Here is a 230,686-nt window from a genome sequence, read left to right on the forward strand (position 1 = left end):
TTGAGGGTTTTCTGTGAGGGCATCCCAGCTATTGCCTAGATATACCTCGGATTGATAGTCGAGAGTACGTTGAAAACGAAACTCAAAACCTGAATCGATAAAATGGGTAAGTTTAGTATTTTTGAAATCTGAGTCGAAATTGGTTCTGATTTCGGTTCGGTTGTCGATTTCGTAATCACCCTTAAAAACATTGGCTTCGTAAGTTTCAAAACGGATGGCGGTTTGGTCTTGGTACCAGAAGAAAGTGTTATTGACTATGTCCAAATTGTCGCTTACATGTATCCGTTGAATGACCTGACTCATTGCAAATGTAGCCTGCCCAATGTCAGCTGGATATTTTACGGTAGCTCTTCGACTTATAGGCAATTCTGATTTTAAATAGGTGTTAGCCGGGGGATTATTTTCGGTTCCAGCAGTAACCTCGGAAGGAGGAAGAAATCCAGTAAGATAAAGACCGTTATTGATTAGGGATTGCGTGGGCCTGTTAAGCAAAAGTTCTATGGGCGTGTAATCAGCGGTGCCAAAATCCGAATAAAAATCAATTTGATAGTTTTCTGTTGGCCTGTAACCAAGAGCGAAATAGAAGTTTTGCTGCTCGTTGCGGACATACTGATAATAGAGCCTATTATTGATGCCCATATAACTTGCCCTGTAAGCAAGTTTTCCTTTTTCGATTGGTCCGCCTATATCGGCTCCCCACATATAGTTTTCATACATGCCGGTCGTGTCCCAAACGTTTCCTCTGAATTTATCGAAATAGGTTTGTTTTGTGATGTAATTGACATAACCATTGGATGGCTGTGTGGCGCCGAAAATAGCTCCTGGAGGCCCTTCGACAAGATCAAAATTTTCTACCATGTTAAAATTCCAAGGTGGGTTGAAAAAACCATCGTTGTTGACGTTTTGTTCAATACCGTTGATGAAGGTCAAACCAGGTTTCCCCCGAATGATAGGAGAAGACATTTCGTAAAGTTCAGAAGCATCAAACTGGGCTGCGGGAGTTGCCATGGTGATACTCAAGGGATCAGGCCAACCTTGAGAACCAATTGCTGCTGATTTCATGAGCGTTTGATTTATTGGAGTCACTGTTCTTGGTGTGTCCATGATGTTGTAGTCTGTTCCATAAACAGAACTGATAGATTGCTCGGTTTGAAGGATGGATTCTACTCTGGATTCTTCAACTGTGACTTCTGGAAGGCTTGTAACAGGATAAGAATCTAGAGGCTCGGTCTTGCATTCAATGGGTGACAAAAAGAATCCCCAAATCAACAGAATAGCCTTAAAGCACAAGTAAAAGGGAGGGGAAAAAAAATTCTTTTTTAATGAAAAGAAGGATTTTACCATCGATCAACACAATAGAGTTAGTCGAGATTATTTTCTAATCCTCTATTGCTCAATTTTTTGTTCCTTTTTGCTCTTTTAGATCATGAACTGGCAAAGGAAAGTAGAAATACTAGAGTTCTAATCCTTAAAACAAAACCGGTTCAGATTTTGGATAAATGAACGGATGAAGGTGTTTGGGACTAATAAGCTTTCATGAAGCTCAATCGAACAAGAAGCAAAGACTTATGCTTTTAGTCGGTGTTGTGCATGAGCGTAAGATTTTTTAGCAAGAAAAAAGAATGGAGGATAGAAAAAGAAGATGAAAAAAATCTTTTGAAAGGCAATAACCAAGCTAATGAATGCCATTGTTTATTTAGGAATGGCTAATTTTTCCTGATTTTTTTGAGGGGTTGGTTCTCCTGGGTTTGCCATCTTATACCATTGGGCAAGAAGGGAAATTGGATGGACTGTCTGGATGTTTAACTGCTGTTTTTTTAAGCCTTTTTCTATGAAGAGAAGACAACCTGGGTTGGCTGTACAGAGTATGGAGGCAGCTGTTTGTTTAATTTTTGCTATTTTTTTATTGAGTAGTTTATGTGCCATCTCAGGTTGTAAAATGTTATATATGCCCGCACTACCGCAACAGTGATCGGACTCTTCCAGTTCCACAAAGCGGATAAATGGCAAGGAGTTAAGTATGATTCTAGGTTCATTCTTTATCTTTTGCCCATGACAAAGATGACAAGCATCATGATAGGTAACTACGGGTTGAGGTTGAGAAGTATCTGTTAATTTAGGCTTGGAAAAGCCTATCTTTACAAGCCATTCATGGATATCGAATACTTTTTTATCCCATTCTTCGGCTTTCTTTCTCCAAGGGGTTCCTGGAGGGAAGAGATTTGAGAAATGTTTTAGATGAGATCCACACCCAGCAGCATTTGTTATCAGAGCGTCCAGTTCATTTAAAGGGAAAGCATCCATTAATTTTTGAGCTAGCAGTTGGGCTGTTTTCAGCTCCCCGTTGTGGGCATGAAGTGAGCCACAACAACCCTGATGTGGCGGACAGATCACTTCGCAACCATTGTAAAGCAGGACATCTACGGTATCCCTGTTAATTTTCGAATAGACCAGGTCTTGGACACAACCTGTCAGAAGTCCGACTTTCCATCGAACCTTTGTATGGAAGGGAGTTTCTCGGGGCTGAATAAGTTCAGAAGAAAAGTGTGAGGCTATAGGGGGTAGTTGAGCCATCATATCTTTTAATTTGGCTGGAATAAAGGGTAAGTATGGGACCAACCGATCTAGCCCGATGCTTTGATAAACTCGAAGCATTTTGCCAAAGGTTCTCAATCTGAAGGATGAGCGGAAGAGAAATCGGATCAGTGCAGTTCTTGCTATTTGCCTTAAGGGATTGTTTAAAATTTGAGATTTTTCAATGTCTTGTCTTGAGGCTTCAAATAAGGTTTTGTAATCAACCCCTACGGGACAAGCTGTCTGGCAAGCAAGGCAGCCAAGGCAGAAATAAAGTTCATGAGCAAATAATTCAGTCAGATCCATTCTTTTTTCAGCGATGGCCCTCATGAGAGAAATCCTTCCCCTGGGGCTATTGCGTTCTATCTTTGTTTCTTGATATGTTGGACAGCTTGGAAGACACATTCCACAATGAATGCATTTTTGAATGATTGTTGGATCAAGAGACAGAAGTGAAAATCTGGAATTTAAGTTGTTCATTCAGATGATCAATCAAAAATTTTCCCCGGATTTAAAAGATTATCGGGGTCGAGGATTTTTTTTATGCTTTTAAGCAGTTGGAACTCTTCCTTGTTATATTGATAAGCTAGGAATTCTTTTTTAGCTAAACCCACACCATGTTCTCCAGTGATCGTTCCTCCCAGTTTTATGGCATAAAGAAAGATCTCTTTCATAGCCCTGTAGACTTTTTCCATTAAATCTTCGTTTTGCTCATCGGCTAAAAAAACAGGATGCAGATTGCCATCGCCCATGTGTGCATAAACGGCTATTTCGACTCCATATTGGCTTGAGATTTGTTGGATTTTACGGATCATTTCAGCAAGCGCACTTCTTGGAACCGTAATATCTTCTAAAAGAACGGTAGGAGCTTTTCTAGCGAGGGCTGAGAATGCAACTTTTCGTGCCTTCCACAGTTGCTCTTGATCTTTAGGTTCTTCAGCGATTTTGATGTCCAATGGATTATAAAGCTGGAGAACTTTAAGTATGCAAACGATTTCGTCACGGACAGCTTGAGGATGACCATCGGATTCAATGAGCAATACCGCTTCACTTTCTTTAGGAAAACCAGCGGGATTGTATTGTTCAATGCAATCGATGGTTTTGCGATCAAGAAACTCCAAGGCACTAGGGATTAATGCTGCATTGATGATTGCGGAGGTGGCTTCAGCCGCTGCTTCCAAGGTAGAGAAAGAAGCTAAAATAACCTGTCTTTCTTGTGGCTTTGGAATTAAACGGAGCAATACCTTGCTGACAATGCCAAGTGTCCCTTCAGAACCGATAAAAAGATCTTTCAAGGAGTAGCCTGCGGAGTCTTTCATGCATTTGTTGCCCAACCATAGGAGCTGCCCGGTTGGCAAAATGACTTCTAGACCAAGAACATAATTTCTTGTCACCCCATACTTTAGACCTCTGATTCCACCCGAATTATGGCCAACATTACCCCCGATGGTTGAAATTTTATAAGATCCTGGATCTGGAGGATAAAACAAAGAAAGTTTATCGGCTTCTTCCTGCACAGATTGAGTCGTGACACCGGGTTCAACCAAAATAGTTAAATTGTTGCGATCTATTTCCAAAATTTTATTCCACTTGGCCATAGAGAGAACAATGGAGTTTTTTTGAGGGACGACCGCTCCACTCAAGCTTGTTCCAGAACCCCTAGGAAGGATACAAGCATGATTGGCTTTGGCCCATTGCAAAATCCATTGGATATCTGCGATAGAAGAAGGGAATAATACAGCAAGGGGTGGCTGATAAAAGGTGGCCGTGGCATCAAAGCTATAGGGAATAAGATCTTCTTTAGAGATGAGTAGGGAGCTTTTAGGAAAATGATCGATCAAGCTCCTTAGAGCCTCATCTGTAGGTTCTTTGCTTACCATATTTATAACTTAGCCTTTAAAGGGCCATTATTCAAAGCCGTAAAGCTTTCATTTCCTTTATAATATATTCAGCTTGACGGATAGCCAGAGCGGATATGGTCAGTGTAGGATTTTCACAAGCCCCCGTAGGAAAGACACTCCCATCAGAAATGAAAAGGTTTTTTACTTCATGGCATTGGCCATAAGAATTGGTGACCGAAGTTTCCGGATCATTTCCCATGCGACATGTTCCTAGATTGTGAGTGGCAGGATAGGGTGGGGTATCGTAGACTTCTATGGCTCCTGCAGCTTCATAGATTTCCCTTGCTTTTTTCCAACCAAATTCGCGCATGCGCTTATCGTTAGGATGATCATTAAAGGTAATAACCGGGATGGGCATACCAAATCGATCTTTTTTTTCTTTGTGCAAAGTCACCCCGTTTGAGAGCTGAGGAAGATCCTCTCCAACTATCCACATGCCAGCGACATGGGTGTAGTTATCCATCAAGTTCTGGAGTGGTTTGCCCCATAAAGCTTTTGCCTGGGAAGTGGAGGTAGCGGGTCCTGGTCTAATAAAAACCGATAGAAATGCGGGTCCTAGCATTATGGTTTCGAGATGAAATCCACCCACAAATCCTCTTTTAGGTTCATTTTTTGCAAACTCATCGATAAGTCCCATCATGGTTATGCCTTTATAAGCATGGACAGGATTAGGAAATAGGGCATAAGAAGAAGCAGTTAAATGGCGCATGTAATTTTTACCCACCATGCCGCTACCATTGGCTAACCCATGAGGGAATTGTGAAGATTCAGAATTGAGCAAGAGTCTTGCCGTTTCAATGCTGTTGCAAGCTACACAGATAACTTTTGCCTTGATTTGATGAAGTTTTCCTTGAGCATCCGCATAAATGACTTTGTTTGCTCTTTTGCTGGAATCTGTTTCTATCCGAATGGCTTGACATTGCGGTCTTAAATCCAAGTTTCCCGTTTGCTCCGCTTTAGGAATGGCTTCGTAGAGAACATTCCATTTCGCTTTAATGGTACAGCCCTGGAAACAAAAACCACATTGGTCACAAGGAGGTCGCCCATCGTAAGGCAGGCTATTAATGGCCATAAAGCCAGCTGTCGCCTTAATTCCAAGTTTTTCAGCTCCTTTTTTCATAACCAGAAAATTGGTGTTTCCAGGTTGAAAAGGCATGATGCGACCAGAAACTCCAAGGACTTTTTCAGCCTTTTCGTAGTAAGGCAAGAGTTCTTCAAGGCGGATTGGCCAATCCACAAGGTTGGCTTGGGGAATATCACCATAGATCGATTTGACTTTAAACTCCCATGGTTGAATCCGTAATGATGCTCCTGCCCAATGGAGGGTTGTTCCTCCAACAGTTTTACATGTCCAGGTAGCAAGTCCTGTTATATCTTTTCCTTGAGTTTCTCGAGGATCTAACCATGCTGTTTTCAAAAACATGGCCCATTCATCATTTTCAAAATCTTTTTCAGGGACAAGCCGCGGGCCAGCCTCAAGAGCAGTGACTTTGACTCCTTGAAGGCAGAGCTCTCTGATCAGATTGCCGCCACCGGCTCCTGTTCCTATTACACACACATCAACTGTTTCATTTGAAGAGAGAACACCCATAACTCCAATCTCTTTGTAGAATGTTTTCGTTTGGTCTGTTTTACCAGCTCAGTTGGTCGAATCCTTTGTTAACATACCCTCCAAGATACTTCCCATTATCATTCATAGAGGGTCCAGGATATCCAATTGCAGCCCATACTCCATGATTATTGTAGAAAACAGAAAGAATCTGATTGAGAAGATCTTGGAAAATCTTTTGGGATTCAGTTTGTTGGATAATCTCCGTCCCTTCAGAAGAAGAAAGAGAATAGAAATCTTTTCTTGATGTTTTTTGAGCATACCGTTGAAGCAAATCGAGGTAAGCTTTTAGTTTCTCTTGTTTCTTCACATCTGCGTCTTTTGACCATGAATGAAGAAGGGAATCAAAGGTGTTGTTCCTAGCCTTTTCAAAGGCTTCTCCCTGATGAGGAACAACCAGTGCTATAAATTGTCTGAGGTTTTTTTGTTGAAGATCACTAAGAAATCCATTTTGAAAACCGTTTTCAACCAGTGGTGAAGTCGCCAAAAAAGAGTTCTTTGGGCTACAACAACTTGAGCTAAATAACTGTTCGCTTTTTCCTATAAAGAAGAAAGCCCCAAAAAAATAGAAAAAGAATTTTCTACGTGAAATGGTTTTCATATATAAAAGAATATTTCAAGGGATACTATTATTCCTTTTTATTATCTTTTTGATCTTCTTGAATAAGTTCGATTTCATAACCATCAGGGGCATCAATGAATGTAAATAAAAGGCCATTTTCTGCTCTTTGTACGCTATCTGTAAACGGCCATCCCATCTTGTTACATTTTATGCGTGCCTCTTCGAGATCTTTAACTGAGAAAGCAAGATGAGTTAAATCGGGTGGAACAATGACTTTTCCACTATCTGGAAATTCACAAAGTTCAAGGAGACATTCACTTTCAGGAGCTTTGAGAAAAACCAATTTAGAACCTCTTGGTGAAACTATCCTACCCACTTCTTGAAGGCCAAGAAAATTAACAAAATAATAAATAGCTTTTTCCAAATTTGAGACTCGATATCTTACATGTAGAAAACGTTCAATCATTGATCCTCCTTCTTTTGTCAGATATCGAGCAGGAAATGTGCCATTTATCATTATAGCTAGGAATGGAAAGAGCTACTTCCATGATAATGATGCAGATGATGCATTTGGCTATGTACTATGATGCATTATGCAACGGTACATGAAAATATTATAAGTTTTATTAGGCGGCTATCCAATAAGTGACTGATCTACAAAGAATAAAAAATCATTTATTTTTGGCACGCATTTTGCTCGAAGGAGTATGCATAAATTACATATGCAGTAAAAAACAAAATTAAAAAATTAAGGAGGTTTAGTATGGCTAATGAAAGAGCAGCAACTGTAGGAGCAATAGATCTATCAGCTATTGCTGAACAGATACCTAAAAAGGAATACTTCAATAATTGGAGATTCTATATTTATTGCATACTGATATCGCTCTTTTATGGAGCTTGTATGCTTTATCAAAGAGCCTTTGCAATCACCAAGGGCATAGATTATACCTCGCAGGACTTCCAGACTTATTGGATGAACCTATTCTGGGGTATAACCATAATGAATGTAATCATATGGACCCTGACATGGGGTTGGATCTGGTATGTATATAGGGATAGGCATTTGGAACAACTTAGCCCAGCTGAGGAGTTGAAGAGGTGGTATTCCAACTGGTTATTGACTCTGGGAGTCTATGCGTGGTGCTTGGTTTGGGCTGTATTTTTTGTTGAGCAGGATGGGGTATGGCATTCATCCATGATCAGAGACACGGAGTTTACTCCGAGTCACATTTTTAATTTTTATCTGAGTTGGCCCATTTTTATTAATTTTGGGGTTGCCGGCTTGATGCTTACAAGAACAAGGCTCCCTGTAATGGGTAAAAAATGGTTGCTTCCTTTGGTCATGGAAGTAGCTTGGCCAATCATGTTTATTCCTTTAATTGGGGAAAATGAATGGGGACACAGTGCTTGGATTTTAGAAGAATGGTTTGCGGCTCCTTTGCATTGGACCTTTGTGCCTTTTGCGTGGGCGGCCGTGTGGTTTTTAGGCAATGGATTTGACATGTTTCCAAGAATAGCGGCTGTCTTGAAGGCAACCTATTTTGGTGAAAATTGCATGTCGGCTGCTGAGGCGATGGAGAATCCAGAGGAAGCTACAAATCCCGTACATACCCTTCCTGGTATGTAATGATTAAGAGGAATATTATCCCGGTCACCATATAAACAATGGGAAGGGGGAGAATAAGGCTCTCCCTTCCCAGTTACGAAAAGGAGAAAAATGCAAACACAGACGATAAGAACTTCCCCTGAACTGCAAAAGGAAGGATTAGCGGTTGGGAAAAGGATTCAATTTGTAGCGTGGGTAATTATTGGAATGACTGTAACTGTAGGAACATTTGCTTCTCAGTCTCTTCTAGAGGGAGACTGGAGCTTCTGGATAGATTGGAAAGATCGTCGGTATTTTCCAATTCTAGGGGTGATTTCCTACATGTTAATGTTGGTCAGTGTTCAGGCAGCATGTTGGATTAAAGCTAGGCTTCCCGTAGGGATGACCTTGTGTGCTGTAGGAATCAATCTTTGGCAGTGGTTTGAAAGGTATGTCAATTGGTGGGGATGGTTCGGTTATCCAATGAATGAATTGTTCCCGGAGACGGTTATTCCTTGTGCGATTGCTGCCGATTGCGTCCTTCTTTTATCAAGGAAGCTTCTCTTGACTTATCTATTTGGTGCCTATGCTTTTGCCTTGACTTTTTATCCGGCTAACTGGGTCATGATTGCCCCCTTTCACCAACCTATAGAAGCTTTAGGCCAAACATTAAGTCTTGCAGATTATATCGGCTTTTCTTACGTGCGCTCCGCTATTCCTGAATATTTAAGAATGATCGAAAGCGGTACACTGCGTACTTTTGAAGGAGGAGCTTTAGGGCCAGCCATATTTTTCAGTGGGGTTGTCGGTATCTTCATTTATGCGATTTTCTGGTGGATTGGAGATCAGTGCACAAGAAATCGTTGGGTGAAGAAAATCTAACAGATTCATAAGAAAAAAATCAGGGAAGGTTATCATCATGAAAATAAAAAATTGGTTCATCATTCCAATTGTTTTGGCTTTTAGTCTAATGCTAGCAACAATTGCTTCTAACTCTCTTTTTGCTTCCGGAATAGGCGAAAGGGCACAGGAAGCAATTCTAAGAATGCGAACGGCTCAATTTTATGATGTTCGGTTTTCATCGAATCATCTGAAAGTGGGCGAAGATCTCGTGGTCACGGGAAAAGTCATGATATTGCCCATATGGCCACATGAACTTGGATTTTCGGGTATTGGTTATATCAATTTTTTTGAACCTGGGCCAAGGCTAGTTCGAAAAGAAACCGTGGTCAATGGCCAGCCGGTGTTTTCAAGCATGATTATAAAGCTTGGGGATACCTATGATTTCAAGGAAGTGTTAACTGCCCGACAGCCAGGAACCTGGCCCGTGGGGGTAACCATGAATATTAAAGATATCGGGCCAATTGTAGGTCCTTCCATCAAGGTTACCATCGATCCCTCTTCAACTCCATATACTAACACCGTACAAACGTTGACGGGTCAAAGCGTTAACTTAGAGAACTATGGATTGAGTAGGGCCATGGGTTGGTCTTTTCTGTGGGTTTTGTTAGGTATTGGGTGGCTTTATTATTGGCTTATTTTAAAACCCACAGCCCCAAGGCTTGGATTGGCTTACTTAGAAAAAGAAGATGAACTGGTTACTAAGCAAGATCAAAAGCTTGGGTTATTGTTTCTTGGTCTTGTTATCGTCCTTGTTTTTGGTGGTGCTTTTATTGCCTCCAAACAATTTCCTATAGTCGTTCCTTTACAAAAAACATTTGTAAGGATTGATCCCTTACCCCAGGAACCGACGTATGTGGAAGCTAAGGTCAATAAAGCAACCTATAATGTCCAGCAGAGAAGTCTAGATTTTGATTTAGTAGTCACCAATAAGGGAACAGATAAGGTATATTTAAGACGGTTTCAAACAGCAAATGTAGCCTTTTTGAATCCAGCAGCTCCCGACAATCAATGGCCTGCAGATTCACCGGAAGTCAATGGAGGAGATCTTCAAATAACCCCAAATGACCCCATTTTGCCGGGTGAAACCAAGCAATTGCACATTAAAGCTCAGGGAGCAGCTTGGGAAGTTGAAAGGCTGTCTACCATTTACAAGGAGTCGGCTTCTCGATTTGGTGGACTGCTCTTTTTTGGGGATACTCAAGGCCATAGAAATATTATTGCTATAGCTGATCAGTTTATTGTTCCAGTGTTTCAATAATACACCAATCCATGAAAAGACTATATAAATATGGATATATAACACTGTTGTCTATAGCTATATGTTGTTGCGATCTGTTAAGAGGTGAAAACATAGTAAAATGTGGTTTTGTGGAAAATAATTATTTTGCAGCTCATTTTACTATATATTCAGAATATAACATGTTAGATATAAAATCCTGCTTTATAAACGATTATTGCAATAAGAGCCCGCACAGCGGAATGGTGTCATTGGTGTATGACATCATTGGGATAGGAAACATACTTGAAAATCATAAAATAAACATAGGTATATCATACAAAAAAGAACCCGGGAGACAGATATACTCTTGGTGCGAAACCCCTGTAAATGGTGTCATATGGAAAAGGGTATATCTGAATCCTGGGTCTTATGTATCTACAATAAATATATTTTGTGATAACGATATAATAGAAAAATTAAATAAGTTAGGTATCTTTGTTAATGAAAGATATGTTAATTTTAGTTTTCCTTTCCAAATAGAAAATGATCATGTTTTATTGCAGATAAGCTATAAAGTAATATATGTATTATTTATAACTATAGCTATATGCATATTTATTGGTGCTTTATGGAGAATGGTTCAGAATAGTTATAAGTATAACGAATAAACAATGGAGTATAGTTATGAGTATAAAAGGTGAGGTGTGTAACAGTACGGATTATGTGTTATGGTTTAACCAGATTACTATAGAAGACATTGCTATAGTGGGCGGGAAAAATGCATCTCTGGGTGAGATGATGAAAGAGCTATCTCCATTCGGTATCAACATTCCTAATGGATTTGCCATTACTTCGTTAGCCTATGAACAATTTATAAATTTTAACAACATTCGTGATGAAATTAATAACAAAATAAGACAAATAAATTATTCAGATTTATCTAGCATAAAAGAAAATAGCCAATACATCAGGAACCTCATTATTAATTCTAAGATTCCATATAAATATAAAAAAGAAGTCATAACTGCCTATAAATATCTATCTAAGGATGCAGAAGTCGACGAGGTTGACGTAGCAGTTCGTTCCAGTGCTAATATTGAAGATCTTCCTTTAGCCAGTTTTGCCGGTCAGCTCGATACCTACTTGAATATAAAGGGAGTCGATCCTTTGTTTAATGCGATAAAGCATTGTTATGCATCCCTTTATACAGAAAGAGCAATATTGTACAGGAAGGAAATGGGATATGAAAATGATAACATATCCATGTCGGTGGGTATCCAGAGAATGGTAAGATCTGATCTAGCATGTTCGGGTGTAATGTTTACTATTGATCCTAAATCTGGGTTTAAAAAGATTGTATTGATTAGTGCTTCGTATGGGCTGGGAGAAAGCATTGTACAAGGTATTGTTAATCCTGATGAGTATTATGTATTCAAGCCCACGCTGATGAAGGGATATAAGCCCATTATACAAAAAAGAATAGGAAGTAAAGATATTAAGCTTATCTATGATGTACAGAGTGAAAATGTTTTAAACAATGTTTATGTAAAAAATGTTTCTGTTCCCGAAGATGATAGAAATAAATACGTATTATCAGACAATGAAATTCTTCTTCTTAGTCAATGGGCATGTCTCATAGAAGAACATTACACTCGTAGAAATGGCCGCTATACCCCCATGGATATAGAATGGGCAAAAGATGGGTTAAGTGACAAACTATTTATCCTTCAAGCTAGGCCGGAAACTGTTCATAGAGACAAATCCAAAAAAACAATCGAAATCTTTCAAATAAAAAGACAGGGGTCTCTCCTTGTTGAGGGTAAAGCGATAGGTGAAAAAATATCGCAGGGAAAAGTTAGAGTTATCAAAGATTTACAACAACTTGATCAGTTTCAGCCTGGAGAAGTTCTTGTTGTTGAAAAAACCGATCCAGACTGGGAACCAATCCTTAAGAAAGCGGCAGCGATTGTTACCGATAGGGGTGGAAGAACCTGCCATGCGGCTATTGTCAGTAGAGAACTGGGTGTTCCAGCGGTCGTTGGGACCGAAACTGCAACAAAAGTATTAAGAGATGGAATGGTTGTTACGGTTTGTTGTGCTGAAGGAGAAATCGGTAAGGTCTACGAGGGAGAAATCCCCTATACGATCGAAAAGATTAACCTCGTAGAAATCCCATCCACTAAGACAAAAATCTTAATTAATATTGGAAATCCTCAAGAAGCCTTTGATTTTTCTTTCCTTCCCAACGACGGGGTTGGTCTTGCTCGTGAGGAATTTCTCCTGACCAATTACGTCAAGGTCCATCCTATGGCTTTGGTTAATTTTGAAAAGCTAAGGGAAGGAACAGAAAAAACAAAAATACGTCAATTAACCCAGCATTATCCCCAAAAAACAGATTACTTCGTAGAAAAGCTTGCCGAAGGCATCGGGATGATCGCTGCAGCCTTTTACCCGAAGGATGTCATTGTCAGGCTTAGTGATTTTAAATCTAATGAGTATGCCAATTTGTTGGGAGGAGTGGACTTTGAGCCCGTTGAAAGAAATCCAATGATCGGGTTTCGAGGTGCTTCACGCTACTATCATCCTTATTATCGTCAAGGTTTTGCCCTGGAATGTATGGCCATTAAAAAGGCCAGGGAATCCTTTGGGCTCATCAATATTAAAGTGATGATCCCGTTTGTGAGGACCGTAGAAGAAGGGAAAAAAGTTATTGAAGAGTTGGCCAAAAATGGACTCAGAAAAGGAGAAAATGGCCTTGAAATATACATGATGTGCGAGGTGCCCAGTAATGTCATTTTAGCCGAGGCATTTTGTGAAATATTTGATGGCTTTTCTATAGGATCCAACGATTTGACTCAATTTGTTCTCGGTGTTGATAGGGATTCTGAAATTATTTCTTCCCTCTATGATGAGCGTAACGAGGCAGTTAGGAGAATGATCGCTTCTGTGATTCAGGTTGCGAAAGAGAAAAAAAAGAAAATTGGTATTTGTGGGGAAGCGCCTAGTAATTACCCGGATTTCCTAGAGTTTATTATCAAAGAAGGCATAAACAGCATATCTGTTAATCCTAATTCTGTATACACAACACTTTTAAAAGTTTCGGAAATAGAAAAAAATATAGAAAAAACATAGGAGGTATATAATGAAATCAAAAAAACGACATTTAAGTCTAAAACATAAAGTAAGTTATGTTTTGAGTATTATATCAGTTTTAATATTATACAAATCAGTACTTCACGCTGAATCAAATAGTAATATATCTGACATAAGAGAAGATGAAAACCAGCAAAAATCATATGTGGAACATAGGAAGCAACTTTTGGAAAATAATGAAATCAACAAGCCAAAGCCTTATCATCTTTTTGTTCTAGGTGGTTTTGGCCCTGCCTTTCCCTATTCTGGATCATCCACATTAAATGGAATGACGACAGATTTTGCAAAAAACTATTCCTATGTTCCCGCCGTCGAAGTAGGAGTTCTTTGGTATGATCCATCCCGATGGAAACATCTGACATTTGGTATCGCATTCGTGGGGGCGTTTTTAGGGAACCAAAGTTTGTCCTATGTTCAAGGATTACAAAAAATGGATAATAATTCTGCCATTGGGGGATTTTTAGGACTGTCCGCTATTGTTGGATATGTTACGGGAAAGTTTGTTCCCTACATAGGAGTGGCTGGTGGAGGAGTCGTGTTGAGTCTAGAAAGCAGTAATGCATATCTAGGTAGTGTTTGGGGCAGTTGGTATTCCCCGGTTCTTGGGTTTAATTATTTGATTGATAAACATTGGTTTACGGGAGCTACACTATTTTGGCTCTTTGATCAGAATCTCAATGGGTATCATAATAGCAAAGCAGGTATTAATGCTTTTAATCTTAATCAAGTATATGAGCCGCTACTTACAGCAAATATAGGATTTATGTTTTAAACTATTTTCTTATCTCCCATCCCCACCCCAGCGCTGGAAATCAAACCAGTGCTGGGGATTAAATATAGGGTTTATGTTTTCAATCATAAAAACTCGGGAAAGAACGCATCAACGATTAAAAAATCTATCACATCACTTAAACTCGAAAATGGCAAGTTCTAGCCGATCTTCCTTATAATTTTGAGCAAAATTTAGGCAGACAAAGCACTTAGGGCCAACAAAGTAGGACGTAATATGTGAATAAATGTGAATTATTTTTGTTGGTTATTTTCTCATATTTTGACATACTGTAGGCATGTATTTGCAGGAGGTGCGTACCTACCAGAAAGGCAAGATCTATCGGTCCTATCTCGTCCGGGAGTCCTACCGAGTGGGCAAACAGGTCAAGACAAGGATCCTGGCTAATCTGACTCGGATGCCTGAAGAAGTCAGGGATGCGGTCAGGGCAATCTTGCAGGGGAAGAAGCTTGTTCCCCTGGAGGAGTGGGAAGCCCCGGATGCTTTGGATTACGGGGGCCTGGCAGTCCTCGAGCAAGCTTGGCAACGATTCGGTTTGGATCAAGCTCTTGGCGGAGTCAAATCGGAACGGAAACGGAAGATTTTGAAGGCGATGATCTACGGGCGGATTCTTTTTCCCTCATCCAAGCTTGCCCTGCGGGAGGAAGCCCGGGGGACACTCCTGGCCAAGGCTTGTGGGTTGGAGGAGGATGACCTGGAGGAAGAAGATCTCTACCAAGCAATGGATGGACTCGGGTGGCTTTGGAGCAGAATCGAGAAGAAGCTCTACGAGGAATCTCAACCGACTGGAGCAAGCCTGGTGCTCTATGATCTATCCAGTGTATATTTTGAAGGGGATGGTCCAGCTGGCTTGGCCCAATATGGATACAGCAGGGATCATCGGCAGGATAGGCTGCAGGTTCTTCTTGCCGTCGCTACGGATAGTCGGGGCATTCCAATTCATGTGGAGGTGCTTCGAGGGAACCGGGCGGATAGTACGACCCTGACGGGGCTTTTGGTTACCCTGCGACGAAGGTTTGGGATCCAGGAAGCGACCTTTGTCTTCGACGGGGGGATGAAGAGCCGGTGGAACCTGGAGATATTGACAGGCCTAGAACTCAGGTACGTGACTCGGGCAACTCAGGCGAAGTTGCAGGAGATTGTCGGTAGCCTTCCTGAAGACCGCCAGCTTTGGTTTACAGATCGGACTCAGGTTCTGGAGATCGAACAGCAGGGAGTTCGTTATGTTATTGCCGGAGGGGAGTGGCGAGCGCAACGGGATAGGGAGCGACGGGAAAGACGGATCGAGCAAGGAGAAGAGCTGCTGCGCCAAATAGCACGATCGATGCGGAAGGGAGTGGATCCGGTCAATCTGGGCAGCCGGGTCGGCCGGGCGCTCCAGAAAATCCAGGCGCATAAATACTTTCGGTACGGGGTTGACGCCAAAGGCCGGTTCTGGTGGAAGCTCGATAGGGATCGGGTCAAGGAAGAAGAGGCAATCGATGGGTGGTATCTTTTGGAAACTAACCTTCCCTCGGCCAAAGCTTCGGATCAACAAGTCCTCACGCACTACAAGAGGCTTGCAGAAGTTGAGTCAGCCTTTTGCGAGCTCAAAAGTTACCTGGAAATCCGTCCGGTCTATCACTGGCGACCGGACCGGGTTCGTAACCACATAAGGCTCTGCTTCTTGGCCTTCTGGATTAGCGCCCGGCTCGGAACCGAATGGGTAGAGAAGGGTTTTACCGAAGAAGTTCCCAAAGTGCTCCGCCGCTTGCAATCAATCCGCTTGGTCCAACTCTCTAGCAAGGGAAAGCCTGTAACCTGGCTTTTATCCCGGATCCCTACAGAGCTCAACGCATTGCTTCAAAAACTCGACCTGCTACCGCTGTTTGCTCATCCGCCCAAGTGGGTTATGTAGGCAGAATAAAAATGTTATCTCGTTCTGCTGCAACAACTTATATTTTAGAGTTTCGGAAGTTCAGCTAGAGCTTGCTTCTTTTATCAAATTGCAGGCTTTCAATGACAAGCCGCTTCCCCAATGTGCGGATAGAGCTTGATATTTAATTATAGGAACAAAAATTGGAGTACCGACTGCAATTTGTGAATAAATAAAAAACTATATTGCCTTATTCCCATGTAATTTTTCCAATGAGTTTCAGTTGGTGCTGTAACAAAAAGAGAAAGCTGGAAAAAATTGGGTTTGGATAGTTTCGACATTGAGAAGAATAAGAAACCATTTCCAAGAGAGCTAGGTATTAGATAGAGATAGAAATTAAGAAAGTCTTTTTAGCAGAGAAATTTAATAATTGGGGAGGACCTCTGAGGGCATCCTAGCTGTTGTCCAGATATGCTTAGGATTGATCGTAAAAATTGCGTTAACAATTCGTTTTTGAAGTCTCTAAGGCCACATTGGCTCTTATTTAGGTTCGGTTGACGGTTTCGTAATCTCCCTTACAAAAACTAATTTCGTGAGTTACAAAACGGATTGTCCATTGGCTCTTGGAACCAGGAGAAGCTTTTAAAATTGTCAACGTCAAGTTTATCACCTATACACCTTATTGAATCAGTTGACTCATCGAAAAGGTTCCCTGCTGCATAACGTCGACTGGGTAATTTACCCTAGCTCTTCGACTGATAGGCAATTCTGAATTTTTAAATAGGTATAAGCCTAAGGATTATTATCAGTTCTTTCGGTAACCTCTAGCAGGGAGGAAATCCAGCAAGATAAAAACGGTTATTGATTAAGGGATGAATTGGCCTGATAGGCAAAAGTTCAATTGCCCAGATATAAAAAAAACAAATCAAAGAATGGCGAAGAAGATCGAAAAATTTATGAGGATAAAAAAAAGAGAATCCATTAAAGTCATTCAATTTTATATGGTTAGCTGGAAATTTTTGAATTGCGCTAGAAATAAAATTTGATTGATCATCATTAATGTTTTAATAGGTTCATAAAAGAAAATTATTGTATCTTTAATGTAAGATGAATGACATTATTCAAGAATGGGAGAATTTTACCTTGGGCAATGGGGTTCAACCAAGGGTTAGAAATGACATTTTGAAAAGCTGGGAAAGATGCAAAAAATACGGTGTTGATGTTGAAAAACACTCGCCCTTGCTTCTTCCTTCACAAGAAGAAAATCTTAACCTAGACATAGATTCATTTTCTTTTCTTCAACCTCTATTTCCCCTGCTTCGAATGCAGGCACTCGATTTTGATTGTCTGATAGCCATCACCAGTTCTGAAGGAGTGGTGAGTTTTGTCGATGGACCAGAAAGATTTTTAGAAAAGGCGAATTTTTATAAGTTGGTTATTGGAGCCAATTGGAGTGAAAAATATTGCGGTTGTACGGCTATTGGAGCGGCAATCGAAGAAAAAAAGCCTGTTACGGTTATTGGTCCAGAACATTATTGTGCTTCTCTTCACGATATATGGTGTACTTCTGCAATTATTCACAAACCTGAATCGAAAGAACTTTTTATGGCTTTAACGATGATTGGCGATCTTGCACACAAACCCATCCCGATCAGTGTGGCCATAACCAACAGTTCTCTTATTGAAAGCAAACTTGCAACAGTCCTTTATGCAGATAGGGCTTATCTTTACAGTTGGTTTATAGAAAAAAAGGGACTTTATAGGACTTCTCCCTTTTTGCTCATCGATTCATTAGGAACCATTTTACATTGTACAAAAGAAATTCTAGCTGAATTTCAGGCCACCCCGTTAGAACTCGTAGTTATTAGAAATAGACCAAGAAGTGTTTTTAATCAGCCTAAGGTATTTGAATCTGATATTGTTCTTGGAAAGACGGTCATTACCGCTCTGATTGAGCCTATTTTGAATCAAAACAGAATTATTGGATACCTCATCGAACTGCCTCATAGCTTTTCTGGGGCTTCTTCTGGGAGAAATGTCAAAACCTTGGATTTCTCCTACATTTCATCTAAATCTCAAAAACCGAGTACTGAAACACAGGTTACGGTTTCTGCTGATTCGATTATTGGTAAGTCTACCGCTTTTGTAGCTGCAATTGAGGAAGCCAAGGTTGCAGCTCAAAATGATTTGCCCGTTCTTCTCTTAGGTGAAACGGGTACCGGAAAAGAAGTTTTTGCCAAGTTTATTCATCAAAAAAGCCGAAGATCAAAAGAAACTTTTTTAGCAATTAATTGTGCTGCCATTCCAAAGGAATTGGTGGTGAGTGAGCTATTTGGATTTGAGGGGGGGACTTTTACTGGCTCTTCTAAAGAAGGAAGAAAGGGAAAATTTCTTCTAGCCAATTACGGAACAATTTTTCTCGATGAAATTGGAGAGCTTCCTTTAGAGATTCAGGGCACACTTCTTCGTGTCCTTGAAGAGTTTGAAATTTTTCCAATAGGAGCTAAAAATCCCATTCCAGTAGATGTTAGAGTTATTGCAGCGACTAACAAGGATCTTAATTTGTTAAGTCAGAAGGGATTATTTAGAAAAGATCTTTTTTACAGATTAAACATTTTCCCAATTTATCTTCCTCCATTAAGGGATCGAGGGAAAGATATTGAATTGCTCTTTATGTATTTTGTTGAACAGATCTCTAAAAAATTGCAATTTTCTCCACCTATCGATTGGGATGGAATTTTACCGGTCCTTTATTCCTATTCTTGGCCTGGTAATGTAAGAGAGCTAAAGAACGTTGCTTTTAGGCTTATTGCTAAAAATCTTCAAAACAAACTGATTAAATCAACTGATCTGCTTTCCATTTTAAATAGTGCTGCTAATGAAACTCAAGAGAGCCGATTGCCCCACGAACAGAATCAGAACGAAATGAAGCTATCTTTCGATACAAATCTTCTTCATTATAAGAAGCATAAAAAAGAGCTCATCGTTTCTGCATTGGAGAAATCAGGGGGGAACATGAGTGTAGCTGCAAAATTGCTAGGAGTACACCGCAGTACGCTTTATAGGAATCTAAAAAAATTCTCATCATAAGTAGTCAAACAAGGAAATAAAAGATAATCTTCCTTATTTTTTTAGCTGTCTCATCATGCTTAAGATTTTTCCTTTAATTAACCGTTCTTCCTTATAATTTTGAGCAAAATTTAGGCAGACAAAGCATTTATGGCCAACAATGTAGGACGTGTTAATATGTGAATAATATATGTTATTTATTCTCATCTTTTGACATACTGTAGGCATGTATTTGCAAGAAGTGCGTACCTACCAAAACGGCAAGGTTTATCGGTCCTATCTCGTCCGGGAGTCCTACCGAGTAGGCAAACAGGTCAAGACAAGGATCCTGGCTAATCTGACTCGGATGCCTGAAGAAGTCAGGGATGCGGTCAGGGCAATCTTACAGGGGAAGAAGCTCATTCCTCTGGAGGAGTGGGAAGCCCCGGATGCTTTAGATTACGGAGGTTTGGCAGTTCTCGAGCAAGCCTGGCAACGATTCGGTTTGGACCAAGCTCTTGCCGGAGTCAAATCGGAGCGAAAACGAAAACTTTTGAAGGCGATGATCTACGGGCGGATTCTTTTTCCCTCATCCAAGCTTGCCCTGCGGGAGGAAGCCCGGGGGACACTCCTGGCCAAGGCTTGTGGGTTGGAGGAGAATGAGCTGAAGGAGGAAGATCTCTACCAAGCGATGGATGGACTCGGGTGGCTTTGGAGCGGGATCGAGAAGAAGCTCTACGAGGAATCTCAACCGACTGGAGCAAGCCTGGTGCTCTATGATCTATCCAGTGTATATTTTGAAGGAGATGGACCAGCTGGCTTGGCCCAATATGGCTACAGCAGGGATCATCGGCAGGATAGGCTACAGGTTCTTCTTGCCGTCGCTACGGATAGTCGGGGCATTCCAATTCACGTGGAGGTGCTTCGAGGAAACCGGGCAGATAGCACGACCCTGACGGGGCTTTTGGTTACGCTGCGACGAAGGTTTGGGATCCAGGAAGCGACCTTTGTCTTCGACGGGGGAATGAAGAGCCGGTGGAACCTGGAGATACTGACAGGCCTGGAACTCAGGTACGTGACTCGGGCAACTCAGGCGAAGTTGCAGGAGATTGTCGGTAGCCTTCCTGAAGACCGCCAGCTTTGGCTTACGGATCGGACTCGGGTCCTGGAGATCGAACACCAGGGAGTTCGCTATGTTATTGCCGGAGGGGAGTTGCTAGCACAACGGGATAGGGAGCAACGAGAAAGACGGATCGAGCAAGGAGAAGAGCTGCTGCGCCAAATAGCACGGTCAATACGGAAGGGAGTGGATCCGGTCAATCTGGGCAGCCGGGTCGGCCGGGCGCTCCAGGAAATCCAGGCGCATAAATACTTTCGGTATGGAGTTGACGCCAAAGGCCGGTTCTGGTGGAAGCTCGATTTGGAGCGGGTTAAGGAAGAAGAGGCGATCGATGGTTGGCATCTTTTGGAGACTAACCTTCCCTCAGCCAAAGCTTTGGATCAGCAAGTCCTCACGCACTACAAGAGGATTGCAGAGGTTGAGGCCGCCATATCCCAAGCTCAAGAGCTACATGGAAATCCGTACGGTCTATCACTGGTGGCCGGACCGGGTCCGTAACCACATGAGGCTCTGCTTCTTGGCCTTCTGGATCAGTGCCTGGCTCGGAACTGCAGTGGGTAGCGAAGGGCTTCACCGAAAAAGTTCTCAAAGTACTTCGTCGCTTGCAATCAATCTGCTTGGCCCAACTTTCTACCAAGGGAAAGCATGTGATCGGGCTCTTATCCAGGATCCCTAATGAGCTCAACGTATTGCTTCATAAAATCGATCTGCTTCCGCTCTTCGCTTATCCGCCCAAGTGAGCCCTGTAGGCAGAATAAAAGTGTTATTATGTTCTGCTGCAATATGTTATATCTTAGAGTTTTGGATGTTTGGTTAGGAAAGCGGGATTCTTGCGCAAAATCGGTGGTGGAACATCAACAAATGGGCTAGGTCGTGATCCTCTTTTCTTGATTGCGTCAGTCAATGGAAATGGGATTACCTCGAGGGAAAAATAGCGAGCCGAGCTCGATGAAATGACGAGCCACCTACAAACTCATCGACTACGGCCTGTAGATTAGGGAGCTTGTCGATTAGCTGGGTTGCGAGGCGCTCTGTCCTTTACCAGCCGTGGTGAAAAGGCTCTGAAGGATCGCGGCGATTCGCTCAGACTGTTCGAAGAGGGCAAAGTGACCCGCATCAGGGAGTTCGGTATACTCGGCGTCACCTCCCACATTCCGAATTTCCCGGGTCAGGAGTTCCATGTCGGCTAGAGGGCTTGAAGGGTCTTCGCCGCCGGCGATCACGCAGCAAGGGACATGTATCGTGCGGGCTGTCACTAAGGAGGGGACTTGTCGCAAGGCCCTCCTGGACGGCAATCAGAGCTTCTGGCGAGATTATCCGCATCATCTCGGGCGCTTAGGCCACGATGTCCGGCTTTTGCCCACGGGGGGTGGCTCCGATCAGGGTGCCGAGCTGCTCCTCGATGAACTTTTTGATCTTCCCTGCGAGAATCTTCGCAATGTTCGCTTGGCGCCTGGCAAGGACGGCTTATATGTCGGCTTGCGGCCGGGAGTAGCAGAACGCTAAGCCTGAAACCTGTGCGGGAATCGCCCGCCAGATTGCAAAGAGGGTATCTCCTCCAATGGAATATCCGTTAGGAAGATCATTAAAGGTAATAATGAGGATGGACATACCAAATCGATCTTTTTTCCCTTTGTGGAAAGTCACCCTGTTTGTGAGCTGAAGAAAATCCTACCCAACTATCCACATGTCAACAACATTGAGATAGTTATCCATCAAGTTCTGGAGTGGTTTATCCCATAAAGCTTTTGCTTGGAAGTGGAGGTTGCGGGACCTAGTCTAATATAAAACCCGATAAAAATACGGGTCCTAGCATTATGGTTTCAAAATGGAATCCTCCAATAAATCCTCTTTGAGGAATCTGAAAAAACTGTCATCACAATGATTAAACAAAAAAGTAAAAGGGAGCTTTCCTTAATTTACAGCTGCTCCTTCCTAGGATATTGTAAATTGTATTCAGATAAACCTATCGCCTATCAAACTGTGATTACCTGTTTTCCCAATATTCGATAGGTTCTTCCCAGTAGAGATTTTTGTTTTTGGTTAAAATGACTACTTTAGAGTCTTTAGCCTTTCTTAGAACAACCTCTTCAGGTATTTGTTCACTGTAAACCATGGGGAGGGAAGGCTGAAAATATTTCAGCATGATTTCGGCACGTTTGAAAGCTTTTTCGATGTCATCTGCATGAGCTCTCCATGAAATTTCTACCACGACAACAATTTTCTTTCCACTATTATACTTGGATATGCCTTCGACGATAGCATCGGCTCGGCTCAGTTCATCGTGATCTTCATTGCGGATATTAGGGATATCGGAAGGATCAATAAGCTTTGCTTTTTTAAGAAATATGCCCAGATAAGATCCGGGGAACATCTTTAGCTGTGTTTCTAGACCATTTTTTTTCAGTTCAGCTAAATCATTTTCTATTCGGCTAAATCTTTGATCTGCAGCTACCATAAAATCATGCAAAGTTTTTTCAGTTTTCTTCTGGGCTTCGGCAAGAGAATCAACTCTTTGCGTTAGAGAATCTACTCTTTGTGTCAGAGAATCTAGTCTTTGGGCCAAAGTATCTACAATTTGCGTTAAAGAATCTACTCTTTGGGTCAGAGAATCCAATCTTTGAGTCAAAGTGTCTACTCTTTGCGCCAGAGAATCCAGTCTTTGGGTCAAAGTATCTACAATCTGTGTTAAGGCATTGAGTCTTAGAGATAAGATATTGAGGTTTGTTTCAGTTCTTTCCTGGGCTATAGCAAGATTTTTAAGTTCAGTTTCAATGGATTGGAACCTTTTATCTGTTGATTCCATGAAATTATGCAAAGCTTTTTCGGTTTTCTCCTGAACTTTAACAAGAGAATCTACTGTTGATGTGAGCTGTTGAAGAGCTTCTTTGGTTGCTTTATTTTCTTTTTCAAAAACTGCAGGCAGATGCAAAAATTCTTCAGTAAGAAGTTCTTTTCGGATCTCTTCTTTCCATTCGGGATGTTCCCTAAGAAGTTTTAAAATTTTAACTAATTCTTCGACTTCTACAGGCATAAAAATATTGTGGGGTGAAGAGGTTGAAAATCAAATAGTTTTCTTTCTTCTCGGATTAAAAAGAGAAGAAACCTACAGGATTTCTTACTCTGATTCTTCAGCTATCCCTTCGGTGTGAAGTAGCCAACTTGATCCATTGAATAGGCTAGAAAATCTGGCTACTGGTCTGGCCAAAGCTATGTCCAACCATGTGTTTTGGAGATCTTAAATTTCGACTAATTCCCCCTTTTTTATCCTCATTTGCCTGTTTTGTTTGGCAAGCCCGTTGCTTTGAATATTCAATGCATCTCTACGGTTATATCGCCTATAGTAGAGGTGTCTGGCAGGGTGGTCTTAGATTGCGCAAGTGCCTGGGGTCAATCGAATCAGACTTTGCAAAAACGACTCGATCAGCTTGTTTGCGTTCTTTAAAGCTATAATCTTATCGTTTTAACCTATTGCAGGTGACTTAAATAGCTTTTGTGTTATGTTAATGAAATTTTTCTTGAGCATCCACGTAAATCACTTGTTTGTTTTTTCTAGTATCTGTTTCAAAGCGAATGGGAATAGTTATTAAAAATTTATTCGAACCATTGCCTGAGCCCAAAAAGGCATCTGGAAAGCAGCATACTCGAGATTAGCTGAACGGGCAGGAGTAAAACCAGGAGCTCCAGCAATCCAGTAATGGTGATCAGTAAGGTTATAGAGCCAAATTCGTATCTCCCAATGCTTAGTAGCGTAAAAGAGGCTTGCATTAATGGTGTACCATGCTGGGGCTCTTACCGAGTAATCGTAGGAAAGAAATTGTCCTCCCTGTTCGATTGTCCACAGGGAGATGCCAAAACCTGAATTAAACTTGTAGCTAAGCATTAAGTTTCCGTACTCTTTTGGAAATCCAATGAAAGGATAAATGCCTGGAGCAAGTGAAATAATTTGGCTCACAGGTAGTCCATACTGAGCTGCTACGCTAGCTGTATAAGGAGTGAATGTGGTGGGGCCAACCCCATCGGTCTGCGTCCAGTTCTCATAGCCTTGCATGTAATTAAAGCCGAAATTGATCCAAAAATGGTTGTTTGGCTGGTAGCTTCCTTGAAGTTGTACCCCTTGAATATCGGCAGATACGGTTGGGGTGGTGCCTCCAGGAAGAACGAAGGCTGGAATAAAACCTGACTGAGCATAGGCCGAAAGCCCAAGAAATAAACTGTCATGGAGGAATGAACATTTCAGTCCTGTCTCGTAAAGTGACTGGGTTTGATGGTAATAAGTGCTTGTAAATTCCGGAGCAAAGGTTCCCAAAATGGATTGAGCGGTTGTCTGACCAAAATAATAGGTAGCATACCATGACATCCAAGGTAGTATCCGGTAGGTGGGACTTATAGTAATCTGGGGCAGAAGTGCGCTTGTAGATGTTGCTTCATAGTTCGTATAAGGAGCTAGGAGAACGGCAGGAGTTCCAGAAGGAGGTTGAGCATTGACAAAATAAGAGTCAACTCGAGCTCCTAGAAAGAGAGTTGTTTTTTCACCGAAATGAAGAATATCCAGTACAAATGGGGAAAATTCCAAGAAATTACACTGAGTAGAAGCGAAATTATCGACATTGAAATATTCCCCTGGATGGCTCGGAATAGGGATATCGGTAAGAAAGGGATTGTTATAAGCAGGACTGATTGCTACTGGATAGGGAACTGGAATCGAGGCATCGGCCAAAGTAATAGGTTTTGTCATATCAGCCTGATTGCTTGTGGGATGCCAGCTACCCGAGTATTCCTCGTCGCTTAAGAAGCGGAAGGCAAGGCCTGCATCGAAGAACTGTGAAAACCAGGAGTTTTCTTTTTCGGGTGTCCAAAGGATTTCTAGCCGGTCAGCAAGATTGAGCCCGTAGGGCATAACAACCCAGGTTGGATCTGGGACTGGTTGGGCGACATTGGTTTGATAATACTCAAAGAGGGTATTGTTAACAATCTTTAGCTCTTCGTTTAGCTGAATGGTAGTGATCGCTTGGCTAACCGCGTAGAGTTGACGAGAAGTGTCAAGTGGAGTATTAAAGAGATTAGCTCTAGTACTGATTGGAACGAGTGGTCCCCAGTTGATTGCGTAGCCAAATCCGGGCGGAGGTGTTCCTTGCCCTGGATGAAACTGTCCAAAAGGTTTGGAAGGTGATGTAGGGGGAGTGTAGTAACCGATCCAAGAGCCACTCTGATAGAGACCTGAGTTGATTAAATTTTGAGTTGGTCGGTTAATTCCCGCGTAGGGCAGAAAATCATTCTGATCGATTTCTCCGTTCCAATTGATCTGAATGTTATCCGTTGGGTTCCAAGTAATGGTGAGATACCCACATTCCCTATTTAGATAGGATCCATCATAATAGTTATAGGGTGCGTAACCCTCTTGACCAAAATAGTCAAACCGGTAGGCTAGTTTTTTTTCGGTTCCGATTGGCCCACCGATATCAATATTCCACATATTGGTGTCGTACATTCCTACAGTATAGAAAGCATCTCCATGAAACCGATCAAAGAACGGCTGCTTGGTGATCTCATTTACGTAGCCGCCAGCAAATTCTTGAGGACCATAGACAACGCTTACAGGACCCGTAACGGTATCTATTGAGTCGTCTGCATTAAAGTTTAGAATAGGCCCCCAGTTCCCTCCACTGGAAAAGCCTACAAGCATGCCATTACGGAACATGGTAGCAGGAAGTCCGCGGATGACCGGTTCACTGACAACGTTACCTGTTGCTTGAGTTGGATTAATTGAAGGATTAAAAGCGACTAGATCGTTGACCTGCTGCACCATAACCGTTTTGAGTTGTTCTTGGGAAACATGGAGCACATCCCGCGGAATTTCCATAATCGATAAATTTGGACCATAAACGGAGCTTTGTTCTTTAGGGGCAGCAGTGGTTGGTTTTTCTTCCTGTGCATAAACGGTGACTTCGGGAAGTTGAGAAATCCCCGGAGGAGTAGAAATAGGAGGACTGGTTTGTGTGGGATCGGGTATGGAAAGGGTGGATTGAGCGGTCAATTCAATGGGTTGAATACCAAATAAAAGTAAAATAATAAGGAGTTGAGATATTTTTTTTAAAGGCGCATCCATCTTGACCTGTATGAGTGGTCAAAATATATGTGGATGCGGATAATCGCTAACCGTATATTGCTCGATTTTTAACTCTCTTTTGTCTAAGAAGCTTTAGTATTCAATATCCTTTGGCTTTGGGATTGCCTTTATGATGCTAGATTGATGGTTTCAATTTTGGATAAAATAACCTCTCTGAAAACAGGATAGGGGATTATTCTTTTTTTACTTGTAAAACCCTCTTATATCTAAGCTGCGTCTTCGTTTCTGCTAGATATAGAAAATGAGTTAAGAATGCCAAAAGATTGAAGGATCTTTCTTGGACTCAGAAATATTCATTTAATTTACTTGTCAATCGAACTAATAGCAGTCGTTTTAGATAAAGAGCTTGAGTAGAGGTAGCTGACTGGTTTTACGTGTATCATATCAATATGGGTGGGATATAAGAGATTTCTTTAAGCTTTTAGTTTCTTTCTCTAAAAAAAATACAGATATTTGATTTCTCTTTCTATGTAAAAAAGAGGAAGCGGCTCTTTACGCAGATCAATCAACGCAGAAAAGAAACCGCTTCCACAAGAGCTTATGAACCAAATGATTTTTTTTTTAACTCTATTTCTGTAAATTGGCCATTATTTAGCTTTCCCAACCTTGCTCGCCTCTTCAACCTCAATGAGTTTTCCAGATTTCACATCGTATATAAACCCATAAATTGGAATCTCAGGAGGAACAAGAGGATGATTTCGAACCCGAAGTACATCTTCTATAACACTCAGTGGTTGGTTTTTGATCGTTAACCAACGGATATATTTTCCTTCAGAAGAGCCTTTCGTTTTGCCAACATCTTTCCATTGCCCCCCTTCAAGAACAGCTGTTTGTAGGCTTTTCTCCAAAAGCTCTTCCATGATACTATCCGAAAATGTTTCCATTCCACAGTCAGTATGATGGATAATGAACCATTCTCTTGTTCCTAGCAGCTTGTAGGAAATGACAAGAGATCGGATAGCATCATCACTAGCTCTGCCTCCTGCATTTCTAATCACATGCGCATCTCCTTCCTTTAAACCAGCAAACTTTGCGGGATCTAACCTTGCATCCATGCAGGTAAGGATCGCAAAATGCCGGGAAGGGGGTGTAGCCAATTGGGCTTTGTCTCCAAATGTTGATACATATAGTTCATTTGCCTTCAAAACTTCTTCATAAATTTGACTCATAATATTTTCCTCTCTAATTGGTTATGACTTCTTTTATCATGTAATGAAATGAAATCAATTACATTTTTTAAAAGGCAAATTAAAAAATTTTAAAAATACTTTTTGGGATTTGGGAAATAATGGATTTTACAGGAATCGTTCAGTTGCAAGAAAAAAAGTTGTTTTTGATAATATTTTTTTTTGTTTTGAGACTGTAAGAAAAAATTTTGAGTGAAAAAAGGGCTTTTCTTTGCAAAATAGGAATTCTTTGGATTATCACTGGTGGCCAGATCGGGTCCATAATCATATAAGGCTCTGCTTCTTGGGTTTCTGGATTAGCGCCCGGCTCGGAACCACAGTGGGTAGCGAAGGGTTTCACCGAAAAAGCTCCCAAAGTGCTTTGCCGCCTTCTGGTAATTCGCTTTGCCCAACTCTCTATCAAGGGAAAGCCTGTGATCGGGCTCTTACCCCAGATTCCTACAGAGCATTGCTTCAAAAACTCGACCTACTTCCGCTCTTTGCTCATCCGCCCAAGTGGGCCCTGTAGGCAGCATAAAATGTTATGTTGTTTTGCTACAATATCTTATACTTTAGAGTTTCAGAAGTTTAGCTATCTATTGAAAAATACTGATAATGTGGATCATTTGAAGTTTTCCAATGCACTCTTGCAGATAGAAATTTTGGGGAATATTTTTACTTTTTAATAAAAATGTTTTTTTGATTAACAATTGTTATTAAAAGAATAAGAAACATTAGGATGGAGAAATTTAATGTTTAATTTGGGAAAAATTTTTTTATGCATTTTGATTATAAATAAAACGAAAGAAAATTTTTAATAAATGCGATCAAATTTTAAAGCAAATCGACCTTTTTCTTTGCATGCCTTATAGATTTTTACATCCATCTGTTTAGCTTGTTGTATAATTTTTTTAGAAAATTCATCATCTATTAGTAAGCCTAAATAAATAGAGTTTATAGAAGAGTTATTTATTGAGCATGTTTTAATATCTTGGTTTGATTGTGCTTTTTTTGAATAATCTAAAGATAAATACAAATCAGATACTTGGATTCTCCATTCGTGCTCTCTTTCCCAAACTTTTGATTTTATTTTATCCATTTTTGTATAATACCTTTCTTCAAGTTTAGTTTCTTTTCTTTCTTTTATTTTTCCAATAGACAAATGATATTCTTGTTTATAAAATTCATAAAACATATCAGCAGGTATTAAATCTATATCATCAACGTATTCAATTTTAATCCAGATTGAATCATTTTTTGAATTGTCATAATTATAAAATTTTTTAATATTTTCTTCTAATTGATGAGCATTAAATTCAATTGCGACACCTCGATGCCCATTGGCATAATGACTCCACATATATAGATCATATTCAGGTTTAAACTCTTTATTTTTTTTACAAGTACAAAAATAATACAAGCTTTTTTTTATTGATTTGGGTATTTCATTAATTTCTTTAATAAGTCTATTCCAATTATCTTCTGTAACACATCTTTTATACCATAACTCATAATCGGAAGGATATTTTCTTTTGATATATTCAGACAGTTTTTGATAGCTTTCATCGAAATCTGTTTCAAAGAAAAAGTACGGGTCAAAAGGATCATTTATTAAATTGGAATGGATAAAAGCTATTTCTAGGTTTGAAATAACTTCAAGTGCATATTTAGGTTCACTATAGAATCTTATAACATTGGATGGAATATCCATAAAATAGTTCTTTTATTATTTTAGTAATATAGTTTTATGACATATTTTTAAAGAAAAAATCTCCTTGAATGCAATTCTCATATTTATCATAATATAAATTATATATTCCTTTCAATTTAAAACGATAAGAATTTAAAAATATTATAATATCATCAGCTAATGCCTGATTTAAATAGAGCTCACAAAAAGAGGATTCAACATATACATAAGAGAAAAATGGAAGCAAGTCTTCTGAACCATAAAGTACGTCTAGTTCATATCCTTGAACATCAATTTTCAATAGAGTAGGATTTACAATATCGTTTTTATTAATCCATTGAGTCAAAGGTGCTATTGGAACATTTATTGTTTCTTTATGCCCAGTTTTAGGAAATACCCTTAATTGATTTTCTCCAATAGGCAAAAAAGAAGAAGAATCATCTTGGTATGAAACATAAAAAGGACGTGTTTCTTTTTTTCTTCCTATTCCAGCTTCAATTAAATGTACAGTAGGATCATTTTTAAATATTTTTCTAAAAACTGACGCAGGGATAGGTAATGGTTCAAAGGCAAAAATTATTGCGTTAGGAAATAGATATTTCGCCATCAATGAAAATTGTCCTCTATTTGCTCCTATATCAATTATTGTTTTACAATGTAAATTTTTTAATAATGATTTATGTTCTGCACCTGCATAAACACCATATTGTAAGCCTTTCCAAAAAAATGGATTAGAAATATTAAATAAAAATTTTTTAGATTTTTTATATAAATTATTTATCATTTTTGTTTAATTAATTGTCGTCGTTCATAAATTTTTGAGTCAATCAAAAATCGAAACCAAAATGTTTGTAATGTAAAGAAAATTAACCCTTCGATACCGTCTAAAATACCTAATTTAATAATATATCTATAAAAAAACAATAAATATGGTCTTATAAAAAGAGGTAAACTATTGTATTTTTCCTTCCACCACCTTTTCCTTTCTATTTTATTTCCAAATAATTTTCCCTTGATAACATCTTTCTTGTTATTTTTATTTCTTGGTTCAGAAAGAATGTCATCTGCTTCCAAATCTGACCAACGATTGTGACGAATAATAAATTCACTTAAACTAGTACAAACATTGTCAATGATATATCCTTTTATTTTTATTGTTTTTCCTTCGACAATAAAATGTTGATCATATTTTTTTTCTTCGCATCTTCCGTATCCCGAACGAAAAAGACGCAAATGCCATATAGGAGTCATTCCTCCATGTATGATTTTTTTATTAAGGAATATAACTAAACGTTGAATCATTATTCCATGAATGCCTGATAAATTCTCTTCGGATAAGCTGCTAATGGATTCAATTAAGTCATCAGATAAAAATTCTCCTGAATCTATATGAAATTGCCAATTGTATTTTGTAGCAATATTCTTTATTGCCCAATTCCTTTGTTGACTATAAGTTACAAATTCGTGCTGAATAAAATGGATATTGTAAGATTTTAAAATTTTGATAGTATCATCGCTGCTAAATGAATCAACAGCGTTAATGTCGTCTGATATTTGATAAAGATTAGTAATTGCTTTTTCTAAGTATTGTTCAGAATTATATGTTAATAAAATTACAGATACTTTCATTAAAGAAATATATTTAGAAGAAGACTATTTGTTATCTCTCAATAGAGAAAAAGCCCCATGATGAGGGATTAATTGCCGCTTCAATAGAAAGATCGTTTACCATGCCTGTGGTTTTATTTGACCAAAACATCCGTAATACATCGTTTTGACCTGATTTATCTGAGTAAATCACTCCAAAATCTCCTCGATAAACTGTCCCTGTTTTTGGAGAAAAGTTTATGTCCTTTAGTGGGATTGATGCATAAAGGGAATAAGCTTTTTGATCTTTTTCCAATAAAATTTTTGCATCCTTTAACTGAACCACTTCATCCACTTTAGTAACCCCTATGGGTGAAGCAAAAGCAACCGGATTAGTTGCTCCTTCCTTTTTATATCGATAAAGAATTGCAATAGGCTTCTCTTGGAAAACTGAAAAAAGAAGTCTAATGTCTCCTTCCTCAACCTCATTGGTGTTTTTAGAATTTTCATTTTTGGTTCTTATGTCGAAGACAACAGCATCACCGGTTTTGAAAAGTTTTGTTGGATCAATGCCTCGATTAATCATCGGGCTGTCATCCAAAACATTTTTAAAACCAATGTAGATGTAATCTTTGTCAAATACCCATGTAGCCAAGGCAGAATGAGTTTTATCGAAGAAAATGGATGCAGCAGAGTGTGGACTATCCCATGGGAATATGTTTTTTGAAGGAATACCAAAAGCAGGTTCAGACAAAAATTTTATGCTTAAAGTAGGAAAATTGTTTTCTTTTTTATTTTTATCTTCTAGGGTTCCTTGAGATTCATAATCAACAACTATTGGAGATAAAACCATTTTTTTTATTGTCTCCATACCTTGGATTTTAGCCACAATTACGCATTCTCTACCATCGCTGACTGGTCCAATAAGATAGTATTGTCCATCTGCAGGATTTTTAAAAAATTGTCCTCCAAAACTTTCTCCTCCTGCAGATGTGCTATCTATAAGCATGTTCCTATAAGGAACTTGGGGAAGGACATCGGGAGCGCTTCGACAATCTTTAAATAAACTGCCAATAAAAAGACCATCGGTTGTAAACAAATACCGTTCTCCTAAATTACCAGCTAAACAAAATATTTCACCAATATCTTTTCCGCCATCAGCTGATCCAAGCACATAGAGCGGCCCAATCAGTCTTCCTGGATAAGATTGAGCTGAATAATGGCTGCCGTGGACTCCTGGCCAAGGATCTGGATATTGCCATAAAAGCTTTCCTTCCGGTGAGAACATCATCAAAGGATCAGTAATAACAAGAATGTTTCCTTTTGAGTCACACCATCCTTCTGGTGGGTCATAGCCCTTTTTAGAGTTTTGGTAGGTAAAAATTTTTTTTCTTTTGTTCAAGTAATACACAGGCGATCCAACATCATTAAGACCATAGCAGGGTAGTGACCAACCTGTGAGTTGATCATTTTTGTCGACGGAAAACCAATAAAGTGAGAGGTCTTGGCTAAAAATGGGCATCCACCATGCACCTTTAAAAAGAGGATCTTCTAAACTTTGATGAAGTAGAGCCAGTTCATTTTCTTCAACAAGACCGTCACCGTCTTGATCTATCCATAAAAAGGTGTTATTTAACCTGTAGCCCTTTTGGTTAGACTCAAATTGGAAAAGGCTCCAGATTTGGTCCCTGCCATAAAAGTTCCCTATCTGCGTTTTTCCCCATCCTTCCCCAAAGAACAAGCAGGGAAAAGTTTTTTTAGCCCAATTCAATGCACTACTCTCAAAAAAAAGATTTTTTTCAATTACTTCTGGCAATAAGCAATTATCAGATAAAAAATAACCAATAGTACCCAATGCGACTTTAGGCTTAGCGGTATAGTGATCAGTTAATTCAGAAATGCAAGCATAGTTTTGCATTCCGCTTATAAGCCATTTTTTAGAATTATATGTAACTATTCTTTGAATTATCCCTTCACCAGCAAGCCCCCCGGCTAAAGGACCAAAAAGAGCGTTAGATTTAAGTTCTCGCCATAAAACGCTTATTACTCTCCACAGTCCTTTGTTCCAATCAAGTTCAACACCATTCCCCATTACTATTCCAAAAGTTGGATTCTTGGGATCGATAATGCATCCTTCCCCAGCATAATAGGTAGAACCACAAAACTCGTTTATGATCTTTCCTTCTTTGCTCCATACACTTATTCTTCTTGGAGCATTATCCCATTCTGCCACCCAAAGGTTGCCCATGGGATCAATGCCCAAACACCATGGAAAAAACATAGTTTCAGGATTATAAATCCCCGATGCATTTCTCCCTCCTTTTTTTCCAATCGAACTTAATGGTTTGCCTTCCTTAGAAAAAACCTTTATATTCATTGCCTTGCCCCATTCGGAAACATAAATCCGTTCATCTTTGTCCAGGGCAATGCCAATAGGAGCTGAAAGTCCTGATTCAATAAGAGGAATAAATCCTTTATTTTCATTCCATCTATAAACTTTCTTATCACTAATGATGAAAAGTTCTCCTTTTTTATTAGAAGCAATACCTGCGGGTTTCTTTACGGGAATTTCTCGGATAAAATGGCCTTCTTCGTCTACAACAAGGATTTTGTCTTCAAAATAAAGAGAACAATAGAGATAGCTTTCATCAGAGGTAAATCCAATGGCTTGTTTTTGTGCCCAGTCAGCATCTAGTCTTCCTTCTTCGTAAGCTTTACCGAGCCTCTCTTTAAGTGGAGGAGGTTTTTGGGCATCGAAATGGCCAATAATTTGATAAGGACTATTGTTGGAAAAAGGAATGGGAGTCCCATCTTTGGCTTTATAGCGGTATAATCTTAACTCCCCTGGAGGAACCCCATAACTTGATAAACAACCTTCGACGACCATGTAAAGATAGGGTCCCATTCGGGTAATCATTCCACCATTAATCCCTCCTATTCCCCATTGCTTTTTACCTTCGAAATCCAAAGCCATAACAGTACATGCCCCTTCGGCCGTAGCAGCTGCAATATATACGTATTGATCATCAACTGCTAAAGCGAAGGGATTTTCATGATTGGAAAGCCAACCCCCTTTGCCATCAGGAATAAGCCATTGGGGATCTCCAGGGTTTCCAAATGCAAACTGATAAGCAAGATGAAATGGGCGATGACAAAGTCCACGCACCACATATTTGCCAGAAGGAACCTCATTACCAAGATCATCTTTACCATCCCAATAGTCTGTATTTTCCCCTTTTTTCCTAGGAACGTCCGCTATAAGGTTTCTGATTCTTCTGCCAGTGCTATCTTCTATTACAAGTGTAACATGCTGGTCTTGCTCTAACGTGTAATGGATAGGATATTTTCCAGTAGTGGGATAAGGATTGAATTCAACGGAGTCTATTTTAGATTCAAGAATAGAAGCTTTTGAGTATAGATGGGTTGAGTCTGAAAGTTCAAGAGAACCCCAAGAATCGGGATCTGTCCAGAAAAATTCTCTCTTAGGCTTTTCGGGGTTAATAAGATCAGCAAACCTGTGCTCAGGCCAATCTTTTCCATTTTCCCGTCCCCAAAAAAACTCCAAACCACACTTAAGTTTTTCATGGACCCAAGGTTTTATTTTTTGTAAAAGTTCCCATGGAATAGCTATTTCTTCATCGTATCCATCATTATGTTCAGATTTTTTAAAAGCGACCTTAATACCTAGCTTTTTCCCATCTTGGATATCTTCGTATGGACTTTCATTAGGATTCCATAGTCCAATATGGATACTTACCCAAGGGAGTTGCTTAGGTGTGTAATACCAAATGGTAAAGTGTATGATTTTATCAGGTGTTTTAAGCCGGATTTGAGTCGCATCCGATTTCCATCCGCCTTGAGGATCAAAAACAGGATCGATTGCATTTACTAAAGGTGTTTTGTCTTTATACCGAAAGGCAAAATAAAGATAATTTTCATCATACATGGCCATTGTTTGAACCGCATGGGTATTTTTCAAGGTAGATAAATCATAACAACTCGGGATAGACGTGGAAAAATCCCACTCTTTGAGATCCGCGTCAATAGTAATCGGTTTTGAACAACGTAAAGCATTAAGGGTGATATTTGATGTTTCTTGGGGAAAAAGGGAGAATTGAGCTAGAAATAAGAATAAAAGTAAAAAGAAATAGAGAGCTTTCACATCATTATCTGGAACCGATAGACTGTTGAAAAAAAAAAAATAATATTAACGATTACTTTTATGGGACTCGATGATTTTTTTAAATTCTTCTTCCAATGCCTGTGTTGTTGCTTCTAGAGAATATCGGTTTTCGACGAGTTTTCTTCCTCTTTTGCCCATCTCCTTAGCTAATTGTGGATTTTTTAGAAGTTTAATACAGGCCTTTGCAATCTCATCAACGTTGCATGAAACAACTAGTCCTGCACCAGCTTCCTCTACTTCTCTCCAAATATTCACTTTGTTAGAAATAACAACTGCAAGCTCCATAGCCATAGCCTCGATCACAGCTATACCAAAACTTTCTGTATAGGATGGAAGAACAAAAAGATTCGCTAGAGAAAGAATCGCTCTTTTTTTTTCCTCTAGGAGCATCCCTGTAAAAATTACCTGATCTTCAATTCTATATTCTTTAATCCATCCTCTGACTTTTTCTCCATAGCCCTCGTTGTCAGGACCAGCAAGAACTAGAAAAAGGTTAGAAATTTCTTTTCGAATTTTGGCAAAGGCGGGAATTAAAAGATCGAGACCCTTTTTAAAATTGATCCTACTAAAAAAAAGAAGGATTTTTTTGTTTTTTAATTCATGGAAGTATTTTTCTGCAAGATTTGGATTAGGAATGTAATAATTTAACTGAATTCCGTAAGGAATTACAAAAGACTTGGCTTTTAAATTTAAGGGAGAAACAAGATTTTTTTCTTCAATGGCCGTAAAATGAATAGCTGCAGCCTTGTTTAAATTTCGAAATTCGAAAAGTATTTCATAAATATTTTTAATATGTCTATTTTTTTTATACAAATAGGGATCAAGGGAACCATGAGGGTGAATAATATAAGGAATGTTTTTTCTTCTTGCATAATATGAGCTGATAGTAGGAGGAAAACGATAGAGAGAATAGATATAAACAATATCAAATCGCGATATATTTTTTGATAGAAATCGAACTAAATCAAAAGAAAAATAATAATAACGTGATAAGAAAAAATTACGAAGCGTAATTGGAAAAACGTGGATGCAGATTCCTTTATTTTGGAATATTGAAAGAAGAGAAGAGTCTATATCTTGTAAATCCTCTGTTGCACAAATTTCTACCCTGTAGCCTTTGTTATGTAAACATTCAGCAGTTTCAAGGCAGGCTTTTGTAGGTCCCCCATGACGGAATGATAGGCTACAGATAACAAAGAGAATATTCATTTTTTGTAATATGCTTGATATCTGGATTTAATAGTAATTTAATTGTTACAAGTAATGATATGCTAAAGCAACATTGAATATATAGGTGTTCATGAAGTAGAATTATAAATAACAAAAATAATAACATCGCTAATAAATATCCAGCGTTTATAAATAGGAGGCAAAAGTTTATCAATAATCTGCCATATAATTAAAGCCCTTGGAGAAATGTCTTCAATAACATACCATCATCCAGGAGTCAATTTTTTTAATGCATATAACAAAGTTGCTAAATTTGCATTTGGTGAATGTAAACCGTCATCTATAATTAAATGAAATTCATTTTTTATATTATTCTCAAGTTCTTGGAATGGTAACAAATTAGTTTGATCTACATGATAAGTTTTAATATTTTTATCTTCAAACATAATTTTTCTGTCAATATCCGCACCGTAGATATTAGCTTTTGGCCTATATTCGCTAAATGCACGAAGAGAAGCTCCTGGTTTTCCCTTTTTACCCATATTAGATGCGATATTTTTGTTTGTAGTACCAATTCCGAATTCCATAATTGTTAAATCATTGGGTAAAATATCAAATATTGGTCCATATATATAGTGATACTTATGAACATTTGCTTTGTCGCTTCCCCATTTATCTAATAATGATTTTAACTCGTCATAAGCAGAACTTTTGTTTAAAATCTCAGGAAAACATTCAATTGGTAATGGTTCTAACAAAGGACCTTTTATTGTTTGTAAAATATTTCCTAGAAGAGGAAATGTTTGATTTGCAGATTTTAAAGATAAATCAGCAGCATTCTGTATGATCCAGAAGAATTAGGAGTAAAAATAGATAATTCCTTGATAATTTTTATATTATTTTTGTTTATATAACGATAAATTGGTGTTATAAATATTTTTTTTAATCTTATAGAAATTTTCATGTTTATTATCTTTAATCATTATTATTCATATTATTAAAATATATATTGTATTCTAAATACATCCATTAGGCTTTGATAATAGGTCCTTCTGCTGTAATCCAACGGTTGTGTGGGGTGGGACGCATTTCGGGAAGAGCAAAACGCCACCATCCATTTTTTATTATAGAAAGTTTATATCCATAAGTAGACAAAAATTTTATGCATTCATTTTCAAGTTGTTTTGAATGGGTTTCGATCAATATATCCAGATTTCCAGATTTTATAATGTTTCGTCCACTATGTAGAACATTCAATTCGTATCCATCAACATCGATTTTTAAGAATACACGTTCATTGGCTTTATTTAATAGACTATCTAAAGCAATTTCATCATTACATCTATTATTACCTATAAACTTATTTATAATAATTATATTATTTATATTGTAATTTGAAGATATGTTTATTTTTATATTTTCATTTAATATATCTATTACAGACATATCAGGTTCAACAGCTATTATCTTATGTGCATGATCATGTTTTATAAAATATGCTAATAATTCACCAGTTCCTGCACCTATATCAACTAACCATTTACATCTTTGAATACATTTTTTAATGAAACTATGCGTTTCTCTTTCCCATAGACCGAAATAAACCTGAGATTGACATTCTAAATCCAATTTTAGCTCTAATCCCTTAAATAGACCAAATGGAACTCTATATTTTAATCTTCCTTTTGGAACTATTAAGTTTTTTATCCAGGATAACGGTCGAATAGAAGTCTGATTTATACTCATAATTATTGTAAAGAATATAATAAAAAGTATCAAGAAAGGCAATATTTAATAAATAACAAAAAAAATATATATTTATATATTAACATTACACCTTATGAAAAGAGAAAAATAAGATCTTATAAATATGGAGTTAAAAAGAAAACAAAGATAAAAGAAAATAAATTATTCTTACGGTAAATAGCAATCATAATTAGGGTAAATCTTTATTTTCTTTGGTATTTAAAATACCGATAAGATCATTTTGAGGAATACCCGGTGAAAACCCTGCAGCCCAACACTTTTTTAAGTCAAAACCAAAAAGTTTATTAAATTGTTTTGCCCCTGATAGAACAAGCTTCCAGCTTTTCCCGCCATCTTCTGTTCGATATAAAGCATCAGATAATTTTAAATAATTTCCATTTTCTACAGCAGCAAATCCTCTACCTTCCTGGTCAAACCAGAGGGCAGTTATGGGTTTATGTGTAGGAAGCTGACAGAGCTTCCAACTTTCAGCTCCATCATTTGTTACAAGAATTTTGCCTTTATCAAATCCGATCCAACCCATCCAACTTGTGGCAAAGAAAAGAGTTTTTGGACAAGGAAGGCCTTCTGGCAATTTTATTTCTTTCCAGCTTTGGCCACCATCCTTACTCTGAACAAGATAAGGTAATTCTTTCTTATGGCCTAAAACATAGATTATGAACCCATTTTCTAATTGTATATCTCCAGGAATAGATGCTTGTAGAGATCCAAAAATATTATTAATTTTTTGCCATGTTTTTCCATGATCAAGGCTTATATAAGAAGGATAATCATTACAAAGAACAAATATTACTGGTCCTTTGCAAATTAACTGGCCAAAACCTTTAATCTGTTGAGATAATACCTCTTCCCAACTATGACCATTGTCTATTGAATGCCAAAGTCTTCCTTTTGCTTCTCCATGAAAACCTTCTAAAAGCCATATCTCTTCTGGTCCTGTAAGCTGGACATGATACCATCCTCCAGGTTCCTTTATTGTTTCCCAATGATAGCCACCGTCAACAGATTTAAAAACTCCTCCAAAACCGCAACACCAACAGATCTTTTCATTCCAGCAGTCAATATCCCAAAGATGAAAATGAGGTTTACCTAAACCAAATCCTCCTCCTGATCCTTGTGTATTGATCAGATCAAAAAAAATTTCGTAAGCAGGATAAGAAAAAGATGATGGGGATTGGCCTGCAGGATGACCTTGCCAAAAACCTTGTGAGTAACTCCAAGTAATAAAAAAGGTTATAAAAAGAAGAAGATAAAATATTGATTTTTCAACCTTGATCATGGATGGGGTTTCGACCAAAGCTCAAAAATTTATAGAAAAAGAAACAATCGGTTAAAAATAAAAACAAGGCATCAATGCCAAAAAGAAAAATTACACTGGAGGGCTTGAGAAGAGAATAGAGTAATAACTTTCCGATTAACAGAAAAGAACTCATTAAACGGTGACCCGAATATTTCCATGACACTAAAATATTATCAAATATGAGATAAATGTTACCTAAAAAATTACATAAAAGAAACATTTCAAAAGCTGGAAGGGCATGAAAGGCATAATGAGAAAATAGTCTTTCTCCAACTAGATAACCACAAAAAAGAATAAAAACTAAAAGAATAGATAAAGGAAAAGCAAAAAAAATAAAAAGTTTACTTTTTTTATATCTTTGTTGATCATCTTCTAGGAGTTTAAGTTTCCTTGAAAAATAAACACTGAATGGACCTAAAATTAGGAACACAATCTGATTCATCTTTTGATAAATTGTATATAAAGCCACGGTTGAAGCTCCACCAAAGAAAGCTCCACCAAAAGTTCCTAAGGTATGAGATAAAGAAAGTAAAACATTAGCTTGGATTGAAGGTCGAATAAACCGGATAAGTTCTTCTTTTATTTTTATTTCTTCTTTATGAAATAAGGGAATGGGATGAAGCTTTTTCTTTTGGTAGTGAAGTAAAAAACTAGCCAAAATCCAATTGATAAAAAAAGAGAATAGATCAACAGAAAGGAGAGTAGCCACATTGATTTTGTTTCTTAGAAGAATAACCAAAGGAGTTAAAATAAAAAGCCTGGATAAAGGACCTAATGCCTGAATCCCACTGTAACTTTTGAAATTGCCTAGAGCGTAAAGAAAAGATGAGCAAAATCCGGTGCGATTTTGAAAGACTCCGCATATAAAAAAAAGAAACATTAATCCCAAAGAAAGCTCTTTTGCAAAAGATCCATATACATGAAAAATAAAAAGACAAATAGCAAGAACTAACCCCAGAGAAATACCTAGTTTAAGAGATAATTTTACGCCTTCCTTATAATAAAAATCGAAAAGACTTTTACTGTTTTTTTCTTGGCTAGATAGATTTTGTAATGCAAGAGAAATTCCTCCATCGGTCCATGCGTTAGCAAGAAAGGTAATAGCCTGTCCAATAGCATATAAAGCAAAAATTTTAGGAGAAACAGTTGCTGCGAGCATAAAGAGGACTATTCCATTGGAAAGTAAACCTATTGATGCAGAACTCCATAAAGCAAAGAGGTTTTTTAAATGTCTTTTAAAAGAAGAAAGAAAAAAGCAAAAAGAAAAACTATTTTTTTTTTCAAAAGTTATAAGGTTATGATGATCTTTTTCTTGGTAATATTCATTCATTTGAAACAATAAAGGCCAAAGGACTTATTCATAAAGAATTCATAAAGACAAAATTATGGCAACTTTTTTAGCTTAAAAGCATAGTGGAGATTAATACATGGGTTGATAGATGAATGGTAATTTATTAAATTTTTTGATCCATTTGGAATGGGGTTTTCTGTAGTAGGCTTATTTTATTGGAAGCTACAAGACAGAAACCTGCAAAAAGCCAGTTAAAACCATTTATTGTACCTTGTCCAGATATTTGACCATTGAACAACACTGGGGATAAAAATCCAAAAAGGGTGAGTGGAAGAGGATCTCGAAGTTTTCTTGTTGCTGACCAACATTTAAAGCCAATATAGAAAAGCAAAAACAAGCGATATAAAAGATAAAGAAGACCAATAAAAGGTCCAAAATCAACGATGTGTCGACTCCAATCATCTTCGGCATAAATCGGTAGCTCATTTCCTAGTACGCCAAAAGCATTGCTCCCACTGCCAATTCCTAATCCCCAAAATGGAATAAAGTCCATGTTTTCTATAAATCGTAGCAAATCATCACTTATTCTTTTAATCTCAAGAAAATCTCCTTCATAACCTGCAGCACCAGTCCATCTTGTAATCATTGCTTCAACTATAGGAGTAAAAATGGTCGTGGCAAAGAAAGCTGCAACAACGCTTACTAAAAAAAGATAGAAAATAAATATAATTGTATTTCTTACTTGTCCAGATTGGAACCCCGCCAGCAAACTGAAAATGATTACAATTCCACAAGAAAAAAAAGCCAACCTACTACCTGAAATTAAAAGAGTTAAAAAGATAGCAATGCCACTTAAAGGAATGAGTATTTTATCAATCGGTTTTTTATGGGGCATTTTTATCCAAAAAGCCATAAAAAATGCAAGGCCACAAGCAATAAATAATGCTATTCCAACAACAAAAGAGAACGTTCCACTTGCCCTTTGAATATCTCCATAAACACCCAAGTTTGCAAAAGTTGTTTCGGGATCATTACCAAAGCCCTGGTTGATAGGAGAGCTACGGGGAGAAATAACTTGGAAAAAACAGAGTGGAAGCATAGGGAAAAAAAGGTAAAGTGTCCATTTCCCTAATTTTGTTAACATTTCCTTTGTTATTACCCTTTCCATTAAGAAAGGAAGGGGAAGATAGAAAAAATAATTTCTTAATCCATAAAAAACGAATAGGGTGGATTGTTCTGAAAACAGGATTTGAAAAAGACCGAGTAGAATCCCCATTCCTCCAAGTATAATGCCCAAGAGAAAAACAAAATTTGGCCTTGGCCAAAGACTATATCGAAAAGCTAAAAAATAAGATAGAAGGACAAAAGGATCACGGATAAAATAAATAATTCTTCCTTGATTGGGTAAAACCCATTTGCGTATAGCCCCTTCAAAAATCAAAAGAAAATAGATAAAAATAATGAGATGGGCAATCAATCTTCTTTTTTTTTCAATATGGTCTAGAGTTTGAACACTTTTGGCTGCTGTTTTTTGAGGTTGTTGGAAAAATTGTATCAAGAAGCTCACAATATCACTGGGTTATGTTTTTTTTTACACTTTTCTAAAATGCATTTTGGTATTTATAAGGATGGCTAATCACTTCTTTGATTAATTTTGCAAGTTGCACAAAATCCCCATTTGGATATAAAAGTCCACAATTTCCTATGGCTTCCTTAAGCCCTCCTGCTTCGGTACCAATTATAAAACAGCCCGAAGCCATTCCTTCTAAAGCAACAATACCAAATGGTTCTTTCCAAATTGAAGGAACAACAAGAATTTTATGTTTTCTCATGATTTCAGCGACTTCGGCTTCTTCTTTTTTCCCAAGAACAGATACCTGATTTTCTAATCTTTGTTGATTGATAAAATTCCTAAGAAGATTTTCTGCGGGACCAGGTCCAACGAAACTAGCAGTAAGTATTAATCCTTCCTCCTGTAATAATTTTAGAGCTTTAGCAAGATCTAAAGGCCCTTTATCTACTTCCATTCGTCCTACGAACAAGATATCTTTTTTTTCTCGTTATTTTCTGAATGATTATGAAATAAATCATTGTTATATCCATTATATATTATACATGAAGGGATAAGTAAATGATCACCTATGCTATGGCTAACAGAAACACAAGTTATCGCTCCTTTGAGAAATTGCTTATATAAAAAACCTTTTATTCCATTAAAAGAAATCCAATTTTAAATAATAATAATATATTTTTTTTTTTTTAAAATAATAAAGGCCAACCCAGTCTTAGAGAAGGATGGTTAAAAATAATTGCATCTGCCCAATTATAAATTTTAAAAAGGCTAGCAATATCTGGTTTTCTATAAACCTTATAAGGAAAAGACTCATCTTTCTCACAAGGAGTTGTTGTTAGAATGGCTACTTCAAATCCCTGTTTTAAAAACAATCGGCTAAAATTCTGCTAAAAGTTTCAAGTCCACCTAAAGTCGGCCAAAAGGTATAACTAGATAACAAAATTGTTTTTTTAATTTTCATAAAAATAAAAAATGAAAATTATTCTTATTCTTACTAAAGATTAAGATTTTTGTAATACAAAAAGAACATTATTACTGAACAATTCTTCTTCTGGAATCATAGCTAATTCCTTTTTAATTTCTTCTGTCATCCATTCTTTCCCCAACAAAGGATATTTTACTTTTTCCTCTAAAATAGTAAAATATTTAGAAAATAAACCCCTGTAATCTTTTCTCCAAAGCTTATTTAAATAAGTATTTGGGTGGAATCGATTTTTTCTTAAATGTTCCCATGGCTGACTTTTTCTTTTGAAGTGAGCTAATACGTTTGTTGGAAACCATTCTGCAAGATGTCCTCCCGCAATGCCCGTATATACCATAGGTCGAATGAGCCCAATCCCTCTTGGTCTAAGCCAGAGTGTCATTTTTTTTAGCAATATTTCCATTGATTCCATAGGAATATGTTCAAACACATCTTCTGAAACAATAAGGTCTAAGGAAGATTCTGTAATATCTAACTTTGAGGCATCACCCACCCACAGTCTTTCTTTTTTAAGGCTGAATTTTCCATTTTTAGCTTTTAACCTCTTTTCTAACTCTTTTCTTTCTTTTAGATCAAATAGGTAATACCGTATTAGTGATTTTAATAATCTTTCAAATCCATTCTCTTTATATAATTTAATCCATTCCTGGATTGTGCCATTATATATTGGAATGTCTAAATCAATTCCATATGCATCTATTCCTAAACTGATCATTGCTAAAAGTCTATAGGGTCTGGGCCCATATCCAATTTCAAAAACTTTGGAATCATAAATATTCTTCTTGCAATATTTTAAAAGATATTGGTTATATTCGTTAATATCGTTGAAAATAGAATCTATATTTAAAATAAGTTTGTCTTTGTTATAGGTACTTTTAAATTTTATCTTACCTATTGAATAAAGTTCCCTAATTTTTTCAAAAAGAGGAATTTTTGCTTCGGATGTTCTCATCTATCCATTAATGAATTTGAACATATGCTCGTGAAGTTCTATATTTAGCTTCTATACAGGCTGAAACGATATGTTCTGCACATTTTTCAATATTATAGTCTTTGATAATTTCTTTGCTTTTTTCTCCAAAATTGATCCTTAATTTTTCATTTTGAATAAGTCGTAGAAGCAACAAATAAAGTTGATGAGTATCACCTGCTTGGAATATAAAACCATTCTCGTTCTCTCTTACAAGGTCATAAGCACATCCAACTAGATTTGAAACAATTATGGGAAGTCCAAAGTTCATCGCTTCATTGACTACAAGTCCCCAAGTATCGCACACCGAAGGTAAAACAAAAATATCGGAAGCGGCATAGGCTTTTGGCAATTCTTTTTGGTCAAGAAAGCCAGTCAGAATCACATTGGGAATGTGTTCTTTGGATACTCTTTGTTGAATAAGCTCTTTTAGAGGGCCTTCCCCTGCGAAGAGCAGCCAAGCTCTTTTTTCTTGGATAACTTTTTTGAAAGCATCCAATAGTACTAAGGGTTTTTTCTCTTCGACTAATCTTCCCACAAAAAGGATTACAGGAGACCCATCTGTAATGCCTAATTCTTTTCTTATGTTTTCTCTTTTATTTTTTAATTCTAGAGCTTTTGCCTGAAAGTATGCATTATCTACACAATATGGGGCGGCACGAAGTCGATCTGGGGCTAACCCATAATATTTGAGATATTGTTTATTGGCTTTTCCTATGTAAAGACCCCAAGAAAGGCTACAAAGAATTCTTAAAGGAATATATTTTAGGATTTTATTTAACTTTTTTCTTGGGTGGAAAAGCACGTCTTCAGTTCTAAGCATGACTACTTTGCCTTTAAGCTTTTGAACCAATGCACATACCCAATTCGTAATAAGATAATAACCATGGATCCACAGAATATCCCAATCCCCTTTGAGAACTTCCTGAACAATATCAAACCTTATCCCTTCACTAAAAAAAGGAGGAATTTCAGATTTTTCACTTAAAGGTAATTTTCCCCAATTATATCCTTCAAAGAAGGGAATATTCCAATTAACATCTACTAAATAATCTTTTTTATAAAGCCAGCCCGAAGATTGAAAGGATTGGTAAATAACCGTCAGTTCAATCTCTTTTTTTTTAGATAATTCCCTGTATAAAGGAATAAAATAGTGAATGGGATGGCTTACTAAGTGAAGCACTTTTATTGGTTTAAAGCTTGAGGAAGCAGTTGTTTTACCCATTATAATAAGAAAAGAGTCCTTCTTTATAGCCTTTTAAAAGCTTACTACATCCTTCCCAATTCTTTTGTTTGATTAACTTTGTTAACTCTTTGAGGAATATAGGTAACCGAAGCAGGCAAAATAGATTACCTTTAAAAAAACCGTAATTTTTTTTAGCAAAAAGAAACTGGTTTCTCCATTGATAAAAAAGAAAATTGTTTATTTGAATAGTTCTAATTTCTTTAGGATGATGATAGATAAATAAACTATTGACCACCACAATCTTATATCCCTTTTTCCTTGCCCGTGTGCAGTAATCTGTTTCCTCCCAGTACATAAAATAATCTTCATCAAAATAACCCACTTTTTCTATGACTTCTCGTTTGAGGAGGATGCAGGCACCGTGCGTCGAATGAACAGAATAAAGATAACCTTTATGCGGTTTGATTTGAGGGAGTCCCCATAAAGATCTTTTTCTTAAATTTTCTTCTGCCCAACCTTGGGCGGTTGGAGCTAAAACGCGTGGACCTATAATTCCAATAGGAAAGGATGGGCTATCATTTTTGATCAACTCTTCAAGGAGAAGGTTAAAACATTGAGAAGGAATTTCGATGTCTGGATTGAGAAAGAATAGGAATGAAGGTAAATGGTTTTTAAAATAGGTTATACCAGCGTTTAATCCCGCTGCATAACCCTTTTTCTGAGGTTTGATGATAACCGCATCAGGAAATAAGGAACGAATTAAAACAAGCGTTTGATCTTGTGAACCTGTATCGGAAAAGACTATTTTTTTTATATAATCTTTATCGATAGCTTGATGCAAAGAATCAGCCAAAGATTGAAGATGCTTTTCACTATTATAAGTAACAATGATAATGCCTACTTGGTTTTTAAAAAGCTCATTCATGCAAGGCTCAGGAGTCAAAGATATTTCAAAGCCGATCCTTGGTTTTTCCCTTCTTTTCTGAATATGGCTACAACCTCTTCTCCAGAATAAGGAGAAAAAAATAGTCTCCAAGGAGATAAGATGTATCCATGAAGTTTATCAAAGAGACTGACTTTAAAACTTTTGCAATGACCATGGATCCTAATCGCTTTGCTCTGGGCAATATCCAGATGTTCGTTTCTCCAGGTTGTTAATTCACAGTATCTTGTTTGGATACCTAGTTGTTCGCATATATAATGAAATCCTATAGGGCTAATCAAAATCAAGTGTCTTGGAGGCTCAAGCCCTCTCCAAGAAGGACCAAAGATTTTTGCCCATTTGCCAATGGGATTAGGTGAGATGCTGACAAGTGTTCCTTGGGGTTTTAAGGAAGAAAAAAGTTCCACAAGGACTTCTTTGGGATTAGGCAGATGCTCGATTACGTGAGATAAAGTAATAGCATCATAAAATTCTTGTTTTAGGCTACATTCTTCGATTGGAGATTCGATTACAGTGATACCTAGATCCTTGCAAATTTTAGCTGCGGTTGGATCCGGTTCTATCCCTTCAACTTCCCATCCTAACTGTTTCATAAAGTAAAGAAATGCTCCGTTTCCACAACCTACATCAAGTAGTTTGCCTTTAGAATGTCCAGCCAAATAGCGACATTCTCCTTGTGCTGCCATTTTTATTGGAGAAAAAAGAGTTAATAGCTGACCGATATATGAACTTTTTAGTCCCAGTGAAGACAATTCCTTGCGATAACCCATTGCACTAAGCTCACTGACCCATACTTTCTTCCAGAACTGAGAAATGAAATTCTCTTTTCTTTTTATCAAGAAGATTTTATCGGATTGCTCATGGGTATAATAGTCTTTAGGATAAAGCTTTGGGATATCTTCCCTAATAGGCATTGGATCCATCCAGAGTGAAAAGCAATTTTGACATCTCCTATAGGACCATTTTCCAGGGATATCACCATAGGGATCCGTCGCCTCTTTGATTTCAGTTTTGCCTGAGCCGCCACAAATAGGACAAAAAATTATAGGTTCTAATCTGATTTTCATTCACTTTGATCTTTTAGTTAGCAATCTTTATCGAAGCCATTTCTTCGTAAATTTCTATAAGCTTCTGGGCATAGCCCTTCCAGTTATGGCATTGAAAGACACTAGACGCGGCATTTTCTCCCATCTCTTTGCAGAGAAGAGGGTTGCGGTATAAATATTCAAGACAATAAGCAATTTGTTCTGAAGACCTGATTCCGACGACAAAACCATTTATCTCCTGTTTTATAACATCACAAGCTCCATTATGATCTGTTGTAATCACAGGCAAGCCGCTGGCCATCGCTTCTAGAGTACTTACGGCAAAACCATCCTCAAGGGAAGGAAGAACATATACTGAAGAATCTTGATAAAAGGCAGCTACTTTTTCGTAGCTACAATATCCTAGGTAACGAAATATATCTTTGTATCTCGATAAAATAGGTTTCATCGTTTCGTCAATTGCCCCAGCTAGACAAAGTTCAGCATGGGGAAGCTTAAGCTTTTTCCAGGCTTCCAATAAATAGACCTGCCCTTTTCTTGGGGTGATTTGTGCAACACAAATTACCCTAAATATGTTGTCTTTTCTTGGTGATGGTTTAAACCGCGAAACATCTACCCCATAGGGAAGAATCTTTATTCTATCTGCTGGATAACCCTCTTTGATAAAACTACATTTGACCCATTTTGAAGAAACGAGCAGAAAATCAGTTTCTTTAATTTCCTCAACTATTCTTTGAGCTCCTTTCCAAAGATGGTTACGCTTGGGCAAACCTAACCTTTCATCTTCTTCGGCTAAGATTTGAGAAAAGACATAAGGATGCGCATTAACTGGTTCTCCAAGAGTAAGACTTCCTTCTGAATGTGCTCTTTGAAGAATTTTTAGAGCAGTGCCATGAAGCATCACATGCCAAAGCTTTGCTTTTGTCCAATGTTTAAGGACTCCTTCTTCCCAAAGAGAAATATAATGAAATATAAGGCTATTTTGATATTTACCCTTAAGAATTTTTGCGTGTAAACGTAGAAGATATTCTTTGAGCCAAAGGTTTTTTTCTTTTTCAGGGTAATCCTTAAGAATTTTCCGATTAAAACGATGTGAATAATAAAACCTCTGTAAATAGCCTTCTTGGGCTAAAAAGGGGACATAATTGTGGTAATGAAACCGACCACAAACCGCAATGTTTACAGGTATACTCATTGAACAGACCCATGGAAATACCGAGAAAGGATTTTTTCTGCCATCGGTTTCTTTTGCAACGAATCCACAGCTTTTTGTTGTGCTAATTCCACTACCTTTGACAAAATAACAATTGTAGTTACCAGATAAAGCATATTAGCCATAAGACTCATATTAAAATTGGCTACTCCCTGAAAAAGGCCAGCAAAAAAAGAAGATAAAGCTCCAATCGCTAGTTTTTTGTTTTTTTCATCAATTGTTTTTAATTTAAAGCTATTAGCGATAATAACTGTGCTGATAAAAATCATGACGGGTATTACACCCACAATCCCTCCTTCGACAAGAAGTTCCATGTAATCACTTTCTGCATGAGCAACCCGGTGTGGACCAGGAAAAACAGTCCGTACCAACCCAAAAGCATCTTCGAAGCCCCCTAATCCAACACCTGTGAGTGGGAAAAGCTTCCAGAGCTTGAGTGATTCTTCCCAAATTTTTCCTCGTGCTTCTTCATTAACCGGAGTTTTGATTATTCTTTCGGTTGCTTCCAGGAATAGATCTGAGGGTAACCAAAGAGTAAAAAGAACGGCTGAAAAAATAAAAGCAAAAAGGAAAAAGCTTAACCTTTTACTCTTGGTTTCATTAAAAGTGATAATAATAGCCATGAGAAAAAGGGAAAAAAGAAAACTGCCGATCACTCCCCTGGACTTTGACATGAGCACACCGGTTGAAATAACCAGAAGGAAAAAAAGAAAAAGATATTTTTTAAAAAAATCTTTATCAGAGTTTGCTCTAAAAGAGAAAAACTCTTCCTTACTGAATGAAAAAGAATATTGCGAAAGAAGAAAACCTAACCCTATAGGAACAATCATAAGAAGAAGTCCGCCCATGTGCGTTCTTAAGACATAAGGCCCAAAAGGATCTCCCCCTTGTGTCAGTTCCCTTATCCAGTAAAGCTTTCCATTGAAAGTGGCTCTTTGAATCACTCCGAATAGAGTTAAGGCTAAGCCGTTTACAATCATGGTAAGAATGAGAGTAGAAATTTCTTTTTTAGAAGAAAGAAGTTGATAGAGCAAAAAAGCATAAAGGGCTAAAGCGCTAAATTCGAGTAAATAAAAGTAGGATTCTTTTGGATTTAGGGATAAACACAAAGGAGAAGAAAATTCTATTCCTTGAGGGAAGTTTGTTAAAGAAGAAATAGTTTTAGCTAATTCAAGACGTTTGGGAGAAAAAAAGGAGATAACTTGAGGGGGGAGGGGAATGATTTGAAAGAAGAGGTAAAAAAGAAACACTATCCCAGCTATAAACCCAGGGAAAAACCGTATGTTTTCTTCTTTTTTTTGGAAGGTCCACATCACAAAAGCCAGTAAAATACAAAAGAAAAGGAATTGCTTTGCCCAATGTTCTACGGCACCAAAAAGCCATGGAGAAACAATGAATACGAAGTAGAGAATAGGCTTAGGATGAAGAAGATCCTTCAGGATTTTCTTGAGAGTCATTTTCAAAAGGATCATCTCCTTCTTGTTGTTCATCTCCAGAATCTTCATCTTCGGGAGAGGATTCTTTATTTTCAGGAACTATTTCTTCAAGTTGAACCTTATCAATCCATGCTTTACCGTAGAGTGGAATTTCCCATTCTGGGCTTTCTTTCCATCTGATTCTAAGATAAGAAGTTCCCACGGTTTTGGGAGTCCGTAAGGTTGTTTCAACAACTCTCCACTTTTTACTATTACTTACAGGGACAGTGCTCCCAAGGATCTGATCGTTGTTTTGGTCATACACATCTAGAACTATTCCTGAACTACTTACTATATCTTCAAACCTGACTGCTCCAGAAAGGTGGTAATATTTTTTGGGTTCGAGCACAATGAGCTGTTCGACAAGCACATGATCATGGTTTGGGTCTATCCCGATAAATTCGATGGACAAAGAATTTTTTTTAGAAAAAGCCATTTGCTCATCTTGTTTTATTTTCATGAATGAACTGCGAGGATGAAATTTCCAACCAAACCCCCAGTTTTGAAAACTTTCTTCGAAATCCCCATTCCAGACCATGGCATCAGAATTCATAAGGGAGTTCCACACTCTTTTTGCTTCTTGAAGCTCATTAGCGCTGATTAAAAAGTTTACATATTTTTTAGAAATCTCTTGATCAAAAAAATTCTTACTTACTGTTGTCCCCATGTTCCATACTGTCTTAGCCTCTTCAATCCATTTTTGATCAATAGCCAATAGGAGATAAGCGGATAAGGAACTAGGTTTATTTTTATCTATAAGGGCAAGTCCTCCATTTACTCCGAGTATACTTTTAGCTAAGTAAACGGCTGTTTTCCTTAGCTCATCATCGGTTTCAAAGACAAATTTAAGTTCAACTAAAGCCTGTTCTGGTCTGTTCAGTTCGATTAATAGTTCAGCAATATTGAGCCTTGTGGGACTCACCGGTCCGCATCTTGCTGCTACATACTGGACAATTGACAAGGCCCGAGATTCATTCCCTTCAGAGAGCTGTTTTTCAGCTTCTTTTAACCAATAAGAAGAATTTAATGGCCTTAAGGAAGGATTATCAAAAATATGAAAAAAAGATAATCCTAAAAGGAAGACCAAATAAAGAACAATGAAAATCTGAAAAACAGGAAAAGATTCAACTGAGTTATTCAGTCTTAAAGTATTTTTAAACATTAACTCTTCCTATTGAATGAGGTCATGGGACTCAGGAGGAATTGGAGATTTATACTTGTAGGAATAATAGTAAGAGGAATGGCTCAGTGGATCAGCCCGGTTTAAAACAATTCCTAATACTCGAGAATTAATTCTAGAAAAAGCTTCTATATTATTTTGGACTTCTTTTCGATCATCTTTCCCATCTTCTATGACATAAAGAACTCCTTCCGATTGCATACTGACAATTGTGGCATCTGGCATTCCCCGCATTGGTGGAGTATCAATAAGGATATAAGCAAAATATTCTCTAAGATAACGGCATAACTGGGCAAAAGATTCAGCTCCCAGAAGGTCGGCCGGATGTATCGCAGCTCTTCCTCCTACTATTGCCCAGACATTGGGTAGGGAAGTGGACTGTACAGCTTCTTCTACCTGTGCTTGCCCTGTAAGGATTTCAGAAAGCCCTGGTCTAGGTCGTAATCCCAGCGTTTTATGCATTGCTGGCCTTCTTAAATCCGCATCAATGATTAATACCGTTCCCTGTTGGCCAAGAACGGTTGCCAAGTTAACCGTTGTGCCGCTTTTCCCTTCACTTTCAAGGGTACTGGTAATGGTAATAACCTGTGGACGTCGTCCTGGAATAGTGTAGTGAAGAAGAGTTCGTATGCTTCGAAAACCATTGCTGATTTCTGATTCGGGTAAGGTATAGCTCATGAGAGCATATGGAATGTCTCCCTCGTATACAAGGGGTTGCATTTTTTTTAGTTTTTCAATATCAGGAATGACGCCAAGGACAGGAATTTTTAGAACTTTTTCAATGTCTTCTTTGCCCCGAAACCGATTGTCTAACATGGCTAGGCCTAAAGCTAAACTAATTCCTCCAACAGAACCCCCAACTAGGCCTAATAAAAGATTCAGCGCCTTTTTGGGTTTTACTGGTTTTTGAGGAACACGGGAAGTTTCTACCACCTCTATGTTCCCTGAGTTTAAGGCTGAGGTGATATCCGTTTCTTTTAGTCTTTTTAAAAGACCCATATACATCTGTTGGTTTGCGTCCGCTTCACGTTTAAGCATGGCATACTTAGCAAGAAGAGTGTTTTCATCTCTAAGTTTAACAAGAGTTCTTTTCCATTCCTCTTCCAAGGATTCGAAATTTTTTTTAGCTGCTTCATATTCCGCTTCGAGTTTTTCTACGACTGCTTGCTTTTCATCCGTAAGCTGTTGGCTTAAACCTTCAATACCGGCTTTAAGTCTAACCATTTTGGGGTAATCATCTTTATATATCTCTTCTAGTTCACGGTATTTCGCTTGTTCTTTAAGAAGATTTTTTTTCAGATCCATGGTGTATTGGTTATCAGGAATAGTGACACTTTTCCCCGAATCAAGGCCGTTCTTTGCCCGTTCATAAAAAACTTGTTTTTTGATCATTTCAAATCTTGCCTTGGAAAGAGCCTCTCCCACCTGAGCCAACTCTTTTTCAGTAGGAGAACTGTTTATCCCAGGAAGCTTAACGATACCTGTTTTTTCCATGAAACGAGCAAGCTTGGATTCAGATTCAGTCACCTTTTTTTTGATTAGTTCGATCTGCTCTGCAAGAAATTGCCTTGCATGCCGATTGGCTTCGAGTTTTCTATCCAGTCCAAAAGTAATAAAAGATTCGGCATAAGCATTGGCAACCTGCATCGCTCCGAAACTGTTGGGACTGTCATAACAGATTCGGATAAGCCTTGTTCCACGTACAGGTAAAACATGAAGGTTATTTTGAACGACTTCAGAAAGATTTTCAGAAGATATAGAGATGGTTTTCTTTTGTTTTAAACCAATCCAGTCTAAATGTTCTTCAAGATCTAGTCTTTCAATGACCCGTTGAGCCAAGGACCGGCTTTTAATAATTTCGCACTGGGTTTTAAAAAAGGTTTCCCAATCAAAAAGGCCTGGTTCATCATTGCTCACTTGTTTATAAGGAACAACTTCAGACTTCGTAGAATTGATTTTAACGACTGATTCTCCCTGGTAGATAGGCCTTTGGGTAAAAGTAAAAAGAATAACAGCAAATAAGAAAACAAGAAAAAAAAGCAAAGCTTGTTTTCTAAATCTGTAAATATCCCAAAGTTTTTCTTTTATCCAATCCAGGTCTGAAGACTCATAGGGAGAAAGCAAAACTTCGGTGGGCTGAACATTTTTGCCATCGACCGCTAGATCGTCTTGCGGTCTTTTTTGTAATTCTTCAGACATAAATCCTCAGTAAGGAATGGGCAAAAAAAGCCTGGAAAATATCGTATCTCTAATCCCCACAAGGACCGCCATAGGACCATTCGTTCCTACAACTACAACATCCTCTTTTTGAAGGGGATAATCATTATAATCTCTTTTTTTACGGCTTAAATCAATCAAAATGACTTTTTTTTGTCCGTTAGGTAACTTTCTATAAATTTTAACCTTAGACATGTTCGCTTTATCGTTAGGCCCTCCCGCTTCAATAATCGCCTGGTAAGCGGTTAATGTTCCACCCTTAAGAGGAACTCCTTTGGGATTCTTTACTTCGCCTCCCACATAGACGGCACCAGCAGGAGGAACTTGGATGACATCTCCAGGGATAAGAAGAAAATTACTCCTTTCTGATTTTCCATCGATCATCTCTTTAAGATCGATTTCAACGATAAAAGGCCTGATTTGAGAAAGAATGCCTTCTTTTTGAGTCTTTTGTTTTATGTCTGGCTGAGTTTGGCTTTGGCTTACCGGATTGGAATTTTCTTCTTTAAGTTTCTTTTTATCTCCAGCTTGCGAAAGGATGGAATTGGCTTGTTTTTTCTTAGGTGAGCGGATAAGATAAATTGTTGTCGAAGCATCTTCTCTTAATCCTCCAGCCATTCCAAGGGCATCAACAACCCGAAGCTGATTGGTCATTTCATATACCCCAGGTTTATTTACCGCTCCCATCACTGAAACCCTATGGCTTTTCATTTCTACCACCGAAACGGATACCTGAGGATCTTTAAGGTACTTTTCGCCAAGTTTAGTTTTAAGTAGTTCATGCAACTCTTCAGCCGTAAGCCCTTCGACTTGAAGCTGACCCAGTAAAGGCAAGAGGATAGTGCCAGCAGGGGTTATTCGAGTTTTGATATTAGAGAGCTCAGGTAAATCAGCCACATGGATCTCGATCAGATCCCCATCACCTAAAGGCACTCCACTTTCTTCAGGTGTCTGACTTGCCTGCATAAGAATGATTTCGTTGATCTTGCTATTCGCATCTTCTGGGGTTACAGGCAAGGCTACGGGAATGTCTTTTTGGGAATTCCCCCAAGCGATTCCTCCCAAAAAAAGAAAAAAGGAACCCACTAGGAGAATTCCTTTTTTCCAAAATCCTCTTTCGAAGAGGCCAAGCATCTTTTTATTTTAACTTTGTATTAGGGATGGAACGGTGTTACAGGAGTAACAGGTGCTCCAGGATGCGATGTGAAAGCACCACTTATTCCCGCAGCAGTAAAACCCACCACACCGGCAGCAAGTGTTCCTAAAATGATCGCAGCCGCTCTTCTTCTTTTTCTTTTATCATTATTATCATCAGGAGGATCGTCGTAAACAAAAAGCCCTTTGTCCGCATACCCCATGTATTTGCCATGCTTGTCAAAAAGAGGCTTAGCTCCTTGGGGTAGCTTTGGTACCTTGCTCAGTGAAACCTGATTTATAGGATGCGAAAGAGGAGGAACAATTCCTGGAGCAGAAACAAAGCCTCCATTTTTAGTCATATAACCCACACAATGCCCATCAGCCCCATAAAGTGGAACCGCACCCGAAGGAAGTTCTGAACTTCCTTCGGCGACAATTTCATCTGAAGATGTTGGGATAATCTCCAATGAATTAGCTCCTAGAACAACAGGATTGCCAGAGTTGGCTAAAAATTCTTTTTTGTTTGCGAGGTCTTCAACCCTAACTTCTCCTTTTTTCATCGAGACGGAAATGATATCTGAAGAAGTCACTAAAATAGACCCATCATTAATTGCTTGATCTGTAGAAAGGAATCTTGAAGTAGGGGCTTCAAAACTAACATTACTGCCCTCGTTAAGATGAAACTTTACTTCCCCTCCTTCAATTTTCACGACATAACCCGTCTGGTTTTTTGTGATCATCATCGAACCATATGGACCAAGTTGAACCCAATTTCTTCCCGGAAAAAGAACTCGGATTACTCCCGCCTCAGTCGTAATTTTTGCTCCATTGGCTAAAGGAAACTTTCCCCCAGAAAGAGGAATATCCAGGTGGTTCTGAGTTATTGTTCCGGTTCCTTGAACCATCCCGATTGATTGAGTAGCAAGAGTTTCGGCCCAAACTCTTGTTATGGAGAAGGGAAAAATGGCTGGTCCCATTAAGGGCATCCCCACAATTATTCCTGAAACTATTAATCTATAAACAGGACTTCTTAAGATTTTATGGGTGTTTCTTTTCATGATTTCTTCGCTCTGATTGATTATTTTTTTTACAATGCATACTCCTACATTTCCCTTTTCTACCAATAAGTTAAAATTTAAACACCGTTGTTAATTTTTTAGTTGATTCCATGAAAATGACAAGAAAAAAAATATTATTTTTAAGAAAATCTTTAATACAAATGAATCTTTCTAAAGAAATTCATTTTCCTTCTCCCCGAAACACTACAGGAATCGTTTTGAAGATGATTTTTAAGTCAAGCCATGGAGTCCATTCTTCAATATATTTGCAATCAAGCTCAATGGCTTTTTCAAAATTCGGATCATTGCGTGCTTCTACAGCCCAAAGGCTGGTTAATCCTGGTTTAACATCCAACCTTTTATAGTAATTTAAAGAATATTTTTCATAATTTTCGACTTCATCGGGCGTTGGAGGCCTAGGCCCCACCAAGCTCATCTGACCAATTAATACATTGAAAAGCTGAGGAAGTTCATCGATACTATACTTTCTTAAAAACCTTCCTAAAGGAGTTATCCTTGGATCATTAGTGATCTTAAACATAGGACCAATCCTTTCATTGAGATGGCTCAGCGCTTCCTTTTTTTTATCTGCATCCACTGTCATGGTTCTGAATTTGATACAAGAAAATCTTCTTCCCTTTCTTCCCACCCTTGTTGAACAATAGAAGATAGGTCCCCCATCCTGTAATTTAATGATCGCTCCAATTAAGAGAAAAAAGGGGCTTAATAAAAGCAATCCAGTAGCAGAAACAAGGATATCTATAAGTCTTTTTTGGAAAAGATAAAATAAAGGAATCGATTGATCGCAAAGGGGAACTAAAGGCATTTCACCAAAAAATTCCATTTTTTCCCAATAGGGATTGAGCGTTTCAGAAAGAGAAGGTAAAAATAGCTTGACTCTTTTTTTTCTTTTGATCGCTTCTATAACGATTGATTCCATCTGTTTTAAGGAAAGTGGCTCAGTAATAATAATCTCATCAATCCAGTAGCGATCCAGAATTTCAGGTAGCTTTTCAATACTTTTCTCTTTATTTTCTTCACTACCTGGAGATATCTTCCCCCAGACAGCTATGCCTAAAAACGGGTTGGACTCAAAATAACTTTCGAGTTTATTAGCATATTTTCCCGTTCCAATGATTATGGCTCGAATCCAAGAATTGCCTGTTTTAAGATCTCCCGAGTAGATTGTTCTCAAAATAAAACGCCAACCAGGAAGAGAAATAATACTAAAGAGCCAAAGCCCTAATAAAAGTTTTCTAGAAATAAAAATCTGGCCCGCAAAGAGTACGACAACCAAGAACGCAACGGATTGAGTCAAAGCCCAAAAAATTTTTTTTGTTTCTTCAGCCGGGCTTAAAGTCTTCCGAAGATCATAGATGCCTTTTTGATGAAGCATCAGAAAGGAAGTAAAGATAAAAAGAAGAAAAATTGCTGTATGCCGGTGGCTGAGTAAGGGAAGGAGATTTTTAGGCCAATAAAGTGTACTGTATCTAGCCCAATACACGATAGCCGATCCAGAGAGAAGAAAAAGAAAATCAAAAAAAATGGCTACTTTTCCCTTCCAAGGCCACAGGGAATTGTCCTGTTTGATTTGAGAAAATTTAATATTGCTCACCATGACCATTTCTAACGAATCCCATATTCAGGACTGAAATCAGAAAAAACAAAGAGCGCCCTATTCCACCCACTTTTATCCCCAATATGGATGTTTGAAAAGGAAAGGGAAAATCAAGAACAGTATCTCTACTTTGAGAGGTATTCTAAAAAATGGTGTTAAAACGAATAAAAGCTACCGCCATTACCCTATATTCTTTTATGAAAAAAAATAGGGTAGATCCATTTTTTGATGAAATTGATTTTTAGCCTTTTTGTTTCTCTTTAGAGATGGAAAGGATTATTAATGGAATCTTCATAAAAAGTAAAGAAAAATTTCTTTATGAAATTTTTTTTAATTTAATGGCAAAATGTTTTAGAAACAAAAAGGCAAAAATAAAATTTTCGAGGTTGGTGATTAATGAAAAGCTAAATACACTAACCGAAAAAATCAAATGTTATGATCGAACAGTTATTGATCTCTTTATCAAAGATTTCACAAAAAAGTTTCTTAGGAAAGCTTATAAGATTTTTCTTGGGCTTCCTTCCAAAGCGTAGTGTTGTGCGTATCAGAGTTGGGATTAACAAAGGAATGCGATGGACTGTGGGTTCTGGTCTTGGAATTGTTGGTGCTTGTTTAGGAACAAGAGAAATAGAAGCGCAGTTAGCTTTGACTAGGCATATAAAAGAAGGAATGACCATTTTTGATATTGGAGCGCATCGTGGATTTTATACACTTGGCCTTGCTCGGCTTGTGGGTAAACTGGAAAAGTTTATGCCTTCGAGCCTTAACCCAATAATGTTCTATTTCTGCTTAAGCATCTAAAACTCAATAACATTACTAATACAACAGTTTTTGCAACGGCCGTCGCTAATCATGTAAGTTTTGATAATTTTGCCATAGACTTCAAGAGCGGGTACGTTGGGAAGCTATCACCAAATGAGTCTCTATTTAAGGCGACAGTGGTATCTCTTGACTGGATGGTTTTTGAGAATATTATCCCTATTCCAGATTTTATTAAAATCGATGTTGAAGGCTCTGAATCAAAAGTCCTTTTAGGTTCAAAGCATATATTAGAACAAAAAAGAACTCTTTTTCTCATTGAATTGCATAGTGTTGAACAAAAACAGCGGTGCAAAGACATTCTCAATACATTTGGCTATCGATATTTTTCTTTAGATGACAAAGAGAATCATCTCGTGGCTCATCCATAGAAAAATTGAAAGAAAGAAAATACGATAATTTTTATTTATTTAATGCATTTTTTGAATGATTTATTGAGAATACAATAATAAAATCCTATTTCCAACTTTCAACCACGATTTGCCTTGATTTTTGATAGGGATATTTCTGGATCAACTCTTTGATTGGGAGTTTTTCATCTCCTTCACGCATAAAATGCAAAAGAACAACTGAAGCCCAGTAATCATTTTCATACTCGGTTCCTGCAAGCTGAACGGGCACTCCTTTCCCATTAACCGTATGGCATGCGGCACAACTGACTGGCCCTGCATAGCGGCCATCGGGTGAATATTGGAGAGCTTGCTTATGCGATGTCAGATCTACTGTTTTTTCTTCTCCTTCAGCCCTGACTGGATAAAGTCCATGAATCGATTCATGGCAAGACTGGCAAGCGATTTTACCATGGGCTTTAGAAAACCGATAGAGCGAGTATTTCCGAGGCTGATCTATAGGAAAATATTTACCGCCTGTACTTTCTACAAATGGCGCGGCATGACAGCTAGCACATTTCGGTTCAGCTGGCGCTAGCCACCAATCGCTTCCACCCGAAGCTTTTTCATAGGGAACGGGATCGCCTTCTTTAGCGTTCCATCCAAGAAGTTTTAAGTTGCCTTTACTGTCCTTTGTAGCCTTCACAAGAACGGCTCCTTTATGGTTATTATAGAACTCATAAAGGGGATTATTCCCATCTTTGACTCTTGGATCAGCCATATCTAAAAACCGTTGTGGATCTCCGTCGGCTAGTGTCTTCATTATCTGTTCTACACTCTTATTCCGCAACGTTTTACCTTCCTGGCTAACTCCATTATCTAAATCATCATACTTATAGAGTTCATTCGACAATTGGTTATGACAGTCCGTACAGGTTAGTCCCCTGATTTCAGAAATCGGCTTATCGTTTTCATCCCGCATACTTACATTTTCTAAGTACCACCGGCCTAGAGGATTTAAAAAGAATGGAGGGTGAACAGCAGGATTGGTGTGCGCGTCCCTTCTTAGGTAACAACCGCCTCCGGCAATTCGTTGATCAGCCTGGGCATATTTATTATTGCCATTGGAATCGATGATTTGATAAGGGTTGGTGTCGAAATTATTCATGTTGGGATTAGTCCAATGGGTAGGGTGACAGGCCTGGCAACTCACCGTTCTTCCCGCTTTGTCGTTCATATCAGAAAGAAAATTTGCATGGACCGCATGAATGGCTTCGGTCAGGGGTCTTCCCTTAACAGCTTTATAGCCAGAAGTTCCAGGTCTAGGTTCTTGAAGGTTGCCCGAGACATTATCCCCGTGACAGTCGGCACAGTTAACAGAACCAATAGAGCCGAGCCGGTTTGAGGAAGCATTGGGGTTATAGTCTTTTAAGAAAGTGGTTTTAAACATTTTGTCATGCAGTTCGAGAAGATTGATGGAGGAAGCTGAAAGCCTTGCCATGTAGTCCGATTCATCAGGATAATTCTTTTTCCAGTACTCATACTCTTTTTCAAAAAGAGTAAAACCGGCTTGTTTAGAAAGCTTAGCCGCCTTTCCCTCTCCGGAGTGGCACATGACACAATTAGGAATGTCCACTGGATTCGTTCCAAAAAATTCTATCTTTTTCCCTTCAACTATTAACGGTTTGCCTGAGTCGTTATGAAGCTCTACAACGGCATATTGATAAGGCTGAAAATCTTTATCGGTGATCGTTCGGATGGTTCCCTTTCTTACCGAGTCATTAAAGGCGGTGAGAGGAAGACCAAGAGCATCCCAGATATTGGAAGCGGTCAGTTTAATGGCTATGTTTTTAACTTCAGGAATCATCGAATCTGTAAAAACAATATTTCCACCATTATCGGGTGCATAATCGAGATAACCTCCCGCAAGAGGTTTTCCTGAGGGTCCCGCATCAATGGGTACCATGATATCTTTTCCGATATGAATCCTCTTTTTGATCGACCAGTCTTTGGGTAATGTTCCTTCCAAGTCTTTATAAATAAAAAGATGTTCCCAAACGTAATTAGCCATATTATCCCCAGGATCAGCCAGACTACCGTTTCCATTAACATCTTTTAACACGGACCAGTACCTCATCTTGTTGCCTTCCGAATAGCTGTTATCTTTGAGGTAGTAGTAGAGCTTGACTTTATCTTCTGGGGTCAAAAGTTTGGGGTTTTCTCCATTTGAACCGGATTCTACGGCTTGAGCCTGGATCGAGTTGTATGGAGGAATCACACAGCAATAGGATATATCGAAACCCACACAATGCATCCCAAGCTCGTAGTTGATAAAAATATTATAGGGATTTTTGGGCTGGTAGGCTTTGATTGTTTTTTGGGTAAGTTCTATTTTAACTTCCACAGGTTTGAGCTGATCCAGTCCAAAAGGGGGATTCGGATCATAATCCGCTGCATGAAGCGTTGACCAAAGAAACGAAAAACAAATAGCCGCTAGGACCGCTATACTTTTTTCTATTGCTTTCTTTTGAATCATAAGTTTTCCTAGAGGTAGCTTTGATAATGCTTTAAATGATATCACATATTATTTCATCTATGTCATGATATGATGAATTCTCATCAATTTTAAAGGAAAAAAATGATAATAGAGGGAGAGAATTTAGGGAAAAAAGAATAGGAAATATTCTGAGTATCTCTCAGACAATATAGCAGACGATAATTTTTTTGTTTTAGTCTGCTGAGAGAAATTTGTTTTTTCTAAAGAGAATTCAGGATTTCCATTGAGAATTTGTGCACTGATGGTAAATTATAGCCAAATCCTTTCAATCAAATCCAAAGTTTTTCTAATTGAGAGTTATAAAAAGCTTCTTCTTTATTTGGATAAGATTAATAGAAATAAGATCCCGTGGTTTTTTTAAAATAAGTTATTGATTATGTTTAAATTTAGGACCTCCTTGCCATAAGATACTTATGCCTCGTTCTCTAACACTTTTTTGGATGCGTTTAATAGCTGTGTAAAACGATTGGTGTTTTAATAACTCATTTCTTCGCCACAGATCATGGATAAAATCATTATATGAATGAATATTCTGTAAATATAATTTTAGTTTTCCTTCAAATCCATCTGTAACAAAAGATGAAACTTTATTTTTTAATTTAATTTTAAATGAATCCCACCAATTTGATATGGTCAATTGTGTTGTAGTTAATAATTTTTCATCCTTAAACATTCCTCTAATTAAATCACATGCTTGTTTCCAAGTTTTTACTTGAGGAACAGTATTGTTAGGTAAAATCTTATTAAAATAATCAAAATTTCTTCGTTTAATGATAATAGGTATTCCTCCAAATTCTAGTGCTTCATAAATTCTAAATGTTTCCAATACAACATTACCCATTGGACAAGGATGAAAGATAGAGTCAGTCATAATATCAAAATATGCCTTATAATCTAGCCGATCGTTATTATTAAAAATGATCTTATAATAATTAGGTGTTATAGATTTTAATGTATTAATCATTAATTCACGTTCAGGATTATGCTGGCCAACAAAACACCAAATATGTTTTTTTTGATTTATTGGCTTAAATACCAAGATGTTATGTTTAACTGTCCATCCAAGAGGTAGAGTAAAAATACCCTTGTTTTCAAATACGGAAGCCCAATAATTTCTTAACACAAAAGAAAAATATTTATATGTATCATATCCACCACAAAACCATTCATCAGATAAATGAAAAAGACCAATATTGTACTTATTAACCGATCTTCCTTATGATTTTGATCGATATTTAGGCAGACAAAGGACTTCGGGCCAATAATGTAGGACGTAATATGTGAATAAATGTGAATTATTTTTTTTGATTATTTTCTCATATTTTGACATACTGTAGGCATGTATTTACAGGAGGTGCGTACCTACCAGAAAGGCAAGATCTATCGGTCTTATCTCGTCAGGGAGTCCTACCGAGTGGGCCAACAGGTCAAGACAAGGATCCTGGCCAATCTAACTCGGATGCCCGAAGAAGTCCGGGATGCGGTCAGGGCAATCTTGCAGGGGAAGAAGCTTGTTCCCCTGGAGGAGTGGGAAGCCCCGGATGCTTTGGATTACGGGGGCCTGGCAGTCCTCGAGCAAGCTTGGCAACGATTCGGTTTGGATCAAGCTCTTGGCGGAGTCAAATCGGAACGAAAACGGAAGCTTTTGAAGGCGATGATCTACGGGCGGATTCTCTTTCCCTCATCCAAGCTTGCCCTGCGGGAGGAAGCCCGGGGGACACTCCTGGCCAAGGCTTGTGGGTTAGAGGAGGATGACCTGGAGGAGGAAGATCTCTACCAAGCGATGGATGGACTCGGGTGGCTTTGGAGCGGGATCGAGAAGAAGCTCTACGAGGAATCTCAACCGACTGGAGCAAGCCTGGTGCTCTATGATCTATCCAGTGTATATTTTGAAGGAGATGGTCCAGCTGGCTTGGCCTAATATGGCTACAGCAGGGATCATCGGCAGGATAGGCTGCAGGTTCTTCTTGCCGTCGCTACGGATAGTCGGGGGATTCCGATTCACGTGGAGGTGCTTCGAGGAAACCGGGCAGATAGCACGACCCTGACGGGGCTTTTGGTTACGCTGCGACGAAGGTTTGGGATCCAGGAAGCGACCCTTGTCTTCGACGGGGGAATGAAGAGCCGGTGGAACCTGGAGATACTGACAGGCCTGGAACTCAGGTACGTGACTCGGGCAACTCAGGCGAAGTTGCAGGAGATTGTCGGTAGCCTTCCCGAAGACCGCTAGCTTTGGCTTACGGATCGGACTCGGGTTCTGGAGATCGAGCACCAGGGAGTTCGCTATGTTATCGCCGGAGGGGAGTGGCGAGCACAACGGGATAGGGAGCGACGGGAAAGACGGATCGAGCAAGGAGAAGAGCTGCTGCGCCAAATAGCACGGTCAATACGGAAGGGAGTGGATCCGGTCAATCTTGGCAGCCGGGTCGGCCGGGCGCTCCAGAGAATCCAAGCGCATAAATACTTTCGGTACGGGGTTGACGCCAAAGGCCGGTTCTGGTGGAAGCTCGATTTGGAGCGGGTTAAGGAAGAAGAGGCGATCGATGGTTGGTATCTTTTGGAGACTAACCTCCCCTCGACAAAAGCTTCGGATCAGCAAGTCCTCACGCACTACAAGAGGCTTGCAGAGGTTGAGTCAGCCTTTTGCGAGCTCAAAAGTTACCTGGAAATCCGTCCAGTCTATCACTGGCGACCGGACCGGGTTCGTAACCATATAAGGCTCTGCTTCTTGGCCTTCTGGATTAGCGCCCGGCTCGGAACCGAATGGGTAGCGAAGGGTTTTACCGAAGAAGTTCCCAAAGTGCTCCGCCGCTTGCAATCAATCCGCTTGGTCCAACTCTCTAGCAAGGGAAAGCCTGTGACCTGGCTTTTATCCAAGATTCCTTCAGAGCTCAACGCATTGCTTCAAAAACTCGACCTACTACCGCTTTTTGCTCATCCGCCCAAGTGGGTTATGTAGGCAGAATAAAAATGTTATCTCGTTCTGCTGCAACAACTTATATTTTAGAGTTTCGGAAGTTCAGTTAATTTCCAATAAAATGTTTTTATCAATGTTTTGTAATGGAATTGTATTTGAACTTAAAACAAGAATAGTGTTATCATTAAGCAGCGGTAAGGTGTCTTTGAAATCATTTAGATATATTTCATTGATATTGTGATCACTTAATAAAAATTTAATCCAATTAATTTCGGCAAGATCTTTTCTTGTAAATACAAGAGTAATTTCCATTTTAAAAGGATAAATAAATTCAAATACCGAAAGCTATCCAATTTATTATGAAAAGCATAATATTCGGATGATATCAATAAAAATTATTATCACATTGATAATTAAAATATTACAAACATATAAAAATATTTCTTTTAGATTAGATGAACATAAAATCGTGTAGCCAATTTTTTATATTTAAAAAAGTTGTTTTAATGATCGCAATAGAAATAGAAAAAAATCGATCTATTCAAAAAAATAATCTTTTATTGACACTGGCATCTTACAAAGTATGGGACTAAGTCCCAAACCAACCTTTGGTTTTTTTAACAATTTCTACAACCGAAAGCATGACAGGGACTTCAATGAGCACGCCGACGACGGTTGCAAGAGCCGCTCCGGAATCCAACCCATAAAGACTGATGGCTGTGGCTACAGCCAGCTCAAAGAAATTGCTAGCTCCAATGAGGGCCGAAGGACCGGCTGCGCAGTGAGCTACCTTAAACTTGAGACTTAGCGCATAAGCTATAGCTGAATTGAAATAGACTTGGATAACAATAGGAATAGCCAAAAGCAAAATGACCCAAGGATCCTGGAGAATAATTTTTCCCTGGAACCCAAAGAGTAGAACAAGGGTTGCAAGGAGGGCGATAAGAGTTGGAGTATGAAGAAAATGCAATACACTTTCAAGTTTTTCGTTGCCCCCTTCCTTCAGGATTTTTGTTCTTAGTCCTTGACCGATGAGAAGGGGAATGACGATATAAAAGAGAACGGAAAGAAGTAGAGTCCCCCAGGGAACATGAAGAGAGGACACCCCGAGAAGTATCCCCACAATCGGGGCAAAAGCAAAAACCATGATGGTGTCGTTAAGGGCTACTTGGCAAAGGGTAAAATAGGGGTCTCCCAGGCAAAGATGACTCCATACAAAGACCATCGCTGTGCAGGGGGCTGCTGCGAGCAAGATCAGTCCTGCCACATAAGAGTCGATCTGGTCGGCTGGAAGATAGTCTCGGAAAATATTTTTTATGAAAAGCCAGCCAAAGAAAGCCATTGAAAAAGGTTTAATGGCCCAGTTAACGATGAGGGTAATGAGCATTCCTTTTGTATGGGTTTTGACCTGGTGAAGTGCTCCAAAATCGATCTTCATGAGCATGGGAATAATCATGAGCCAAACAAAAAACCCTACCACCAGGTTTACCTTCATGAGCTCTAGGCTTCCCAGCAACCTGAAAACCGAAGGGTACATTTTCCCTAGGACAATTCCTGCCCCGATACACAATGCAACCCAAAGGGTAAGGTATTTTTCGAAAAACCCAATCGCATTTTTTTGCTCGGATCGCTCTTGAGATTGAACTTTCATGAAAACAATATTACCATATTACTAAAATAATAGAAATAAAAATTTAATTTTTTTTGAATCCTAGATTTTATTTTTATGAAAAGGATTGAATTGAATATTACAATAATTCTAATATAATAAAAATATTAAGATCATTTTTTCATGGACAACTCTACAGCTTTATCCATATTGAATGCGTTAGCTCACCAGACGCGTATCGAGATTTTCAAGTTGCTCATTAAAGCGGGTCCAAAGGGCTGTTGTCCAGGTGAACTTGCTGAAAAGCTTGGAGTTCCTTTGACAACCCTTTCTTTTCATCTTCACCATTTGAAAAATTCAACCCTTCTAAAAGCCACCCAAAAAGGAAGGCAAATTATCTATTGTGCCGATTTTGGCAAGATTGCTGAACTCATTGGCTTTTTACTTGAAGATTGCTGTGGGAAAGATTTGCAGTCATTGATCCCTTTTTTCTGCAAGGCGACCGAAGAAAAAGAAATTTCTAAGTTAAAGACACTGAACCCATGATTACACCTATAAAAGTCCTCTTTTTATGCACGGGCAACTCCGCTAGGTCGATTATGGCTGAAGCAATGCTGCGCCATTATGGTAAAGACCGTTACCTTGCTTTCAGTGCTGGCAGCAGTCCCAAGGGAGAAGTTCATCCCCTGGCCTTGGAAACGTTAAAAGAGCATGGAATTTCTTGCGATGCACTTCGGAGCAAATCCTTGCAGGAAATTTTGTCATCAAACTGCCCGACAATAGATTATGTCATAACGGTTTGTTCGAATGCTGCAAAAGAAGCCTGTCCTTTATTTCCCAAAAAAGCTTTAGTTGAACATTGGGATCTAGCTGATCCAGCAGCTGTTGAAGGGCCGTTAAGCTTAAGAAAAGAAGCTTTTGAGAATACATTTAAAGAATTACACCAAAAAATTCATTCTTTTTTATTAAACTCCTAATCACTTTTTTTTCTTTTTTTTCAAAAAAGCCTTTTTTTAGCAGATCTCTGCAAAAAAGAATGTTTTACAATAAAAAGAGCTTTATAAACTCATACTGTGTTGAAATCAAAAGAGATCGGTCGAGCTTTAGAAAAGTTATTTCTTTTTATCCCGGCTTTATCCCGTCAGTTCATTATAAGCTCTCTCTTTTTTTCCTTTAGTATTTATATTCTTTACAGCACAAGTATTGCACAGAATATAAAAAAGAACGACTTATCTCCATACTTAGTACCTTCTCCCTGTGAATATCCCACCTGTTCAGGACGATGGATTCATGGCCAAGTTTATCCAAGAGAAAAATTTAGTTTGGATTCACAAAAAAACGAGCTTCAACCACTCTCTGCCATGCCCATCGAATGTCCTGAATGGATCGGGTGGGTTGAGGGAAGGCATGCAGGGGTAGGGGCAGGCATCGATTATGTTCGAGACAAACTGGTAGTGGTGGAAAAGAAAAAGAACAATCCCAAAAGATGGGTGTTTAAAAGCTCTTATTCATTTATAGACGGCTGGCTTTTCTGCCAGGTTGAAGGCATACGAGCCAGGGCGGTTGCCCTTCGGTCAAGAAGTTTTAGTAGGCAATTCCTTATCGAAGTTTTCGACCTGGATAGCGGACAAAAAGTAAGAGTCGAAAACAAATTGCAAGCGAGTTTCGGACGAACCCCATGGGAACAGCTTTTGCGGGACGATGTGGATTTTCTGCCCTATTCCTTTTATCCGACTCAGTCTGACAAAGAAAAAGACAATCCTGTAATCGTATCCGCCCAGTACCATCCCGAAAAAAAAACAACTCATATTATGTTTGTTTTGAAAAGTGGTAAAAAGGTTGAAATGGAAAACCCTGGAATTTGCTGGGATTTCAAGGTTGCCCGGAATGGGACTGTAGGTTGGATCAAGGATTTGGAAGCAAAAAGGAAATGGTCATACCTTGAATTTTATAAAGAGGGAGAGATATTTTTACGAATCTTCGGGAAATATCCTCAAATTCAAAACTGGTATTTTGAAAGGGGAGGAGAAGGAGCTGTCTTTTCTTCGTTTGTAGAATCAAAACCAGTTGTTTACGAACGTTATGATTTAACGGTTGGTCAAAGGATCGATTACGACGAAACTTCAGAAGACAAGTGGCTTGAGCTTAAACCTTGGAGCAAACCCCTTGAATCGGAAGGAAAAACAACTTTTTGGACCACCCGGGTCGAATTCATTGCTGGGAAGGATAGTGATAAAGCAACTCAACAGGGATCTCCTTCGGCTCAACAACGATAATCCCTGCATCACTGGGAATAGACGACAAGTAATCGGAAAGCCGCTTATCGAGGTAAACCTCGTGATGGGTGGAAGAAGCATGTAAGAACCGAAGAATACCCTTTGGGTCTCTATAAGCGATACCGACATGAGAAGTATAGGAATGGGGGTCATGGGTAGTAATAGCGATGATATCTCCGTTTGAAATTTTGGGTTCAATAGCTCGGACGCGATTTTTTGGGATGTGATAGACATTAAGTTGAGATACCCTTTTTTCTATCCGAGCCATTGCCGGTAGCAAGGAAGGATTGTTGCGCAGGTAGCGGTATTGGTGCCAGCCGGCAGTCATTTCCTTGACCTCCCTATGGATGGGTACGCCGTGGAGACTTCTGGTTTTGTCGACGAGCAGGCCTCTTTTCTGGTTATCGACAAAAAGTTCTTCTAAGAAGTGTATACGGGAAAGGTAACTGCCCGTACACTCTCCGTTCCTGTATCGCTCGATTTCTATAAGCTTGAGCAAAGTTTGAGGAGTCCAGAGTTTTTCATCGTAATGAAGCATTCGGGCAAAAGCCAAGCTGATCTCATAGAAAGTCCAACAATCCATGGCATAGAAATTGACTGAAGGCGACTCTATCCGATCATCGATTTCAAGGGTATAATGACGGTAAGGAGTACCCACTAAAGAAAGTCCCACTTGCACGATCCTTTCACCTAAGGGAAGTGAAGCCCAATCTTTTTCTTTGGCAAGCTTGATTAACTGCTCGAATTTTTCTTTTCCGACGAATACTCTAGAAGGAGGAAGAAAAATATTTCCGTAGCTTTCTCTAAAGGCAAAAGTTAAAATCAAAAGAAGGAAAAAAACGGTTTTTTTCTGACTGACCCCCACAACTTACCCTAAAGTTTCTTTGCGATTTATCAACTGAAATGATTAAGATCCAGATTAGGAAATATATTGTCAGTGTATTCGCAATATTCGAGCAAGCTTTTGTTTATCTTTTTATGCATTATGCAAGAGCAAAGTTCGAAAAACCGATTGAGATGGCTGGTTATTCTTGATGTAGCATATTCCTTAGCCGTGGAGCGACTGATCAAAAAGGGCCAATCACTTGCCTGTGCCAACAGAAGTTCTCTTGCTGCTTGTTTAAGGCAACGAAGGACCGAGCCATCCGCTTTGCGATGTTTACGAATTAGACCTGTTAGAAGGTGTGCTGCCTCATGCAAGGGAGGATAGATAAAATCATTGGTTTCATTGAGCCACATTTTTGAATGCCCTCCCCATCCCCAGGAAGACGGAGAAGGCTGACATATCTGGTGTGTTGGGAAAAAAGAAAGGTATTCCGAGGGCGTTGTCAGGGCAAGGACTTCGCTTTGGCTGGCTTTCTTTAAAAGTTCTTTTAGAAAAAGGGGACCTTCGAACCACCAATGACCGAAAAGTTCACAGTCAAAGGGACAGAAGACGATGGGTTTAATGGATCGGGGTAAAAATTGAAGGGCCTTGATGATCTGTTTTTCTCTTTTATGAATAAAATCCTCGGCATGGATTTTAGCCTTTTCTTGGGCTTTTTTAGGTTCGTATAGTTCTTTGTGATCACTGTTGCCTGTTATCCGGTGGTATTTAATCGATGTAAATTTTCTTTGGCCGGAGGGAAGAATGTAAGGCTTGATATAGTTAAGCTCGGCATCGAATCCAAGATCACGGTAAAATTCGCGGTAATCGGGATCTCCGGGATACCCTTGCTCAGCACTCCATACTTCTTTACTCGAGAGGTTATCGCGACCGAATGCCGCAGGACCAGCTGGGGTATAAATGGGACAGAATAGTCCGAAACAGGGTCGAGGCCTGGACAAAAGAATACCGTTAGCTTCAAGGACGAACCATTTGATATCTGCTTCTTGCAGGATCATTTCAACTCCAGGATAGTAACCGCATTCAGGCAGCCACAAGCCTTTGGGGTAGGATTGGAAACAATCGATAAAACTCTCAAGGCCAACAAATATTTGGGCTTTAACAGCCTCCTTGGGATTTCTCAGAAGAGGTAAATAGCCATGAGTAGCGGTAGAGGTGATGAGTTCAAGAGTCTTTTGTTCTTGATGTTTTTTAAATTGCCCAAGAAGGTTTTTCTCATAACTTTGTGTGAAAGCCGTCCAGACCGCCTGAAATCTTTCCTTATAAAATTGAGCCAGTGAAAGTCGGATGGGATCAGCGCCATATCTGTCTATTTCTTTTGAACACAGCTCGAGCCGTTTCGATAAATAACGCTCGTAGCGCTGGAGCAGCAAGGGATCTTTCAACATGGTGCAGAGCGTTGGACTTAAAGAAAGGCTAAGTTTGAAAGCTACACCCGAAAGGAACAACTCATCAAAGACCCACAGCAAAGGGATATAGCTTTCTGTTAAAGCTTCAAAGAACCAATCTTCTTCCAAGCACTCCTCATGTTCGGGGTGACGGACAAAGGGAAGGTGAGCATGAAGAAGCAAAGCGAGGTATCCTAGAGGAGCTTTCATCCATGGGCTTTGTCTATCTGTATGAAAATGATTTCATGGAGTCAAGCTGAAGGATAGAATCAAGCTTCCGAATAAAAGCTAAAGAAATCTCTATTTAAAGGAGCCGAAAGTTAAAGAGAATGGCTAACAAGACTACAAAATAAAACAAGCTTTTTTGATTCCTTGGTTTCTAGACTTTTGGCTTCAATAGGAATTTCATGGTAACCTTCGGGAAAAGGCAGCTGCAGAACAAAGGACCCATCCTCATTCAGAGTGATTTCTTTGTCCTTCACATGCAATAGGGCCTTAGGCAAGGTTTTGCCTCGAAGGATCAGCTCAACTTCTATCTCAAGAGGAAAGTTTTTGTTGCAGGAGCTTTCTATCCCAGTTAACGGCAAGGGAGGAGATGAAAAAGCAAAAGAAGCTGGCCAGGATAGAGCAAAATCAAACAGTGCATTTTCTTCTTCGAAAAGAGATGCCCTTTCTAATTGAATGAAATCTTCCCGTTGAACAGGAAAAGAAAGTGAATGTGAACTGCCCCGACTTTGATCTTCAAAAGATAAGATATCTTCAACAACGGCTAAATAATCAATATAATCAAAAATATCCCCCTTTTCTTTACTGCTTTGTTCCCACTGGGGAAATTTTATCTCCGAGAGCAGATCTTGTGTTTGCTGTTCAGCAATGACAAAAGCTTCGGCAAGCATAGCTTTTTCTCTTTCTTTTTCTCCTGCAGAAGCAATGAGTTCTTGGAAAGGTTGACCAGGGGGTATAGTAGCAAATTTGATATCTTTTTTTTCAAAGAGGGAATCTGGAGGGGTAATGGCTTCAGAAGATCGAGCAACTAGATAAAACTTTTTATGCTGAAAGCTGTAAAATCCTATCTCGGCATGATAGGGAGTATTGGGTTTGGCTTCAGAATAATATTGTTTTTGGATTTTTGCTTCCAAAGGATATTCGGCTTCAACACTGGATCCATGTTTTACAAATCGCAGAACCCACTGTCTTTTATGAGCTTGGCTTTCTTCTTCTTGTTCAACAATCCAATAAGCATATAGAGAATAGGGATCGAGGGCAAAAAGATACACTAATGGCTTTTTTTTCCTTAGTGAGAGAAGGCTAGGAAACAATGAGGAGTCGGCTATCCAAGCTTTTGGGGAAGAGGTTTGAGCTGTTGGCTGCAAAGTTTTTGCTTGACCCTGATCAATGATTCTTCCTTCTTTAGCCTTTGAAACTTTGCTATGCTGGGAGTCGTGAGCCTTGGGTTTTTTATGAAAGATTTTGGATTTTTTTTCTGATTTTTTCGACATTTTGATGATTCCCGCTGTCTAATACTAACTAGAAAGACAAATTTAATTGCCCAACCAACACTTCATGGAAAACAAAATTACTGAAAGAAAAAATTTTTGGAACCTTTTTTTCATTAAAATAAAAAATTCTCAACTAAAACAGAACAATCTTTTAACGGGGAACAAATAGAGTTGCGGCAATGAATGCCTTGCGTAAATATAAAGGACTTTTTTTCTTTATCCTGTCCTTTTTGATGTTGAAAGCCGAACTGTTTGCTCCCTTGGTCTGGAGACCAGGGGAAGGTTGGGTTGACGAGAGTACAGGAACTGGGCTTTCGGCTTCCAGCTCCAGGGACCAACTGAATTTGGCAAAAAAATTTGAAGAAGACAAAGACTATGAAAATGCATTAAAAGCCTACCGTATCCTCATCAGGAAATGGCCTTATGCGGTTTTTGCTCCTGAAGCCCAATTCCGTATTGGCCAATGCCTGGAAAAGAAAGGAGATTTTCTTGGCGCTAACAAAGCTTACGACCGGATGATTCAAAAATATCCTTCATCAAGTTTTTTCGAACAAGCTTTGGAAAGGAAATTGGCCATTGGCAACCTGTACCTGGCGGGAGAACCCAAACGGCTGTTTAATATCCCCATGGGGTCTGGTCTTGATATTGCTGCCCAGATTTTTGAAAGTATAATTCGGGCTGCACCCTACGGTAAATTTGCTCCCCTTGCAGAGTTCCAGCTGGGTTTAACCCATATCAAAGAAAAAAAATATACTGATGCGATTTCTACCTTTAATCGGCTGCTTGATAAATATCCGAATCATTCACTGGCCGACGATGCTCAATATGAAATTGGTTATACATGGTATGTGGCTTCCCAGGCTTCGGAATATGATCAAAGTTCTACTGAAAAAGCCATTGAAGGCTTCGAGGATTATATAGTAAGATACCCCTCAGGAGATAAAGTGGAAGCGGCCAAAGCTCACATCGCTGAGCTTAAGGGAAAGACAACGTTAGGTAGTTTTCATATCGCCCAGTTCTATGAACGGGCTAAGAATTTTAAAGCGGCTTACATTTATTACAGTGACGTGATTAAACAAAACCCTACTTCAGAACAGGCTAAAATAGCCCAGCAAAAAATTGTTCAATTACATCCCCTGGTTGCCAAAGACTTAGGTTTGCCTTCGATCAGTTCCACTTCATCTCCTTCTGCAAATCCCTCTTCACCTACCAAAGAAAAAGGATCTCCCTGATGATTGATAAGAGATATAGAATCATCATTTTATTTGCTTTGCTTGCAGTCGGATCTTGGTTAGAAGGCTGTTCTGGAGGATACAGGCTTGGGAGTATTGGAGGTCCATCGATCCAGGGCATCAAGACAGTCTATGTGCCTACTGTAAGGAACAAAACGGTCATTCCTGGTCTTCAATCCATGGTCACCAATGAAATCATTCGAGCAATCGATAACGATGGCACTTTACAAAGTAGCCGCAACGTGGATGCAGATGCGGAGCTTGACGTGACCATTACGGATTTTAACCGAATCATTTTAAGGCCAGAAATCCTTGATCCTTTTAGCACAGCAGAATACAAACTGGTCATTACCGCATCGGTGACGTTGATTAATAGGAAACTGGGGAAAGCAACGATTAAAGGGGCCCAAGTCAGTGGCTCTTCCTATTATTTTACTCAGACGAATATGCCTGAAGCGCAAAGACAGGATCTACCCTTGGTAGCCGAGGATCTAGCGAACCGTATTGTTAACTTGTTGACCGAGGGTTGGTAGTTTTCAAAATGGTAAGCAATGAAAGCTGTTCGCATAGAAAAATTTGGTCTTGATGGATTATCACTTGTTGAAATGCCAGCTCCTTCTCAACCTAGGAAGGGAGAAATTATCGTAAAACTTAAAGCCATTTCTTTGAATTTTCGTGATCTCTTGATGATCAAAGGGCTTTATAATCCTGATCAACCTTTACCTCTCATTCCTTGTTCAGATGGTGCGGGGGAGGTGGTGGCTGTGGCAGAGGATGTGCAATCGGTCAAGGTCGGGGATAGGGTAGTTGGTACTTTTTTCCAAAACTGGAATGCTGGTCCTTATGAAAAAAGATATGGGAAAGCTGTGTTGGGAGGTCCCCTAGATGGCACGCTGGCTGAATATATCTGTTTAAAAGAAGAAGGAGTGGTTCCTATCCCCAGGCATTTAAGCTTTGAAGAAGCTTCAACACTACCTTGTGCAGCACTTACAGCGTGGAACGCAATCGTTGAGCAGGCTAAAGTAACCCCTGGACAAACGGTCGTTGTGCAAGGCAGTGGAGGGGTCAGTCTTTTTGCTTTACAGTTTGCTTTAGCTTGTGGGGCAGAGGTGATTTTTCTTTCAAGAAATGAAGAAAAAATAAAAAGAGCAAAGGAACTAGGGGCTAGGGAAGGTATAAATACATCGAGGTGCGAAAACTGGAGTCATGAACTAAAAGAACTTACCGAGGGCAGGGGAGCAGATGTTATTGTCAATGTGCTGGGAGCGGATTTGAATGAATGTGTCAAATCGGTAAGCTTTGGGGGATTGATCTGTGCAATAGGCATATTGAAGGGGGTTAGAACCGAAGTGGATGTTGTTTCAATCCTTATGAGACAAGTTAAAATCCAGGGGATTTATGTGGGTAACAGATTGATGTTTGAATCGATGAACAGGGCTATTGAAAAACTGAACATAAAACCGATCATTGGCCAGCACTTTTCTTTTGATCGTTACAGGGAAGCATTCTCGTTGTTGGAAAGTGGAAATCATTTTGGAAAGATTGTCATCAAAATGGCTGAATGACATCAGCTTTAGTTTCAAATTTGACGGTTGATTTTAACCGCAAAAAATCTCCCGTATTGAGTTGGCTTTAAGTTTAACCCAATAATTGCAGCCGCCCAATGATAAAGCGACTAGCCGATATTTGTACAAAGGGTTTATGGAAGCAGAAAAGAGAGCGGTGCATAGAGTCGAGTTGACCTTGGTTAATCTTGGACGGTCTATTGCTTAATCTTAAGCCGGGGGAAGGAAATAAAAAGGGCCGATTTGCAGTTGATTTTTTATTTTTTCGTAAAGTGTAGATTTAGCTTTTTCAACCGCCTGAGGAAGATCTAAACCTTGGGCTAGGAAAACGGCTGTTGCAGAAGCCAAGGAGCAACCTGTTCCATGGGGATTAGCATTAAGAATTCGGGGCAGTTCAAAATTGTAAGTTTTTCCCTTGTAATGAAGAACATCAATAGTGGTTTTACCCTGCAGATGTCCTCCTTTGATCAAGAATGAACTCTGATATTGCTCAGAAAGGTCTTGAGCAACGTGAAGGATATCATCTGGATTTTCGATCCTGAACCCGCTTAATATTTCAGCTTCTTCAAGGTTAGGAGTAACAACGGTCGCTAAAGGAAAAAGATTTTTAGCCAGTTCTTCTTCCATTCCAGGTTCAGCAAGGGAATCTCCATTACCTGCAGCTAAGACTGGGTCAACGACTATGGGAGCCTTAATTTTAAATTTCTGGATTAATTCGGCTATTTTTTGGGGAAGCTCTTTTTTGTAAAGCATACCGATTTTAATGGCGCTGATAGGAAAAAAATCGAGGATGGAATGGAATTGAGATTCGATAATGGATGAAGGAAGATGATAGAGGGCTTCGACTCGACCGGGATGTTCAGCAACAACGCAGGTGATTATAGTTGTCCCATAAGCTCCAAGACTTGTGACAGTCTTCAAGTCACCTTGGACCCCTGCTCCACAACTACAGTCAGAACCGCCTATAATAAGAATACCAATCATCTTGTGAATCTATGTAAAAAAGATAAAATGATCTAGAAGGAAAAACAAATAAACTTTCAGATGCCGCAGTTCCTAAAAAAAATTGATGATGTTAAAGTCATTATTGAACATTTAGAGTTCGAACGAACAAAAGATCCTTCTTCATATTACCTTTATGTGTGTTTTTATTATATTTCGATTGTTAATTTAAGTCCGCAGACCATTGTTCTTAAGGGTAGAAAATGGATTGTGACTAACGATTTGGGAGAAAAGATGGTGATTGAGGGGATGGGTATTGTAGGAGCTTACCCTAAATTACGATTAGGTGAGAAATTCCGCTACTCAAGCCACCACATTTTCTCCAGGCCGAGCGTGGCCGAAGGCGCTTATTTTGGAATAGATTCTGAAGGATTTCCCATCGTTGTGCCGATACCCAAGTTTTCACTTTTGATTCCTCAACAAATAGATTGAGAACCTCGTTTTCTGGTTTGAATTGTAAGGCACGACTTCGGCCTTCAATGCCCTCGCAGGGTAAAATGGGTAGAGGGATGAAAAAATTTTGAACAATTTCAATTTTAATTTATTTTAATAGTGAGTCATATTTAATCGGCCTACAGGGAATAGTTTATGACTAACAAACAATGGCAAAAGTGTAATATAGGGTTATTAAATAAAAGGCTATAAATTAAATCAATGAATTGTGAATCCAGAATGGATAAAGGGATAGTAAAGGGAAACCCTCAAAATTATCTTTTTTGTGAATACTTCTTTCCCCCGGTTCTAAACGCTGAACTTAGGGGAAACTTACTCGGATTAAATCAAATCGTTTATTGGGTAATATCCTTTTTCCTAGCCGTTGAGAATAAGTGTCTTATAAAACGGCTAATTTTATTTGCTTTCTGTATTATAAAAAAACGGGAACCCTCTGAGGCCGTAAGCAATAAACAATCCATACCTGGGTTCATCAAGAAAGGAAACTTCAATGAAAGAGCGTCAATTAAAAACTGGTCGCAGGAAAATTTCTCCTCGGAAATATACAAGGAAAAACCGTTATTTTCAGCGGACAGAAGAGATAAAAAAAGCCAAAGTTCCTTTTTGGCAGAACTTGAAAGAAAAACTCATCGCTTATTGGGAAAATCTTTTTGGCCATCGCACTGGAAAAGAGCTTTCTGTTTCAAGCAAAACAGATAGGAGACAAGAACCAAGAATAGAGGAAAAGAAAGGCTTGGATAAATCTCCTGAGAGGGTTTCACAGCAGAAACCTAAAGAACAGTCCAGTACCATTCAGGAGTGGTCACCCAAGGGAAATGGTACGCCTGCTCAATCCTACGAAACAAAAAGCCCTTCAGAAAATCAAGCTGAACAGCCTACAACTGTTGATCAAAAGGAAATTCCCTCTCAGCCAGAACCTCTGCCTGTTGAACAAACGGTTACGTCTAACAAACTCTATGTTGGTAATCTGCCTTACAATTTGACCGACAGCGATCTGTTTGAAATCTTTGCCAAGATTGGTCCAATAAAAAACGTTGAAATTGTCAGGGATAGGAAATCGAATCGGACCAAAGGATTTGGTTTTGTCGAGATGGCTGACCTGGAATCCGCTCGCAAAGCTGCTACTGTTCTAAACAGGATTGAAATTATGGGCAGACGCATTATCGTTACTGGTGCGAAATCCGAAAGAAAAGACACTACCCAAACTTAAAAACAAGTTGTCTTTGATAAAAAAGAAAAAAGATGAGTAACGATTATGCAATCTCAGTTGGCCTTGTTAACAAAGGGGACTGAACAGGTAGTTAGCGTAGAAGAATTAGAGAAACTGCTTTCCCTTGGTAAGAAGTTGCGGGTGAAATTCGGAGTTGATCCGACTTCTCCTCATCTTCATCTGGGTCATGCCCTATCTTTGCTTAAGCTCAGGCAATTCCAGGACCTAGGGCATCAGGTTCTTTTGGTCATTGGTGATTTTACCGCTTCCATTGGAGATCCAAGCGGAAGAAATACCACTCGGCCCGTGATCTCCAGGGAAGAGATTCTAACCAACGCCAAGACCTATACCGATCAAGCCTTTAAAATCCTTAACAAAGAGAGTACAGAGATCTTTTTTAATGGAAATTGGTTCAACGAAATGTCGGCTGAAAAGCTTCTTTCTCTTGGTCGCAGGGTAACCGTGAACCATCTGTTGCACAGGCAAGATTTTCATGACCGTATTTCAAAAGATCAATCCATTTTTCTCCATGAGTTTTTTTATCCCATCTTGCAGGCATGGGATTCTGTTAAGGTTTGTGCAGACATCGAGATTGGGGGAAGGGATCAACTCTTTAATATGCTTTTGGGCAGGGATTTCCAGAAAGATGAAGGGATGACTCCCCAGGTGGTTATCACTTTGCCTATTCTTGAAGGCTTGGATGGGGTTAAAAAAATGAGCAAATCGCTCGGCAATGATATCGGCATTACTGAATCTCCCAAGGAAATGTTTGGTAAGACCATGAGCATTTCCGATGAGCTGATGAAAAGGTGGTTTTTGGTGCTTTTTGGCGAAGAACTTGGTAATTGCTCTAATCCCATGGAAGAAAAAAAGAGGCTTGCTGAAAAAATCGTTACCCTTTTTCATGGCAGGGAAGAAGCCTTGAAGGCTAGGGAGGAATTTGAGCGGATCTTTTCAAGAAGAGAGATTCCCCAACAGATGCCTGTATTTAGTTTTCCTCAAAAATCGATGGCTATTGTGGATTTACTCCTTGCGGTGGGTGCAGTAAAAAGCAAATCCGAAGGCAGAAGGTTGATCAGTCAGGGTGGAGTCGATTTCCAGGGGAAAAAACTGACGGATATTCATAGCGTTGTTGAACTTAAGGATGGATCTATTTTAAGGTGTGGAAAGAGGTTTTTTGCCCAAATTAAATCCGATAATTCTTAAGTTTTCCTTTTTAACTTCCTGTAACTGGGAAAGACTTTCTTATTTCTTGGGAAGACTTTCGAAGAAGATCTTCACTTCACTTTCCTTTTTACCTAAAAGTTCTTGGGCTCTAATTAAAGCTTGACGCGTTGAAAGATTGGGATGAAGAGGAATGAGAGGAAACACATTTTTCCTTCCTATTCGATCCAATACGCCTGAGTTTCGTAAGACGCGAAAAACGGGTCGAATGACACCGCTGATAAGAAGGAATTTTCCCTGTTCTGTAAGCCAATGGTGTAACTCTTCGATCGCCATGGCATTGGTAGCATCCAAATGGTGAGCGTTACGCATTCTTAGAATAACCACTCGAATTTTTGGATTTAAAGAGAGAATTTTATTAATCTGGGTTCTAAACAGTTCAGAAACGCCAAAAAACAGTTCCCCTTCGATATGAATAATGGAAATATCAGGATGTATAGTTTTTTCTCCCTTGATTTTTTCTCTTAGATCCCCCTGTTCAGTATCAAAAGTATATTCAACGAAGAAAGGTTCTCCAGCTTGCTTAAGGAAAAAAAGAATGGAGGCTCCAATCCCAAGCCCTATGGCAAAATCAAGAGGGGTAAGCAGGGCACCGATAAAAGTAACGATAAAGACAGCAAAATCAAACCGGGTGGCAGTAAGAGCTATTTTTATTTCCTTTGGATTGATCAGGGACAGTCCCGCACTGATAACGAGGGCCGAAAGAGCGGGAATCGGGATAAATCCAAGCAGTGGACCACCGAAAAGCAGGGCAATAGACATAAGGATGCCACTCCAGAAATTGGCAAGTTGGGTGGCAGGTTTACTTGCCCAATTCAATGCTGACCTTGTTAAGGATCCCGATACAGGCATTCCACTAAAAAAACTACACCCGATGTTGGCTATACCTTGGGCAAAAAGGTCACGATTGAGTTCAAGAGGTTCACCCGTTCTATTGGAAAGAGATCTTGCAATACCTGTTCCTTCTACGGCTGCAAAAAAAGCCAAAGCAAAAGACATGCTGGCTAGAGTTGAAAACCAATGGAAATTCACCGTAGGCAAGGTAACGGGCCAGAATGCCATCGGAATGGGTTTAAGAAATTCGATTTTCAGATGAAAATACTGGAAGAAATAGCCAAGGACACTCATTAAGAAAAGGGAGATGGCAATTGCTGGAATTTTGGGAAAGCGTTTCTTGAGCCACCACCAACACCCCAAAGAACATATGCCCATGACTACCGATGGCCATTGCGTTAAATTAATCCGTTGTAAAGTTTGTACAACGATGTCAAAAAAAGTATAAGCTTCATGGAGATCAAAACCTAGCACCCGGTGAAGTTGACCTCCAATAATAAGCAGAGAAGCCCCTGTAATGTATCCTACGACGACTGTTCTTGAAACGTACTGAGTTAATCCCGCCATTCGGAAAAGGCTTACCAGGATCAGGATAATCCCTACAAAAAGGAGCACAAAGGGCAGGGTAGATAATTTATCTACCTGTTTCTCTATGTTTAAATAAGTACTAAAAAGAAGAACTGAAGTGGCATTGGTGGGACCAAGGACGACATAGCGCGAACTTTGGAAAAGAGGGCCTAATAGCGAGGAAATAGCACAGGCATAAAGGCCATATTGAACGGGCAGTCCAGCTATAAGAGCATAAGCCATTCCTTGGGGGATAGATAACAAAGCGACATTTATTCCCGCTTTGAAATCGGTTTGAAACTTTTCTTTCGAATAGTTTTTTAAAGTATTCCTGAAAGGACCAAGATCAAATTGCAATTCATGAAATTGGTCTTTGAGGAGATCTTTCCATCTATGTAAAGAGGGTTTGAACCTTCTTGTCAACAATTTAAGATTGTGTCTGAATCTAAACCCATCTTTTGGAGCCATTGTTTATAAGCCTCAGGGAAAATTTCAGAAGGTTTAATTTCACTTCTTCCTCCCCAAAATATATTGGTATAAGAGACAGGAATTCCCACCAATTCCAAGTGATCATCAATCGCCTTTTTATGCGATTCTAGCAGTTCCTTATCCTTTCCATGGGCAACAGCCATGATATTGACATTCCTAAATTCACTTCCCGCCTCTCTCCAGTAACAATGAGTAAGGATTTCAAACCTTCCTATTTGACTTCCAGCTTCTATCTCCCTTCCTGGAGGGACCGCCCAATGAAACAGGGCATTAAATCGAGTTACTCTTTTGCCGTCATAAAGAGGCTTGACATGTTCTAAAAACGTTGAAAACCGTCCAAGAATACCCATTTTTTCGAGTTCCTTGGCGATAGAAAAAAACTCGTTGTTCTCCATGCCAATGCTTCGAGCTCTTTTCTCCCATAGTCCTTCATCTATCTCTTCCAGGGTCAATTCCTTTTTAAGTACGCCAAGAACTTGCCACTGTTTATCGGTTAATTTTTTTAACGATACAGGGTGCATGGAAGCCAAGGTATCGGCTTTGGTTCCTGGAGGAGTTGTTTTTCTACGGATATGGCCTACTCCAAGAGTAAAGATCCCTTTTGCAGGCATGATCTTATAATGTTCAGCCTCAATAAAATTTTTTAAAATTTCACAATGCCTTTCCAAAGAAAATCCTTGAGGAACTTTGAGCGTACTCCAAAGTCGGTAAAGTGAGCCGGCGGCATCGGGAAGCGTAGAGCGAATGACCACATGCCCACTAAAAGGATCTTTTTGAAACAAGAAGTCAAATGCCCGCTGGAGGATGTTCTCAGGAACTTTCCAGGCAACTAGTGCACCCGGAGCCAAATCGTTGGCAAGAAGCGTAAGCCTGATCCGACGAATGGTCCCAGCGCAGAACATCGCTCGGATTCGTTCTAAAACGACAGATAAAGGAAGACCCGTAAGCCGGGCTATTTCTTTGAAGGGATCAGCAATAAATCCCTGTAGTCTATCTTCAGAGACTGAAAGAATTTTTTCGTTAATTTCGTCCTCGATACTCGCTGTGGAATCAAAAGTGGCGTTTGGCATAATGACTTCCATAATAAATGTAGAAACAATAAAATTTAGAAGGAAGAATTTTTAAGGTTTTTTTCTGAGAAAACCGGTTCTTTTTTGCTTTTAAAATTTTCTTCAAGCTTTTGGGCAACTTTATCAGCAAATTGTTCAGTTGTACAGATATAAGAAGGGTCTTGGGCGATATCCGCCGTCCGGTAACCCTCTTTTAAGACGTCACCTACGGCTGTTCTGATCGCTTGTGCAGCCTCTTCTTCTTGGAAACTGTATTCGAACATCAGTGCACCGGATAAGATTTGAGCAATGGGATTAGCTATGTTTTTCCCAGCTATATCGGGAGCTGATCCTCCAGCTGGCTCGTACAGTCCAAATTTTGTTGAGCCAATGGAAGCACTGGCCAAAAGCCCTAGGCTACCAGCAATGCCCGCAGCCTCATCGCTGAGGATATCGCCAAAAAGATTTTCACAGAGAATAACGTCGAACTGTGCAGGTTTTAACACCAGTTGCAAAGCGGCATTGTCAACATACATGAAATTAAGTTGGACATCAGGATAGTTTTTAGCAATTTCTTTGACGGTTTTCCTCCAAAGAACACTCGATTCCAAGACATTGGCTTTATCGACAAGGGTTAATTTTTTCCTGCGCCGTAAAGCGATCTCGAAAGCGACGGCGCTTACTCTTTCTATTTCGGAGGTTTCATAGACGAGGGTATCGATCGCTTTTTCTCCCTGCTCAGTATATATTTTACCTTTGGGTTGACCGAAATAGATTCCTCCAGTCAGTTCTCTAACGATGATCAGATCTACTCCAGAAGCGATTTGCGGTTTCAATGGAGAAGCATCGAGCAATTCGGGATAACAAGATACAGGTCTTAGGTTGGCAAAAAGCGAAAAAGTCTTTCTTAAAGGAAGAAGAGCTGCTCGTTCAGGTTGTTTTTCAGGAGGAAGACTGTCCCATTGTTTGCCTCCGACGGCTCCAAAAAAAATCGCTTGGGACCTTTTACAAATTTCTAGGGTTTCAAGAGGAAGGGCTTTGCCTGTCGCCTCAATGGCGGTTCCTCCCACTAAAGCTTCTTCGAAAATTAACTCAAAACCGTATAAGTGGGAAGCCAATCTAAGGATAGGAATAGTGGCACGAACAAGTTCCGGTCCTATACCATCTCCAGATAAAACAGCTACACGATAGGTTTTCATAAGGATAAAAAAAGAAACTCCATCAATTCAATGCGTTTTTGTCGGGATCATTCCTGACTTTTTTGCATAATTAAAAATTCCACCCGCTTCAATGACCGCTTTAGCATCACCAAGGGGTTTTAAAGCAAACACCTTATCGTCAATAATAAGCAATTCCTGTTCAAGATCTACAACGACTTCTTGAGCGGTATGAATTTCTTTTGGAATCTCTTCTTGGATTTCATAAGGGTAGAGTGCTCCAGTGGCGATGCAGTTGCGGAAAAAAATGCGTGCATAACTGCGAGCAATAATGACCTTGCAGCCCGCAGCAGCCAAAGCTATGGGAGCATGTTCCCTGGATGAACCGCAGCCAAAGTTTTTACCGGCAATGATAACAGGATATTCGGTTTTGGATCTTCCAGCTTCGACATAACGCTGCGGATAGCTCGATTCAGGTAATCCAGAGAGAGCAAAACTACCCAGCTTTTCGAGTTCCTCGGGCACGGTCGGCAGGTACATAAGATATTGTGCAGGAATGATTTGATCGGTATCAATATTATCTTTTAACACAAAAGCCTTACCAAAAATTCTTTTTGCCATTTTCTTGTTCAATTTCTTTTTATATTTTCACTGGTTAATGCAAAAGTTAAAACTTGATGAAATAAAAAGAAAGTGGAAAAGAAAAGATTTAATATCTTTGGAACAGCTGGATCGTTCGGAGATAGAAACTATCTTGCTCATTGCCAAGGACTTTAAGAAAAAACTCAAGCAAAATGAACCTATCCCTTCTTTGATGGGACATACTGCGGTGGCTTTGATGGTTGAACCCAGCACGCGCACTCGGGTCTCTTTCGAGATAGCCGCACAAAAACTGGAAATCTCATTTTTATCGATCGACTACAAATCAAGTTCAATACAGAAAGGAGAGTCTTTAAAAGATACAGTCAAAAATCTGGAAGCATTAGGGATCGATTATCTTATTATACGTCATCCTGCTGCGGGTTCACCTTATTTTCTTTCAAAACTGCTTCAGATTTCTGTCATTAATGGAGGTGATGGGGCTCACGAACACCCCACTCAAGGACTACTCGACTTGATGACCGTTGAGGAACATTTTGGAACGGTTAGTGGGCTTAATATTTTAATCGTGGGAGACATTCTCCATAGTCGGGTCGCTCGTTCAACCTTCTGGGCTCTTTCAAAATATGGAGCAAAAGTCAGGTTTGTGGGGCCCAAGACTATGCTCCCAGTCTATTTTAGGGATTTTGGCGCTGAAATCAGTTATGATCTGGACCAGTCTCTTCCCGATGCGGATTGTATAGTTTTGTTGCGCATCCAACATGAAAGGCAAAAGACAGAACTGTTCCCTTCCTTGAACGAATATATAGCTTCCTATGGACTCACCAAGCAAAGGTTGGCGAAGTGCAAAAAGGATGTTCTTATCATGCATCCAGGACCTGTAGAAAGGGGGGTAGAGATCGAAAGCGAGCTTGCTGATTCCGAAAAATCGGCTATTTTGAGGCAAGTTGAAAATGGGCTAGCTGTAAGAATGGCCGTTTATTACCTTCTGAGTAGAAATAAAGCAACTTAAACAACAATCAATTTCTTCATAAAATGGACAATAAAAAAACCGGTTTTCATATTTCTTCTGGCAGACTGATTGATCCTTTGTCTCGTAGAGATGAAATCGGGGATCTCTATGTTGCTGGAGGCAAAATTGTTGATCCCACTGACTTTCCAGCAGATTTCCAGTGGTTACGGATAGATGCCCAAGGATTGATTATTGCCCCAGGCTTAATTGATATGCACGTGCATTTACGAGAACCTGGAGAAACAAGAAAAGAAACGATTCGAACAGGCACCTTGGCTGCAGCAGCTGGAGGCATAACCACGGTAGTGGCTATGCCTAACACCATACCGCCGACTGATAATCCCGATACGATTACCTGGATCCGAAAGAAAGCTGAGAAAGAAGCCGTAGTGAAGGTATATCCTACCGGTTGTATCACCGAAGGACGCAGGGGAGAAAAACTCTCTCCTTTCCAATCGCTTGTTCAAGCAGGAGCAATAGCCTTATCGGATGATGGCAATTGCGTGCAAAATAGCCGCATGATGTATCTAGCAATGGAATTTGCTTCGATCCTCAATGTTCCTATTCTTGATCACTGTGAAGATACGGCTCTATCTAATGGTGGGGTAATGAACGAAGGGTATTGGAGTACTCTTTTGGGATTACCGGGTTGGCCAAGCGTAGCAGAGGAGATAATGGTTAGCCGCGATATCCTTCTTTGTGAAAAGACCCAAGCTCGTATCCATTTACAGCATCTGACCACCGAGGGTTCTGTAAGATTACTCCGGGAAGCAAAAAAAAGGGGGATACCGATTAGTGCTGAAGTTTGCCCTCATCACATAGCCTTGACTGAGTCGGCACTGAGAGATTATGACACCCGGTTCAAGATGAATCCGCCCTTGAGAGGACAAAAAGACAGGGAGGCTTTAATCGAGGCTATAGTAGATGGAACAATCGAGGTGATTGCTTCAGATCATGCTCCTCATACTGTCTTTGAAAAGGAGGTGGAGTTTGAAAAGGCTCCTTTCGGGGTGGTTGGACTTGAGACTCTCTTGGCTGTCTGTCTTAAGGAACTTTATTTCTCGAAGAAAATGAGCTTACTCGATCTGTTTAGCCGGTTGACCCTAGGTCCAAGCCGAGTTCTTGGCCTTCCACAGCCTTCTTTAGATTATGGATCTTCAGCTGATCTTATTCTACTGGATCTTGGAGCGGAATGGACAGTAGAAGCTAGCCAGTTTTTATCCAAGGGAAGAAATACACCTTTTGAGGGCTTGTCATTGAAAGGAAAAGTAGTCTTGACGATGGTGGAGGGGCAGATCGTTTGGAAAATGGAAGGAAAGGATCTGGTTGTGAAATAGGTTCTTGTGATCAATTTGTTCTATATTGTTTTTTGTAAGTCTGTTTATTTTTATAACCAATTATTTTTTAATCCCACTCATTTAAAAATTGCCTCTAAGTTAAAAATCTGCACTTTTTAAAAATAAAAAAAGGGGGGAAGGTCCTTACCCTGATCAAATGAAAAAATACCCTAGGAAAGCTTTCTTAATTCTTGAAGATGGCACCGTTTTTGAAGGTGAATCCTTTGGAGCGGAAGGCACAGTCGTTGGGGAAGTCTGCTTTAATACTTCAATGACTGGTTATCAAGAGATACTGACTGATCCCTCTTATAGAGGTCAAATTGTTTGCCTGACTTATCCTGAAATTGGTAATTATGGCATAAATCCTTTTGACCATCAATCCCGGGCTATTCAGGTTTCTGGCTTAGTCATTCGATCCCTCTCACCTGTAGCGAGTAACTGGAGAAGTTTTTGGAGTCTTCCCGATTTCTTAAAAAATGAAGGGGTGATGGGAATACAAAAAGTGGATACTCGCAGGCTGACCCTGCATCTAAGGGAAGCAGGGGTTCTTAGGGGGGTATTGACAACCGAAGACATGGAAAGAAAGGATGCCATGAAATTAGCCCATGGGTGGGATTATTCAAAGATAGATTTTATAGCTGAGCTGACTACTCCTCGGATGTATAGATGGAATGAAGAAGAGCTCTTTAATCCCATCATAGAACAAATGGCTAAAGCAAATCCATTAACCGAAGGAAAAAAAGAGTTGATTAGAAAGTGGAGAGAAAAGCTAAAGCAGCAAGCTCAACCTTCTTATCGACTCGCAGTTTTAGATTTTGGTGTTAAATTTTCTACCCTGCGTTTTTTGCGCCAGCAGGGATTTGATTTATACGTTTTCCCGGCCTATGCGTCTTCGCAAGCGGTTTTGGATATTGATCCCGATGGAATCTTTTTATCCAATGGCCCAGGTGATCCAGCCTTATTTAAAAAATTACATGCTCAAATAAAACCTCTCTTAGGTAAAAAACCTATTTTTGGAATATGCTTAGGTCATCAGCTCCTGGCTATTGCCCTTGGAGCACAAACTTTCAAATTGCGATTTGGGCATCGTGGAGCTAACCATCCTGTAAAAAATCTTTTTGATTCAACGATTAAAATTACTTCCCAGAATCATGGGTATGCAGTGAGTGCTGACACTCTGCCAGAAGGACTTAAAGTCAGTGAAATTAATCTTAGTGATGGGACTATAGAAGGTTTTGTTCATGAATCTTTCCCGCTTTTTTCTGTCCAGTACCATCCTGAAGCTTCTCCGGGACCTCACGATGCTTTAAGTTATTTTGAATTTTTTTTCAATAAAGTTAAGGGAAATAAAACCTGAAGATAACTTGTTAAGATGCCACTGAAATGCCATAACCTTGGTCAGCTTCTAAGCTCAGCTGTGGAGTTGGATGAAGAGCAAGCCCATGACACAGTAGAGTTTCTTTTGGATCCCTCTGTGAGTGATCTTGAAAAAGAGAATTTTTTGCTGTTTCTTTCCAAACGTGGTCTCACTGCAGATGAACTGGCTTTTTTTGCAAAAGGGTTTTTGCAAAAAAGTGTTAAACTTCCTTTTCAAGAAAGCTGGAAAGATCAACCTCTCTTTGATTGTTGTGGTTCGGGAGGGGGAGGACTGAGCCTTTTTAATGTTTCAACAGCGATTGCTTTTGTCCTTTCCACGCTGGGAGTTCCCGTTGTCAAACATGGGAATAGAGGCATAACCAAAGTTTCAGGAAGTGCAGATGTACTTGAAAAACTGGGTATAGCCTACAGGCTTCCCCCCGAAGGTCTTTATAGCTCTTTGATGGAACTGGGGTTTGCTTTTATTTTTGCCCCGGATTACCATCCCTGTTTTGCTCGACTTGCACCGGTAAGGAAAAAGCTAGCTGAAAAGAAAGTTCAAACTCTATTTCATTTCCTTGGACCGTTACTTAATCCAGCCAGGCCTAAAACCCAGCTTACGGGTGTTTTTAAAGAAGAACATATCGATCTTTTCGAGGGGGCTTTTCGCCGTTTAGGGGTTGAAAAACCGGTTGTTGTGTATGGTGTCGATGAACAATATAACCCAATAGGTGAGATCGGAGTTGAAGGACGGGGGAAAGCTAGGGGTCTTTCTCTAGAAACACTTAGGCCAATTTTAACTAAGAATGCTATCCAAAGGGGTTATTTCTCTGGATCTATTAATGATGTCATTGTAGATTGTGCCCTGGAGAGTGCCAGCTTAATCGAAGCTATTTTTAAAGGTGAAATCAAAGGGTATGCTCGGGGGCTTGTTGTAGCTAATTCTTTTTTGGGACTTTTAAGTTGGGGTTGGGATGGACGGCTTGAAGATGCCCTTGAGTCTATTGAACAGGCGATAGATTCGGGAATGGTTTATAAAAAATTGACTCAAGCAAGGCGGTTCGCATTGGGTTGGAGAAAAGAATGTCCTTGAAGGAGGAAAGACAAATTAAGTGGGTAGTCAAAGAAAGCTAACATAAATCTTTTTTTTATTTTTTCGAATAGAATCCCAAAATCGTAAAAAGATCGGATCTCAATGAGCTGTTTTTTCATTCCTAATAAAAATTCTCTCTTGAGCCTTTTTTCTTCCTTTTTTAGAAGACCCTCTTCTTTGTTTATTTTGAGAAAAGGGCTCTATTTTATTCTATTGTTTTCTTTTCCTGTTCTTTCTGTTCAATCTCAAAATAGCAAGCTTTACCAAGCCGAAGACGAACCGACTGTTTTAGTCGTTAAAAAGGTCATGCCTGCTGTCGTCAATATCAGTTCGGAAAGAATAGTGCAAAAGAGGGTGCAAGATCCCTTCGATCTTTTTTTTGGCCGCTATTACAGCTATAAGGAAAAGGTCAAAAGCCTAGGCTCAGGGGTTATTGTCAGTGCCGAAGGTTACATTATTACCTGTGCACATGTCGTTGAACGGTCGATCGATCGCAAGGTTCAAGTTACATTAAATGAAAGGAAAACCGCTATTGAAGCTAAAATTTTAGCGGTAGATCCCTCTGCCGATCTGGCTCTTTTAAAAATGGACTCGAAGACGGCTTTCCCTTTCTTAGACATTCAAAATGTTTCTCCCACCTTGCTTGGGCAAACCGTTATTGTTCTGGGAAACCCAGTGGGCTATCAAAATAGTGTCTCCAAGGGAATATTAAGCGCTATGAATAGAACGATCGAAACAGAGAACGGTAAAATAGAAGGGTTACTCCAAACAGATGCAGCGATTAATCCAGGGAATAGCGGAGGACCAATAGTGGATATTTCTGGAAAATTTGTAGGTATTAGTTCAGCAAAATTTGCAGGAGAAGCGATTGAAGGGATAGGATTTGCTATTCCGGCTAGAAAGGTGAATATTTTTTATCGAGACGCTTTAGCTGAACTTAAAGGGGGATCTACTAATCCGACAAAGTTCAATATTGAAGAGTTATTAGCAAAAAAGTTTGGATTGCATGTGCAAGAAATCAACCAGGATTTAGCTGAAGCTTTCCGCGTACAGGAAGGAATGGGACTTTTAGTATCGGATGTAGATCCCAATGGACCAGCAGCTAAGGCAGGAATTAAATCTGGAATGATTATTTTAGGTATTGGGAATCGGCGAATTGATGAACTGGAGTTTTATCCTCAACTCTTAAAAGATATTAAAAGTGGCGAAGGAGTGCTTATGACCGTTATGGTGATTAGAGAAAGCCAAGGTTTTTTTCTTAGTCAAACTTCGACAGTAGAGGTGTTTGCACGATAGATTTTTGCTATTCGAAATTAGAGAGAAAACAGTGTATTTTTTCCATAGTATATCTTAAAGAATAAAAGGAGCCCTTTTCTCTTTTTTTTGAGAATAAGGAAGGGAAGGAAAAGTGTATGATTAAGCAGTTACTTCAGAAGGTATTTGGTTCGAAAAACGAAAGAGAGTTGAGCAGGCTCTGGCCCATTGTGCGAAAAATAAATGAGCTTGAAAAAGAGCTTTTTGTACTTTCCGACGAAGATCTAGCCCAGAAAACTTTCGAATTTAAAAAACGGATTGCTGGTGGTGAAAGCCTGGATGACCTGCTTCCGGAAGCTTTTGCCGTCGTTAAGCATGTTTGCCGAAGATTTAAAGAAAGCTCTAAAGTTATCATCGTTCGTGGTCATCCAGTCGTCTGGGACATGGTTCCTTTCGATGTCCAACTCCTTGGTGGAATTGTCCTTCACATGGGAAAAATTGCTGAAATGGCTACGGGTGAAGGAAAAACACTGGTAGCTACTCTTCCTGTTTATTTGAATGCCCTTCTTGGTAATGGGGTGCATGTCGTAACGGTTAATGATTATCTTGCTGCCAGAGACAGTGAATGGATGGGGGAGATCTACAAATTTTTGCAATTGAGCGTGGGTTGTTTGCAACAAGGACAATCCTATGAAGAACGTCGGGCTCAATATGCTTGTGATATTACTTATGGGACAAACAGCGAATTTGGCTTCGATTATCTGCGAGATAATAGCATAGCGACTCAAAAGGAAGAAAAAGTCCAGAGAGGTCATTTCTATGCGATTATCGATGAAGTCGACAGTATTTTGATCGACGAAGCCCGTACACCCTTGATCATATCCGGTCCTGCAACGGTGGCTACGAACCAGGAATACGAACGCTACAATCCACAAGTAAGCCGGCTTGTACAACAACAGGTTATCGAATGTGCCCGAATGGCCGAAGAAATTCAAGGATTGCTTAAGGATAAAACCGCTAACAGGGAGAAGATCGGCAGGCTTCTTTTCAAGATCAAATTGGGGATGCCAAGGAACAAGCAATTAATGAAATTGCTCGAAGATCCCGAAACAAGAAGGTTCATGGATGATGCTGAACTTTCTTTATACCAGGATTCTCGCAGGACCGAACTTTATGCTCTAAAAGAAGAGCTGCTTTTTTCAATTGATGAAAAAAATAACGAGGTGGACATCAGCGAAAGGGGAAGAAAGTATCTTAACCCTGGAGATCCCGATTATTTCGCCCCTCCTGACTTGGTCGCCCTTTTTGACGAGCTTGAAAGAAATCCAGGGTTAGATCCCCGGGAAAAAGAAAAAATTAGGCTTCAAGCACAACAAAAATATGAAGAAGCCACCGAACGAATTCATTGTGTTTCTCAATTACTCCGTGCTTATTGCCTCTACGAAAAAGATGTTCATTATGTCGTCCAGGATAACAAGGTCATTATTGTTGATGAATTTACGGGTAGGTTGATGCCGGGAAGAAGATGGAGTGAAGGATTACACCAAGCGATCGAGTGCAAGGAAGGAGTTCATATTGACCGGGAAACCCAGACTTTAGCTACCATAACCATTCAGAATTATTTCAGGCTTTACAAAAAACTCGCTGGAATGACTGGTACGGCAGCCACTGAAGCCAATGAATTCCACGATATATACAAGCTTGACGTGGTCGAGATTCCTACCAACAAACCGTGCAGAAGAATAGACTACGAAGATACTATTTTCAAAACCCGGCGAGCCAAATACCAGAACATTGTACAGAAGATTAAAGAACTCCATGCCAAGGGACAACCTGTTCTTGTAGGAACCATTTCTGTTGAGGCCTCTGAACTATTAAGCCGAATGTTGAAAAGGGAAAATATTCCCCATAACGTACTGAATGCGAAACATCATCAACAAGAAGCTGAAATCATAGCTCGAGCCGGGTATCGGGGTGCTGTAACCATTGCAACCAACATGGCAGGAAGAGGAACAGACATAAAATTGGGGCAAGGAGTTGCTGAATTAGGAGGATTATTTGTACTGGGAACCGAAAGACATGAGGCACGAAGGATTGATCTGCAATTGAGAGGTAGGTGTGCTCGGCAAGGAGATCCAGGAGTTTCGAAATTTTACATTTCTCTTGAAGATGACTTGATGAGAAATTTTGGGGATTCCCGTAAAATCAGTTCTCTTTTAACCAAGATGGGAATGAAAGAAGATGAGGAGTTGGAACATCCATGGTTGACCAAAGCGGTAGCTACAGCCCAGAAACGGGTAGAACAAAGAAACTACATGATTCGCAAGCATACCCTTCAATACGATGATGTGCTTAACTTGCAGAGAGAAGTCGTTTACGGCTACCGCAACGAGGTTTTGGAAACGGATAATCCCAGGGAAGAAATATTTTCTGCTGTCCAGGAAGTCATAGATAGAGAGGTTAAGAATAGACTGTCTAATGGAGAAAATGCAGATTACCTAGGGCTTGTCCATTGGGTTAACCAACTTTTCCCGATAGCTCTGAGAGAAGATGAGATAGAAAAGATCGGTTCTGCTGAAGAGATAATCGATTATATTTTACAAAAGGTAAAGAAAGCTTACGAGTTAAAGATTAAATTTGAAGATACCCAGGACCTGGTTTCTCTTGAAAGATACATTATTCTTTCGGCCATTGATAAGCTATGGCAAGAGCATCTTTATTCGATGGACGGACTTCGGGCAAGCATTGGTTTAAGGGCTTATGGACAGAAAGATCCTTTGATTGAATATAAACAGGAAGCCTATAGCCTTTTTGAGGATCTTATGAACCGGATCAAAAAAGAGATAGCCCATAATGTTTTTCGGTCCGCATCGAATGTTTTAGCCTTTGAACAGTTTCTTACTTCATTGAATCGAAGTGAACAACAAGTCGATCCACTTGCTAGAGTTCAACCCCCTATGCATGAGGAAGACGGAGAAGATGGTCGTGAAAAAAAATCAACCAAAGTGAGCCTTCCTGTAAGAAGATCCGGACCAAAAATGGGAAGAAACGATCCTTGTCCGTTAGATCCAACAAAAAAATTCAAGAATTGTTGCGGTGCTCAGGGAGCCAAATGTTGTTTAAAAATTGCCATGGATTTTCCCTATCCTGAAGAAAGACACAAAAAGGCTAAGTAATAGCTTTTTTTGTTTTCAATAAGGATCCTGTTCATGAGAATTGAATTGATCAATACGGGTACAGAGATCTTGCAGGGACAAAAAACTAATACCCATTTGGCGTTTTTGGCTCATGAACTTTTTCTGCTAGGAGAAAAGCTTACTTTACAGATTGCGGCCAGGGATAGCAAGGATCTGGTCGAGATCATTAGAGAAGCCTTTTACCGATCTCAACTTACAATCGTCACTGGAGGGTTGGGCCCAACCTCTGATGATATGACTAGGGAAGCGGTAGCTGAAGCACTACGTATGCCTTTAATTTTTCATCCTCAGCTGTTTCAAAAAGTTAAGTCTTTCTATGATGGCGCTGGAATAGCTGCACCCAGTTGGGCTATCCAAAAACAATCCCTTTTCTTAGAGGGCTCTCTCATTTTGGAAAATGATCATGGATCAGCCGCTGGATCGATTATCGAAAAGGAAGGCCGGCTCCTTATTATGCTTCCTGGACCACCTCGGGAGCTGGAACCGATGTGGAAAAACCATGTTGTTCCATGGTGGAAATCTCGATTTGAGTTAAGAAAACCTTTTACGACGATCTGTAAAATTGTTGGGTTAGCTGAATCGGTCATCCAGCAAAGGGTTGAGTCCAAGCTTAAAAGCTTAGGAGTCGAAGAGATAGGTTATTGCGAAAGCCCAGGAGAGGTTGCCCTCCGTTTATTATTTAAAGACAAAGAGATATTGACGAAAGCCAGGGATCTTATGACTGAAACCTTTGGTAGCGATTTATATGCCTTGGAGGATAAATCCCTTGAAGAAGTAGTCATAGAAAAGGCAACGTCAAAAAAGGTGAAGATTGCTACGGCTGAGTCTTGTACGGGAGGATTAATAAGCAGCAGGCTTACCGATGTTCCAGGGAGTTCAGCGACTTTTATCTACGGTTGGGTTACTTATTCTAATGAAGCAAAAATCACTCAACTTAAAGTCGATAAAAGTTTAATCAGTTCAGTCGGTGCCGTAAGTAAAGAGGTCGCCGAAGCGATGGCCTCGGGAGCCCTGGAAATCAGTGGGGCTGACCTTTCCTTGGCCGTGACGGGCATTGCAGGCCCCCAAGGTGGAAGTCCTGAAAAACCGGTAGGGCTGGTGTGGGTAGCTATACAAAGAAAAGGATCAAAACCTATTGCTTATGAACGATTTTTCCCTTCCGATCGACTTACCTTTAAACGTTTGGTCTCTCAATTTGGTATAGACTTATTAAGGAGGATGATAACAGGCAAAGATTTGCCTAAATGTTAAGTAAATTAAAAGTTGCATTAAATTATTTTTTATTGATTTTATATAGACGTGGCTGCTGTAATTCTTAATTTATTTCGGATACAGTTTCCCGATGTTTCCAAGGCTGATCCTGATGGCTTGGTCGCGGTGGGAGGGGATTTATCCGTTTCAAGGCTTCTTGCGGGTTACCGATCGGGAATATTCCCCTGGACAGATAGACCCTTAACATGGTGGTCACCTGATCCACGAGCGATTTTCGAGATAGAGCTCTTTAAGGCTCCAAGGCGACTTGCCCAGAAAATCAGGCAGGGAAAGTTTCAGTTTACTATTAACCAATGTTTTACTGAAGTCATCAAAAATTGTGCTAAACCCGCTCCCGGTAGAGAACATACCTGGATTAGCCCCCGGTTTATCAAAGCCTATACTGATCTTCATCGTTTTGGTTATGCCCATAGTGTTGAAGTATGGTCAAAAGGGATGTTGGTAGGGGGATTGTATGGGGTTGCCATTGGTGGTTTCTTTGCGGGTGAGTCGATGTTTCATAAAATGACCGATGCTTCTAAGGCGGCTTTGGCTTTTACAATAGCTCATTTAAAGGAAAGAGGTTTTGTTCTTTTTGATACCCAGGTAGCTACACCTGTAACCCGCTTAATGGGGGCTGTAGATATTCCGCGTTGTGAATATCTCCAAAGATTAGCTCGGGCATTAAAAGTTTCAGCCAGTTTTATTTGAATCTTGTTTGAAACTTTTTCTTGTCATTGATTAAAAAAAAATTAAAAGTCGATTGTTCCGGTTCGTTTTGCGGGTTACAATGAATCAGAAAGCACGAGACGGGTTTTTTTTCTTTTCCGGCTTTATTTGCAAAAGGATATTAAATCTTTCCTCAAAGATTCATATCGATGGGCTAGATCGAATACCCCTAAATGGAGGCTGTTTACTTGTTTCTAACCATATAAGCCATTTTGATCCCATTATCTTAGGAATGCACGCGCCACGACCCATCGATTATGTTGCTGATGGAAAGCTTTTTAACGATCTTGTTCTTTGCCAGATCTTAACCAATCTGAACGTTATTCCTGTGGATAGGGAACGGATGGATCCTAAGGCTGCAAAATCCATTGTCAGCAGGTTGAAAGCGGGAAGACTTGTAGGACTGTTCCCGGAAAGAGGAATTAGACATGGAAAGAATTCTATTTTACTTGGAGCTAGTTTATCTTTTAGCCCTGCAATCTTGTCTCAACTCTCCCAATGTCCAATTTTGCCAGTGGTCATCATAGGCTCAGATCTTCTCTATCAACCTAAGACATGGTTTTATAAACCAAGAATTTTTGTGAAATTTGGAGAACTTATTTTTCCAGAAAGAACAGAAAAAAGAGCCGAGTTAACAAAGCGAATCCATGATAGTCTGCTTTTGTATTTTTGGCAGCTTGTTAAACAACACAACATTGAACCTTTTGAATGGCCTTGTTCAGCTCAACAAAGATGGAAAGAAAATCCACGTCGTATCCGGTAAAGATTTAAAGATAATGAAAATGTCAAAGGATAACCGCCGTAGTTGTTTCTACCCCTATTTTGGGTAACCATGGTTAATATCTTTTGTGACGACGAAGCTTATGGGCGGATTTGCAGCAGCTCAACAACAGGACCACAAAAGGAATAAGGATAGAGCGGCTAGCTCTGCATCTGGGCGTCAAAATCAACTGATCAAGACTAGAGGAGTCTTACATGCCGTTATCTCTTGATTTTGAAGGTAAGATTATCACGGTCCGGTTAAGCAAATGGGACTGACCGAGTGGCTCAAAATGCTTGAAAAGAAAGCGATCACAAAGCAAAAAAAAACTGGGACCTGTCGGTTGAGAAGCTTTCACAAGACGGCTAGACATCTATCCATCCAAGAACGCGAAGTAGGTGTCAGCTGGACTTTGCCGGAGGTAATTTCAGAGTATAAATCATCGGTAAAACCGCCCAAGCTCAATGAGGCTTTGGGCTAGAAAGAGCATGGTTGTCTTCCAAAGCGTGATCAGTGGTTTCTTCTGCGATCAGCGAAAGAGCTGTATCAATGACTTGAGTGTGGGCTTTAATTCTCTTCTCGATGTCCCATTCTGAAGGGGTTTCTATTGTATATATTCTTTTGCATTTGAATTGAAAATAGAGATAAACTGCCTCAGGATATCCTATTTTTTCAAAACGACTTTTCTGTAAGGGACGAGAAAGAACCCCGCCGTCATGTTTCCTTCCTTCTATTTTAGGTCGACTATCTATCAAGAATGTTTTTGATACTTCATCCAGAATTTTTCTTCCTAGTTGAAGGTTGGATGGAATTTCGTAGAGGTAAATTCCATGGGCGTCATAGTCTTCATGAAGGAGTAGGCAGAGATCAAAAGGTTGTTGGGCTTCTAGAAATGACCGGATTTCCTTGATAGGAGAGAGATTCACATTCTGAAAGGATCTGTTAAGATCAACTCCGTGTTCGTTAAGTCGACTGTTATGTTTCAACCCCCAAGGGTTAATCAAGGGAATAAGGGTAAAATGGTAAGAAAAAAGGAGGGAAGGCCGAAAATTTTCTAGCCATTGAATAAGAGCAAGGACTCCTGCAGGCTCATCTCCGTGTATTCCAGCGGAAATATAGACACGTTTAACGGCTGTAGAGCGGACGGAGCAGGGGGGAGAATAAAAAGCTTCGACTGGAAGCGATCTTGTGACAGTGCAGAGCAGTTTTCTTTTCCATCCCAATCCCTTGGCAATCTGCGCCATCTTTTTATGCACCCATAGAGGATCATGAAAGGCTACGGTCATAGTCGTCGGATTAGCTTTTCTTAAAATATATTGTTGAGTTTGATAGAAAAAAAGTTGATTGGCAATAACGATAAGATGAAAGTAAGGCCAATAAATAATTTAGGGTCCTGTTCATGAGGATCAAAAAAGGTTAGATCAACTAAGTTACGTAGCGGTCAAGCTCATTGAAAAATGCCCTTTAAGGGTATTTCTCCTTGGCTTTTTGCCAAAGCTTGTCGAGATCCTTGGAAGCTTCTGGATAACTGTCATTTTTCAATTCTTGTTCAATAAACCGACATCTTTTTTCGAAGATCAGGGAAGATTCAGCGAGGGCCTCTTCGGGATCAATTCCAAGTAGCCTTGAAAAGTTTACCACCGAAAAGAGGAGATCACCGATTTCTTTTTTAATCTTTTCTTCGTTTTTTTCTTTGCAAGCTTCTTGGATTTCACTGAGTTCTTCTTGAATTTTTGAAAGAGGGCCTTGAGAATCTTTCCAGTCTAAGTTGATTTTTGAAGCCTTGGACTGCAGTTTCATCGCTTTTATTAATGCGGGAAGATATATGGGTATACCATCAAAGAGACTTTCTCTATCGGGTTTTTCTTCTTTTTTAATTTTTTCCCAATTTTTGTAAACCTCATCAGTGGTAGAAGCGGATTGAGAACCAAAAACATGAGGATGCCGACGAATAAGTTTGGCAGAAAGATAGTCTAGGACATCCCAAAAAGAAAAGTTTCCTTCTTCTTGAGCTATTTGGGCATGAAAAAGAACATGAAGCAGAATGTCTGCAAGTTCTTCTTTCATGGAGAACTGATCTTCTTGATCGATGGCTTCAAGCAGTTCGTAACATTCTTCGATCAATTTCGTTTTTAAACTTCTATGGGTCTGTTCTCTGTCCCAAGGACATCCTTGGGGAGACCTCAGTATGGTCATTATTGTTAGTACTCTTAAAAGGGGATCAAGAGGAAGCGATTCAGGCTGATTCATAAGAGCTCAAAAAAAAACGTGATCATAAAATACAAATAAATGTTCTTTTAAACAACCTTACGTTCTTTTTTTTGAAGCTAAGGAGAAAAAGAACTTTTTATGACCTGGATGTTCTTGCGATTAGCTGTCCCTAATCCATAATCTTCGGCCGTTTGAATATAATGAGCACACGGACTTAAAGGGGGAATTCTTGCATTTTGCCTCCACGAATCGAGTAAGGGAAGAACAAGAGAATCAATGGCTACCGGATCTGTACTCAGATAAATAGTTCCTAAAACGACCGAGTATTCAGGGTTAAATTGTGGTCCTCCTGCAAATCCAGCAATCAGAGCATCCATGACATGAAGAATGGTTTTTTTTCTTACCAAAGGTTGGTCGAGTATTTCAGCTACCGCTGGATCTCCCCAAACTCCCTCACCTTGAAACCTTCGGGTGTTATCCACCATGCCTAGGGCAAGTGAAGCCAGGCAGCCGTTCAGCCCTATGTTGGAACTATCTGAAAGGACAGGTACGTTGATAATCTTAGAACAGATTTGTGTAACAAGTCTTGCATAGAAGGACTTATTACTCACGCGTCTTTCCAGGCTACTTACAGGAACTCCCTTTTCGTATAATCGAGCGACGTTTTCTTCGGAGTCTGAAGGCTGTTTGATTTGTGTGGGAGAAGGTTTGAGCCCTTGGAAAAGCATGTCTCCCCATATAAGTTTGCCCAGAATTTCGTTAACATAAAAAACCTTAGGGTCAAAACCCGTTTGCGGGATAACCGATTTGACAAAAAAACGGCTGTTTTCATCCAGGGGAAGATAGCTTGCATTATAAAGGTCATCTTCATATTTATCCCAGACAATGATGTGCTGGGAAGGGACACCCGCTTCGATGAGGCTTTCAGCGATGGCGTTAACCAGTGCTTTTCTTGTGGACATCACTGTTCCTCCTGTCGCGTTTATCTTTATGCCAATCACATCTTTTGGGCTAATGTGGAAAAAGGTTGTCCAGGCTTCTTTCACCGAGGATTTCAAGGTATAGCTTTTGAGCGCGGATTGAAACATAGCCTTGACTAGAGAAGGATTGACTTCGTATCCGCTGATTGAAGCCGAATTTTCAACAACGATCACCCGGTGTTTTTCAGCAGCTTGGATTGAATAAAGGGGATAAGCCAAAAAACAAAACAATATGAGGTAAACAATGGTCATCAGCAAAAAAATATAATTTTTGTTCGGTTTTTATTCATAATAACTTAAATTGGTTAAAAACAAAAAGAAACAATAGAGCCGCTCATTTCTACTTTCTAGATGGATAAAATCGATTTTAAGGAATTCATCGAAAGAGTACGTCAAGCCAACGATATTGTTGAAGTGGTAAGCGAATATGTGGTGTTGAAAAAGGCGGGGTCCAAGTATAAGTCTCTCAGTCCCTTTAAGAGAGAAAAGACGCCTTCTTTTTTTGTCGATCCTCAAAAACAACTTTTTAAATGCTTTAGTAGCGGTTATGGGGGTACGGTCTTTGATTTCATCATGGCCTATGAAAAGCTTGATTTCATGGGGGCATTAAAACATCTTGCCCGAAGGGCTGGATTGAGTTTTCCCTCCTCTTTTCGGTCTGAAGAAAAAAATGAGCCCTTGACAAAAAAGCTGAAATTATGGGAACTTCATGAAGCCGTTGCTGAATACTGGACAAGGATTTTATTTGAAGAGCCTTCTGGAGAGCCTGCAAGAGCCTATCTGAGGGAAAGAAACATTGATTTGGAAATAGCCAAAGCCTTTGGTCTTGGATATGCCCCAAACAAGTGGGATGGATTGCTTAGATGGGCATCAGGGAAAAAGGATTACCTGGAGTTGCTTGAGCCAGCAGGTCTTGTTGTCCGGACAGAGAGTTCCAAAATATATGACCGTTTCAGGGGAAGACTTATTTTCAGGATATCGGATGAAACGGGAAAAATAGTAGGTTTTAGTGGGAGGCTTATCGAAGGAGACAAAGGACCTAAATATCTCAATTCTCCTGAAAGTCCTATTTTTACGAAAGGTAAAATTCTTTATGGATTTCATAAGGCAAAAACGGCGATTGCAGAGAGTGGGAAGGCGATTCTGTGTGAAGGACATATTGATCTGATCCGGTTGCATGCCGTCCAGTTTTCAATGGCTGTGGCGACCCAGGGTACCGCATTAACAGAGTATCAAGCAGCTTTGTTGAAAAGATTTTGTTCGGAGGTGATTGTAGCGTACGATGGAGATAGAGCTGGGGAAGATGCAGCGATTAGGGCATTGGATATACTCTTGGCTGAAGGTCTTGAAGTTAAAATAGCCCAACTGCCTCCCGGAGAAGATCCCGATAGCCTCATTTCTAAAAATGGAAGAGAGGCCTTTGAGAAGGTGATTGAAAATGCTCTTCCTTATCCTTCGTTTGTGTTGAACAAGGCTTGCATGGAATATTCTCCCCAGCAAGCCTTGGGCAAGAGTAAAATTGCTGAAAAGATGGTTGGGGTTCTGGTTAAAATCAATGATCCAATAAGGCGCCATACAGCTTGTTTAGAGGTAGCTGCTCGGTTAGGAATTAGCTTGGAAGTTTTCGAGAAAAAATTAGAACATTTAAGCACAACCACCAGCCAATTTTTGCAACACGATAAGGAAGATCAAGAAGAACAGCAGGTTTGGGAAGAAAAGATATGTCCAGCCATATTAGAAAGCTTTTGGTTTTTAATGGAATATCCAGAGTATATTGCCCGTTTCAAAGAAATATTTGCTCCGGATGTTCTATCTGATATACCTGGAGGAGATTTGCTCCTAAGACTTTATGATAGCGGCAAGGAGTCGGTCAAAAGGATGGATGTTAACCATTTTCTTGAAACTCTTCCCTTAGAGCAAAAAAGAAGCGTAGTTTCCTTTATGTTTGATCCTGCTCGGGAAAATCAAGAAGGCTATGCACAAGAAGAACATTTTATGATTCTTAAAGATCAGCTGCTTCTTTTATGGACTCAAAAACGTCTTGAGAAAATAAAACTCCAAATCGAGTTGGGTAAAATATCGGGAAAAGAAATTTCCACAAAATTGAAGGAGATTGTTGACTTAAGAAAAAAGCTTCTATAATTTTACTACTCATTGTCAATGTCCAAAGACTGATTCCAAAAGCTCTTCTCTATGAAAAAGAAAAGCAAAAAAAATAATGATGTTGTCTCTCTGTCTTCAAACCATTCAACTTCTCATCAAAACAACTCTCCCCTCGAGGCTGAAGATAAGTGTAGAAATGAGGAACAGAAAGAAAAAAGTTTAGAGGAACTACCCGTCCACTTTTCCTTGGATAAGAATTGTTCATCTAATTTACTTGTTCTGGAAGATCGGCAGATCGCTTCTAGGCTTGCCAAGATTTGGGAAGAATCCCCCGATAAACAGGAAAAGCTAAGGACATTGATTAAATTAGCCAAGGAACAGGGATACTTAACCTATGATGATATTAATGAGTCGCTACCTGAAAGTGTAAATAATCCGGAGGAAATTGAAGCGGTTTATGATTTCCTAAGAACCCTTGAAATCGAAATTATTGACAGCTCAGATGTTGACAATGCTAAACCGGTAGCCGTTTCAGAGGCAGAGGAGATTGAAGGCAAGGAATCCAAACTCGATATCGTTGATGATCCTGTTCGAATGTACTTGAAGCAGATGGGCCAAGTCCCCCTTTTGACTCGCGAACAGGAGGTGGAAATTTCCAAGAGGATTGAGCAATCCGAAGCGATGGTCAAAAGCTGTTTGCATAGCTTTCATTTTATTGCAAAAGAATATTTAAACTTGGCTAAAAAATTGATGCAGGGTAAGGAGCGCTTTGACCGCGTTATCCAAGACAAACATGTGGAATGTCGCGAAGAATATTTGGCTACACTGCCTGATCTCATTGAAAGGTTGGAGTTGTTGATCGAGAAAAAAGAGCTTCTTTATTCACAGCTGATCGAATATCCGGAAAAGTCTAAAGAAAGAAAGAGCTTGGAAAAAGAGATCCAAAGACAAAAGGGATGCCTAGAAAAGCTATTTGAAAAGTTTTATTTTAAACAGAAGGTTATCGAGGATTTCGTTCAAACCAGTGAAATCTACTATCAAGAGATTATCCGAGTAGAAAAAGATTTGGAAAATTTCGAGAAGGATGATGGGGTGGATGAGGAGGGAAAACAGAAACAGCTTGAGTGCATTCAATCCAAACTCAAGGAACTAGAAAAGCAGATTCAACTTCCTCTTTGTGTTTATAAAGAAAAACATCAGGAATTAAAAAACTGGTTGAGTACAGCGATTAAGGCTAAAAGTGAAATGGTAGAGGCCAACCTAAGGCTTGTTATATCCATTGCAAAAAAATATAGCAATCGTGGACTTTCTTTTTTGGATCTGATTCAAGAAGGCAACATGGGGCTGATGAAAGCGGTCGAAAAGTTTGAGTATCGAAGAGGCTATAAATTTTCGACCTATGCCACATGGTGGATAAGGCAAGCGATCACAAGGAGCATTGCTGATCAAGCTCGGACGATTCGAATTCCGGTCCACATGATTGAAACGATTAACAAGTTGATGCGTGTTCAGAAACAATTGATCCAGGAACTCGGTAGAGAGCCTACCCCTGAAGAGATAGCGGATGAAACCCAGATGAGCGTGGACAGGATTCGAACGATCATTAAAATGGCTCAACATCCCATTTCTCTTCAAGCACAGGTGGGGGAGAGCGAAGATACGACGTTTGGAGATTTTATTGAAGATAAAGCTGCTGAAAATCCCTCTGAAATGACCGGCTATTCCCTGTTAAGAGAGAAAATTAAGGATGTACTTTCGACATTGACGGAACGCGAAAGGACCGTTATTGAGCAACGGTTTGGATTGTTAGATGGCTATCCACGAACCCTTGAGGAAGTGGGCAAGCAGTTTCGGGTCACTCGTGAAAGAATTCGGCAGATCGAAGCTAAAGCTCTAAGGAAAATGCGACATCCTACAAGATTGCGTCATCTGAAAGGATTCCTTGAAATAGATAAGCTTTTTTAAGCTTTTTTATCAACATATTTGTCTTTAAAAGGATGGCTTTTAGTATTAGTTCTTTTTTGTAGGGTGGGGACTGACTACCAGGAAAAAAAATAAAACAAATATCTCAAAAAAACAGATTCGATTGGATAGTCAACTCTGCTAAAATTAGGGTAAAGGAGAACGGTTATATGGGTACGAAAATCGAGGATAAAACGCCTTTAAAGGATAAAAGCCTAGAGCTGGCTATACAATCCATTGCTAAAGAATTTGGTGAAGGTTCGATATTACGGTTAGGTGATGATCGATCCAGGCTTCAAATCGAGACCATTCCAACGGGATGCCTGGTTATCGATAAGGCGTTAGGGGTAGGGGGATTCCCCCGAGGCAGAATAGTTGAGATTTATGGTCCTGAGTCATCGGGTAAAACAACTTTGGCTCTAACGGTCATTGCGCAGGCTCAAAAATTAGGAGGAGTAGGAGTAATCATTGATGTTGAACATGCCTTGGATCCTCAATATTGCAGGAAATTGGGAGTCAACATGAATGAACTGCTTATTTCTCAGCCCGACTCAGGTGAAGAGGCTTTGACGATCGCCGAGACTCTGATTCGTTCTAATGCGGTGGATGTGATTGTCATTGATTCCGTTGCTGCGCTGACTCCAAGAGCTGAAATAGAAGGACAAATGGGAGACGCTGTTGTTGGGGCTCAAGCTAGACTGATGAGCAGTGCATTAAGGAAACTCACTGCCCAGATAAGCAAGGCTAAAACCGTTTGTATATTTACTAACCAGCTCAGGGATAAGATTGGAGTTATGTTTGGTAATCCAGAGACAACACCAGGGGGAAAAGCTTTGAAGTTTTATGCTTCGGTAAGGATAGATATTAGGAAATTGGCCCAGTTAAAGGGGACAGATGGTACAGTTTATGGAAACAGAACGAAGCTTAAAGTTGTAAAAAACAAAGTGGCTCCTCCTTTTACTGAATGTGAATTTGATATTCTTTATAACGAAGGGATATCCAGGGAAGGATCATTGATCGATGTGGCCATTGAAGAACAAATTGTCGAAAAGAGAGGTTCATGGATTTATTTTGAGGGGAATCAACTGGGGCAGGGAAGGGAAGCGGTTGTCAGCCTTCTGAAATCTGATGCTAATCTTTTTGCCAAACTTGAGACGGCAACAAAAGAAAAGATTTTCAAAAACAACTCTTCTTTTGCTGCGAGAAACTAGGGGAAGCGTTGTGCTGGGTTTAGCCATGGCCAGCTTGTTTGCAAGCTGTTATTAGTTTTTATCGCTCAGATAACTCCATTGCTCTTCAAGTCTTTTTATTTTTGAATCAATAGCCATTTTTTCTTCCTTCCATTGGTCGATTTTTTCTTTAGGGGCCTTGGAAAGAGTTTGTTCATCGGATAGCCTTTTATCCAAAAGGGACTGGTCTTTTTTTAATCGTGTTAGTTCTTTATCGATCCGTTGTTTCTCAGATTCAAAATCGATTAGGCCTTCTAAAGGCAAAAATATTTCTCCTAGAGGAGTTAACACGGCTGGAGTTTTGATCGTTGGCCGGGTATCGATGGATAGAAGTGAAGAAGCTCCAATAAGACCACAAAAGACAGCCTTTTCAAGATCAGAAAGTTCTCTGTCTTTCTTGATAAAAAATTTAATTTTCTGATTAAGATTAGGACAGTAAAGAGACCTGAGGGTACGGGTGGCTGTGGCTGCTTCATAAATAGCCGTTGCGGTCGAGGCGGATTTGGGGTCATAGAGGGGTTTTTTTAAGATGTCCAGGAGATCTGCTTCAGGCCACTTTTCGGTTTGGATTGTCGATTGGCCAAAACCCATTTTCTGCCATAACTCTTCGGTGACAAACGGAACGAAAGGATGAAGCCATCTCAGAATAATGGACATCGAATAGTCAAAAGCTTCAAAAGCCCCTAAATGAGTTTCTTTGGAATCAAAAGTAAGTTCCCATTTCATTGCTTCGATGAATTTCGAGCAAAACTCATTCCAAACAAACTCATAAAGGATAATTGCAGCCTGATTAAATTCGAAGGATTTAAAAGCTTCATTTAACAGAGAAGAGGCTTGGCCGAGTTTTCTTAGAATTTCATGAGAGAAAGAGGATTTCGGATGGATCCAGGGGTTGGCATGAGGATTGATTTTCCCAAAACGACTTCGGAATCGGCAGGCATTCCAAAGTTTGTTACAGAAATTTCTTCCTTCTTCAATTTGGGACTGGTCAAAGCGGATATCCTGACCTTGCGGAGCAATTCGTAAAAGGCCGAATCTTAAGCCATCGGCACCGTATTTATGAATCAGCTCGATTGGGTCAGGAGAGTTGCCTAGAGATTTAGACATTTTTCTTCCCTGCTTATCCCGAATAAGACCCGTAAAATAAACCTTTCGAAAAGGGATATTCTGACTTATTTCCTCGGACTGGCTAGGCTTAAATTCTAATCCTGCAATGATCATTCGAGCAACCCACAGGAAAATAATATCTGGTCCAGTAACCAAAACATCGGTAGGATAAAATTTTTTCCTTGTCCCTTCATCCATGGTTTCGTAGGCCCACAGCCATGAAGAAAACCAAGTATCCAAGGTGTCAGGGTCGGGTTGCCATCCTTCTCCTGGAGATTCCAACTGGCACATAAAAGAACCGTTTTTCCACCATACCGGAATAGGATGCCCCCACCATACTTGGCGGGAAATGCACCAGTCCTGAATATTTTTTATCCAGTGTTCGTATACTTTGTCCCAGTACGAGGGGAAAAAAGAGACGATTTTATTTTTAACAACTTCTAAGGCTTCTTGAGTTTTTGGATACCTTAAAAACCACTGTTCACTAATTCTTGGCTCGATAGCTACATCGGCTCTTTCACTAAAACCGACGACATGACTATAGGGTTGTTCGGACTCTAAAAGCCCAAGTGAAGATAAAAGTTCAGCAGCTCTTTTACGGGCATCAAATCGGTCCAATCCATGGAGTTCGGCTACTTCTGGACAGTTGATTTTCCCTTCTGCTGTCAGAATATCCCGGATCGGCAAGTTATGATCTGTTCCGATCTCGAAATCGAGTTTATCGTGAGCTGGAGTGATCTTGAGCACTCCCGTTCCGAATTGGGGATCTACTCGATGATCAGCGATAATGGGTATGGGTTCTTTGGGAAAAGGCCTAAGACAAGCCTTTCCAATAAACCTTTGGTATCGGGTATCTTCAGGATGAACGGCTAAAGCTGAATCAGCTGGTATCGTTTCAGGTCTAGTCGTGGCTACGGTTAAAAAAATAGAGGGATCGTCTAAAAGTCTATAACGAACGAAAAAAAGGATACCTTCAATTTTTTTGGGAATGACTTCTTCATCTGAAAGAGCTGTTTGTGAGGCAGGACACCAATTAATCATCCGTTTTCCTCTGTAGATCAATCCTTTATGATAAAGTTTGATGAAAGCATTCGAAACGGCTCGACTATAAGCGGGGTCCATAGTAAACCGGGTTCTTTGCCAATCAGCCGAACATCCCAATTTTTGAAGCTGTTCCAATATCTTTTGGGAATGATTTTCTTTCCATTCCCACACAATTTTCAAAAATTCTTCTTTGGACAAAGTTCGGGGATCAATTTTTCTGGTTTTAAGCAGATATCTTTGTACGGCCACTTGAGTGGCAAGTCCTGCATGATCCAGTCCGGGAAGCCAGAGAACTTCCTTGCCTTCCATTCTGGCTTTGCGAATTAAAATATCCTGGATGGTATTGTTTAAGACGTGGCCCAGAGTAAGCACACCGGTGATGTTGGGTGGAGGCATGACAATGGCAAAAGAAGGCTTAGATGAATGTTCGTTAGCATGAAAGAGATTTTGCTCTAGCCATTGTTTGTAAAGTCGATCTTGAACGGTAGCTGGCTCGTATGCCTTGGGGAAAATATCATCAGTATGCATCAGCTCTATTTTATCATCGATAGAAACAAAAGGGAATGATTTCCCAACGTTTGTCTATAATGGGTTATTTTTAACCGTTCCACCAGGCTTGCACATTGCTGCTCATACAGGAACGAGGCTTGTTTCCTGCTTCTTCAAGGCCTGTTTCACATAGCTCTTGCGACCTACCTCAGGGCCTTTCTTTCCACAGGCTTCACATCCCGGCGGAACTTGCTGGAGGGCTTTCTGGACATGCTCAAATTGTATAACAACGCTCAACGCTACGCAACTCCTTAACAAACAGTTAAAGCCCCTCAACAATTCTTTAGTAAAATAGACCAACTTAAAATGAAAACAACTAGAACGAAGAGAATAAGATTGTTTTTTTAAAATATTCTTCTAAAATGGATCATTACTCTATGCCTACCTATTTGATTTGGGATTCTATATCCGATGATTTATCGCATCAAATTCTTTTATGTGCTCATCAATCTGATAAAAAGCTTTATCGTCTTTTGCTCGATATGGTTTCAAAAGGGATGGGCATCCGGATTAACAAGCTATTGGAAATGCCAAAAACCCAAAGACATCTTTTATGTAAAAGGGTACTTTCTCACCCCCGAAGTGAAACCATGAGTTTTTATCTTCTCTCTCATTGGTTAATAGAAACCCAAAGTCCAATGTTGTGTCGTTGGTTGGATCTTTTGGGAATAGTTCACGATGAAAAAGGTGTTGTTGAAGAGATCCCTGATGAACCGCCTAATGAAATTTTACAACAAGCTGTCGATATTCTTTTCGAAGAATTTCCTCACCTATACGTTTCTATATATTTACAAGGGTTTTATGAAATGGAAGGCATGAGATGGAAATCTCTTGGATCCTTAATATCTTCAGATAGCCGATTTAAAATAGAAAAATATCAATCTGTAGCTTAAGATTTATGAGCCCTAACGAACTAAACGGTTCAGAAGAAAAGGAGATGCGTTTTGAAGAAGCCTTTAAAAAGCTTCAAGAGATCGTTAATAGTCTTGAGTCAGGCCAACTACCCCTGGAAGATCTTCTGCAAAAATATGAAGAGGGAAAAAGATTATTGAAGATCTGCGATGAGAAACTTAATCAAGCTGAACAAAGGATAATCGTGCTATCCCAAAGGGAAAATAACGGGGTTCAGAACAAGGATGATTAAGCTAAGGAGTTTTTTTAATCGAGGAGGAAATTATGGAAAGGCTACTTGATAGTATTGATAGTCCGGCAGATCTCAAGAAACTTCAAATTCCAGAATTGACGAAGCTGGCTGAAGAGATTCGGCAGGAAATGATCACGGTCCTTTCAAAATGCGGTGGTCATTTAGGACCAAACCTAGGCGTGGTGGAACTCACTCTTGCTTTACACTATGTTTTTGATGTTCCTAGAGATAATTTTGTTTTTGATGTAAGTCATCAAGCCTATATTCATAAACTCCTTACGGGAAGAAAGAATAGATTTCATACGATCAGGCAGCATGGGGGGATTTCAGGCTTCATGAGTCGCGAAGAAAGTGAATATGACTGTTATGGAGCTGGGCATGCGGGAACCGCTTTATCTGCTGCCCTGGGTATGGCGGCAGCAAGGGACAGAAGAGGAGGCAAGGAGCATGTGATCGCCCTTTGTGGAGATGCCGCTTTTACCTGTGGAATAACTTTCGAAGCTTTAAATAATGTGGCTTCAACAACCCAAAGACTCATTGTCATTCTTAACGATAATGAATGGTCTATCGACAAAAACGTAGGAGCTATAGCCAGTTATTTCAACAAGATCGTTACTAATCCTGCCTACTCTTACTTGCGCGATAGGGTAGAAAAGGTCCTGGAAAAATGGCCAGGGAAAAATGTGCTTAAAGTGGCTAGAAAAGCCGAAGAAGCTTTTAAAAGTCTCCTGTGGCCGAGTGTGATTTTTGAAGAACTGGGGCTGACCTATCATGGTCCCATCGACGGTCATGATATCAGCCGGTTAATATCCACCTTTGAGTTTCTGAAGAACCAGGAATATCCGGTTTTACTTCATGTTATCACTCAGAAGGGAAGAGGTTTTCCTCCCGCAATGGAAAAACAAAAGAAATTCCATGGGCTTGGTCCTTATAATCCAATTACTGGTGAAACACCTGCTAATCCAAGAAAGACGTTTTCAGAAGTCTTTGCAGAGACTTTGATTAAGCTTGCTGATATGAACAGGAATGTAGTTGCCATTACCGCAGCAATGCCTAATGGGACAGCTCTGGATAAGTTTCAACCAAAATTTCCTGACAGGTATTTTGATGTCGGCATAGCTGAGGAACATGCGGTAATTTTTGCAGCGGGGCTTGCCACAAAAGGATTTAAACCTTATTGTGCGATTTATTCAACTTTTCTTCAGAGAGCTTACGATCCCATTATTCATGACGTTTGTCTACAGAAACTTCCTGTCGTGTTCTGCCTTGACCGAGGAGGCTTATCAGGGGATGATGGACCAACTCATCACGGGCTATTTGATGTAGCCTATCTAAGAACGGTTCCCAATATTACGATTATGCATCCCAAAGATGAAGATGAATTGGCCGATATGCTATTTACAGCGATGCATCATCCAGGACCTGTAGCCATTCGTTATCCCCGGGGAACGGGAAGTGGGGTCGCTGTTAAAGAACGGCCCGAGATGATTCCCATAGGAAGGGCAGAGGTGATTAAACATGGTCGCGATGTAGCCATATTCAGCTTAGGGGTCATGGTTGAAATGGGCAAAGAGCTTGCCCAGAAGCTGGAAGAACAAGGTTATTCAGCTGCGTTGATTAATCCTAGAACGGTTAAACCTTTCGATCGGGGTACACTTGAGTTTTTTGCAAGGAGCGTGGATCTGATCGTTTCTATTGAAGATCATGTACTTGCGGGGGGATTTGGTTCCCTTATTCTTGAGGAACTTCAAGAACTCGGACTTAGAACAGCTGTCGTTAGAATTGGTTGGCCGGATAAATTCATAGAACATGGTAAAGTCGACATTTTGAGAAAGAAATATGGAATTACTGTTGAAAATGCTTTGGAACAGTCCTTGAAGATTTTGCGTCGTTCTAAGTCCGACACGACTCTTGAAATTGCTTGAGAACCTAACAGGGACAATATGAAAATCGTTTTGGCCTATTCGGGCGGATTGGACACTTCTGTTATTTTGCGATGGCTCAAACAAACTTATGAAGCTGAAGTTATCGCTTTTTGTGCCGACTTGGGACAAGAGGAAGAACTCCAAGGTCTGGAAGCAAAAGCTCAAAAACTGGGAGCTTCGAAATGCATTATTGAAGATTTGACCCGGGAATTTGTGAGCGATTATGTGTATCCAATGATTAGAGCCGGAGCCATCTATGAGAATCAGTATCTTTTAGGAACGAGCATTGCCCGACCGCTCATTGCTAAAAAACAAGTAGAAATAGCCAGGAGGGAGGGAGCGGATTATTTGGCTCATGGAGCAACAGCAAAAGGCAATGATCAGGTTCGGTTCGAGTTGGCTTATGCTGCATTAGCCCCGGACTTAAAAGTCATATCACCATGGAGAGAGTGGAATTTTAAGGGAAGAGAAGATTTAATAGCCTTCGCGCAGAAACAGGGTATAGAAATACCCGTAAGTCGTGAAAAACCTTATTCTATGGATAGGAATATACTCCATATCAGCTATGAAAGTGGGGTGCTTGAAGATCCATGGCAAGAGCCTCCGCAGGATCTCTTCAGGTTAACGAAAAACCCCGAAGAGGCACCGGACTGTCCTGAGATTATCGAATTGGATTTTGAAAAGGGTAATTGTGTAGGAATCAATGGAGAAAAAAAAGAGCCTGTCGAAATATTAAGATCGCTTAATGCACTGGGATCTAGACATGGAATTGGAAGGGTGGATATTGTAGAAAATCGGTTTGTAGGCATAAAATCGAGAGGAGTATATGAGTGTCCTGGAGGAACAATTCTTCATTTTGCTCATAGGCAGATTGAAACGCTGACTCTAGATAGGGAAGTTATGCATTTGCGCGATAGCTTAATTCCTAAATATTCTGAGTTAATCTATAATGGGTTTTGGTTTTCCCCGGAACGATATTTTCTCCAGTCGGCTTTTGATCAAAGTCAACATTTTGTAAGCGGGGTTGTTCGCCTTAAGCTATATAAAGGGCATCTCACAACTTTGGGTAGGAAAAGTCCTTATTCACTCTATAACCCTAAACTTGCGACGATGGAATCTGATCAAGGAGCATATGATCCCAAGGATGCAACAGGTTTTATTCGTCTGAATTCTCTACGACTCAGGACAATTGCTTCTTCTCAACAAGGAAAATAGCTAAATAGTTTTCTCTTTTACTATTTAACCCTGTAGCCAGTGAAGAGTACTTTCTGAATGAGTTCGAAGCATTCACAGTATCAATAGGCTTGAGGGTCTTTTTTTTTTAGGAAGATGTTTTTTCAGCAAAGCGTAGTCTAGTGAGCTTGTAATATTACAGATGTGAGGTTGACCTGCAGAGCAAAAGGCCAGAAGGTTTTGAGGAAAGACTGGATATAATGAAAGATCCCTTTTTAAGGGAAGTATAGCATGATCGATTTTTAATTAAAATGCCCACTTGAAATAAAAAGATATCTTGGTTATGGTTGTTTTTAAATTCAAGTGTGAAGTGGCATGAAATGAAGGCATGGGAATATTTCTTAGCTCGTCTTGCGGCGACAGCAGTGACGCAGAACATTAAACGAGCAGAAGACCACAATGATCACCACACTCGCGCTATTGTCGAGCTGATTTGTAAAACCGTGCTCGATTCAACAAGACATGACCCTATTGCAGCCGAGCGTGATGAACAAATATTCAACGCGGGGGCGCTGCGGGCTGCTTCTCTCTTTGCCGAAAAGCTCGGACTTGAGATCTCCCACCAGCTGAAGGCAGAATCTGACAATCTGCTATCGCAAGCTGGCTGCAAATGAACTACTCCCGCCAACCTGATGGTATGGCGTGAGTTTCGCGCTTCTACGGGAGTTCCGGGTTGCCTGGAAGGCTTGCCGGTCTTACCTCCCTCCATGCCTTGGCCGGTTCCCGGCCACCAATCTGTTTCATGACCCAGCTCAAAAGCAGCTTGGCGGCATTCTCATCACCTGAACAAGATGCGCCACAAGGACAATCATGCCAGCGCTGCGACAAGGGCTTTTTCTCCAGCCTGCCGCACAGCTGGCAGCGCTGGCTGGGCTTAAGCTTGCGGCTATCCGCCTCCATCGCCCAGCCACCAGCCTCTTGCGCTTTGTACCTGAGCATCTGATGGAACATGCCGGCTGCGGCATCGAAAATGCCGCGGTTTAAGCCTCTCTTGTACGCGCCGCCCAAGGCCGTCATCCCACGAATGTTCAACTGCTCCAGCCCCAAAACCGCAAAGGTGGCCACAAGCCAAGCGCTGGCCTGGTGGAGAAAATCCTGGCGCTGGTTGGTCACCTTCTCATGCAACCTGCCCAAAAGGGCGTATTCTTTCCTCAGACGGTTGGAGAGGGGAAAGCCTTTCATCTTGCCGCTGGCCTTTTTCACCGCTTCCTCCTTGCGGCAGATGCGTTTTTGTCCGGCGCCGATTCGTTCCAGAGAGCGCTGCAAATGCCGGGGATTTTCGATCCGCTCCACCCCTTCCGGCGTGGCCAGGGTGGCGAACGTTTCCACACCCCAATCCAGGCCACCGATCCGTTCCCCATGTAATCTCTCGGGCTCGCACTCCACCGTAACCGAGGCGTACTATGTGCCGCGGCGGTGCAGAATCTCGCAGGTTTTGGGCGCGTCAACCCTCCGGGCCTTGCCTCGGATGCGCAGCTCGCCAACGCCAGAGAGGCGCAACTTGCCGTGTTTCATCCCAGGACCAGAAAGCAAGCGCTAGCCATCTCCGTGGGTCTTGTAACCCCATCCTTTGAAACGATGCAGCGGCTTGAAGCGGGGAAACCCCGGCTTCTCACCGTTCTTCACCCGGCCGAAGAAGTGCCGGAAGGCTAGATCCAGGCGCTTTAACGTCAGCTGTTCGGATTGGGCGTTGACCGACCGAAGCAAGGGCGATTGGGCCAGCCAGTCGGTCAATGCTTTGCACTGATCGAAGAAAGACAGGGATTTTTGCTGCTGAATCCAGGCCCTGCGGCGTTCATCCATCGCCCTGTTCCACAGCAGGCAATGCACCCAGCGCAACCACTCCAGCGCCTCGATCTGGCGCAGGGTGGGATACAATCGATAGGTAACTTTACGATGCACCATGGCTTGAATGATATTAGGTTGCTATGGAAAAACAACCATTGAAGCAACTATACCACTGTGTTTTATCATGTCCATATCCTGTTGGAGCTGACACCAAAAACCGCGCCCTCCGCTCTGGTCAACAACCTCAAGACCGTCACTTCCAGGCTGATCCGCAAGGAGTTCTCCAAGCATCTGCGGAAGTTCTATTGCCAAAAGCCCCTCTTCTGGAGCCGCAGCTACTGCATCATCACCGTGGGTGGCGCCCCGCTTGCAGTCCTGAAACAATACATCGAGGGACAAAACATGCCGGACTGATCGCCCTGACGGACGATAGCGCCGCTTCATCACCACCTCAATCGCCGCCCGATTATGGGTGGAGCACTGCGGCGTGGGCTCGGGTAGAAACGCCTATGACGTCCCAAAGGATAAACTCATGCATACCTAAGGCTGTATCATCATGTTTTTTTCTAACAGAACTCATAGGGCTGTTCAGTCGTTTCTTGATTTCTCTCCATTTAGAGTTCATAGTTAGTCTTGTGATCAACGAAGCTTTCAAAGAGGAAGTCAATGTCATAATTGGTGATATTTCTCTACCTGGAACATTAGAAATTCCTCCTGGAGCAAGGGGTATTGTGCTTTTTGCTCATGGAAGTGGAAGTAGTCGTTTTAGTCCTAGGAACCAGTTTGTAGCCAAGACATTGAGAGAAAAAGGATCAGCTACCCTTCTTTTTGATCTTCTTACCTCTGATGAAGAAGCCGAAGATGAATTTAGCGGTATTTATCGATTTGATATCGGGTTGCTTGCTCGAAGGCTTGTAGGTGCAGCGCATTGGCTGAGGTCACAGAAAGTGACCAAAGGTTATGCAATAGGATTTTTCGGTTCGAGTACCGGGGGAGGAGCAGCCTTGGTTGCTGCTGCTGAGCTTGGAGAAAAGGTAAAAGCGGTTGTTTCTCGTGGAGGCCGACCTGATTTAGCGGGAGAATTTCTTCCAAAGGTTAAGGCTCCAACTCTTCTCATCGTGGGTAGTCTTGATGAATTTGTTTTAAGACTCAATGAACAAGCAATGGATTCCCTTCGATGCGAAAAAGAACTGATAGTTATTCCTGGGGCTTCTCATCTTTTTGAAGAACCGGGTACTCTAGATCGAGTTGCAACTTTTGCAGCAGATTGGTTTTCAGCCCATTGGTCCAAAACCTAACTTTATTTCAATTAGAGCCTACTCGTTCTGTCAGGCAAATCTATTTTTTTTATCAAGTATCAATAAACCGAGCTTTCTTGCCTTGTTGAAGTCTGTTTGATTTGAATGTCTGCATATAGACCAGAACTTTTTTTCGTTCAAGCCGTTCCTCAAACCCTAGCCAACCATTCCTTTACTTGCCAAAAGCGTCATTGACGTTGGGCAGGGCAGTTTTACCCCTTTGTTAGGTTCTGGAATTGAGCAAGCAAATCCTACCTTTTTGTTTTCATCTAAGTCATAGCTAAAGCTTGTTTGAGACGATCAAGGCTTTCTTTCAATACATCTACGATGTTTATGATCTCTGCCTCTGTAACAGTGAAAGGAGGACAAACAAGTAAAGCTTCTCCTGAAACGCCATCGACCATTCCTTGACAAGGATAGAAAAAGACCCCTAGCTCCAGAGCGCTTGTTATGATCTTGCCTAGACAACCTTCCTTTGGATCAAAGGGTTCTTTTGTTTGCTTATTGCGAACAATTTCTACACCCCAAAAGAGTCCCTTTCCTCTAATATCTCCCACTAGAGGATGATCCGAGAGTGCCTTTTTTAAAGACTCTCCTAAAAAGGCCCCTATACGGTTGGAGTGTTCAATGAGTCTTTCAGACTCTATAATCTCAAGAACTTTGTTTGCAACTGTACAACCTAGGGGATTGGAAGTATAGGTATAAAACATAAAACTTTTTGCTTTTTGTTCGCATTTTTGAACCAGTTCTTCTTTAACGGCGATCATTCCCATGGGGCTATATCCACTGGAAAGTCCTTTTGCACAGACGATGATGTCGGGTTCTAGTTTCCAATGTTCAAAGGCAAAACGTTTGCCTGTTCTTCCAAAACCCGTCATGACTTCATCGATGATCAAAAGCAGTTCATGTTTTTTGCAAATTTCAGCAACTTTTGGCCAATACTCATCGACAGGCACAATGGCTCCACCACTAGCACCAATTATGGGTTCGGCAATGAAGCCAGCAATACTCTTTGCGGTTTCTTCATTGAGCAGTTCTTCTAAAACTTCTGCACAAGCAATGCCACAGGATGGATAAGTCTTTGACCATGGGCAGCGATAACAATAAGGAGGTGGGATTTTAGGCCAATCGAATAGACAATGTTCGAGATTTTTCCTTCTTAAAAAATTTCCACTTGCGGACAATGCTCCAAGAGTAGTTCCATGGTAAGAAGTATATCGAGAAAGTATTTTGTTCTTCCAAGGCTTGTTTTCCATTGCCTGATATAAAAAAGTAAAACGCAAAGCCGATTCTACAGATTCCGCTCCACCAGTTGTAAAATAAAACCTGTAAGTTTGGGAAAACCAACTGGATAATCTTTTAACCAGATCTTCCAAAGGTTTTGATGTCCAGAGAGGAAAGATGTAATTGAGATTTCTTATCTGCTCCAGGGCTATTTCTGCAAGTTCTTCTCTCCCTTGACCGATGTTGACAACTACGGCTCCTGAAGCTGCATCAATGATCTTCTTCCCTTCTTTGGTGTAAAGATAAATGCCATGGGCTTTCTCTATTGATAAGGAGGGGATATCGGTTAGGGGTTTAAAGAAATGTAAAGAGGAAGGGATCATTGCCTTGTCCATTTTTATAAGCTGTAAACTTACTGTAAGGGTAACCCAAAAGAAAGGGAGAATAGATTGGAATTTTGCGTTTAAAAAAGAGAAAATTTCAAACTATGATCGGATTTAAAAAGATATCCCCACTTACCGCTTTTTCAATCGTTGTTGCAAACATGATTGGAACAGGGGTCTTTACGACGGTGGGGTTTCAGATTAAAGAGATCTCTTCTCCTTTTGTCATTCTCTCTATATGGGTAATGGGTGGAATCATTGCTTTGAGTGGTGCTCTTTGTTATGCTGAACTAGGAGCTATTTTTCAACGATCGGGAGGAGAATATCTTTTTTTAAGTAAGATTTATCATCCGATCATAGGTTTTTTGGCGGGATGGCTTTCAGTGACCGTTGGTTTTGCTGCTCCTTCTGCTGCAACGGCGATGGCTATGGGAAAATATTTTAGTTATGTTTTCCCTGGCATCCCGCCACTTTGGATTTCCCTTTTTCTATCGATTTTCGTTTATGTTTTTCATCTTTTGAGTGTGAGATGGGAGTCAATTTTTCAAAATATTTTCATCGTCATAGAAATGGGGCTAATCCTATTTTTTATTTTTTATGGTTTTGGACATATTGATGTAGAAAAGGTTAATCTTTTACCTCAAGCTGGAGATTTTTCGGTTTTTTTTAGCCCTCCTTTCGCCTTATGTTTTATATATACCCTCTATTCGTATTCGGGTTGGAATGCTGCAGCCTATATTGCTGGAGAAATAAAAAATCCTAAAAAAAATATCCCCTTATCCCTCATCTTAGGGACAACCGTGGTTATGATTATATACAGCTTACTTAATGCTCTATTTGTTTTTTCTGTTCCCAAGGAACAGATTTCAGGTCAAATCGAGGTCGGAGCGATTGTGGCAAGACAAATTTTTGGGAATTGGGGAAGCCGGTTCGCCGGTTTCCTGATTGGTATTAGCCTTCTTTCTTCTTTGAGTGCCATGGCCTGGACAGGCCCAAGAGTGGCTGCAGCCATCGGTGAAGACTATCCTATTTTCAAAATATTAAGTAAACGTTCGAGTAAAGGCGTTCCTTATATGGGCTTAATATTACAAGCATTGATCATGTTTTCTCTGCTATTGAGCTCATCCTTTGCGCGTATAATCACTTACGTAGAATTTTCTTTGGGGCTTTCCACGGTTCTCACCGTAGCAGGAGTTATCGTTTTGCGTTTCAAGGAACCTACCCTTAAACGGTTTTACTCTACTTGGGGATATCCCTTTACTCCACTTCTTTATGTTATCGTTGAGTCCGTAATCCTTCTGCAGGTTTTTAGACAACGTCCTATCGAATCACTGCTTGGATTATCTACTTTTGCTTTGGGTATCATTGTTTATTTTTTTTCTGTAAAAAGAACTGCTCCTTAACAATGAATCTTTTATGGGAGGTTAACTTTTTTCATAGTCGGATTTTTTGTCTTGAATAGCAAGGAGATAAGGATTATCACCGAGTTTCCAATAACCTATCTTGCCTGGTAGTCATTGTGTTGAAAAAACTTATGAGGAATAGAAAAAAAAATCTTCAAAATTATTTGAAAATTATCGGATCGGTCTTGTTTCTTTTTGTTATTTTTTCTTATCAAGCTCTTTTTGCTCAAAATGAAGAGGAAGATTTATCCCCGCTCAGCAATTCAAATATAGAAAGTATAAATACAATCAGCTTATTTTTGGGTGGGCTTCCGGTTGAAAAAAAGGAATCGGAACTCCTTTTTGATTATGAAAAGACCCAGTCATGGCAGTTGTATGCGCAATCCTTAGAAAAACTATGGCAAAAAAGAGATTTATGGTCATGGAAACCTATTCGAGAATTTTCCAAAGCCAAACTCAGTCGATTAACTGATCTTTCGCTGCCAGTTTTTTACCCTTTTAGTGGCCCAGATTTGATGTTTCCTCTGAGTCTTTTTCCTGAGGCTACTACCTATGTCTTGGCTAGCCGAGAATTTTCGGGAAGGTGCCTAACGACGGAGTCGGTAAAAACTTTTGAACGAACTTTTCCGCTGATTTTAACTTCCTTGCACAGTTACTTTAAAGCAGGTTATTTCGTGACCAAGGAGTTGCGACAAGATCTTTCAATGCTCGGGGGTAATGTTCCTCTTTTTCTTATCATGATTGTTCGATCGGGAGGCAAAATTATTGAATGTAAAACAACTGTTTCCAATGCAACTATCCGGTTTTATATCAATGGAGAACTCAAAACCCTTTATTATTTTCAATCAGACCTGTCTAATGTGGGTTTCGAGGGTAGCCTGAAACATTTCCTTTCTTCACTAGGTCCTTTCAATACCGTAATTAAATCTGCTTCTTACCTTCTACATGGAGGGAGTTTTTCTTCTTTAAGAGGATTTCTTCTTTCGCGTAGCCAGGCGATAGTTCAGGATGATAGTGGGATACCTTACCGTTATCTTTTTGAAGAAGGCAGAAAGGTCGCTCTTTTTGGAGTTTATACACCGCCTTTAAACATCTTCAAGGAGTTTTATCAAAAAGACTTGGAAGAGGCTTTTTCAAAGCAAGATCAATCGCCTCTTCCCTTTGGCTTTGGTTATAAATGGAATCCAAAGGAAGCCGGGTTGATCGTTTCTGTTAAAGTTGAAAATTAAATTTTTTTCCAAAAACTTAAAAAACCTTCGGTTTATTCTTCGGAAGTTGCTGTTAGCCCTTTTCTCCCTAAAAGAAGCTTAAGAAATACTCTATCCGAAAAACCTCCGCCATGAGATTGCCTAACCACAATCAAATCCATTGAGGGAATGATGAACATTCTTTGGTTGGCTGATCCAATAGATTCAATAAGATCGGCAGGGGCATCATTGCATAGGGAACCATTTTTCCAGTTTTCGTTATACCAGGGTTTACTCAGTTCCTGTTCAACATCAATTTCTCTTCCGTAGGGAGCTAAAGAGTTGACCCAAAATCCTATTCCATAAAGAGGATTAATAGGGCTTCCTTGGAAACATTCTTTTAAATATTCCCAAGAGATAATTTTTTTTCCTTTGAACCAACCCTTATGAAGAATGAGTTCTCCGAGTTTTGACCATTCTCTGGGAGTGAGCCGAAAACCCGCAGCTAGAAGGGGGTTGCCATGACCGTCTCTTTTAAATTCCACATTATGAATTTCCAAGGGCAACAGCAGTTTTTTCTCCATGTATTCACAAGCGGTTAAACCGGCTGCGTTCAGCTTTCGGTTAAGAAGTTCGCAAAATATTTGCAAGTGGCTAGGACCATAGGTAAAGATGGAACCAGGGGCCCTGATCGGCTTTAAAAAAAGGGCATGAAAGTTCCGATCCACGAAACCATCATTGTGAAGGTAAAAGGCAGGTTCTATGCCATCGATGAAATGGAGCAGGTCATAAACTGTAATTTTTTTCCTTGGATCGGTTGTTTCTTTCCATTCTTTGATCGTTAAGAAAACAGGTTCATGCAATGAAAGGAACTTTTCTTCTATGGCTTTCATTGCGATTATACCCCAAAAACCTTTTGTGCCGCTAAATATCCGGTGACGGATAAAGGGACCATTTCCGGCAGAATATTCTTCGTGAATAACTTGTCCATTTTTGATGATGAGAAGAGATAGATGGTTGTGTTGTCTTGAATAAGTAGCGGCTTTATCAACCTGAAGCCCAAAAACTAAGGAGCTTTTTAAAAGGAAAAGAAATAGCACTAAAAAATAAAAATAAAAACCTAACCCCATATACCCTCGTAAAAACAGGTGCGCTTTGATTTTTTAATAATAATTGAAGGATCTAGCTTAAAAAATATTTTTTTTGTCTCTCAGCAGTTCCCTTTTTTTCAAGAGAAGCCTCGAGTTTTTTGACATGCTTTTTTCTTTTGTGTTTTTTATGAAATACGTGCCTGGGGGAGTCGGAAGCTTTGGAAAGCGGTGCCCAGATTTCAGCAACCGGTGTAATTCCATAGTCTCCGAGACGGTTTTCTTCTAGTATTCCCTTGGCGATGGCGACCGCTAATGTCTTTCGATAGGAAGGAGAAGCTAAGAGTTTGTTTTCATGAGGATTAGTCATAAAACCACATTCGCAAAGAACAGCGGGGATCACAGAATTGCGTGTAAGTCGTAGCCTACGACGGATTACACCGAGGTCTTTTTGTCCTGTTATTCTGACCAGGCTTCGTTGGATTCTTGTAGCCAACCCAAAACTGTTCGCGTGCCAGAAGTAAGTTTTAATTCCTCTTTGGTGGCGGTCAGAAAGCGCATCGAAATGGATACTTACCAGTATTGTGTCTTTACCTAAAGAGTTGGCGAGTTTGACCCTATCATCCAGATCGACAAATCGATCATCTGTTCTCGTCATTATGACTTTTAGTCCAGATTTACGAAGTTCATAAGCAAGCCTTGTTGCAACATCCAGGGTCAAGTCTTTTTCTACCAGGTAATGGGCTACTCTTTTCCCGCTTGTGCCTCCTGAATCAATACCACCGTGTCCAGGGTCGATCAGAGCTTTAGAAAAAGGCTTTATAGCCAAAACTAAAGATGGAGAAAAAAGAAAAAAGAAAACAACAAACCAAGCAATATTTTTCACAACTCAATAGCGATTTTTTTGTTTAAATAGCCATTATAAATTCAAAAAAAACTTAGACAAGATCGAGATCTATCTTGAGTGGATACTAAATTTCACAACTCACTTTTTCTAATGCTTGCTTTTTAAGGTCCATAGGTAGTTATGGCTGCGCAAAATGGATGTTTTTTCCCCTTCTTTTTAAACCAATAAAAACTTGGTCAAATAAGATTATCTTTTTTTAGTTTCCCTGCTGCTTTCATTTAGCCTGATTGCCAGGGTTCATCGGCGTGATAGGAGCTGCGAACTAAAGGTCCAGATTCCACATGGCTAAAACCTAGCCTTAAGCCAAATTCTTTCCAGCTCTTGAATTCCTCCGGACTGACCCACCTGTCGACGGGTAGATGGTTTGGGGAGGGACGTAGATATTGACCTAGGGTGAGAATTTTGACGCCGATATGGTAGAGATCTAAAAGAGTACTTTCAATTTCCTCTTTTGTTTCCCCAATGCCCAGCATAAGACCAGTTTTTGTAGGAAATCCTTGTTCTGCGGATTGCTTGAGAACCTCAAGCGATCTTTCGTAGCGAGCTTGTGGACGTACCCGTTTTTGGAGTCTGGGCACGGTTTCAATGTTGTGGTTCAATACATCGGGTTTTGCATCCAACACTTTCATGAGACTTTCTCTATTTCCCCGAAAATCAGGAATGAGAACTTCGATTTTCGTTTGAGGATTCAATGCCCTGACTTCTTTGATTGTTTGAGCCCAGGCTTCTGCTCCTCCATCTTTCAAATCATCTCTGGCAACCGAAGTGATAACCGCATATTTTAGTCCCATGGCTTTTATAGCTAAGGCTACATTTTTAGGTTCTTCTTGATTTATGGGAAGAGGTTTAGCAGTCGTTACGGCACAAAATCGGCAACTTCGGGTACAACGATCCCCAAGAATCATGAAAGTAGCCGTTTTCCTACTCCAACACTCTCCTATATTGGGACAAAGGGCGCTTTCACAGACTGTGTGAAGATTATAGGAATGGACGAGATGCCGGATTTCATTATATGCAGCTCCTCCGGGAATTTTTGCTCTTAGCCAGGGAGGCTTTCTATTCATAAGCGATTGTTCCATAGGTAGTCAATTAATGAGGAACTTTCATAACAATCAACTGATTTATTAAAAAAAATAACGGTTGTATAAAAAGAGAGCTTTTGAATAATAACTCTTGATGAAGGTATTGATAACCTGTGGCCCTAGTTTTGAACCTATTGATCAGGTAAGAAGGATAACGAATTTCTCTACGGGCAAGCTAGGCATTGAGTTGTCTTCTTACTTCAGTAAATGGGGAATGGAAGTAGTGTGTTTGCTGGGTAGCCATTCTTCTTTACGCCCAATTAGTCCCCAATTCACTCTTTACCTTTTCGATACGAATGAAGGATTATGGAAAGAGATAAAAAAGCTTTCAGAGAGTCATTCTTTTGATGCAATTTTTCACGCGGCAGCTCTCTGCGATTTCAGAGTCCAACAGATTGTAGATCAATATGGAGAAGAAGCGATTAAAACAAAGATTACAAGTGATAGGGAATATTGGATTAAAGTTGTGCCTGCAGAAAAACTCATCGACAAGTTGCGCACCATCTTTCCAGACGCCTTGATTGCGGGTTGGAAATATGAAGTAGAGGCTGACTACGATACAGTTCTTTTAAAGGGGAAAAGGCAGATAGAGCGAAGTGGTTCAGACTACTGTGTGATCAATGGACCAGCTTACGGACTGGGTTATGGCATTTTAAATCGGGAAGGGGAGCTCTTCCATGTACCCTCGGTAGAAAAAATGGGGGATTTTTTCCTCCCTAAGATAAGCTTAAGGAACAAACGGCTTGACGAGTTACCCCCTTTTCATCTTGGCGATTGAATAGAGAGTAGCAATACCCACATAACCGAAGCCCAGAGTATGCATGAAAAGGGTCGGCAAGGAAAACCAGAAATGTTTCTGTATAGCTTGATAGAGGGCGATACAAAAAATGGCTGAAAAAGTGGTTTCTATAAGAGGAAGGGTTAGACTGTGATCGATCTTATAAATGGGCTTTTGCGAATTACAGGAGCCATTTTTAGGTGTTCTGACAAAAACGTTATTTTTGCCAAATAAGCCATCGATTACCGACTTTGTATTAGCGAAAGCCATACCTAGAGACATGGCCATGGAAAAAGGAAGGATAACGAGTGTGCTGAGCTGGAGCTTTTTGCTTAAGAAAATAATGACGGCCAGGTAAAAAAGATAAAATAAAGATATAATGGAAAAAAGGAAACCTAAAAATTCCTGGGCGCCAGATTTGGGTAAAGGGAAGCAAAAAAAGGTAATCGCATTGAGTATAACCAATATTGCAACAATAGGGTGAATGGAGTGAGCTAAAAGATGAAAGAATCCTTCTATTTTAGAAGCTGTAGAAAATGATCCTTTGAGTAAGGAAAAAAGATGCTTTTTTGCTGTTTGAATAGCTCCTTTTGCCCAGCGGTGCTGTTGCGTTCTAAAGGCAACGATTGGAGAAGGCAGTTCACTCGGAACAACCATTCTGGGTGCATAAACAAATTTCCATCCTTTGAATTGAGCACGATAACTGAGATCTAAATCTTCAGTCAATGTATCTCCTTCCCATCCTCCAGAGTCGATAATGCATTTTTTCCTCCAGACACCGGCCGTTCCATTAAAATTGAAGAACAGGTTGTATTTATACCTGATTGGCTGTTCAAGCAGAAAATGCCCATCTAAAAATAAGGCTTGGCAGCGAGTAAGGAGATTTGTATCCCGATTTAAATATCCCCACCGGGCTTGGACCATGCCTACATTCGGAGAATGAAAATAAGGGAGTGTTTCTTTAAGAAAAGAGGGTGGGGGAAGGAAATCAGCATCGAAAATGGCGATGAATTCTCCCTTTGCCCTTTCCAAGCCATACTGCAATCCACCAGCTTTGAATCCTTCCCTGCTACCCCTGCGCAAATGAGATATGTCAAATCCTTTCTTTTTATATTCATAAACCCATTTCGCTATGATCGCTGTGGTTTCATCAGTAGAATCATCAATGACCTGTATTTGCATTTTGTTTTTTGGATAGTCGATTTCACAAACTGCATGTAGTAGTCGTTCTACAACTGATTTTTCATTGTATACGGGTAGTTGTATCGTTACCTCAGGATAAGGATAGGAAAGAAGGTTGGCTTGTAATTGCTGGTCCCATTGAGATGATCCTCCCCATAACCTTAGTATTAGACTCATCCGATAGATTCCATGAATTAAAAGAACTAGCGCAAGAGTGAAAAAGCCGATGGATATCATAGTCAATGTCCTCGGTTGGGTGTTGTTTTTTTATGAATAGAAAGGTTAGCTGTTGTGCAACTGAAGAAAGGATTAGATCGGTATTGAGCCAAATTGTATGAAGAATAAAAAGAGCCTACTATCCTCTTTATAATTATGTTCATAGGCAGAATTTTTAAATATGCATCCTTAATTTGCGCTCGAATATATTTGGCAATTAAGATGAATATCAAGACAAACCATTTATCTGCTTCTTTTTGATAAAATCAAAGAAAAAAACAAGACAAGATTTTCTCATCTCATGGTCTGTCTTTTGGAGTTGTACTTAAAATAAGTGTTTTGGACCAGTGTCTTTGGTTTTATGGGACAAAAAATGATTGAAAGCAAGATAGTGTTATTGACGGATGGAAAGAGCTAAAGCTATTGCCTTAGATGGAAGAAAGATTAAGGTGAGGTAATAGCCAGTTCTTCTATAACCCACTTTCCCTGTTTTTTTTCCCACCGGATATAATCACATACTTGTGGACTTTTTAAAAGAAAACTCTTCCCCCTTTTTTTCCATTTGCCTTTAGATTCTTTTTTGAGAAGGTCATGGTAGGTTAATCCAGCTGCATGCTTGGTGTCGAACAACTCATGATATGTAGGCCCTTCCATCTTGGAATGGTAAAAAGAATGGTCAGTGGTTTTTGTCTTATCAAAAAAAAGATGATATAGGGGACCTTTGGACTTGAAATCTTTTTCTAGCTGGGTCTGGTTAACAGTCCATTGAAAATGCGGTTTTGAAAGATCTCCCTGTGTGTAAATAAGCAATGGGACAGCTTTTTTCTTTGGAAAGAAATGGATGAGTTTTTTCTCTTTTGTTTCTCTGACGGCTTCAATGTATTCCTTCATTGTATCTTTGAGGCTTTTTGCATGAACTTCGAAAAGATTAATCGAAGGTAGCGAAAAAATGAGAAGAAAAATAAGAAGGGTAGCTAAAGGTTTTTTAAAAAACTGAGTAGGCATAACATTAAAATTTAAAAGGGGAGCATTGCCCATGAAGAGACAAATAGGCTATGCTGCTAAAAAGAATAATATAGCCTAAAATATTAAAAAGGGTGTTCCAATCGGGTTTTTTGATATCTATATTTTATCTTTTCTTAAAAGGGAAAAGAAAGAAAAAAATAATGCTTAGCCGACAGACCTATCTTGCTTTCATGGGATATGGGAAATTGACCAAGTGCGCGGGCTTGCCCCGCCGCTTGGGGCGGGGAAGGATAGCGCGGAGGGCGTAGCCGTCCTTGGGTTTGGCTTCGCCGAAACTTCGCCTTTGGCCCGTTTTCAGTGTGGCGTCTGCAGCTGCCCTGGTGTACTGGCGCACGATGGAAATCGGCGCACCGCCACAGCTTGAAGCAAAGTACGACGGCGACCACAGCACGCCTTTCCAGTAACGCTTCTGAATGTCGGGCCGCTCTTTGCGCAGCAGCCGGCTGGATACGCCCTTGAGACTGTTTATGAGGTTGGAGACGGCGACCTTGGGTGGATATTCCACGAGTAGATGGACGTGATCGTCCTCGCCGTCCATCTCGATCAGTTGCGCCTCAAAGTCGGCACAGACCTTGGCGAAGATCGTGCGCAGCCGGTTGATGGCGTCGTCGTCGAACACTTTGCGGCGGTATTTCGTCACGAAGACCAAATGGACGTGCATCTTGAAGACATAGTGCCGTCCATGTCTTATATCTTGATTTTGCGCCATAGGCTAAGTATAATGTTTCCATGCTTATCCGCCAAGCCTTCAAGTACGAATTGATGCCAAACGGCCAGCAAGAGCGGCAAATGTGCCGCTTTGCTGGCTCATGCCGGTTCGTCTACAACAGGGCGCTGGCGTTGCAGAAGGAGCGCCACGAGCGAGGCGAGAAAAAACTTGGCTACGCTGGGTTGTGCAAGCTGCTCACCGAGTGGCGCAACAGCGCGGAGACGGCATGGCTCAAGGACGCTCCGGTGCATCCCTTGCAACAATCCCTCAAAGACCTGGAGCGAGCCTACGCCAACTTCTTTGCCAAGTGGGCTGGTTTCCCACGCTTCAGGAAGAAAGGCATGTCGGATAGCTTCCGCTATCCCGACCCGAAGCAGATCAAGCTGGAGCAGCACAACAACCGCATCTTTCTGCCCAAGCTCGGCTGGCTGCGCTACCGCAACAGCCGGGAGGTGCTCGGTGTAGTCAAGAACGTCACCGTAAGCCAGTCATGCGGTAAGTGGTACGTGAGCATCCAGACCGAGCGGGAGGTCGAGCAGATCGTTCCGCAAGGGGGTACGGTTGGCATCGACATGGGGATCGCCCACTTCGCTACGCTCTCGGATGGCACGTTCTACGCCCCGCTCCACAGCTTCAGGCGGCATGAGATGGCGTTGCGCAAGGCGCAGCAGTCATTGAGCCGCAGGGTCAGATTCAGCAACAACTGGAGGAAGGCAAAAGCAAGAGTTGGGCGCATCCACGCACGCATCGCTAATGTCCGCCGCGACTTCCTGCATAAGACCTCGACCGCGATCAGCAAAAACCACGCTGTAGTCTTCGTCGAGGACTTGCAGGTACGGAACATGTCCGGGTCGGCGGCGGGCACTGTCGAGGCTCCAGGCCGAAAGGTTCGGGCCATGTCCGGCCTGAACAAGTCGATCCTGGATCAAGGTTGGTTCGAGTTCCGTCGCCAACTGGATTACAAGCTGGCATGGCGGGGCGGCCGGCTGATCGCCGTGCCGCCGCAGAATACGAGCCGCGCCTGCCCGTGCTGCGGACACGTTTCGGCGGACAACCGCCAGACGCAGGCCTGGTTTGCGTGTGTGGAATGTGGTTTTGAGGTCAACGCCGATGTGGTCGGTGCAATCAACATCTTCTCTTGTGGGATGCAAATGTTGCGGGACGAAGGGCAGGACACGCTGCACGCTTGCAGCGGGATGGCGCAAGCCGTCAGCCCGGATGGCCTGTGGATCGAACCGCGCTGGCGGTCGGAAGCAGGAACCCACCGAAGCGACCCAGGAGAGGCGCCATGCCACCCCTGAGCGCCGTAGGAATCTCCGGCCTTCAGGCCGGGGAGGATGTCAATTTTGTGTCTTTATTACCCACTTTTAGCCCTGAAGTTATTCCAGCAACCCCAGGATCCTATAGCCTTTTTTTCTTTTTAAATCAGTTAACTTTGAATTTTAAAAACACCCAACTTATCGTTAATGAAGGCTATTATTGTTATTGCGGTTCTGCATTGGGCAAAGGAGGATTGCAAAGACGCATTCTTAGGCACCTGGACCAGATAAAGAAAGTTTATTGGCATATAGACTATTTAACTCCTCATGCCCGTTTTTTATATTTATGTTTTTGCGAGACGATCATTTCTTTAGAATGCGTTTTTGCAAAAGCCATTAACAAATTGCCTAATGTAAAAGCTCCATTTCCAGGATTTGGCTCGACGGATTGTACCAACAAATGTATAAGCCATTTATTATATACTCCAAAGATGTGGAATGGAGAAGAAATTGTAAAAAAGCTTATCCGATCGATTAATGACCATGAAAAATAAATGCGTTTTTAAATTAAATTTTTTTCTTTTTATTTTTCCTTTTCCTTTGATTCTATTACTTCTTATCTCCGCTCAGGGAGAAGATATTTCTATTATTAACAAAAACTTACAAGCCAGATCGGCTTTAGTATGGGATAGCGATCAGAAAAAAGATCTCTTTAGCCGTGATGCTGACTCTCAATATTATCCAGCGAGCACAACAAAGCTGATGACCGCTCTTATAACCTATGAAAAAACTAAACTCGAAGGAACGGTAACGATCCAACCTGCTGATCTTGGTTTAACTGAATATCCCGTTATTCGGTTTTTCCCCGGTGAAAAATATGCGGTAAGGAGCCTAGTTTATGCTCTTCTGCTGTCTTCAAGTAATGAAGCGGCAATGGCTCTAGCACGGCAATCTTGTGGTACGGTGATGAGTTTTGTTGATGAAATGAACAAAAAAGCCAAAAGCCTTGGCTGCACTCATACCCATTTTCAAAATCCTCACGGTATTTCTTATCCAGGGCATGTGACGACTGCCAATGATTTGAGAAAAATTTTTGAAGCCTTTTTGGATATTCCCCAATTAGTGAAAGTAGCAAGCTCGAGCAGTTATGAATTAGCCACTTTGGATGGTAAACCGGTCCAATACCTCATGAATACAAATAAGTTGCTTGACCTTTACCAGGGAATGGTTGCTGGAAAAACAGGCTGGACTCCGGAATCAAGAAATACTTTTGTAGGCTTCTGTCAGAGGCAGAATAAAAAACTCATTATTGTTATCCTTGATAGTCCAAACAAATGGCAAGATGCACTTGTCCTTTTGCAGCCCTTCATGGGAGGGCCGATTCAATGAACTCTTCTTGATTTTCTCATAATATGTTGTCTGAGCGATGCTTATACAGTAAAATTTTTTGGTGAATATGTCGCTGCTGTGGACAGATGCCGGAGTGGTTGATCGGGGCGGTCTTGAAAACCGCTAGGGAGTTAAGCTCCCTCGTGGGTTCGAATCCCACTCTGTCCGCATACCCATCACCATTTGTTTATGCCTTCTATGGAAAAATAAAGTTGTTTTTGTTATGATTTAATGTAAAGCGTTTTGTATGCTACTTCGACATTTCCAGAAATCTTGTTTATTTTTTGGTTTTTTCTGGTTTTGTTTGAATTTTTTCCTTTCCTGTTCCTTATTTGGTGCAAAGAATATTGTTCAAGTTTTTCAAGAGGCCTTGGAATCTGATCCCCTTCTTTCCAGGGAAAGTTATCTTTTTAATGGTTCTCAGGCTGGGGTTTCGCTTGCTCGAGCCGCTTTGGGCCCTTCCCTTTCAGTGAATGCAGCAGCTGGGGAAGGAAGCCTTATCGATGTCAATATCAATTCCTTTTCTCTCTCAACGGGGACCTCTTTTGAGTTCTATACGGTGCTTTTGACTCAACCCGTTTTCGATGGACAAAAGCTTTCGGCTTTGAAAGCGGCAAAATATCAACAACAGGCACAGGGTTCCGCTGTCCAATACCATAAACAACAGCTCATTTTACGAGTTGTACAAGCTTATTTTGGGGTATTGCAAGCGGAAGCGAACGAAAGGGTAGCGGAAAGTGAGCTAGAACTTTATGAAGAAATTCTAAAGCAAACGGAAGCTTTTTTAAAAACAGGGAAAGGGGATGTGGTTGCTGTGAAGGAAGCCAAAGCCCGCTACGATATATCCCAATCTAATCTCATTACAGCAAAAAATGCAGTGAATATTGCAAAGGCGATATTAGAAAGAATAACTCATAAACCGGCCACTGAACTGGTTGACGTGGTAGAAATTTCACCGATGAACCCTACTCCCAACGAAATAGAATCCTGGGTAAATATGGCTATGGCTAATCAACCTTTGATTAAACAGGCAAAGGCACTCTTAGATGCTTCTTATGCGCAGGTTGAGAAAAATAAAAGAGAACATTGGCCTGTCTTGTCGTTTGTGGGTGCATCAAGCCAGTTAGCGGTGAATGCTGTTCCGGTCAATTTGCAAGTTGCTGCAGGTTTTTTGACCCTTTCTTTGCCTCTATATGATGGACAGATTGATCAGAGGATCAAACAGTCTCAAGCCCAGGCAAAGGCGACTTCTGAAACTTTACGCGATACATCTGATCAAGCAAAACTTGACACCGAAGAAGCTTTTCTCAATTTGCAAAGTAGTGTGCTTCAGCTGAAAAGTGCAAAAACCGCCTTGGACTCCTCACAAACTTCTTATGAAGCAACAAAAAAAGGCTATGAAATAGGAACGCGATCGATCGTCGATCTTTTGACTGTGATTTCAGATCTGTCCAACGCAAAAAGAAATTATTACAATGCGCTGTATAATCATATTGTTTCTCGAGCACAACTGAAAGCTGCGGTGGGCATTCTGAGCCAAGAAGATATTATCGCTTTCAATAGTATCCTTAAAAAATAAGGAAATGGAGCCGTGAAAAAGAAAAATCTAAAGCTAGTTTTAGCGATTAGCTTTCTATTATTGTTAGGATTTGGGTTGTTTGTATATGTTCGCCACCATTTGTATTCTCAAGGAGTGTTGACTATCTATGGGAATGTGGATATTCGGGAAGTTCAGCTGGCTTTTTATGATACAGGCAGAATCCTAAAAATGTATGTCCAGGAAGGACAAAGGGTTAAAAAAGGACAATTACTCGCTGAACTTGATCCTGTACGTTTCGAAGATGCTGTGAGAGAAGCCGAACATACGGTAGAGCTTGATAAGGCTGCTTTGGAAAATGCTGAAATAACATACCGAAGGGACGAGGCATTAGCAAAAGAACAGTTTGTTTCTTTGCAGGAAAGGGATAATGCTTTTGCGGCTTTGAAAGAAGCCCGTAACAAACTCAAAGCCGATGAAGCTCGCCTTTCCCTTGCAAAGAGAGAACTTCAGGATGCCAAACTTTATGCCCCACAAGACGGGGTGATTGAAGATAGGATTCTTGAACCTGGAGACATGGTGACACCCCAAACCGCTGTATTTACAATGGCCCTTGACCAACCCGTTTGGGTAAGAGCCTATGTTCCCGAATCCTATCTTGGGAAAATTTTTCTTGGGATGAAAGCTGAAATCCTTACAGACAGCTATCCTGGAAAAGTATTTCATGGCTGGATCGGTTTTATCTCTCCGGTTTCTGAATTTACTCCCAAAAACGTCGAAACACCTGATTTGAGGACAAAACTTGTATATCAAGTCAGGGTATATAGTGAGAACTCCGATTATAGGCTTAGACTGGGAATGCCCGCCACGGTACGCATCCCCTTAAAACAATCTTATCCTCCAGAAAAACCTCCGTTGACCATGGAATAATGCCCTATGGATGAAGGCAGCTATTGTATTCGACTCCAAGAAGTAAGCAAATCCTTTGTGATTGCAAAAAAGCGGGTTTTTGCCATAAAGGAATTTTCTACTCTTATACGTTCTGGAATAATAACAGGGATAGTTGGACCGGATGGGGCGGGAAAAACTACTCTTCTGCGCCTTCTATCGGGTATGTTAATTGCCGACCATGGTAAAATAGAAGTTCTAGGTTTAAATCCCGCGCAAGACAAAGAAGCCCTTTCTACGCAAATAGGTTATATGCCCCAGAATTTTGGGCTCTATGAGGATCTGACGGTTGAAGAAAATCTCGAATTGTATGCCGAGCTTTATCGCATAGCTAAAAAAGAAAGAGAAAAGAAATATGAAGAGCTTTTAAACATGTCTGGACTTAGACCATTTATGAAAAGGCTTTCTGGAAGCCTTTCGGGTGGAATGAAACAGAAACTTGCTCTTAGTGCGGTACTACTTTCTTCTCCAAAGTTGCTTCTGCTTGATGAGCCAACGGTTGGTGTGGATCCTTTATCTAGAAGAGAGCTTTGGAAAATATTGCATTCTCTTGTTCAAATTCAAGGTCTATCGGTACTGGTTAGTTCCTCTTATTTAGCCGAAGCCAAATATTGTCAGGATATCATTGTTCTCGATAGAGGCAGCAAGCTCATTCAAGGAAGTCCTTCTTTTTTAGAACAAAATGCAAAGAGTATTGTATTGTTGATTTCTTCTGAGAAATTATCTTCAAGAGATCTCTTATTAGAAATCGCATCCAGTCCTTTTGTGATCGATTATTCTTTCGAAGGAAATTATATCCGAGTGGTCATCCAAAAAGATAAAAAAGAAGAGTTTTTAAGGCAATATCAGGATGTCCAGATTTCTTCTCTACCCGCGGAAAGAATGCTCTCGGATTGTGTTCTTTCCTATTATCACTTAGGGAGGGCGACCGGTTTTTTACCGGAAATAAAAGAGGTTGAAATTAGCTTTAAAAAATTGCCAAAAGAAAAAGTCATCGTTGTTGAAAAGCTCTCTCGGTTTTTTGGCAAATTTCAAGCTGTAAAAAAGATCAGTTTCTCCGTTTATACCGGGGAAATTTTTGGGATACTCGGTCCTAATGGAGCGGGTAAATCAACGACATTCAGGATGCTTTGCGGCCTTTTGCCTCCCACTGAAGGGAAGATTAGGGTAGGAGGGGTTGATTTAAGAACCTCTGCAGCTCAGGCTAGAGCACAAATTGGCTATGTTTCCCAAAAGTTCTCTCTTTATTCAAACTTAAGTGTCAAGCAAAATCTCCTCTTTTTCTCAAGAGCCTATGGCCTGGATAGGAAAACCACAGAAAAAAGAATCGCAGTGGCGGTCAATGAATATGAACTGGACAAGTATCTGGACTGGGATGCAGGAGGTCTTCCTTTGGGTTTTCAAAAACGATTAGCCATAGCTTGCGCAACCCTGCACGAACCGCCTATTCTTTTTCTTGATGAACCTACTTCAGGAATGGATCCCCTGAGTAGAAGGGAATTTTGGTCAAGAATGTTACGCTTTGCCCAGAAAAACACCACCTTGCTTATTACCACCCACTATCTTGAAGAAGCCGAATATTGTGATCGGCTAATCATTATTTCCAGCGGTAAAATATTGATGGAAGGTTCTCCCCATTCGATCAAAGCGGAGTTTCGTTCAACCGAAAAGCCAAATCCAACCATTGAGGATGCCTTCATAGGGCTGATCGAGCGAAGCGCGGAGGAAAATTGAAAAAAGAATTTTTTTTTACTAAACGGCTTTTGGGATTCATTCGCAAGGAATGGATCGAAATTCTTAGAGATCCTTCTAGTTTTGGAATCGCATTTGTGCTTCCTTCAATACTACTTTTTTTATTTGGCTACGGTATTTCTCTCGATGCCGTGCACCTGCCGATTGGCGTGGTTGTTGAAAACCCTACAGGACTGACTTCGAGTTTTGAATCAAGTCTAAAAAATTCGATCTATTTTTCACCCCAATCCTATTCAACGATTCAGAAAGCAGAAGCTGATTTTGAAAAAGGCCAGCTTTTAGGCATCGTTTGGCTGAGAGGAAACTGGAATAGGGAAACCCTAGCTTTCGGTCATGGCAATATTGAAACGATTGTGAATGGAACCGATGCCAATACTGCAAGGCTCATCGAAGGCTATCTGTTGGGAGTTTGGTCAACTTGGCTTAAAAGAGAAAATAGTGATCAAAACCTAAACGGAACTCTACCTGTCTCTCCGGAAATCAGGGTTTGGTTTAATCCTGCCTTATTAACAAGAGATTACTTGGTCCCCGGTATAATCGTCGTCAACATGACAGTTGTTGGAGCTTTGTTAACGGCACTCGTTGTTGCCCGGGAATGGGAAAGGGGAACTATGGAAGCTATGCTTGCAACCCCTTTAACTAAGCGGGAACATTTTATAGGCAAGCTGTTGCCTTACTTTGCATTGGGTATGGGAGGGATGTTTTTCTCTTTTTTGTTTGCTGTTTTTATTTTTAAAGTTCCTTTTAGAGGATCGTTTTGGATTCTTTTAACCGCTTCTTTTTTTTTCCTTTTGGCCGTTTTAGGTATTGGCATGTTAATATCGAATATTTCCCGGAATTCTTTTGTCGCCTGTATGATCGTGATCGTGACAAGTTTTCTACCCGCTTTTATGCTTTCTGGTTTTATTTTCGATATCCATTCTATGCCTGAACCTATTCAGTTTTTTACCCTCCTTTTCCCCGCCAGATATTTTATTGCTATTCTTCAAACCCTTTTCCTTGCAGGAAACGTGTGGAGCGTGATCGGCGGCAACCTGATGATTCTTGTTCTTTTTGCAGGGATTATTAATGGGATTTCCTATTCATTGTGGAAAAAAAGGATCGAGTGATGCTTTAAGCAACCTTTTAATTGAAAGGGGAGTAAAAGAAAAAAGATGTGGAATCGTGTTATAGGGCTGATTATAAAAGAAATTCTTGTTTTTATAAGAGATCCAAGAACCCGATTTGTTTTAATCGTTCCACCGGTTGTCCAGATGTTTGTTTTTGGCTACGCGGCTACCTTTGACCTTTTTAGAGTTTCATTTTGCCTGTACGATGAAAACAGGACGTTGAGTTCAAGAGAGTTTATTTCAAAATTTCAGGGATCTCCTATATTCATTTTAAAGAAGGAAATTTTTAAGGACTCTTTGGTTAGAGAAGAAATTGAGAGGAAAAAAGCCCTTTTCGTTCTTCATGTAGATCGCCGGTTTGATCGTGATCTGTTAGCGGGCAGAAGTGCAAAAGTCCAACTGATCATAGACGGAAGAAATTCGAATACTGCAGCCATTCTTTCTGGATATGCCAATCAGATTATTGCTGATTTCAATGCGGATTGGATAAAAAAAAGGGCAGTCGGTTCTTTACCATCACAGATTTCTTTTCGAGCTCTTTACAATCCTAATCTCCTTTCTCGTTGGTTTATTGTTCCTGGACTTATCGCTATCTTAACCTTTGTTGTCTCGGCTATGACCATTGGCCTTTCCATCGCAAGGGAAAAAGAGATGGGAACATTCGATCAGCTTCTGGTTACACCCCTACGTCCTATAGAAATTCTTGTAGGCAAAACCGTACCGGGATTGATTTTTGCCATGGGAGAGGCGACCCTTATCTTATTTGCTGCTCTTTTCTGGTTCAAGGTTCCTTTTAGGGGCAACGTGGCTATCCTTTACTTGGGGCTTCTTTTTTTTCTTTTTGCCATCATTGGCATTGAACTGGCTATATCTTCGCTTTCCGCAACTCAGCAGCAGGCTTTGTTTGGAGTCTTTTTCTTTTTAGTCCCCTCGATTATCCTCTCTGGTTTTTCCACGCCCATTCGAAATATGCCCGAGCTTATCCAGTACCTGACTTTTCTTAATCCGATGCGCTATTTTCTGGTCATCATTCGAGGTGTTTTTCTGGAGGGTAGAGGGCTAGAGAGCCTGTGGGATCAATTTGTTCCGTTATTTTTCATTGGATTGATCAGCATGAGTTTTAGCTGGTATCTGTTTAAAAGAAGACTCTACTAGTTATATATTTTTTTTGGAAAAAAACTCTATTATGCCATGAAAAGCTTTGATTCTTATATTAATTATAACGTATAATAGGATAAAGAGGGATGGATTTTCTATGAATAGTGAACCAAAAGTATATAAAGTTTTAATTGTAGATGATCACACTATTTTAAGGGAGGGTTTAATTCAGCTTATAAATTCTACTGCTGGGTTGAGCGTGTGCGGGGCTGCTCAAAACGCTCACGAGGGCTTTGAACTCGTTGCTAAAACAAAGCCTGATATTGTCTTGGTCGATATTTCTCTTCCTGGAAAAAGTGGACTGGAACTGATAAAAGATATTCATGCAGCTTATCCCGAAGTCGCCATATTTGTCCTTTCCATGCACGAAGAGTCTTTATATGCAGAAAGGGTTTTGCGCGCTGGAGCACGTGGATATCTTATGAAAAGTGAGGGAGGTCAAAAACTCATCACTTCTATTCAGAAGGTTCTTGCCGGAGGCATATCGGTTAGTGATCAAGTCGCAAACCGTATCCTTCAAGGTGTATCGGGAAAGAGAAAAGCCTTGTCCATAAGTCCTATCGAAGCCCTGAGTGATAGGGAGTTTGAAGTGTTCCAATTGATCGGGAAGGGCTATGGGAGCCGGCAAATTGCTGAGCAATTGAACTTAAGTGTTAAAACAGTGGAAGCTTATCGAGCAAGTATTAAGCAAAAATTATATCTTAAAAGTGGACCGCAACTTGTTCATTATGCCATTTCTTGGCAACAATCTCAAACAAGTGGTGTTGATTCTGAATCAACTCCTATAAAATAAAAGGCTAGAATTTTTAGGAAGAATATATTAAGGGATATGCCTATAGATGGTTTAGGCATATCCCCTTTTTTTTGTATCATTTGTCCTTAATGAACGGAATCAAGATTATGCTTAAAAAAAATACATATTATTTAATATAAAAGTATAAGTATTTATTTCTTGTAGTATCATAGGATAAATAGAGTAAAAACAGCTAGTTTATATAGTAACAAATTGATCTAAAGATTTAATATAATATGTTCTGGAAATATCCCTTTTCGTTTGGTCGTAATAACATGGTTATTTTGTCTCTCTTTTATAGGAGAGGTCTCCCTAGGTTGTTATCCTTTTTTTCCCTCCATATTACTGATTGCATCTATTTTTCAAGAATATTACGGTTGCCATAGAAGTTCGGTTGGCTTACCGGCTTCAAATTATCCACATTCTTATATGGATATAAATAAATACATAAACTGTTAATTAGGAGGAATTCTATGGCACAAACGACAACTGCTACGACTATTGCTATTCCCGAGAGGTCTCTTTTCTCGTGGAATAGGATGTGGTTGGGCGTGGGTCTACTGAGTGGTTGGTATATACTGGTCAATTTATATGAAAGAGCTTTTGCTTTTACAAAAGGACTGGATTATACCTCCGCTGAGTATCAGACCTATTGGATGAACTTGCTTTTGGCAGAGTTGGCATTGGAAGCTTTGGCTTTCATTGCTGTTTGTACTTGGCTCTGGATAACTCGGGATAAGAATCTGGAAAATATTTCCCCTGTTGAAGAACTCAGAAGATATTGGAACCTGGGATTGTTCATAGTGGTTTATACTGTGGCAATCTATTGGGGAGCCAGTTACTTTACTGAGCAAGACGGGACGTGGCATCAAACTGTTATTCGAGATACTGACTTTACTCCAAGTCATATTATCGAGTTTTATCAGAGCTATCCCATATATATAATCCTTGGGGTAGGTTCTTTCATGTATGCCATTACCCGCCTTCCCATGTTTGCTAGAGCCTTTTCTATCCCCTATGCGGTACTTGTCGGATCTCCCTTGATGATCTTTCCCAATGTAGGGCTCAACGAGTTCGGCCATACCCGGTGGTTCATGGAAGAGCTCTTTGTGGCTCCTTTGCACTGGGGATTTGTAGCCTTTGGGTGGGGAGCCTTGGCCATTATGGGAGTTTGGCTCCAGGCCTGTCCAAGGGTGTATGAGCTCATGAAGCAAGTCTATTATGGAAAGACTGCGGCATCACCGACAAAAGTTATGGATGAGCCTGAAAAAGCGGCTGATCCAATCTATTGTGAAGTGTAAGGGAATCGGGAAAGAAAAAAATCAACTATTATAAGGGGCGGGAAATTAAGGCCCGCCCCAATACAATGGAGGAAAAATGCAACTTTCACAAGCGGATGTGGAAATAAAAAACCTTGAGAGAAAGTTTGATATTGTGGTCATCGTTTCGATGTTTTTTGCTTTTATTGGTGGATATCATATTCATCAGATGCTTCTGGCTGGGGATTGGTCATTTTGGATCGACTGGAAAGATAGGATGTGGTGGCCTGTGGTTGCGCCAATCGCCGATATCGCTTTTCCAGCGGCCATTCAATCGATCTTATGGACGAAATTTAAAATGCCAATCGGAGCGACCTTTTCAACGGTGGGGCTCTTCTTTGGCCAGTGGATGAACCGGTATTGGAATTTCTGGGGTTGGGGAACCTATCCTTTAAACTTCGTTTTTCCAGAAACCTTAATCCCCCAGGCTGTCGTACTGGATGGAGTTTTAATGATTTCAAATAATTTTGTCATCACTGCCCTTGTGGGGGGAGAACTTTGGGGCTGGCTCTTTTATCCAGCGAATTGGCCTATGATCGCTCCTTACCATGTGCCTGTTGAGTATTATGGCCAATTGATGAGTATGGCTGATCTTATTCAATACGAGTATATCCGGACCTCCACCCCTGAATACATCCGTATGGTGGAGACGGGAACGATGAGGAGCTTTGCAGGTGGCGTGTTGGGTGTATCGGCATTCTTCTCGGGATTTGTTTCAGCCTGTATGTACTTTTTATGGTGGTTTTTTGGGAAGTTTTTTGGGTCAACAAAGTTTGTCAAACACTCGTCGGTTTAGGGGAATAAAAATCAAATGGAGGATAAAAGATGAATAATGTGACAAGTCATTGGGAAAAAAAGATAAAAAAAATACTTTATGGTTTAGCGGCAGTTATAATAGGTAGTAGCTTTTCTTCAGTCAGCTTTGCTGTACAGGGGATGGGTGCTAAATCACAGGAGGCCTTTTTAAGGATGCGGACGGTTGTTTTCTATGATACCCAATTTTCCTTTGCCCCAGCAAATAGGGTAAAAGTGGGTGATGAGTTTAGCTGTACAGGAAAAGTGATGCTTATGCCGACATGGCCGCAAGAAATTCCTTTTTCAGGGATTTCTTTTTTTAATTTTTTCGTTCCTGGACCTCAGGTCTTAAGGAAAGCCATTTGGGTAAACGAAAAATATTTTCAGTTTAACTCAGTGGTTTTGGAGAAGGGGGGAACTTACGCTTACAAGATGGTGTTGCAAGCCAGAAACCCTGGAACCTATCCGATGGGGCCAATGTTGAGTATGGAGGAAGCTGGGCCGTTTATTGGGCCAGAGGAGTTCCTCACCATTGAGGGGACAAGGGGGGGCTTTACAAACCCTGTGAAGACCTTGTTGGGAAATACGGTGGATCTGGAAAATTATGGTACGGCACGGATGATTACCTGGACACTATTAACGACTGTTGTCGGAATAGTCTGGTTAGTCTATTGGCTGTCTAAGCCTTTTACCCGGAGATTAGGTCTTGTAGCAGCAGGCAGGAAAGATGAACTGTTTAATCCTATGGATAGACAAGTTTGTTTCCTTTTTACTGTGGGGACGATTGTCCTTGTGGCTGCTGCAGCAATGATTACCAAAGCACAATACCCGGTGACTATCCCTATTCAGGAGACCAAGTATTATATTAAACCTCTTCCTCCGGAACCCACATTGATCCAGGCGGAAGTTACGGATGCGACGTATGATGTTCCAGGAAGGACGTTATCTTTTCATATCCAAATTAAAAATGTCGGGGATAAACCGGTCGTGTTGAAAGAATTTCTTACAGCGAACGTGCGGTTTTTAAATCCTGATATTCCTGGAAACAACTGGAATCCTTCGTTCCCTGAAGTCAATGGTGGGCCTATGAAAGTGAGTCCTTCGGAACCGATTAATCCTGGGGAAACAAAAACGGTTGAAGTTTCGATGCAAAGTGCCGAATGGGAAAACCAGAGGCTGACCATGTATCATGAAACAACCAATCGGTTTGGTGGGCTGCTCTTTTTTACTGACCCGAGTGGAACAAGACAGATTTATGCAATTGCTGACCAGATTGTAATTCCGAAATTTGGAGGTACTGTAGGGGGTGGAATGTAATCCTCTTATATTAAAACAACTCCTTAAAAACCCTTCCTTGGAATTTTTCATGGAAGGGTTTTTTCTTTAGTCTAAAAATCAGCAATCTTCTTAATCATGAAGAGGTTATCAATGAAAATACCCGTGGGAAGAGAGATTTTTTTCAAACAAAAATAAGAATTTTTGTCAGCTTTGATAAAATTAAAAAATATAATGATCTAAAGAATATAAGATGAAAATCTAGATTATAAGGATATTAATGAATTTCATAGTTTATTTTTATTTAGTACGAATAATACTAGGATTTATTACTAGTTGAATTAAGGCATAAGCACTAGATACAATACCGTTTATGGTCTAATTGTCAGCAAAGAGAATGATGAGTTACGGTTGCCATGAACATTCGAGTTAGCAAACGTTAACTTGGAATGTTAGAGGGGTGGGGGCAATGGATAAGAAACGGTAGTCAAATAAACTACTAGAACCTAAAAGAAACCTCATCCTTGATACAACAAAACAACAATCGGTAAAAGGAGGTTGATAAATGGCACAAGCGACAACGCAAACGGTATCGATATCGATTCCGGATAGGTCAGCCTTCTCTTGGAAAAACCTCTGGATCGCTCTGGCGATTATAACGGTCTTTGAGTTAGCCGTTAATGTCTATGAGCGGACCTTTGCTATAGCCAAGGGATTGGACTACTTTACTCCGGAATATCAGACCTATTGGATGAGCATCCTTTATACCGAGCTGATTCTCGAGCCGACTACGCTCATCGCGCTTTGCTCCTGGTTATGGGTGACCAGGGATCGTGCGATGGAAAATCTTGCTCCTGCTGAGGAGTTAAGGCGGTATTGGAACCTGGGGTTATTTGTGGTGGTTTATACCGTACTGCTTTACTGGGGAGCAAGCTACTATACGGAGCAGGACGGCACGTGGCATCAGACGGTGATAAGGGATACAGACTTCACACCGAGCCACATCATTGAGTTCTATCAAAGCTATCCGATCTATATTATAGCTGGGGTTGGATCAATGGTGTATGCCATGACCAGGTTGCCTCAATATGCGAAGGCTTTCTCAGTGCCCTATGCGGTGCTGGTAGGCTCTCCGTTGATGATCTTCCCCAACGTGGGATTGAACGAATTTGGACATACCCGTTGGTTCATGGAAGAGCTGTTTGTGGCACCCTTGCACTGGGGATTCGTCATGTTTGGCTGGGGAGCTTTGGCAATCTTGGGAACTTGGTTGCAGATTTGCCCAAGAGTAGTAGAACTGATCAAACAGGTCTACTATGGCAAGCCAGCTACCTCTCCTGCGGTTGTGTTGAACGACCCTGAGAAAGCTGCGGATCCAGCTCTTTGTGAAATCTGATATTAATTAAAAGGATTCGAATGAAGTGGCGGGTAAAACGCCCGCCGCTTCATAGAAAAGGAGGAAAAAATGCAACAAGTAGCTGCAGAAGCCGAAGCAAGATCACTCGAAAGGAAGTTCGACATTGTCGTACTCGTTTCGATGTTTTTGGCAATCCTCTCCGGCTTTCATATTCACCAGATGCTGACAGCGGGTGACTGGTCTTTCTGGATAGACTGGAAAGACAGGATGTGGTGGCCAGTGGTAGCACCCATTATGGATATAACTTTTCCGGCAGCATGTCAGGCAATCCTATGGACAAAATTTAAAGCACCCATAGGAGCTACATTTAGCTGTGCGGGATTGTTTTTTGGTCAGTGGATGAATCGGTATTGGAATTTCTGGGGGTGGACTCACTATCCTCTGAATTTCGTATTTCCTGAAACTCTTCTTCCGCAGGCGATTGTTCTAGATGGTGTGTTAATGATCACCAATAACTTCGTTGTAACCGCCCTGATTGGAGGAGAGCTTTGGGGATGGCTTTTCTATCCTTCAAATTGGCCCATGATTGCTCCATACCACGTTCCCGTGGAGTACTATGGACAGCTCATGAGCGTAGCAGACCTTATCCAATATGAGTATATCCGAACTTCCACTCCTGAGTATATCCGCATGGTTGAGACAGGAACAATGAGAAGCTTTGCTGGGGGTGTTCTTGGAGTATCAGCATTCTTCTCGGGATTCTGTTCTGTAATCATGTACTTCATCTGGTGGTACTTCGGATACTTCTTCGGATGGACGAAGTTTGTAAAACATTCGAAGGTGTAAAAATTAAAGGTGGAGGGGAAGATTTGATACTCTTCCCCTCAAACAAAAGGAGATATTGAAGTGAAAAAGTTAAACTTCGAAACTGGGATGAAAAAGCTAGTCAGAGTAGGAGCTGCCTTTTTACTCACTGGGCTGATGATCACTCCTTTATCCTCACTTTTTGCTGTGCAAGGAATGGGGGCTAAATCTCAAGAAGCCTTCTTGAGAATGCGTACCGTAACCTTTTTCGATACCCGTTTTTCATTTACTCCGTCTAATAGAGTGAAAGTCGGGGATGAATTCACATGCACAGGAAAAGTGATGCTGATGCCAACATGGCCGCAGGAAATTCCTTTTTCAGGAATATCCTTCTTTAACTTCTTCGTTCCCGGGCCTCAAGTACTTCGAAAGGCGATATTTGTGAACGAGAAGTACTTCCAGTTCAACTCGGTGGTCCTGGAAAAAGGAGGGGTGTACGAATATAAAATGATTAATCAAGCTCGTACACCGGGAATATGGCCAGTTGGTCCCATGGTGAGCATGGAGGAAGCGGGGCCTTTCATCGGACCTGAAGAATACTTAACGATCGAAGGATCCAATGCAGGATTTACCAATCCTGTAAAGACCTTGTTAGGCAATACGATCGATCTTGAAAATTACGGTGAAGCCCGCATGATCATGTGGACGCTCCTAACATCGGCTATTGCTGTAGCATGGCTCATATATTGGTGCTCCAAGCCCTTTACAAGAAGACTAGGGCTTGTGGCAGCGGGTAGAAAAGAAGATCTGTTTAGCCCAATGGATAGACAGGTATGTTTTCTTTTTACCATTGGTACGATAGTCCTTGTAGCTGCTGCGGCAATGATAACTAAGGCTCAGTATCCTATAACCATTCCGATTCAGGAAACTAAGTATTATATCAAACCTTTGCCTCCTGAACCGGCCCTTATTCAAGCCGAAGTTACCGATGCTACCTATGACGTTCCCGGAAGAACCCTGTCATTCCATATCCAAGTCAAGAATGTTGGGGATAAACCTGTCGTTTTGAAAGAGTTTTTGACTGCAAACGTCAGGTTCTTAAACCCTGATGTTCCTGGAAATACATGGAATGAAAACTACCCTGAAGTCAACGGGGGTCCTATGAAAGTTACGCCCTCTGAACCCATTAATCCAGGTGAGACTAAAACACTTGAAGTTTCCATGCAGAGTGCAGAATGGGAAAATCAAAGACTCACGATGTATCATGAGTCGACGAACCGGTTTGGAGGACTTCTCTTCTTTTCGGATACTTCCGGAACTCGTCAGGTCTTTGCAATTGCTGACCAGATTGTCATTCCGAAATTCGGTGGGGCAATTGGTGGAGGAATGTAAAGCCTAAAAATATATATATTCTAATAAAAAAAGCCCATCTTTTAAAAGAAGGTGGGCTTTTTTATTGCCTTATGTAAAAAGAGTTGAGTAAGGGCTGCTTTTGAACAGGCTTTTATTTAGCTTTCAACTTTTCAGTTTCTTTTTTTTCTATTTTTGAACTTCTAAATCTAAAAGAAAGAGAGAATATTTTTAGCCTAAGCGTTTAAACATAGCCAGAACAGTTTAAAGTGTTTGGCTTTTTGTATTGAAATTCATTAATGTAAATGCCCTTAAGTTAGGTTTTCTTTAAGACAATTTCATATAACAAAAGATGAGATAGTTAGGTTATCCATGGGACAAAGCTTTTTTTAACAAACAATAAACAATTTCAGCATGGTCCTTGTTGGAGTCTTAGTTAGTTGTTTTTAACTTATAGGCCAATCAGTCCCAATAGAGCTACATTTTTCTCTACGTAGTCTTATTTCTTTTTGTTTTTAAATCTCGATAGGTTCAATGTCTTATATCCGCAAATGAGTTGATCGCCAGTTTGTGACATGAAAAGAAGATTAAATAGAATGTATTTTATGGGATAATTGGAAACCAATGTGTTGGTAAGGGAAAAGACATAACCTGTTATGTATTAAATGGAAAGAAAAAATATTTTATAAATTAATCGTTAAAATGATAACGAATAATAAGATATGCTTATATATATAATAATTAATATATTTTATAGATTATAAATTGTTAATTTTCCAGATTGAATATCATTATTTATAAAAAGTTTATCATTATCTTTAATATCCCTACTATTGCACAGATATATGCCTAATTTTAAATACTCCAAAAGATTATTTGAAACCTTAAAAAGGATTAATTGATTTATTGTAGTCTCCAAAAGAACAAGGAGACAGAAAAGGAGGTTGATAAATGGCACAAGCGACAACGCAAACGGTATCGATATCGATTCCGGATAAGTCGGCCTTCTCTTGGAAAAACCTCTGGATCGCTCTGGCGATTATAACGGTCTTTGAGATAGCCGTTAACGTCTATGAGCGGACCTTTGCTATAGCCAAGGGATTGGACTACTTTACTCCGGAATATCAGACCTATTGGATGAGCATCCTTTATACCGAGCTGATTCTCGAGCCGACTACGCTCATCGCGCTTTGCTCCTGGTTATGGGTGACCAGGGATCGTGCGATGGAAAATCTTGCTCCTGCTGAGGAGTTAAGGCGGTATTGGAACCTGGGGTTATTTGTGGTGGTTTATACCGTACTGCTTTACTGGGGAGCAAGCTACTATACGGAGCAGGACGGCACGTGGCACCAGACGGTGATAAGGGATACAGACTTCACACCGAGCCACATCATTGAGTTCTATCAAAGCTATCCGATCTATATTATAGCTGGTGTAGGATCAATGGTGTATGCTATGACCAGGCTTCCAGCCTATGCAAGAGCTTTCTCAGTGCCCTATGCGGTGCTGGTAGGCTCTCCGTTGATGATCTTCCCCAACGTGGGATTGAACGAATTTGGACATACCCGTTGGTTCATGGAAGAGCTGTTTGTGGCACCCTTGCACTGGGGATTCGTCATGTTTGGCTGGGGAGCTTTGGCAATCCTGGGAACGTGGCTGCAAGCTTGCCCAAGAGTATTAGAACTGATCAAGCAGGTCTACTATGGCAAGCCGGCTACCTCTCCTGCGGTTGTGTTGAATGAGCCAGAAAAAGTAACAAAAATGGAATTGTGCGAAATATAAGTTGAAAAAAAAGGGCGGGAAGCTTATTATTTTTGCCAGGGCTTCCCGCTCCACCTAAAAAAAGAAATTTTAGGAGTATTAAAATGAAAAGCTCTCCAAAAAGCAATCATAAAAAGAGATCCACTTTAATCGTTTTATTTCTTACGCTATTTTCTTTCTTTTTAATCATTCCTTCAGGATTTGCTCATGGTAGGCTTGTTCCTCCAAAGCCTTTATGCCCTATTCAGAAGAAAGGGGATTTTGCTATTCATATGGATGTTTTTCCCCATTCAAAACTTTCCGATCTTGAAAAATGTGGGACGGTTTACTGCCATGAAGTGCCTGTTGTTGGGGATATGACTCTGGTTTTTGACTTATTTAGTGTTCAAAATGTTCTCAATCATACTCCAGTCCGTATCGAGATCTATGAGGAGCCTTTGCATCGTATTACCACCTCTATCCCTCCAACAGTCTATGCAAATGGGATTGCTAAAATTCCTGTAACCTTTAGCCATCCTGGTCGTTATAAAATTATCGTTCATGTTCCGAAATCCGCCTCCGAAGAGCTTCTTAATAAGGTCGAGTCTATTACACAGGAACAGTTAGCACAGGATATAGATTTTGTTTTTCCTCTTGCAATTGGAATGCAAAAATATACCCTGGGTTGGGTAGCATCATGGGGAATGGGTTTGTTGCTTCTTACCTTTATTGTTGGCTTCCTTCTTTATGACGAACGTTCATTCTTAGTCAAATGGAGAATGAAAAAGATGGCAGAAGATGAAGAAGCCGAATAAAAGCTAAGGACTGTTCGTTTCGTTCCCTTTAAAGGATTGTCATTTGATAAATCGTTACTTTTATAATCTTTTTTGTTTTTTTTAGACAAAAATGAATCAAAAGTTTTTATGGCAAGCCCAAAAACCAGCCGATCAGTAGTGCCCGTTTCTGTTCCAAAAATCAATCCTACGGCTGTTGTCATTTTTGGAGCGACAGGTGATTTAACACAAAGAAAAATCATACCTGCTTTATATCATCTTCGGTTACATAATCGACTTCCCGAGCACTTTGTCATTATCGGTTTTGCTAGGAGGCCTTATGGTGAAAAAGAGTTTCGAATGCTTTTAAAGCAGGCCTTAGAGGATTTCTCCCATACCCATCCGATTGATCAGGAAGTTTGGCATTGGTTAGAAAAGAACATATATTACTTGCAAGGGGATCTAGCAAATCCTGAAGATTATATTAAACTGGCTCGCCTTCTAGAGACTTTGCCTGAAGCTAAATATTACAGAGCAAATCATCTTTTTTATCTGGCGACGGCTCCTAAGTATTTTCCTGTTGTAGCTGAGAATCTAGCCAAAGCGGGGCTCAACCCTCAAGCGGGTGAGTTGGAACAAAGACGGCTCATTGTAGAAAAACCTTTTGGAACAGATTTAAATTCGGCTAGAGAACTCAATGCTATTCTTCAAAAATATTTTCCAGAAAAAAGTATTTATCGTATCGATCATTACCTAGGTAAAGAAACGGTACAAAATCTTCTCTACTTTAGGTTTGGCAACTCTATATTTGAGCCCTTGTGGGATCGTAAGTATATCGATCATATTCAAATCACGGTTGCTGAAACTCAGACCATTGGGAGTCGCGGGGAGTACTATGATGCCGCTGGAGCTTCTCGGGATATGTTACAGAACCATTTGATGCAGCTTTTTAGCCTCATTGCCATGGAGCCGCCTGCTTCTCTTGAAGCGGAGTCGATCCGGGATGAAAAAGTTAAAGTTTTAAAATCCGTTCCTATTCCTTCTGCTGAGGAATGGATTCATAATAGCGTTCGTGCTCAATACGGACCAGGAATATTAGGAGGAAAAACAGTTAAAGCTTATAGGGAGGAAGACAAAGTATCCCGAAAATCATTAACAGAAACCTATGTGTGCGTAAAACTGGAGGTGGATAATTGGAGATGGAGTGGCGTCCCTTTTTATTTAAGAACAGGAAAGGCATTAGCAAAGCAATTTAGTGAAATTTGTATTGTTTTTAATCGCCCGCCTTGCGTCTTATTTGCAAATAGTACTAAAAAAGTAGCGAGAAATTGGTTGAAGATTCGCATTCAACCCAATGAAGGCATACATCTTCTTTTTAATACTAAGGTACCTAATCAACCTGCTCTGGAAGAAGCAAAAATGGATTTTTACTACCGAAAATATGGTGGTCATTATTTCCCAGAAGCCTACGAAAGATTGCTTTTAGATGCTCTAGCGGGAGAATCTACCCTTTTTACCCGTTCTGATGAAGTGGAGTATGCATGGAAAATTATCGATGCCTTAAGAAATGCTTGGAATGAGGAGGATTGTGATGCAATTCCTCTGTATGCCCCTGGATCGATGGGCCCTGTTGAAGCTGACGAATTGTTGCGTAGGGATGGAAGATACTGGGGACCCCCACCCAAAGAAGAAGAAGATATAGGAAATGGAGAAAGTTAAGCGTTTGACTTGCTTTATGAAGCGGATAGAAACGGTCATTTTTGAAAAGCAAGAAGCATGGTTGGATTATCTCTGTATTTCTTTTAAGAAAGTTATAGATACTGCGTTGACCAACAAGAGCGTATGCCACATTGCCTTATCCGGTGGGAGTACGCCTACTCCTTTCTATGAACGGTTATCCAAGGAACATTTGCCCTGGGAAAAAATAGTTTTTTGGCTGGGTGATGAACGTTGGGTAGATCTTTATGACCCTCAAAGCAACGAAGGAATGATTTTAAGGGCTTTTGGAGAAACTTCTAAAAAAATTCGTTTCTATGGCTGGCACCTGTCTCATGACCCTCAACAAGCAGCTTCTCTCTATGAGAAATTAATGATTGAAAAAATGGGTGATCCTCCCCTTTTTGACTTAATTCTTTTGGGTATTGGAGAGGATGGTCACATAGCTTCCCTTTTCCCAGGCAGTCAAGTCTTAGAAGAGAATAAGAAATATACCTCCATTTCTTTACATCCTTCTGATGGCCAGATCAGAGTAACTTTTACTTTCCCTTTACTGAATCAGGCCCTTCAGGTATGGTTTTTAGTTTCAGGCAACAGAAAGCAAAAGATTATTGAGGATATCCTTTCATTTCAAACTGACGTTCCTGCAGCAAAACTCACTACTCAAAAACAACTGTTGATCTGGCTTAAAGATCATTCCTCTTGATTTAAGTTGTAGTGAACAAAAGAAGACAAAACCCTAAAGGAATAGAAAAAATAGAAAATCTGGGAGCTAAAACATCTAGAGTTTTGTGGCTATATTTTGGAGTTTTAATTTGTTTTTTAAAAGTAGGAGGATGGAGTGCTGATTTAGAAGACCAACAAGAGGGTCTTTTTGCCAAAGCTTATCAAGATGCCTTGGTAGCCTTCAAAAGACTGGATTTGGATGAAGCACAAAGATCAATTTTAAAAGCCCAAGAGCTCAAACCAAAAGATCCAAAAGCTATCGTATTGGCTGCACGGATTTTTTTACAAAAAAAAGAGTACGATAAAGCCGAAAAAGAGCTTTATAGGGTTTTCAAGTTACAACCCGATTATGGAGCTGCCTACCAATATTTAGGAGAAGTTTTTTATGCTAAGAAGGATTATAAAGAGGCCCTATACCGGTTTGAGCAGGCTGCGATGCACGATTCGTCTAGCAAAGAAATCCTTCTTAAAAGAATCTATTGTACGATAGGATTGGGAAGAATGGATGCTGCAGAAAATTTACTATCCGGTCTAAGTGCTTTTGATGAATCTTCTCCAGGATATTATTTTGCCAAAGCAGCCCTTTGTCGCATGCGTAAAAAGTATAATGAAGAAAAAAAACTTCTTGATACGGCCCGAATAGTCTATGGCAACGATGCTTTTAGTCAGTATCTTCGTGATTATGAATCCTTGTTTGCCAAAAAAGAAACTTTAGATTAAATTGTTGGCTTTAAAGAGAAAAGGGAAAAGGCGGGGTAGCCAAGTGGTAAGGCCGGGCTCTGCAAAAGCCCTATGCGTGGGTTCGATTCCCACCCCCGCCTCGATTGAATTTTTGACGGACAAGTTACATCTGAAATCAAAAGGGATGTTTAGCTGCTTAACTCTAGAGTTCTTTAATAATTTTGGAGAATGCCTTAAATAAACTGCTTAAGGATCTTTGAGGTTCTTGAGGAAACATATTGATCTCTTAGTTTTTTAAAGCTTTTCGTGTTGGATTTAAAGACTGATCCAATATGTTTTTTTTCGATGAAAACCAAAAAGTTTTTTTTCAAGAGACTGTGAGAAGCCTAGTTAAAGAAAAAAAATGACAAGTAGAATTTTACGAATACGTTGGTTTAAAAAGAGGCTATTACTGCAGGCACATCTGTAAGAGATCCCTCTTTGGTTGTGCCTGGAAACTGCCTGGATTTCCTTTGGCCTCTTGTTTTAATTTGGATGTGCACAGCGCGATACAACAAAGAGCTTCAAATAAGACAGCAGAAGAAAAAAAGGGTCGATACTTAGAAACTTTCTCCTAGAAGAAGATAAAGAATTAGAACTTATTATTGAGCTTACTTTGCCATTTGTTTTTTTCGTGACTTTTTTTAATAAAAATTTAACAATGAGTAAAACTTAAATAAAGAATGAGAATAAGGTTTAATAATCTTCTAAAAAAATCTTCGGTAGAGGGACAAAATAAAAACAGGCTCTCTGACGAAGATGTATTTGATGAAAAAAGGAAGGCTACATCAAATAAAAGCGCTTCTTCTATCCGGAAAGGAAAGTGTGTTAATTTTGAGCAATGCGAAGAAGCGGGCAAGGTTATAGAAGTTCCATCAAATGAAGAATTTGTTTGTCCATCCTGTAATCATCCTCTAGTAGAGATACCCCAAAGAGCTGTTAAGCGTCCTTTATCACCACTCCTATGGAGTGCAGGCGTGGTTCTAAGTCTTCTTTTAATCATATTTTTTTTAACCCCTTCAATCAATGGTTTATTCAATGGGGGAAATGGATTATTCAGGGCTTTTGAAAGAAAACCATCCTTACTTCAGGCCGAACAAGCAATAAAAGCCCAACTCCTTAAAGGTTTTGATTTTGTAGACATTAAAGAAAAGAGTGCCATCAAAAACCAAGATGGTAGCTGGACTTTAGCCTATGATGTGACGGTCCGTCCTTCGACTCCTTTTTATTGGGTGCCTGTAGGACCTGTCCTTTCTGGAAGGGAGCGTCTAGGAGGAGTACCTAAAGATCTCTATGATTGGGCAAAATCTCATCTAAAGGAGCTTCTTTTTACTCTGGATCAAGAACCGGGCATGACTTATTACATGGATCAAAAGAGAACGGGCTTCGATCCGAACCAAGATGTCACTTTTTTGTGGAAAGCTAAAGCCGTTCAACAGCCAGATAAAAGCTGGAAGTTTTTAAATGACCAGAACATCTTTCCTTGGAACCAGCAACAAGACCTTGTAGTACCCGGTAGCGAAAAAACTGTTTTGCGTAATGGGTATGATCTATCCCTGGCTTTAAGACAAGAAGAAAGCCAATGGACTGACTATGTGAATCGTTTAAAGGAAATCGATCAACAGGCAACACAAACCTATAAAGAGGAACTTTCTGGAATATCCGGACCGGGGAGAAAGCCTAAGTTTTTACAACCAGGTACGGGCGGGCCCACAACAGCGGGCGAAGGAGCAGGGATAGGCGCAGCTGGCGGTGCACTTATTGGAGGACTAGCTGGAGGAGGTGCGGGGGCTGGATGGGGTGCTCTTGGTGGAGCTATCCTTGGAGGACTCGGAGGAGGTTATTATTCTTATGAGAAAGAAAAAAGTGCTTACCGTAATAGGGTGGCTGCTTATCATGCGGCGATAAGAAGGGCTAAGGCAAGGGCAAGGGAGGAAAAGGAAAAACTTCTTGAACAATATGCCCAAGAACTAAGACAGAATGCTCAAAATCGAATGCTAGTGCTCTCAGGTTTTAATCCTTCTCCCTATACACTTCAGAGCAATGGTTCAGTTTTCAGTACCACTCCCGCTTATCCTTCTCCTTCTAATGCCTATCCAACCCCTCCCTTTGTTTCAACCCCTTCTTACCCTGCGAATCCTCAACCATCTGTTCCACAACCAGGAGGATATGTACCGGCTCCAAACCCTGCTGGATATCCTTCTTCTCATCCATAAAGTTTTGCCTTTTTGCCCTGTGACAGGGCATATCCATTTCTTCCCTTTATTTAGCCTAAACCAAAAAGGATAGAAAATTAGAAGTGCATTTATATAAAAAGCAAACGATTTCCTAACTCAGTAAATACTATTTTTGGTCTCTATCTCCTAGGTATATGATCGGATGAAGGGCTTATAGGGCGAGTATACTTTTAAAGAAAGAAATAGCTGTTTTTATCCGTACCGACTTTGTGAAGAAGCCTCTTTGTTGTTCTTTACAAAAGGTTCTCTTTTTGGTTTTGACGTAGAAATCCCTGGAGAGAAAGGCCAAGTGATTGGGATAGTACCAAGGAACAACTTAAAAAAAACAGTTATTCTAACTTTTTTGGATCGATATCTGCAACTTCAATGGCTACAAGTCTATCCAGAAGAGCAAGCTCAGTTCCAGTGGATTGGGCTAAAGCAACGATATAATTATGTAGGAAGCTTTCAGCAATGAGGGATTCAACCGTGATGGCTAGCCTATGCCAACTGTCCATGAATTCAAAGACTTCATGGGGAGAAAAGTTTGTTGCAAATTCTTTTTGCAGGGTCATTAAAATCCAACCCCAAATGGAGAGCATCATTGGGTTTTTGACTTTTCTTTTAATATGGATAACTCCAACTGCTGATTGCCAAGACCAATAGCCAAGGTCGAATGGGCCCGTTATAGTTTTCTGCCACCAATGTTGTAAATCGGGTTCACGTAAGGGTCTTTCTCCAGCTTTGAAAATAGTCTGAGTGGTTGGGTATTCAAAAAGAACATCATAGAATCCTTTTACGACTTTTTCTGCAATTCTTTCATGAAAAGGTTTTAATCTTTGAAAAACCGATTCATCATGGGAGTTAAACCTTAATTGGGTTGGAATCATCTCAAGAATGGACTGGGTCAGTTCTTTAAGATTAGTATTCATGGGTGGAGGAGAATAGTGAAAGAAAAATAGGAAAAGAGATGAAATTAATCAAGGAAAAAGATTAAGAATATATCAGAAAAACTTAAGAACTCTATTCATTGGGAATTGATCGAAACAACAAGATCATTGAGAACCTTTTTTGCATCTCCGAAAAGCATAATCGTTTTGGGTGAATAAAAGAGGTCATTGTCAATTCCTGCAAATCCCGTTGACATACTCCTTTTAATAAAAAGAATCTGTTTAGCCTTATCAACATCAAGTATGGGCATGCCGTATAAAGGGGATCCAGGATTCTTTCTTGCAGCAGGGTTAGTAATATCATTAGCACCAACAACTAAAACAACATCTGTTTCTGGAAAAAGCGGATTAATCTCTTCCATTTCGACAAGCTTATCATAAGGCACGTCAGCTTCAGCCAATAGAACATTCATGTGACCAGGCATTCTGCCAGCCACTGGATGAATCGCAAATTTGACATCGATACTTTTATTTTCTAAGACATCGGTCAATTCCTTGACCACATGCTGTGCTTGAGCAGCGGCCATACCATATCCAGGGACAATGACGACTTTTTTAGCCGCTTCAAATAAAATAGAAGCTTCTTTAGGAGAAAGGCTTTTGACCACTTTACCATCTCTTGAAGGGTCAACAACGTCAATGACCTGCCCCATTCCTCCAAAAAGAACATTCGTAAAGGAGCGATTCATCGCCTTACACATCTGAATTGAAAGGATAAGACCGGAACTGCCGTCCAAGGCACCAGCAATGATAAGCAACTTGTTGTTAAGTAAGAAGCCCATGAACGAAGAAGAAAGCCCAGCGTAGGCGTTAAGAATCGAGATGACTGTTGGCATATCCGCTCCTCCAATAGGCAATACTAAAAGGATTCCAAAGAGGAGCGAAAAAATGATTAAAGAAATGAAAAGCAGGGGATGATAGCCAGCTTGAAAAATCATATAGGCGCTGAGGAGCAAACAGAAAGCAAAAACTGAAAAACTCACATAATTTCTTCCCGGGTATAGAATAGGTCGAGTAGGGATAATTTCTTGAAGCTTTCCGAAGGCCAGTAGACTACCCGTAAAAGTCAAAAACCCAAGGAACACCTCTATGGACAAAACAACCAGTTGGGGTAGAGAAAGCTGACTGGCCTTGAGAAAATATTCAGTTGTTCCTACAAGACCTGCTGCCAAGGCTCCAAATGCATGGGATAGAGCTGTTCTTTGGGGAACAGCCGTCATGGGCATAAGTACAGCCATGGGGGTACCGATAGAAGCGCCTATGACTATTCCTATGGCTATCCAGAGATAGCCGTGGATATCGGGCTTAAGAAGAGTAGCCACAATTGCCAATGCCATGCCTGCACTTCCTGCCCAGTTTCCCCAGCGCGATGTTTTGACTTCGCTCATCCATTTAAGGGAAAGAATGAAGAGTGCAGCAGAGCAGATGTAAACGAATTGAATGATGTTCTCCATGACCCCTTTCCTCCACCAAGCTTATTTGCTTTTCTTGAACATCTTAAGAATTCTATCGGTAATTAAAAAACCCCCTACAGCATTAATCGAAGAAGATATGATAGCTATAGTGCCTAAAACAATTACCCATGTTTTTTCTCCTTCTCCAGTAAGAGCAAGGGAACCGACTAAAGAAATCGAAGAGATAGCATTGGTCAAAGACATCAGAGGGGTATGGAGCAGACGTGAAACATTGCGTATTAATTCTAATCCCAAAAATGAGGCTAAAACAAAGACGTAAAAATCGGTAAGCCAATCACCCAATGTCATGGATTAATCCTCCTTTGTGATATAAAAACTTATTCATGTAGTTTTTGGTTCAAGGCACCGAGAACTTTCTCATGGACAATTTTCCCTTCTCGAACAACCAATGTATTTTTTATGATTTCATCTTCCCAGTGAATAAATAATTTATTTTCTTTAAAAAAAAGTGAAAGAAAGGATTGGATATTCTTTGCATAAAATAGACTTGCTTGAGGAGCCATAGAAGAGGGAAGATTTAAGGGGCCATGAATGACAACATGATTGTGAACAACCGTTTTCCCAGGGACAGTCAGTTCACAATTTCCTCCCTGTTCTGCGGCAAGGTCAACAATAACAGTGCCCGGTTTCATGTTTTCAACGGCTTCCTTGGATATGAGCTTTGGAGCTTTTATTCCTGGAACAAGAGCGGTGGTAATAACGATATCCGCCTTTTTGCATTGATCAATAATAAGCTGGCGTTGCTTAGAATAGAATGTTTCGGATTGAGCCTTGGCATAACCTGATCGATCTTCAACATCCTGAGCAGTAATGGGTAAATTAACGAATTTAGCACCCAAGCTTTCAACTTGCTCCTTAGCTATGGGTCTAATGTCATAAGCTTCCACCAAAGCGCCCAGCCTCCTGGCTGTGGCAATGGCCTGTAAGCCAGCAACTCCAGCGCCAATAATAAAGACCTTACAGGGAGGGATCGTTCCTGCTGGGGTGGTGAGCATCGGCAGGAATTTAGGAAGAGTATGGGCTGCTAGAATAACTGATTTGTAACCAGAAACGGTGCTTTGAGAACTTAAGGGATCCATAGACTGTGCCCTACTAATCCTGGGGATGAGATCAAGAGAGAAAGCGGTAAGGTTGCGGGCAGCGATCTGCTTGACTAGATCAAGATTTAACAGTGGGTATAATAAGGCTATCAGAATGGAATTTTCAGCGAAATAAGCGATATCTTCTAAGCGAGGAGGATGAATAAGGCAGATAATGTTTGCCTTTTTAAGGACATCATAGCCATGAGCTAAAATTTTAGCTCCTTTATCGACATAGGACTCGTCGAAATAGCCTGCACCAGCTCCAGCCCCAGATTCAATAAAAACCTCTAATCCTAATTTTAAAAAAGAGGGAAGAACTTCAGGGACTATGGCAACCCGATTTTCACCGGGGACTTTTTCTTTAAGAATGCCAAGGGATGCCATAATTTTTACTTCTCATTTAATGAAGGAATAGGACACTATTATTTTATCATAAAGAAATCAAGTCTAGATTGCTCTGTTTTTTTCTAATCAATTTACTGTTTTTTTTGATCCCTCTTAACGAGTAGTATAAACAAAACTCCATAATAGCTTAAAATTCTATTGTTTCAAAATAAAAGAAATCTTTTAATCCTTTGCCCATGTGTTATCTGAGGGAAGGAAAAAAAGATTTAGCTGAAGCGTTTTGAAGTTTTTCTTGATTTTTATTTAATGGAAAGATTGTGGAGTTCTTCAAGGGCATGATTTAAGTCGCTTTCTGTATTGCTTCCATAATTATGCCGACAAAAATACATGCACCGAAGCGTAACAACTTGTCTCATCAGATCCCTTACTTTGAGAAGTTTTTGATGCCAATTTTTTAGGCTTTCTTTTGTTATGGGAGCGTTGAAATCAAGGGTAGAGTTATCTTTTAATTGGAATCGTCCAGCTCCATTGATTTCTTCAGTGTCTAATGTCGATGGAGGATGAAAAAGGGGCTTATAATGAAGCCCATCATCTACAAGATGTGCACGCCATGAAACGAATACTTCGGCTGAGTTTTTCTTTCTTTTCGTTTCTATGTTTAAAATAGTTAATTTTTCGCCCGCTTCCGGGAATAGATCTTTATAAAGAAAATCTGACACTTTTTGTTTAATCGCTTCCATATTATAAGCAGTACTCTGGGGATTTGTGACATTTCCACAAATGAACAAAAAAGGGAAAATCAAAAAGATTAAACTTTTATTCACTCAATAATATAGCCAGAAAAATCGATTAAATCTAGTATTCGAATAAACTATCCACTGGTGGCTTATATCAGAACTTATAAACCAAAGTGGCTTGAATCCAAAAAGGCATTCCGGCTACAATATCTTCATAATTAAATGTTCTTGTTCCGTTTGCTCCCATGCCAAAAGCAAGCCAATAGGGTTCGTTAGTAAAGTTATAAAAATAAAGCCTAGCTTCCCATCTCTGAGCGGTATAAAAAAGGGTGGAATTGAGGATGAACTGCGTAGGGATGTGGGTTGTATAGTTGTATCCTAAATACTGTTCGCTCATGAGAAGCGCTCCCATGGTTATTCCAATACCGCTATCGTGTCTATAGGTGATAAGGCCGCTGAAAATTTGATCTGGAAAGCCTAAAAAATTGTAAATACCTGCTGGATACATCTGGTTGTTATTCAAGGGGAGATTAGACTGCAGGGCCAAAGCTGTCGAATAAGTTTGATACATGGGAGGTCCATGCCCCACAGAGGTCCAGTCTTCTGTACCATGCATATAGGCATAACCGAGCTTTGCCCAGAAATGGCGGTTAGGTTGGTAATTTATACTGGCCTCAAAACCGTTGACGGTGGATGGGGTGGCTGGTCCAGTCCTATTGTTAAGATAGGTGAACTGGGAAAAGCTATCCACGGCAGCAAACAGGGAATGATTGAGGAGATCAAATTTAAAACCACCTTCATAAAGCTCGTTGAGCAAGTGGAACTGTGAGGGACCGAAAAAAGGGGAAAACCCTCCCATGTCTGCGGCATTTACGACATATCCCCAGTTAAAATCGAAATAAGCACTTAACCATGGAAAAATTTTGTATACTGTTCCCACATCCACAAGAGGAGTAAGTTGAGTAGTTGAAAGCTGTTGAAAGAGGATAGGGGGGGTTCCAGGGGGAGTTTGTGCAGAAATAAAATAACCTGTTGCCCGGGCTCCTAGAATGAGAGAAAGCTTATCGGTTATATTTATATTATCCAGCAAGAAAGGAGAAACGGCTCCATAATGGCAGTCTGTGCTTCCAGCCGCCAAATTGGCTGGCTCAAAATAGTATCCAGCTGGAGCCCCCGGAATAGGCCATTCACCCCCAAAAGGAGCTTTGGGATTACCAATCCGTGCTTGAAAATATTTTGATAGTTCCGCATTCCAGAGCAATGGATTTTGGTTGATAAGACTATAACTATTAAGCACGATAAAAGAGTCGGAATTGTAATCGAGATTTTTTTGATAATGCATTTCTATTCCTGTATCTAGGGCATGGGAAAAAAGGAGATGGCCTATAACAGGATAGCTCTTTTCTCCATTCTCTTGAGGAAGGCTGTAAATGTTAAGTCGGCATTCAGTCCGGTTGTCAATTTCATAATCACCTCGGCAAGATTCGTCGTAAAAAAGGGGATGGAGGATCCATTGATCGTTGTGATACCAAAAAAAGGTATTGTTTATGATTTGGAAGTCTTCATTGATGGAAAGCCTTTGTATGACTTGAGTAAGCCCGGTTGTTCCATAGCCTCCATCGGTTGGGTTGAGTAGGACATTTCTGCGGCTAATCCCTACGGGAGTACCTAGGTAAGAAGAGGCTGGAGGGTTGTTGACTATCCCAGTGTTGGCAAGGGTAGGGGAGAGCGCTCCAGGGAAATAAAGACCGTTATCAATTAATTGTTGAGTGGGTCTATTGATCATTCCCCACATTGGGGTAAAATCGTAGGTTCCTAAATCCGCATAGAGGTCTATAGAATAAGAGTCTTGAGGATGATAACCCAGAGCTAAATAAAAATTTTGCTGATCATTTCTTTGATATTGGTAATAACTGCCGTTTTCTTGTCCCATGTAGCTAAACCGGTAAGCCAATTTCTTATCTTTGTCGATAGGCCCCCCAATGTCTGCTCCCCACATGTATTCTTGATACATTCCAATTGTATCCCACACGTAACCTCGAAAATTGTCGAAGTAGGGCTGCTTGGTGATATAATTGATGTAACCTCCAGAAACTTGTGTCGCTCCAAAGACTGCATTAGAAGGTCCCTCAACAATATCCATGGATTCAACCATGTTGTAGTTCCATGGGATATTTTGTTCGGAGTTGTTGTTCAAAGTTTCTTCAATCCCATTAATTAGGGTTAGCCCGTTACGTCCACGGATGGTGGGGGCACTGGCAATACCGTAGTTTATTTGAGTAAGAGCGGCAGGGACAATGAAAGCTGTAGAAAGCGGATCTAGATATCCAAACTGCCCTATGCCAGCTGACTGTGCCAATCCATGGGAAATCGGTGTCACATTTCGAGGAATATCGATGACATCCAGGGGTATGGCATAGACCGAGGTATTGGAATGGGCGGTAGGCAAGATATTTTCATTGGGTCCTACCGCTGTTACAGTAATTTCTGGAAGGGAATTGGTCTGTTTATTCTTTGTTTTTTTATCACTTCCAACGGTCGAATCTGTTGTGTCCGCTGAATCTGGACTATTTGTAGCCGCACTTGGATTCAGGGGCAAAGAAGAGGTATTATCCGGATATCCTTGGTTTGAGGGCCAAAAGCAGAGGCTTAAAAAAATGATAACAGCTCTTTGCGGGGCAAGAAAAAGAGAAAAAAGATCTTTGATCTTCAAATGCGTAAAGATAAATAAAATTTTCATTACAATAGACTTTTTAAAATATGTAATTTATAAAAGACACATGTTTTTTAAATAATACACAAGCTAATTTTATGCCAGGATTTAATCGATTTGCATGCAGTAGCTAAAAAAACTGCAATGACGAACTGAAAAGAAAATGATCGGCTTTGAGTTTTGACAAACCCATAAGATTTTGACAAACTATGCCTATAGGATAGTTCTGGGGAATTTCCTCTTAGCGGGTGTAGTTCAATGGTAGAACACGGGCTTCCCAAGCCTGAAGCGAGGGTTCGATTCCCTTCACCCGCTCTTTTTTTTCTTTTTTGTCATTGTTGTTCAACACAGATGGCTATATTTTTAGTGAATGAAAGAGATGTATGGGTAGATTTGTAATTAAAAGACTTTTTTTGTTCTTTATTCTACAATTGTTTTTTGTGTTTTGTTTGTCTCTTCAACAAGGAATTTCTGCTCCTTCATCTAAAAGTTCACCTCTTGTTCCCCAGGATCTTTTTTTGGATATCTATGTGACTATTCAAGAGGGAGATAGAAGTTTAGAAAAGCATGATTATAGGGAAGCTTCTTCTAAGTATAAAGAAGCTGAGAGTAAACTCCTTGAATTGAAGAAAAGTAACCCAAAATGGGAACCAAGGCTAGTGGATTACCGCTTGAAATATGTACAAGATAAAGAGCAAGAAATACAAAAGAGGTTGGCAGGCCTGCCGGTTAGCGAGACGCAACCCTCTATAGCGGAGGAGTCGGCTGAAAATAAGGCTTTAGAAAACAGGCTTAAGGAAATTGAAGATAAGTTAGCTAGTTTAGAAAAAGAGAGATCCCAGTCTTCAACGAACCCTGAAACGAACAAGCAGGCAATGGAACTTCAAAATCTTTTTCAAACCCTTCAAAAAGAACTTGTTCAAGCTAAGGCGGCCAGAAAAAAGCAACTTGAAGCTCAGCAAGAAAGGATCAATGAGTTAACCGCTTCGGTGAGTTCTTTACAAAAAGAGCTGGCCCAAGCTAAGTCACAAAATAGGGACAAGTCAGAAGTGCTCGGCCTGCAGAAAAGACTCAATGAGTTGGAAGAAGAATTAAGAAGGGCAAATGCGATGAAAACAAATGCCAAGCTGGCTGAAAGTGAAGTGGCCAAAATGAGGGATCTTACCCAAAAAGTGCAATCCCTTGAGCTTGCTCTTCAGCATATGAAGGATGAACAACTCCAGATTATACAAAAAAACCTGGAACAAAGTACAAAAGCCAAACAAGTAGTCCTTCTTGAAGAGCGAGTTCAACAGTTGGAAACAGAACTTGCTCAAGCTAAGCAGGAGCAGTATCGGATGGCCCAACTTAATCCCTCCCTAGTGGATTACCAACAGCTTAATATTTTAAAAGAACATATGCAGAAGATTGAGCAGCAGATGGAAAAGCTTTCCAAGAAGAGTGAGATTCAGAGCCTTCAAACAAGGACCACGGAAAATGCGACAGAGATGGAAGCGTTGAAAAGCAGGGTCAACAAACTTGAAGAAGAACTTGCTCGGAGTAAAAAAAGAGAGGAGCAACTCTTGGGATCTGTTACGAGTCAAAACGTTGCCCTTCAGAAAAGGGTTATAGAGTTAGAACAGCAATTAGCCAAAGAAAAAGAAAAGATGTTGGCAAGGAATCAACCCCTGGGGTTAAATCATCAATCCTCATCTTCCCTAGCTCTCCCTAGTACGGAAAGTAGATCAGAGCAGCTCCAGGAAGTTTCTCCTCCTTTGGAACAAAAAGAAGTGAAGGAAAATCCAAAAGAACAACCTGGACAGCTAAAAAGCGGCTCTCAAATCTCTTCTTCACAAACCCATCCTAAAAAGAGAAGAACTCATCGAAGTCGTTCTGCCGAAGAGGAACTTGTTCATTCATGGAGAAAAGTCAGAAGGGAATTCATTTCTCTTTTTAGGTGATGCAGCTTTTAGTTCGTCTGTTCTTTCTTGGTTTAATGTACCTTTTGCTATACGAGTTTGTTTACCCTTTAGAGAAGAAAGGGGCTGGCATTAAAAATTGTTGTCAAGATCCTTTACCCGAAGGCCATTGGCATAGGGATATACCCGCTACTGTCTTCTGGATAGGAACTGACATCACCCAGTGGAGCCCAAAAGGCATTTTTAGAAGTGCTTGGGATGAGCATTGGATTAGAAACTATGGAGGAGAAGATAGTCCTAAAGCAAGGGCCGGTTTACTTCCAGGAACGCATGCGGCTACTCTCAATCCCTTTTATGTAGCTCTTCCCTTTAATGACCTTGCTTATCCACGGATAGCTAAAAGGTGGATTCCTTGGTATGATGGGGGCTTTTCCTATGGCAAATCTCAGTGCAAAGGACATTGGGTGGAGATCAAAAATCGATGGGGTAGAGTGGTCTATGCTCAATGGATGGATGTTGGTCCCTATGTTGCGGACGATTACTGTTATGTTTTTGGATCCTGTAGACCCAAATCGAAGTCTGGGATTGATGTTTCTCCTGCGGTTAAAGAATACTTGGGTCTTGATGGGTTTGATAGAGTAAGCTGGCGATTCGTTTCAGAAAAAGACGTGCCTCAAGGTCCATGGATAAAATATCTTGAAGAGGCGATCCTTTATTCGGTAATTAAAAGAAAAGAGTTAGAAGAAGGCCGATCCCGGAAAAAGAAATAAAACCTAGAGACTATACAATCCTCAAAAATTTGTTCAATCAAGGTGAAGCTTTTTTTCAGACAAACAGGGAGAGCTAAAAACAGTGTATTTTTATTTCATGGTTTGTATGGCAGTAGTTTTAATTGGGCTTCAATTGCTAGTCATCTTAGCCAGTTGTATCAGGTCTTTGCTTTTGACTTAAGAAACCATGGGCTGTCTCCAACGGCAACTTTTATGGATTATCAACTTATGGCCGAAGATATCCTGCAAACAGTTGGTCATCTTGATATTTTCCCCGTCCATGTTGTGGGTCATTCAGTTGGTGGTAAATTGGCAATGGTGTTGGCTCTGGTTTTTCAAAGCCGGATAAAAAGCATAGTTATCGAGGATATCGCTCCAGTTGATTATGGACAGGCAGGATTGGAGTTGCATTTGAAAATACTTAAGGCATTGAAGCAGCTACCTATAGAGAATATAAAAACTCGGAAAGAGGCTGAACGATTGCTCTTTAAAGAAATCGACGATTTGTCGATTGTGCAGTTCCTCCTTACAAACCTTATTTATGAAAAGGCTAAATATGCATGGAGGATAAAATGGGAGGGAATCGAAAATTCGATTGAAAAATTAAATTCTTTTCCTGAAATAAATAGCTCGTTCAATGGAGAAAGCCTTTTTGTTTTTGGTGAAAAATCCTCTTATTTTCATCCTTCATTTATCCCTAAAATAAAGTTTTATTTTCCCAAAGCTTCTTGTGTTAGGCTTCAAGGAACTGGACATTGGGTTCATTATGAAAAACCCAAAGAGTTTTGCGACCTTTTATGCCTTTTTTTTGAAAAGGTGCAAAATACTCTATTCACTTGACAGATCATGTCGCTTGGTTCTATTTAAAGGTTTTGTCTTTTTATGGTTATATGAGATATCACTTTTATCGAGGCAGCAGAGCGAGTTGTATTAATAAGGTAGTGAGAAGGATTTGCTGCGATCCAGAGCGTGATTAAAACAGCATATATTCAATGCAAGAGCTTAAAAAGATTATAATCTTCTCTATTCCCTTTTTAAAAAGACGCATGCCCTTGATATTCTCTGGATTGATTGCGGGTTTCTTGTTTGGAGCCTTTAATGGAGCCTATCTTTTTATCCTTAAGGCGGCTATCGATAATTTTTCTTCACCGCCACCGCAGGCCACAGCGTCTTCGGTTAGTCCTTCAAAAAAATATTTTTACCAACAGGCTATGGATGAACTGGGAAGATGGCTTCCCAAAGCTAAAGAACCTCTTGATTGGAAAAGGATTTGTGGGGGTATTTTCATTTTGCCCTTAATCGCTCTGGTACGAGGTGCATTAAGGCTACTTAATTCTTATTTTATGACACTTGCAGCGGCAAAAATTGTTGCCGATCTCCAGACAGCCATATTGTCCAAGTTACACTCTCTTTCCATCGATTTTTTCCATAAATCAACCACGGGTGATCTAGCGATTCGTATTTTGAATGACACTAAAGCCTTTTACGATTCGGTGAGTGTCCTTTTTACAGATGTAGCAAAAGATCCGATTACCATAGCGGCCATTCTTTTTTCCTGTGCGCTTATCGATTGGAGGCTAACCATTCTTGCTATTCTTCTTGTTCCTGGATGTATCATTCCAGCTGTAAGTTTGGCAAAAAAGGCTAGAGAAGCATCGATGGGAATCATATCCTCTTCAGTGGCACAGAGTAATTTGCTCTTTGAATCCTTGTCTGGTATTCATGTCATTAAAGCCTTTTGTCTTGAAAAGAAAAATATTGAGACCTTTAGGCACCAGGCCAACGAATTAGCCAAGCATGCGGCAAAGATGTCCATAGCGGGCTCCATGGTCAGCCCAATCATAGATATTGTAGCTAGCCTAGCTCTGTCATTATTAATCCTCTGTGTGATATGGCAAAATATTAGCATCGCCAATATGGCGGCGATAGCTAACGGAGCGATTCTCTTTTTTGCACCAATCAAAAGGTTAGCCGATGCCAATGTGAAAATCCAGGAAGGGGCTTTAAGTGCAAGGCGGCTTACGGATTTACTCGATACCCAATCGACAGTCACTGAAAGACCTGGAGCAAAACCGATTAAAACATTCAAAAAGCAGATTGAATTTTCGAACGTCTCTTTTAGTTATGGAAATGAGCTGGTCATCAAAAATCTTTCTTTTGTTATTCCGAAAGGGAAAAAAGTAGGGATAGCCGGTAGAAGCGGAGCGGGAAAAACGACACTGACAAGCCTGCTTTTCCGGTTTTATGATCCGGTTTCTGGTGCCATTTTGATCGATGGAGAAGATCTAAGAGATCTTAAGATAGCAGACCTGAGAAATCTGTTTTCCCTTGTGAGTCAAGATGTTGTTATTTTTAATCGCTCTATTGCCGAAAACATTGCTGTAGGAAGATCGGGAGCTACGCGCCAAGAAATTGAACAAGCAGCCAAGTTGGCAGGAGCAGCTGAATTTATCGAAAAATTGCCTCAAGGATACGATACCTTCATTGGTGAAAGAGGGGTTAAGCTTTCTGGAGGACAAAGACAGCGGTTATCTATAGCCAGGGCATTTATTCGGAATAGCCCTGTGATTATCCTTGATGAGGCCACATCGAGCCTCGACTCTCACAGTGAATCCATTGTGCAACAAGCGATTTATGAGTTGGAAAAAGGTAAAACCGTACTCATTATTGCCCACCGGCTTTCCACGCTCGCCGATTGCGATGAAATTCTTGTTATCGATCGAGGTCAAATTGTCCAGAGAGGGACCTTTGGAGAATTGATCACCCAAGAAGGGTTGTTTAAATCTATGGCTATTCATCAAGGCATTGTGAACAACTCGGTTGAGGGAATCCCATCTTGAATATTTTTTGTGAAGTTGTCGGTGCCACTCAATGAAAATTTTATTTTGGGCATTTTTTTCCCCTTAATGAAAATATTCCCAGCTTTTGAGAATCGGTTTTTAAGGTTTGTGAAAAGTAGCCATTTAATTCAAAAAACAGGGGCTACTTACTGGGTAGAAAAAGAAAAGATTTTTTTCCGGTCTTTTCGTTGGTGTAACGCTTCAAGGACGCGTGTTTTTCTTTTTTTTATTTTTGGATTTCTTTTTCAACCGGCGTTTGCTTGGGATTTGCAAAAGACAGTTAATCAAGCGGCAACGATCATCCGGAGGTTTAAGCAGATGCCAGAAAAATCCATTCCTCAATCTGTTTTTAGGGATGCTAAGGGTTTTGCTATTTTGACGGTGATTAAGGCTGGATTTATTTTTAGTGGCAGAGGAGGAACAGGATTAGTTGTAGCAAGAACCTCCAAAGGATGGTCTGGCCCTTCAGCCATATCGGTTGGAGGAGTCGGTTTTGGATTTCAAATTGGAGTAAATGCAACAGAGTTTATTCTTGTACTTAATACCCCTGAAGCGGTGGAAGCCTTTGCTAAAGGAGGAAATTTTAATATTGGAGGAAGCATTAGTGCAACCGCAGGTCCTATTGGTAGAACGGCTGAAGCGGGTGTAATGCCAATGGCTGCCATTTATACTTATAGCCAAAGCCAAGGCATTTTTGGAGGAATATCTATAGAGGGTACAGCGATTGTCGAGGCTCCCGATACAAATAGAGAATATTATAATAGGGAAGTCAGTCCTTCGGAGATCCTCTCTGGAAACATTAAACCTCCTCCGGGTGCAAAAATACTCATTAATGCTTTAGAAGCACCCTATAAACAGGAAGAAGAGATTGACGAAAAGTAGAAAAAATATATAAAGAACAACATCGGCTCTTGTTCTTTAGAGGCCTGATTAGAGATAAAAACAAGAATGGGAGAACATCAGCTGGAATGACTTGAGGGAATGGCAGAAGAAAGTTAACCGCAAGCCTGCCCTGAACCAAAATACAAAGACTCTGTGGCCAGATCCTGTTTCTGCCAGTGGGAAACCATACGCAAAGCAATAAATTTACCCATGGCTGAATAACTTTGGAGGCATAGTTTTAGGAACAGCTGCGGATTGCCTAAGGGTTTTTTTTAAGAGACGTAATGATTTTCCCTAGGAACGAAAACTATTTTTTAATTAGGGTATATTTTTTAGGCTTAAAGAATTTTGCAATTGTTTTTTCTTTGGAATTTCTGTTTATTAGTCTAGATATTAAAATTTTTTTCATTTTAACCTATTATATTCATCGAAAGGAGAAAGATGGAGATATTTATGTTTCCTATATCAAGAGCAGAGTGTAAAAACAATCAATCTTTTCAACCTCAAGAAAGAAAAAAAGGGGTGAGAACTCATTTTATTTTTATGTCTATTAAAAAGTTAGCTGTATTTATTTTTCTTTTAGCAAGTTTTCCTCTCCTCTGTTTTGGGCATGGGGGTAGTGATAATGGGGGAATGGAATGTGGAATACTTTCCCAGGGAGGTTATGCCATACATCTTGATGTTTATGTTTATGGTCGGATGGGACAATTTAAGACCTACTGTCAAAATATCCCCAATACGGGGAAAATGACCATGGTCTTTGACCTGATAACCCCGGATTTAAAGAGTATCCCTCTGGATGTCAAGGTCATAGATCTTGCGACGGGCAAATCGATCTTGGAAGTTCCGCCCAAGCTCTATTCTACGGGCGTGGCTTCGATCGATGTCAATTTTGAAAAGACAGGCAAGTATATGACTAATATTACCTTGGTTAAAGGAGATGGCTCTAATCCAATGGTTTTCAAGTTCCCGATTAATGTGGGACTTTCGAGTTTCTTGACGAGTCCAACGGCCATCATTGTCATGGTTCTTGGAGGAGTAGTTGTTGGCTTGGGTATTTTTGTTTTCCTTTCCAGAAAGAAAAAGGTCACCCCATCACCTATTGCTTCAAGTAAAGCTTGAAAAACCTGAAATATGTTATATCATGATATTAACAATAAGCCGATATGAATGGTTTTTTTAGATTCATTAATTTACAAACCGCAAAGGGTAAAACTAAGCTTTCTTATCTTTTGGGCTTTCTTTTGCTTTTTCTTGTGGGGGCTTTGTTTTTATGGTTCAAAGGTGCTAAGCCTAAGTATGATTTTTCTGTTGATCCCGATCAATACCCTATGGTTAAAGAAACCGAGACGGTTTATTTAAAAAATGGGGATAATTATGCGATAACTGCTCAGAAACTTCAGGCCAAGATAGGCAATGCACAGATTAAAATGCTTGGCTACAATGGATCTGTTCCCGGTCCCTTTATTTGGGTTCATCAGGGGGATGAAATTACCCTTGAATTTAAAAATTTAACCGGATTGCCTTCTACTATCCATCACCATGGAGTTAGAGTGGATAATCGCTATGATGGGGTGCCTGAGGTCACTCAGCCTGTAGTTCCAAGCGGTAAGAGCTTTACGTATAAACTGAAGTTTGATGACCCAGGAGTTTATTGGTATCACCCTCATTATAGGGATGACTATGCTCAGGAACTTGGGCTGTATGGGAATTATATTGTTATTCCAAAAGATCCTAATTATTGGGCTCCTGTAAATAGAGAAATTCCTCTTATATTGACGGATATTCTCATCAAAGATGGGAAGCTTCCCGAATACTATCAAGATTATTCAAATTTTGTTTTCATGGGAAGGTATGGGAATACGTTTCTCATCAATGGCCAGCAAAAACCCACTATAGATATACAAAAGGGCGAAGTCGTTCGATTCTACTTGACCAATACATCGAGTGTAAGGCCTTTTCGTGTCTTTGTTCCCGGCATAAAGATGAAGCTAGTGGGAGGAGATAATGGCCGGGTTGAAAAAGAACAATACGTTGATACTTTGACAATCGCTCCGTCGGAAAGACAAATTGTGGAGATGTATTTTCCTGTTGCAGGTGATTACAAATTGACTCATCATGCCGTTGATCCTCTTGTCGGTGCCCGGACTTATGAATTGGCTACATTTCATGTTGGGGACAAAGCGGTAAGTGTTTCTTATGAAAAAGAATTTCAACAATTAAGGGAGAATAAAGAAGTTATTGATGAAATTGAACCTTTGGTTTCCAAGTATAAATCAGCAAGGCCGGATCGGACGATCCGTCTCTCGGTAGCGGTCTCTAAAAAAGAGGCTTCCCGTTTTTCGGAACCCGGCAGTTCTACACCTACTCAATCTTCAGCTTTTCCAGGTCTAATAACCATACTTGCAAAAACAGGAGCTAAAGTGGAATGGGAAGATCACATGTATCTGCAGAATAAAATGTCAACTTCCAAAGAAATTACCTGGCAGATTACTGACCTAGGGACCATGAAAACCAATGGGGCGATCATGGATTGGAATTATAAGCGGGGTAGCTACATAAAGGTGCGGATTATCAATGATATTCATTCGCTCCATCCTATGCAGCATCCGATGCATTTCCATGGAAATAGGTTTCTGGTCCTTGCGGTTAATGATGTTGAAGAGACCAACCATGTTTGGAAAGATACTTTTATGGTGGGCGCAGGAGATGTCGTGGATATCCTTTTAGAATTATCCAACCCTGGAAAATGGATGTCTCATTGCCATATCCTTGAACATCTTCACAGTGGAATGATGTTCATGTATTCTGTGGATTAAAAAAAAGCACAGAATTTTAATCTTAATTAGGAATTTAACTATGAAAAGTAGGTCCCTTTTAAAGTCGGCTTTCCTTTTGATTTTCCTATCGGGGATAGCTTTATTTAGCCCGTCTTTACATGCTCAGCATGAAAAACATAAAGGAATGGAAAGCGACAAGCAATCCGTCGAAGAAAAGGATGAGCATGAAGGCCATAAAATGGGAGGAATGGAACATGGGATGATGGGACATGGGATGGGTGGTCATGGAATGATGGGAGGCGCTAAGGGATCTTGCTGTGGAGAAGCTGATAATTTCGATCAGATTCTAAAAGAAGTGGAGGAAGCCAAAAATCCTAAGGCTACAGCAAGAAAATTAAGAATGAAAGCGGATCTGATGAAAGCCATTGCCGACGTCTATGAAAAATATGCAAAAGAGCTTGAATCTTCTCATCCCTGAGTTTTAATAGAGATCAGTCGGTGTTATTGTATCCTAGAATAGAAAATTATGAAAAAATTCTCCCAATACCTTACTCTTATTGTTTTTCTAGGCGTGGTTTTCCCTTTATTTGCTGAAGGTTCAACTCCTGTATTGGATTCTGTACTCCAAGAATATTTTAAAATTGGCAAGCTCCTTTCAGATGATTCTCTTAAAGGACTATCTCAAATAGCAACAACTATGGGAGATATTGTTCAGAAAAATACCCCCTCTTATTTTCCAGAGTCTTTGCCTGGAAAAATAAAATTGCTTGCTCAAGCCAAAGATCTTGATTCAGCAAGACTCGCCTTCAAGGATATTAGTGACATTTTAATAGAGCTTTTAAGATCCAAAAAGATTAAAACGGGTAAGTATTTTGTTCTGACTTGCCCAATGGCCCAGAGCAGTTGGATTCAGCCAGATAAGGAGGTTAGAAATCCCTATTATGGGTCGGCGATGCTTCTTTGTGGAGATGTAACTGAAGAATTTTAGCGGCTACCAAGATTCTCTTTTTTCTTTTGGGCTGTTGTTTGAGTAAAGATCTCAGGTGTGGTTTGTGCCATTTCAAAACGAACCACGGTCAGCGTTAGAGAAAGCCGATCGTAGGGATTCAGTCGTATTTGAGGAGGAATAGAAAAGGGATGAAGGCTGCTAAAAAGGTAGTGAATTTTATCTTTTTTAGAAACGAAAACCAGTATGAGCGCTTCATCGGTTTTTTGGGTCTTTTCAGCAAAGAGAAGGTAGCTCCTGTCAAGGGAATCGGTTTTGCCGACAAAAGCATGAATAGCATCCCGATGAAACTTTTTTTCAATTATTTTTCTCTGGTCTGCAGTCAAAGAATCAAGGACAGATTTTAACCCATTGGTAGGATCAGGAAGCTCTTCGGTAAATTCAATAGGAGAGGAAGTGGTTTGCGAGTTTTTGTCCGTTTTTTTCCCATAAATATGGGTATTTGCATGGCTTTTGGGGTATTGATTTTCTTGAGGAGATTGAGAATTGTATTGAATGGGGTTAAGAGGAGACTGGGTTTGGGCATTGGATTGTGAAGGTAGAGGATAATCGGATTGAGTCTCAAGGTTGCCATCCTGTGCAGAGAGGTTATGCTCTGAGAATGCAGAAAGACAAAAAACTACCAAAAAGAGAAAAAAGAAAATAAATGGGTTTTTCTTTCGTCTCATTTTTGGATCCATTTTCCGTTATATTCCTGAATATACTCTCCAGGATAACTCATTTCTTGCCATTTTTTTGCATATTCTTTTTCGATCTCCTCAAGGGGCTTCCCCTGGATTTTAGCCTGGGTCATGTAGAGTTTTGTCCTATCTTCATTTTCCTCTGAAACAACTTTTTTAGCCCAATTTCTATAATTTTCTTCTTTAGGAGGGTTGATGATTTCAAGATATCCATCTCGGTTTTCTCCAATCACTCGAGCATTTTTTAAACTTTGAACTTCCCCTGAGCGCAACCTCCGTCGGTCAGCTACCTGAGGATCGAGTGTGATACGATTGGGAGATTCTTTTTCGGTAACCACCACTCCCATATTTACATTAATTTTGACAGGCTCGGGGGTTGTGAGTTTTACGGTTGGACTACAACTATAGAGGAAGAGAGAAAGAATAAGAATTCTTTCTTTTGAGAAGCAATTTAACAATAAAGTAATTCTAAGGTTGGAAAAAAATTGTTTTTTCACTCGTATTATAAAAATTTCGGCCGATAGGAGGGCCTAATTTCGGGTCTTGAATCCAATGAATGGAGAAATTCCTCTTACCTTGAGGTCCATATAATCCTAAAAGAAGATCACTCTTAGGATAACTATAGTTTAATTTAATAAAGCCGTTTTTAAATGAATAATTACGGAAAGAATCGGCGAGCAGAGCAAAAAGCTGGCTAGCAGTTTTATTCCAGGAAGGGGGGATATTTTTCGTCAGAAATGCCATGTCTTTTATGTCCATATATCCAGGAGATGAAAGAAGGAAAAAGCCTTCTAGGTTTTCAAGATAAGATCCGGTTGCTTTCATTCTTAATCTTCCATCTATATTTCCTCTGAATACAATATCTTTTTTGCCCATACAAAGCTTTTCTATTAAAGAGTCCATTTTAGATCCACTAACAGTTAACCAACCCTCCCAAGGAAATCCTCTTTCGAACTCCACTTGAAATCCTCCATGGGTATATCCATCGAAAAGAGAGAATCCATAAAATCCATGGATAGCTTCTTTTTGAAAGGTGATCGATAACCAACCATCTGTTGCGCTAAAACCTTTCCAATTTATTTCTTTTAGCCTTACAGAGTGGACAAGGTTATTAGCTGTTTGACTTTCTGGGGGTAAATTAAAGGCGATTTCTCCTCCTGCTACATCCATAGAAAGGCCAAGCTGGGGATAGTCCACTCTTCCAGGAACAACCCGAATCAGGTTTTTCAAGCTCACTTCTTTCCAATTATTCAAAGGAAAATCATGAGCGGTCGTTTCAAAAATGAAGGGAAGTTCAAAACTAGGCTCTCCAAAGGCAGTAATGGTCAATTTTCCGTATCTCAACTGCAGATTTTTTATATACCACTCCTCCAAGATATTTTCGGTTTTGCCTTTTGCTTTTATCTGGCGTTGCAATTCACGAAATTGATCAACATACCAGAATAGATCAGGGCCTATGAAAAGAGTGGGATGAACGATTGTGATCTCTTCGACTCTATGGTGCACGAGGCCTGACCAGGAAAATTTTACTTTTATGGACTCTATCTCTAGGATCTTGCTCAAAGGATCGTAAGGGGAAAGTAAAACGATATTTCCTCCCGTAGCTTGCTCAAGGATTTCATTATGCCTAGCTATGTCGAGTAAAGGGACATTGGAAAGAATAAGGGGAGTTTCTTTATAGCCAAGAAGAAGGGGAATGGGGGGCAGCTGAGGATGAAGTCGATCAATATTTAAAATGGCTTTTCTGAGTTCAAGTATACGGACAACAGGATTAAACTTGAATGTCCATAGGATAAAATGAAATTCAACAGGACTAGGGGGAGCAATGTTTTCTTGGGTCCCGATTTTATCTTCCAAGAACTTTATCCATTCACTAGTCCAAATTTCAGGGGAATCAACGACTATTTTTTTGATAACTTGTTTAGTTCCCAGCTCCATCCAGTCCCATTCAATTTCCGCTCCCTTGATTTTGGCTATCTCGCCAAACTCTATCGTCTTGAGTTTTAAGCTGTGCGGGGATATCCACTGGGCTTCCTCGAATTGAAGTGGGACATGGTAATGGTGAGCGATGCCTAGCAGGAAAGTTTTGGGATTATGATATATAATGTAAGCAACCGAAAGGATTAAACAGATAGCAAGAGAACTAAAGAGCAGAATATTAAATATGAGATCAAGAAAAAATCTTTGGTTACGGGCTGGGTGATCTTTTTTTTCTTTTTTTGAATTATTTTTTTCCCCAAACAACATATGTTAAAAATTCTTTTTCTTCTTTTTGGCTTATCATTTTATGCTATATAAGAAAAGAAAAAGAAAAGGCGAAGATTTTTCCTTTTTTCATTAATTCTAAGACTTGCACATCGAAATCGATTAAGATAAAAGGAAAAAGAAACTTCGAAAAGAGGAGTACTTCAGTGAATTTAGCTCATTTAGAGAAGGAAGAGACACAAAAGAGTACCGATGAGTCTTCAAAAGTTACAATTCTTGATCAATACAGTGAATTTAAAGGTTCCGTAGGATTTAGTGGGCAGTTGCAGTTAAATGGGAAACTTGAAGGTGATATCCATTCCGAAGATGGGGTTTTACTTATTGGCCCTCAGGCCATAGTGAAAGCAGAAATAAAAGCCAAGACGATTATTGTTAGAGGGCAAGTCGAAGGTAATCTTTTTGCTCAAGAAAGATTAGAACTCCTTAATACTTCTAGGGTTTTTGGTGACATTAAGACCTCTTCCCTTTTAATTGAACCGGGGGCAATTTTTGTTGGCCGCTCTGAAAGTCTGCTTCTTGATCGGATTGAAAAACCTAATTTTAGTTCCTTTTTCAAGATTCTTTCTTCGCCTAAAACAGAACCTCCTCCAAAAAAGGTTCCCGCTCCCCAGGATTCTTCTTCCCCAAAACCTTCTACTTCTAATAAACCACCGGAGCCTAAATCGGTTTCATCTGACATTCGTCAGGTTTCGGGCAGATAGACCTGTGGGATATGGTTAGAGACTCTTAAATGGTTTTCTAAATATTAGCTAAATCTCCCTTTATCCCTATATTAATATTTAATGTAAGTCGATATGAGTTCCAAATTAACCAATCTTGATTTTTCTGGCTGATCAGGCTGAAGGGAAGGGATGAGAAGAAAAATAATTTTAAAAAAGTAAAAAAGATAAGAAACTATGGGATTAAAGTTAGGCATTGTTGGAGCAACAGGAGCTGTTGGTATTGAAGCTATAAAACTGTTGGAAAAAAGCAGAATAGAAATTTCTGAACTTCGCTTGTTTGCTTCGTCAAGATCGGTAGGGAAAAAAATTTCTTTTCTAGGGGAAGAGCTCGCAGTGCAGGAACTTTCCAGTAATGCTTTGAGGAATCTTGATTTTGTATTTTTTAGTGCTGGAAGTTCTATTTCGGCTATTTTTGCCCCTAAGGCAAAGGAAAATGGAGCGGTTGTTATTGATAATTCTTCTTTCTTTAGAATGAAACCGGAAGTTCCCTTGGTTGTTCCTGAAGTCAATGGGGAAGATCTTAAGAATCATCAAGGGATTATTGCTAATCCCAATTGTACGACTGCTTTGCTTTCCGTTGCTCTATGGCCGATTCATAAAATAGCAACCGTGGAAAGAGTCATTGTATCCACCTATCAAGCAGTAAGCGGGGCGGGTGCTAAAGCCCTGTTAGAACTGGATACGCAAGTTAGGCATTATGTCCAGGGGAAACCGATTGTCCCAGAGGTATTCCCTGAGCAGATCGCTTTTAATGTTTTTTCACATAACAGTCCTATTGCTGAAAATGGGTATAATGGAGAGGAGAATAAGGTCATCCAGGAACTAAAGAAAATCTTTCATTGCCCTGGATTAAATGTGTGTGCGACCTGTATTCGAGTTCCAGTATTTAGAGCTCATTGCGAATCTGTTGTGGTGGAAACAGCTCGGAAAATTACTGCTGAAGAGACAAGAAGGATTTTGGCCTCTTCCCCTGGAGTGGAGGTTATCGATGATCCACAGAATGGGTTGTTCCCCACACCTATTAAAGCTTCGGGGAAAAAGGAAGTATTGGTAGGAAGGATTAGAGAAGATTTATCTCATCCTCGATCGATATCATTCTTTTTAAGTGGAGACCAGCTTCTTAAGGGTGCAGCCTGGAATGCCCTTCAAATTCTTCAGTGCCTGATTAACTGATACCCTCAAACGCTTTAAAGCGAGTAAGCTTCTTGCTGACTAGCCTGAAGACCCTATTAAGGGACATGCTCAAAGAAGAGCTCATAAAGTTATGCTGAGGTGATTGTTGGCCATTTATGACTATGTTTTTTTAGATTCTCTGCCAAACCATGCAAAGACTTCGGATCCAAGTTGAAGCTCCAATTCCTCTAAGGGGATGAGAATTTAACGGCCATTTTTTATTAAATCGCTACTTATTCTTTCAAATCCAGGTTTTGGTTCGTAAGGGTATAGGGTATCGATTTTTTTTGGGTAGAGTTCTTTCTTTTGCATATATTTTCAAAATGAAAGTAAAATTACGCATTGAAGGAATGACCTGTAATAATTGTGTGAGGCATGTGAGAAATGCCTTGAGTCGAGTGCCCAGAGTTATATCTGCTCATGTCGATTTAGAAAAATCACAAGCCGTAGTGACAGCCGAGGAAGGTTGCCAACCTTCCCAGCTTATTGGTGCCGTTGAAGAAGCAGGCTACGGGGCAAAATTGATTGAAGGAGAAGATGAAGATAGTGCCTCAAAACGTTGGACACGCTCCCTGGTACTAGGCATTATACTTACGACGGCTCTTTATCTTAGCCAATTCTTGATTCGATCCCCACCCCTGTGGCTGGGTAATATTCTTTTTGCTCTTTCAATTCCTTCTTCATGGATGACCCTTCTTTATTCCCAGTGGAACTTTTTTTTTGGATTATACCTTTTCCTTTTAGCTCTTCCTGTTCAACTTGTCAGCGGCTATTCGTTTTATTTAGGGGCGTATAGGCAGATCCGCAGTGGCCGACTAGATATGGATACCCTTGTTTCACTTGGAAGTTCATCAGCTTTTCTACTTAGCACTTTTGGACTTTTTTTCCCTGGTATTATAGAGCATTATTATTACGACGAAGCTGCAGCGATTATAACCTTGGTGAGTGCGGGTCATTGGCTGGAGGCAAGAGTATCGCGAAGGGCCAATAGGACGTTGAAAAAGCTATTGGAGTTGGCTCCAGCTTACGCCACTGTCCTTGAAGATAATGGTATCGAAAAAAAAGTTCCCGTTTCAGAGCTTGTTATTGGGCAAAGGGTCGTATTGAAACCAGGAGAGAGAATTCCAGTTGATGGAGAAGTCATAGAAGGTCAAGGACTGGTGGATGAAAGCATGCTTACAGGAGAGAGTAGGCCAATAGAGAAATTTCCTGCTGAAAAGGTGTTTGCAGGTACTCTTAATCTTAATTCCCGTATCGTGATGCGTGTCAGTGCAGCGGGAGAAAAAACTGTCCTTGCGCATATCGCGGAGGTCGTTTTAAAAGCCCAAGAAAGCCGGGCAAGCATCCAGAATTTTGTCGATAAACTAAGCAGTGTATTTGTTATTTTTGTCATTGGCATAGCTATTGCAACGGCTTTGGGATGGGGATTCTCGACCAAGTGGGAAACAGCTCTAATAAGGGCTGCATCAGTTCTTGTTGTTGCTTGCCCTTGTGCCATGGGCCTGGCTACGCCAGCAGCCATAATGGTAGCCTCAAACCGACTCGCTTCATTGGGGATATTGATCCGAGACGGCTCTGCTCTTGAAAAGTGTGGAAAAATAAGGGAAGTGATTTTTGACAAGACAGGTACATTGACCCAACCGAAGTTAACCGTAGGCGATCCTGAGTATTTTTTAAAGGATCCACTTCTTGCTAACAGCTTGGCTTATTCTCTTGCAAAATCAAGTTTGCATCCCGTAAGTCGTGCGGTAATCGAAAAATTTGAAAATTATCCTTTGCTTAGCTTAGAACATTGGCAAGAAAAACCAGGAGCGGGCATACAGGCTCTTTATCAAGACCATGTAGTGAGATTGGGTTCTTTGTCATGGTTAAAAAGCTTGGGGATAAATATCGATGAGTTGAAATTGCAATCTTTGAGTGGAATTGGCTTGGCCATGGATGACAGCCTTGTTGCTTACTATCCAGTAAGTGCACCTCTTAAACCCGCCGCCAAGAAAGTCATCGAAAGGCTTTCAGCCAATGGATATATTGTCTATATCCTTTCTGGGGACAAAAAGGAAATTGCTCTTGAGTTAGGTGCTCAAATAGGAATTAACTCCGAAAACATAATCGCTGAAGTTCGACCTGAAGAAAAAGCCAAGGTAGTAAGGAGCTTACAACAGCAAGGCAAATCCGTTGCTTTTATTGGAGATGGGATCAACGATGGTCCAGCCCTCGCCCAGGCAGATCTTGGAATTGCTGTTCTCAATGCGAGCGACATTGCTAAAGAGTCTGCAGATATTGTGCTACTGAATGCCGATATTGAAATTATTCCTCTTTTGCTGGAGATTAGCGACAAGACCCTAAAAACGATAAAAGAAAATCTTTTTTGGGCTTTTTTTTATAATACCCTAGCCATTCCTCTTGCTGTAATGGGAAAACTCTCTCCTTCTGTATGTGCCGCAGCGATGGGATTATCCGATCTTTTTGTTATTGGCAATGCCCTCAGGCTTTATAAAAGATAATCCATTCTCTCTAAAATAGCATTTTTATGCAGCTAGACATTTTTCTTTTTTATTCACTCAATGGGTATCACTCTCCTTTTTTAGATTGGCTCATGCCTTTTATATCTGATTTGGGCAATTTTAGCTTATCCTTGTGGATCTTGGGTTTGTTGTTGTTTATTTTTGGAAAATTTAGAGGACGGCTTTTTGTTGTTTTAGCCCTTATTTCCGTTATTGTCGGAGACCGATTGATTATCGACACGATCAAGCAACTGGTGCATAGGCCAAGACCATTCCAAGTTCTTCCTCATGTTAGAGTGGTGGAAAAACAAGATAAAATCTACTATTCTAATCCTCCATTAACAAAAGGGTCACTCAAGGGAAGGTCCTTTCCGTCAGGCCATGCAGCTAATAACACCGCCGCAGCGGTTATGCTGACCGCTGTGTATGGATTGTCTGCTTTATGGATCTGGCTTTGGGTCTTGTTAGTTAGCTATTCGAGGATTTACATGGGAGTTCATTACCCATCAGATATTTTGGCAGGCTGGCTCATTTCATTAGTTTATTCTTATGCTTTTCTTTATTTTATTTGTTGGTTTTGGGAAAAATATGGACCGAAACTCTTTCCTCGTCTTCATCGTAGCTATCCAACTTTACCCTTGCACCTACCCAGGATAAATAAAAACTTAAAGCTTTCTTCATAGCAATCTGTTCCATGGAAAAATGAGCAAGAATCGAGATAAAGAAAAGATAGGGAATGATTCGTAGGGAATGGTTTACTGTTCTAGCAGGACAAAGGAAAGCATTTGTTTGATCACTTTTGACTAGGAAGTAGAGCTGTAGTGCTTGCTTTCTGCTCTCTTCCTTAGATCTCTAATAGTGCACACGATCTTTGAAGGAAAATGGCTAATTCAGCAAGTTTGCGAAAGCTGGCTAAGGCGGTTCAAATGGATAGCAAACCATGGTGTGGAAGCATCTGGTTGGAGACTAACCTATTGCATGGAGGATTTCTCCGGCCTTGAAAGGCAAATCGATTAAAGGCATACAGATAGGTTATCGAGTCAAGCCCAAACAGGCTTATGAGCCTATTATTGTTTTTTCTTTGCGCGGGGTGGATAACGACTAAATTTTAAAAGATGCCTATTCTTAAAGCTTCGCACGTTATATGTAGACCCGATTTGATCCTGACTCCAGGCTGTGTACGCATCGAGGGAAACAAGATCATCGAGGTTTCAAGATCATTAGAAGTCAATCCAAAAGAAAAAGTCTTGGATCTGGGCAGTGCGATTATTTCCCCTGGACTGATCAATGCGCATTGTCATCTCGAATATACACTTTTTGACGGCAGATTGAATTCTTTCCAGGGGTCGTTTGTGGAATGGATAAAGGGGATTGTCCAGTTAAAAAAAACTTTTTCGGCTAGGGACTATCTCAATTCTTTTAAAACGGGTATGAAGTTAGCTTTGGAGTCGGCTACAACCTGTTTATTTGATGTCCTATCCATGCCCGAAATTCTCCTTTTTAATTTTCATGTTCCGCTGCGCATTTTTAGCTTTCTTGAACTTATTGATATAAGCAAACCAATATGGACTGATGAGAGGTTAGCGGGTTTTCTTCTTTTTTTTCAGGGTCGTTCTCCATTTACCCCCTTAGGCCTTTCTCCCCATTCTCCTTATACTGCAAGTGAGGATTTGTATTCGCTGACAAGAGCATGGTGTACAAAAGAAAAGGGTTTTGTGATGACTCATGTGGCGGAGTCTTTTGAAGAATACCAGATGTTTAAAGAGAAAAAAGGGATGCTTTTTGAATTTATATCCCAATTGAACCCCCAATTTCTGAATTTTACCGCATCAAGTCCACTCCGCTATCTGGCAGAAAAAGATCTTATAGGTCCCAATTCATTGCTCATCCATTTGAATTACCTGGATCAGTCGGATTACAAACTGCTTGAAGAAAACACTTGGAGTGTCGTTTATTGCCCAAAGTCTCACGCTTTTTTTGGGCATGATCCTTTCCCTCTGGCCGATCTGTTGACTAGGAAAATCAATGTTCTATTAGGTACAGACAGTCTTGCCTCTAATGATTCTTTGGACATGAGAAAAGAGATCTGGGTTGCCCATCGTTCTAATCCTTCTGTTTCGATTGTTGAATGGTGGAAGATGCTTACCCTTAATCCTGCAAAGGCGATAGGGATGGAAGGTAAGCTGGGAGAGATTAAGGCTGGAGCTTATGCCGATTTGGTCATCACCCTTATCGATTCAGCCTCTTTAAATCATCCCTTGGAATTTCTTCTCTTTGAGGACAAAAAACCTTTTATGATTATGGTTGATGGCAATATCGTGCATTGTTCAGAAACCCTTTGAAAGGAAAAGATGAAAAAGGCTTATTTTGATTTTTCTTCAAGACTGCAGGATCTTCAGGAAAAGTCTTTGTTGCGCAGGCTCAGGGAGTTTAAGCCTACCGAAGGCATGAGTGCCCTTTTTGATGGAAAGGAAAGCATTCATTTTTCATCAAATGATTATCTTGGTCTCTCCAGGCATCCCATGGTCATTGAGAGGGCGGTTAAGGCAACAAAAGAATATGGTACAAGCTGCTCGGCCTCTCGGCTCATTTCCGGGAATAATCCTCTTTTTTCTGCCTTGGAACGAACCGTTGCCCAGTGGAAGGGAAAACAAAAAGCCTTGATTTTTCCCTCGGGCTACATGGCTGCCTTAGCCAGTGTATCATCTCTTGTGGGGAAAGCTGATATGATTTTGATGGATAGCTTCAGTCATGCCTCTTTGTGGGAGGGAGCTCGCCTAAGTCATGCAACCCTTCGGGTGTTTGACCATAACGAGCCAAAAAATCTAAAGAAACTTTTAGAAAGGTATGCGGGGGATTTTAAAAAAATTCTGATCATTACCGAATCCCTTTTTTCCATGGATGGGGACATAGCTCCACTTGAAGAGATTGTTGAACTTAAGGAGCATTTTGAGGCCTATCTTCTGCTTGATGATGCCCATGCTGAAGGCATTCTTGGAGAGAACGGAGGAGGTTTGGCTACTGCACTAGACTTAGCGGACAAAGTGGATGTGATTTTAGGAACGTTTTCCAAAGCTTTAGGTTCTCAAGGAGGCTATGTCGCTGCAGAACAATCAATTATAGATTGGATGATTAATAGCGCAAAATCTTTCATTTTTACGACAGCTCTTAGCCCTTCATGCGTTGCTGCAGCTGCTTCTGCTCTTGATATTATCCAATCCAAAGAAGGAGCGATGCTCAGAAGAAAACTCAAGGATAACATAAGTCATTTCTTTGAAGAAAATCTGGCCAACTCTTTTTTTTGTTCTCCCATAATACCAATAAAAATAGGAACAGAGTCCAAAACCATTGAGGTTTCAGCTATTCTTGAGCAAAAAGGAATCTATTTGCCCCCTATTCGTTATCCAACAGTACCAAGGGGAGAAGCAAGACTTAGGATTTCTCTTACCGCTATCCACCGCGCTGATCAGATCGATTACCTCAAAGAGGCTCTAAAAAAGCTTGGTGTTTTGTAAGAATAAAACTCTAGTTATTTTATGTTACCTTCCTTAGTTTCTTTAGACAAGCAATACCTTTGGCATCCGTTTACTCCTTATGATCGGTGGTTTAGTCCTACTTATGAACCCCTTGTCATAGAGAAAGCCCAAGGGTGTTACCTCTACGACTCTAAAGGAAAGAAGTATTGGGATGGCAACTCTTCAATATGGACTACTACCCATGGCCATTGTCATCCAAGGATTGTCAAAGCGATCATTGAGTGTTTGTCCCAAGTCGATCACATTTCTTTTCTTGGCAATACTCATCCTTGGGCGGTCAAGCTTGGACAAAAACTTGTATCCATGGTTTCGGAAGACAACCAAACAAGCTATAGGGTTTTCTTTTCAGATAATGGTTCTACAGCTATAGAAGCTGCAATCAAAATAGCTTGGCAAGCTTTACAACAAAGAGGTGAAAAACAACGCAATTTATTTTTATGCCTGAAAGGGGGTTATCATGGGGATACGGTTGGAGCGATGAGCGTTTCTTCGGTTCCTTTTCAAAACCGGTTCAATGAGCTGCTTTTTGACTCTCTGGACGTTGCTTCGCCTTCCTGTTTTCATTGCCCTTGGAATAGATCGAAAAGAGAAAAGGGAAAGGATGCCCGGCTATCAAAAGAGTGCTTCTGGGAATGTCTTGAAGAACTAAAAAGAATAGTAGCCGAGAATGGCCATAGGCTAGCTGCGATGATCGTTGAGCCTAAAATACAAGGAGCATCAGGAATGTGGATGCACCCTGAAGGATACATCAAAGAAGCCTTTCAACTTGTTCGGGATGCAGGAGCTTTTTTTATTGTCGATGAGGTATTTAGTGGTATGGGTAGAGCTGGGAGTAAGATCGCAGCTTCGCAAAAAGAGAATGTGAATGCCGATTTTATCTGCTTTGCTAAGGGACTATCTGGAGGAACGTTGCCTATAGCCGTAACCTTGGTTAAAGAGGAGATTTTTGAATGTTTTAAGGGTGGGTATAACGAAGCTTTCCTCCATGGACATAGCTATACGGCCAATCCGGTTGCTTGTGCGGCGGCGTATGAAAATTTAGCAATCTTTGAAGAAGAAAACACGTTTGATCGGATAGCTGGGCTATCTCGTGATTTACAATCTTTTTCTCAAGTTTTTTGGAATCATCCTCTTGTCGGTGATGTAAGAGTGGAAGGAGCGGTTTTGGCCATTGAGCTCTTGAAGGATAAAAAATGTTCCTCTTTGGATTCCCATTTTGATAGGGGTTGGGCAGTGACTGAAAGAGCAAAAGCCTATGGCCTAGTCAGTCGCCCCATCAAGGATGTACTTATCCTTGTGCCTCCCTATTGCTCTACTAGGGATGATATTGAAGGCATGGTATCGGCCTTGTATCGAGCCTTGACTGATGTTTTGCCTCCAAGCAGCTCTTCTTCTTTTTAAGCGAAATGCTGGAGCGATTGAAAGGATAATCTTTTATCCTTATTTTAGAAGTTGATTATGAACAGTTTTGATTACTTGGCTAGCGGCTTCTTTTTTCTTGCCGTTGTACATACCCTTTTTTCACCCTTCCTTTTTCACAAGGGCAGTTCAATGATTGATTATGCTCTACAAAAAAGAAATATCCACAAAACTCTTCCCCAAAGGGTTTATTTTTGGGGAGCGCTCTTGCGGTTTGTAGGTGAAGTAGAGATCATTTTTGGGCTCTGGCTCCTTCCCCTTTTTTTCGTACTTGTTTTTCAAGTCGGCTGGGACAAAGCCTTCGAAGTAATGAAACTAAAAGGAGAATATCCTGAAGCTTTTTTTGTTTCCCTTCTGATGATTATTTCCTCAACTAATCCGATTCTCTCTACTTTTCAAAGACTTATTGGGTTATTTTGTCCTAAAAAAGTTGAAAGTGCAGCCAGGTGGTGGTTTTGGATACTGACTCTGGGACCTATTTTTGGCTCTTTGATTACGGAAGCTTCAGCAATGACTTTAACTGCACTTTTGTTAAAAAAAAATTTTTTTGTGCTCAACCCTAATCCCTCGCTCGCTTATGGAACAATTGGCCTTCTTTTTTTCAACATTTCGATCGGCGGAGCTCTGACTAATTTTGCAGCTCCACCCGTCGTTCTTGTGGCTAATAAATGGCAATGGGACAGTCTTTACATTTTGATTCATTTTGGAGCGCTGTTTATCTTGGGAATGATCATTACAAATCTTGCTTATTATTTCTTTTTTAGGAAAGAATTTAATAGGTTAGAAACAGAGAGAAAAAGTCTTATAGCTGAAGCGGGAAATGAGCTACTTTCCCCTTTTGATGAAGAAATGCCTTTATGGATCAGATTTGTCAATTTTGCTTTTCTCGCAGCCGTAACGCTCATCCCGAAGCATTTTGTATTGATGCTTGGAGAACTTATTTTTTTCTTTGCTTTTATGGAAGCAACAAAAGATTATCAAGGAGAAGTCCCATGGCTCAAGGCTTTCTTGGTAGGTTTCTTTCTTTTCTCCTTGGAAGTATTTGGCAATCTTCAATCTTGGTGGGTAAACCGGCTATTAAGCCATTTGAGTTTTTTCCCTCTCTATCTTTCTTCTGTTCTTCTTTCTTCTTTTAATGACAACGCTCTGGTGTCTTATGTGGCCACTTTGATCGTTCCCGAAATGGATGAATCAAGAAAAAGGGCAATCATAGCGGGAGCTTTATCTGGAGGGGGATTAACGATTTTAGCTAACGCTCCGAACCTAGCGGGCTTATCCTTGCTTAGGGATTTCTTCCCCGAAGGTTTTTCCCCAATAAAACTTTTCAAGATGGCTGTTATTCCCACGGCTTTTGTTACTATTCTTTTTATATTGAAAGAGGTTTTTGTTAGATAGGAATAGTTTCTTGGCTAAGCCGTGCAAGTCTTTTGAGGGCCTCTTTCTTTTCGCTATAGCCAATCTTTGCTTTTTGAAGGGCCTTTTCAAGAATTTCGATGTTGCGATCATAGCTGGCACGGTCCACGGGATAAGGAATACCGTCTTTGCCCCCATGGGCAAAAGAATAATCAGCCCAGCTTCGACCTTCCACCCGCTTGGGAACATTTTCAAGAGGATCTTTCCTACTAAAAGGGATTCCAAAAACGAGCTCGGCTATTAGGGCAAGACTACGAATCGTGGCAGGACCAACAAGTGGAGTTTCAAGTAGGGATTGGAAATCTTTTGGGTCTCTTTCGTAAGCGGCAATAAGGGCTTTATGGAGAGCTTTAAGCCTGGTGGGGAAAAAATCAGCGGGGGTGAGTTGATGCCTGGAAGGAGCAAAGAGTGTAGACTCATCCCTCATTTCGGAAATGAGATTTAGAGTTTTTTGAGGATTTTCCCGTGCAAGAGTACTGCAAGCTTGCCTTGAGTTTTCAGACTCAGAAGAAATCATGTTAAGTATAAAACTTTTATCATAAAAGGAAGGATTGGAGCTAGAGCTATTGGAGGGATCTAAAAAATCTTCGTTAGTTTCTTTAAGGTCTTCTATGGCGAAATGCGGATTACATACAAAATCTTTGGTATGCTCGCTTAGCCAATGGTATCGGCGTGCATAGCCGGTTGATTCGTTCATTCCTTGTTGGATAACGCACCATGATCCTGAAGAATTAAAAAAGAAACAATGGTGATAAAGGGAAAAACCATCCTGAAGAGCAGCAGAATCCACTTTTGCCACCAGTTTGGAAGTACGAACAAGATCTTCCCCTTGGCTTATGCCTATCTGGTCAGCAATTTCGATAATCTCCAATGGAGTTTTCCTTGATTGTCTTCCTTTTCCTCCAGCAACAAAAATGCCTATATCTCTGTATCTTTTTTGGGCTTCTTTTAGAGCTCCACAACAGACTGTAGTTAGCCCCGATGAGTGCCAGTCAAAACCAAGAATACAACCAAATGCTTGGAACCACCAAGGATCAGAAAGCCTCCGGAGCATTTCTTCGCTGCCGTATTCCTCTATGATAAGACTTGTCATTGCTCCAGAAAGCCTAACCATTCTTTCGAAAAGATAGGCTGGAGCTCTGCCCTCATGTAAGGGCAGATATGCGGTATTTCTTTTCATGGGAGAATGTGGCGACCCCAACGGGATTCGAACCCGTGCTGCCACCGTGAAAGGGTGGAGTGCTGACCACTACACCATGGGGTCAAACTTCTTCTTATAACTTTAGCAAAGCAGACAAAGTAGAATGGTGCAAGAAAATTAAGGAAAATACAAAGTCATGAATAAAAATCAAGCTTAAAATAAAAAGGCCATTCCTAAAATAAAAAGGGCTGAACAAAACGTTGTGCATCGGGAGCGAAAATTTGGCCCCAGGTAGTTGATCATAATTTTAGCTTCATGGTCGTAAGATTTCCAGATTTGTGTAGCTTGAACGAAAAGCGCACTAAACCTATACAAATAGAAAAAAAGAAAAATAATTGCCAAGGAAAAGCTCAATATAAAAAGCAGGGATGAGAGGAATGTCCAGTTATAGGAGTAGGACTTCCATCCTGAGGGAATGTTGAGTGTAAAAAAAAGTTCTTGATGAAAAGGGCTCTTTTCTTTTGTTTTCGTCATCACTTTAATCTCCCAGTTTCCTGGATGAGAAAAATTTGTTGCCGAGAAAGAATAAGTGGTTTCCTTTTCTTTCCTCATAGCCGGGGCAACAACGTGGTAGGGACTAGTCCTATCTTTTAAGATCACAACCACGCTTTGCGCTAAATGAGGAGAGTTAATTTTGGCATCTGGAAATTGTAATTTAAAAGGAAGAGAAGAAAAGGGATTAAAGGAAAAGGAAACGATATTCGTTTTGCCTGTGATCTGTTCATGAAAGGGCAGAAGTGTGGAAGAAAAAGAGAACAAAGATGTCCCCTTGAAAGCGATCAAGAAAAGAAGAATGCAAGCGATCCAGCACTCTAAAACATAACTGGGAAGGGAAAAGGAGGACATTTTGTTAAACCGAACAGCGTTAATGGGAAAAGAACAGAAATGATCGGGGCCTAAGGATCGCATAAGGATACCTGTAGAGCTTGGTTCAGCAAAAAATTGGTGATAGAGCCGAAAAAAGAGCAGCAGGCCACTTAAGAGCAAGAACCAAGGAAAAGAGGAAAAAAATGAAGTGGAATAAAGAGAAACCTCAAAGGAAAACCAGCCTAAGCTTAGGAAGAAAAGACCCATGGGTAGATCCAAAAGCTTTCCAAGATAGGCTAAAGAAAAGCAAAGTAGCTTTCGTCCATAATGTTGTTCTTCAATAAAGGGGATAAGAACAAAAAGAAAGATCAAATAACTGCCAGCTATAATCTCCAAGCAAAAAAGTCCAAGAAAAGGGAAAAAAAAATGAGAAGGGAATGATTCCAACCCTCTCAGCCGGAAGGCTTCGGTTAAAAAAAAGAGTATACTGAACAAAAGGTCAAAGAGTTTGGTAACTATAGATTTCTTTCTTTTAAACTGCTGCAGTCTTATAAAAAAAAGAACAAAACAAAGACTGACTAAAATTAAAGGATAAGTAAAGGGGTCTCGGAGCAAGATTAAACCAGTAAGGACTAGTAAAAAAGACAAGAGAAGAATGAGAAATAACTTTTTTTTGAGTTTTTGAAATCCCTCTTCTTTAATATCCATGACCATCAGGAGCTTGGGGAAAAATAAAAAAAAGTTCAAAAATACACCCAAGCCCACTGAAATGCCAAGAGTGATTAAAAAAGAGAAGATATCTCTAAACATGATCAATATTTCAGGCCTTTTTTATAATAGAACATAAAGCTTATTCCAAGCTTTTATTAGCCAGGAGAAATGTTTGTTTGATGCCAAGAAATGGCGTAATGGACCAGTTCGGTTCCACTTTGGAGTTTTAGTTTTTGCTTTATGCTTGCCCGGTAAGCCTCAATGGTCTTGATACTTAAATGGAGTTGATCGGCGATCTGTCTTGAACTTAGCCCTTTGCCGATGAGTTGAAAAACTTCCAGTTCACGGTCGCTTAATTTTCCCAAGGGACTAGACTTAAAAGGGGAGCTCTTTTTGCCTGTAAATCCTTCCAGGATTCGCGATGAAATTTCATCGCTAACAAATATGTTTCCTTCTAGAATTTTGTGTATGGCATGAAGAAGTTTATCCGCTCCTTCTGATTTCATGAGGTAACCCTTTGCGCCTGCCCGCAGTAGCCTTTCAGCAAAAAGCGATTCCTCATGCATGGACAGGACAAGAATAGGTATTTCAGGATATATAGCATGAATATCTTTGACAAGCTCAAGACCACTTTTCCCCGGTAATGAAATATCGACCAGGACAATATCCGGTTTTAGTTTTTCGACAAGTTCAAATCCCTTTTGAGCGTTCTGAGCCATTCCGATTACCTTTAAAGAGGGATCACTACTAATTATTTGTGCTATGCCCTCTAGAAGGATGGCATGGTCGTCGATAACAAGAACTCCTTTTTTGTTGGTCTCTGCAAGGTTTTCCTTCATACCTTTTCTCGGGATTCGGTTTTAGATTTTACAAAAGAAGGCAGACTGCAAATGACTTTAGTCCCTTTGCCCGGCAAAGAGTCGATAGTCAAATTTGCTCCAATCATTGCTGCCCTGTAAAGCATTGATCGAAATCCTAAACCTTTATTTAGTCCTTCTTTGATTTTCATGCCCATCCCGTTATCTTCGACTTGAAGAAAAATAGTTCCAGCTGTCTCTCCAAAAGTTATATTGATCTGTGTAGCCTGGGAATGTTTTATTGCATTGTTTATGGCCTCTTGGGCGATGCGATAAATTTGGATAATGAAAGAGGGATTAGGGATAATAGGCTCTCCAATCAAATGGAACTGGCAACCAATATGAGTATTTTTCGATGTATTTTGTGAAAGATCCATCAATGAAGAAATGAGATCCGAGGTGGTCATTGCCAGGGGTGCAAGGCCCTTTGCAATGTCCCGAGCAGAAGTAGCTGCTTGCCTAGCTAACTTAGCTATTTCGGTAGCGAGTTCTTTTCCCTTTTCGGTCTTTTCATGAAGTTCTTGAGCAAGAAATTGGGCTTTGAATTCAATACCAATAAGCAGTTGGCAAAGGCTATCATGAATGTCTTGACCAATTCTTTGCCTTTCCTGTTCACTCGCTTCTAAAGCCGCCTTTTCTAGGGCTTTTCTTTCCCTAATGTCCCTGACTAACACGCTCACTATTTTGCCTTCTTGCAAAACCACTTCGCTGGTAGAAATTTCCATGAAAAAAGTGGTTTTATCTTTCTTTTGCCCAAGCAGCTCGTATTGGTTAATCCTGTTTTTTTTCTTTTTGGATAAAAAATTACGCATCCATTTTTGTCGATAAGGAGGAGCGAGTAATTCGACAAAAGGCTTTTTGTAAAGCTCCATCCTATAATATCCAAAGAGTTCCTCAGCTGTCTTGTTTGAAAGTTTAATATTCCCTTCGCTATCTAAGACCAATAACCCTTCTCCAATATTGTGAATGACATTAAAAATCCATTGAGCAATGCTGCAGTAAGAAGGTTCGGTTTCATGTTGAAGGCATTGGGATATAGTTAAACTGCATTTTTTATCCTCATCCAACCAACTATTTTCCATTTTTGGAGTAATAAATATGATGTTTATAAATGATTTCCTTATACAATATAGGCAATAATCGTATGAGGCAATAAAAAATGATTATCTTATAAAAAAGATTATAGCAATAGTTTTTTAAAAGGTATCCTCTTTGATTTGAAGCAGTTGAGATGGGGGAAAAGGTTGAGATTACATTTCTTGAAGTGCTTCGATGCCAAGAAGATTAAGTCCTAAGGCAAGGGTTTGAGCGGTGCATTCGCAGAAGGCGATCCGGCGTTCTCTTATATAGGGTGTGGGTGCTCCAAGAACAGGACAAAGTTCATAAAACTTATGAAAGTCCTTGGCCAAGGAATACAAATAGTTGCATAAATGGTGCGGAGAGTTTTCTTCAATTGCAAGGTTCAGTGCATATTTAAAACTTAATAGAGTTTTGAGTAATTCTATTTCCTGGGGTTGAAGTTCTTCGGTTTCAAATTTTAAAGATGTAAATCCAAGGGTAGAATAGTAACCCTGGGAAGAGGCTTTTTTTAAAATAGAACAGATTCGTACATGGGCATTGATAAGGTAAGGTGCGGTGTTGCCATCAAAGGAAAGAAGTTTTTCCCATTTGAAAATATAATCGAGGATACGGTTTTGAGAAAGATCAGCATACTTTAGAGCTCCTACACCGACAGCTCTAGCGATTTCTCTTTTTTTTTCTTCAGATAGATCCTTTCGTTTGGCTTCAATGAGCTCATAAGCCCGGTTTTCTGCTTCCTCAAGAAGTTCTCTAAGCTTTATCGAAGTGCCTTCTCTTGTTTTGAGTGGCTTTTTGTCTTCTCCAAGTATAGAACCAAAGTAGACATGTTCCAACCGAACATTAATCCCCAAAATTTGAGCAAGGGCAAAGAGTTGACTGAAATGGAGTTTTTGTCTTGCATCGGTAACGTAAATAATTCTTTGGGCATTCCAATTTTGTATCCGGAAAAGCAGAGTCGCTATGTCTGTTGTGGCATAAAGAAATGCACCGTCACTTTTGCGAATGAGCATGGGCTTGTCGGTTAATTCGGGAAAATCTTTTCCAAAAAAAACGCAAACAGCTCCTTCACTCTGTTGGGCTATCCCCTTTTTAAGGAGCTCTTCGACAATTTGGCCAAGCATGGGGTTATAAAAACTCTCTCCCAGGGAAAAATCGAATTTTACGTTTAATCGTTTGTAAATTTTGTCCAATTCTCCAAGGGAAGCGTTGACGAAATTTGCCCAAAGCCTTGTGTTCTCAGCATCTCCAGACTGTAATTTTTGCAACTCTTTTTTTGCTTCTTCTCTTAGTTGTCCAGAGTCGATAGATTCTTTCTGGATTTTTACATAAAGTTCTTCGAGGTATTCCAGGGGTCTTGTGAGCAGGTCGGACTCATTACCATATTTTTTGTATCCCAAGATAACCATTCCAAACTGTGTTCCCCAATCTCCAAGATGATTATCGGAAATAACGCGGTGGCCTAAAAACAAGTTTAATCTACGCAGGACATCTCCAAGAATTGTACTCCGAAGATGGCCCACATGTAACTGCTTAGCTATATTTGGACTCGAAAAGTCCAGGACAATGGTCTGGGGTTCTTTTGTCTGCTCGATCCCCAGCCGTGGATCGGAGCGCATAGCTAAAAAGGCCTTAAGATAGGCATTGGGTTTTACTTTGAAATTTAAAAACCCATTGCCTCCTACCTCAGGATGAAAAATAACAGAGCTTTCTCCCATGGCATTGGCTAATTCTAAAGCTAATTTCCTTGGATTTTCTTTGAGTGCTTGGGCGATAACAAAGGCGATGTTGCTTTGAAAGTCACCAAAAGAAGGGTTGGAACAGGGTTCGACAATCGGGCTAAAGGGAATGTCCTGACCAAACTTTTGGTCAAGGGCGTTTTTCAATGATTCTAAAATCAAATCGAGAGGGAATTTCATAAGGATCTCTATTTTTTTTATAAGGCCAATCTAAAATCTTTTTACAAATATGACTGGAAAGAAAAAAGAGGCGAGGTAAAAATTTTAAAACAAGCTCTATTTTACTTGACATAGGCTAAAATTTTTTAAGATTAATTCTTCCTATGCCCAATACAAAATCGGCTGAAAAACATTTACGGAAAAGTTCAAGGAAAAGAATTTTTAATCTGAAAGCAAAAAAAGAACTTAAAGAGCATCTTAAACAGCTTAAAGATTTGATGGAAGCCAAAAAGAAGGATGAGGCATTAGCCTTTTTTCCTAAAATTCAATCCTTGCTCGATCGGTTAGTAAAGAGAAAAAAGCTTGTCGCTAATAATGCAAATCGTAAAAAAAGAAGAATATTAGAAAAAATATCAAAAATAAACGGTTCTTGAATTCCTTGATCTTATGGTTTAATTATATTAAACTTTACCATTATATCAATTTTTTTTACCCATTAATCCAACCGTGATTCCCATTAAGAGAGGTAGAGACATTGAGGCGATGCGGCGCAGTTGCCGTGTAGTTACTGAAGTTATCGAAAAAATTAAACAGGTTCTTGCTCCAGGCATCACTACTGCCGAAGTGGATCAATATGCCGCCCATGTTATCCAATCCTATGGGGCTAAAAGTGCGTTTCTTGGGTACAGGGGTTTTCCAGGAAACATCTGTATATCCATTAACGAAGAAGTAGTTCATGGGATTGGAGGAAAACGCAAAATCTGCTATGGTGATCTTGTCAAACTCGATGTAGGTATTGTGCTGGATGGTTGGATTGGGGACACCGCAAAAACTTATCCGGTTGGAACGGTCGATGTCGAAGATTTGAGGTTAATGGAGGTGACAAGTACCGCCCTTATGGTGGGAATAGCTCAAGCGCGTGTGGGGAACAGGGTAGGTGATATTTCTTCAGCCATAGAGAGGTATGTGTTAGAGCAGGGATTCCAGGTTGTCAAAGATTTTGTTGGTCATGGCGTTGGTCGTAAACTTCATGAAGAACCACCTATTCCTAATTTTGGTAAGGCAGGCCATGGGCCAAAGTTAAAAGAGGGTATGATCCTTGCCATAGAGCCGATGGTCAATCGGGGTACAGCAAAGGTGTTAATCCTTCAAGATGGTTGGACAGCGGTGACAGAAGATAGGCAAAGGTCGGCTCACTTTGAGCATACTGTATTGGTCACAAAGAAAGGACCTGAAATTTTGACTTTGTTGGAGAAAGATATAGAGTTAGATTGTTGTATACATTAAAAAACTCTTGAATTTTTTTCTTTTTTGAATATTTAAGACCTTCTGCATTTATTTATTAAATAACTCTAGGAAAGACAATGAAAGTAAGAGCTTCAGTCAGAAGAAGAACGGCTGATTGTCAAGTCGTTCGAAGAAAAGGTAGAATTTACATCATAAACAAGAAGAATCCTCGATTAAAACAAAGACAGGGATAATTTTTATCTGAAAGGGTAAATCACCATGGCCAGGATATTGGGAGTCGAAATACCGGGAAACAAGCCTTTAATTTCAGCTCTTCCTGTTATATATGGGATAGGGAGATCTCGAGCTAAACTCATTTGTGAGCAAGCTGAACTCAATCCTCAAATGAGGGCAAAGGATTTGACCAATCAGCAGATCAACCGGATCATACAGGTGATTGAAGAGAATGGGTTTGTTATTGAAGGCGACTTAAGAAGAGAGATTCAACAGAATATTAAAAGGCTTCAATCCATCCGTTGTTATAGGGGAATAAGGCATATCAGAGGTCTTCCTGTAAGAGGACAGAGAACTTCAACCAATGCCCGGACAAGAAAAGGTCCAAGAAAGACTATTGGGGTTGTAAGAAGAAAAGAAGCCAAGAAAGGAAAAGTTTAAATGTTCCATCGAAGGACAAGATTATAAAATCTAATGTAAAACGAGGATGCGATGGCGGATAACAATCAAGAAAAGAAAGTTAAAGCTAAAGAGGGAAATTCCCAGCCAACGGCTAGTGATTCAGCCGAGAAGAAGCAGGGGGTAAAGAAAAAAGAAAATCAAGGGGAGGTTGTTTCTTCGACTGTTTTGTTGAATCAAGAACAAGAGAAAGTAAAGATCCCTAAAGTTCGTGCAAGCAAAGCGATATATAATGGGATAGTGAACATTTTGGCGACATTCAATAATACGATTGTGACGATCACTGATATGTCAGGAAAAACTATCGCTTGGTCTAGTGCAGGAAAATGTGGATTCAGAGGAACAAAAAAGTCAACAGCTTATGTAGCCCAGCTTGTTGCCCAAGATGCCGCAAGGCAGGCTATGGGTCATGGCATGAAAGAAGTTATTGTAAAAGTTAAGGGTCCAGGAACAGGCAGGGAGTCGGCGATAAGGGCCCTTCAGGCTGTGGGTTTGGAGGTTACATCGATACTTGATGTGACACCCATACCCCATAACGGCTGTCGACCCAAAAAGCAACGAAGGGTATAATATTATAAAAGGGAAAGAAAGTCATGGCGAAGTACATCGGTCCAAAGGCAAAAATTTCGAGACGTTTCAATGTCGCTCTGTTTGGTCCCAATAAGGCGTTGGAGCGTAAACCTTATCCTCCTGGTATCCATGGTCAAAGGACAGGCAAAAAGAAAACTGATTATGCGATTGCCTTGGGGGAAAAGCAAAAGTTAAGGTTTATGTATGGGATTACGGAGAGGCAGTTTAATCGTTATTTTAACATTGCCCATAAGAAAAAAGGGGTAACCGGAGAGGTTCTTCTCCAGATTCTTGAAGAAAGGTTGGATAACGTGGTTTATCGGTTGTGTTTTGCAACAAGTAGGATGGAAGCCAGGCAGCTGGTTAATCACGGTCATATTTTTGTCAATGGTAAAAAAGTGAATATTCCAAGTTTCAGGACTAAGCCAGGTGATGTGATCGAGATTTGCCCCAGACCTCAATCAAGGAAACTTGCTTTACGTAATCTTGAAGCGATGAAAGGGGTGAAGATTCCCGATTGGCTTTCTTTGGAAGCAGATAATCTTAAAGGGATGGTTAAGAGAGTTCCCACACGGGATGAAATACAACCCATTGTCAACGAACAGCTTGTTGTTGAATTTTACTCGAAATAATACATACAAGTTGAGAAAAATCATTAATATCCTTTGTGAAGGAGTTTTAGGGTGTTATGGCTATACGTTTAGGAAGATTTGAAATGCCCCGTTCCATCATTAAAGATGAAACGGTATCGAATGCGACATTTGGTAAATATATTATAGAACCTTTTGAATCTGGGTATGGTCATACTCTAGGTAATTCTTTGCGCCGTATTCTATTGTCTTCTCTGGAAGGAGCGGCTATATCTTCGGTTAAAATCGATGGGGTCATGCATGAGTTTACGACTATAGAAGGTGTCGTTGAAGATGTCGTGGACATTGTTTTAAACCTTAAAAAAGTGTTGATTAAAATGCCAGATAGGCAGACACGGGTTTTTCGCATCGATGTTGTCAAAGAAGGTGCTGTTAGTGCTGGGGATATTCAAGTTGATCCCGGGGTAGAGATTGTCAATCCCGATCAACTGATCTGCACACTAGATAAAAAACAGCATTTTGTTATGGAGCTTGAAGTCAAGGTGGGCAGAGGTTTTCTTTTGAGTGAGTATAACAAAAAACAGGATCAGTCGATTGGTGTTATTCCGATCGATTGTCTTTTTTCTCCGGTCCGACACGTGAAATATGCGGTTGAAAATACTCGGGTGGGACAAAGGACTGACTACGATCGGTTGATTTTCGAGATATGGACGGATGGGAGGATTAATCCTGATGATGCTTTAGTTCAATCAGCTGCGATCTTGCAGCATCATCTTGATATTTTTGTGCAATATGGCAAAGAACCGGTTGAATTTGAAAAGCCCAAACCTCCTATTAAAGAAGAAGAAAACAGGCTTCGTAAGATCCTTAATATGAGTGTAAATGAAATTGAGCTTTCAGTTAGAGCTGCCAACTGTTTAAACAATGCGAACATAACAACGGTTGGCCAGCTGGCAATGAAGACAGAAGCCGAAATGCTCAAATATAGGAATTTTGGGAAAAAATCCTTGAACGAGATTAAAGAAAAACTGGCTTCTCTTGGTCTTTCCTTGGGGATGAAATTTGATCCTAGTCTTCTTGAGCAGACTGAAGAGAAAGTATTTAAGGAATAAAAGTTTTTATTTGGTTCAGGAGGGATCATGCGACATCAAAAACGAACCCAAAAATTAGGTAGGGACTCTCAACATAGATCTGCACTCATTGCGAATTTAGCCACCGAGCTGATCGAACACAAAAGAATCAGAACCACCTTAGCGAAAGCCAAGGCGTTACGTCCTTTTGCCGAGAAGTTAGTTACTCTTGCTAAAAAGGGAACTTTGCATTCAAGAAGGCTTGTAGTTCAAAAAATCCATAACAAGAAAGCCGCACGAGTTCTTTTCAGGGATATTACTCCCCTGATGCAAAACAGGATTGGAGGCTATATTCGGATTTACAAAATTGGTCATCGCCCTTCTGATGGTGCTGAAATGGCTTTAATTGAATGGACTGAAGGACAGGTAGTTCCAGAAACTTCTCAGAAAGCAGAGAAACCTCAATAAATGTCCTGGAGCTTTTCAATTTGCATTAAGGATGGATGGGTTTGATAGTAATTTCTGACTCTTCCTTTCCTTTTGATTGTCTTTGTTGTTCTTTGCGCGCTTTATCCCTGAAATAGAGCTGAGCCTGAAAAGGTTCTTTGTCGGGCTTTATCCTTTTATATTTTCCATTCGGCAACAGTTCCCTGGCCTTGACGTTATCTGAAAGATAAGCATTGAGAATTTCGTTTAGTTTTTCCTTAAGTTTAGGATCTTCTATAGGAAAAACGATTTCGATTCTTCTATAAAAATTTCTTTGCATCCAGTCTGCACTTCCAGAGTAAAATTCAGGATTACCCCCGTTTTCGAAATAAAAAATCCGGCTGTGCTCAAGAAATCTCCCCACAATACTAATGACCCTAATATTTTCACTCATCTTGGGGATCCCAGGTCTTAAACAGCATATTCCTCTGACGATCAAATCAATTTTTACCCCTGCACTTGAAGCCGCATAGAGGAGTTGAATAATATCTTCATCAACTAGTGCATTGATCTTGGCTATAATCCTCGACTTTTTACCTTCTTTGGTATTTTCTATTTCTCTTTGAATGAGTTCTTTTATTCTTCTTGCCATGTTAAAAGGGGAAACGATGAGCTTTTTGATACCATGAAATCGAGAAAGGCCAGTAAGTATATTAAAAAGGGTCGCTACTTCTTTAGTTATTTCTTCATTAGTAGTAAGAAGACTAAGATCGGTATATAGTCTTGCAGTGCTTGGATGGTAGTTTCCGGTAGCTAAATGCACATAAAGCCTAATTCCATCTTGATCTTTCCGTATGATTTCGAGCATTTTACAGTGAGTTTTCAACCCGACGATTCCATAAAGGACATGTATTCCCGCTTCTTCCATGCGTTTTGCCCAAAGTATGTTATTTTCTTCGTCAAATCTTGCCTTGATTTCGACGAGGGCGGTTACCTGTTTGCCGTTTTGTGCAGCACGGATTAAAGCATGGACGATAGGTGAGTCTCCGCTTGTCCTGTAAAGGGTCATTCTTATTCCCAGGACAGCGGGATCAACCGCAGCTTTCTGAAGGAGATCGACTATGATCCCGAAGCTTTCGAAAGGATGATGGAGCAGAATGTCTTCTTTGCGAATAACTTCGAAAAGATCGGGTTTCCCGCTAAGTTCAGCAGGAATGACAGGTGTCCATGGTCTATCTCTTAAATGAGCAAAAGCTTCATGATTGCAAATCGATAGGAGATGGAGAAAATTTAAAGGATCGGGATTGCGATAAGAGTCTCGATAATCCAGATGAAGAGCGTTAAGAAGAATTTTTTCTAATTCTTTGGGACAGTTGGCTTCAATTTCTAACCGTACGGCGTTTCCCCGATTTCGTTTTTTTAATTCTTCTTCAACGGTTTGCAGTAGGTTTTCGGCTTCTTCCTCATCGATATAGAGCTCACTATTACGAGTGATTCTAAAGAAGTTAACTGCTTGAATTTCATCACCAGGAAAAAGGGAATCTAAAAAGTTTACAATCAGTTCACTTAAAAGAATGAATCGGAATCCAGTTTGAGCATTGCTTCCGGGTAGAGTAATCAATCGAGGTAAAATTCTAGGGATTTGGACAATACCGAAGTTAACTGAGTGAAAGTTATGGGGTCTTTTTAATGTCAAAATGAGATTGAGACATTTATTGACCAGCTGCGGGAAAGGATGGCTTGAATCTACAGCCAATGGTGTAAGAACAGGAAATATCTCTTTGTCGAAGTAGTTTTTACACCACACTAACTCAGGTTGGCTTAATTCCTTGTGGTTGCATAAAAAAATTCCATGCTCTTTCAAAGCGGGATTAATTTCTTCGTTCCATATTTTATATTGAGTCTCAACCAGTTCTCTTGTCCTTTTTTCTATTCCTTCAAAAACTTCAAGAGGGGTCAGTCCATCGGCTGTCTGTTCTTCATTGCCATTTTCTATCTGCTGCTTAATGCCTGCAACCCGAATTTCGAAGAATTCATCCAGGTTAGAGCTAAATATGCAAAGAAATCTCAGCCTTTCGAGAAGAGGTTGTTTAGGGTCAGCCGCTTCTTCGAGAACTCGAGCATTGAATTCTAGCCAACTCAGTTCTCGGTTGATAAAATACTCAGCTTTGTTAAAGAGGGAAGTCATCGAATTTCAACTTATTCCCGGTATTATCGTCTTTCAAGAGCAGAAAACCATAGAATAAAAACAGCCCTTTCTTTTTTTTATTAAGAAAACCTTAAGCCTAGAATTTATCAAGCCGATTCAATATTTTTCAGGGTTGTCATTTCTATAGGGTAAACGTCAGGAATGTTCTTGGATAACGCTCCGCATGATTGGATTTTTCTGCTTGAAGGTATAATTTTTTCTTGGCAGATAGTTGAAGCTTTATTGAAAAGGTCGATTGTTGTTTCCAAAGCTTTTCTGAGCTTGATAAAGGTGGTAAGAAGTTCAACAAAATAATCATAAAGTTTTTTAATTTCTTCCGAGATCTTTTCTACCTCTTGGGTCATCCGTTGTTGTTGCCAACCCAAAGCGATGGCTTTCAGCAGTGCCAGGAAATTGATAGGTGAGGCAAGAAGAACATTCCTTTCTAGACCATATTGAAAAATGTCTGGATCAGCTTCAAAAGCAAGGGAAAGCAGTCCTTCACTGGGTAAAAACATGATGATGTACTCAAAAGCCTCGGCTTGAGTGCGAGCATACTCTTTTTTCCCTAAGTCCCTAATTCTTTCCTTGACTGCGGAAAGGTGTTCTTTAATTTTTTCTTTCCTGAGGGTCTCATTCTCGGCCGAAATCGCTTCTAGATACGCTCGCATAGGCGTTTTGGCATCAACAAATATTTTTCTGTTACCGGGGATGGAAATGATCATATCGGCTCTTTTGTCTTCAGTTAAAGGTTGGTTTAAGTAGCTAACGTGTTCTTCCATCCCTGCCATTTCAACGAGACGCTGGAGTTGGTACTCTCCCCATGATCCTCTCACAAGAGGTGATTTTAAAGATTGTTCGAGCTTTATTGCCGATTGATGCAACTCTTTATAAGCTTCTGCTAGCTGATTCAAATGGCTACTCAGCGCGCTATAGGCTCCTTCCCTTTTCTTTTCAAGGTTTTGTATTTGATTATCCAAGGATTGGAGTTCTTTTTCTATGGGGGATACGATGTTTTTGATTTCCTCTTTTTTTAGGCTCCAATCCGTTTTCAAATTTTCAAAAAGGGATTGAAACTGAAAAGTGACCTGGCTCAAAATATTTTTGGAGTTAGATTCCAATACTTCAGAGGCTAAGGATTGAAACAGGGTTTTTAGAGTTTCTTGAGCATTCGACATCCAAACGATCTTTTCTTGTTGGGCCTGTTTTTCAGCTTCAAGAGAAGCAATCTTAAGTTCTAGATTCTTATTCTTATCCAGCAAGGGAACCAAATTTTCATTTTCTTTGCTCTGCCTTTCTAATTCTGATTTAAGAAGCATGATTTTGGGCCTTAGGGCTAAATATGTCAAAAAAACACCGATACTTGACCCTCCAAGAAAACTAAGGATTACGAAAAGAGTCATTATAAATTTTTCCTTCAAATAAGGCTTTCTTTCAAGAAATAACTAGTCCAATTTCTCGCTTTAGGCTTGAGATTGAATTTCAAAATTGGGAACAAAAAAGTCTGTTTTAAAAAAGATGTTCAATAACATTCTTCTCCGATATGAATAGAAGAAGAGGAGAAGCTAGAGTTGAAAAACAAAGCACATGATCAAGAACATAAAATATTGACTGTCAATTCAACTGATTTGAGATCTTTTGAAAATTTCCCCAAAGAACAAAAGAAGAAAAATTTTTTAGGTCTTCTATTCAAGAGCTTTGTATCCATAAGCCTTCTTTTGTATCTAGGTTCAAAGCTTCAATGGAACAAGTTTTTTTCTTATTGCCATTCAATAGATATCAGGTTGTTATGCCTTTCTTTCTTTTTCTGTGCTTTTCAGACGGTTCTATCTGCGCTGCGTTGGAAAATTCTGCTCTATGCTTTAAATACAAAAATCAAGAGTTGGACCTCTATTCAACTGGCGATGATTGGAAAATTTTTTAATGCGGTATTACCAGGGGGAACAAGTGGAGATCTTGTCAGGATATATTATGCGCTCAAACTGTTCCCTGCTCAAAAGACAATGATATCCGTTTCGATTATCGTTGATCGGTTGATTGAAGGGATAGTTCTTCTTGTCCTGGGCTCTTTGTTCGGTTTGTTATTTTATCGTCAGCTTGAAGGCCAACCTCTTGTTCAAAAAGCTGTTCTTTTTCTTTTCATCCTTACAGTTTTAACGCTTCTCTTTTTAGCTTCCCTCAGGACCACTTTAAGGTGGGGCCTAAAACTCTCAGAAATTTTCTTTAGCAAAAGAAAAGGAATAATCGTGGGGGTTCTGGAAGAAATTATTCAGGTGTTGGATGCTTTAAAAAATGCATATGGAAAGGTTTTTTGGGCCTGTATGCTTTCTGTCGGAGTTCAGCTTTCAGCCATTATGATGTTTGTTTTTATTGCTGGCTCTTTACACATGCAGTTGCCGTTATGGCTTCTAGTGGTGGTGATGGTGGAAATAACACTAGTCGTATCACTTCCGATCAGTATTTCTGGACTTGGTGTCAGGGAGGGCTCGGTCATACTCCTGCTGAGTCCATATGGAATAAGTCCAGAACTTGCCCTTGGGTTTTCACTCCTGTCATTTACTATCGGTGTTTTTTGGAGCCTTGTAGGAGGGTTATTTTTTTTAACATGGAGGAAAAAATAAGAAAAATGCATTTTCTCTGCTTTAAACCCCGAATAGAAATTTGTTTTTATGATTTTTAGGTTCCATTACCCAAAAAGCTATTGCTTTTTACTATCTCTGGTATTGATTATGCTTGGCTGTAGCAGAAATGAAAAAAGGGATTTGAAGAGCAATTTGCGACCTGTCATTGGACTGATTACCGATTTTAGCACAAAAGACCCTTATGTGTCACAAATGAAAGGGGTCATCTATTCATTGGATCCCTATGCCCGGGTCATAGATCTTAATCATGAAATTGATCCCTTTAATCTTGCTGAAGCAGCCTTTATTGTTGACCAGGCGAGCAGAGAATTTCCAGCCGACTCTATTTTTATTGCGGTTATTGATCCGGGTGTAGGGACGGATCGAAAAGCTATTCTTTTTGAATCTAAAGCACGCAAATTTTATATCGGTCCGGATAATGGAATTTTTAGTCTTGTTATGGATAGAGAAGGCATAATGGGAGCGTGGATTCTTGATAAGCCTGAAATATGGAGAAATAGGCAGCCTAGCCAGACTTTTCATGGAAGGGATATTTTTAGTCCCGTAGCAGCCTTTTTGAGTAAAGGAGGAAAACCTCAAAACGTGGGTTCAAAAGTTTCCCAAGACAAGCTTCATTTCTTGAGTTTTTCTCCGGCTTCGATTATAGGAGAAAGTGTTTCCGCTCAGGTTCTCTATGTTGATCATTATGGCAATATTATTACCAATATTCCTTTAGGACTTGTATCCTGGATAAAAGAGGGAAACCTCCTGCGTATTCAAATTGGCAAAATAACGCTTGCTGCTCCCTGTGTAAAAACCTATAGTGATTTGCCTTTAGGTAAGATTGGAGTATTATATAATAGTAGCGGTTATCTTGAGATTGCGTCAAATCAGGGATCAGCCGCAAAAGTATTTAAAGCCCAATCGGGTGTTTCCCTATTAATTCATCCATAGACATGGATCTTGGAAAGAATGAATCACATTTATTAGGTATGGAAAAGATTAGAAATATAGCCATCATAGCTCATGTCGACCATGGAAAGACAACTTTGGTTGACCAGCTTTTGAAACAGTCAGGTGCTTTCAGACAAAACCAACAGCTTGCTGAAAGAATAATGGATAGCATGGATCTTGAAAAAGAGAAAGGAATAACCATAAAAGCGAAGAACGCCTCTTTTCAATATGCTGACTACAAGATCAATATCATTGATACGCCAGGTCATGCTGATTTTGGAAGCGAGGTAGAAAGAAGCCTTGGGATGGTCGATGGAGTGTTGTTGCTTGTGGATTCTGTAGAGGGTCCACAGGCTCAGACTAAATTCGTTTTAAAAAAAGCGTTAGCTCAAAATCTTCCGGCTTTGGTTCTTATCAACAAAATAGATAGACCAAATGCCCAGCCTATACAGGTGTTAGATCAGGTATTTGAGCTTTTTCTCGAATTAGAAGCTTCTGAAAAGCAACTGGATTTTCCTGTTTTATACGTTTCTGCCAAAGAAGGAGTTGCCCTTAAGGAATGGAAAAAGGGGATTTCTGAGCAGGATAGGGAAAATGGGTTCAGGCCCCTTTTTGAGGCGATCATTACCCATATTCCTTCTCCAACCATTTATCCCGACTCTTCGTTTAAACTTTTAGTCGCCAACTTGGATTACAGCGATTATCTTGGCCGAATAGCTATAGGAAAAGTATTTTCTGGAAGTATTCGGGTAGGTTCTCCACTTTTTTGCCATCATAAGTCTTCACAACTCTCTTGCGGCAGCGTTACGGCTATTTTGGGATTTAAAGGATTAGAGAGAGTAGCCCTTAACGAAGCTTCTGCTGGGGATATTGTGGGCATTGCGGGATTAGAAGAGGTGTATATCGGAGACACCCTCTCCGATTCAGAAAAAGTTATTCCTCTACCCCGAGTTGAAGTGGATCCTCCAACCGTTAGAATGAGGATTGTCGTAAACGACTCTCCTTTGGCTGGAAAAGAGGGAAAATTTTTAACAGCAAGGCATATCTATGAAAGGCTTCAGAAAGAAGCCAGGACTAATGTTGGACTGAGAGTTCAAGAGACGGATATTCCGGGAACTTTCGAGGTCAATGGGAGAGGAACCATGCAGATCGCTGTTCTTGTCGAACAGATGCGTAGGGAGGGATTTGAGCTGATGGTGAGTAGACCTGAAGTAATCTATAAAGAAGATGCTTCGGGGATTATTTATGAACCCATTGAGTTGCTTTTAGTAGATATTCCTCAGGAGAATTTAGGTGGAGTGATGGAAATGCTTTCGAAAAGGGCAGGCAATATTCGGTTAATGAAGAATAGTCAAAGTAGGGTTTTTATAGAATGTTTAATTCCTACGAGAGGATTGATCGGATTCAAAACAGAGTTTATCAATTTGACTCGAGGAGAAGGCTATTGCAGTCATCTTTTCCATGAATATGGCCCAAAACAGGGAGAGGTAGAGATTAGGAAAAGAGGAGTGCTCGTTTCGATGGAAAGAGGGCTGTCAACGACCTATGCTTTAGAAAATCTCCAGCAACGAGGAGTCCTTTTTATTGGCCCCGGGGTGGAGGTGTATGAGGGCATGGTTGTTGGCGAACATAAGCGACCCGGCGATCTTCTGGTAAATCCCTGCAAGGCAAAACATTTAACCAACATTCGTTCTCAAGGTGAAGGCAAAGCCATTGGACTTGAACCTCCAAGGATATTTAGGCTTGAAGAGGCACTCGAATTTATTGACGCTGACGAGTTTGTTGAACTGACACCTACGAAAATGAGGATTAGAAAAAAAATACTGGATGCACATGAACGCAAAAAAGCCTCTCTGAAAGTAGGGTCCTGAAGAATTTTGTTTTATCGGGAAGGGGGTATCCAATGATAGAAAGCCACTGCATCATTGTTGTGGACATGCTTGAAGATTTTATTCGTGGGAAGCTTGCCACAGGAGAACTAAAAAAAATTATCGATCCGATAAGGGAGTTGATCGCTGATGCAAGGTCTAGCAAAATACCTATTATTTATGTAGGAGATGCACACCTGCCCTATGATCCGGAAATGACGATCTGGGGGGAACATGCAATGAAAGGATCGGAGGGAGCTTCAATAATTAAAGAACTGGCACCTTGCCCTGGTGATATTGTCCTGGAGAAAAGGACGTATAGTGGATTTAGAGAAACGGGTTTAGATTTGATCTTAAGATCGCTCAAAATTGATTCCCTTATTTTAGTCGGTCTTCATACTCATCTTTGTATAAAGCATACGGCCGCTGATGGCTTTTTTTTAAATTACCACATTGTAGTCCCTGTAGATTGTGTATGTGCCTTTAGTATGGAGGAACACGAAAGTGGGCTTGAGTATCTTCATAAGTTTTATGGGGTTGAACTCACCACCTCCCAATCCCTTAGGGAAAGATGGAAAAGTCAAAAAGGCAGTTGAGTGTTGAGTGCAAAATGTAAAGATAACAAAAATCCTGGAATAAGGCCTTTATTTTCATAATGCCAATGAGTCTTGCTTTAAAAGAAGAAAAAAAAGGTTATGGCCGTAGAGGTGTGATCAATGACGTTTTTTTTCTTTAAGTTAGTGAAAGCTCGCAAACCCATAGAAAAACATAGAGATCATTAAAGACTAAAAAAACTTTTTTTTAAAGTAGGGATTTAAACTGGAATATAAAGATGTTTTCAATTTGATTAATTTTCTATTTAAAAATTAACAAGTGTCAGTACTTTATCTTTTAAGCCTTTTATATTTCTTTGTCCTCCCCGAGAAAATAAAAGGCTCATTCGGCTCTTTTTTTCATTTTTTCTTCTTCCTGATTTTTGTTTATGGAGTAATACTTTTTTTGTCCTGTTCTTTTATGTTGACTGTCAGGGCTGATCCCATCTTTTGGCCTGGGGAAGAAATAGCGGTCCAGGATATCGTCGAAACGATGGATCAGTCGGATCCGGGAAAAGGTTGGTTAGGAAAATGGAGAAAAATGACCCAGGAAACACGGAACCGACAAACCCGTTGGCTTACACCCCTTGTTACAGAAACACCAAGACTTGAGCAGCGTATCCGTTATGATGTCTATGACGAAACATTGCCTAATGGTAACAAGAAGTGGAATGTAGGAGCAGGTAAAGGGGTAAATTTGATTGTTGGGCCGACCCTTGAGTTTGCTTTTTCCCTTCCTCAGTATATTTATTTTCCTTCCCAGGGAAGACTTGATGGGTTTCAAGGAGAAAGCTTTTTAATTAAAAACAGGATTATGTCTTCCCCAGAAGGGCAAAAAAATTACGTATTTTCAGTCATGCTTGCTGCCCATTCTCCCTTGGGACAAACCCTTCCTGATTATCCCGCCCATTGGATATGGGATCCCATTATTCTTTTTGGAAAGGGGTTTGGGAATTTTGATTTCATGATTAATTTGGGTAGTCAGTGGGCTGATGGAGCAAATAGAACATTTGGAATCCCATATTTTTATAATATCGCTTTACAGTATAAAATTGGGAAGGTAGTTCCGACGATTGAGATCAATTCGACATCGAGTATCGACCAACTTTTTTTTATTGGCGCTCCAGGTCTTTTTATTACTCCAGAAGTCTTGGTGGGTAGGTTTCGGTTTAAAGATGACTGGAAGCTTTATTTCGGATTTGGTTACCAGATTGCAATAGATGCAAAAACAGTTGAAAAAGAATATTCCAATGCATTTGTCATGAAGTTTCATTTGCTTTTTTAAAGATTATGGATCAAAAGAAGAACAAAAATGTTATCTAACCCTCTAAAGAGAAGTTCAAGGCGTCGGGGAAAAAAGGTCAAATTTTTTTGGTTCTTTGTTGTTCTCTTTGTGACATATCCCTTATCTGTTGGCCATTCTACTTCATTTGCCGATGGAAAGAGGGAAACGGATTATGTGAAGCTTTTTCATGAGGCAAAGATAGAAGAAGCAGCTCAAGTGGCTCGCTGGCAGCTCTTGCAAAATCCAGAAGATGGGAGAGCATGGAAAACCCTTGGATGGATCGAATTAATGAAAAACCATCTTGAAGAAGCACAATATGCCCTTCAGAAAGGACTTAAAGCTAATCCCGATGATACGGAAATGAAGAGGCTCTTAGCCATCTGTTTTTATAGAGAAAATAACCTAGAACAGTCTGCCGAGCTCTTAGATGAAATTAAAGAAAAATGGACAGCCAATCTTTTAAGGCATTTAGAACCTAAAGCCTTTGACATCCAGGGAGATTTTTCTTATGTCAAGCTCAATGAATCTAATCCTTTTGTCGTTATTCCTGTAACTATTTGTAATAAAACGGTACCTCTTTTTTTAGATACTCGGGGGTCATTTACCGCCTTAGATAGGGATCTTTATGAAAAAATGAAAAAGATTAGGCTTCTGGATGTGATTGCCCTGCAATTTTGGTTCAATTTTGCTGGGAAATGGTCTATCCGGTCGCGAATAGGAACGTTCGATATGAAAGTTGGAAATTTAAAGATCGAAAATGTTCCTGTTTTATTGGCAAGATGGCAAGGAACATATCTTTTCCCTAGGCACGTTCCTCAGATTGTCCATGGCGTATTAGGAACCGATTGGATGAGGCAGTTTAATATCACGATAGATTATCCCCAAAAAGTGCTTTTGCTGCGAAAAAAAGAAAGCCTTTCAGAAAATGCCAACGTGGACAAAGAGGGTGAGCAGACAACAAAAATTCCCTTTTATTTAACTCCAGGAGGACAAATCGTTATCGAGGGGAAAATCAACGATCAAGGGGGGAACTTTTTTTTGATTGACACCCTGAGTGTGGGCAGAGCATTTAGCTGTTCAGAATGGATAATCCATAAATATCATTTGGCTCGTTATGGAGGATGGATTATTGGTCAAAGACGGGGATCGATGTATCCTCATGTTTATGCGGTTATTCCCAAAATCCAGATCGGGAATATCATAAGGGAAAATGTTCCCGCAAGTATAGGAAAGAACTATGATTTTCCTCCATCGATTGATCATAAACAGGGATTTCCAATAGGGGTAATAGTGGGTAATGGGTTTTTCAAGTCTTTCGAGGTCACTTTCGATTTCCAGAAAATGGAGCTGGTATTGAAATCCAAAAAGACAGTAGAGGAAAAATCAGAAAATCCTTTGGCCTTAAAACAGTAAGGCACTCATCCTAGCCAAAGTAAAACTTATAATTGTCTATTTTTGATTAACCCCTTTTCCACCTATTTTTTCCAACAAAAAGCCAAGAGAGTAAAAAGTAAAGGAAGATAGGCAATGGAAGAAAAAAAGAGGATGCGTGCCGTCTTTAAATCTCCACGAAGATGAAATAGACAGGCAGAACTGAAAAATAATAGACCAAGAATAAGCGATCCACCCAGGTATGTTGGGCTAGCATGTCCCGTGAAATAAGGCAAAGTGGAAACGGACAATAACAAAAAGGAAAAAATGAGACTTTGCAGAGTTAATTTTTTCCCTGTAGAGTCAACCACGACGAGCATTTTGAAACCAGCTTTCTTGTAATCATTCCTATAGATCCATGCGATGGCATAAAAATGGGGCATTTGCCATAAAAATAGAATGCTAAAAAGAAACAAAGGAGTGAAACGAACTAAATGCTCATCCTGAGCAGCATAACCAATGACGGGTGGAAGAGCTCCAGATACTGCTCCAATCCATGTATTCCATGGGCTGATGCGTTTGAAAGGAGTGTAAATCGCAACATAGCTAATTAGACTGAAAAGGGCAACGGAAGCAGCCACAAGATTAGAAAAATTCCAGAGATAAAGGAAACCGACCAGGGCTCCAATTATAGAGGTTATCGTCGCTTCGATAGCATCGATACGTTGTGCAGGAATAGGCCTATCTTTTGTTCGTGACATTTGGCTATCATGGCGCCTTTCAAGCACTTCATTGAGGACGGCTGCAGAAGCTGCTACAAGGCCAGTTCCTACCAGGACATGGATCGCTTTAGCCAAATCAAGGGGTCCTACCGGGGCCAATACAAAACCAAAGAAAGTAGTCGTAAGGACTAAAAGGGTGAGACGAAACTTGATGAGTTGTGCGATGTCCCCAACTAGTGAGTAGGAATGTGGGCGGGGAGTGGATAAGAAAGTCGGAAAATTTTCTATTTTTTCACAGCCTCTTTTTGATTCGTTATCTTTATGGGTATTCATAACAAAACAAAACGCTATTCCTTGTCAGTTCTTCGGGTTTGAATAAGGAGAAGAAGGATAGAACGGTATTTCTAACTCTTTTTGCTTGGCTTTTAAAAGCCATTCTTTCCTATAAAGCAAAGTTGTCGCAAGGGAGGATAACAGCAATATAAGAGCTCCAACTACCACGTGCGTAGTCGTAATGAAATTTTCTTTTCCACTCCAGATTACAAAAGCACCCAATGCAATTTGCAAGCCAACAAGGAGAAGTAATAATCGGGTTATAAAGAAAATGGTATCCTTTTTTTCCCTTTTTTTAATGGAGAAAAACAAAAAGAGGCCGAGTAGAAAAATGATTAATGCGCTAAATCGATGTGCCAGTTGCAGATGAATCTGGACAAGAGTAGTCGGGGGCAGTCCTATAGCCTCCCTTTTTGTATTTATCTTTGAAAGTTCTTCAGCGGTGATATGGGGAAAAATTTGTCCATAAGCTAGCGGGAAATCGGTGATCGAAAGACCAAGATGGGCATGGCGCATAGCCGCTCCAAGCAGAAGCTGGATATATATAACCACTGAAAGGATTAAAAATAAAAGGGGTACTGTTTTGTTGTTATGGGCTTTGTAAGAAGGCTCATCGAGGTTATCGAGAATCCAAAATCTAGAGGTCGCTAACCATATGAGGCCTATAAGGACTAAAAAACCTTGGGCAAGAGCAGCATGAATAATTCCAATCTGATCTTTCATCCATACCACTCTTAGCCCCCCTAATACTCCTTGCAAAACAACAAGCAGAAGAGCCGCAGTTCCTGCTGTTTTAAGCCACATTCTTTTTTCTTTAAATAAGATCAACAAAAATAGAACGATCGTCATCAACCCAACGGCTGAAGCCACAAGCCTATGGCTATGTTCATAAAAAACTCCTCCAATCCAACGTGAAAAGGGAAAACTAAACATGTTATAGCCAAAAGTTGTTGGCCAATCAGGCACAGCCATTCCGGAGTTGGTGGTCGTAACCATAGCTCCAACCGCTATGAGTAAAAGTACAAAAAAAGTAAGAATCGCTGAAAAGATGTTTACACTACTCTTTTTCACATTTCCCATCCTTTTATAATGATTTAATGCTCTAGAAAGAGGTTGATTTCATTAATTTTTTTGACGGAACTTTTCTTAATTAAGACTCTTATTTTACTATAGTCTTTTTAAGTTAGACTTCCTAGAAAAAGTAAGAGTCCGATTGGATTAACTATACACCAATTTTTACAGACTGGGTTATAAAACTCTTTTGATTGTAAAGGGATTGTCCGTTAAGTTAGATGAATTGTATGACAAGAGGACAAGAGTGGGCTGAAAGAGTATCGTCGGAAATTAAAAAGGCGGTCATTGGGCAGGAAGTCATTATTGAACGGCTCTTAATTGGTTTGCTTACGGGGGGGCATATTTTGATCGAAGGTATGCCGGGCTTAGCAAAAACGCTTCTTGTTAAAACGATAGCTAAAGCTGTAGGTCTAAAATTCGAGCGGATTCAATTTACTCCGGATCTCCTACCGAGTGATGTGGTAGGAACGATGATCTTTCAACCTAAAGAAGGTCGTTTTTCGCCTCATCTTGGACCTATTTTTGCCAACCTGGTATTGGCCGATGAAATAAATAGGGCACCGGCTAAAGTGCAAAGTGCTTTACTTGAGGCCATGCAGGAAAAACAGGTAACCATTGGGGGGACATCGCATAGGCTTCCTGATCCCTTTCTTGTTATGGCAACTCAAAATCCAATCGAACAGGAAGGGACCTATCCTTTGCCTGAAGCGCAATCGGATCGATTTTTATTTAAACTCATCATCAATTATCCCTCAGAGGAAGAAGAAAGAAAAATGCTGAGACTATGGGGAAAACTGACCGAAGAACCACAAATTAGTCCTGTTTCTTCTCCAGAGGAAATTCAGGAACTTCGAAAAGAAATCGACAAGATTTTTGTCAGCCCCATTGCCGAATATTATATCCTTGCTTTGGTCAGGGAAACTCGAGAAATTGTAGGGATTCATGCTGATGGAATCCAAAAACTCAGTTACGGTGCTTCTCCCAGGGCTTCTTTAGCCCTTTTTCAAGCGAGTCGTGCTCTTGCTTGGATTAGAGGATCGGATTTCCTAAGCCCCCAATTTATTCAAGAAGTCTATATTGATTGTTTGAGACACCGTGTGGGCTTGAGTTATGAGTCTGAAGCCGAAGGCAAAACCGTAGAAAATATATTGGAAGAAATCCTTAAAAATACTTCTATTCCTACCGAAAATGTCGGAGAAATCAGCAGATCATAATGTTTTTTCGAAAGAGAAGATCAAAGAAGCGGCGAGGCTTTTGCGTCGCATTGAATGGAAAGTCAAAAAATCCTCTACGCATCTTTTTTTGGGAGAATATCGATCTGTATTTAAAGGAAAAGGGAAAGAATTTGATCAGGTCGTTGCGTATGAATTTGGAGATGACATAAGGGATATTGACTGGAATGTAACGGCTAGGCTAGGTGCTCTTTACAGGAAAAAATTTGTCGAAGAACGGGAACTGATTTTAACCCTTGTTGTAGAAGATAGTCCTTCGCTGTTGTTTGGTTCGGGTAGCCTCACTAAAAGAGATGCGATAATGGAAATCGCCGGTTATCTCTCGATTCTAGCAACGGGATTTTCACATCGGCTTTCCATTGTTCATGTGTTCCCGGGAGGCTATTTTTTTATGCCTCCGATGAAGGGAAAGAAAAAAATTTTATCGAGTATGGTCAAATTATTTTCTCTCGATCCTCCTTCATTATGGCCGATCAAATCGACTGAAATTCCGTGGTCTTTTTTATACCGAACACTGCCACGAAACTCGGTTGTTTTTTGGCTTGGAGACTTCCCGCGACGTCCTATATCCAGGGATTGGATCGCCCTCTCTGAACGGTTTGAAATTATAGGTTTTCGGGTAGAAGATCCGTGGGAATATGCATTACCTGAAAAGGAGAGGTTCTTAGCCTACGATCCAGTAGCTGGAAAGGTCGTTAAAGTGGATACGGCTAATTTGGATACCCAAAAAAGACAACAAAAATGGAGGTTAGAAAAAGAGAATTATTGGAAAAGTTTGTTTCCCAAAAGGTTTTCCCGGTGTTCCTTTATGTTAGGGACCCCGATTTTTCCCAAATTTATGCAATTTTTTATTGAGAGATCGCTCGCTTAAAGGTTTTGCTTTTAAAAAAAATGGTTGGTCATCTATCCTTTGCCTATCCCTACTTCTTTTTGTTACTCCTGCTTGTCCCTGCAATCAGTCTTTTACGAAAGCGAAGGGTTCAGCAGCCCTTTTTATTCCCCTTTGCTTATGAATGGATGGTTAAGAGAAACCAAAGAATAACCGATAGGCTTTCTCTGCTCTTTATTTACATAGCTTTTGTGTTCTTTATCATTGCACTGGCAAGACCCCAAGAGGAAAAGGGCAAAGTTCCTCTAAGAAAAGAGGGATATGATATCATGCTTGTGCTTGATATTTCCGGTAGCATGCTTGCCGAAGACTATGAAATTGATCAAAAGATGGTTAGCCGGTTGGACATTGTTTTGGAAGTCGTTAAGACTTTTTTAGATAAAAGAACAACTGATCGGATTGGCTTGATTGCTTTTGCGGGAAGAGCTTACACGGTTTGTCCATTAACTTTTGATCATAGTTGGTTGAAGCGCAAAATTGATCAATTGCAGGCGGGGACTATCGAAGATGGCACGGCTATTGGGGATGCCTTGGGCTTGGCTTTAAGTCGGCTTGAAGGAAAGCGGGAATTAGAAGGGAGAAAAAAAATCGGTTCTTTTTTGATCCTGTTGACAGATGGGGCCAATAACTGCGGAAATCTTACCCCACTGGAGGCTGCACAATTGGCTGCCAATGCTTCTGTTCCTATTTTTACCATTGGTGCAGGGATCAATGGAGAGGTAATGATGCCTGTAATGGACGAAGAAAGGAGAAAGATCGGCAGTCAAACCGTGGTTTCTGAAGTCGATGAAGAACTTTTACGTAAGATAGCTCAACTGACGGGTGGAGAATATTTCAGGGCCACTGATAGCAATGCGATTGTTTCGGCTTTTCAGGCTATTGATGCCCAGAAAAAGCTCCCTTTTGAGCCCGTAGTGGTGACCAAGAAAGAAGAGCTTTTTGCCGGGTTTTTAGCAATTGGGCTTTTTTTTTGGTTGTTAGCCTTTATCTTTTCAAAAAGGACATAAAAGATATGAACTACTCCCGCCAACCTGATGGTATAGCGTGAGTTTCGCGCTTCTACGGGAGTGCCGGGTTGCCTCGAAGGCTTGCCGGTCTTACCTCCCTCAACGCCTTGGCCGGTTCCCGGCCACCAATCTGTTTCATGACCCAGCTCAAAAGCAGCTTGGCGGCGTTCTCATCACCTGAACAAGATGCGCCACAAGGACAATCATGCCAGCGCTGCGACAAGGGCTTTTTCTGCAGCCTGCCGCACAGCTGTCAGCGCTGGCTGGGCTTATGCTTGCGGCTATCCGCCTCCATCGCCCAGCCACCAGCCTCTTGCGCTTTGTACCTGAGCATCTGATGGAGCATGCCGCCTGCGGCACCTTTTCATGCAACCTGCCCAAAAGGGCGTATTCCTTCCTCAGACGGTTGGAGAGGGGAAAGCCTTTCATCTTGCCGCTGGCCTTTTTCACCGCTTTCTCCTTGCGGCAGATGCGATTTTGTACGGCGCCGATTCGTTCTAGAGAGCGCTGCAAATGCCGGGGATTTTCGATCCGCTCCACCCCTTCCGGCGTGGCCAGTGTGGCGAACGTTTCCACACCCCAATCCAGGCCACCGATCCGTTCCCCATGTAATCTCTCGGGCTCGCACTCCACCGTAACCGAGGCGTACCATGTGCCGCGGCGGTGCAGAATCTCGCAGGTTTTGGGTGCGCCAACCCTCCGGGCCTTGCCTCGGATGCGCAGCTCGCCAACGCCAGAGAGGCGCAACTTGCCGTGTTTCATCCCAGGACCGGCAAGCAAGCGCTAGCCATCTCCGTGGGTCTTGTAACCCCATCCTTTGAAACGATGCAGCGGCTTGAAGCGGGGAAACCCCGGCTCCTCACCGTTCTTCACCCGGCCGAAGAAGTGCCGGAAGGCTAGATCCAGGCGCTTTAACGTCAGCTGTTCGGATTGGGCGTTGACCGACCGAAGCAAGGGCGATTGGGCCAGCCAGTCGGTCAATGCTTTGCACTGATCGAAGAAAGACAGGGATTTTTGCTGCTGAATCCAGCCCCTGCGGCGTTCATCCATCGCCGTGTTCCACAGCAGGCAATGCACCCAGCGCAACCACTCCAGCGTCTTGATCTGGCGCAGGGTGGGATACAATCGATAGGTCTATACTACTGTGTTTTCAAACTTCAATACCATTTGGTTCTTGTCACCAAGTACCGCCGCAAGTGCATCACCGCCTCCATGCTGGAACGGCTGGAAGAGATTACCCGCAGCACCGTGGCCAAGTGGGGCGGAGAATTTCTGGAATTCAATGGAGAGGCCGATCATGTCCATTTCCTGTTGGAGCTGACACCAAAAACCGCGCCCTCCGCTCTGGTCAACAACCTCAAGACCGTCACTTCCAGGCTGATCCGCAAGGAGTTCTCCAAGCATCTGCGGAAGTTCTATTGCCAAAAGCCTCTCTTCTGGAGCCACAGCTACTGCATCATCACCGTGGGTTGCGCCCCGCTTGCAGTCCTAAAACAATACATCGAGGGACAAAATAGGCCGGACTGATCGCCCTGACGGACGATAGCGCCGCTTCATCACCACCTCAATCGCCGCGCGATTATTGGTGGAGCACTGCGGCGTAGGCTCGGGTAGCTCAAAGAATTTCTAGCTCTTGCTTATATTTTATAACTTTTCCCTCCTCTAGAAGGACACCATGCCAAATAACTCCTGGAAAAATCAGAGTTTTCTTTCCAAGCATCGATCCTGGATTAAGCACGGCATTGCAACCAATTTGGGTTTCATCTCCAAGAATTGCTCCGAATTTTCTTAAACCAGTCGAATAAATTTTCCCATCGAACTTGATTTTGACCTCGGTTCCGTTGAGTTTTAGGTTCGATAAAATGACTCCTGCTCCCAGATGAACATGGCCGCCCAAGATCGAGTCTCCAACATAATTGAAATGAGGCACCTGGCAGTGCTTAAAAAGAAAGGAGTTTTTGAGCTCAGAAGAATTACCAAGAACAGAGCCCTCTTCAACAATGACATTTTGTCTAATAAAACAGCCCGTGCGTATTTGGCAGTTTTCCCCAATCCATGCTGGACCTTCAATCATTGCGCCGGGATAAATGCGTGTTCCTTTACCTATAAAGACTTTCGGGCCAATGTAACTGTTCTTCGAAACTTCACCTTGAATGCCAGGAACAAGAATTTCTTCAAGATAGTCTTTGATTCTTGCGATGATAAGCCAAGCGTTTTCAGCATCTTCGAATAATCGTGGATGTGAAGTTTGTGAAAGATCAAAAAAACATCGGGGATGAAAAAGAGAAAGAGAATGGTCTTCCATAAAGGATATGATGAATGAACAAAGCAGTTCTTTAAAGATTTTTCTTTTAGACTTAGCTCGATACTAATCCCGGTTTTGAATTTCCCTACCCTAAGAAAAAAATCATTAAAAAAGAACAACTTAGAGAACTGATTGAAAAAACAAAAATAATAGATTTTTAATGACAACCCTTTGATTTTAGTATTAAATAGGAGTGGGGAAAAATGGAACAGAATAGAGAAAAGTGGAGTAAAATGATTCCATGGGCAAAAAATGGGCGACTTACACAGATATTTTTGAACATGCCTTTGATGAGAAAGGCAGGATAACCGTCCCTTCTGAATGGAGACAGGAAGGTTATGATAGCCGCCTATTTGTATTTCCATCTAAGTTTAACCACTTAAAGGTTTATCCTGAGAGTTGGATGGAAGAAATACGGCAGAAGATTGAAACTGTAAAGTTACAGGATCCAATCCGGATGCAATTAGAGCTTCTTGCCCAACTTTCCCAAACTGTTTGTTGGGATCAGCAGGGAAGAATTTCTATCAAAGAAAGATTAAGAAAACATGCTCAAGTTGGCAAAGAAGCAGTTCTTGTGGGACGTTTAGATCATTTTGAAATTTGGGACCAGAAAAAATGGAAAGAAACTGCATTGAAAGTGACCTCCTTTGAGGAGGCCATTGAAAGCATGGGATTATAGATACAAATAGAGAGCAAATGAACTGATGAATCTTTTTTAGAAAAAAAGCAATGAGAAGAAAAAAAGGTAATGACCAGAAATACGGAAGAAATGCAGTCCCATATCCCAGTAATGTTGAGGGAATTTTTAGAATATTGTTCACCGCAAAGGGATGAGCGGTGGATTGATGGAACGTTTGGCTATGGTGGACATGCGATGGCTTTACTGGAAAGAGGCTGCAAAGTTTTGGCCTTGGATTGGGATGAAGAGGCGCAAAAAAGGGCAGAACTTTTGAAAGAAAAAAGAGAGCAATTTTATTTTTTCCGAAAAAATTTTTCGGAAATGGCGGAAGCTTGTTTTCAAATAGGTTGGAAAGATGTCGATGGAATTCTGTTAGATCTAGGTGTTTCGCTTGGCCAATTAAAAGACCCAAAGAGGGGCTTTAGTTTTCATCATCCTGAAGCCCCTCTGGATATGAGGATGAATCAGCAGAGCGAAAAGACGGCTGCGGTTTTGTTAAACAATCTAACTGAAGAAGAGTTGATCAAACTTTTTTCTGTGGTTTGCAACAGCAAGGAAAGTAGGAAACTGGCAACCGGACTTGTTGGTTTGCGTTCAACAAAGCTTATTCAAAAAGTTGGAGATTTTTTAGAAGTGATCAAAAAAGCTCATCTGTTCAAAAAAAAGGGTAGTCATGCGGCAACAAAACCCTTTTTGGCTTTGCGAATCGCAGTTAATGAAGAACTTGAACATCTTGAAAGAGGGCTTCTAGAAGGCACAAGACTTTTGAAAGGTGGGGGAAGAATAGCGATTATTAGCTTTCATTCAACCGAAGACCGCATCGTTAAAGAATTTTTGCGTAGTCATTGTGTGCCGAAGCACCGGAGAGGGCAGGGGGAAGAAAAGCAAAGTCAAGAAATGTTCTTTTACAAAATCGAGAAAATTCTTGTTTCTTCAGAAGAAAGCAAAAGAAATCCCCGGTCAAGAAGTGCGCGATTACGCATTGGTTGGAAAATAATTTCGCAAGGGAAATCGACTTAGGAGGGAAATAATAAGCAGATTAAAAAAGGAGAAGAAATGATGAAAAACCGGATTAAAGATCAAGAATCGATCAAGTTATCCATGCTGTTTATTTGGATATTGGTGCTATTAATAATGATGATAGCGGGGGTGGAGTTCCTTTATTTAAAGAACAGGATTCTTCGTCTTTCTGAAGAAATGAAACTTCAAGAAGAAGAACTTGCTGACATAAAAAGGAAAAACAATCGATTAGAAGCTATGCTTGCAAAGGGAAGTTCTCCACAGGAGTTGGAAAACAGATTGAAAGAGTGGAAAATAGGGTTAGTGAAAATGTCGGAACTAGAAGTGATTGTGATGGAAGAGTCGCCTACGCTCGATTTTTTCGCTGGGAATGAATAGCGTTTTTCTGCAACCTCCACGAACAAAAAAAAATCCACAAAAGGATAATCCTAGAGTTAGGGCATTAATTGTATTTGTGCTGCTAGGTTTAGGGTTTACGGTTATTTCTTTACGACTCATTTATATTCAGCTCATTAATCATGAAAAGTTTATGAGTATGGCGACCACTATTCATAGTGTACGCAAAATGTTGCCGGCAAAAAGAGGACAGATCTTGGATTGTAAAAATGTTCCCTTAGCCCAGAGTTTTTTGACTTATAGGGTCAGGTTGGATGGGATGAATGTCCAGGAGCCAACAGTTACAATAAAACAGCTCGAACGGATTCTTGGCCTGAAGGAAGATTCCCTTTTGCAGAATTTCCGGCGCATGGATAGGGCTTATCTCTTGGCGAAGGGGATCCAAGAAGAAAAGATGCAATCACTTGAAGAATTTCAAAAAGGAAAACTAAGGGAATGGAAGAAAAAAAGGCTACCTGCACAAAATTTTTTAACATTTGAAGAAGAATATAGCCGGATTTATCCCTGTGGAAGGGAAGCTGCACAACTGATCGGATATCTTGACGAAAATGGCAAAGGAGCATCGGGCATTGAAAAAGCTTTGAATTCTTTTTTGCAAGGAACCCCGGGAGAAAGATGGATAGAAAAAGATGTTTTTGGCAAAGAAATTGCTGCTTATAGAGGCTTAGAAGTCAAACCGATCGATGGGCTTAACATCATCTTAACACTGGATAGCGTGATCCAACATATAGTCGAAGAGGGCATTGATAGGGTTGAAAAAGAATTTTCCCCCAATGGCATCGTGGCCGTGGTTATGAATCCCAAAACGGGCGAAATTCTAGCCATGGCTCAAAGGCCTTCTTTTGATCCCAATAAAAGACAAGAATGGGCTATAGCTTCTACCCGAAATAAGAGCCTGACCGATCCTGTTGAGCCTGGCTCAATTTTTAAAATAGTTACTCTATCGGCTGTCCTTGAAGAAAAGCTCTTTAGTTTGGATGATAGCTACATCAACTGTGAAAACGGGGCTTTTTTCTATGGAGGAAAAATTCTTCATGATAGCCATCCTTATGGGATCCTTAGCGTGAGAGAAATCGTCATGAAATCGAGCAATATTGGTTTTGCAAAAATGGGATTGGAGCTGGGGGAGAATCGACTTTATCGCTATGCCAGAGCCTTTGGTTTTGGTGAACAGAGCGGTATGTTGTCAGGACAGGGTGAATCTTCGGGCATACTTTATCCACCGCGATTATGGTCAAAACTTTCTATAACGAGAATACCAATAGGGCAAGAAATTGCGGTTACTCCCATCCAGATGGTTCGAGCGATGGCTGCTATAGCCAATCATGGTTATTTAATCAAGCCTATGATCGTTAAGGAAATCAGGGATCAACAAGGTAAAATTATTCAAAGCTTTTCTCCGAATATCGTCAGAAGAGTGGTTTCTGACAGGACGGCAAAGTTGGCTACTTCCGCACTTGTTTCAGTCATCTCACCAAAAGGGACAGGTGCCAAAGCGGCGGTCACGGGTTTTACCGTTGCGGGCAAGACGGGAACGGCTCAAAAAGCTATTCATGGAAATTATATAAAAGGCAAATATATTTCTTCATTTATCGGTTTTCTTCCTGCCGAAGATCCGGAGTTTGTTCTTATGATTATGGTTGATGAACCTCATGGTTCTCAGTACTATGCGGCTTCAGTAGCTGCTCCGGCATTTAGTGTAATTGCTTCTGATATTGCTCAAGCACTCAATTTAACCCCTCAATGTGTTCCTGCACAGGCTATTCGAATAGAAAAAAACAAATAATATGGCTTAAATTAGCCTTTCTAAAACGGAGAACCGATTCAGATTTTTATCCTCTCTCCATGAGCCAATCGATTATGAGCAAAATCCAAAGATTAGTCTTGCATCTTTGTTGTATTGTTGTTCTTCTACTTAAAAGAAAAACAGAAGCTGTCTTTTACCATATTCAAGGGATTGCTCGGTTATTTTCTCAAGGGAAATAAGGGTAAGGTAAGCTTCCTGTTGTGTCCTTTTGAACTTTACCCAATGTAATTGAAAAAGGTTAACTTTTTAGTGTGAAACTCACTCAGTTGTTATCTTCTTTTGATCCGCTTGAAATCATAGGAAACAGCGAGGTTGAGATCTCCTCGCTGTGTTATGATTCTAGAAAAGTTTCAGCAGGGGCCATGTTTTTTGCCTGGAAAGGAGAGAAAACGGATGGTCATCTTTATATAGGAGAGGCAATCAAAAAAAAAGCCCAAGTAATTGTCTGTTCAGAAATTCCCCCGGAGTATACTCATCGTTCGGTTACCTTCGTAAAGGTCAGAGACCCTCGAAGAGTCCTTGGTAAAGTGGCATCTGAATACTATGGTAAGCCTTCTGACCGTTTAGCACTTGTGGGTGTAACCGGAACGAATGGGAAAACGACCACTTCCTTTCTGATCCGGTATCTTTTAGAAAAACAAGGGATGAAATCGGGTATTATAGGAACGGTTTTTTATGATACAACGCAGAGTTGTGTTAGCTCTAACCGCACAAGCCCGGAAGGAAGTGATCTTCAATATTTATTATACCAGATGGTTCAAGCGGGCTGTGGAGCTGGGGTAATGGAGGTTTCCAGTCATGCCATAGATCAAGGCAGGATTGAGGGGACAAATTTTCAAGTGGGTATTTATACCAACCTTAGCCAGGATCATCTCGATTATCATCGTACCATGGAGCAATACCAGAGAAGCAAAGAAAATTTCGTTTCTTATATTCAAGGTGGGCAAAGAAATACAGGAGCGGTAGTGATTAATGTTGATGATCCGCGATGGGGGCTGTTTGCTGAAAAGTTAAGAGGAAAGAAAGAAATGATTACTGTCAGCGCGGAGGGAAGAAAAGAAGCCACTCTTAAAGCCAGTTCTATTCTTTGTGACAGATTTTCAACGACTTTTAACTTAGAATGGGCAGGAAAGATCTTCAAAGCCAGAAGTTCTCTTTTGGGTTATTTCAATGTGGAAAACACATTGCTTGCTTTAGGAGCTACGCTTTTGCTAGGTTTTCCTCTAGAACGCTCGATTAGCCTTTTGGAATCTTTTCCTGGGGTTCCTGGCAGAATGGAAAGGTATTATTCTAAAGATGGTCTTTTAGCTATTATAGATTATGCCCATAGCGAAGATGCTCTGAGTAAATTGTTACATACACTAAGAAGTTTCCAGCCTAGCCGAATTATTCTAGTGGTTGGTTGTGGAGGGGATAGGGATAGAACAAAAAGACCAAAGATGGCCAAAGTTGCTTCTGATCTTGCTGATATTGTTCTTTTTACTTCTGATAATCCCCGAAGTGAATCCCCAGAGCAGATTTTTGATGACATGAGGCCGGGGGTTGAAGTATCTAAAAAAGTGCATTGGATTGTTGATCGTGAGGAGGCGATTAGAAAAGCGATAATAATGGCCAACTCGAAGGACATTGTTTGTGTTGCGGGTAAGGGACATGAGAGTTATCAAGAAATAGCAGGAGTGTTTTATCCTTTTAGTGACAGGCTTGTGGTCGAAAAGCTTTTAAAGGAAAGATCCGAATATGGAGTTGCTCTCGATTGAGGAAATTGCGAAGTGGGTTGATGGAGAAATTGTTGGGGCTAAAACTCCGGTATTGGTTTCAGATATCTCTACTGACTCTAGAACGCTAAAAACGGGTGATTGTTTTATAGCCTTAAGGGGAAGAAATTTCGATGGCATGGATTTTGTCGCTGATGCGGTACAAAAGGGGGCAGTTGCCGTGGTGGTTGATCGAGAACCCCGTTCTTCGGCCTCTCTATCTATTCCGGTCATTAGGGTTAGGGATAGCTTAGAGGCCTTACAACGGCTTGCCCGATTTTATAGAAAAGAACTTAAGGCTAAGATCGTAGCCATTACAGGCAGTAGCGGCAAAACAAGCACTAAGGAAATGGTCAGTAGCGTTTTAAGTCAAAAATACAAAACGGTTTGTACGTCTGGGAATTTCAACAATCAGATAGGTTTGCCTCTTTCTCTTTTACGGATGGATAAAACAACCGAATATGGGGTTTTTGAATTAGGAACAAATCATCCGGGAGAAATTGGAGTTTTAGCTCAATTGGCTGCACCTGATATCGTTATAATAACGAATATTGGCAGTGCCCATGTAGGCAATTTTGGTTCGGTTGACACCCTAGCCAAAGAAAAGACCGATCTGCTTAGTTTTGTGTCAGCAAAGGGCGTGGCGATTCTAAGTGATGATGATTATTGGTCAAAGCGACTACATACTCGCAGTGTTGGACAGGTTATATGGGTAGGAAACCAGCAAAATTCAGTTTGTTGGCTTGACCGCTTAGAGATGACGGAAAGGGGAATTCGATACGGTATTTGCCGGCATAAAGAAAAATTTGAAGTTTTTCTGCCCACCGTTTCTAGAGAAATGGCAAAAAATTCTCTTTTTGCTGCAGCGGTTGGGTTTTTATCTTGCCTTTCTTCTGAAGAAATAGCAGCCGGTCTTCGAAAAACATACTTTCCTGCGGGTCGGCTGACTGTTCATCCTATTAAAAATGGATTTTTAATCGACGACAGCTATAATGCAAATCCCGAATCGATGTTAAGTGCCTTAAGGGCGCTGATTGAATTTCCTTTTCCTTCAAAAAAGATCGCTATAATGGGATCCATGGGTGAGTTAGGATCAAAATCGAGCGCATTTCATTCCATGATCGGATCGTTTGCTGGAGGACTGCCTCTTTGGTCAGTGATTTTGATTGGTCCTAATTGGAAAGATATGTTGGAGGGGTTTCAAAGCTCTTCTTTCCCGACAGATTGTATTTTTGGAGCAGAAGATATAGAAGAAGCTTATTATTGTTTGCGTAAACTTTTAAACGGAAGGGTTACCCTTCTTGTGAAAGGTTCAAGATTTTTAAAACTTGACAGGATTGTCGAAAAGGTTCTTTGTCTTTAGCTTTAAAATCAATGCTTTACTATCTTCATTATTATTCAAGTTATCTGGGCATATTGAATGTTTTCAAATACATAACCCTTAGGGCTATGGGAGCGGCCATAACTTCGCTAGTCCTCTGTTGGCTATTAGGAAAACCTATGATCAGCCTTTTAAGAAAATTAAAAGCGGGTCAGCCGATTCGAGGCAAAGAGGTGGTGAGAGATCTTGCCGCACTTCATGGAACCAAATCGGGAACGCCAACGATGGGTGGATTACTCATACTTTTGGCCGTTACCATAAGTTGCCTGCTTTGGGTTATTCCTACGAATAAGTTTTTTTGGTTAGCCCTTCTCAGTATGCTTTTTATGGGAGGGGTAGGTTTTCTGGATGATTTTAAAAAAGTGGTGCAGAAAAAACACTATGGGATTTCTGGAAAAATTAAACTTTTGGCGCAGGCAGTTGTGGGAGCGGTTGTGGGAATCGTATTGTTTTCAGATCCAGAAACTTGTAGGCTAGCTCAAAAACTGACTATCCCTTTTCTTAAAGAAGCACAACCCCTAGAGATAGGCTGGATGGCTCTTCCTTTTTTTATCATTGTTGTTATGGGTAGCTCTAATGCCGTTAATCTGACTGATGGATTGGATGGCTTGGCTACTGGATGTACGATAGGCGTTGCTTTTGTCTATGCTGTCTTTTCATATATTTCGGGCAGAGCGGATATGAGTGGTTATCTTTTTCTTCCCTATATAAAAGGGGTTGGTGAGTTAGCTATCTTTTGTTCAGCCTTGATTGGTGCTTGCATGGGTTTCCTATGGTATAATTGTTATCCGGCAGCTGTTTTTATGGGTGACACAGGCTCTCTTGCTATTGGTAGTGCGCTGGGAGTTGTGGCCATTATTATTGGTCAAGAACTTCTACTGGTCATTGCCGGTGGAATATTTGTTATTGAAGCGGCATCGGTCATTTTGCAAGTGGCTTCGTTCAAGCTAACGGGAAAGCGGCTTTTTGCGATGGCTCCTCTTCATCATCATTTTGAGTTAAAAGGATGGAGTGAAACTGCAGTAACTGTCCGGTTCTGGATACTGAGTTTGCTCTTTGGTTTGCTCGCCCTCTCCAGTCTAAAAATCAGGTAGGCTTTAGTTCTTAATTGGGTGTATAATGATTGGTTAAAAACATATGGAAGAAAAGAAGTCAGCTCCTCAAAAGCCTTCCTTTGGACTGAGAGTGATTGTTATTTTAATCTTCCTCTTAGGGCTTCAGTTGCTTATCATTGGTTCGGTTTCAATCTACTCTTTACTTCATTCCAAGGGAAAAGTTTTAATTCAGAAGAACGTTTTCCCATCCAATAATTTTATTCCCCCCTCTCAACAGAAGGTGATCTCCAAGGAAGAGCAGGAGAATCAGAAAGAACAGGAACAGAAAAAAGAACAATCCCAAGAAGATTCTTCTTTACATACAACCCAGCATGTTGTCAAACAAGGAGAGACCTTGCAGAGCATAGCAAGGCATTATAGAGTGAGTGTTTTTGAAATCAAAACATATAACCCTAATCTGGGTCCTTCACTGGTCCCAGGACAAAAATTAATCATTCCCCTAAAAGAGAACCAAGAAGCTGAGCTTTCTACTCTCCTTAAAGAAGTCGAAGGAAAAAGAGTATATACGGTTAGGCAAGGAGATAGTCTTTGGAAGATTGCCCAGCGGTTTCATCTTTCCGTTAAGGAAATTGTTGAGGCTAATGGGATAAAGGATCCAACTAAGTTAAAGATAGGACAGGAGTTGATCATTCCTTATCCAAAAGATGTCCAAAAAGAACAACTCCCTTCATCGAATCCTAGTCCTTCGGAAAGTTTTCCAAAACAGAATTGAAATATTCAATGCACCGATTAGATTTAGATCCTTTCAACCAAAAAACAAAAAAATTTAGTCAATTTTCCAGTCTTTTACTTTTGGGATTAACATTAACTTTGCTTTCAATAGGCATCATTGCACTATTTAGTGTTTCTGGAAAATTCGTACTGGGTAAGGAAAGTTTGGCGAGCAGTTTAATGTTTCGGCAGTTTCTCTGGGTCTTTGTAGGGTTGATATTCTGTTTTATATTTAGCTTCATTGATTACCATAGACTGGTTGAGCATTCTTTTTTTCTTTTAAGCTGTGGTTTTTTTCTTTTCTTGCTCTGTTTCGTGCCTGGGATTGGGCATAAAGTTCACGGTTCGTCTCGCTGGATTTCGATCGGTGGATTTAGTGTCGAACCTTCAGAGTTTACAAAGATTTTTCTCTCGCTGTTTCTAGCCCAAATGTTGAAAAAGAAAAAAGGGAGGGATTTACTGTATACTTCGCCCAAACTTATCACCTTTTTAATCGTCGGCCTTTTTATCGCTCTTTTAATGATTTCTGGGGATTTAGGCCATAGCCTTCTCTACTTTTTACTTTATGTCCTCTATCTTTATTTAGATGGCTTTGCTTTGAAGTTTATTTTACCCACTTTAGGATCAGGTATCCTTCTTGTTCTTGCTGTGGGTTTGCTGATGCCTGAAAGAAGATCAAGGCTTATGGCTTTTTTAGACATGGGTCAAGATATAGAAGGTAAAGCTTACCAACAATGGCAGTCGCTCATCGCCTTGGGTTCGGGCGGATTAACTGGCCTGGGATTAGGCAATAGCCGTCAGAAAATGTTTTATTTACCTGAGTCAACGACCGATTTCATTTTTCCTATTATTGGAGAAGAGCTAGGGCTTTTAGCCACCCTTTTTATTGTGGGTTTGTATCTCGGTTTTGTTTTGACAGCGGGTTGGATTTCTTTATTTGCCCCTGACAAAGAAGGGCTGATGGTCGGTACATCCCTGAGCTTATTGATAGGGATGCAAACTCTATTTAATTTGGGGGTTGTAACGGGATTGCTTCCCAACAAAGGTTTCCCTTTGCCTTTTATAAGCTATGGGGGTTCGAATCTCCTTTTTTGCCTTATTTCAGTAGGCATTCTTTTGAATATTCAGCGTCAGCGCTCTCCTGAATTTCGTATCTCCATTGAACAAAAAGGAGCCCAGCGTTCAATCAACCTATAAAAATAATGAAAGGATGTAATATTTTAATCCCCTGTGGAGGAACAGGAGGCCATCTCTTTCCTGGTATAGCTGTTGCTGAAAAACTGATGGAAAGAGGACATAAACCCTTGCTGGTTCTTTCAGAAAAACAGGTGGACAGAGAAGCCATAAAAAACAAAAACAACCTGGACTGGCGGTCTTTGCCGGTGGTTGGATGGCCAGGATTTTTTTCAAAAGATATTTTTTCATTTTCTTTAAAACTATTCCAAGGGTATAAAACATGTCGTTGTCTTTTTTTGAATTTTAAGCCGGATTTAGTTTTAGCTTTTGGAGGTTTTATTAGTGCGCTGCCTCTTTTTTTGGGTTTGAAGAAAAAGATCCCTTTAATTCTCCATGAAGCCAATGCTACAGCAGGACTTGTAACAAAGCTTTTCAGCCGATTTGCCCAATATGTTCTGTTAGGTATGAAAGAATGTGAAATCGATATTTCACCGGGTAAAAAAATATTTACAGGCATTCCTTTACGCAGGGAACTCACTATCAGAAAAAGCAGGGAAGAAGCTTGTCGGAGTATCGGTTTTGATCCGCTCCTCAAGACTATTTTTATTTTCGGAGGTAGTCAAGGGGCTCAGGGTATAAATCGGCTTGTTGTTGAAACCCTGCCTTACATGGTCAAACGCAAAGACCAACTTCAATTTATTCATCTTACCGGGCCAAAAGATTACGATGAATGCTTGAGAATTTATAACGATCTTGGTTATAAAGCTCTTGTAGAATCCTTTTCACATAGAATGGCAGTCTATTATAGTTCAGCGGATCTGGTGATAAGTCGGGCTGGGGCAACGACTTTGACGGAGATCTGTGCTTACGGGTTACCGAGCATCCTTATTCCTTATCCTTATGCGGCCAACGATCATCAGATGAAAAATGCACAGATTTTTCAAAAGGCAAAGGCGGCGTTTCTTTTCGAAGAGTCGAAGGTAAGCCCTGAGCTTCTCTTGGACACCCTAAGTCAGATTTTAGACGATAGCCAGTTGGCTAAAAAGATGGGTACAATCGCTCAGCAGATGTTTAAAGCGGACTCAACCGATAAGATAGTGGAGATAGTCGAACGATGTCTTTCCCAAAGAACGAAGTCATTTTAAATATTTTAAAAAACAAAGAATCGAAGATTCATTTGCTGGGAGTCTGTGGAAGTGGAATGGCTCCTTTGGCTACATTGTTGCTTGCCAAAGGTTACCGTGTTAGTGGATCAGACTGCGAACCAACCGAGAAAGTAAAACAGCTGATGGAGTTGGGGATGAAGTTTTACCCTTATCATGACCACGGCCATGTGATATCAGCAGATTTAGTCTGTTTTTCTTCAGCTATTCCTCCAGATAACCCTGAATATAGGGCTTGCCTTGAACAGGGAATACACCTTGTTAGGCGAGCTTTCCTTCTTTCTCTTCTTGCTTTGGATAAAAAAGTCATTTTGGTCACCGGGATGCATGGCAAAAGTACAACCTCAGGGATGATCGCATGGATTCTAAGAGAATGTGGCCTGGATCCCTCCTATTACGTCGGAGCGGAAACTCTTTCTCCTGGGGGAAGTGCCTATTTAGGCCAGGGAGAATATATGGTTATTGAAGGTGATGAGAGTGATGGCAGCTTTCTTTATTTTTCCCCCCACTATCTGATTGTGTTGAATATAGAAGAAGAGCATCTCAATTATTATTCGAATATCGACTCTATTCTTTTGACTTTTAAAGAAATGGTAGCCCGGACCAAGGACACGGTGATATTCAATCAAGATGACCCTCACTGTAGGACGGTTATTAATCAAGGAGATAAAAAGGCTTTGGGCTATAGTTTAAAAGAAAAAGGTTCGGATTTCTGGGTGGGTTCCCAAGTAGACTTTCTAGGTTATCCTCTGTATAGAGCTGAGAGTAAGTTATGTGATATTAGACTGCAGATACCTGGAATTCAAAATGTTCAAAACGCTATTGCTGCCTTATCGCTAACCACTACCATTGGGGTTTCTCCGCTTTCTGCATCTCGTTGTCTTACTCGTTTTCGAGGAATTAAAAGACGATTTGAAATAAAATACAAAGGGCAAGATTATGAAGTTGTCGATGATTATGCCCATCATCCCACAGAGATAAAAGCGACATTGAGATCCGCAAAAGGTAGGGGAAAGAGAACAGTGGCTTTATTTCAGCCCCACCGCTACAGCCGGGTAAAAAAATTGATCCCTCTTTTTACCCATGCTTTTAATGATGCCGATGTCGTCGTCGTTACGGAAATATTTGGAGCCGGTGAGTCCTCAAATGGGGTTGATGGAGAGTTGTTGGCAAAGGCAATAAAAGAAGGAGGACATCCTGCAGTTTTTTTTGAAAAAGATTTGGAACGAACTGCCCGTAGGACACTATCGGTTATTCAACCTGGAGATACGATCATATCCCTGGGTGCAGGAGATATTTATAAAACTTCGGAAAAACTAGCGAGGTATCTGCGTATGATTGATGAGCTTAAAACTAGAGTGTCGGTTGAAACAAAAGTAGTGATGAATGAGCCTTTGAGTAGGCATACAACCTTGAGAGTAGGTGGACCTGCAGAAATTTGGGCTGAACCAGCAACCGAAGAGGACCTTGCTACACTTTTAAGGTTTGCCAATGAGCAAAAGCTTCCTGTTGTTTGGATTGGAAGAGGAACAAATCTTCTTGTGCGTGATGGAGGTATTAAGGGGCTCTGCATTCAGTTGAGTCATCCTCATTTCTGTGAGATTAGGTTTGTAGATGATTCGATCCATGCAGGCAGTGGGGCTAAGCTAAGAACAATTGTCTATGAAGCAAAAAACCGTGGACTGGGTGGACTTTCTTTCCTTGAAGGAATTCCGGGTAGTTTAGGGGGGGCTTTAAGGATGAATGCAGGAGCCATGGGAGGATCAACCATGGATGTCGTTAAAAGGATAAGGTTTATGGATATGGAAGGGAATAGGGGAGAAATTGACCGGAAGGATCTAGAGGTTTTTTACCGAAAAGTGCCTTTTTTTGAAACTCATATCGCTCTTTCAGCTGAGCTTATAGCCAAGCCCATGGACAAGGAGACCATTGCAAAAGAATTAAAGGAATTTTCTGCAAAGCGTGTAGAAAGCCAGCCAGCAGGATCCAGTGCGGGATGCATCTTCAAAAATCCTAAGGAGATTCCTGCAGGGAAATTGATCGATGAGCTTGGGTTAAAAAATCTATCCATCGGTAAAGCACGAGTTTCCGATGAGCATGGTAATTTTATTGTCAATGATGGAGGGGCTACGGCAAAAGATATTTTAGAACTTATTGCTTTGATCAAAAAGGTGGCACTTGAAAAAAGAGGGATAGCCTTGGAAACTGAAGTGGTGATTTTAGGAGAAGAATGATGAATCCAGCTTTACCCAAACATATCACTGTTTTGAAAGGAGGGCCTTCAGAAGAAAGGGAAATATCCCTTAAAACCGCCAAAGCCGTGGAAGATGCGCTTTCTTCTTTGGGCTATGAGGTGAGTTCTGTTGATGTGACCGATGAAAAGTTTGAAATTCCAAAGGGTACAGAGTTCTGTTTTTTATGTATTCATGGCTCATTTGGAGAAGATGGACAGATACAGAGGCTTTTAATGCGGTGGGGAATCCCTTTTACAGGAAGCGATGCTGCTTCAAGTGAAAAAGCATTTGATAAAGCTTGGAGTAAGATCTTATTTGTGCAAGGGGGAATCCCTACACCTCCCTTTTGCGTCGTTGGGGAAAAGGAAAAGATCCCTTTTGATCCCCCATACGTCATTAAACCTTCAAGGCAAGGTTCAAGTATCGGTATAGAGTTTGTTTATGATATTAATGAGTTGGGTTTAGCGATTAAAAAATCGAGTCAATATGATCATATTGTTATTGCTGAAGCACTTGTAAAAGGCAAGGAGTTAACTGTGGGGATCTTGGATGACAAGGCTCTTCCCATTGTTGAAATTAGACCTAAAGAAGGCTTTTATGACTATCATCATAAATACACCAAAGGAGCTTCTGCATATTTTTGTCCTGCTCCATTATCCGCAGATCAAACTGCTGCGGTACAAAAAACAGCTCTTGATGCTTTTCATGTATTAGGATGCTCTGTCTATGGAAGGGTGGATATTATCTTGGCTGAAAATGGAATTCCTTGGGTCCTGGAAATCAACACCATACCGGGAATGACCGAAACCAGTTTATTCCCCATGGCGGCAAAAGCTTCTGGAATACCCTTTGCTCAACTTTGCGAAAAGATCGTCGAGATTTCTTATTTTAAGTGGAAAACTCGTTGAGTTGTACTTTTGTTGAGCGACCATTTACAAGGAAAAAAAGATGATGAAACTGATAAAAAAGGGAAAAAAGAAAAAAAAGAATCGGCTTAAAAAAGCTACAATGGAAGTTTTAGATCCCGAAGCTTTGAAAACGGATGCAAAAAGAAAAGACAAGATCAGGATTTTGGTGGGCTCCCTTTTATTTTTGATCATTCTAGGTATTGTTACGGCTTTAGGGGTTGAAGGCTGGGTTTATCTCAAAAGCCAGTGGTTAGTGCATTATGGGTATGTGCTTAAAAAAGTAGATATTGAGGAAATTGGGTCAGGTCGTATCGCCAAGGAAGAAATTATAAGTGCTTCAAAATTGCATATTGGAGATAATATTTTTGATATCTCATTGAAAGATGTTTATTCAAAACTGTGCTCACTTCAAGAAGTGGATAAGGTAGTTATCCGCAGACAGCTTCCTGATCGAATTTTTATTCGTGTTTGGGAAAGGAAACCCCTGGTCAGACTTGCACTTAAAACTAAACTGAATAAAAAGTATTGTCTGGATGAAAAAGGATATCCTTTTTTAACTGAAAATAGGGAGGATATTCTTTCTTTACCCGAAATGGTAGGGATACCTTTAAAAGTTGTAGAAGCCAAAAAAAGGATTGAAGAGCCTGAGGTTACCGCAGCGATTAATCTTCTTCATATCTTGGAAAACTCTTCTTTGCACTTTGTTTTTGAACCGCAGACCATTGATGTATCAAGACCTTTTTCTATTGGTTTGCTGACAAGAGATGGTGTAAGATTGACATTTCGAATCAACCATTTGAATGATCAGGTGAATAGGCTCCAAAAAATTTATTCTTTTTCTCAAAGTCATGGACGAAAAATTTCTATGGTTGATTTGACACCCGATCAGAATGTGCCTGTAATTTTTCAATAATTTTTATCGATTGGAAAAATAATGTTTTGGAAAAAAGAGTGGCCAATTCTTGTTGGGTTGGAGATCGGTACGAGTAAAATTGCCTGTTCAGTGGCCGAACTGAGAAATGAAGGCCAACTTTACCTTTTAGGGATTGCTGAAGCTCCTTCTCTCAATGTGAGAAAGGGAGAAATTGTAGACTTTGAGTTAGCCCAAAAATCGATTCAAGATGCCCTTGTAGTAGCCGAATCCAAAACGAATGTTGAGATTGAGGAAGTTTATTTAGCCGTTAGTGGTGCTCATATTCGGTCGTTTAATTCAAAAGTCGTTATTGGCCTTGGAGAAGAGGGTGACCGGATTGATCAAAAGCATTTGAACGAACTTCGTAATCTTGTCAGACAACAAAGTCTACCCACTGGGCAAATTCTTTTACACGACCTATTGAAGGCTTATTATCTTGATGATGGAACCGTTACAGAAAATCCAATTGGTCTTTTTTCCAAAAAGTTGGCCGCTGAATATCATTTAATTTCAGGCATAGCGACCCGTTTGCAAACGACTATCCGCTGTGTTAAAGAACTTTCTATTGATATTCGTCATTACTGTTTGAGCATTTTTGCTACAGCCCTAGCTGTTTTAACTCGCGACCAAAAAATTCGAGGCGCTATCGTCATTGATCTTGGAGCTGGTCTTTCAGATTATATTGTCTATCACAAGGGGATCATTGTCCATTCAGGAGTTATTGGTGTAGGACAAGATCATCTCACCAATGACCTCGCTTTGGCTTTAAGGATACCTTTTCCCCAAGCTGAAGAGATAAAAAGACATTTTGGATCCTTTCGCTCTGATAAAGAACATCTTAAAAAAAGGGTTTCTCTCAGTGGACAATCACTTACTGAAGAGAAATTGGTTCCCTATCATAGCATTGTAAAAATATTGAAAGCTAGGCAGCTGGAGATCTTCGAAATTATTAAGGAAGACCTAGAAAATCAATCCTTTTGGCCTCATTTTACTGGCGATATCTATCTCACAGGCGGAGGATGCATGATTGAGGGAATAGAAGAGATAGCCCAAGAGATTTTTGGTCATCCTGTTAAGGTTGCAGAACCGCTTCATTTTGAAGGAGATCAATCCTACTTGCACAGACCAGACCTTTATACGGTTCTAGGCCTTCTGAGATATGCTCGAGTATTCGAACTAGAGAATATCAAAACAGGACCGTTAGATAAAATGAGATCTTCATTAATGAAAATACTAGGAAAATTAAATTTTTGAGTTCATTCACAATTCCTTTATAGTTGTTGACAAAGCAGAAGGGAGAGCGTTGTTGAAGAACGTTATTGTTGGTATTGGTGGGGCGGGAATTAATCTTCTTGACGAATGGATATTGGCTGAAGAGCCAACCGGCCTTTTTTATGCCCTGGATTGTGATTATCCAAGTGTTGAAGGAAGCTTGGCCGACTACAGAATTCTTCTTGGCAAAGAGAAAGCCAAAGGGGCTGGGTCTCATGGAGATATCGATTTCGCAAAATTGATACTAGAAGATGAAGAGCAGCTCATTGATCAGATTCTTGATCATTGTGATCATCTATTGGTTTTATGTGGGCTTGGAGGAGGGATGGGAAGCGCAGGATTAAGTTTTTTCTCTGAGAAAGCCAAGCAAAAAGAGCTGATAATGAGTTGTATCGGTTTTCTTCCTTTTAGTTCTGAATCGTTTTTGCAGTTGGAGATAACCAGAAAGACTCTGGAGTATCTTTCTGATTATAACCATAGATTTATATTGTTCCCCAATGATAGAGCACAAAATGTTTTCGGACCTGAAGACGACCGGAACAGACTTTACAGGAATTTTAATAAAAAAGTAGGGATTGTCGTTTCTTGTTGGTATGATCTTGTTCAAGAAAAAATCAATGAGCCCTTTGATCAACTAGGTTTTCCTGAGGTTTTTCTTATCGAAGAGTTTTATACTTTTCCCATCCAAACTGATGATCCTTTTAGTCTTATCCAGCCTTTTATACAACCTGTCCAGGATTCTATTCCAGATCAAAAGTCAGCATGGGTTTGTCTTTTCCTCTCTTCTTCCCTAAGAAAATTAGACAAAACAGATATTAAGATTAAGGGGAAAAACTTTTTTAAGCAATTTTATGTAACTGTAGTTCAAGGAGAAGAAGGAACAAAGGAAATGGGTTTTATTGCCATGGGAAAATTCAAATTTGAAGGTTATTTTAAAACCGAAAAGAGTAAAAAGCTTGAAAATGCTGAGAACAAGGAAAAAGAAAAGGATCAGGATTTAAAACCTGCTAAAGAACTGATTAAAGATGAGAATGTTCCAATGGGCATTTTTGAAAAAAGCAACAAAACTATCCATAAAGGGATAAACTTGGATCTGCCCACTTTTATAAGAAAAGGAATTTCCATAAAAATTTAATGGCCGTTAACCATGGCTAAAAAAATATTCTTGAACAATACACTGCGTAGTCCTTTGCGATTAGCGAGGATTGGCAAGGGATTGTCTCAAAAAGAACTGGCTTTAAAAATCGGGGTAAGCCGACAGACTATTCATGCAATGGAAAACGGGCTTTATGTGCCTAATACAGCTGTTGCTTTAAGGTTGGCAAGAGTTCTGGAAAAAAGCGTGGAGTTTCTTTTCCCCTATAGCCCGGATTTTATTGAAGCCGATATCGTCATTCAAGACAATCAGAAAATATCAAGTAGGTTTGTTGTCGGAGAGGTTAGAGGCAAGAAAGTGGCATGGCCTACTGACCTTCTTGAGTCGACTCTTGGGTTTTTTGAAGCCAATGCCCTGCGAATTCCACCCGTTGAAAAAAACAGTAAACAGTTGAGGCTTCTTTTCCCTTATTCGGAAATAGAAAAACAGCTTTTTTTGCTTGGTTGTGATCCAGCCCTAGGCTTGCTTTCCAACCGCCTTTCTCGGTACTCTGATTTCAGGGTTTGGTGGTTTAGGCACTCCAGTCTCAAAACCTTGCAATGCATGAAATCGGGATTTGCACATATTGGAGGTTTCCATTTCCCTAAGGAATACTCGAAGAATAATGTGGAGAGTGGAACAGAAGCTTTAATGGATACGGGGGGGTTGATCGTTGCTTTCAGTCAATGGGAAGAAGGGTTCGTGGTCAAAGCGGGTAATCCGATGGGGATATATAAAGTTGATGATCTTCTTCGCAAAGAGGTCCGATTTGTGAATAGGGATTGCGGATCGGGTTCCCATGTGCTTTTTGATATCCTCCTACAGAAAGCGGGGATTTCTACCAACCAGATAAACGGTTATAAAATTGAACTGCCGACAGCTCTTGATGTGGCTAGAGCAGTTGCGTATGGTTTTGCTGATGTGGGTTTGGCTTCCAGGCTTTGCTCAGAAATGTTAGCTTTGGATTTTATTCCTCTTTACCAAATGGAATTTTGCTTGGTCATTCCCAAGGATTTGATTTTACAACCCGCGGTAGAAAAGTTTATCGATTTTCTCCAATCCGGAGATTTTAAGGAAGAGTTGACTTTGCTAGCTGGCTATAACTTTGACTCTCTTGGAAAAATAGTCAAAGAAGTTAATGAAAAAAGAGAGAAAAGGCCTAGAAATGGTTTATAGACAGCTATCTCGTTTCAATCAGAATCCAAGGAAGGTTGTGTTGTTGAAACATAATTTTCTGCTGTAATGGGTGAGGAAAAATTGCCCGCTGTCCACATCCTGTAAAAAACACCTTTTTTATTTAACAGTTCTTGACTATTTCCTTCTTCGCATATCTGTCCGTCAACGAGAACAATAATTCGTTGCCAGTTCTGGATTGCATGTAACCTGTGGGTAACAAACAGGGTAGTTTTATTTTCCATAAGGAGTTGTAGAGAGCTCATTATTTGTTGTTCTGTTTTTAAATCTAGGGAACTGGTTGGTTCATCGAGCAAAAGAATAGAGGTATTTCTTAGGAACGCCCTGGCCAAGCCTATTTTTTGCCTTTGGCCGCCACTTAACAGTGCTCCTTTCTCTCCTACCACCGTATGATAACCCTTTGGTAATTTAGCGATGAAGGATTCCACAGAGGCCTGTCGTGCTGCCTCAATAACTTGGTTAGAGTTAGCTTGTTCTTTGCCAAAGCTTATATTTTCTTCGACAGTCGTGTTAAAGAGCATGGTATCCTGCAGAACAAGAGAAATGTTTTGACGCAACGACTTTTTCTTCATTTGGCGGATATCTATGCCATCGATCAAGATTTCGCCTTCGTCGGGATCATAAAATCTGCAAATCAAGGAAAGAATGGTGGTTTTGCCTGATCCCGTAGGACCTACAATGGCTACATGTTCTCCGGGGTTTATAACAAAGCTTAGATTTTTAAGAACAACTTTCTCAGGACTATATCGAAAAGAAACGTTCCTAAATTCAATTTTCCCCTGGATCTGTTTTAGTTCGATCGGCTTTGGTGGATCGGGCAGTTCGTTGGGAATATCGAACAACTCAAAGATTCTTTTAAGACTACTTGCAGTACTTTCTAATGTCCACGAAGTGTAGCTGAGTTGTTCCATAGGTTGATAGAGGGAGGCGAGGTAACTTAAAAAAATCCATAACTGACCGATTGATAAACTGCCTTTTAACACTTCTTTTGTACCAATAAAAAGAATAAGGGCAGTTCCTAAAGCCGTAACTAGGGTAACAAGCAGAGAACAGCGATTAGTTGTGAGCAGGTAATCGTAGTTAGCGTTGAGGCTATTCCAAGCAGCTTTTTTAAACGAAGCAATCGCTTTGTCTTCTTGAGAATAAGCATGAATAAGCCTGATAGCAGAAATTCTTTCCGAAGTTTCTGAAAGCAGCTGACTTTCCTGTTCTTGGACTTGAGTACTTTTGTGTCGAATTTTTGAAGTGTTGACGTTGATAATTAACCACAAAAGGGGGGAAATGCCTAAGGCTATGGTTGCTAAATAAAAATTAAGTTTTAACATCACAATCAAGGTGCCGGCAAGCAGAAGCAATGAACTTAATAGGGTACTAAGTCCCCGGATAAAAAAGGTCATTATCGATTGAGTGTCGTAAGCGATCCTATAGATCATGTCTCCACTTTTTGTAGATTCATGGAAACGAAGGGGAAGATGTTGAAGAAAAGAAAAGGTGTCCGTACGTAACTTGAGGAGGGCTGAAAGGCCTATCTTGTATAGAAGAGAGTTGATTATGAGAGTCAACCCACTGTGGATCAAATAGATTATAAAAAGACTGCAGCAGCCAACAAGGGTCATCACAGTTATATATCTTGCAGATAAAGACAGAGAGAACCGAGGATCCATAGCTTTTAAAAGAACATCGTCTATAAGCCATTTTACGGGCCATGGCCTCAAGATGTTGA

The 230,686-nt window shown here is 40.3% G+C and carries 189 protein-coding genes, 4 tRNA genes and 5 pseudogenes (2 of these 198 only partly in view); 118 read left to right on the plus strand and 80 right to left on the minus strand.

The annotated features are described in order from the left end of the window. From IT6_RS09365 to IT6_RS09390, 6 genes are all read right to left on the minus strand, one after another. On the minus strand, window positions 1–1,251 hold the 5' portion of the coding sequence (locus IT6_RS09365) for a TonB-dependent receptor (RefSeq protein ID WP_242524207.1). The gene continues 969 nt to the left of window position 1, outside the view; the window shows 1,251 of its 2,220 coding nt (coding positions 1–1,251); the start codon lies at window positions 1,249–1,251; its stop codon lies off the left edge, out of view. A gap of 441 nt (window positions 1,252–1,692) precedes the next feature. Next, the gene (locus IT6_RS09370; protein WP_206826256.1) at window positions 1,693–3,054 is read right to left on the minus strand and encodes a (Fe-S)-binding protein; all 1,362 of its coding nucleotides are present in this window, start codon (window positions 3,052–3,054) and stop codon (window positions 1,693–1,695) included. A gap of 8 nt (window positions 3,055–3,062) precedes the next feature. After that, window positions 3,063–4,454 (minus strand): FAD-binding oxidoreductase, encoded by a 1,392-nt coding sequence (locus tag IT6_RS09375; RefSeq protein WP_206826265.1) that lies wholly within the window; start codon window positions 4,452–4,454, stop codon window positions 3,063–3,065. Between the two features lie 31 nt (window positions 4,455–4,485). Then, window positions 4,486–6,066 carry a GMC family oxidoreductase gene (locus IT6_RS09380; RefSeq protein WP_206826267.1) on the minus strand — a complete coding sequence of 527 codons (1,581 nt, stop codon included), beginning with the start codon at window positions 6,064–6,066 and terminating at the stop codon, window positions 4,486–4,488. 40 nt (window positions 6,067–6,106) lie between these two features. After that, the gene (locus IT6_RS09385; protein ID WP_242524208.1) at window positions 6,107–6,571 is read right to left on the minus strand and encodes a gluconate 2-dehydrogenase subunit 3 family protein; all 465 of its coding nucleotides are present in this window, start codon (window positions 6,569–6,571) and stop codon (window positions 6,107–6,109) included. Window positions 6,572–6,713: 142 nt separating this feature from the next. Next, window positions 6,714–7,112: a VOC family protein gene (locus IT6_RS09390; protein ID WP_134439086.1), complete on the minus strand. Its 399-nt coding sequence runs from the start codon at window positions 7,110–7,112 to the stop codon at window positions 6,714–6,716. A 297-nt stretch (window positions 7,113–7,409) separates the two neighbouring features. Here IT6_RS09390 and IT6_RS09395 point away from each other — a divergent pair, with 297 nt between their 5' ends. The 9 genes and pseudogenes from IT6_RS09395 (at window position 7,410) to IT6_RS09435 (ending at window position 21,059) form a co-directional block, all read left to right on the plus strand. Continuing rightward, entirely contained in the window at window positions 7,410–8,273 is an 864-nt protein-coding gene (locus IT6_RS09395; RefSeq protein ID WP_134439085.1) for a methane monooxygenase/ammonia monooxygenase subunit C, read from the plus strand. A 90-nt stretch (window positions 8,274–8,363) separates the two neighbouring features. Beyond that, window positions 8,364–9,113, plus strand: coding sequence for a methane monooxygenase/ammonia monooxygenase subunit A (locus tag IT6_RS09400; RefSeq protein WP_134439084.1), 750 nt, complete (start codon window positions 8,364–8,366; stop codon window positions 9,111–9,113). Window positions 9,114–9,150: 37 nt separating this feature from the next. Next, the gene (gene amoB / locus IT6_RS09405; RefSeq protein ID WP_206826268.1) at window positions 9,151–10,392 is read left to right on the plus strand and encodes a bacterial ammonia monooxygenase, subunit AmoB; all 1,242 of its coding nucleotides are present in this window, start codon (window positions 9,151–9,153) and stop codon (window positions 10,390–10,392) included. A 110-nt stretch (window positions 10,393–10,502) separates the two neighbouring features. Continuing rightward, on the plus strand, window positions 10,503–11,021 hold the full coding sequence (locus IT6_RS09410; RefSeq protein ID WP_206826270.1) for a hypothetical protein: 519 nt from the start codon (window positions 10,503–10,505) through the stop codon (window positions 11,019–11,021). Between the two features lie 16 nt (window positions 11,022–11,037). Further along, the gene (gene ppsA, locus IT6_RS09415; RefSeq protein WP_206826272.1) at window positions 11,038–13,485 is read left to right on the plus strand and encodes a phosphoenolpyruvate synthase; all 2,448 of its coding nucleotides are present in this window, start codon (window positions 11,038–11,040) and stop codon (window positions 13,483–13,485) included. 166 nt (window positions 13,486–13,651) lie between these two features. Then, the gene (locus IT6_RS09420; protein ID WP_242524209.1) at window positions 13,652–14,278 is read left to right on the plus strand and encodes a hypothetical protein; all 627 of its coding nucleotides are present in this window, start codon (window positions 13,652–13,654) and stop codon (window positions 14,276–14,278) included. 295 nt (window positions 14,279–14,573) lie between these two features. Further along, window positions 14,574–16,193 (plus strand): IS1634 family transposase, encoded by a 1,620-nt coding sequence (locus IT6_RS09425; RefSeq protein ID WP_206826276.1) that lies wholly within the window; start codon window positions 14,574–14,576, stop codon window positions 16,191–16,193. 1,065 nt (window positions 16,194–17,258) lie between these two features. Further along, on the plus strand, window positions 17,259–19,241 hold the full coding sequence (locus IT6_RS09430; RefSeq protein WP_206826278.1) for a sigma-54-dependent Fis family transcriptional regulator: 1,983 nt from the start codon (window positions 17,259–17,261) through the stop codon (window positions 19,239–19,241). A gap of 205 nt (window positions 19,242–19,446) precedes the next feature. Then, window positions 19,447–21,059 (plus strand): annotated as a pseudogene (locus IT6_RS09435) (IS1634 family transposase). Window positions 21,060–21,786: 727 nt separating this feature from the next. Here IT6_RS09435 and IT6_RS09445 read toward each other — a convergent pair. The 4 genes from IT6_RS09445 to IT6_RS09460 form a co-directional block, all read right to left on the minus strand. Further along, a complete protein-coding gene (locus IT6_RS09445; protein ID WP_206826284.1) occupies window positions 21,787–21,930 on the minus strand; it encodes a hypothetical protein in 144 nt (47 codons plus the stop codon). A gap of 376 nt (window positions 21,931–22,306) precedes the next feature. Further along, a complete protein-coding gene (locus IT6_RS09450) occupies window positions 22,307–23,353 on the minus strand; it encodes a hypothetical protein (RefSeq protein WP_206826286.1) in 1,047 nt (348 codons plus the stop codon). A gap of 552 nt (window positions 23,354–23,905) precedes the next feature. Then, complete coding sequence (locus IT6_RS09455) at window positions 23,906–26,428, minus strand: TonB-dependent receptor plug domain-containing protein (RefSeq protein ID WP_242524210.1); 2,523 nt, start codon at window positions 26,426–26,428, stop codon at window positions 23,906–23,908. A 608-nt stretch (window positions 26,429–27,036) separates the two neighbouring features. Then, complete coding sequence (locus IT6_RS09460; RefSeq protein WP_206826288.1) at window positions 27,037–27,618, minus strand: beta-class carbonic anhydrase; 582 nt, start codon at window positions 27,616–27,618, stop codon at window positions 27,037–27,039. 253 nt (window positions 27,619–27,871) lie between these two features. On the opposite strand from IT6_RS09460, the pseudogene IT6_RS09465 reads away from it, so the two are divergent. Beyond that, window positions 27,872–28,144: pseudogene (locus IT6_RS09465) on the plus strand (IS1634 family transposase); the annotation flags it as partial. Window positions 28,145–28,429: 285 nt separating this feature from the next. On the opposite strand, the gene IT6_RS09470 reads toward IT6_RS09465, so the two are convergent. From IT6_RS09470 to IT6_RS09575, 22 genes are all read right to left on the minus strand, one after another. Next, window positions 28,430–29,326, minus strand: coding sequence for a DUF2971 domain-containing protein (locus tag IT6_RS09470; protein WP_206826292.1), 897 nt, complete (start codon window positions 29,324–29,326; stop codon window positions 28,430–28,432). Window positions 29,327–29,360: 34 nt separating this feature from the next. Beyond that, window positions 29,361–30,089: an FkbM family methyltransferase gene (locus IT6_RS09475; RefSeq protein ID WP_206826295.1), complete on the minus strand. Its 729-nt coding sequence runs from the start codon at window positions 30,087–30,089 to the stop codon at window positions 29,361–29,363. Then, entirely contained in the window at window positions 30,086–30,934 is an 849-nt protein-coding gene (locus IT6_RS09480) for a glycosyltransferase family 2 protein (protein WP_206826297.1), read from the minus strand. Before IT6_RS09480 ends, IT6_RS09475 begins: the two co-directional genes overlap by 4 nt. Before the next feature lie 31 nt (window positions 30,935–30,965). After that, window positions 30,966–35,054 (minus strand): FlgD immunoglobulin-like domain containing protein, encoded by a 4,089-nt coding sequence (locus tag IT6_RS09485; RefSeq protein WP_206826299.1) that lies wholly within the window; start codon window positions 35,052–35,054, stop codon window positions 30,966–30,968. A gap of 45 nt (window positions 35,055–35,099) precedes the next feature. Next, on the minus strand, window positions 35,100–36,284 hold the full coding sequence (locus tag IT6_RS09490; RefSeq protein ID WP_206826301.1) for a glycosyltransferase: 1,185 nt from the start codon (window positions 36,282–36,284) through the stop codon (window positions 35,100–35,102). Window positions 36,285–36,511: 227 nt separating this feature from the next. Further along, window positions 36,512–37,003 carry a hypothetical protein gene (locus IT6_RS09495; RefSeq protein WP_206826303.1) on the minus strand — a complete coding sequence of 164 codons (492 nt, stop codon included), beginning with the start codon at window positions 37,001–37,003 and terminating at the stop codon, window positions 36,512–36,514. 271 nt (window positions 37,004–37,274) lie between these two features. After that, window positions 37,275–37,991, minus strand: coding sequence for an FkbM family methyltransferase (locus IT6_RS09500; RefSeq protein ID WP_206826305.1), 717 nt, complete (start codon window positions 37,989–37,991; stop codon window positions 37,275–37,277). Window positions 37,992–38,181: 190 nt separating this feature from the next. Then, window positions 38,182–39,291: a WD40/YVTN/BNR-like repeat-containing protein gene (locus tag IT6_RS09505; RefSeq protein WP_206826307.1), complete on the minus strand. Its 1,110-nt coding sequence runs from the start codon at window positions 39,289–39,291 to the stop codon at window positions 38,182–38,184. After that, a complete protein-coding gene (locus tag IT6_RS09510) occupies window positions 39,278–40,642 on the minus strand; it encodes a lipopolysaccharide biosynthesis protein (protein ID WP_206826315.1) in 1,365 nt (454 codons plus the stop codon). Before IT6_RS09510 ends, IT6_RS09505 begins: the two co-directional genes overlap by 14 nt. A 124-nt stretch (window positions 40,643–40,766) precedes the next feature. Then, entirely contained in the window at window positions 40,767–42,170 is a 1,404-nt protein-coding gene (locus IT6_RS09515; protein ID WP_206826317.1) for a hypothetical protein, read from the minus strand. 34 nt (window positions 42,171–42,204) lie between these two features. Continuing rightward, window positions 42,205–42,630, minus strand: coding sequence for a glycosyltransferase family 4 protein (locus tag IT6_RS09520; protein ID WP_206826319.1), 426 nt, complete (start codon window positions 42,628–42,630; stop codon window positions 42,205–42,207). A gap of 547 nt (window positions 42,631–43,177) precedes the next feature. Further along, window positions 43,178–44,110, minus strand: coding sequence for a class I SAM-dependent methyltransferase (locus tag IT6_RS09525; protein ID WP_206826321.1), 933 nt, complete (start codon window positions 44,108–44,110; stop codon window positions 43,178–43,180). 7 nt (window positions 44,111–44,117) lie between these two features. Then, complete coding sequence (locus IT6_RS09530; RefSeq protein WP_206826323.1) at window positions 44,118–45,311, minus strand: glycosyltransferase family 4 protein; 1,194 nt, start codon at window positions 45,309–45,311, stop codon at window positions 44,118–44,120. A 34-nt stretch (window positions 45,312–45,345) separates the two neighbouring features. Continuing rightward, a complete protein-coding gene (locus IT6_RS09535; RefSeq protein ID WP_206826326.1) occupies window positions 45,346–46,239 on the minus strand; it encodes a glycosyltransferase family 2 protein in 894 nt (297 codons plus the stop codon). A 14-nt stretch (window positions 46,240–46,253) separates the two neighbouring features. Further along, window positions 46,254–47,324 (minus strand): class I SAM-dependent methyltransferase, encoded by a 1,071-nt coding sequence (locus tag IT6_RS09540; protein WP_206826328.1) that lies wholly within the window; start codon window positions 47,322–47,324, stop codon window positions 46,254–46,256. 13 nt (window positions 47,325–47,337) lie between these two features. Further along, window positions 47,338–48,498, minus strand: a complete 1,161-nt coding sequence (locus IT6_RS09545; RefSeq protein WP_206826330.1) for a glycosyltransferase family 4 protein — start codon at window positions 48,496–48,498, stop codon at window positions 47,338–47,340. After that, the gene (locus IT6_RS09550; RefSeq protein WP_206826332.1) at window positions 48,495–49,988 is read right to left on the minus strand and encodes an O-antigen ligase family protein; all 1,494 of its coding nucleotides are present in this window, start codon (window positions 49,986–49,988) and stop codon (window positions 48,495–48,497) included. The genes IT6_RS09545 and IT6_RS09550 overlap by 4 nt, the downstream gene beginning before the upstream one ends. Continuing rightward, entirely contained in the window at window positions 49,933–51,153 is a 1,221-nt protein-coding gene (locus IT6_RS09555) for a carbohydrate binding domain-containing protein (RefSeq protein ID WP_206826333.1), read from the minus strand. Before IT6_RS09555 ends, IT6_RS09550 begins: the two co-directional genes overlap by 56 nt. A 9-nt stretch (window positions 51,154–51,162) precedes the next feature. Beyond that, a complete protein-coding gene (locus IT6_RS09560) occupies window positions 51,163–53,370 on the minus strand; it encodes a GumC family protein (RefSeq protein WP_206826341.1) in 2,208 nt (735 codons plus the stop codon). A 6-nt stretch (window positions 53,371–53,376) separates the two neighbouring features. Then, the gene (locus IT6_RS09565) at window positions 53,377–54,522 is read right to left on the minus strand and encodes an SLBB domain-containing protein (RefSeq protein WP_206826349.1); all 1,146 of its coding nucleotides are present in this window, start codon (window positions 54,520–54,522) and stop codon (window positions 53,377–53,379) included. Window positions 54,523–54,542: 20 nt separating this feature from the next. After that, entirely contained in the window at window positions 54,543–55,583 is a 1,041-nt protein-coding gene (locus IT6_RS09570) for a hypothetical protein (RefSeq protein ID WP_206826352.1), read from the minus strand. A gap of 181 nt (window positions 55,584–55,764) precedes the next feature. Beyond that, a complete protein-coding gene (locus IT6_RS09575) occupies window positions 55,765–57,201 on the minus strand; it encodes a sugar transferase (protein WP_206826354.1) in 1,437 nt (478 codons plus the stop codon). A gap of 537 nt (window positions 57,202–57,738) precedes the next feature. Between IT6_RS09575 and IT6_RS09580 the strand changes: the two genes are divergently transcribed. Both IT6_RS09580 and IT6_RS09585 read left to right on the plus strand, forming a co-directional pair. Then, window positions 57,739–58,002, plus strand: a complete 264-nt coding sequence (locus IT6_RS09580; RefSeq protein ID WP_206826356.1) for a hypothetical protein — start codon at window positions 57,739–57,741, stop codon at window positions 58,000–58,002. Between the two features lie 11 nt (window positions 58,003–58,013). Beyond that, complete coding sequence (locus IT6_RS09585) at window positions 58,014–58,391, plus strand: FkbM family methyltransferase (RefSeq protein WP_242524374.1); 378 nt, start codon at window positions 58,014–58,016, stop codon at window positions 58,389–58,391. Window positions 58,392–58,476: 85 nt separating this feature from the next. Here the strand turns inward: IT6_RS09585 and IT6_RS09590 are convergent, their stop codons facing one another. Continuing rightward, entirely contained in the window at window positions 58,477–60,885 is a 2,409-nt protein-coding gene (locus IT6_RS09590; RefSeq protein ID WP_206826358.1) for a cytochrome c3 family protein, read from the minus strand. Window positions 60,886–61,273: 388 nt separating this feature from the next. Continuing rightward, window positions 61,274–62,029, minus strand: coding sequence for a glycosyltransferase family 47 protein (locus IT6_RS09595; RefSeq protein WP_206826360.1), 756 nt, complete (start codon window positions 62,027–62,029; stop codon window positions 61,274–61,276). Between the two features lie 216 nt (window positions 62,030–62,245). On the opposite strand from IT6_RS09595, the pseudogene IT6_RS10725 reads away from it, so the two are divergent. Next, window positions 62,246–63,865, plus strand: a pseudogene (locus IT6_RS10725) (IS1634 family transposase). Window positions 63,866–64,412: 547 nt separating this feature from the next. Here IT6_RS10725 and arsB read toward each other — a convergent pair. After that, window positions 64,413–65,474 carry an ACR3 family arsenite efflux transporter gene (arsB, locus tag IT6_RS09615; protein WP_206826379.1) on the minus strand — a complete coding sequence of 354 codons (1,062 nt, stop codon included), beginning with the start codon at window positions 65,472–65,474 and terminating at the stop codon, window positions 64,413–64,415. Between the two features lie 141 nt (window positions 65,475–65,615). On the opposite strand from arsB, the gene IT6_RS09620 reads away from it, so the two are divergent. The 3 genes from IT6_RS09620 (at window position 65,616) to IT6_RS09630 (ending at window position 67,708) form a co-directional block, all read left to right on the plus strand. Then, complete coding sequence (locus IT6_RS09620; protein WP_206826381.1) at window positions 65,616–65,978, plus strand: ArsR/SmtB family transcription factor; 363 nt, start codon at window positions 65,616–65,618, stop codon at window positions 65,976–65,978. Then, entirely contained in the window at window positions 65,975–66,409 is a 435-nt protein-coding gene (locus tag IT6_RS09625) for an arsenate reductase ArsC (RefSeq protein WP_206826390.1), read from the plus strand. Before IT6_RS09620 ends, IT6_RS09625 begins: the two co-directional genes overlap by 4 nt. 96 nt (window positions 66,410–66,505) lie before the next feature. After that, window positions 66,506–67,708: a hypothetical protein gene (locus IT6_RS09630; protein WP_206826391.1), complete on the plus strand. Its 1,203-nt coding sequence runs from the start codon at window positions 66,506–66,508 to the stop codon at window positions 67,706–67,708. Here the strand turns inward: IT6_RS09630 and IT6_RS09635 are convergent. The 3 genes from IT6_RS09635 to IT6_RS09645 form a co-directional block, all read right to left on the minus strand. After that, window positions 67,644–68,573 (minus strand): N-acetylmuramoyl-L-alanine amidase-like domain-containing protein, encoded by a 930-nt coding sequence (locus IT6_RS09635; protein ID WP_206826393.1) that lies wholly within the window; start codon window positions 68,571–68,573, stop codon window positions 67,644–67,646. The genes IT6_RS09630 and IT6_RS09635 overlap by 65 nt on opposite strands. Before the next feature lie 29 nt (window positions 68,574–68,602). Then, entirely contained in the window at window positions 68,603–70,192 is a 1,590-nt protein-coding gene (locus tag IT6_RS09640; protein ID WP_206826402.1) for a glycoside hydrolase family 57 protein, read from the minus strand. Window positions 70,193–70,302: 110 nt separating this feature from the next. Then, window positions 70,303–71,481 (minus strand): DUF4912 domain-containing protein, encoded by a 1,179-nt coding sequence (locus tag IT6_RS09645; protein ID WP_206826404.1) that lies wholly within the window; start codon window positions 71,479–71,481, stop codon window positions 70,303–70,305. Between the two features lie 179 nt (window positions 71,482–71,660). Between IT6_RS09645 and bamD the strand changes: the two genes are divergently transcribed. From bamD to IT6_RS09660, 3 genes are read left to right on the plus strand one after another with little or no spacing between them, the layout of a single operon-like run. Further along, entirely contained in the window at window positions 71,661–72,713 is a 1,053-nt protein-coding gene (gene bamD, locus IT6_RS09650) for an outer membrane protein assembly factor BamD (RefSeq protein ID WP_206826406.1), read from the plus strand. Then, complete coding sequence (locus IT6_RS09655) at window positions 72,713–73,246, plus strand: LptE family protein (RefSeq protein ID WP_206826408.1); 534 nt, start codon at window positions 72,713–72,715, stop codon at window positions 73,244–73,246. The genes bamD and IT6_RS09655 overlap by 1 nt, the downstream gene beginning before the upstream one ends. Before the next feature lie 18 nt (window positions 73,247–73,264). Continuing rightward, a complete protein-coding gene (locus tag IT6_RS09660; RefSeq protein ID WP_206826410.1) occupies window positions 73,265–74,278 on the plus strand; it encodes a zinc-dependent alcohol dehydrogenase family protein in 1,014 nt (337 codons plus the stop codon). 210 nt (window positions 74,279–74,488) lie between these two features. Here IT6_RS09660 and thiD read toward each other — a convergent pair whose 3' ends face one another. Continuing rightward, window positions 74,489–75,262, minus strand: coding sequence for a bifunctional hydroxymethylpyrimidine kinase/phosphomethylpyrimidine kinase (gene thiD / locus IT6_RS09665; RefSeq protein WP_206826419.1), 774 nt, complete (start codon window positions 75,260–75,262; stop codon window positions 74,489–74,491). Between the two features lie 60 nt (window positions 75,263–75,322). On the opposite strand from thiD, the gene IT6_RS09670 reads away from it, so the two are divergent. From IT6_RS09670 to tyrS, 3 genes are all read left to right on the plus strand, one after another. After that, the gene (locus IT6_RS09670) at window positions 75,323–75,712 is read left to right on the plus strand and encodes an ApaG domain-containing protein (RefSeq protein WP_134440754.1); all 390 of its coding nucleotides are present in this window, start codon (window positions 75,323–75,325) and stop codon (window positions 75,710–75,712) included. 511 nt (window positions 75,713–76,223) lie between these two features. Further along, window positions 76,224–76,943 carry an RNA-binding protein gene (locus tag IT6_RS10490; RefSeq protein ID WP_242524212.1) on the plus strand — a complete coding sequence of 240 codons (720 nt, stop codon included), beginning with the start codon at window positions 76,224–76,226 and terminating at the stop codon, window positions 76,941–76,943. Between the two features lie 45 nt (window positions 76,944–76,988). Continuing rightward, window positions 76,989–78,149 (plus strand): tyrosine--tRNA ligase, encoded by a 1,161-nt coding sequence (gene tyrS, locus IT6_RS09680; RefSeq protein ID WP_206826421.1) that lies wholly within the window; start codon window positions 76,989–76,991, stop codon window positions 78,147–78,149. 39 nt (window positions 78,150–78,188) lie between these two features. Here the strand turns inward: tyrS and IT6_RS09685 are convergent, their stop codons facing one another. The 4 genes from IT6_RS09685 to IT6_RS09700 form a co-directional block, all read right to left on the minus strand. Then, window positions 78,189–79,925 (minus strand): SulP family inorganic anion transporter, encoded by a 1,737-nt coding sequence (locus IT6_RS09685; RefSeq protein ID WP_242524213.1) that lies wholly within the window; start codon window positions 79,923–79,925, stop codon window positions 78,189–78,191. 62 nt (window positions 79,926–79,987) lie between these two features. Beyond that, window positions 79,988–81,127 (minus strand): Lrp/AsnC family transcriptional regulator, encoded by a 1,140-nt coding sequence (locus tag IT6_RS09690; protein WP_206826423.1) that lies wholly within the window; start codon window positions 81,125–81,127, stop codon window positions 79,988–79,990. Window positions 81,128–81,162: 35 nt separating this feature from the next. Beyond that, window positions 81,163–82,305: a 3-isopropylmalate dehydrogenase gene (gene leuB, locus IT6_RS09695; RefSeq protein ID WP_206826425.1), complete on the minus strand. Its 1,143-nt coding sequence runs from the start codon at window positions 82,303–82,305 to the stop codon at window positions 81,163–81,165. Window positions 82,306–82,332: 27 nt separating this feature from the next. Next, window positions 82,333–82,884, minus strand: a complete 552-nt coding sequence (locus IT6_RS09700; RefSeq protein ID WP_206826427.1) for a LeuD/DmdB family oxidoreductase small subunit — start codon at window positions 82,882–82,884, stop codon at window positions 82,333–82,335. Window positions 82,885–82,921: 37 nt separating this feature from the next. Between IT6_RS09700 and IT6_RS09705 the strand changes: the two genes are divergently transcribed. From IT6_RS09705 to IT6_RS09745, 9 genes are all read left to right on the plus strand, one after another. Then, complete coding sequence (locus IT6_RS09705; RefSeq protein WP_134440748.1) at window positions 82,922–83,875, plus strand: aspartate carbamoyltransferase catalytic subunit; 954 nt, start codon at window positions 82,922–82,924, stop codon at window positions 83,873–83,875. Window positions 83,876–83,898: 23 nt separating this feature from the next. After that, window positions 83,899–85,212, plus strand: a complete 1,314-nt coding sequence (locus IT6_RS09710; protein WP_206826429.1) for a dihydroorotase — start codon at window positions 83,899–83,901, stop codon at window positions 85,210–85,212. A gap of 157 nt (window positions 85,213–85,369) precedes the next feature. Further along, entirely contained in the window at window positions 85,370–86,569 is a 1,200-nt protein-coding gene (carA, locus tag IT6_RS09715; protein ID WP_206826437.1) for a glutamine-hydrolyzing carbamoyl-phosphate synthase small subunit, read from the plus strand. 15 nt (window positions 86,570–86,584) lie between these two features. Continuing rightward, window positions 86,585–87,661, plus strand: a complete 1,077-nt coding sequence (trpD, locus tag IT6_RS09720) for an anthranilate phosphoribosyltransferase (RefSeq protein WP_134440745.1) — start codon at window positions 86,585–86,587, stop codon at window positions 87,659–87,661. 102 nt (window positions 87,662–87,763) lie between these two features. Then, window positions 87,764–88,957, plus strand: coding sequence for a S1C family serine protease (locus IT6_RS09725; protein WP_206826439.1), 1,194 nt, complete (start codon window positions 87,764–87,766; stop codon window positions 88,955–88,957). Between the two features lie 116 nt (window positions 88,958–89,073). Next, on the plus strand, window positions 89,074–92,091 hold the full coding sequence (secA, locus tag IT6_RS09730) for a preprotein translocase subunit SecA (RefSeq protein WP_134440743.1): 3,018 nt from the start codon (window positions 89,074–89,076) through the stop codon (window positions 92,089–92,091). 33 nt (window positions 92,092–92,124) lie between these two features. Continuing rightward, entirely contained in the window at window positions 92,125–93,363 is a 1,239-nt protein-coding gene (locus IT6_RS09735; protein ID WP_134440742.1) for a CinA family nicotinamide mononucleotide deamidase-related protein, read from the plus strand. Window positions 93,364–93,411: 48 nt separating this feature from the next. After that, a complete protein-coding gene (gene aat / locus IT6_RS09740) occupies window positions 93,412–94,074 on the plus strand; it encodes a leucyl/phenylalanyl-tRNA--protein transferase (protein WP_134440741.1) in 663 nt (220 codons plus the stop codon). Between the two features lie 79 nt (window positions 94,075–94,153). Further along, on the plus strand, window positions 94,154–94,855 hold the full coding sequence (locus IT6_RS09745; RefSeq protein WP_242524214.1) for a lysophospholipid acyltransferase family protein: 702 nt from the start codon (window positions 94,154–94,156) through the stop codon (window positions 94,853–94,855). 458 nt (window positions 94,856–95,313) lie between these two features. On the opposite strand, the gene IT6_RS09750 is transcribed toward IT6_RS09745, so the two are convergent. The 3 genes from IT6_RS09750 to IT6_RS09760 all read right to left on the minus strand — a co-directional run bounded on the left by IT6_RS09750 (window position 95,314) and on the right by IT6_RS09760 (window position 98,295). Further along, a complete protein-coding gene (locus IT6_RS09750) occupies window positions 95,314–96,138 on the minus strand; it encodes a M14 family metallopeptidase (RefSeq protein WP_242524215.1) in 825 nt (274 codons plus the stop codon). Between the two features lie 178 nt (window positions 96,139–96,316). Next, entirely contained in the window at window positions 96,317–97,048 is a 732-nt protein-coding gene (gene mazG, locus IT6_RS09755; protein ID WP_242524216.1) for a nucleoside triphosphate pyrophosphohydrolase, read from the minus strand. A 131-nt stretch (window positions 97,049–97,179) separates the two neighbouring features. Next, window positions 97,180–98,295, minus strand: a complete 1,116-nt coding sequence (locus IT6_RS09760) for a DUF362 domain-containing protein (protein ID WP_206826449.1) — start codon at window positions 98,293–98,295, stop codon at window positions 97,180–97,182. Window positions 98,296–98,394: 99 nt separating this feature from the next. Between IT6_RS09760 and dnaG the strand changes: the two genes are divergently transcribed. The 3 genes from dnaG to recA all read left to right on the plus strand — a co-directional run bounded on the left by dnaG (window position 98,395) and on the right by recA (window position 103,319). Further along, window positions 98,395–100,185, plus strand: coding sequence for a DNA primase (dnaG, locus tag IT6_RS09765; protein WP_206826451.1), 1,791 nt, complete (start codon window positions 98,395–98,397; stop codon window positions 100,183–100,185). Between the two features lie 51 nt (window positions 100,186–100,236). Next, entirely contained in the window at window positions 100,237–102,111 is a 1,875-nt protein-coding gene (gene rpoD / locus IT6_RS10540) for an RNA polymerase sigma factor RpoD (RefSeq protein WP_206826454.1), read from the plus strand. Between the two features lie 167 nt (window positions 102,112–102,278). Continuing rightward, window positions 102,279–103,319, plus strand: coding sequence for a recombinase RecA (gene recA / locus IT6_RS09775; protein ID WP_206826456.1), 1,041 nt, complete (start codon window positions 102,279–102,281; stop codon window positions 103,317–103,319). A 51-nt stretch (window positions 103,320–103,370) separates the two neighbouring features. Here the strand turns inward: recA and IT6_RS09780 are convergent, their stop codons facing one another. Beyond that, complete coding sequence (locus tag IT6_RS09780) at window positions 103,371–106,016, minus strand: valine--tRNA ligase (RefSeq protein WP_206826464.1); 2,646 nt, start codon at window positions 106,014–106,016, stop codon at window positions 103,371–103,373. A gap of 383 nt (window positions 106,017–106,399) precedes the next feature. Here IT6_RS09780 and IT6_RS09785 point away from each other — a divergent pair, with 383 nt between their 5' ends. The 5 genes from IT6_RS09785 to IT6_RS09805 all read left to right on the plus strand — a co-directional run bounded on the left by IT6_RS09785 (window position 106,400) and on the right by IT6_RS09805 (window position 110,953). Beyond that, a complete protein-coding gene (locus IT6_RS09785; protein ID WP_242524217.1) occupies window positions 106,400–106,930 on the plus strand; it encodes a hypothetical protein in 531 nt (176 codons plus the stop codon). 5 nt (window positions 106,931–106,935) lie between these two features. Next, the gene (gene xseB, locus IT6_RS09790) at window positions 106,936–107,181 is read left to right on the plus strand and encodes an exodeoxyribonuclease VII small subunit (protein WP_134440734.1); all 246 of its coding nucleotides are present in this window, start codon (window positions 106,936–106,938) and stop codon (window positions 107,179–107,181) included. A gap of 32 nt (window positions 107,182–107,213) precedes the next feature. Then, window positions 107,214–109,106 (plus strand): 1-deoxy-D-xylulose-5-phosphate synthase, encoded by a 1,893-nt coding sequence (gene dxs / locus IT6_RS09795; RefSeq protein ID WP_134440733.1) that lies wholly within the window; start codon window positions 107,214–107,216, stop codon window positions 109,104–109,106. 18 nt (window positions 109,107–109,124) lie between these two features. Further along, window positions 109,125–110,321, plus strand: a complete 1,197-nt coding sequence (locus tag IT6_RS09800; protein ID WP_206826466.1) for an argininosuccinate synthase — start codon at window positions 109,125–109,127, stop codon at window positions 110,319–110,321. 338 nt (window positions 110,322–110,659) lie between these two features. Further along, on the plus strand, window positions 110,660–110,953 hold the full coding sequence (locus tag IT6_RS09805; RefSeq protein WP_206826468.1) for a hypothetical protein: 294 nt from the start codon (window positions 110,660–110,662) through the stop codon (window positions 110,951–110,953). Window positions 110,954–110,996: 43 nt separating this feature from the next. On the opposite strand, the gene IT6_RS09810 is transcribed toward IT6_RS09805, so the two are convergent. Both IT6_RS09810 and IT6_RS09815 read right to left on the minus strand, forming a co-directional pair. Next, window positions 110,997–111,725 (minus strand): RNA-guided endonuclease InsQ/TnpB family protein, encoded by a 729-nt coding sequence (locus tag IT6_RS09810; protein ID WP_206826470.1) that lies wholly within the window; start codon window positions 111,723–111,725, stop codon window positions 110,997–110,999. 150 nt (window positions 111,726–111,875) lie between these two features. Further along, the gene (locus IT6_RS09815; RefSeq protein WP_206826472.1) at window positions 111,876–112,244 is read right to left on the minus strand and encodes a transposase; all 369 of its coding nucleotides are present in this window, start codon (window positions 112,242–112,244) and stop codon (window positions 111,876–111,878) included. 518 nt (window positions 112,245–112,762) lie between these two features. Between IT6_RS09815 and IT6_RS10700 the strand changes: the two genes are divergently transcribed. Continuing rightward, complete coding sequence (locus IT6_RS10700) at window positions 112,763–113,425, plus strand: dienelactone hydrolase family protein (RefSeq protein WP_206826478.1); 663 nt, start codon at window positions 112,763–112,765, stop codon at window positions 113,423–113,425. Window positions 113,426–113,694: 269 nt separating this feature from the next. Here IT6_RS10700 and IT6_RS09835 read toward each other — a convergent pair whose 3' ends face one another. Beyond that, complete coding sequence (locus IT6_RS09835; protein WP_242524219.1) at window positions 113,695–115,044, minus strand: aminotransferase family protein; 1,350 nt, start codon at window positions 115,042–115,044, stop codon at window positions 113,695–113,697. Between the two features lie 92 nt (window positions 115,045–115,136). Between IT6_RS09835 and IT6_RS09840 the strand changes: the two genes are divergently transcribed. Beyond that, window positions 115,137–116,435 (plus strand): APC family permease, encoded by a 1,299-nt coding sequence (locus tag IT6_RS09840; RefSeq protein ID WP_206826480.1) that lies wholly within the window; start codon window positions 115,137–115,139, stop codon window positions 116,433–116,435. A gap of 131 nt (window positions 116,436–116,566) precedes the next feature. Next, complete coding sequence (locus tag IT6_RS09845; RefSeq protein WP_206826482.1) at window positions 116,567–117,664, plus strand: hypothetical protein; 1,098 nt, start codon at window positions 116,567–116,569, stop codon at window positions 117,662–117,664. 32 nt (window positions 117,665–117,696) lie between these two features. On the opposite strand, the gene IT6_RS09850 is transcribed toward IT6_RS09845, so the two are convergent. From IT6_RS09850 to lipA, 3 genes are all read right to left on the minus strand, one after another. Further along, window positions 117,697–118,752: a serine hydrolase domain-containing protein gene (locus IT6_RS09850; RefSeq protein WP_206826484.1), complete on the minus strand. Its 1,056-nt coding sequence runs from the start codon at window positions 118,750–118,752 to the stop codon at window positions 117,697–117,699. Between the two features lie 52 nt (window positions 118,753–118,804). After that, window positions 118,805–119,596, minus strand: a complete 792-nt coding sequence (locus IT6_RS09855; RefSeq protein WP_206826486.1) for an N-acetylmuramoyl-L-alanine amidase family protein — start codon at window positions 119,594–119,596, stop codon at window positions 118,805–118,807. A gap of 239 nt (window positions 119,597–119,835) precedes the next feature. Further along, on the minus strand, window positions 119,836–120,696 hold the full coding sequence (gene lipA / locus IT6_RS09860; RefSeq protein WP_134440722.1) for a lipoyl synthase: 861 nt from the start codon (window positions 120,694–120,696) through the stop codon (window positions 119,836–119,838). A 97-nt stretch (window positions 120,697–120,793) separates the two neighbouring features. On the opposite strand from lipA, the gene IT6_RS09865 reads away from it, so the two are divergent. Continuing rightward, window positions 120,794–121,477 carry a phosphopantothenoylcysteine decarboxylase domain-containing protein gene (locus tag IT6_RS09865; protein WP_206826488.1) on the plus strand — a complete coding sequence of 228 codons (684 nt, stop codon included), beginning with the start codon at window positions 120,794–120,796 and terminating at the stop codon, window positions 121,475–121,477. On the opposite strand, the gene IT6_RS09870 is transcribed toward IT6_RS09865, so the two are convergent. The 3 genes and pseudogenes from IT6_RS09870 to tnpA (IT6_RS09880) all read right to left on the minus strand — a co-directional run bounded on the left by IT6_RS09870 (window position 121,451) and on the right by tnpA (IT6_RS09880) (window position 124,610). Continuing rightward, a complete protein-coding gene (locus IT6_RS09870; protein WP_242524221.1) occupies window positions 121,451–122,836 on the minus strand; it encodes a cellulose synthase family protein in 1,386 nt (461 codons plus the stop codon). The two genes, IT6_RS09865 and IT6_RS09870, sit on opposite strands and share 27 nt — an antisense overlap. A gap of 483 nt (window positions 122,837–123,319) precedes the next feature. Then, a complete protein-coding gene (locus IT6_RS09875; RefSeq protein ID WP_242524222.1) occupies window positions 123,320–123,880 on the minus strand; it encodes a hypothetical protein in 561 nt (186 codons plus the stop codon). Between the two features lie 315 nt (window positions 123,881–124,195). Further along, window positions 124,196–124,610: pseudogene (gene tnpA, locus IT6_RS09880) on the minus strand (IS200/IS605 family transposase). A 20-nt stretch (window positions 124,611–124,630) separates the two neighbouring features. Here tnpA (IT6_RS09880) and IT6_RS09885 point away from each other — a divergent pair. The 23 genes from IT6_RS09885 (at window position 124,631) to IT6_RS09995 (ending at window position 149,346) form a co-directional block, all read left to right on the plus strand. Beyond that, window positions 124,631–125,911, plus strand: coding sequence for an RNA-guided endonuclease InsQ/TnpB family protein (locus IT6_RS09885; protein WP_206826492.1), 1,281 nt, complete (start codon window positions 124,631–124,633; stop codon window positions 125,909–125,911). Beyond that, window positions 125,899–126,423, plus strand: a complete 525-nt coding sequence (locus tag IT6_RS09890) for a GIY-YIG nuclease family protein (RefSeq protein ID WP_206826494.1) — start codon at window positions 125,899–125,901, stop codon at window positions 126,421–126,423. Before IT6_RS09885 ends, IT6_RS09890 begins: the two co-directional genes overlap by 13 nt. Continuing rightward, window positions 126,413–127,258, plus strand: a complete 846-nt coding sequence (locus IT6_RS09895) for a D-alanyl-D-alanine carboxypeptidase family protein (RefSeq protein WP_206826496.1) — start codon at window positions 126,413–126,415, stop codon at window positions 127,256–127,258. Before IT6_RS09890 ends, IT6_RS09895 begins: the two co-directional genes overlap by 11 nt. A gap of 80 nt (window positions 127,259–127,338) precedes the next feature. After that, window positions 127,339–127,426 (plus strand) — tRNA-Ser (locus tag IT6_RS09900). A gap of 79 nt (window positions 127,427–127,505) precedes the next feature. Further along, complete coding sequence (locus tag IT6_RS09905) at window positions 127,506–128,837, plus strand: TolC family outer membrane protein (RefSeq protein ID WP_206826499.1); 1,332 nt, start codon at window positions 127,506–127,508, stop codon at window positions 128,835–128,837. Window positions 128,838–128,849: 12 nt separating this feature from the next. After that, window positions 128,850–129,725, plus strand: a complete 876-nt coding sequence (locus IT6_RS09910) for an efflux RND transporter periplasmic adaptor subunit (RefSeq protein ID WP_134438927.1) — start codon at window positions 128,850–128,852, stop codon at window positions 129,723–129,725. 6 nt (window positions 129,726–129,731) lie between these two features. Continuing rightward, a complete protein-coding gene (locus IT6_RS09915; RefSeq protein ID WP_206826501.1) occupies window positions 129,732–131,477 on the plus strand; it encodes an ATP-binding cassette domain-containing protein in 1,746 nt (581 codons plus the stop codon). Continuing rightward, window positions 131,474–132,604, plus strand: coding sequence for an ABC transporter permease (locus tag IT6_RS09920; RefSeq protein WP_206826503.1), 1,131 nt, complete (start codon window positions 131,474–131,476; stop codon window positions 132,602–132,604). The genes IT6_RS09915 and IT6_RS09920 overlap by 4 nt, the downstream gene beginning before the upstream one ends. A gap of 45 nt (window positions 132,605–132,649) precedes the next feature. Next, a complete protein-coding gene (locus IT6_RS09925) occupies window positions 132,650–133,759 on the plus strand; it encodes an ABC transporter permease (RefSeq protein ID WP_206826505.1) in 1,110 nt (369 codons plus the stop codon). Between the two features lie 100 nt (window positions 133,760–133,859). Then, on the plus strand, window positions 133,860–134,555 hold the full coding sequence (locus IT6_RS09930) for a response regulator (protein ID WP_206826508.1): 696 nt from the start codon (window positions 133,860–133,862) through the stop codon (window positions 134,553–134,555). A gap of 473 nt (window positions 134,556–135,028) precedes the next feature. Next, window positions 135,029–135,856, plus strand: a complete 828-nt coding sequence (gene amoC / locus IT6_RS09935) for a bacterial ammonia monooxygenase, subunit AmoC (protein WP_134438932.1) — start codon at window positions 135,029–135,031, stop codon at window positions 135,854–135,856. A gap of 76 nt (window positions 135,857–135,932) precedes the next feature. Then, window positions 135,933–136,670: a bacterial ammonia monooxygenase, subunit AmoA gene (gene amoA, locus IT6_RS09940; protein WP_134438933.1), complete on the plus strand. Its 738-nt coding sequence runs from the start codon at window positions 135,933–135,935 to the stop codon at window positions 136,668–136,670. Window positions 136,671–136,699: 29 nt separating this feature from the next. Beyond that, window positions 136,700–137,986 carry a bacterial ammonia monooxygenase, subunit AmoB gene (amoB, locus tag IT6_RS09945; protein WP_206826510.1) on the plus strand — a complete coding sequence of 429 codons (1,287 nt, stop codon included), beginning with the start codon at window positions 136,700–136,702 and terminating at the stop codon, window positions 137,984–137,986. Between the two features lie 523 nt (window positions 137,987–138,509). Then, the gene (gene amoC / locus IT6_RS09950; protein WP_206826512.1) at window positions 138,510–139,340 is read left to right on the plus strand and encodes a bacterial ammonia monooxygenase, subunit AmoC; all 831 of its coding nucleotides are present in this window, start codon (window positions 138,510–138,512) and stop codon (window positions 139,338–139,340) included. 69 nt (window positions 139,341–139,409) lie between these two features. Further along, on the plus strand, window positions 139,410–140,147 hold the full coding sequence (gene amoA / locus IT6_RS09955; protein WP_134438936.1) for a bacterial ammonia monooxygenase, subunit AmoA: 738 nt from the start codon (window positions 139,410–139,412) through the stop codon (window positions 140,145–140,147). 60 nt (window positions 140,148–140,207) lie between these two features. Further along, window positions 140,208–141,497 (plus strand): bacterial ammonia monooxygenase, subunit AmoB, encoded by a 1,290-nt coding sequence (gene amoB, locus IT6_RS09960; protein WP_206826514.1) that lies wholly within the window; start codon window positions 140,208–140,210, stop codon window positions 141,495–141,497. A gap of 909 nt (window positions 141,498–142,406) precedes the next feature. Continuing rightward, a complete protein-coding gene (gene amoC, locus IT6_RS09965; protein WP_206826516.1) occupies window positions 142,407–143,237 on the plus strand; it encodes a bacterial ammonia monooxygenase, subunit AmoC in 831 nt (276 codons plus the stop codon). Between the two features lie 83 nt (window positions 143,238–143,320). Further along, the gene (locus tag IT6_RS09970; RefSeq protein ID WP_206826517.1) at window positions 143,321–144,010 is read left to right on the plus strand and encodes a hypothetical protein; all 690 of its coding nucleotides are present in this window, start codon (window positions 143,321–143,323) and stop codon (window positions 144,008–144,010) included. 108 nt (window positions 144,011–144,118) lie between these two features. Then, a complete protein-coding gene (gene zwf / locus IT6_RS09975) occupies window positions 144,119–145,687 on the plus strand; it encodes a glucose-6-phosphate dehydrogenase (RefSeq protein WP_206826520.1) in 1,569 nt (522 codons plus the stop codon). A 16-nt stretch (window positions 145,688–145,703) separates the two neighbouring features. Beyond that, window positions 145,704–146,390 carry a 6-phosphogluconolactonase gene (pgl, locus tag IT6_RS09980; protein ID WP_134438941.1) on the plus strand — a complete coding sequence of 229 codons (687 nt, stop codon included), beginning with the start codon at window positions 145,704–145,706 and terminating at the stop codon, window positions 146,388–146,390. A gap of 11 nt (window positions 146,391–146,401) precedes the next feature. Then, window positions 146,402–147,130 carry a tetratricopeptide repeat protein gene (locus tag IT6_RS09985; RefSeq protein WP_134438942.1) on the plus strand — a complete coding sequence of 243 codons (729 nt, stop codon included), beginning with the start codon at window positions 146,402–146,404 and terminating at the stop codon, window positions 147,128–147,130. Window positions 147,131–147,159: 29 nt separating this feature from the next. Continuing rightward, window positions 147,160–147,231, plus strand: a tRNA-Cys gene (locus tag IT6_RS09990). A 582-nt stretch (window positions 147,232–147,813) separates the two neighbouring features. After that, on the plus strand, window positions 147,814–149,346 hold the full coding sequence (locus IT6_RS09995) for a DUF3824 domain-containing protein (protein ID WP_206826522.1): 1,533 nt from the start codon (window positions 147,814–147,816) through the stop codon (window positions 149,344–149,346). 350 nt (window positions 149,347–149,696) lie between these two features. Here IT6_RS09995 and IT6_RS10000 read toward each other — a convergent pair whose 3' ends face one another. The 6 genes from IT6_RS10000 to IT6_RS10025 form a co-directional block, all read right to left on the minus strand. Further along, the gene (locus IT6_RS10000) at window positions 149,697–150,278 is read right to left on the minus strand and encodes a protoglobin domain-containing protein (protein ID WP_134438943.1); all 582 of its coding nucleotides are present in this window, start codon (window positions 150,276–150,278) and stop codon (window positions 149,697–149,699) included. A gap of 95 nt (window positions 150,279–150,373) precedes the next feature. Then, window positions 150,374–151,750 (minus strand): NAD(P)(+) transhydrogenase (Re/Si-specific) subunit beta, encoded by a 1,377-nt coding sequence (locus IT6_RS10005; protein WP_134438944.1) that lies wholly within the window; start codon window positions 151,748–151,750, stop codon window positions 150,374–150,376. Window positions 151,751–151,771: 21 nt separating this feature from the next. Further along, window positions 151,772–152,059 carry an NAD(P) transhydrogenase subunit alpha gene (locus IT6_RS10010; RefSeq protein WP_134438945.1) on the minus strand — a complete coding sequence of 96 codons (288 nt, stop codon included), beginning with the start codon at window positions 152,057–152,059 and terminating at the stop codon, window positions 151,772–151,774. Window positions 152,060–152,088: 29 nt separating this feature from the next. Further along, window positions 152,089–153,237: a Re/Si-specific NAD(P)(+) transhydrogenase subunit alpha gene (locus tag IT6_RS10015; protein WP_206826530.1), complete on the minus strand. Its 1,149-nt coding sequence runs from the start codon at window positions 153,235–153,237 to the stop codon at window positions 152,089–152,091. 260 nt (window positions 153,238–153,497) lie between these two features. Next, on the minus strand, window positions 153,498–153,938 hold the full coding sequence (locus IT6_RS10020; protein WP_242524223.1) for a hypothetical protein: 441 nt from the start codon (window positions 153,936–153,938) through the stop codon (window positions 153,498–153,500). A gap of 151 nt (window positions 153,939–154,089) precedes the next feature. Further along, a complete protein-coding gene (locus IT6_RS10025) occupies window positions 154,090–156,675 on the minus strand; it encodes a TonB-dependent receptor (RefSeq protein WP_206826534.1) in 2,586 nt (861 codons plus the stop codon). A 217-nt stretch (window positions 156,676–156,892) separates the two neighbouring features. Between IT6_RS10025 and IT6_RS10030 the strand changes: the two genes are divergently transcribed. The 10 genes from IT6_RS10030 to IT6_RS10075 all read left to right on the plus strand — a co-directional run bounded on the left by IT6_RS10030 (window position 156,893) and on the right by IT6_RS10075 (window position 166,806). Continuing rightward, window positions 156,893–156,963 (plus strand) — tRNA-Gly (locus IT6_RS10030). Window positions 156,964–157,031: 68 nt separating this feature from the next. Further along, window positions 157,032–158,588 (plus strand): coiled-coil domain-containing protein, encoded by a 1,557-nt coding sequence (locus IT6_RS10035; protein ID WP_206826536.1) that lies wholly within the window; start codon window positions 157,032–157,034, stop codon window positions 158,586–158,588. After that, a complete protein-coding gene (locus tag IT6_RS10040) occupies window positions 158,588–159,316 on the plus strand; it encodes a hypothetical protein (RefSeq protein ID WP_242524224.1) in 729 nt (242 codons plus the stop codon). The genes IT6_RS10035 and IT6_RS10040 overlap by 1 nt, the downstream gene beginning before the upstream one ends. A 42-nt stretch (window positions 159,317–159,358) precedes the next feature. Then, a complete protein-coding gene (locus tag IT6_RS10045) occupies window positions 159,359–160,156 on the plus strand; it encodes an alpha/beta fold hydrolase (protein WP_134438950.1) in 798 nt (265 codons plus the stop codon). A 152-nt stretch (window positions 160,157–160,308) separates the two neighbouring features. Next, window positions 160,309–162,156 carry an ABC transporter ATP-binding protein gene (locus IT6_RS10050; protein ID WP_206826538.1) on the plus strand — a complete coding sequence of 616 codons (1,848 nt, stop codon included), beginning with the start codon at window positions 160,309–160,311 and terminating at the stop codon, window positions 162,154–162,156. A 108-nt stretch (window positions 162,157–162,264) separates the two neighbouring features. Continuing rightward, on the plus strand, window positions 162,265–163,038 hold the full coding sequence (locus IT6_RS10055) for a YSC84-related protein (RefSeq protein ID WP_242524225.1): 774 nt from the start codon (window positions 162,265–162,267) through the stop codon (window positions 163,036–163,038). Window positions 163,039–163,581: 543 nt separating this feature from the next. Beyond that, the gene (locus IT6_RS10060; protein ID WP_206826539.1) at window positions 163,582–164,160 is read left to right on the plus strand and encodes a hypothetical protein; all 579 of its coding nucleotides are present in this window, start codon (window positions 163,582–163,584) and stop codon (window positions 164,158–164,160) included. A gap of 44 nt (window positions 164,161–164,204) precedes the next feature. After that, the gene (locus IT6_RS10065) at window positions 164,205–165,857 is read left to right on the plus strand and encodes a multicopper oxidase family protein (RefSeq protein ID WP_242524226.1); all 1,653 of its coding nucleotides are present in this window, start codon (window positions 164,205–164,207) and stop codon (window positions 165,855–165,857) included. A gap of 40 nt (window positions 165,858–165,897) precedes the next feature. Further along, window positions 165,898–166,296, plus strand: a complete 399-nt coding sequence (locus IT6_RS10070) for a hypothetical protein (RefSeq protein ID WP_206826541.1) — start codon at window positions 165,898–165,900, stop codon at window positions 166,294–166,296. A 48-nt stretch (window positions 166,297–166,344) separates the two neighbouring features. Beyond that, a complete protein-coding gene (locus IT6_RS10075; RefSeq protein ID WP_166792766.1) occupies window positions 166,345–166,806 on the plus strand; it encodes a DUF3347 domain-containing protein in 462 nt (153 codons plus the stop codon). On the opposite strand, the gene IT6_RS10080 is transcribed toward IT6_RS10075, so the two are convergent. The 3 genes from IT6_RS10080 to IT6_RS10090 are packed head-to-tail and all read right to left on the minus strand — an operon-like array spanning window position 166,803 to window position 169,751. Continuing rightward, the gene (locus IT6_RS10080; protein WP_134438954.1) at window positions 166,803–167,492 is read right to left on the minus strand and encodes a hypothetical protein; all 690 of its coding nucleotides are present in this window, start codon (window positions 167,490–167,492) and stop codon (window positions 166,803–166,805) included. The genes IT6_RS10075 and IT6_RS10080 overlap by 4 nt on opposite strands. Then, window positions 167,489–168,001, minus strand: a complete 513-nt coding sequence (locus tag IT6_RS10085; RefSeq protein WP_134438955.1) for a YdbL family protein — start codon at window positions 167,999–168,001, stop codon at window positions 167,489–167,491. The genes IT6_RS10080 and IT6_RS10085 overlap by 4 nt, the downstream gene beginning before the upstream one ends. Further along, window positions 167,973–169,751, minus strand: coding sequence for a hypothetical protein (locus IT6_RS10090; RefSeq protein WP_242524227.1), 1,779 nt, complete (start codon window positions 169,749–169,751; stop codon window positions 167,973–167,975). Before IT6_RS10090 ends, IT6_RS10085 begins: the two co-directional genes overlap by 29 nt. A gap of 164 nt (window positions 169,752–169,915) precedes the next feature. Between IT6_RS10090 and IT6_RS10095 the strand changes: the two genes are divergently transcribed. From IT6_RS10095 to IT6_RS10130, 8 genes are all read left to right on the plus strand, one after another. Further along, window positions 169,916–170,470 (plus strand): bactofilin family protein, encoded by a 555-nt coding sequence (locus IT6_RS10095; protein WP_134438956.1) that lies wholly within the window; start codon window positions 169,916–169,918, stop codon window positions 170,468–170,470. 195 nt (window positions 170,471–170,665) lie between these two features. Beyond that, the gene (locus tag IT6_RS10100) at window positions 170,666–171,664 is read left to right on the plus strand and encodes an aspartate-semialdehyde dehydrogenase (protein ID WP_134438957.1); all 999 of its coding nucleotides are present in this window, start codon (window positions 170,666–170,668) and stop codon (window positions 171,662–171,664) included. Window positions 171,665–171,987: 323 nt separating this feature from the next. Then, window positions 171,988–174,168 (plus strand): heavy metal translocating P-type ATPase, encoded by a 2,181-nt coding sequence (locus IT6_RS10105; protein ID WP_134440181.1) that lies wholly within the window; start codon window positions 171,988–171,990, stop codon window positions 174,166–174,168. 26 nt (window positions 174,169–174,194) lie between these two features. Then, window positions 174,195–174,851, plus strand: coding sequence for a phosphatase PAP2 family protein (locus IT6_RS10110; protein ID WP_134440182.1), 657 nt, complete (start codon window positions 174,195–174,197; stop codon window positions 174,849–174,851). Window positions 174,852–175,283: 432 nt separating this feature from the next. Beyond that, complete coding sequence (locus IT6_RS10115; RefSeq protein WP_206826547.1) at window positions 175,284–176,510, plus strand: amidohydrolase family protein; 1,227 nt, start codon at window positions 175,284–175,286, stop codon at window positions 176,508–176,510. Between the two features lie 9 nt (window positions 176,511–176,519). Then, on the plus strand, window positions 176,520–177,683 hold the full coding sequence (locus IT6_RS10120; protein WP_206826549.1) for an aminotransferase class I/II-fold pyridoxal phosphate-dependent enzyme: 1,164 nt from the start codon (window positions 176,520–176,522) through the stop codon (window positions 177,681–177,683). A 21-nt stretch (window positions 177,684–177,704) separates the two neighbouring features. Beyond that, the gene (gene bioA / locus IT6_RS10125; RefSeq protein WP_206826551.1) at window positions 177,705–179,105 is read left to right on the plus strand and encodes an adenosylmethionine--8-amino-7-oxononanoate transaminase; all 1,401 of its coding nucleotides are present in this window, start codon (window positions 177,705–177,707) and stop codon (window positions 179,103–179,105) included. A 57-nt stretch (window positions 179,106–179,162) separates the two neighbouring features. Next, window positions 179,163–180,518, plus strand: a complete 1,356-nt coding sequence (locus tag IT6_RS10130; RefSeq protein ID WP_206826553.1) for a putative Na+/H+ antiporter — start codon at window positions 179,163–179,165, stop codon at window positions 180,516–180,518. Here IT6_RS10130 and IT6_RS10135 read toward each other — a convergent pair. The 6 genes from IT6_RS10135 to argS form a co-directional block, all read right to left on the minus strand. Next, entirely contained in the window at window positions 180,511–181,716 is a 1,206-nt protein-coding gene (locus IT6_RS10135) for a DUF763 domain-containing protein (protein WP_206826555.1), read from the minus strand. The genes IT6_RS10130 and IT6_RS10135 overlap by 8 nt on opposite strands. Window positions 181,717–181,725: 9 nt before the next feature. Then, window positions 181,726–181,800 (minus strand) — tRNA-Glu (locus IT6_RS10140). A 90-nt stretch (window positions 181,801–181,890) separates the two neighbouring features. Next, window positions 181,891–183,354: a hypothetical protein gene (locus IT6_RS10145; RefSeq protein ID WP_206826557.1), complete on the minus strand. Its 1,464-nt coding sequence runs from the start codon at window positions 183,352–183,354 to the stop codon at window positions 181,891–181,893. 56 nt (window positions 183,355–183,410) lie between these two features. After that, entirely contained in the window at window positions 183,411–184,094 is a 684-nt protein-coding gene (locus tag IT6_RS10150) for a response regulator (RefSeq protein ID WP_134440189.1), read from the minus strand. After that, window positions 184,091–185,194 carry a PAS domain-containing sensor histidine kinase gene (locus IT6_RS10155; RefSeq protein ID WP_134440190.1) on the minus strand — a complete coding sequence of 368 codons (1,104 nt, stop codon included), beginning with the start codon at window positions 185,192–185,194 and terminating at the stop codon, window positions 184,091–184,093. Before IT6_RS10155 ends, IT6_RS10150 begins: the two co-directional genes overlap by 4 nt. Before the next feature lie 168 nt (window positions 185,195–185,362). After that, entirely contained in the window at window positions 185,363–187,108 is a 1,746-nt protein-coding gene (gene argS, locus IT6_RS10160) for an arginine--tRNA ligase (protein ID WP_206826559.1), read from the minus strand. A 143-nt stretch (window positions 187,109–187,251) separates the two neighbouring features. Between argS and rpsT the strand changes: the two genes are divergently transcribed. The 8 genes from rpsT (at window position 187,252) to rplQ (ending at window position 191,705) form a co-directional block, all read left to right on the plus strand. Continuing rightward, window positions 187,252–187,521, plus strand: coding sequence for a 30S ribosomal protein S20 (gene rpsT, locus IT6_RS10165; RefSeq protein ID WP_134440192.1), 270 nt, complete (start codon window positions 187,252–187,254; stop codon window positions 187,519–187,521). A gap of 73 nt (window positions 187,522–187,594) precedes the next feature. Next, window positions 187,595–188,374: a type I methionyl aminopeptidase gene (map, locus tag IT6_RS10170; RefSeq protein WP_206826562.1), complete on the plus strand. Its 780-nt coding sequence runs from the start codon at window positions 187,595–187,597 to the stop codon at window positions 188,372–188,374. 77 nt (window positions 188,375–188,451) lie between these two features. Continuing rightward, window positions 188,452–188,568: a type B 50S ribosomal protein L36 gene (gene ykgO, locus IT6_RS10175; RefSeq protein WP_012463779.1), complete on the plus strand. Its 117-nt coding sequence runs from the start codon at window positions 188,452–188,454 to the stop codon at window positions 188,566–188,568. A 25-nt stretch (window positions 188,569–188,593) separates the two neighbouring features. After that, the gene (rpsM, locus tag IT6_RS10180) at window positions 188,594–188,989 is read left to right on the plus strand and encodes a 30S ribosomal protein S13 (protein WP_134440194.1); all 396 of its coding nucleotides are present in this window, start codon (window positions 188,594–188,596) and stop codon (window positions 188,987–188,989) included. A gap of 51 nt (window positions 188,990–189,040) precedes the next feature. Continuing rightward, window positions 189,041–189,577, plus strand: a complete 537-nt coding sequence (rpsK, locus tag IT6_RS10185; protein WP_368666691.1) for a 30S ribosomal protein S11 — start codon at window positions 189,041–189,043, stop codon at window positions 189,575–189,577. Window positions 189,578–189,600: 23 nt separating this feature from the next. After that, complete coding sequence (gene rpsD / locus IT6_RS10190; RefSeq protein ID WP_134440195.1) at window positions 189,601–190,209, plus strand: 30S ribosomal protein S4; 609 nt, start codon at window positions 189,601–189,603, stop codon at window positions 190,207–190,209. 56 nt (window positions 190,210–190,265) lie between these two features. After that, window positions 190,266–191,279 carry a DNA-directed RNA polymerase subunit alpha gene (locus tag IT6_RS10195; protein WP_134440196.1) on the plus strand — a complete coding sequence of 338 codons (1,014 nt, stop codon included), beginning with the start codon at window positions 190,266–190,268 and terminating at the stop codon, window positions 191,277–191,279. Between the two features lie 27 nt (window positions 191,280–191,306). Beyond that, entirely contained in the window at window positions 191,307–191,705 is a 399-nt protein-coding gene (gene rplQ / locus IT6_RS10200; RefSeq protein WP_134440197.1) for a 50S ribosomal protein L17, read from the plus strand. A gap of 25 nt (window positions 191,706–191,730) precedes the next feature. Here the strand turns inward: rplQ and ppk1 are convergent, their stop codons facing one another. Both ppk1 and IT6_RS10210 read right to left on the minus strand, forming a co-directional pair. Beyond that, window positions 191,731–193,851, minus strand: coding sequence for a polyphosphate kinase 1 (gene ppk1, locus IT6_RS10205; protein WP_206826564.1), 2,121 nt, complete (start codon window positions 193,849–193,851; stop codon window positions 191,731–191,733). Between the two features lie 107 nt (window positions 193,852–193,958). After that, complete coding sequence (locus tag IT6_RS10210; protein ID WP_242524228.1) at window positions 193,959–195,170, minus strand: DNA recombination protein RmuC; 1,212 nt, start codon at window positions 195,168–195,170, stop codon at window positions 193,959–193,961. Between the two features lie 252 nt (window positions 195,171–195,422). On the opposite strand from IT6_RS10210, the gene IT6_RS10215 reads away from it, so the two are divergent. The 6 genes from IT6_RS10215 (at window position 195,423) to IT6_RS10240 (ending at window position 202,585) form a co-directional block, all read left to right on the plus strand. Continuing rightward, the gene (locus tag IT6_RS10215; RefSeq protein ID WP_242524229.1) at window positions 195,423–196,472 is read left to right on the plus strand and encodes a lysylphosphatidylglycerol synthase transmembrane domain-containing protein; all 1,050 of its coding nucleotides are present in this window, start codon (window positions 195,423–195,425) and stop codon (window positions 196,470–196,472) included. Window positions 196,473–196,625: 153 nt separating this feature from the next. Further along, a complete protein-coding gene (locus tag IT6_RS10220) occupies window positions 196,626–197,426 on the plus strand; it encodes an SAM hydrolase/SAM-dependent halogenase family protein (RefSeq protein WP_242524230.1) in 801 nt (266 codons plus the stop codon). A 38-nt stretch (window positions 197,427–197,464) separates the two neighbouring features. Next, a complete protein-coding gene (typA, locus tag IT6_RS10225) occupies window positions 197,465–199,297 on the plus strand; it encodes a translational GTPase TypA (protein WP_206828651.1) in 1,833 nt (610 codons plus the stop codon). A 32-nt stretch (window positions 199,298–199,329) separates the two neighbouring features. Continuing rightward, on the plus strand, window positions 199,330–199,890 hold the full coding sequence (locus tag IT6_RS10230; protein WP_206826575.1) for a cysteine hydrolase family protein: 561 nt from the start codon (window positions 199,330–199,332) through the stop codon (window positions 199,888–199,890). A 418-nt stretch (window positions 199,891–200,308) separates the two neighbouring features. Continuing rightward, complete coding sequence (locus tag IT6_RS10235) at window positions 200,309–201,172, plus strand: hypothetical protein (protein ID WP_242524232.1); 864 nt, start codon at window positions 200,309–200,311, stop codon at window positions 201,170–201,172. Between the two features lie 27 nt (window positions 201,173–201,199). Next, entirely contained in the window at window positions 201,200–202,585 is a 1,386-nt protein-coding gene (locus IT6_RS10240) for a tetratricopeptide repeat protein (protein WP_206826577.1), read from the plus strand. A 62-nt stretch (window positions 202,586–202,647) separates the two neighbouring features. On the opposite strand, the gene cyoE is transcribed toward IT6_RS10240, so the two are convergent. Next, on the minus strand, window positions 202,648–203,598 hold the full coding sequence (gene cyoE, locus IT6_RS10245; protein ID WP_206826587.1) for a heme o synthase: 951 nt from the start codon (window positions 203,596–203,598) through the stop codon (window positions 202,648–202,650). Between the two features lie 24 nt (window positions 203,599–203,622). Continuing rightward, window positions 203,623–204,678, minus strand: a complete 1,056-nt coding sequence (locus tag IT6_RS10250; protein ID WP_206826588.1) for a COX15/CtaA family protein — start codon at window positions 204,676–204,678, stop codon at window positions 203,623–203,625. Window positions 204,679–204,899: 221 nt separating this feature from the next. Here IT6_RS10250 and IT6_RS10255 point away from each other — a divergent pair, with 221 nt between their 5' ends. The 3 genes from IT6_RS10255 to IT6_RS10265 are packed head-to-tail and all read left to right on the plus strand — an operon-like array spanning window position 204,900 to window position 207,800. After that, on the plus strand, window positions 204,900–205,886 hold the full coding sequence (locus IT6_RS10255) for an AAA family ATPase (protein ID WP_206826590.1): 987 nt from the start codon (window positions 204,900–204,902) through the stop codon (window positions 205,884–205,886). Further along, window positions 205,861–206,775 carry a DUF58 domain-containing protein gene (locus IT6_RS10260; RefSeq protein ID WP_206826592.1) on the plus strand — a complete coding sequence of 305 codons (915 nt, stop codon included), beginning with the start codon at window positions 205,861–205,863 and terminating at the stop codon, window positions 206,773–206,775. Before IT6_RS10255 ends, IT6_RS10260 begins: the two co-directional genes overlap by 26 nt. Window positions 206,776–206,795: 20 nt before the next feature. Further along, window positions 206,796–207,800, plus strand: a complete 1,005-nt coding sequence (locus tag IT6_RS10265; RefSeq protein ID WP_206826594.1) for a VWA domain-containing protein — start codon at window positions 206,796–206,798, stop codon at window positions 207,798–207,800. A gap of 52 nt (window positions 207,801–207,852) precedes the next feature. Here the strand turns inward: IT6_RS10265 and IT6_RS10270 are convergent, their stop codons facing one another. From IT6_RS10270 to IT6_RS10280, 3 genes are all read right to left on the minus strand, one after another. Further along, entirely contained in the window at window positions 207,853–208,023 is a 171-nt protein-coding gene (locus IT6_RS10270) for a hypothetical protein (RefSeq protein WP_206825610.1), read from the minus strand. Between the two features lie 141 nt (window positions 208,024–208,164). After that, on the minus strand, window positions 208,165–208,614 hold the full coding sequence (locus IT6_RS10275) for a hypothetical protein (protein ID WP_206826597.1): 450 nt from the start codon (window positions 208,612–208,614) through the stop codon (window positions 208,165–208,167). After that, window positions 208,584–208,925 (minus strand): transposase, encoded by a 342-nt coding sequence (locus IT6_RS10280; RefSeq protein WP_206826598.1) that lies wholly within the window; start codon window positions 208,923–208,925, stop codon window positions 208,584–208,586. Before IT6_RS10280 ends, IT6_RS10275 begins: the two co-directional genes overlap by 31 nt. Here IT6_RS10280 and tnpA (IT6_RS10285) point away from each other — a divergent pair. After that, window positions 208,849–209,327: pseudogene (tnpA, locus tag IT6_RS10285) on the plus strand (IS200/IS605 family transposase). The gene IT6_RS10280 and the pseudogene tnpA (IT6_RS10285) sit on opposite strands and share 77 nt — an antisense overlap. A gap of 88 nt (window positions 209,328–209,415) precedes the next feature. Here the strand turns inward: tnpA (IT6_RS10285) and IT6_RS10290 are convergent. Further along, a complete protein-coding gene (locus IT6_RS10290) occupies window positions 209,416–210,105 on the minus strand; it encodes an acyltransferase (protein ID WP_134439461.1) in 690 nt (229 codons plus the stop codon). 241 nt (window positions 210,106–210,346) lie between these two features. Between IT6_RS10290 and IT6_RS10295 the strand changes: the two genes are divergently transcribed. From IT6_RS10295 to IT6_RS10370, 16 genes are all read left to right on the plus strand, one after another. Continuing rightward, window positions 210,347–210,784, plus strand: coding sequence for a division/cell wall cluster transcriptional repressor MraZ (locus IT6_RS10295; RefSeq protein WP_134439462.1), 438 nt, complete (start codon window positions 210,347–210,349; stop codon window positions 210,782–210,784). A gap of 69 nt (window positions 210,785–210,853) precedes the next feature. Then, window positions 210,854–211,804: a 16S rRNA (cytosine(1402)-N(4))-methyltransferase RsmH gene (gene rsmH, locus IT6_RS10300; protein ID WP_134439463.1), complete on the plus strand. Its 951-nt coding sequence runs from the start codon at window positions 210,854–210,856 to the stop codon at window positions 211,802–211,804. Between the two features lie 36 nt (window positions 211,805–211,840). After that, complete coding sequence (locus IT6_RS10305; protein ID WP_242524233.1) at window positions 211,841–212,182, plus strand: hypothetical protein; 342 nt, start codon at window positions 211,841–211,843, stop codon at window positions 212,180–212,182. Next, entirely contained in the window at window positions 212,175–213,986 is a 1,812-nt protein-coding gene (locus IT6_RS10310; protein ID WP_206826600.1) for a peptidoglycan D,D-transpeptidase FtsI family protein, read from the plus strand. The genes IT6_RS10305 and IT6_RS10310 overlap by 8 nt, the downstream gene beginning before the upstream one ends. 272 nt (window positions 213,987–214,258) lie before the next feature. Continuing rightward, window positions 214,259–215,764 (plus strand): UDP-N-acetylmuramoyl-L-alanyl-D-glutamate--2,6-diaminopimelate ligase, encoded by a 1,506-nt coding sequence (locus IT6_RS10315; RefSeq protein ID WP_206826608.1) that lies wholly within the window; start codon window positions 214,259–214,261, stop codon window positions 215,762–215,764. Continuing rightward, a complete protein-coding gene (locus IT6_RS10320; protein ID WP_206826610.1) occupies window positions 215,745–217,124 on the plus strand; it encodes a UDP-N-acetylmuramoyl-tripeptide--D-alanyl-D-alanine ligase in 1,380 nt (459 codons plus the stop codon). The genes IT6_RS10315 and IT6_RS10320 overlap by 20 nt, the downstream gene beginning before the upstream one ends. 11 nt (window positions 217,125–217,135) lie before the next feature. Next, a complete protein-coding gene (mraY, locus tag IT6_RS10325) occupies window positions 217,136–218,236 on the plus strand; it encodes a phospho-N-acetylmuramoyl-pentapeptide-transferase (protein ID WP_134439467.1) in 1,101 nt (366 codons plus the stop codon). Window positions 218,237–218,279: 43 nt separating this feature from the next. Further along, window positions 218,280–218,969 (plus strand): LysM peptidoglycan-binding domain-containing protein, encoded by a 690-nt coding sequence (locus IT6_RS10330; protein ID WP_206826620.1) that lies wholly within the window; start codon window positions 218,280–218,282, stop codon window positions 218,967–218,969. Window positions 218,970–218,977: 8 nt separating this feature from the next. Then, window positions 218,978–220,165, plus strand: a complete 1,188-nt coding sequence (locus tag IT6_RS10335; RefSeq protein WP_134439469.1) for an FtsW/RodA/SpoVE family cell cycle protein — start codon at window positions 218,978–218,980, stop codon at window positions 220,163–220,165. A 5-nt stretch (window positions 220,166–220,170) separates the two neighbouring features. Continuing rightward, entirely contained in the window at window positions 220,171–221,289 is a 1,119-nt protein-coding gene (gene murG / locus IT6_RS10340; RefSeq protein ID WP_206826622.1) for an undecaprenyldiphospho-muramoylpentapeptide beta-N-acetylglucosaminyltransferase, read from the plus strand. Then, complete coding sequence (murC, locus tag IT6_RS10345; protein ID WP_206826624.1) at window positions 221,259–223,541, plus strand: UDP-N-acetylmuramate--L-alanine ligase; 2,283 nt, start codon at window positions 221,259–221,261, stop codon at window positions 223,539–223,541. The genes murG and murC overlap by 31 nt, the downstream gene beginning before the upstream one ends. Continuing rightward, window positions 223,538–224,449, plus strand: coding sequence for a D-alanine--D-alanine ligase (locus IT6_RS10350; RefSeq protein WP_242524234.1), 912 nt, complete (start codon window positions 223,538–223,540; stop codon window positions 224,447–224,449). Before murC ends, IT6_RS10350 begins: the two co-directional genes overlap by 4 nt. Window positions 224,450–224,489: 40 nt before the next feature. After that, the gene (locus tag IT6_RS10355) at window positions 224,490–225,362 is read left to right on the plus strand and encodes a cell division protein FtsQ/DivIB (RefSeq protein ID WP_242524235.1); all 873 of its coding nucleotides are present in this window, start codon (window positions 224,490–224,492) and stop codon (window positions 225,360–225,362) included. Window positions 225,363–225,383: 21 nt separating this feature from the next. Then, window positions 225,384–226,616, plus strand: a complete 1,233-nt coding sequence (gene ftsA / locus IT6_RS10360) for a cell division protein FtsA (protein ID WP_206826626.1) — start codon at window positions 225,384–225,386, stop codon at window positions 226,614–226,616. A gap of 52 nt (window positions 226,617–226,668) precedes the next feature. Further along, a complete protein-coding gene (locus IT6_RS10365) occupies window positions 226,669–227,769 on the plus strand; it encodes an FtsZ/tubulin family protein (RefSeq protein ID WP_206826628.1) in 1,101 nt (366 codons plus the stop codon). A gap of 12 nt (window positions 227,770–227,781) precedes the next feature. Further along, window positions 227,782–228,945 (plus strand): substrate-binding domain-containing protein, encoded by a 1,164-nt coding sequence (locus IT6_RS10370; protein ID WP_206826630.1) that lies wholly within the window; start codon window positions 227,782–227,784, stop codon window positions 228,943–228,945. 14 nt (window positions 228,946–228,959) lie between these two features. Here the strand turns inward: IT6_RS10370 and IT6_RS10375 are convergent, their stop codons facing one another. Next, window positions 228,960–230,686 carry the 3' portion of an ABC transporter ATP-binding protein gene (locus tag IT6_RS10375; protein WP_134439475.1) on the minus strand. The gene runs 157 nt beyond the window's last position, so only the last 1,727 of its 1,884 coding nucleotides appear in the window; its start codon lies off the right edge, out of view; its stop codon occupies window positions 228,960–228,962.

It is taken from the genome of Methylacidiphilum caldifontis (assembly GCF_017310505.1).
Taxonomy (GTDB): domain Bacteria; phylum Verrucomicrobiota; class Verrucomicrobiia; order Methylacidiphilales; family Methylacidiphilaceae; genus Methylacidiphilum; species Methylacidiphilum caldifontis.

Bases quoted from the DNA above. Each gene is read 5' to 3' on its own strand.
- IT6_RS09835 (WP_242524219.1), bottom strand. From the start codon at position 115,044: ATGGACAAGGCAATGATCCCTTCCTCTTTACATTTCTTTAAACCCCTA.
- IT6_RS09670 (WP_134440754.1), top strand. From the start codon at position 75,323: ATGCCGCAGTTCCTAAAAAAAATTGATGATGTTAAAGTCATTATTGAA.
- recA (WP_206826456.1), top strand. From the start codon at position 102,279: ATGGGTACGAAAATCGAGGATAAAACGCCTTTAAAGGATAAAAGCCTA.
- IT6_RS10265 (WP_206826594.1), top strand. From the start codon at position 206,796: ATGGTTGGTCATCTATCCTTTGCCTATCCCTACTTCTTTTTGTTACTC.
- IT6_RS10135 (WP_206826555.1), bottom strand. From the start codon at position 181,716: ATGAAAAGAAATACCGCATATCTGCCCTTACATGAGGGCAGAGCTCCA.
- IT6_RS10310 (WP_206826600.1), top strand. From the start codon at position 212,175: ATGAATAGCGTTTTTCTGCAACCTCCACGAACAAAAAAAAATCCACAA.
- pgl (WP_134438941.1), top strand. From the start codon at position 145,704: ATGAAGCGGATAGAAACGGTCATTTTTGAAAAGCAAGAAGCATGGTTG.
- IT6_RS10330 (WP_206826620.1), top strand. From the start codon at position 218,280: ATGGAAGAAAAGAAGTCAGCTCCTCAAAAGCCTTCCTTTGGACTGAGA.
- IT6_RS09625 (WP_206826390.1), top strand. From the start codon at position 65,975: ATGATTACACCTATAAAAGTCCTCTTTTTATGCACGGGCAACTCCGCT.
- IT6_RS09845 (WP_206826482.1), top strand. From the start codon at position 116,567: ATGAGGAATAGAAAAAAAAATCTTCAAAATTATTTGAAAATTATCGGA.
- xseB (WP_134440734.1), top strand. From the start codon at position 106,936: ATGAGCCCTAACGAACTAAACGGTTCAGAAGAAAAGGAGATGCGTTTT.
- IT6_RS09505 (WP_206826307.1), bottom strand. From the start codon at position 39,291: ATGATCAAGGTTGAAAAATCAATATTTTATCTTCTTCTTTTTATAACC.
- bioA (WP_206826551.1), top strand. From the start codon at position 177,705: ATGTTACCTTCCTTAGTTTCTTTAGACAAGCAATACCTTTGGCATCCG.
- IT6_RS10000 (WP_134438943.1), bottom strand. From the start codon at position 150,278: ATGAATACTAATCTTAAAGAACTGACCCAGTCCATTCTTGAGATGATT.
- IT6_RS09490 (WP_206826301.1), bottom strand. From the start codon at position 36,284: ATGAATATTCTCTTTGTTATCTGTAGCCTATCATTCCGTCATGGGGGA.
- leuB (WP_206826425.1), bottom strand. From the start codon at position 82,305: ATGAAAACCTATCGTGTAGCTGTTTTATCTGGAGATGGTATAGGACCG.
- IT6_RS10025 (WP_206826534.1), bottom strand. From the start codon at position 156,675: ATGAAAATTTTATTTATCTTTACGCATTTGAAGATCAAAGATCTTTTT.
- IT6_RS09445 (WP_206826284.1), bottom strand. From the start codon at position 21,930: ATGTCCATCCTCATTATTACCTTTAATGATCTTCCTAACGGATATTCC.
- IT6_RS10240 (WP_206826577.1), top strand. From the start codon at position 201,200: ATGTTATCTAACCCTCTAAAGAGAAGTTCAAGGCGTCGGGGAAAAAAG.
- IT6_RS10130 (WP_206826553.1), top strand. From the start codon at position 179,163: ATGAACAGTTTTGATTACTTGGCTAGCGGCTTCTTTTTTCTTGCCGTT.
- IT6_RS10050 (WP_206826538.1), top strand. From the start codon at position 160,309: ATGCAAGAGCTTAAAAAGATTATAATCTTCTCTATTCCCTTTTTAAAA.
- IT6_RS09400 (WP_134439084.1), top strand. From the start codon at position 8,364: ATGCAAACACAGACGATAAGAACTTCCCCTGAACTGCAAAAGGAAGGA.
- IT6_RS10335 (WP_134439469.1), top strand. From the start codon at position 218,978: ATGCACCGATTAGATTTAGATCCTTTCAACCAAAAAACAAAAAAATTT.
- mazG (WP_242524216.1), bottom strand. From the start codon at position 97,048: ATGACCATACTGAGGTCTCCCCAAGGATGTCCTTGGGACAGAGAACAG.
- IT6_RS09550 (WP_206826332.1), bottom strand. From the start codon at position 49,988: ATGATCCTTTTGAAAATGACTCTCAAGAAAATCCTGAAGGATCTTCTT.
- IT6_RS10490 (WP_242524212.1), top strand. From the start codon at position 76,224: ATGAAAGAGCGTCAATTAAAAACTGGTCGCAGGAAAATTTCTCCTCGG.
- ppsA (WP_206826272.1), top strand. From the start codon at position 11,038: ATGAGTATAAAAGGTGAGGTGTGTAACAGTACGGATTATGTGTTATGG.
- IT6_RS09540 (WP_206826328.1), bottom strand. From the start codon at position 47,324: ATGAAAATCAGATTAGAACCTATAATTTTTTGTCCTATTTGTGGCGGC.
- IT6_RS09395 (WP_134439085.1), top strand. From the start codon at position 7,410: ATGGCTAATGAAAGAGCAGCAACTGTAGGAGCAATAGATCTATCAGCT.
- IT6_RS09645 (WP_206826404.1), bottom strand. From the start codon at position 71,481: ATGTCGAAAAAATCAGAAAAAAAATCCAAAATCTTTCATAAAAAACCC.
- amoB (WP_206826510.1), top strand. From the start codon at position 136,700: ATGAATAATGTGACAAGTCATTGGGAAAAAAAGATAAAAAAAATACTT.
- trpD (WP_134440745.1), top strand. From the start codon at position 86,585: ATGCCACTGAAATGCCATAACCTTGGTCAGCTTCTAAGCTCAGCTGTG.
- IT6_RS09995 (WP_206826522.1), top strand. From the start codon at position 147,814: ATGAGAATAAGGTTTAATAATCTTCTAAAAAAATCTTCGGTAGAGGGA.
- IT6_RS10110 (WP_134440182.1), top strand. From the start codon at position 174,195: ATGCAGCTAGACATTTTTCTTTTTTATTCACTCAATGGGTATCACTCT.
- IT6_RS10115 (WP_206826547.1), top strand. From the start codon at position 175,284: ATGCCTATTCTTAAAGCTTCGCACGTTATATGTAGACCCGATTTGATC.
- amoC (WP_134438932.1), top strand. From the start codon at position 135,029: ATGGCACAAACGACAACTGCTACGACTATTGCTATTCCCGAGAGGTCT.
- IT6_RS10075 (WP_166792766.1), top strand. From the start codon at position 166,345: ATGAAAAAATTCTCCCAATACCTTACTCTTATTGTTTTTCTAGGCGTG.
- IT6_RS10250 (WP_206826588.1), bottom strand. From the start codon at position 204,678: ATGGGAAATGTGAAAAAGAGTAGTGTAAACATCTTTTCAGCGATTCTT.
- IT6_RS10255 (WP_206826590.1), top strand. From the start codon at position 204,900: ATGACAAGAGGACAAGAGTGGGCTGAAAGAGTATCGTCGGAAATTAAA.
- carA (WP_206826437.1), top strand. From the start codon at position 85,370: ATGAAAAAATACCCTAGGAAAGCTTTCTTAATTCTTGAAGATGGCACC.
- rsmH (WP_134439463.1), top strand. From the start codon at position 210,854: ATGACCAGAAATACGGAAGAAATGCAGTCCCATATCCCAGTAATGTTG.
- IT6_RS09565 (WP_206826349.1), bottom strand. From the start codon at position 54,522: ATGCTTGGCCTCTTCGAAAGAGGATTTTGGAAAAAAGGAATTCTCCTA.
- cyoE (WP_206826587.1), bottom strand. From the start codon at position 203,598: ATGAATACCCATAAAGATAACGAATCAAAAAGAGGCTGTGAAAAAATA.
- IT6_RS10235 (WP_242524232.1), top strand. From the start codon at position 200,309: ATGTTGACTGTCAGGGCTGATCCCATCTTTTGGCCTGGGGAAGAAATA.
- IT6_RS10010 (WP_134438945.1), bottom strand. From the start codon at position 152,059: ATGACATTGGGTGATTGGCTTACCGATTTTTACGTCTTTGTTTTAGCC.
- rplQ (WP_134440197.1), top strand. From the start codon at position 191,307: ATGCGACATCAAAAACGAACCCAAAAATTAGGTAGGGACTCTCAACAT.
- IT6_RS10275 (WP_206826597.1), bottom strand. From the start codon at position 208,614: ATGGGGTTACAAGACCCACGGAGATGGCTAGCGCTTGCTTGCCGGTCC.
- IT6_RS10020 (WP_242524223.1), bottom strand. From the start codon at position 153,938: ATGGAAGCGATTAAACAAAAAGTGTCAGATTTTCTTTATAAAGATCTA.
- IT6_RS09545 (WP_206826330.1), bottom strand. From the start codon at position 48,498: ATGAGTATACCTGTAAACATTGCGGTTTGTGGTCGGTTTCATTACCAC.
- IT6_RS09535 (WP_206826326.1), bottom strand. From the start codon at position 46,239: ATGAATGAGCTTTTTAAAAACCAAGTAGGCATTATCATTGTTACTTAT.
- IT6_RS09560 (WP_206826341.1), bottom strand. From the start codon at position 53,370: ATGTCTGAAGAATTACAAAAAAGACCGCAAGACGATCTAGCGGTCGAT.
- IT6_RS09510 (WP_206826315.1), bottom strand. From the start codon at position 40,642: ATGAATGAATATTACCAAGAAAAAGATCATCATAACCTTATAACTTTT.
- ftsA (WP_206826626.1), top strand. From the start codon at position 225,384: ATGTTTTGGAAAAAAGAGTGGCCAATTCTTGTTGGGTTGGAGATCGGT.
- IT6_RS10355 (WP_242524235.1), top strand. From the start codon at position 224,490: ATGATGAAACTGATAAAAAAGGGAAAAAAGAAAAAAAAGAATCGGCTT.
- IT6_RS09785 (WP_242524217.1), top strand. From the start codon at position 106,400: ATGGATCATTACTCTATGCCTACCTATTTGATTTGGGATTCTATATCC.
- IT6_RS10120 (WP_206826549.1), top strand. From the start codon at position 176,520: ATGAAAAAGGCTTATTTTGATTTTTCTTCAAGACTGCAGGATCTTCAG.
- IT6_RS09725 (WP_206826439.1), top strand. From the start codon at position 87,764: ATGAGCTGTTTTTTCATTCCTAATAAAAATTCTCTCTTGAGCCTTTTT.
- IT6_RS09800 (WP_206826466.1), top strand. From the start codon at position 109,125: ATGAAAATCGTTTTGGCCTATTCGGGCGGATTGGACACTTCTGTTATT.
- IT6_RS09475 (WP_206826295.1), bottom strand. From the start codon at position 30,089: ATGATAAATAATTTATATAAAAAATCTAAAAAATTTTTATTTAATATT.
- arsB (WP_206826379.1), bottom strand. From the start codon at position 65,474: ATGAAAGTTCAATCTCAAGAGCGATCCGAGCAAAAAAATGCGATTGGG.
- thiD (WP_206826419.1), bottom strand. From the start codon at position 75,262: ATGATTGGTATTCTTATTATAGGCGGTTCTGACTGTAGTTGTGGAGCA.
- IT6_RS10040 (WP_242524224.1), top strand. From the start codon at position 158,588: ATGCAGCTTTTAGTTCGTCTGTTCTTTCTTGGTTTAATGTACCTTTTG.
- IT6_RS10145 (WP_206826557.1), bottom strand. From the start codon at position 183,354: ATGTTTAGAGATATCTTCTCTTTTTTAATCACTCTTGGCATTTCAGTG.
- IT6_RS09915 (WP_206826501.1), top strand. From the start codon at position 129,732: ATGGATGAAGGCAGCTATTGTATTCGACTCCAAGAAGTAAGCAAATCC.
- IT6_RS09690 (WP_206826423.1), bottom strand. From the start codon at position 81,127: ATGCCAAACGCCACTTTTGATTCCACAGCGAGTATCGAGGACGAAATT.
- IT6_RS09875 (WP_242524222.1), bottom strand. From the start codon at position 123,880: ATGCCTACTCAGTTTTTTAAAAAACCTTTAGCTACCCTTCTTATTTTT.
- IT6_RS09745 (WP_242524214.1), top strand. From the start codon at position 94,154: ATGAATCAGAAAGCACGAGACGGGTTTTTTTTCTTTTCCGGCTTTATT.
- IT6_RS09370 (WP_206826256.1), bottom strand. From the start codon at position 3,054: ATGAACAACTTAAATTCCAGATTTTCACTTCTGTCTCTTGATCCAACA.
- IT6_RS09705 (WP_134440748.1), top strand. From the start codon at position 82,922: ATGCAAAAGTTAAAACTTGATGAAATAAAAAGAAAGTGGAAAAGAAAA.
- IT6_RS09460 (WP_206826288.1), bottom strand. From the start codon at position 27,618: ATGAGTCAAATTTATGAAGAAGTTTTGAAGGCAAATGAACTATATGTA.
- tyrS (WP_206826421.1), top strand. From the start codon at position 76,989: ATGCAATCTCAGTTGGCCTTGTTAACAAAGGGGACTGAACAGGTAGTT.
- IT6_RS09840 (WP_206826480.1), top strand. From the start codon at position 115,137: ATGATCGGATTTAAAAAGATATCCCCACTTACCGCTTTTTCAATCGTT.
- IT6_RS10070 (WP_206826541.1), top strand. From the start codon at position 165,898: ATGAAAAGTAGGTCCCTTTTAAAGTCGGCTTTCCTTTTGATTTTCCTA.
- IT6_RS09525 (WP_206826321.1), bottom strand. From the start codon at position 44,110: ATGAGAACATCCGAAGCAAAAATTCCTCTTTTTGAAAAAATTAGGGAA.
- IT6_RS09885 (WP_206826492.1), top strand. From the start codon at position 124,631: ATGCTTATCCGCCAAGCCTTCAAGTACGAATTGATGCCAAACGGCCAG.
- IT6_RS09450 (WP_206826286.1), bottom strand. From the start codon at position 23,353: ATGCCTGTAGAAGTCGAAGAATTAGTTAAAATTTTAAAACTTCTTAGG.
- amoA (WP_134438936.1), top strand. From the start codon at position 139,410: ATGCAACAAGTAGCTGCAGAAGCCGAAGCAAGATCACTCGAAAGGAAG.
- IT6_RS09925 (WP_206826505.1), top strand. From the start codon at position 132,650: ATGTGGAATCGTGTTATAGGGCTGATTATAAAAGAAATTCTTGTTTTT.
- IT6_RS09375 (WP_206826265.1), bottom strand. From the start codon at position 4,454: ATGGTAAGCAAAGAACCTACAGATGAGGCTCTAAGGAGCTTGATCGAT.
- mraY (WP_134439467.1), top strand. From the start codon at position 217,136: ATGCTTTACTATCTTCATTATTATTCAAGTTATCTGGGCATATTGAAT.
- IT6_RS09970 (WP_206826517.1), top strand. From the start codon at position 143,321: ATGAAAAGCTCTCCAAAAAGCAATCATAAAAAGAGATCCACTTTAATC.
- bamD (WP_206826406.1), top strand. From the start codon at position 71,661: ATGAATGCCTTGCGTAAATATAAAGGACTTTTTTTCTTTATCCTGTCC.
- rpsK (WP_368666691.1), top strand. From the start codon at position 189,041: ATGGCGGATAACAATCAAGAAAAGAAAGTTAAAGCTAAAGAGGGAAAT.
- IT6_RS10290 (WP_134439461.1), bottom strand. From the start codon at position 210,105: ATGGAAGACCATTCTCTTTCTCTTTTTCATCCCCGATGTTTTTTTGAT.
- IT6_RS10320 (WP_206826610.1), top strand. From the start codon at position 215,745: ATGGAGTTGCTCTCGATTGAGGAAATTGCGAAGTGGGTTGATGGAGAA.
- IT6_RS10210 (WP_242524228.1), bottom strand. From the start codon at position 195,170: ATGCTTCTTAAATCAGAATTAGAAAGGCAGAGCAAAGAAAATGAAAAT.
- IT6_RS09895 (WP_206826496.1), top strand. From the start codon at position 126,413: ATGAAAAATAAATGCGTTTTTAAATTAAATTTTTTTCTTTTTATTTTT.
- IT6_RS10100 (WP_134438957.1), top strand. From the start codon at position 170,666: ATGGGATTAAAGTTAGGCATTGTTGGAGCAACAGGAGCTGTTGGTATT.
- IT6_RS09500 (WP_206826305.1), bottom strand. From the start codon at position 37,991: ATGAGTATAAATCAGACTTCTATTCGACCGTTATCCTGGATAAAAAAC.
- IT6_RS10080 (WP_134438954.1), bottom strand. From the start codon at position 167,492: ATGAGACGAAAGAAAAACCCATTTATTTTCTTTTTTCTCTTTTTGGTA.
- IT6_RS10295 (WP_134439462.1), top strand. From the start codon at position 210,347: ATGGGCAAAAAATGGGCGACTTACACAGATATTTTTGAACATGCCTTT.
- IT6_RS10005 (WP_134438944.1), bottom strand. From the start codon at position 151,750: ATGGAGAACATCATTCAATTCGTTTACATCTGCTCTGCTGCACTCTTC.
- secA (WP_134440743.1), top strand. From the start codon at position 89,074: ATGATTAAGCAGTTACTTCAGAAGGTATTTGGTTCGAAAAACGAAAGA.
- IT6_RS09930 (WP_206826508.1), top strand. From the start codon at position 133,860: ATGAATAGTGAACCAAAAGTATATAAAGTTTTAATTGTAGATGATCAC.
- IT6_RS09735 (WP_134440742.1), top strand. From the start codon at position 92,125: ATGAGAATTGAATTGATCAATACGGGTACAGAGATCTTGCAGGGACAA.
- IT6_RS09380 (WP_206826267.1), bottom strand. From the start codon at position 6,066: ATGGGTGTTCTCTCTTCAAATGAAACAGTTGATGTGTGTGTAATAGGA.
- ykgO (WP_012463779.1), top strand. From the start codon at position 188,452: ATGAAAGTAAGAGCTTCAGTCAGAAGAAGAACGGCTGATTGTCAAGTC.
- IT6_RS09850 (WP_206826484.1), bottom strand. From the start codon at position 118,752: ATGGGGTTAGGTTTTTATTTTTATTTTTTAGTGCTATTTCTTTTCCTT.
- IT6_RS09470 (WP_206826292.1), bottom strand. From the start codon at position 29,326: ATGGATATTCCATCCAATGTTATAAGATTCTATAGTGAACCTAAATAT.
- amoB (WP_206826268.1), top strand. From the start codon at position 9,151: ATGAAAATAAAAAATTGGTTCATCATTCCAATTGTTTTGGCTTTTAGT.
- IT6_RS09570 (WP_206826352.1), bottom strand. From the start codon at position 55,583: ATGAAAAGAAACACCCATAAAATCTTAAGAAGTCCTGTTTATAGATTA.
- IT6_RS09555 (WP_206826333.1), bottom strand. From the start codon at position 51,153: ATGTTTAAAAATACTTTAAGACTGAATAACTCAGTTGAATCTTTTCCT.
- rpoD (WP_206826454.1), top strand. From the start codon at position 100,237: ATGAAAAAGAAAAGCAAAAAAAATAATGATGTTGTCTCTCTGTCTTCA.
- IT6_RS10065 (WP_242524226.1), top strand. From the start codon at position 164,205: ATGAATGGTTTTTTTAGATTCATTAATTTACAAACCGCAAAGGGTAAA.
- IT6_RS09640 (WP_206826402.1), bottom strand. From the start codon at position 70,192: ATGAAAGCTCCTCTAGGATACCTCGCTTTGCTTCTTCATGCTCACCTT.
- zwf (WP_206826520.1), top strand. From the start codon at position 144,119: ATGGCAAGCCCAAAAACCAGCCGATCAGTAGTGCCCGTTTCTGTTCCA.
- IT6_RS09590 (WP_206826358.1), bottom strand. From the start codon at position 60,885: ATGATTCAAAAGAAAGCAATAGAAAAAAGTATAGCGGTCCTAGCGGCT.
- IT6_RS09700 (WP_206826427.1), bottom strand. From the start codon at position 82,884: ATGGCAAAAAGAATTTTTGGTAAGGCTTTTGTGTTAAAAGATAATATT.
- IT6_RS09890 (WP_206826494.1), top strand. From the start codon at position 125,899: ATGCCACCCCTGAGCGCCGTAGGAATCTCCGGCCTTCAGGCCGGGGAG.
- IT6_RS09660 (WP_206826410.1), top strand. From the start codon at position 73,265: ATGAAAGCTGTTCGCATAGAAAAATTTGGTCTTGATGGATTATCACTT.
- typA (WP_206828651.1), top strand. From the start codon at position 197,465: ATGGAAAAGATTAGAAATATAGCCATCATAGCTCATGTCGACCATGGA.
- amoC (WP_206826512.1), top strand. From the start codon at position 138,510: ATGGCACAAGCGACAACGCAAACGGTATCGATATCGATTCCGGATAGG.
- IT6_RS09750 (WP_242524215.1), bottom strand. From the start codon at position 96,138: ATGACCGTAGCCTTTCATGATCCTCTATGGGTGCATAAAAAGATGGCG.
- IT6_RS09805 (WP_206826468.1), top strand. From the start codon at position 110,660: ATGAAGGCATGGGAATATTTCTTAGCTCGTCTTGCGGCGACAGCAGTG.
- IT6_RS09905 (WP_206826499.1), top strand. From the start codon at position 127,506: ATGCTACTTCGACATTTCCAGAAATCTTGTTTATTTTTTGGTTTTTTC.
- lipA (WP_134440722.1), bottom strand. From the start codon at position 120,696: ATGGAACAATCGCTTATGAATAGAAAGCCTCCCTGGCTAAGAGCAAAA.
- IT6_RS10060 (WP_206826539.1), top strand. From the start codon at position 163,582: ATGTCTATTAAAAAGTTAGCTGTATTTATTTTTCTTTTAGCAAGTTTT.
- IT6_RS09620 (WP_206826381.1), top strand. From the start codon at position 65,616: ATGGACAACTCTACAGCTTTATCCATATTGAATGCGTTAGCTCACCAG.
- IT6_RS09710 (WP_206826429.1), top strand. From the start codon at position 83,899: ATGGACAATAAAAAAACCGGTTTTCATATTTCTTCTGGCAGACTGATT.
- IT6_RS09865 (WP_206826488.1), top strand. From the start codon at position 120,794: ATGAAGGTATTGATAACCTGTGGCCCTAGTTTTGAACCTATTGATCAG.
- IT6_RS10260 (WP_206826592.1), top strand. From the start codon at position 205,861: ATGTCGGAGAAATCAGCAGATCATAATGTTTTTTCGAAAGAGAAGATC.
- amoA (WP_134438933.1), top strand. From the start codon at position 135,933: ATGCAACTTTCACAAGCGGATGTGGAAATAAAAAACCTTGAGAGAAAG.
- IT6_RS09455 (WP_242524210.1), bottom strand. From the start codon at position 26,428: ATGGATGCGCCTTTAAAAAAAATATCTCAACTCCTTATTATTTTACTT.
- IT6_RS09870 (WP_242524221.1), bottom strand. From the start codon at position 122,836: ATGAGTCTAATACTAAGGTTATGGGGAGGATCATCTCAATGGGACCAG.
- IT6_RS09655 (WP_206826408.1), top strand. From the start codon at position 72,713: ATGATTGATAAGAGATATAGAATCATCATTTTATTTGCTTTGCTTGCA.
- ppk1 (WP_206826564.1), bottom strand. From the start codon at position 193,851: ATGACTTCCCTCTTTAACAAAGCTGAGTATTTTATCAACCGAGAACTG.
- IT6_RS09760 (WP_206826449.1), bottom strand. From the start codon at position 98,295: ATGACCATTGTTTACCTCATATTGTTTTGTTTTTTGGCTTATCCCCTT.
- murG (WP_206826622.1), top strand. From the start codon at position 220,171: ATGAAAGGATGTAATATTTTAATCCCCTGTGGAGGAACAGGAGGCCAT.
- IT6_RS10195 (WP_134440196.1), top strand. From the start codon at position 190,266: ATGGCTATACGTTTAGGAAGATTTGAAATGCCCCGTTCCATCATTAAA.
- dnaG (WP_206826451.1), top strand. From the start codon at position 98,395: ATGGATAAAATCGATTTTAAGGAATTCATCGAAAGAGTACGTCAAGCC.
- IT6_RS09425 (WP_206826276.1), top strand. From the start codon at position 14,574: ATGTATTTGCAGGAGGTGCGTACCTACCAGAAAGGCAAGATCTATCGG.
- IT6_RS10370 (WP_206826630.1), top strand. From the start codon at position 227,782: ATGGCTAAAAAAATATTCTTGAACAATACACTGCGTAGTCCTTTGCGA.
- IT6_RS09780 (WP_206826464.1), bottom strand. From the start codon at position 106,016: ATGCATACTGATGATATTTTCCCCAAGGCATACGAGCCAGCTACCGTT.
- IT6_RS10150 (WP_134440189.1), bottom strand. From the start codon at position 184,094: ATGAAGGAAAACCTTGCAGAGACCAACAAAAAAGGAGTTCTTGTTATC.
- IT6_RS10230 (WP_206826575.1), top strand. From the start codon at position 199,330: ATGATAGAAAGCCACTGCATCATTGTTGTGGACATGCTTGAAGATTTT.
- IT6_RS10305 (WP_242524233.1), top strand. From the start codon at position 211,841: ATGATGAAAAACCGGATTAAAGATCAAGAATCGATCAAGTTATCCATG.
- IT6_RS10015 (WP_206826530.1), bottom strand. From the start codon at position 153,237: ATGGCATCCCTTGGCATTCTTAAAGAAAAAGTCCCCGGTGAAAATCGG.
- dxs (WP_134440733.1), top strand. From the start codon at position 107,214: ATGGAAAGGCTACTTGATAGTATTGATAGTCCGGCAGATCTCAAGAAA.
- IT6_RS09520 (WP_206826319.1), bottom strand. From the start codon at position 42,630: ATGGAAGTAGATAAAGGGCCTTTAGATCTTGCTAAAGCTCTAAAATTA.
- IT6_RS10155 (WP_134440190.1), bottom strand. From the start codon at position 185,194: ATGGAAAATAGTTGGTTGGATGAGGATAAAAAATGCAGTTTAACTATA.
- rpsM (WP_134440194.1), top strand. From the start codon at position 188,594: ATGGCCAGGATATTGGGAGTCGAAATACCGGGAAACAAGCCTTTAATT.
- IT6_RS09430 (WP_206826278.1), top strand. From the start codon at position 17,259: ATGAATGACATTATTCAAGAATGGGAGAATTTTACCTTGGGCAATGGG.
- rpsD (WP_134440195.1), top strand. From the start codon at position 189,601: ATGGCGAAGTACATCGGTCCAAAGGCAAAAATTTCGAGACGTTTCAAT.
- IT6_RS09575 (WP_206826354.1), bottom strand. From the start codon at position 57,201: ATGGTGAGCAATATTAAATTTTCTCAAATCAAACAGGACAATTCCCTG.
- IT6_RS10105 (WP_134440181.1), top strand. From the start codon at position 171,988: ATGAAAGTAAAATTACGCATTGAAGGAATGACCTGTAATAATTGTGTG.
- argS (WP_206826559.1), bottom strand. From the start codon at position 187,108: ATGAAATTCCCTCTCGATTTGATTTTAGAATCATTGAAAAACGCCCTT.
- rpsT (WP_134440192.1), top strand. From the start codon at position 187,252: ATGCCCAATACAAAATCGGCTGAAAAACATTTACGGAAAAGTTCAAGG.
- IT6_RS10035 (WP_206826536.1), top strand. From the start codon at position 157,032: ATGGGTAGATTTGTAATTAAAAGACTTTTTTTGTTCTTTATTCTACAA.
- IT6_RS09480 (WP_206826297.1), bottom strand. From the start codon at position 30,934: ATGAAAGTATCTGTAATTTTATTAACATATAATTCTGAACAATACTTA.
- IT6_RS09390 (WP_134439086.1), bottom strand. From the start codon at position 7,112: ATGATTGAACGTTTTCTACATGTAAGATATCGAGTCTCAAATTTGGAA.
- amoC (WP_206826516.1), top strand. From the start codon at position 142,407: ATGGCACAAGCGACAACGCAAACGGTATCGATATCGATTCCGGATAAG.
- IT6_RS09815 (WP_206826472.1), bottom strand. From the start codon at position 112,244: ATGGTGCATCGTAAAGTTACCTATCGATTGTATCCCACCCTGCGCCAG.
- IT6_RS10090 (WP_242524227.1), bottom strand. From the start codon at position 169,751: ATGTTGTTTGGGGAAAAAAATAATTCAAAAAAAGAAAAAAAAGATCAC.
- murC (WP_206826624.1), top strand. From the start codon at position 221,259: ATGTCTTTCCCAAAGAACGAAGTCATTTTAAATATTTTAAAAAACAAA.
- IT6_RS10350 (WP_242524234.1), top strand. From the start codon at position 223,538: ATGATGAATCCAGCTTTACCCAAACATATCACTGTTTTGAAAGGAGGG.